The following is a 207,925-nucleotide window of genomic DNA, read 5'->3' on the forward strand; positions in this document are numbered from 1 at the left end:
CTGCTGCGGCTTTCGCCTTCGCTTCTTCTACATCAATCTCCCTATCTTTTGGTAGCGCTTTCCCTTTTTCTCGATATTCTCCTTCAAGTTTAGACATTTCCTCGCCATGCTTCGCGGCCAGTCGTTTTCGGGCCTCCTCTTTCGCATGTCTAGCCGCCTCTCTTTTCATATCCTCTAAATCTTTATTTGGATCACTCATTTATTCGTCACCTGCTTCCCAGTCTTCGCCTCGTAACGAATTTTCTCTTTCAATTTATTGATTCCATAAATTAAAGCTGCAGGGTTCGGCGGACATCCTGGAATATACACATCAACTGGTACGATTTGATCTACACCCTTCACAACAGCATACGAATTCACATACGGACCACCAGCTGTTGCACAAGAGCCCATGGCAATTACCCACTTCGGCTCAGGCATTTGATCATATAAACGACGAACAATAGGAGCCATTTTCTTTGTTACTGTTCCTGATACAATCATGACATCCGATTGCCTTGGTGAAGTCCGAAAGAAGGACCCAAATCGATCTAAATCGTAATGCGATGAACCTACTCCCATCATTTCAATTGCACAGCATGCCAGTCCAAATGTCATCGGCCATAAAGAGTTGCTCCGCGCCCATCCCTTCAACTGTTCCAATGTAGAAAAAAAGATATTCCTTTCTAATTCCGCCCGCTCCTGTGGGTGTAATTCCTCAAAATTTATAACCATTGTAGCACCTTCTTTTTCCAAGCATACGCTAATCCAACCAACAACATCACAACAAAAATGAGCATTTCAATCAGTGCAAATAAGCCAAGCTTGTCATATGCAACAGCCCATGGATATAAAAATAAAGTTTCTACATCAAAGATGACAAACAATAAAGCGAAAATATAATAACGAGCATGAAACCGAATATTCGCATCATGAAAAGGCTCAATTCCACTCTCATACGTCGTCGCTTTCGCTGCACTCGGTTTATTTGGACGCAGCATTTTTCCTAATGTAAGAGCCACTACCGGCAGCAATATACCTAATAGCAAGAAAATCAAAACGATCATATAACTATTTTCATATACACTTGCCATTGTGAAACCCTCCCCCCTGAATTAAGAACAAGTTCACATAGTAAACAATATGTCTTACTTGCATCATTTATTATTTTTAAATTTTTCTAAATAATGCAACTATTTTAATCATTATAGCAAACTTCAAATTCCTATGTCGATATATTGGGAACAGAAACAACAATTAATAATTACTAAGAAAATCTATTATTACAACTCATTATAAATGTGTAAAATAAACATAGACATGATATATGTTTTGCAAACAATCCTAAAAAACATAAAATACAAAAGATGGTTTATATGTATATACAGTGGGTGATATAAATGAAAAAACAAACACATGTAAGTATTCTTATAAGCATTTCATTGTTGTATATAGCTATTCATTACGTATCATTGTCCTTTTTATATGAATATTCACTTCCATTTCAAATATTAACTGGAATAAGTACCATATTAATTGATATTACAGTTTGTAGTTATATATTTTATTTTTCGAATATGAAACAAGGGTTATCTCGTTTGTTTTGGATAATATTAACTATCGGATCCTTCTCTTATTTCATCGGTGATATAGTAATTACTTATCAACGCTTAATTTTGCAGGACTACTTTACATTCGTTGATCCATCCGACTTTTTTTACTTATTATTTTTAATTAGTTTTGCATTTGCCTTTCTATATGAAATTATTTATAACCGAGACTTATTGGAACAGCTTTTTATGATATGTGATATTTGCATTATTGTTACAGCTCAATTTACTTTAAGTTACTATTTGCTCATTGAACGGACCATTCATATTTTTACAACGTCATATATCGACATGTTTGTTCAACTCACTTATCCAATGGCTGATTTACTCTTCCTTTTAATAGGAATCAACCTTTTATTCCGACCACTAGCTCTATTACCAAAACCGGTTGGAGCTCTTCTCAGTAGTTCTTTAATTTTGTATGCTACTACGGACGCTATTTATGCTTATATAAAATACTTCATACCAGAATACTCTATGTTCACCGTTGCTCCGTTATATCAAGTGACCTTAGTAATGGTAGCAATCGCTTGTATACTTCATACAAAAGAGCCTGAGAAACAAGAACAAGTACTACTAACGCCTCAAGTTGGTGAATCAATCCGATTATCGTTACCGTATATTTCTGTAGTGGCACTTATTGTTTTTATATTAGCCGAAAACGTTTTTGCGCCTATTGTAGTAATCGGGCTTATGTTAACTTTCTTCTTCGTTCTCATACGCCATATGTTAGTTCGAAGACAAAATAAAGTATTATTACTAGCACAAATGCAGTTCAATTCGGAACTCGAGAAGCAAATTGAACTACGTACAGAAGATTTAGTAGAACAAAAAAATGAGTTATATCATAATCAGCAAATGTTTAAATCTTTATACGAACATCATCCAGACCCAATTTTCACATTAGATTTATACGGTAATTTTCTTAATGTAAACAACGCTGGAACTACTTTACTCGGTTATCAAACGAATGAATTATTAAATCAGCCATACTACTCACTTATGTATGAAGAAGATTTGGAAGAAATCATTACTGCCTTTCATCACGTGAAAAAAGGGAAATCTATTTCTTTAGAAATACGGGCATATCATAAAAATAGAGATATTTACTACTTGAATGTGACAGCTGTTCCCATCTTTTTAAAGGAACATATTTCTGGAGTTTATTTAATGATTAAAGATATTACAGAAACTAAGCAGCAACAAGAACAAATTAATTTCCTAGCATATCATGACACATTAACTGAACTTGCAAATCGCCGTTCGTTTCATCAACAATTGGAAAAAGCAATTATACGAGCAAAAACATCAAAAAGGCCTTTCGCTGTTATGTTTCTCGATTTAGACCGCTTTAAAGTTATTAACGATACTCTCGGCCATCGAATAGGAGACCTACTTTTAATTGCTGTAGCAAAAAGGCTAGAACGAATATCGACACCCAATATGAAACTTGCTCGGTTAGCTGGGGATGAGTTCACAATTCTAATAGAAGATTATAAAAAAGATAAAGATGTACAAAAAATAGCTGATATGATTGTAGTATCTATGAATGAACCATTCGAAATTGAAAATCAACATTTACAAATCTCGTCAAGTATCGGGATTGCCATATACCCTGAAGCAGGCGAAGATTCGTTGTCTATTTTGCAACATGCTGATATGGCCATGTACGAAGCAAAAAACAAAGGGAAGAATGGTAGCTCGCTTTATACAAAAGAACTATATAAAAAAATGGAACGAAAAGCCCGAATCGAAAAAGATTTACCACTCGCTTTAGCAAATAAAGAATTCTTTCTCGTCTATCAACCACAAGTTGATATTACAACGAATAAGGTTATTGGTGCCGAAGCTTTAATACGCTGGAAGCATCCTCTTTTAGGTGAAATTTCACCGTGTGAATTCGTTCCAATTGTAGAAGAGACTCCGCAAGTCATACCGCTCGGTCATTGGGTGTTACGAGAGTCTTGCCACCAACTAAAACTATGGCAAACCCTTGGCTACAAAGATTTAAAGATGAGCGTTAACTTATCAGCAAAAGAGTTTCAACAAGATCAGTTACTCGAGAATATTGCACACATACTAAAAGACGTTGGTGTTGATCCTAAATATGTAACACTTGAATTAACAGAACGAATTGCAATGATTGATGAAAAAGAAACGTTATTAAGACTAAAACAATTAAAAGAGTATGGCATTCAAACATCTATTGATGACTTCGGTACCGGGTACTCTTCTCTTGCATATTTGTTGATTTTCCCTATCGATACATTAAAAGTGCCAAGAGAATTTACACAACTAGCCAATCATCGGGCCGAGGAAAGGGCCATTGTTTCAACCATTCTCTCTCTTGCAAACACTTTAAACCTCTCTGTCATTGCCGAAGGAATTGAAACAGAAAAACAACTTAAATTTTTACAAAAAAATAACTGTAGATATATGCAAGGTTACTATTTCAGTAAACCGTTAGGCAGTAAACAGTTTATAAAATTTCTACAAAAAACACCCAGTATGAATAATTAATTCACACTGGGTGCTTTTATAGTACAGGAGTTTTTTTCTCATAGTATTCTTCTGCAATTTCTTTATAAAACGCTGCTTTCGTTGTATAAAAATATGGAGTTAACCATAAGAATCCAATTCCTATTGTAATAACACTTAATATAAACCAACCAATAAAACTTAAACATAATATGAAATACTCCATTTTATGCCCATTCATCATACGACGGCTTTCTGTAATGGCTTGGTTCATTGAATACTCAGGATGATCATTTAAAATAAAATACGTCATCGCATAAGAGAACGATTTAATAATGCCTGGAATAATGAAAAGTAAAGACCATAAAATAAGATAAATATTGACCAACAAATATACTAAAAATGACTTTATAAATTTATTACCTTCTGTAAACCATCTGAATAGCTGTCCAATACGAACTTCTTTTTCACGAATAATATGTAGTGCTAAATAATAGCCTCCTAGCGTCAATGGACCAACCAGAAACATTGTAATAATGTCTAGCGAAAGTGATTTATTCGCTTCTTCCCAGCCCCACGCTTGCGAAAAAACAAACTGGATACTAAAACCAAAAGCTGATGTAAGAACCCATACAAGTAATGTAGCCCCTACGCCTACTCCCCATTTTCCTTCTAGAGAATCTAGTGCTTCTCCTTTTAAATCACTAATCATAATTAGAGCCTCCTATACGTAATAATCCTATTAGTATAGCACGTTCCTACTGCAATTCACCTTTTGAAATGTAGCGATAAAAATGCGCTGTCGTTGTACCCATATATGGACTAAGCCAAAGAAATCCTATTCCAAATGTAAGCATCGCTAAAATAGCCCATCCTATGAAGCTAAGCCATAAAAGAAATAGATCTAGCTTATGCCCCTTCATGATGTTCTTACTTTCTTTCATCGCCTGCGAAACGCTATAATCTGGATTTTCAATCATAACATAATATGTCATCGCATAAGAAAAATACGTCACAATCATTACAACAACTGAAATAGCTAATAGTACGAAGAACGCAATTATTAACGATACATTCCCTTCCCCACCAAAAAACGAGAATAAACCTATTAATAGCACTGGGATCCATGTACCTGTATATAATAAAATCGCAAGCATAGCCCACATTGTTTTCATCATTCTCTTAAAGCCACGAAATCCTTCAAATAAATAATCTACTCTAGCATCGTCTCTTTTACTAATTTGTAGCAACACATTCGTATAACCGTATGATGTAATACCATAAGATGCATTACTCAAAATCATCATTATGCAATAAAGAATTCCAAATGTAATACCTGCCCCAATTGAAATTGTTTCCTCTTCAAGTGAACCAGTTAAACCAGCAATTCCGAAAAATATAATAAGGCCTGGAATTAAAAGTATAAGCATTGCAGCCAGTGCAACAACATAACTTAAAATAAAATATAAAATCGTTGATCCGACACCTAGTCCCCATTTTCCCTTTAAAGAGTGCAATGCTTCTTGTTTCATTTCCCCGATCATTAATTCATCCCCTTTATAAAATATAACTTGTTATATATTATCTACTTATACAAGCAATAATATAATTATACCAATTTTGTTAGTTTATTCTATCTGTTTAATTCATTTTCAACATTTGAGTAGAACACAGCTATGCATAACAAAAAAACTAACCTGCAGTTCTTTTCATTTATCTCCATAAAAAAAAACGTAAAGGCGAGGCCTTTACGTTTTTTTACTTCATATCGGAAACGTTTAAACGGTTCACAGCACGCTGCAAGGCCATTTCTGCACGTCTAAAGTCAACATGTGCTTGTTTATCTTGCATACGTTGCTCAGCACGACGCTTCGCTTCATTTGCACGATGGATATCGATATGGTTTGCTTCTTCAGCAGATGGTGATAATACAGTTACTTTATCTGGACGAACTTCGATAAAGCCACCGCTTACTGCTACATAATCAGTGTGTCCACCATTTTTCAGACGAACTGCACTAATTTTTAATGGTGCAACAGTCGGAATGTGACCCGGTAAGATCCCCATTTCCCCACTCTCTGCTTTTACACTTACCATTTCTACTTCTTTTTCGTAAACCGGTCCATCAGGAGTTACAATACTGACTGGAAATGTCTTCATAATTCGTCCCTCCTAAGGCCTTACGCCATCATTTTCTTCGCGTTTTCAATAACTTCTTCAATGCTACCAACAAGACGGAATGCATCTTCTGGAAGGTCATCATATTTTCCTTCTAGAATTTCTTTGAAACCACTAACTGTATTTTTTACAGGTACGTAAGAACCTTTTTGACCTGTAAACTGCTCCGCTACGTGGAAGTTTTGTGATAAGAAGAATTGAATACGACGAGCACGATGTACAACTAACTTATCTTCTTCAGATAACTCATCCATACCTAAGATAGCGATGATATCTTGAAGCTCTTTATAACGCTGTAAAGTTTGCTGTACTTGACGAGCTACTTCATAATGCTCTTCTCCTACGATTTCTGGAGAAAGTGCACGAGATGTAGATGCTAATGGATCTACGGCTGGGTAAATACCCATTTGTGTTAAACGACGCTCTAAGTTTGTTGTTGCATCTAAGTGAGCGAACGTTGTAGCTGGTGCTGGGTCAGTATAGTCATCGGCTGGTACATATACCGCTTGGATAGACGTGATAGACCCTTTATTTGTAGATGTAATACGCTCTTGTAATTGACCCATTTCTGTTGCAAGTGTTGGCTGGTAACCTACCGCAGATGGCATACGACCAAGAAGGGCAGATACTTCAGAACCTGCTTGCGTGAAACGGAAGATGTTATCGATGAACAGTAGTACGTCTTGTCCTTGCTCATCACGGAAATGCTCAGCCATTGTTAAACCTGTTAATGCAACACGTTGACGTGCTCCAGGTGGCTCGTTCATTTGTCCGAATACCATCGCAGTTTTCTTAATTACGCCAGAATCGCTCATTTCGTGGTATAAGTCGTTACCTTCACGAGTACGCTCACCTACACCGGCGAATACAGAGATACCACCGTGTTCTTGTGCGATGTTGTTAATTAATTCCTGAATTAATACCGTTTTACCTACACCGGCACCACCGAATAGACCGATCTTACCACCCTTAATGTAAGGAGCAAGTAAGTCTACTACTTTAATACCAGTTTCAAGAATTTCTACTTTAGTAGATAATTCTTCGAATGCAGGTGCTTGACGGTGAATTGGATCACGACGTACATCCGCAGGAACTTCACCATCTAAGTCAATTGCATCACCTAATACGTTGAATACACGACCAAGTGTTACATCACCAACTGGTACAGAGATTGCTTTACCAGTATCTTCTACTTCTGTGCCACGAACAAGTCCATCTGTGGAAGACATCGCAACTGTACGAACTGTATCATCACCTAAATGAAGTGCAACTTCAAATGTTAAGTTAATGTTTGCTCCGTTTTCGTTGCTTTGTTTTACCGTAAGGGCGTTGTAGATTTCTGGTAGCTTTCCGCCATCAAACTTAACGTCTACAACCGGACCCATGATTTGCGTAACGCGCCCTTTATTCATCGGGTTCCCTCCTAGCTTTCTTTTAATTAGCCCACTTTCTAAGAGAAGTCGGCTTTTAATTTTTATTAGTTTAGCTTACGCGGTTCTCCTGAAAGAACCGCTTCCACTTTTTATTGAATCTAGCTCCTGCGGTTAGAACGTTCGGTGGCTTCGCTTTTTCCTGCGAGGCACAAATCGCCTCTACGTCAAAAGCTCCATCCCCCTCTCATTCTGAACAAACCGCCTACGCTTTTTAATACTATTCTAACGCTGCTGCTCCACCAACGATTTCCGTAATTTCTTGCGTAATCGCTGCTTGACGCGCACGGTTGAATGAAAGTGTAAGTGAATCGATAACTTCCATTGCGTTGTCTGTAGCACTCTTCATTGCTGTCATACGCGCCGCGTGCTCACTTGCTTTACCATCTAGTAATGCACCGTACACTAAGCTTTCTGCGTATTGTGGCAATAATACTTTTAAAATTTCTTCTTCAGAAGGTTCGAATTCATAGGCTGTCGTCGGTTTGTCAGACGCCACATCCGTAAGCGGTAAAATTTTATTTTCCGTTACTTCTTGTGAAATTTTACTTACATAATGATTGTAGTAAATATACAGCTCATCATAAGCACCATCTGCGAACATCGCAATTGCTCGAGAAGCAAGATCTTTAATATCAGTAAATGATGGGTGGTCAGATAATCCAACTACTTCATCAATGATGTTAAAGCCGCGACGTTTTAAATAATCACGTCCTAGTCGTCCAAGCACAATAATTGAATATTGGTTTGAATCCATATTATGACGTTCACGAATTACGTTACTTACTGTACGTAATACGTTACTGTTATAACCACCTGCTAGTCCGCGATCAGATGTAATAACGATGTATCCTGTACGCTTTACAGGACGCGCATTTAGCATTGGATGATTAATCCCTTTACTTCCTTGCGCAATGCTCGCTACTACTTCTTGAATCTTTTCCATATACGGAACGAAAGATTTAGCATTTTGCTCTGCACGGTTTAACTTAGATGCAGATACCATCTCCATCGCTTTCGTAATTTGACTCGTTTTCTTTGTCGAGTTAATCTTCGCTTTTATATCGCGTAAAGATGCCACAGGTTTTCACCACCTTTTTTCCGGAAGTTGGCACGATTAGTAAGAATCCTCTTCCTAATCTAGGTTGCAAGATATTCTTGCTCATGATTGAAGGAAAAGAATAGGTACACCTACTCTTTTCCTTTACATAACCGTCAGCAATCTCAAAACTTGAGTTGCCTTTTATATTATCTAGCTCCAGCGGCTTGAATGCTCGGTGGCTTCACTTCTTCCCCCTCACATTCAGGACGAGCCGCTTATGCTTTTATTATTCAGAAGCTACGAATACTTTTTTAAATCCGTTAATTGCTGCTGCAAATTTGTCATCATCCGCAAGTTTCTTAGTTGTGCGAATTTCGCTTAATAAGTCAGCTGCATTTGAATCTAACCAAGCATGGAATTCTTCTTCGAAACGAGTGATATCTACTACTGGGATATCATCTAGGAATCCACGTGTTAAAGCGTAAAGAATGATAACTTGTTTCTCTACACGTAACGGTTTGTGTAATCCTTGTTTTAATACTTCAACTGTACGAGCACCACGGTTTAATTTCGCTTGTGTTGCTTTATCAAGGTCAGAACCGAACTGAGCGAACGCTTCTAACTCACGATAAGATGCAAGGTCAAGACGAAGTGTACCTGATACTTTACTCATTGCTTTAATCTGAGCAGATCCACCAACACGAGATACAGAAGTACCTGCATCAATCGCTGGACGTACACCAGAGAAGAATAAGTCAGATTGTAAGAAGATCTGTCCGTCCGTAATAGAAATTACGTTTGTTGGGATGTAAGCTGATACGTCCCCTGCTTGTGTTTCGATGAAAGGTAGTGCAGTTAAAGAACCGCCGCCTCTTGCATCACTTAATTTTGCTGCACGCTCTAATAAACGAGAATGTAAGTAGAATACATCCCCTGGATACGCTTCACGACCTGGAGGACGACGTAATAGTAATGAAAGCTCACGGTAAGCTGCCGCTTGTTTTGATAAGTCATCATATACTACCAATACGTGTTTACCATTGTACATGAACTCTTCACCCATTGTTACACCAGCATAAGCAGCTAGGTATAATAATGGAGCTGGTTGAGAAGCTGATGCTGTTACAACGATTGTGTAATCTAATGCACCGTGCTTACGTAGTGTTTCTACTACGTTACGTACAGTTGATTCTTTTTGTCCGATAGCTACATAGATACAAATCATATCTTCATCTTTTTGGTTAATGATTGTATCAAGTGCAACTGCTGTTTTACCTGTTTGACGGTCACCAATGATTAACTCACGTTGACCACGGCCAATTGGTACAAGAGCATCGATCGCTTTAATACCTGTTTGAAGTGGCTCATGAACAGATTTACGATCCATTACACCTGGTGCTGGACTTTCGATTGGACGAGTGTTTGTTGTATTGATTGGGCCTAAACCATCAACTGGTTGACCTAATGGGTTTACAACACGACCGATTAGTTCTTTTCCTACTGGTACTTGCATGATGCGACCAGTACGACGAACTTCGTCACCTTCACGGATTTCTGTGTAAGGTCCTAAGATAATGATACCTACGTTGTTTTCTTCTAAGTTTTGTGCTAGTCCCATAACGCCGTTAGAGAACTCTACAAGTTCACCAGCCATAACGTTATCAAGACCATGAGCACGCGCGATACCGTCACCAACTTGGATAACTGTACCAACATCACTAACTTCGATTTCAGACTGGTAGTTCTCGATTTGTTGCTTTATCAGTGCGCTAATTTCTTCAGCTCTGATGCTCATGTGCTTCACCCCTATCTATTCTTCATTAATTCACGCTGAATACGTGCTAATTTTCCTTGTAAGCTTCCGTCATAAATGCGATTTCCAATACGTACTTTAATGCCGCCTAGTAAATCTTCATCTACAACATTTTTCACGCGAATTGCATCTTTTCCCGTTCTCTTTGCAAATGCTTCTGCAATGTTAAGCTTCTCTTCTTCTGATAGAAGACGAATAGAATATACAGTTGCATCCGCTACGTTACGTTCTTCATTAGCAAGAACAACATATTCATCTGCAATTTCAGGTAAGATATCAATGCGCTTGTTATCAATTAAAATGTATAACGTATTTAAAATAGATTCAGAAACAGATCCGAATACGTTTGCAAGAAACGTTTTCTTCTGCTCTTTTGAAATGTTCGGTTGCGTTAAAAAGCTATGTAGTTCTCCGTTCTTTACATAAACGTTTTGTACAAGGCGTAATTCCTCTTCAAACATTTCTAATACGTGTTTTTCTTTTGCAATTTTAAAAAGAGCGACAGCATAACGTTTTGCTACAATCCCATTGCTCATCGCGCTTCTCCTACTTCTTTAATATAATCGCGAATTAACTTCACTTGATCTTCTTCTTTTAATTCTTTTTCAATTACTTTAGAAGCAATTTGAACAGATAAAGAAGCGACTTGTTCTTGTAAAGCAGCAATCGCTTGCTCTTTTTCGCGTTGAATTTCTTGTACAGCAGATGCTTTAATTGATTCTGCTTCTTCTTTCGCAGCAGCAACAATAACATCTTTTTGATCTACAGCTTGCTTTTTCGCTCTTTCGATTAACTCTTGTGCTTCAACACGTGATTGTTTTAACATTTCACGTTGTTCTTCTACTAATTTTTTCGCTTCTGCATTACTTCTTTCAGCAGCATCGATTTCATTAGTAACATGCTCTTCACGTTCTTTCATAATGCCCATTAAAGGACCCCACGCAAATTTGCGTAACATTACTAATAAAACTAGGAACACGAATAGTGTATAAGCAATCGTTCCATACGGAATGGCAGCTCCTAATAATAAAGTTGGCACAAGGATTCACTCCCTTCGAGATTTCTAAATTGACTATATGAAAAAAAAGACATATATTTCGTTCATAAAGCAATGGCGAAGAAAGTTCGGAAAAACACTCTTCGCCATCTATGTAAGGGGAGTCTCCCTTATTTGTTCATTACGATGAATGCAATAACTACACCGATGATTGGAAGTGCCTCAACTAAAGCAACCCCGATGAACATAATTGTTTGAAGTGCGCCTTTTAATTCTGGTTGACGAGCAACACCTTCGATTGTACGTGATACGATAAGACCGTTACCAATACCTGCACCTAATGCTGATAAACCAATTGCAATTGCAGCTGCGATTACACCTAAACTCATTTAATTTGTCCTCCTTTGTATTATAAAAAAATAAATTTTTTCTTACTTAAATTATATTAATGGTCATGGCTTACTTTATGAGCCATATAAACCATCGTTAACATTACGAAAATAAACGCCTGGATTGAACCAACGAATACACTGAATCCCATCCATGCTAACATCGGTACAAGTGCACCTAATGCACCAAGGAACGATGCTCCACCTAACTTAGCAAGTAATCCTAATAAGATTTCACCCGCATAAATGTTACCAAATAAACGAAGACCTAACGTTAATGTGTTAGCAAACTCCTCAATAACCTTTAATGGGAATAAGAATTTCATAGGTTGGAAATAACCTTTAACGTATTCTTTCGTACCCTTCATCTTAATTCCATAATAATGGGTGAGGGTAACTACCATCACGGCTAATGTTAATGTAACTGCTGGATCAGACGTTGGTGATTTCCACCATGCAATATGTTCGCCAGCTTCAACTGCTGAATACATGAATGGTAAACCAAGGAAGTTCGATACGAAGATAAACATGATAAGCGTAACGCCAAGCGTTAAGAAACGTCCACCTGTTTTCCAGTCCATCGTACTATTGATAATCCCTTTCACGAAGTCAAACACCCATTCCATGAAGTTTTGCATTCCTGTTGGGCGAAGAGCTAAGCTGCGAGTTCCGATAACAGCGATTAAGAAAACAATAACTGCTGCTACAGTAACCATCATAACTGATGACAAATCGAACGTTAAACCTAGAAATTCAACTAATTTACCGTGTTCCACTAGTAATTCACCTCTCTTCCCTGCTCTTATACTCTAAATAAAGAAAATCTATGATCATGACAAGATATCCTGTCAGCAATCCTACACCTAGGCCCCACATCGCAATTAACTCTTGATATTTGGCTGCAAATAAAATTAATAACCCAATCGTGGCGAATCTTGAATATGTACTTACCGCTGTCGCCTTAAACTTCACGTTTTCTCCCTTTGTTACGCGATCTAGTAGCTTGTCTGTTCTACGTGCAATGATGCGCAAACTAAGAAAACTGAAAATCGTCCCGATAATCAGCCCAAGAAATACATCCTTGTAAGAGGTAAATCCCCATCCTAGCACTAGAAGCGCAAGCAAGTAGTACATATATTTCTTTTGTCTTTGGACAAGTCCATGTACGTCTATCATCATTGCTCTCCCGAATAGTAATGTCGAATGAGTCGAATCATTGCGTATACCCCTGTTCCTAACCCGAGTAATAACCCTATAATAAGAAACAATGGAAACGTTCCAACCTTATTATCAATCCATTGCCCACCAAAGATTCCAACAAGAATAGAACCGACTAACTGAGCAAGAATTCCTGACATTAAAGCATAAGCTTTTATATGGCTGCGATCGTTTTTTTGCAAGGATTCATCCCTCCAATATGTAACCCTCATTCACGATGTGTTAATAATAACTCATTTTTTTGCATAAATCCTATACAAAATAAAAAGTTTACATTTTCGTCACGGAATAGATGTAATTTTGTCACTGAAAGCCCTACCATCTATCCCCGTTGTTAGCATACAATAGGGTATTAACAGTGTCAACGAGAAATCGTAAAAAATCAAAAAATTTGAGTATTAGGTATTTCCTCCCAAAAATGAAAACGTTCCCCTTCTAAATACTGGTTAGAGATATGCGATTTCTAGCCGTTTTCTCTTTATAATAGAAGAAAATGTTCACAACTTTGTCACTATTATATTTTTAAGATATAATGCTTTCCTTCCATAATATAGTGTTCTTTAGACGTAAGACTTCTATATTATATGATATATATATGCAACTTATGTTGCATATACGCTGTATATTTATCTCCCCTCCCCCGCCCCCTGGGGAATACAAAAAAAGACGAGAGGGGAATCCCCCTCTCGTCTTTTGTCTTACTTCGTTCCGAATAAACGGTCACCAGCATCACCAAGGCCTGGAACTACATAACCATGGTCATTTAATTTTTCATCTAATGCTGCTACATAAATATCAACATCAGGATGCTCTTCTTGTACTACCTTTACTCCTTCTGGAGCAGCTACGATACACATTAATTTAATTTGTTTCGCACCGCGCTTTTTCAGAGAATTAATTGCTTCAGCTGCAGAACCACCTGTAGCTAACATCGGATCTAGTACGATAAAGTCACGCTCTTCTACATCCGTTGGAAGTTTCACATAGTATTCTACCGGTTGCAATGTTTTAGGGTCACGGTATAAACCAACGTGTCCTACTTTTGCTGCTGGAATTAATTTCAGAATTCCATCAACCATTCCTAAACCTGCACGTAAAATCGGAATTAAACCAAGTTTTTTACCAGCGATTACTTTTGTTGTCGCTTTGCTTACAGGTGTTTCAATTTCAATGTCTTTAAGTGGAAGGTCGCGAGTAATTTCGAAAGCCATTAAGCTTGCTACTTCGTCCACTAATTCACGAAAATCTTTCGTACCTGTATTCTTATCGCGAATATATGTAATCTTATGTTGAATTAACGGGTGATCAAATACATACAGTTTTCCCATGTGAATCTCTCCTTTAGATGATATTCATGCGTTTTCACACGCTTTTTTGCACTATTTACGATTGTAAAGAAAACGCTACTAATATTCAAGGGCAAATTTGGTAAACTCGTGAATTAGAATGAATCTATCTAGTATCTTTACCAATTATGGGAGCTGTATCCTTCATTATATCGCCAAAATTTATTCATCATTTGTATACATACTTTAAAAACAATATATGTTCTCAAAAAAAGACTGCCAAAACAATTATGTCTCAGCAGTCTTTTTCAATCTATTATAGATCTGTGTACATTGGGAATTTGCTCGTTAACGCCTCTACACGTTTACGTGCTTCTTCTAATACAGTTTCATTCTCATGATTTTTTAATGTATGAGCAATAATTGCTGCAATCTCATCCATTTCTTCTAAACCGAAACCACGAGATGTTACAGCTGCCGTACCGATACGTACGCCGCTTGTTACAAATGGGCTTGCTGTTTCAAATGGAATTGTATTTTTGTTTACTGTAATACCAACTTCATCTAATACATGCTCGGCTACCTTACCTGTAATTTCTAAGTTACGAACATCGATCAAGATTAAATGATTGTCTGTTCCACCAGAAACAAGTGTAAGTCCTTCTTTTTGAAGGCCTTCAGCTAAGCGGTTCGCATTGTTGATAATATTTTGTGCATATGTTTTAAAATCATCTTGTAGTGTTTCACCAAATGCAACAGCTTTTGCAGCAATTACGTGCATAAGTGGGCCACCTTGAATACCAGGGAAGATTGATTTATCAATTTGTTTTGCAAATTGCTCTTCACATAAAATCATACCACCACGTGGGCCGCGTAATGTTTTATGTGTTGTTGTTGTAACGAAGTGTGCATGTGGTACTGGGTTTGGATGTAAACCAGCTGCTACTAAACCAGCGATATGTGCCATATCAACCATTAAGTATGCGCCCACTTCATCTGCAATCTCACGGAATCGTTTGAAATCGATAACACGAGGGTATGCACTTGCACCTGCAACGATTAATTTTGGTTTATGTTCTTTCGCTTTTGCTAATACATCATCGTAATTAATACGGTGAGATTCAGCATCCACGCCATATTCTACGAAATTATATTGTACTCCACTGAAGTTAACAGGGCTTCCGTGTGTTAAGTGACCACCATGAGATAAATTCATACCAAGTACTGTATCGCCTTGCTCTAAAATCGTGAAGTATACTGCCATGTTCGCTTGTGCACCAGAATGTGGTTGAACATTTACGTGCTCAGCGCCAAAAATTTCTTTCACGCGATCACGTGCGATATCTTCTACTACGTCTACGTGTTCACAGCCACCATAGTAACGTTTTCCAGGATATCCTTCAGCATACTTATTCGTTAAAACAGAACCTTGCGCCTCCATTACTGCTTCACTTACGAAGTTTTCCGAAGCAATTAACTCAATCTTTGAACGCTGTCTTCCTAGTTCTGCCTCAATTGCAGCAAATACCTTTTCATCTTGACGTTTTAAATGATCCACCAAAATCCCCCTTTTCTGAACGAATTACATCAATTCCCAATAGTTTTTTCTTATTTATTCAGAAAAAACGAAAATTCAGGTTGTAATTCTTTCGAACCTTCATGTTTTCAACTACATTCTAACATGACTTTCTATATCATAAAAGAAAAAAAAAGACCGAAATCGGTCTTTTCTTCCTTCTATTATAAAGTCAGACTACATACCTTTTATCTTACGATATAAAGTATTTAGATGACTTCCTATTTTTTTCTTCAACGACACGTCATAGTTTCTTCGTTTGCCGCATAGACGGCACGTGCTCCACCAATTAGTTTCCCACGTGTTTTTGCCATCGTTACATGCGCACTCCCTATTTCCTTCACACTTGTACGAACCGGAACAGCTACATGCTTTAAATGCATACCAATAAATGTATCTCCAATATCCATTCCTGCATCTGCTTTAATAAACTCAATTACTACCGGATCTTTAAAGTTGTGATACGCATACGTCGCTAATGCACCACCTGCTGATCTAACAGGCGTAACTGTTACAATTTCAAATTGATATTTTATCGCTGTCTCTCTCTCAACTACTAAAGCACGATTTAAATGCTCGCAACATTGAAAAGCCAATTCAATACCTGTTCGCTCTTGAAATTGTTTTAATTCAGAAAAAATCGCCTCTGCCACTTCCATCGTTCCTGATGTCCCAATTCTTTCACCTAGCACTTCGCTCGTGCTACACCCCACTACAAAAATTTGACCACTTTGTAACGAAGCTTGTTCTTGGAAATCAGAAAGCGATATTTGTAGCTGTTCTCTTACCTTTACGATTTCTGTCATTACGCCTCTTCCTTTCACAGGTTGGTTCACCAAATTATATTTCATACTACGTATAGTTAGAATCTATTACTTTGTTTCGTACGTTTTAATTTTTCCTACGCGGTTTTCGTGACGGCCACCTTCATACTCAGTTGTTAACCAAATTTTTGCGATATCACGCGCTAAGCCAGCTCCAATTACACGCTCGCCCATTGCTAACATGTTGCTGTCATTATGCTCTCTCGTTGCTTTCGCGCTGAAAGTATCATGAACTAACGCACAACGAATACCATTTACTTTGTTTGCTGCGATCGACATACCAATGCCTGTTCCGCAAACTAAAATGCCGCGATCTACTTCACCATTCGCTACCATTTCTGCTGCCGGAAACGCAAAATCAGGGTAATCAACAGAACCAGCTTCACATTCACAACCTAAATCAATATATTCAATATTTAACTCTTCTAATAAACTTACAAGTTCTTTACGGATATTCATACCGCCGTGATCAGATGCTACTACTACTTTCATTTTTACCCCTCCAAAGTTTCAATCAATTATCTTCATTTCACACTCGCTACCTTAATAGAACAAAGTGATCTCCAATATCGTATTATACACGAAACATCAACCTTCTGAATGTTTTTTCAGTAAAGTTTGTACAAGTTTTTCCATCTCTTCTAACGTTTCTTTATAAATAGAAAGTGATCCTCCAAATGGATCTGAAATATCCTTACTTATTCCCTCAGTTAATCCATATAATGTATCCAATTTCTTTTCAACACTCGGATAATGCCCAAATACAATTTGCTTATGATTTTCCGTCATCGTTACTACAATATCCGCCCAATCAAGCAAAGTTTGGTTCACCTGCTGCGAAGCATGATCTATTGAAATTCCTTTTTCAGCTAAAGCTTCCTTCGCATGTATCGATGCATCGCTTCCAGGATAGGCGAAAACACCAGCCGATTGCACTTCAAATTTCCCTTCTCCATAATGACGAAGCAAAGCCTCAGCCATCGGACTACGGCATGTATTTCCAGTACAAACAAATAACACTCGTTTCATCTAAACCCACCCCTTTTCTCCTGTTTCCTACCATTTATCATAACGTACATTAGAATAGAACAAAAGAAATGTAAATATACAAAAGGCGCATTTTTCTAAGAAAAATGCGCCTTATCCACATATATGTGAAACCCTATTTCCAAGTGCCTAGAGTATTTTAACATACATAATGAACATACTACAAAACAAAAAAAGGAATCCATTTCATATGAAACGGATTCCTTCTATACAATAATTATTTCATTGTAACTTTCATTACTTCTGTTGATCCTTTTGTAGCTGTTACACCTACAGTTGTCTTAATAGACTCAGTTGCATCTGTGTTTGTAATAACGATTGGAGTAATTGTGCTCTTCGCTTTTTCACGGATTAATTCTAAGTCGAATGAGATTAACTTATCTCCAGCTTTTACAGCTTGTCCTTCAGAAACGTGAGCTTCGAAACCTTCGCCTTCCATTTTAACAGTTTCTAATCCAACGTGAATTAAAATTTCTGTACCATTCTTTGTTTTAATTCCAATAGCATGTTTTGTGTGGAATAATTGTACGATTTCACCATCAACTGGAGATACAACTACACCTTCAGTAGGATCGATTGCAACACCGTCACCCATCATACGACCAGCGAATACTGGATCTGGTACTTCTTCAATATTTTTCACTGCTCCAGTTAATGGAGCTACGATTGTTTCTTCATTTGTTTTTGAACCAAAACCGAATAATTTTTTAAACATAGGATAGTCCTCCTTATAATTTACCTAAAGTTTATAGGGCAATCTCTATTAAAGATCGGATACACGTAAGACTTCATACCTCGAAAGTTATACTGTAAAAACGCTTTCGAAATAAATTACGTCATTACTAATAGACTCTTATTGTAGCTCTTTGCAAAATTCCAGTCAATTCTGATTGTCTGAATAGCAATAAGAAAGTTAACTTCTACTTATATTCTCTCTTTTTCCCACCCTCTTGTCTAGAGGTCTTTACTACATTTTATCTTTTGTTGTTCATTTGTAAAATTTTTTTCGTTTTTTTGTTAAAATCCACTTGACTAAAGTAAGTAACTATTTTATTATTACTTACGTAAGATAAGTAAATAACTTTTAGGGGGTTTTAAAATGATGGATATCGGTCTTCTTATTATTCGTCTTATTATAGGAATTACATTCATGGGTCATGGTGCCCAAAAATTATTTGGTTGGTTTGGCGGTTACGGTTTGAAAGGAACAGGTGGCTGGATGGAATCAATCGGCTTACGCCCTGGTGTATTTATGGCATTTATGGCTGGCGCAACTGAACTATTGGGTGGTTTCTTATTCGCATCAGGTATTTTCACTGCAATTGGTTCATTATTTATCGTCGGAACAATGTTAATGGCAATCTTCACTGTTCATGGAAAAAATGGTTACTGGGTAACACAGGACGGATTTGAATACAATTTAATGTTAATCGCTGTTGCTGTTGGTGTAGCTTTAATCGGACCTGGTGCATACGTTTTACTTTAATTTTTATCTCGACCTCGAGATTCTTTAAACGGAACTTACTTCATTACGATTGAAGTAAGTTCTTTTTATGTAACAAAATATTATTTTCAGCAGGAGTTTCCCCCTGCTATCTTGTAAACAAACAATAAGCATTCATATTTAGAAAGGGGATTACGAACATGTTATCCATTAATCCAAACGAACAAACCGAAAAAGATAATTATAAATTATTAACGGGAAGTATTATTCCGCGGCCTGTTGCATTCGTTACTTCTGTAACGAAAGATGGCGTATTAAACGGCGCACCATACAGTTATTTCAATATCGTTGCTGCCAATCCACCACTTATCTCAGTTTCGGTACAACGAAAAGAAGGAAAACCGAAAGACACTTCCCGAAACGCAATAGAAAAAGGGGAATTTGTCGTACATATTTCTGATGAATCGTACATAGAAGCGATCAACGAAACAGCAGCCAACCTACCTCCTGATGAAAGTGAAATCAAATTAGCAAAACTAACACCTATCGACAGCGATGTCATTTCTGTACCAGGGGTGAAAGAAGCAAACATTCGAATGGAATGCATATTAGAACGCGCTATACCGCTCGGCGGAACTGACGACTCTCCAGCTTGTGATTTACTAATCGGTCGTGTCGTTCGTTTCCATGTTGCAGAGCACTTATACGAAAACGGCCGCATTCATGCCGAAGAACTAAAACCAGTAAGCCGCCTAGCAGGACACAACTACGCAAAACTAGGAGAACAATTTGAATTAGTGAGGCCACTTTAAAAGTGGAAGGGGCCCGATTAGCTCTGACCAGCTAAGGTTCTCTCACACAAAAGGTGCTTTTTGCCTTGAGTAGCGGAGGTTCTTAGATGCGAAGAGCTGGCCACTGAAGCTGGATATATTTAAAAGCGGCAGCGGCTCGTCCACTTCCATCATCCAAACATAAAATCCCCCGCTTTTTAGCGGGGGATTTTTTCACTGTAATTCTTCGTTCTTCTCCTCTAATGCAGGTAATTTCTCTTTTTTCGATTTACCAAGCTTTATAACAAAGAAATATAAAGAAAGTAATGTGATAAGGAAAACAATTAAAAATGGATACGGTGAATAAAACGCACGTGCCGCCTCAGATTTTCCTGCAACAAATTTTAATGACTCAATATCTAAAAACTCAGCAAACATTTGTACACCGAGCATACTAAACCAAAAAACAAAAAAACTAATAATAATACCAAAAACTTGTTTTAATCTCGTCATTTGTAACACCCTTTCTATATTTGCGGAGTATTGTATTCAAGTGTACAGAAAGGAATTATCTTACCATTCACGAATCAATTTAATCCAACCTAAAACCGCAATTTGCAAAACAATGCCCCAAATGATAAGCCTACGTAACCATCTTGGAAAAAAGGTTATACATACGACATACCATTTTAGCAACCTATTCATATTTTCCACCCTCATATGAAAATCATATAGGAAAAAGAAGATATAATCCAAACCCAACAAGAATAATACCACCTACTATTTCACCATATATACCAAGCATACCTTTCGCATGTCTACCGATTAATAAACCAATCCACGCTAACAACATGCTAATAAATCCAAAAAGTAATATGGTAATAATCGTCTGCGCTCCGTAAATTCCAAGACTAAGGCCTACCGAAAAACTATCTATACTGACACCAAATGCAAATACAAATAAACTAATTCCAATTGGGGCAGTTCTATTCTCTTCACCTTCTAAAATAGACGAATATACAATATAAAATCCTAGTCCAATTAATAAAATGGCTCCTGCAAAATTCGCAACATCCCCATACCTCTCTGATAGAAAACGTCCTAATATCATTCCGATAAATGGCATGATAATATGAAATATCCCTATCGTCATACCGATATAAAGGATTTGTCTTAACTTTAATGTCACCATCCCCATACCGAGGCTCACCGAAAATGCATCCATCCCTAAGGCGAACGCCATAATTATTAAAGGTATTAGCTGTTCAAGCGTCATTCATGTCCCTCCTCGGACGTGCTACTTCACAATATGCTTATCCAAGGAGAAATATTCTGTTTGGTAAAGGTACATTATCATTCAGTGATAATATGATGCCCCGCCGCTTTTGTTAAACGATTCATAATTGCATTTCCAATTCCTTCATTAGGGAATGACTCACTAAAAATAACATCCACTTCACTTGCATCAAACGTTCTAAGCACATCATATAATTTAGTCGCAACGCTAGCTAAATCACTTCGCATACCACAAGATAATACAACATCTGCACTATACACATGCTGATACTCTTCCGTCGTTAATACACCTACTTTAAGCCCTTCTTTCTTTTTCTCATCCACAAGACGTTGAATAAACTTACGTGATCCCTCAACAATACTAAGTGGTGCTTTCGGTGCATAATGTGTATATTTCATTCCAGGTGATTTTGGCTTTTCTTTTTCATCCTTTAAGGCTGGGTCCAAAGAAACAGTACCTATCACCGCTTCCAATTGTTCCTTCGTAATTCCACCTGGACGTAAAATTGTCGGAACTGTGCTCGTACAATCAATTACAGTTGATTCGACGCCTACTCCTGTTGCTCCGCCATCAACGATACCAGCAATTTTCCCATTTAAATCTTCATACACGTGAGAAGCTAACGTTGGGCTTGGACGTCCTGAACGATTCGCGCTCGGTGCTGCAACAGGTACGTTTGCCTCTTCAATTAGAGCAAGTGCTACTGGATGATCAGGCATCCTCACTCCGACTGTATTCAGCCCTGCCGTAACCTTCTCTGAAATCCCTTCTTTTCTAGGTAAAATGATTGTTAATGGTCCTGGCCAGAAATGTTCCATTAATGTTTCTGCAACCGGTGGAATTTCTCTTACAATGCCATCTAACTGAGATTTTGTGCCTATGTGGACAATCAGTGGATTATCACTCGGTCTCCCTTTTGCTTCAAAAATTTTCGCTATCGCTTCATCGTCCATTGCGTTCGCTCCTAACCCATATACTGTTTCTGTCGGGAAGGCTACCGCTTCATTTTCTCTTAATAATCTCGCTGCTTCTTTTAATTGTGGATAATATTTTTTTCTTTCCACAACATTATCCACAACCCACATATTTGTATGCATTTTTTTCCACGTCCTTTTCTACCATGAAATACTTGTCTATTTTTAGTTTACTATGAGATTTATCCAAAAGACAAACAAGGTTTATCCACAAAATGTGGATAAACCTAATTAATCCGTGGATAACTTTGTGAATAGCTGACAATTTAGTATTATTGCATTCGGCTCTTTTATATTTTTACAAAAGTGTTCTAACTGTCGAATCCCCTCTGGCACTTTCTCTTTCTCTATAGTGACAAAGTCAAAAAACTGAAAGATCGTCACAGATTGTGGATGATTTGTGAGTAAGTACAATTGTCGAATATTTTTTTCTTTCATATACTGCAAAAACATTTCAAAAAAATATAGGAAAGTCTGTTTATCCACATTAGGTGTGAATAAACAAGAACGAATAAGCACATTTCCCTCGCTTTGTTCATACCCAATTACAGCTCGTATTTCTCCCGCCTCTTCTAAAATCATAAATTGTGCGTACAACTCATTTATTTTATCATCTTTTTTATTAGCTTGTCCGAAAAAAGAATGCAAGCTTTCCACATCTGCTTTTGTAGCAAAATACACCTTCTTCATAATACATCCCTCCTCATGTTTATATATGCGAAGGGATTTAGAAATATTATTATTTAGAGAATAAAGATGTGAAAGCTTCTACAATAAATAATTTCACCTTTGGTTTTTCTTCTTCCTCTTCTACTTTTACATACTCATTTTGTTTTTCTTGTTTTTTCCCCACTTTTTCCACAGTTTTTGCTTCTTCTTTACTTACAGGCTGTTCTTCTACTTGCGTTTCATTTTTTACAACTTTCTTTTCTTGGGCTGTTACTTTTTTCGTTACCTCTTGTTTTACTACTTTCGTTTCTTTTATTTCAGCCTCTTTTTTCTTTGGAGCTTCTGCTTCCGCTTCATCCTCTTCCGGTTGTTTCACCTGCTTCTCTTCAGGAGATTCAGCTTTCACAACATGTTCTTCTTTCCTTACAGCTGTACCACTCGAAAAATCTAAGAAACACATTGGAGGAAATAGCACACACCACCAGTTTGCACCTTCACCTTTTCCAATTGTAATAAGCACCGCTTCATATTCTCCTGCTGGATAAATAAAATTCCCATATACCTTTGTAGGAAACTTCACATTCTTACTGAATTTCACTTGAAACGCCTCTTTACTTCCTTCCCTTTTCAACGTATTCGCCACTGTCTTTTCAATTTCTGGAATATGGCTTTGAATTACTTTTCGAGCCTCTTCAAATGACGTTAAATCCGCTACCCATCCATCAATTTGCGCTTTTACTTCATCACGTACTTTACGTTTTAACGCCTGATCTTTATCTGAATCACTATTAGCTAAAATACGTAATCGAACGGCCTCTTTCGGAATAACAGCAGGCCCTTTTGCATCAGCTTTCATATATCCAAACTGCACAAGTAACTGTGCACCAATTAGTAATAAAAGAAAATAAGCAATAACTTGTTTTTTCATTTCCTCCACCGTCCCCTCTAGAAACAGTGTGGACAGACTTTCATCTTTCTAAACTATTAAATTCAAAATCTATATGAATTTTTGTAACTACTCAGCCACTCTATGAAAAACCGACAGAAAAGCATTTTTTTAAATGTCCGAGAGGGACTGGCTATGTATAGGAGCGGTCAGGGCCTTTTCCTGCCGCACGTGCAAAGTTTTAAAACAAAGAAAGGGCAAGCAAGGTGTAGGTCCATTTTTATCTTCATGGCAGCAATCTATATGCTGAAAAATAAAAATAACTTTCTATAGGTAATAAGGGGCGTATTTTCGCTGGAATAATACTCCTTACCAAACTTCTGAATGAAATGTATGGCTGAGTAGTTATGATTTTTTTATACAAAAAATAGAGTAAGGCTTATGCCTTACTCTATTTCTGCAAATACCATTCGATCTTTTCCATTGATATCAAATACAACTTCAACTTGAGCGTGTGGGAAAGTTTGCTGTAATAACATCTTTACATCTTCACCTTGTCCTACACCAATTTCAAATGCCACAATCGCTTTTTTCTGTAATACGTTCGGCAATTCCTCCATAAAACGACGATAGAAATCCAGTCCATCTTCGCCGCCAACAAGTGCACGCTTCGGCTCATGGTCCTTCACAACAGTAGAAAGGCCACGCCAATCTTCCTCTGGTATGTAAGGAGGATTAGAAACAACGACATCTAACTTCTGATCTGTTTCATAAAATGGCGATAGTAAATCACCGTGATAGAAAGTTACTTCTGCTCCTAAAGTTTTTGCATTTTCTTTTGCAACTTCAATCGACTCCTGTGCAATATCTACCGTATACACATGAAGATTTTTATTTTCTAAAGCGAGCGTAATAGAAATCGCTCCACTACCTGTTCCGATATCTGCTACGTGAAGCTCCTCATTACCAAAATGACGTTCAATTCTCTCTAGCACTCCAACTATAAGTTCCTCTGTTTCTGGTCTTGGTATCAATACCTCTTCATTTACAAAGAATGTTCTACCATAAAACATTTCATAACCGATCATATATTGAATTGGAATACCTTCTACATGCTTGTGGATAAATTTCGCAAAACTTGTCTCTTGTTCCGCAGTTATTTCTTCACGCATATTCATGAGCAATCCTGTTCTGTTCGTCTTTAATACATGACAAAGGACAAGTTCTCCCGCATTTTCATCTCGTCCATTTTCCTGTAAAAAAGAAGAAGCCCATTTCAGGGCTTCATAGACACGCATTACTCAGCTGCCTCCATCTTTTGCGCCTGATCTTCCATCACTAAGGCATTGATGAAATCATCTAACTTACCTTGTAGGATTTGATCTAGCTTTTGAATCGTTAAACCGATTCGATGGTCTGTAACACGGTTTTGCGGGAAGTTATACGTACGAATACGCTCTGAACGATCTCCCGTACCAACAGCTTGTTTACGGTTTTGATCATACTCAGCTTGCGCTTCTTGTCTAAACTTATCATAAACACGTGCGCGTAATACTTTCATCGCTTTTTCTTTATTCTTAATTTGTGATTTCTCATCCTGACAAGATACAACTACACCCGTCGGTAAATGCGTTAAACGTACCGCTGACATCGTTGTATTAACACTTTGTCCACCAGGACCACTAGAAGCGAACGTATCAACACGAACATCTTTTTCATGAATATTAATTTCTACTTCTTCCGCCTCTGGTAACACAGCTACCGTTGCTGTAGACGTATGAATACGCCCACCAGATTCCGTTTCAGGAACACGTTGTACACGGTGAGCACCATTCTCGAATTTCAGCTTCGCGAAAGCACCTTTACCGTTAATCATAAAGATAATCTCTTTATATCCACCTAACTCTGTATAGCTCGCTTCGATAATTTCAGTTTTCCAACCTTGCACCTCAGCATAACGGCTATACATACGATATAAATCACCAGCAAATAAAGCTGCCTCGTCACCACCAGCAGCACCACGAACCTCAACGATAACGTTTTTATCATCATTAGGGTCTTTTGGAACAAGTAAAATTTTCAGACGTTCTGATAATGTTTTCTCTTGTCCTTCTAATTCAGAAACCTCTTCTTTTACCATATCACGCATATCAGCGTCTAACTTATCTTCTAACATTGCTTTTGCATCTCTTAATTGCTCACGAACATCTTTATACTCACGGTACACCTCTACCGTTTCCTGCATATCAGATTGTTCCTTTGAATACTCACGAAGCTTATTTGTATCGCTAATAACCTCTGGGTCACTTAACAATTCATTTAACTTCTCATAACGATCTTCTACAGCTTGCAAACGATCTAACACACCATTCACCTCTACATCCTAGTATCTAATACAAATAGTATATGGTACTTAATCAAAAAAACGCAAATTATATTTAAAAGCGCAAGCGGCTTGCTCAGAATGGGAGGAGGTTGGAGCTTCTGACAGAGAGGCGCTCTTTGCCTCGTAGGAAGAAGTGAAACCACTGACCATTCTAGCCGCTGGAGCTAGATAATATTTAAAAGTGCAAGCGGCTCACTCAGAATCGCAGGGCATTGGAGCTCTCGACCTTGAAGCGCTTTTTGCTTCGAGCGAGAGAGCGAAATGACCGGAGATTCTAGCCGCTGGAGCTAGATAATATATTTAAAAGTGCAGGTGGCTTATTCAGCTCTGACCAGCTAAGGTTCTTTCGCCCTAAAGGTGCTTTTTACCTTTCGGGCGGAAGGTTCTTAGATGCGAAGAGCTAGCCACCAATCTTCATCTATTTTCGAAAAAAACCCGCTCTACATAGCGAGTTTCATTTATCTTTGTTTTGTAGGTACTGCATGACAATGACGACAACGTGGTTCATACGATTCTGAAGCCCCAACTAAAATGATCGGATCATCAAATGCCGCTGGTTCTCCATCAATTAAACGTTGCGTACGACTTGCTGGAGATCCGCATTCAGAACAAACTGCCTGCAATTTAGTTACATGTTCAGCAATCGCCATCAGCTGAGGAACTTGTCCAAATGGTAGACCACGGAAATCTTGGTCTAATCCGGCTACAATGACACGATAGCCACGATTTGCCAATATTTGCACCACTTCCACAATGTCCCCATCAAAAAATTGCACCTCATCGATTGCAATAACATCCATTTCTTCTGTTACATGATTAAATATATCTTTTGAAGCTGAAACAGGAACTGCTTTAACCTTTAATCCATTATGTGATACAACATCTTCTTCACTATAACGATTATCAATACATGGTTTAAATACAATTGCATGTTGTTTCGCAAATTGTGTACGGCGCACACGGCGGATGAGCTCTTCTGATTTTCCAGAAAACATACTCCCGCAAATCACTTCAATCCAACCATTTTGATTCATTAAGTACATTGAGCTCTCCTTTCATCTACTTTCCTAATCCAAAGTAGGGTAAAGGTTTAATATTTTCGCAAAAAAAACAGACAAGCGAATACATACACTTGCCTGTTTTATGTTCTTTATTACTTAATACCGTATTTCTTATTGAAGCGGTCAACACGTCCGTCTGCAGTAGCAAACTTCTGACGTCCAGTGTAGAATGGGTGAGAATCAGAACTGATCTCAATTTTTAGTAATGGATAAGTGTTACCATCTTCCCACTCAACAGTTTCGCTAGAGCCTTTAGTAGACCCGCTTAAGAATTTGAAGCCTGTGTTCGTGTCCATAAATACAACTTTATTGTAATTTGGATGGATTCCTGCTTTCATTCTTTTCATCTCCTTCCGCCCTGAATCATTTTCGAAACAGAGTTTTTCATCTTCAGCTGCTTACACAACTATATTGATGAAACACATATGATGAAATTATAACAAGGCTAACTCCATTTTGCAACTACCTGTTTTTGTCTTTTTAAAATTAAAGTGGCGGTGGCTCGCTCAGCTCTGACTGGCTAAGGTTCTCTCACCCCAAATATGAGTTTCATCTCAAAAACCGAAATTATTTCCATATATTACTCTCTCTAATATTCCCTTAAAAACATAAAAAACTCGCTTACTACGACATAAGCGAGTCCCAATCTTTTCCCTTTACTTAGTTGTTACATATCTTTTTGAGTCTGCAACAATGTTTTGTAAAAATTCTTCATTTGTCTTTGTTTGACGAAGTTTACGTAAGAAACTTTCAACAAAGTCTGGTGTATCACGCATTGTTTTACGAATACCCCACAGCTTGTCTAAATGTTCTTTCGGAATTAATAGGTCTTCTTTACGCGTACCAGAGCGACGAATATCAATCGCTGGGAAGATACGACGCTCAGCTAATGAGCGATCTAAGTGAAGTTCCATATTTCCAGTTCCTTTAAACTCCTCATAAATTACATCATCCATACGGGATCCTGTATCAACAAGCGCTGTTGCTAAAATCGTTAAGCTACCGCCCTCTTCAATATTACGTGCCGCTCCGAAGAAACGCTTCGGTCTATGAAAAGCAGCTGGATCAATACCACCTGATAGAGTTCTACCACTTGGCGGAATAACAAGGTTGTAAGCACGCGCTAAACGGGTAATACTATCCATTAAAATGACAACGTCTTTTTTATGCTCTACAAGACGCATTGCACGCTCTAATACAAGCTCAGCTACTTTAATATGATTTTCTGGTACTTCATCAAAAGTAGAGCTTACAACATCACCTTTAACAGAACGTTCAATATCTGTTACTTCCTCTGGACGCTCATCAATTAAAAGTACAATTAATTCTGCTTCCGGATGGTTTGTTGTAACACTATGTGCAATTTCTTTTAACAGACTTGTTTTACCAGCCTTTGGAGGCGCGACAATTAAACCACGTTGTCCAAATCCAACTGGTGCGATTAAATCCATGATGCGTGTCGGTAACTTTTTCGTTTCCGTTTCCAATTTCATTTGGCGATCTGGGTATAACGGTGTTAATGCAGGGAAATGTACACGCTCTTTTGCTGATTCTGGATCATCTCCGTTTACAGCTTCAACTTGTAATAATCCAAAATAGCGTTCATTTTCTTTCGGAGGTCGTACTTTACCAGAAACCTTATCTCCATTACGTAAATCGAAACGACGAATTTGCGAAGCTGAGATATAAATATCTTCTGAGCTTGGAGAATAGTTGATAGGACGTAAAAATCCAAATCCTTCTGATTGAATAATTTCTAATACGCCTTCCATGAAAAAGAAACCTTCTTTTTCTGCTCGAGCTTTTAAGATAGCGAAGATTAGCTCTTTTTTCGTTAACTTGCTATAATACGAAATCTTAAATTCTTTCGCAAGCTCGTATAACTCTTTTAATTTCATGTTTTCTAATGCTGCAATTGACAAATTCATTCAGACACCACACTTTAACGTTATTCTCTTTTCACATGGGTAAAGGGAAAAAATACGGAGGGCAAATAAATAATAATGAAAGGCAATAAGTTCAAGTAGGTAATATTCACTATTGTAACCCTTTTATCTAGTTTTAATCAATACGTTGAAACACAAATACAAGAAGCGAAGACAAGAAAATTTGTCTTCGCTTTTTATATTTCTTTCTTTTTTCTACTCATCTTATTTTAAGGAAGGATAGATAAGCCATTTCTGCCTTTATTTAATCCAGTTTCAGCGGCTAGAATCTCCGGCCATTTCGCTCTCTCGTTCGAAGCAAAAGGCGCTTCTTGGTCGAGAGCTCCAATGTCCTGCGATGCTGAACGAGCCGCCTCCACTTTTTACTTAATAACCAGATTCGGTTTTTTATTTAAGCTATGGCGTCCGTCTACGAAGCGTACTGTGCCTGATTTTGCACGCATAACAAGAGATTGTGTTGTTCCGACGCTACCTTTAAATTGAACGCCGCGTAATAGTTCTCCGTCTGTTACACCTGTTGCTGCAAAGATTGCATCGTCGCCTTTTACTAAGTCCTCCATACGAAGGATGCGATTTATATCGTTAATGCCCATTTTTTTACAACGCGCTAATTCAGCTTCGTTTTGTGGTAAGAGCTTTCCATGAATTTCTCCACCTAAGCATTTTAATGCAACTGCAGCTAATACACCTTCAGGTGCTCCACCAGAACCGAATAGAATATCTACACCTGTACGATCAAATGCTGTATTGATCGCTCCAGCTACATCTCCATCGTTGATTAATTTAATACGAGCACCAGCTTTACGAATTTCTTCGATAATTGCTTGATGACGCGGACGGTTTAAAACCGTTGCTACAACATCTTCAATATCTTTATTTTTCGCTTTCGCAACGGCACGTAAGTTGTCGATAATAGGTGCGTCGATATCAACCGCCCCAACTGCTTCTGGGCCAACCGCGATTTTATCCATGTACATGTCAGGAGCATGTAACAAATTACCGTGATCTGCAATTGCAATAACAGCAAGTGCATTCCATCCGCCCGCCGCTACGATGTTTGTCCCTTCTAAAGGATCAACCGCAACGTCTACGCGTGGTCCATACCCTGTACCTAATTTCTCTCCGATATATAGCATTGGTGCTTCATCCATTTCACCTTCGCCAATTACAACTGTACCTTTCATCGGAACTGTATCAAATACATCACGCATAGCTGATGTCGCTGCACCGTCTGCTTCATCTTTTTTTCCGCGTCCCATCCAACGCGCTGATGATAATGCTGCAGCCTCTGTTACACGTACTAACTCCATAGATAAACTTCTTTCCACGATAATCCCTCTCCTTTAAGTCTGTATATTTCTGCCGTATTTTGTGAACCGTGTTTTTCTATAAAGTGATACTTCTGCCAATAGTGATTCTTCGCTCCCCATTAACGGAAGTATCACTTTAAGCGTTCTTCATTTCTTCAATTTCTTGCTTTGTCATTTGTTCTCGCCAAATGTTTGCACCAAGCCCTTTAAGCTTGTCTACTATATTTTCGTACCCTCGATCAATATGCTCAAGTCCCGTTACTTCTGTAATGCCATCTGCCATTAAACCAGCAATAACAAGGGATGCTCCAGCTCGTAAGTCACTCGCTTTCACCTTCGCACCTTGTAATAAAACAGGTCCAGTCACAATTGCCGAACGGCCTTCTACTTTAATTTGCGCGTTCATACGGCGCAGTTCATCAATATGCTTGAAACGTGCGCCGTAAATTGTATCAGTTACAACTCCTGTTCCATGCGCTTTTGTTAAAAGCGTTGTAAACGGCTGTTGTAAATCTGTTGGAAACCCTGGATATACTAGCGTTTTTACATCAACTACTTTTAACCTTCTATTGCCGTTCACTGTAATTTGGTCATCATTCGTTTCAACTTGAACACCAGCTTCTCTTAGCTTCGCAGTAACTGATTCTAAATGCTGAGGAATAACATTATCAACTGTTACTTCTCCTCCTGACGCTGCCCCTAAAACCATATACGTACCAGCTTCAATACGATCTGGAATGATAGTATGGTGACAACCGTGTAAAGAATCTACACCATCAATTCGGATTACATCTGTACCAGCGCCTTTAATGCGCGCGCCCATACTTGTTAACAATGTAGCTACATCAATAATCTCTGGTTCCTTCGCAGCATTTTCAATAACAGTTCTACCTTTCGCTCGTACAGCCGCTAGCATAATATTAATCGTCGCTCCTACACTAACAACATCTAAATAAATACGCGCTCCACGTAGTTCATCTGCTCTTAAATAAATGGCACCTTGTTCATTGGTAACATGCGCACCTAATGCTTCAAAACCTTTAATATGCTGATCAATCGGTCTCGGCCCTAAATGACATCCACCAGGAAGCCCAATAACAGCTTTTTTAAAACGGCCAAGCATTGCCCCCATTAAGTAATACGAGGCGCGCAATTTTTTCACTTTTCCATTTGGTAAAGGCATCGCAACCATGTTAGAAGGATCTACTACCATCTCTTCCTCCTGCCCATATGTTACTTTCCCTCCAATTTCCTCTAGTAAGTCTCCTAACATTTTCACATCCGAAATATTAGGAACGCCACCAATAGTTACTGGAGTATCCGCTAAAATCGTCGCTGGAATTAGTGCAACAGCACTGTTCTTTGCACCACTCACACGAATTGTTCCATTTAAAGCTCTTCCGCCTTCAATTAGCAATTTTTCCATATTGAGCTCCCTTCTTGTGAATGTATTTACCTTCTACTTCTTTATAAGAATAAGTAGAAGATTCCCCTTAAGAATCTCAATCACTCTTTCCACCCTAAAACTCAATAAGTAGAAAACCATCACCTGTAGCTCCCCTGTAGTACAAATAGGTGAAGATTAACTATTCATCGAATCAAATTCATCCATTCAGATACTTATCACATTTATTAATAGGACTATGCACATTATTTTCTATATTTACAGACTAAAAATTCACTTTATAAAATCTTTAGACTTGTTCACGCTTTCATTATACAACGAAAGGAAACCGTCTAAAAGACTAGACGGTTTCCAAAACGGAATTTTATTCTTACGCTTTACCGTTAGAACCGAACTCACGCATTTTACCAGCAACAGTTGCTTTGATAGCGTCGCGGCCAGGTCCAATAAATTTACGAGGATCATAAACTTCTTGGTCTTTGTTTAATACTTCACGAACAGCTTTTGTAAACTCAATTTGGTTCTCAGTGTTTACGTTGATTTTTGAAGTACCTAAAGAAATAGCTTTTACGATATCAGCAGTTGGGATACCAGTACCACCGTGTAATACTAAAGGTACGCCAGTGAAGTCACGAACTTGTTCCATTTCAGCGAATCCTAAGTTAGGCTCACCTTTGTAAGGACCATGTACAGAACCTAAAGCTGGAGCTAGGCAATCGATACCTGTTGCTTCAACAAGGTGCTTACACTCTGCAGGATCAGCGTAAATTACGCCTTCAGCGATTACGTCGTCTTCTTGTCCGCCAACTGTTCCAAGCTCAGCTTCAACAGATACGTTACGAGCGTGTGCGTATTCTACTACTTTTTTAGTAGTTTCAACGTTTTCTTCGAATGGGTGGTGAGAAGCGTCGATCATTACAGATGTGAAACCTGCATCGATTGCTTCTTTACATTTTTCGAAGCTTGAACCGTGGTCAAGGTGAATCGCTACAGGAACAGTGATTTTCATTTCTTCGATTAAAGCTTTAACCATAGCTACAACTGTTTTGAAACCAGTCATATGACGAGCTGCACCCTCAGATACACCTAGGATTACAGGAGATTTTTCTTCTTCCGCAGCAGCTAAGATAGCTTGAGTCCACTCTAAGTTGTTCATGTTGAATTGACCAACTGCGTATTTTCCTTCTAGTGCTTTGTTTAGCATTTCTTTCATAGAAACTAAAGGCATGGTGAATCCTCCTAAAAAACGTTTTTTGTATCCGATAAGTTCTTATCGCTGGTAGTATGACCAGAATAAGGTAAAATATGTATATATACATACCGGACTTTTTTCTACACTCAATAGGATAACAACTTGTACTCAAAAACTCAACTGTATTCACCTGCTCAATAGTCCATGTAAACGCTTTTTTCCATATTTTTTATAAAAAATTCATTTTTAAGCCTCTACAGCAAGCTCATTTCTCACCGCTTGACGAATTTCATCAATATCAAATGGTTTAGCGAAGTGCATTAAAGCTCCTAAATCTTTTGCTTCTTGGATCATATCAAGCTCTCCATAAGCAGTCATTAAAATTACTTTAATACTCTCATCAATTTCTTTTACATGCTTTAAAATCTCTATACCATCCATACCTGGAATTTTCATATCTAACACTACTAAATCTGGATTATCCTTTTTCACGATATCTAAAGCTTGAAATCCATTCGCTGCTTGGAACGTCTGATAACCTTCTTTTTGGAACACTTCATGTAATAACACACGAATGCCATATTGATCATCAACGATTAAAATTTTCCCTTCCATAACTCCCAACCTTTCTGTGTAAATACAAGATTTAAAGCTTCTTATATCTTATCGATTTATTTTCGCTATTCTTTGCCAAATTCCTTCCTATTCTTTCTTATTTTACCGTTTCCTATTTTGTTATGCCACCCTACGATTTCCCCTTTCTAAAAAAAATAAGCTATAATGGGAACCGGCTAACACGAAAGAAAGGAGCAACAACATGTTAAAAATTTTCTCAACTCAATTAAGTGGATATTTCTCTAGAATTTCTCAAAAAGAAGAAATGAGCTTAGAAGATAGCGCCCGTCTACTCGCTCAAGCATTAGTTGGCGATGGCTTTATTTACTTGCATGGTACAAACGAAATGGAGGGCATTATTTCAGAGGCGTTGTTCGGTGCTGAACCAATGAAACAAGCAAAACGTTTAATAGAAAACGGAGAGCTGGAAACAGTGACTTCAGCGGACCGTGTACTTCTTATTAGCCGCTTTTCAACTGACGAAGAAATTGTAAAAATCGCGAAAAAGCTTCAAGAAGAAGGTCAATCTATCGTTGGAATCTCTGCTATTCAAGAAGGTACGGAATCACTGGAACAATATACAGATGTACATATTGATACAAAACTGTTAAAAGGTCTTATTCCAGACGATGAAGGTAACCGCTACGGATTCCCAAGTTTAATTGTGGCTTTATTTGCTTATCACGGATTGAAGTTTACAATTGATGAAATGTTAAACGAATATTAAAAAAAGCGCCCTATTTCAGGCGCTTTTTTTATTACTTGCTCTCTTTATTCGTAATAGATGCTCTTACGAAATCATGGAACAATGGTTGTGGGCGGTTTGGACGAGATACAAGTTCTGGGTGGAACTGTGCCGCCACGAACCAAGGGTGGTCTTTTAACTCAATGATTTCAACTAGACGACCGTCTGGGCTTGTACCAGAGAATACAAATCCTGCTTTTTCCATATCCGGACGGAATTGATTGTTGAACTCATAACGATGACGATGACGCTCATATACAACCGGCTCATTGTAAGCATTGTAAGCATTTGTTTCTTCAGCAAGCTTACATGGGTATAGACCAAGACGAAGTGTACCACCTAAGTCTTCTACATCTTTTTGTTCTGGTAATAAGTCGATGATTGCATAAGGTGTGTCAGGATTAATTTCAGAAGAATTAGCTCCTTCTAATCCTAATACGTTACGTGCGAATTCGATTGATGCAAGTTGCATACCTAAGCAAATTCCTAAGAATGGAACCTTGTTTTCACGAGCATATTGAATTGCAACGATTTTACCTTCTACACCGCGATCGCCGAAGCCACCTGGTACAAGGATACCATCTGTATCGCCAACTAATTCTTTTACGTTTTCTGCTGTTACGTGCTCAGCATTTACCCATTTCACTTCTACATCTGTGTCGAATGAGTAGCCCGCATGACGAAGTGCTTCTACAACAGAAATGTATGCATCTTGAAGCTCTACGTATTTACCAACAAGAGCAATTTTTGTTTTCTTAGAAAGGTTGCGTACTTTATTAACTAGCGCAGTCCACTCTGTCATATCTGCAGCTGGATTGTCTAATTTTAAGTGATCGCAAACGATTTGGTCCATGTTTTGTTCTTGAAGAGATAATGGAACCGCATATAAAGTATCTGCATCGCGTGCTTCGATAACTGCTTTTGTATCGATGTCACAGAATAATGCAAGCTTGTCTTTCATATCTTGAGAAACAGGTAGTTCTGTACGAACAACGATAATATTTGGTTGAATACCTAAGCTGCGAAGCTCTTTAACGCTATGTTGCGTTGGTTTTGTTTTCATTTCACCCGCTGCTTTTAAGTATGGGATTAACGTACAGTGAATGTACATTACGTTGTCACGACCGATGTCGCTCTTAATTTGACGGATTGCTTCTAGGAATGGTAGAGACTCGATATCACCAACAGTTCCACCGATTTCTGTAATAACAACGTCCGCGTTTGTTTCGCGACCAGAACGATATACACGTTCTTTAATTTCGTTAGTAATGTGAGGAATAACTTGAACTGTTCCTCCTAAATATTCACCACGACGCTCTTTTTGAAGAACTGAAGAGTAAATTTTACCTGTTGTTACGTTGCTGTATTTATTTAAGTTGATGTCGATAAAACGCTCATAGTGACCAAGGTCTAAGTCCGTTTCTGCACCATCATCTGTTACGAATACCTCACCGTGTTGGTATGGGCTCATAGTCCCAGGGTCTACGTTAATGTATGGATCAAACTTTTGAATCGTTACGTTTAAACCACGATTTTTTAAAAGTCTTCCAAGAGATGCTGCTGTAATACCTTTACCTAAAGACGATACTACACCGCCTGTTACAAAAATATACTTAGTCATGAAAATACTCCCTTCTACCTTGTTGTTATATAATCACCGTTGCAAAGCGCAACGTATGTAGATAACACTGTATCTATCTTATTGTTAGACTCTTTTTATTTTCTAAACAAAAAACAAAAAAGAAAATTGCTCCCCTCATCACATAAAGTAATAAGTAGGGAGCAATTTTCTTTTATATTTACACTTAAAAAGTATTATCGTCCTTTTTTAAAGAGCCCAAAAATGATTCTACATGGACGATAATGAAAAGTCAAGAACTACAATTCTTCCTCTTCTTCTTCTTCAGTTTCATCGTACTCAAGTTCTTCTTCAGCGAAGTCATCTTCATCTTCTTCTAAATCATCAAGATCTTCATCTTCATCATCTGCGTCTTCGTCTTCAAGAACCTTGTCCAAATCTTCTACATCATCTTCATCTTCTTCATTTCCGTCTGCATCGTCGAAGTCATCTTCATCTTCTTCGATGTAGTCGTCAAAACCGTCCTCTTCAACTTTACGTTTCTTCTTCGGTTTTGGCTGAGGTAAGATTTCTTCATCAATTTGCTCATATGGGTACCAGCTGCGTAGCCCCCAACGATTTTCTCCTAAATTAATGAAACGTCCATCGATGTTTAAATCTGTATAAAATTGTGCGAGTTTCGCATTAACTTGCTCTTGAGATAGTCCCAGCACTTGAGCGATTTCTTGAACCAACTCGTTGAATGTCGTTGCTTGTCTTTTATCCCCTAACACACTATGTACAACTTCAATCATGGAACATTCTTTTAGCTCTTCTGGTGAATATTGCTTAAAATCCACTTATGCGGCACTTCCTTTCTTCAAATATAACCTTATATATAACGGTCTGCTTAAAAAAATCCATACTATTCATTATAAACAAAAGTCGCACAAATATGCTACAAAAAAAACGTGAAACTTTTATATGGTACTAAAATTATAATTTGTTCCTTCCTTATTTCGGGAGCATATGTGCTCCTTGCAACACATACCTAATTTGCATTTCTGTATATTCCTCGAGCGTATACAGTTTTTGTAAAGCCCAGCGTCTAAATCCCCACATCTGCCCTTGTATGAAAATATTATGTGCAAGAAGCTGTATTTCTTTTTCATTTAATATGAATGTTCCATTTTCTGTACATTGTTCTAAAATATTCTCAAACATCCCTACCATTTGAAACTCTTTCTCTAATACATATGGGAGTGATTCTTTCGGTAAAAAACGTACTTCTTGATACATGATTAATACTTCTTCTTGCAATTCGTCCATCACTTTAAAGTAATTCGTTATCGCTATCTTTAAACTTTCTATACTCCCCTTCTCTGTACACACTACTTCCTCTAAACGTTCTTTTACATGTTCATAAATACTATCACAAACTAAATATAATACATCATCTTTTGTGCGAATGTATTCATAAAGTGTTCCAATACTAAATCCAGCCGCTTTCGCAATTTCTCTCGTTGTTGTACGCGGGAATCCTTTTTGCTTAAAAAGTTGCACTGCACCTTTAATCATTTGTTCACGCCTTAACGCAACTAATTTTTCATCTTTCACTGACGCATGTACATTATGTTTAACCATCCCCTTCACCTCTCTCTATTATTTTTGGAAGGAAAAAGCGTAGGAAAATACCTACGCTTTTGTTCCTATTTCGTTAACATACGAGAAATTACAAGCCTTTGAATCTCTTGTGTTCCCTCGTATATTTGTGTAATCTTTGCATCGCGCATATAACGCTCTACTGGATAATCTTTCGTATAACCGTAACCACCAAATACTTGTACTGCTTCAGTCGTCACCTTCATCGCTGTATCACCTGCGAATACTTTTGACATCGCTGATTCTTTCCCGTACGGAAGCCCTTCAGACTCAAGCCAAGCCGCTTGATATGTTAAAAGACGTGCCGCCTCTACATCCGTTGCCATATCCGCAAGTTTAAAGCCAATCCCTTGTTGCGCTGCAATCGGCTTCCCAAACTGATGACGTTCTCTTGCATATTCTACAGAAGCATCTAAAGCTCCTTGTGCAATACCGACCGCTTGCGCCGCAATACCATTACGGCCGCCATCTAATGTTTGCATCGCAACTTTGAATCCTTGACCCTCTTCTCCTAGTAGATTCTCTACAGGAATACGGCAGTCTTCAAACATAATTTCAGTCGTTGGCGAAGAGCGAATTCCTAACTTACTCTCCTTCTTCCCAACCGAGAATCCTGGTGTATCACTCTCCACAATAAATGCACTCGTGCCGCGCTGCTTCGATTCAGGATCTGTTAATGCAAAAACAACATAAATATCAGCAATGCCGCCATTTGTAATAAAGATTTTCGAACCATTTAATATGTAATGGTCTCCATCTCGTTTTGCAGTCGTCTTCATTCCGCCAGCATCTGATCCAGAACCTGGTTCCGTTAAGCCGTATGCACCGATTTTCTTTCCTTCAGCCATTGGACGTAAAAACTTTTGTTTCTGCTCTTCTGTTCCAAATTTAAAAATCGGCCATCCAGCAAGTGAAGTATGAGCAGACAATGTTACGCCTGTAGAAGCACAGACGCGTGATAATTCTTCAACGGCAATTACATATGCCAAGTAATCGCTTCCAATCCCGCCATACTCTTCAGGCCATGGAATACCTGTTAAACCAAGCTCTGCCATTTGGTCGAATAAAGCTCGATCAAATCTCTCTTCCTCATCACGCTCAGCTGCTGTCGGCGCTACTTCATTTCTCGCAAAATCCCGAACCATTTTTCTTATCATTTCATGTTCTTCTGATAATTTAAAATGCATTCCAGTCTCCCCCTTACCCTTTTTATAAAGCTCGACTAATTACAAGCTTTTGTATTTCACTCGTTCCTTCGTATATTTGCGTAATCTTTGCATCACGGAAAAATCGTTCCACTGGATAATCTTTCGTATAACCGTAACCACCAAATACTTGCACTGCTTCGATCGCAACTTCAACTGCTGTCTTAGAAGCAAATAACTTCGCGATAGATGCTTCTTTACCGCATGGTAACCCTTGCGCTCTAAGCGATGCCGCTCTATATACGAGTAGTCGCGCTGCTTCCACACTTGTCGCCATATCTGCAAGTTTGAATCCGATTCCTTGCTGCGCCGCAATTGGCTTTCCAAATTGCTCACGCTCTTTTGCATAATCAACTGCGCATTTGAGCGCTGCTTCCGCGATTCCTAACGCCTGCGCTCCGATTCCAATTCGTCCAACATCTAAATTCGCCATTGCCACCTTAAATCCTTGTCCTTCTTCACCAAGTAAATTCTCAGCCGGCACTTTCATATCTTCGAACGTAAGTTGCACTGTACGAGAACCAAGAAGCCCCATCTTATGCTCATCTTTTCCGATGATTAAGCCTGGTGTATCTTTCTCTACAATAAATGCAGAAATACCACTTTTCCCTGCATCTGGATTTGTAGAAGCGAAGACGATATATGTACTTGCTTCACCGCCATTTGTAATAAATACTTTCGATCCATTAATGATATAGTGATCGCCTTTCTTTACAGCACGTGATTTCAAACTCCCTGCATCTGATCCTGCATTTGGCTCTGTTAAGGCGAAGGCACCTAAATATTCACCAGTCGCAAGCTTCGAAACATATTTCTGCTTCTGCTCTTCTGTTCCAAAATATAAAATCGGGTTCATTCCAACTGATGTATGTACAGCTAAAATTACACCAACTGTTGCGCTTACCTTTGAGATTTCTTCAATCGCTAAAATATAAGAAATAAAATCCATTTCTGCGCCACCGTATTTTGAAGGCGCTGGAATTCCCATTAATCCAAGTTCACCCATCTTTTGCAAAATCTCTTTGGGGAACACCCCTTGTTCCATACTAGGAACAAAGGGAGCTATTTCCTTCTGCGCAAAATCTCGAACCATTTTCCTCATCATTTGTTGCTCTTCAGTAAAATGAAAATTCATGTACTTCGCCCCCATTTGCTATATATCTTTTTAACTATTTGGTAAGACCACTACTTTATTAATAAGGAGGAATTTACTCGTAAACGTAGAAGCCGCGACCCGTTTTACGTCCTAACCATCCTGCATTTACATACTTACGTAATAATGGACATGGGCGATACTTACTATCTCCTAATCCTTCATGCAACACTTCCATAATGTATAAACACGTATCTAAACCAATAAAATCAGCTAATGTAAGAGGTCCCATCGGATGATTCATACCAAGTTTCATTACTTCATCAATCGCTTCTTTCGTCGCTACTCCTTCATATAACGTATAAATCGCTTCGTTAATCATCGGTAATAAAATACGGTTAGATACAAACCCTGGGAAATCATTTACTTCAACTGGTACTTTCCCAATCTTTTTCGTAATATCCTCAATCGTTTCATATACCGCATCATCTGTTGCTAAACCGCGAATAATTTCAACGAGCTTCATAACTGGAACTGGATTCATGAAGTGCATGCCGATTACTTTCTCAGGACGTTTCGTTACCGCTGCAATTTCCGTAATTGGTAGAGATGACGTGTTCGTCGCTAAAATTGCGTGTTCTGGAGCAATTTCATCTAGATTCGCAAAAATTTTCTTTTTAATATCCATTTTTTCAACAGCTGCTTCGATAACAAGATCAGCTTCTTTGACACTATTTAAATCGAGTGTCCATGTAAGACGATTTAATGTAGCTTCTTTCTCTTCTTCTTTCATGCGACCCTTTTCTACTTGACGAGCTAAATTTTTCGTAATGACAGCCAATCCTCGGTCTAATTGCTCTTGCTTTAAATCTTGTACTTTCACGTCATAGCCTGCCATTGCACACACTTGTGCAATACCTGAACCCATTTGTCCTGCACCAATTACAACTATTTTTTGTACGCCCATTCTTTCTTCCTCCTTTTTAATAAAGCAAATCATTAATTACTAAAGAACCCGTTCTCTTACAGCACCGTTTGATTAATGAACTTCAATCATAATTGCGTCACCTTGACCGCCACCACTGCAAATCGAAGCGATTCCAATGCCGCCGCCGCGTTGTTTTAAAGCATGAATAAGAGTAACGATAATACGTGCTCCGCTCGCGCCAATTGGATGTCCCATCGCTACTGCGCCGCCATTTACATTCAATTTCTCTGGGTCAATCCCAGCAATTTCTGTACTCGCAATCGCTACTGCCGCAAATGCTTCGTTAATCTCAAATAAATCAATTTCTTCAATTGTCTTGCCTGTTTTTTTCAGCAATTCGTTAATTGCATAACCCGGCGTTCTTGGAAAATCCTTCGATTCTACCGCGATTGCCGTATGCGCTAAAATTGTCGCTAATGGCTTTCTTCCTTCTTGCTTCGCTCTTTCCTCGCTCATTAATACAAGTGCAGCACCGCCATCATTCAATCCTGGAGCATTACCAGCTGTTACTGTTGCTGTCTTATCAAATACTGGTTTTAATTTCGCTAATTTTTCAATCGTTGTATCTTCACGTGGCGCTTCATCCTTAGCAACGACGATAGGATCGCCTTTTCTTTGCGGAATTGTTACTGGTACAATCTCCTCTTCAAAACGACCTTCCTTATGTGCTGACACCGCACGTTGATGGCTACGATATGCCCATTCATCTTGTGCTTCGCGAGAGATTCCGTCTTCTTTTGCAACTTCTCCACCATAAACACCCATGTGTACACCTGAAAATGTGCATGTTAAACCATCCGCAACGTTTAAATCGATAACTTCGTTGTGACCCATTCTGTATCCCCATCTTGCTCCTCGTAAAATGTAAGGACTGTTGCTCATCGATTCCATTCCACCAGCTACAATAAGCGATTGGTCACCAGTACGAATAATTTGATCTGCTAAAGTAACTGCGCGAAGCCCTGATGCACAAACTTTATTCACTGTTTCCGTCTGCACTTCCCAAGGGATTCCAGCTGCTCTCGCTGCTTGGCGTGATGGAATTTGCCCTTGCCCTCCTTGGATAACTGTCCCGAATATAACTTCTTCAACATCACTAGCGGCAACATCTGCTCTTTCAAGCGCTGCCTTAATTGCGATTCCTCCAAGTTCTGTTGCTTTTACGTCTTTTAAAGTTCCTCCGAATTTTCCAACCGGTGTTCTTGCAGCACTTAAAATAACTGTTTTACTCATTTCCATTTCCCCCATTTCATTTGTTAGCGCTGAGCGCTCGTTCGGTATTCTTACGTTGAGAAGAGGTGCAATTATTGCACCTCTCTCTAAAGTTGTATGCATTCCTACAAACTACATTGCTTCTTTCTTCTGCCCGATAACAGAGCGTTCTAAAATCTCTGTTACATCGAGAGTTTGAACTTGTTCTTCCACTTCTTTTGCTTTCGTACCATCACTAATCATCGTTAAGCAATACGGACATCCTGTACCGATAATTGATGGTTTAGCAGCTAGCGCTTGTTCTGTACGAGCAACGTTAATACGAGAGCCTGTCGTTTCTTCCATCCACATTAGGCCCCCACCTGCACCACAGCACATTCCCGTTTCACGATTACGTGCCATTTCCACAAGGTTCACGCCTGGAATTGCTTTTAAAATATCACGCGGTGCTTCGTATACTTCGTTGTATCTTCCTAAGTAACAGGAATCATGGTACGTAACTGTTTCTTCGATAGGGTGAACTGGTTTTAAGCGCCCTTCTTTCACCCACTGAGCTAACAATTCTGTATGATGATAGACTTCTGCTTGCAAGCCAAAGTCCGGATACTCATTTTTAAAGGTGTTATAAGCATGAGGGTCAATCGTAACGATTTTCTTCACTCCTGCTTTTTCAAATTCTTCAATATTTTTTGTCGCCATCTCTTGGAATACGAATTCATTTCCGAGGCGGCGTGGTGTATCTCCAGAGTTCTTTTCTTTATTACCAAGAATCGCGAATGAGATGCCTGCCTCGTTCATTAACTTCGCAAACGATATCGCAATTTTCTGACTGCGATTATCATATGATCCCATCGAACCAACCCAGAATAAATATTCGAATTCCTCACCAGCTTTTGATTTCTCCTTCACAGTTGGAACGGTTACCTCATCATCACCTTGGCGCCATGTTTCACGCTCTTTACGATTTAGACCCCATGGATTTCCTTGACGTTCAATGTTTGTCATTGCACGTTGTGCTTCTGCATCCATTTTTCCTTCTGTTAAAACGAGATAGCGGCGTAAGTCAATAATCTTGTCAACATGCTCATTCATAACTGGGCACTGGTCCTCACAGTTACGGCACGTTGTACATGCCCAAATCTCTTCTTCTGTAATAACGTCTCCAATTAAACTTGGATCGTAAGCTAACGCTGTAGCCGCTGATTCTTGTTGTCCTTTTCCAGCTGCCATCATCGCCAACTGATTGCCTTGTGTATTATTAAAAGCAACAACTGGAACCCACGGTGCCTTTGATGTTACCGCTGCTCCTTTATCAGTTAAATGATCACGAAGTTTTAAAATTAAATCCATCGGTGATAACATTTTTCCTGTTCCTGTTGCCGGACACATATTTGTACAACGGCCACACTCTACACAAGCATATAAATCAACGAGCTGATTTTGTCTAAAGTCTTCAATTTTACCAACACCGAACGTTTCTTGTGTTTCATCTTCAAAATCGATTTTTTCAAGTTTCCCTGGATTTGAAAGACGTCCAAAAAATACGTTGACTGGTCCAGCAATTAAATGCGCATGTTTTGATTGCGGTACATAAACTAAAAACGTTAACAAAATTAGTAAATGCACCCACCAAGAGAAATAAAATACTGAAATGGCTACAGTTTCATTTACTCCTGAGAAAACGTAAGCGATTACAGAAGCGATTGGTTCACTCCATGAAAATTCCTCGCCGTGCCATATAATTCCCATCCCGTTACCAAGTAGCACTGAAAGCATTAAACCACCGATAAAAATAAGGACAAGGCCTGATTTGAAATTACGTTTTAAACGAACAAGCTTTTCAACATAACGTCTATGAAAAGCCCAAAAGACTGCAATTAAAATAACGAGTGTGACAATTTCCTGGAAGAATGTAAATGCAGGGTATAGTGGTCCAAGTGGAAGATGTGATCCTGGTGCGAGTCCTTTCCAAACGAAGTCGATTGCTCCAAATTGGACAAGAATAAATCCGTAAAAGAACATAACGTGAATGATACCGCTCTTTTTATCTTTCAGCAGCTTTTTCTGACCGAAAACATTGACCTTAAGAAGATCCCAACGCTCTTTAAAACGACGGTCAAATTCTATCTTTTTTCCTAATTGTATGTAGGCCATCCTCGTTCGTATAAGATATACAAACAAATATCCCGCATAAGCAATAACAGCAATGGCAGCCAGCCAATTAATAATTAGTAAGCTATTCATTTTTATGCTACCCCTCTCTTTGTAAGCCCTCTTTCTTTTTAGAATCTTCGAAAATATATAATTTTCTGAATTATATCCCCTACCACCATTATATAATGAGTGAGCATTCAGTCAACAGTTTTTTGTTATACAACAACACATTTTTTAATAAAGCTGTTTATTTCGGTGAAACTATAAAGTGAAAATTTAATTTGTAACAAACTGAAGGTGAAAAGAATGCGAAGGAGGGAATTTACTCATGTTCTTCTTATCTCTCTTATTAATAGGCGCCACTCTTTGGATTACAATTGACCTTTCGTACGGGAGAATTCTTCATTTAAAGCGTATACGTTCTCGTTCATTCCCTTTGCGTCAAAGTGACTTTCACCTTTATACATATGGAAAAGATTTGTATGATGCTCTATTTACTGATATTAAGCAAGCCAAACACCATGTGCATGTTTTATTTTTCATTGTCAAAAACGATGAAATAAGTCGTAAGTTTTTAAAGTTACTTATCGATAAAGCACAAGAGGGAGTTGAAGTAAGACTTTTACTCGACCGGTTTGGAAGTCATTCTTTATCAAAAGAGGCGATGTACTCCCTACAAAAACATGGTGTCTCTTTTTCATTTTGTCACAAAGTGAAATTTCCTTTTCTTTTCTTTTCTGCAAATCAAAGAAATCATAGAAAAATTACAATTATTGACGGGAAGATTGGTTATATTGGTGGATTTAATATCGGCGAGGAATATTTAGGCCACAATCAAAAGTTAGGGTTATGGCGAGATTATCATTTACGTCTTACAGGAGAAGGGATACAAGATTTGCAAAAACAGTTTTTACATGACTGGTTTGATGATACGAACCAAAATTTATTAGATTCATCTCTTTATTTTCCCAAACAACAACGTGGTGCTATTCTACATCGCTTTATTCCGACTGACGGTGCCTATTTACAAAATACATTTTTACATTTAATCGAAAGTGCAAAAGAAGAGCTCTTTATCGGTACACCGTATTTCATTCCCGGTAAAGAAATTATGAACGCTTTATTAAAAGCACGGAAACGTGGGGTTCAAATAACGATTCTCGTTCCACAAAAGGCTGATCACGCCCTCGTTCGAGAGGCAAAGTTTCCATATTGCCGGAAGTTAATACAAGCCGGTTGTAATATTTACGCATTTCAACAAGGATTTTTTCATGCCAAGATTATTATAGTAGACGATTGTATTTGTGATATCGGAACTGCTAATGTTGATATGAGAAGTTTATATGTTAACCATGAGATCAACTGCCTTTTATATGATAAACATTTCATACAAGAAGTAAAAAACAAATTCGAGGAAGATTTGAAAAGCTCCTCATTGCTTTCCTTTGAAGATGTTAGCCCTCTCTCTATTATTGATCGGGGAAAAGAGTGGATAGGAACGATACTCGCTTTCTTCTTATAGGCAAATTTCAAGAGCTAAAGAGGTGCATCACATATGATAATGCGATTTGGATATGTCTCACATGCTATGGCATTGTGGGACTGTTCTCCTGCCAAAACAATGACATTTACAAGCTGGAAAAAACTCAAAAAACAAGAGCGTGAGGATAAATTATATAATGTTACACTACAAAATCTAGAACATACAATACGCATCCTTCATTACAATATTGCACATGAAATTCCATTATATCGTTTATCATCTTCTATCGTTCCGCTTGCAACACATCCCGAAGTCGAATTTAATTATCTTCAAGCATTTGCACCGCTTTGGCGTAAAATAGGGGCATTAATTCAGGAACACAATTTGCGCGTAAGTTTCCATCCAAATCAATTTACGCTATTTACAAGCGACAAACCACATATTACAACTAATGCGATTACGGATATGACCTATCATTATAACGTATTAGACGCTATAGGAATTGCAGATTCCTCCTACATTAATATTCATGTAGGAGGCGCGTATGGAAATAAGGAAAGTGCAATTGGACGTTTTCATGAAAACATAAAAAAACTTCCTTCATATATAAAAGAACAAATGACTCTTGAAAATGATGATAAAACGTATACCACTTCTGAAACCTTGGCTATTTGTCAAAAAGAAACCATCCCTTTCGTATTCGATTATCATCATCACATAGCAAACCTTTGTGGTGAACCGCTAGAAGAGTTACTTCCTGCGATTTTTGAAACTTGGTCACACACAAACGTCCCTCCTAAAGTTCATATTTCTTCTCCTAAATCAGAAAAAGAATTTAGGGCTCACGCAGATTATATTGATTTAGGGTTTATTAAACCCTTTTTACACATTGCAAAAAAAATCAATCATAATTTCGATATTATGATTGAAAGCAAACAAAAGGATTTAGCACTTCTTCAATTAATAGATGAAATCTCTTCTATAAGGGGAATAAAAAGAAAAAACGGCGCAACGTTACAATGGTAAATTGTAACATTGCGCTATTTTTTTCAAAAAAAGTAATTTTCACAATGAAAAACATTCCATTTTATATGCTATTACCAGATATGTACTCTGAAAAAAGCGCTACTTTTATAGCCGAACAAATTTTAACTATCTTAAATAAGCCCTTCTTCATTAAAGATGAAGAGCTTTCTATTACACCGAGTATCGGAATTGCAATGTATCCAGAATACGGAACCGATGTAACCGAATTAATGAAAAATGCAGATATGGCTATGTATCGAGCAAAAGCGAATGGAAAAAACAGATTTGTTTTCTTCTCAGAGGAAATGAGTATTGCGCAAAACGAAATACACTTCCTAGAAGGTGAACTTTCAAAAGCACTACAACAAAATGAATTTTTCCTTGAATACCAGCCACAAGTAAACACAAAAACAAAACAAATTATCGGCTTTGAGGCGTTAATTCATTGGAAACATCCAAAACTTGGAATTGTATCACCTGCCCAATTCATCCCTCTAGCGGAGGAGACAGGATTTATTATTGAACTTGGTAATTGGATTTTACGTACTGCCTGCTTAGAAGCTAAAAAGTGGCATAACCAAGGATTTTCGCACTTAAAGGTTGGTGTAAATTTATCTGTTGTTCAATTTAACCGTGCAGATTTAATCCCGACTATTTCAAAAGTCTTGGAAGAAACAGAACTAAAACCAGAAGCACTAGATATTGAAATTACGGAAAGTATCGCGATTAATCAAAATCATTCTGTAATTGCTAAACTAGAACAACTTCAAAATCTCGGTATTCAAATTTCAATTGATGACTTTGGGACTGGTTATAGTTCTTTAGCTTATTTAACAAAATATCCAATCAATACATTAAAAATTGCTCGAGAATTTATTTGTGGAATTACAAATAGCCCGTTAGAAGAAGCGATTATCGCTTCCATTATTACACTATCAAAAGAATTAAATTTAGAGGTTATTGCGGAAGGGGTAGAAACAGATGAACAATGGAAGTTTTTACACGAGCAAAACTGTGACCACATTCAAGGATTCTTCTTTAGCAAACCTGTTTCTAGTAAAGATGTGTGGATGTTACTCCATAAAAAAACAACCGTCTAAGTTAGACGGTTGTTTTTTAGTACTCAAAAGGTACATCTGAAGCTAATTGTATCTCTTGATCATCAGGAGAAATTACTTGATTTTTCTCTAAAGCTGTATCTCCTAATGAAATACCCCATGCCATCGCTAACGTTAACAGACTACCAATAAGTAGTTTTTTCATATTCCATCACCCACATTTTTTTCTTTAAATATATCATGAAAATTTATCCATATCTTATGCAATTATGCATATTTGTTTTTTAGGTCTTTTTTATTTCTTCATTTTTTTTATAAGTGATTCTTTTAACGCATGGATTCCTAATATATCGAAAAAGAAGTACGCTTTTTCGTAAGTATCTTCAATTTCTGCTCTATCACACTCTAGCTTTTCTAGGCATTCACCTTTTTGATAGTATAACTGTCCAATTAATGTCATACTATTAATTCGACACGATAGCTCAATGGCTTTATTTGCTTGACAAAGCGCTTCTTCGTATTGATTATCTAAGTATAATGCTTTTGCATGATTATGTCTCACCTTCACATCAAACTCTTTATTATCATGCAATGCCTCTAATTGTTTTAATATATTTTCAAATAACTCAATACTCTTCTTAAAATAGCCATTTTCAGCATAAATGTTTGCAATTGCGTTTTCAATATAAAGATTCTGATATACATCTATTCCTGCCAATTGTTGATTGAGTAATTTCTTTAATTCTAAAATACAATATTCGTAATCGATTTTTTTCAATATGTAAGCAGCTACATGATATTGCCATTGAAGAAATTGCTGAAGCTCGGGATGATATTCTTCCTTTTTCAACTCATTCCATACTCTATTATAAATTTCTTTATATTTCTTTTGCTTACAAAGCATAATAATTTGATTTTTTAACTGCTTACTTCTCTCAATATCAGAATAAATGAGTACCTCATAAAAATGAATAATGGGAACTTGTAACTTCGCTGCAATGCCTTGCAATATATCCATACTTGGGTATACCGCGCCCGATTCAATTCGGCTCACTTCCGATTGATGACATATATTCTCGGATAACTGTTTTTGTGTTAATCCTCTCATAACCCTAATTTTCTTTATTTCACTTCCTAATTTTTCTGCGTGCATACTTACTCACCATCCCATTATAACAATCTAATTTTTTGAGTTGTCATACCACTACAATAATGTGAATTCGACAATTTTTGATATGAAATAATGCATAATATATATAAAATTCGGCAAATTTTTCATACAATTCATCTCACATACAATAGATTAGGAGTGTTATAGATGAATTATAGAAAACTTGCTAGTGCATTCGTTACATTCGGTCTCCTTTGTCCTTTATCAACAGAAGCTATTCATGCCCAAGAATTAGATAAAAATGAAGTAAAAGTTGAAATTGCTCAGCCTGGTTTAACAATTGGGAAATTAACACAACCTCAAAATGATACGAAAGAGAATATTGCTAAAAAATATTTAAAAGGTGAGGTAAACGGGGCTAAAGCTCAACAAGAGCAAGTTACAACTGAAAAAAACGTTAATTTTCAACCTACAAATAAAGAAACAAAAGAAAATCAAACCGAAGTTCGCCTTGCACAAACTTACAAAAACTATAAAGTATATGGTCAAGATCTCATTGTAAAAGTAGATAAAAATGGAGTGATTACTACTGTTAGTGGTAAAGTTGTCCAAAATTTAGACCAACAACCTAATCTTACTATAACAAATTTTTTGTCGAAAAATGAAGTAAAATCTAAATTACGCGATACAGTTCAAATTCCAAACGATGCGGCTGAAACAGAATTCTCTAGCGAAACCGTTGTTTATAAGAAAAAAGATGGTTATTACACGTTCGCAACTGTTATTACATTTACTTACGAAAACCATGAACAAATTATAAGCGGTAATGCAATCGTTGATTTAAAAACTGGTGAAGTACTATTCCAGGAAAAGTTCATTAAAAATAAAGAAAATAAATCTATTAATCAAGTAACATCACCCAGCCTTTCCCTAGCTAAAGAGCAAGGAACTGGAAAAAATGCTCTACAGGAAAATGTATTATTTAATATTGCAAAGGGTTCTGACGGAAAGTTTTATTTAGCTGATCTATCCCGCGGAAGTGGTATTTATATTTATAACGCAAACTATGCTGATTCCCTCGGCGGAGATAGCCAAGTCGGCTATCCAGGAACGCTCATTTCAAGTAATACTCCTAATTTTGCAGATAAAGAAGCAGCTGGTGTTATGAAAAACATGAGCTATATTTACGACTATTTCAAGAAAGAACATAATCTAAAAAGTTACGATAATAAAGACTCAAAAGTTGTTGCTAGCGTCCACGGATTTGATTCTACAGAAGTTAGTGATGGTATAAAAGAAAATTATGTAAATGCATTTTGGCATCCGGCTTGGAATCAAATGGTCTTTGGTGACGGCCTAAATGGAAAATTAACCTCTGCTCTTGACGTGACTGCACATGAATTTGGACATGCTGTATTTAGTGGTACAACAAAAAATAAAATTGTGAGATATCCAAGTGCTGAAACATCTGCACTAAATGAAGGCCTGGCAGATTTCTGGGGTACACAAATAGAATATTACGTAAAGAAAGATAAAGGAAATTGGATTATGGGCGATACGTTAGGTGGCCTAACAATTCGTGACATCCCAAGGGAAATTGGTGATGGTGGCAACAAACTATATACAAACTTACAAGATTTCTATAATGACGGAAATAATCAAGAATCTCACGTGAATTCCGGAATCATTAGCCATGTATTATATCAATTAGCTGAAGGTAAAACGTATAACGGTATATTTGTTCAAAAACAAGGAAATGAAAAAGTAAGCAAAGTTGTTATGCGTGCATTGCAAAACTACGCAACTTCAGCGGAAGATTTTGAATCACTTCAATCTCACATTGTACAGGCTGCAAAAGATTTATATAGTAATACGACATCAACAGAATTCGAAAAGGCTTTCCAAGCACATGGATATAAGGCTCTAGCAAAAATTAATAAAGTAGTAGAAGTACAACAAGGAAAATAAGCAAAAAAGAAGTTTACCACTTATAGGTAAACTTCTTTTTTATATCCAGCCCTTCTCTTCTGCAATTGTAATTGCCTCAATCCTATTTTTCGCATCGAGCTTCGCTAATACTTCAGAAATGTAATTACGCACTGTACCAGGTGAAAGATAAAGTGCCTTCGCAATTTCATTTGCCGTCTTTCCTTCTTTCGCAAGTAAAAGTACTTCTTTTTCACGATCTGATAGGGGATTTTGCTCCTGCCATAACCCAAACATTAGCTCCTGCGAAATCTCTCGCTTCCCTTTCATGACATTTCGAATTGCTGAGGCTAAATCTTCACTCGGACTATCCTTCAATAAATATCCGTGTACACCAGCTTTCATCGCTCTTTCAAAATAACCGGGACGCGCAAATGTCGTTAAAATCATTACTTTACAAGATGATTTCTCCTTCTCCAACGTTTCAGCAACATCTAAACCACTTTGAATCGGCATTTCAATATCCATAATACTTATATCAGGCTTTAGCGATTCGATTAATTTTAACGCCTCTTCCCCATTCGCTGCTTGCCCAACAACTTCAATATCATCTTCTAGATCAAGTAGGGCTCCTAATGCGCCACGAAGCATCCGTTGATCTTCTGCAATAATAATTTGAATCATGCCCTCACCTCATCTTTCCCTGTTCTAATTACAATTGGAACTTTCACTGTTAACAATGTCCCTGAATTTATCGTATCTAGTTCAACAAATCCATCAATAAGAGCAATTCGCTCTTTCATACCGCGGATACCATTTCCATCATGGTTTTGATCCGCTAAACCGATACCGTTGTCTTCTACTTTCAAAATCAGCTCACCTTGCGATTCTAATGCCGAGACTGTACACTGCGTTGCTTTACTATGTTTTACAACATTCGTCACTGCCTCACGTAAACACATTCCTACAATATTTTGTTCAATTGGTGATAACGAACTCGCACTCGCTTCTTGTTCTATTTTCAAATCAATATTAGCTGCTTGTAAAATTACTTTTATTTGTTCAAGCTCTTCTTCTACTGTAATCATACGCATATCAGAAATTAATTCTCTCAGCTGTTTTAAAGCGGTGCGAGATGTTTGTGTAATCTCCTTCGCTTCTATACTTGCGCGTTCTGGATTCTTCACAATTAACTTCTCCACGAGCTGACTTTTTAAAGTAATGAGAGATAACGTATGCCCTAATGTGTCGTGAAGATCCCTTGCAATTCGCTGACGTTCTTCTCGCTTTACTAAATCTTTAATTTGCTCGTTTGCTTCGTTTAGTTGATTCTTTAACATCTTTTTTTGATTAAAATTACGCATTCCAAATGGTGTAAGAAGCATTAATATGAACATCGGAACGATATTCACTAAACTTGTAGTTGTTAACTGTTTAAAATATACGAATATAAAGGCCCCAAGCATTGTAATCAACAGTCCCAACAACACTCGAAATACTTTCTTACTTGGCGCAAAGCCCATCGCACTTGCCGTGAAAAAACCAAAAAATATCATAAAAGCATTATAAAATAAGGCAAATAAAAAGATGAGTATCATTTGAATACATGCCCATAAAACGAAAGTCTTATTAACAAAATAAAGTTGACGGTATGTGATAATAAAAAGTATCAACATACCGCTCCCTATTATAAACTTCCATCCTGACGCTTGTGTTAAATGGTAAATTGGAAACAACAAATACACGAGCCACATATATGGGAAGAAACCCATATGTTTTGGAAAAACTTCAAACTTTTTCTCTATCATTTATACCGCTTCCTGTCTTTTTCTTATATATATTGATACTACAACAAATATAAGGAAATAACCTCCTAGTACCGCGATATTTTCCCAACCAATTGATTTTCCAGCTACAATATCCCATGCACCGCTTCCGAAATGATATGTTGGTGTCCATTCACCGATAGATCGTAATATTTTTGGAAATATTTCGATTGGCATCCATAGGCCACCAAGAATTGCTAAGCACATATTTAAAATATTCGCTAGACCAGCAGCTGCATCTGCCTTCTTAATTGAACCTATTACTGTTCCGAGCGCTAAAAATGGTGTCACGCCTAATAATAACCATAACCCAGCACCGATCCATTGTCCTACTGTTAATTGCACATTATTAATTAATATTCCTGCCATAAAAATAACTAAGATTGAAAAAGCATTCACTACTGTTTGAGCAATAATTTTAGCTGTTATATACGCACCATCTGGAAGTGGTGTAATTTTTAAAAGATGTGTCCACCCTTGCCCTTTTTCCTGAGAAAGCCTCACACCGAAACTAAAAAGTGCAGTCCCTACAATACTGAAAGTCGCCATTGAAATTAAATAATGTGCTTTCCAAGCTTCTCCGTTCTGTGGCACTTGAACTACATTTGTAAAGATGTAATAAAACATAACTGGCATTAATAATGAGAAAAAGATAAATAATTTATTGCGAAACGTACGTAAAATCTCTATTTTGCACTGCATCCATAAAGCTTTCATGCGATTTCCCCCTTCTGATTTGCGACAAACTGTTCAAATGCTTCATCGAGACTTCCACGTTCCACTGAAACGTCTGTTACAGGTAAATTTCTTTGATAAATTGCTTTTAAAGTTGCATCCGTATCTTCAGTTGTTAAAGTGAAGTGACCTTCATTTGACTGTACTTCTGTTACATTCGGTAATTCCTTCAATAAGTTCTTAGGAATTTTCTCTTTCGAATAAAACGAGATTGTTTTTCGAGAAATAGTCGCTTTCATCTCGTCAGGCGTGCCATCTGCAATGATTTTTCCATTCGCAAATAATAAAATACGATCAGCTAAAGCATCTGCCTCTTCTAAATAGTGCGTCGTTAAAATAATCGTTTTCCCTTCACTTGCTAATTTTCTAATCGTTTCCCAAAACGTTTTTCGAGACGTAATGTCCATCCCTACAGTTGGTTCATCTAAAAATAACAAATCTGGATTACCAGCAAGTGCGAGTGCAAAGTTTAACCTTCTTTTTTGCCCACCTGATAATTTTTCGCATCTTTGCTTTCGCTCTGATTCTAAATTTGATAACTGCAGTAATGTTTCTTTCGCTACCGGGTTTGTATAGTAACTACGGAATAACTCAATTGCCTCTTCCACTGTAATGCTATCAATTACACTCACTTCTTGTAGCATCGCGCCGAGGCTATTACGAACATCTCTATGCTTTGGGCTCTTTCCAAATATAGAAACCGTTCCTTCCGTTGGATCTTTTAATCCAAGCATCATCGATATCGTCGTTGTTTTCCCTGCGCCATTCGGTCCAAGTAATGCTACTATTTCCCCTTTATTCACATGAAACGAAACATTATTTACTGCTTTTTTATGTTTAAATGTTTTTGAAACACCATTTACTTCAATAATCTTTTCCATCTCTCCACCCCCGCCGTTTCTTATATTTACATTGTATGCGTTGGAAAAGTTAGGAAACAGTATGATGCGTCATGACATCCATATGACAATTGTCATGTATTCTTTATGAGCAGAATCAACCCGCATACCGCACGCGAGTAGCAGGAGCAAAATAAACATGATACAATCGGATAAGATATAAATTCGAGGAAGGACAGTGGTTTTCATGATTATTCGTAATGAACAAGATTTAGAAGGCTTACGAAAAATCGGCCGCATCGTTGCACTTGCACGCGAAGAAATGAAAAAACAAGCGAAGCCAGGTATGACAACGAAAGAGCTAGATTTAATTGGTAAGAAGGTATTAGATGAGCACGGTGCTATGTCAGCACCTGAAAAAGAATATAAATTCCCAGGCGTAACTTGCATTAGTGTAAACGAAGAAGTTGCTCACGGTATTCCAGGAGATCGCGTATTAAAAGAAGGCGATTTAGTAAACGTAGACGTATCAGCAGCACTTGACGGTTATTATGCTGATACAGGTATTTCATTTGTTCTTGGTGAAGACGAAGAAAAAGAAAAGCTATGCCAAGCTGCGGTAGATGCATTTTGGGAAGCAATGAAAAAAGTAAAGGCTGGATCAAAACAAAATCAAATTGGTCGTGCTGTTTCTAACTTTGCACATAAAAGTGGATATAACGTTATTCAAAACTTAACTGGTCACGGTATTGGTCTTAGCTTACACGAAGCTCCGAACCACATTTTAAGCTACTATGATCCAATGGATAATGCTCTTCTAAAAGACGGCCTTGTTATCGCTGTAGAGCCATTCATCTCTATGAAAGCTGATCATATTATCGAACGCGGTGATGACGGCTGGACATTCGTTACACCGGACAAAAGCCTTGTTGCACAATGTGAACATACAGTCGTTGTGACACGTGGTGAACCGATTATCTTAACAGAAATATAATAAAAAACAGCCGTTTTGTAGATTCCTTCTACTAAGCGGCTGTTTTTTATTATTTTTAGGTATGTAAAAGCTTATATAAATAAAAAGGTGATGCATCAAAGTATCACCTTTTTAAAGGGGTGAGGCTGCCCAAAAGTACGGAAAACCTTTGAACAGCCTCGTATTTTCATATGGATGCCTTACATATATCACTGATGATAATTATGAAATGCGGAAACATAGTTACCATCATATGATTCAAACATGAGAAAAGAAATCCTATAATGGATCCCTTTTCCCTACATAATCTAAAGTTTGGGTACACTAGATTCATGCAATGTAGGAGCCTTCAGAATAGAAAGCAATCCTTCATTTAGAATGATAGCATACATATCTCCGCTAAAAATATGTAAATATGCATATAGCTTCTTTATTTCTCAACTTCTAAATATTGAAAATTCAGACATGAAAAGATAAAATAAAGTCGTTATCCGTCTTCTTTTGTCAGTCAGAGAGAATAGAAGAATGGGAGAGGAAAAAATGAGAAAATCGCTGAAACAAAAAATAGTAAGCTCCTTGCTTGCTGTATCACTCGCCGTTAGCTTAGCTCCAATCGGACAAGCAAAAGCTGATTCCACGTCAGAAATTACACAGACCCCACCTATTACAAAACAAGTTGATGCAAGCCGCGCCATCGAACATATCCGTTTCTTATCCGAAACAATCGGTCCCCGTCCAGGTGGTACAAAATCAGAAGAGTGGGCCTCTCGCTACGTTGGTATGCAACTTAAATCAATGGGATATGAAGTAGAATATCAGCCCTTTCAAGTACCGGATCAATACGTTGGATTTATCGAATCACCATTATCCACAAAACGTAATTGGCAAGCTGGCGCTGCTCCCAATGCACTAATTTCTACAGAAGCTGTTACAGCTCCTCTTATCTTTGTTCAAGGTGGAACGAAACTAGATGAGATTCCAAATGAGGTAAACGGAAAAATTGTTTTATTCGAAAGAGGTGCAACAGCAGCAGATTATAATAAGCAAGTTGAAAATGCTGTTAGCAAAGGAGCGAAAGGTGTTCTTTTATACAGTTTAATTGGAGGTCGTGGAAACTACGGCCAAACCTTCAATCCTTACTTAACTAAAAAACAGTCTGTCCCTGTCTTTGGTCTTGCTTATGCTCAAGGAAATGCATTTAAAGAAGAAATCGCAAAAAAAGGGACAACAATTCTTTCCCTAAAAGCAAGACATGAATCTAATTTAACATCTCTAAATGTTATTGCTAAAAAGAAACCAAAAAATAGTACAGGTAATGAAAAAGCTGTCGTTGTAAGTTCACACTATGATAGTGTCGTTGGAGCACCTGGAGCGAATGATAACGCTTCTGGTACAGGATTAATATTAGAACTAGCTCGTGCTTTTCAAAATGTAGAAACTGATAAAGAAGTCCGCTTTATCGCTTTTGGTTCTGAAGAAACTGGTTTACTCGGCTCTGAATATTACGTAGAAAACTTATCACAAAAAGAACGTAATCGCATTTTAGGTGTCTTCAACGCTGATATGGTTGCAACAAATTATGATAAAGCAAAGAATTTATACGCTATGACTCCTGACGGTTCCACGAACTTTGTAACAGATGCAGCATTACAAGCAGGGAAACAATTAAATAATGATCTCGTTCTTCAAGGAAGATTTGGCTCTAGTGATCACGTACCATTTGCTGAAGTCGGTATTCCTTCTGCACTATTTATTTGGATGGGCGTCGATAGTTGGAATCCATTAATCTATCACATTGAAAAGGTATATCACACACCTCAAGATAACGTATTAGAAAATATTTCGCTAGAACGTATGAAAATGGCATTAGAGGTCATTGGTACAGGCGTCTATAATAGCCTTCAATCTACCGTGAAAACAGAACAAAAAGCCGCTTAATACTATTTCAAGCCACCGATTAATCGGTGGCTGTTTATTGAGAAAAAATAAATATGCATAAAAGCATATTTATTTTATGGTATTATCGCGTATAATTAAAATCGTAATATATAAATAAAAAATATATTTATTACATAGCATTATCATGTAGAATAAAAATTGTAATAATATTGATTACATCTAACAAGAGATTTTTCAATTATGAAAAAATTATTCTTGCAGTTTTGTTATCGCTTTAGAGCCACTTATCTCTATGAAAGCTGACCATATTACTGGGCCACCGATTGAGTCCAACTTGAAACTGTTCTCTTTTTTCTATAAAAAAAACCCTTCAGGTTGCATTCTTCCCTTCACTTTATCGTGAAGTGTTTTTGAATACTTACCTAAAGGGCGTAATATCAATAGTAATTCTTTAATTCATCTGCTACTCAGATTACAGTGTAATCAATAATCTAAAGCTTTTTTATTATTTTATTCGTTGACGAGCGAATAGGATTCCACCTAGAAGGAACAATACCATGCCTCCAAGAATTGAAATCATTTCTGCTGATTTCCCTCCTGTGTTAGGAAGCAATGTTGGCTTATCATTTTCTGTAGTTGGTGGAACTTTTGAATCGCTATTTTTGTCTGTATTTGTGTTTGGATCTTTTGGATCTGTGCTTGGATCTTTTGGATCTTTCGGATCTGTGCTTGGATCTTTTGGATCTGTGCTTGGATCTTTTGGATCTGTACTTGGATCTTTCGGATCTTTTGGATCTACATTTGGTTCTTCCTTGATTTTTGTATTTGTGATGTCATAACCTTTTACTTCGGATTTGTATCCCGCTACTGGTTGTTCTTTCACTTCATACTTGTACGCTACTCCGTTTGCATCATATACTTGTAGTTTTTCAAACGTGTACTTCCAGTTTGTTGCTTTACTTACTTCTTTCGTGTCAATTACTTGACCGTTTTGTAGTAAGTCTACTTTGATTGTGCTTGGACGATCTGTTGCGTTGTTATCGTTCCAAGCCTTTGTTCCTTCTACTTTCGTTTCGCCCACTTTTGTATTCGTGATGTCATAACCATTTACTTTTGATTCATATCCAGCTACTGGTTGTTCTTTCACTTCATACTTGTACGCTACTCCGTTTGCATCGTATGCTTGCAGTTTTTCAAACGTATACTTCCAGTTTGTTTCTGCTGTTACTTCTTTTGTGTCTACTACTTTACCGTTTTGTAGTAAGTCTACTTTAATCGAGCTTGGACGATCTGTTGCATTGTTATCGTTCCACGTTTTCGTTCCTTCTACTTTTGTTTCGCCTACTTTTGTATTCGTGATGTCATAACCTTTTACTTCGGATTTGTATCCGTCTACCTGTTGTTCTTTCACTTCATACTTGTACGCTACTCCGTTTGCATCGTATGCTTGTAGTTTTTCAAACGTATACTTCCAGTTTGTTTCTGCTGTTACTTCTTTTGTGTCTACTACTTTACCGTTTTGTAGTAAGTCTACTTTAATCGAGCTTGGACGATCTGTTGCATTGTTATCGTTCCACGTTTTTGTTCCTTCTACTTTCGTTTCGCCTACTTTTGTATTTGTGATGTCATAACCTTTCACTTCGGATTTGTATCCGTCGATTGGTTGTTCTTTCACTTCATACTTGTATGCCTTACCTTCTGCATCATATGCTGCCAAATCTTTGAATTCGTATTTCCAGCCTGTTGCTTTGCTTACTTCTTGCGTCGCAATCACTGTACCATTTTGTAGTAGATCTACTTTAATCTTTTCCGGACGATCTTTCGCATTATCATCTTTCCACGTTTTCGTTCCTTCTACTTTTGTTTGGCCTACTTTTGTATTTGTGATGTCATAACCATTTACTTTGGATTCATATCCTGGTACTGCTTGTTCTTTCACTTCATACTTGTACGCTGCTCCGTTTGCATCATATGCTTGGAGGTTTTCAAATGTGTACTTCCATTCTGTTGCTGCTGTTACTTCTTTTGTGTCTACTACTTTACCATTTTGTAAAAGGTCTACTTTGATCATTGTCGGACGGTCTGTTGCATTTCCGTCTTTCCATGTCTTCGTTCCTTCTACTTTTGTTTCGCCTACTTTTGTATTTGTGATGTCATAACCACTTACTTTGGATTCATATCCTGGTACTGCTTGTTCTTTCACTTCATACTTATATGCTACTCCATTTTCATCATACGCTGCTAAATCTTTAAACTCATACTTCCAGCCTGTTGCTTCACTTACTTCTTGCGTCGCAATCACTGTTTCTTTTTGTGCTTGTGAGTTATCTTTTTGTACTAAATCTACTTTGATTGTTTTCGGACGATCTGACGCATTGTTATCGTTCCACGTCTTCGTTCCTGCAACTGATGTCTTACCTACTTTTGTATTCGTGATGTCATAACCATTGACTTTAGATTCGTATCCATCTACCGGTTGTTCTTTCACTTCATACTTATATGCTTTTCCGTCTACATCGTTTATCGCCAAATCTTTAAATTCATATTTCCAGCCTGTTGCTTCGCTTACTTCTTGCGTCGCAATCACTGTACCGTTTTGTAGTAAGTCTACTTTAATCATCGTCGGACGACCTTCCGCATTTCCGTCCTTCCATGTTTTCGTTCCTTCTACTTTGGTTGTTTGTACCACTTTTGTATTTGTAATGTCATAACCATTTACTTCTGTTGTGTATCCATCTATCGGTTGTTCTTTCACTTCATACTTGTATGCTTTTCCATTTTCATCGTATACCACTAAATCTTTGAATTCATATTTCCAATTGTTTGCTGCTGTTACTTCTTTTGTTTGAATCACTGTTCCATTTTGGTATAAGTCGACTTTGATCTTTTCTGGACGACCTGCTCCGTCTCCATCCTTCCAAGTCTTCGTTCCTGAAACAGATGTAGTTTTCACTTTATTTGGAATATCCAGTTCGACTCCAATTTCATCATCTGATTTTATTTCAAACTCTACTTTTTTCTGAGGATCGAAATCAATATAGTTTGGAGCTGAAACCTCTTGCACATAATATTTACCTGGTGATAATTGAGGAGTTTCAACTATCCCTTTTTCATTTGTTTTATATTCGCCCCCAACTTGTTCACCAGACTCTTTATACAACTTAAACGAAACATTCGGGATTACTTTTTCTTTATTCCCTTCAATATGTTTAACAATTTTCAGCTTTCCTTTTGGAACCTTGTTACCAGTAGCACCACCGCCAGCTGTCATATTTTCGACTGGGTAACTGCCCGATTCATTAACTGGCTCTTTATTTACAACTTGGTAATCAATCGTATAATCATTCTTAAAAAAATCTTGCTTCATTCCGGCTTCCGTTATAGTAGATGTATAACCAATCGAAAAGGCGGTAAGACTTGCTTTATCCTTATTAAGCACAACTTTAAATGATCGGTCACCAGTAAAGGTAATTGTTCCATAACCTTGCTTTTCAAACTCTTGTAGCGTTAAATATTGACGACCTAAATCACCATCTACACTTATATAGAAACTATCCTTATTAAGTGTTTGGCCTTCCTGTAAATTATCAGTCACAACAATATCGCGACTTAACTCTTCTTTATTTAAGTTTATATTCAAGAACCAACGTACTTCATTGTCCTTACCTGAGTTCATATCACCAGTTTTATAAAAAAACGGTCCCGTTCCAGGATCTGTACCACCACCACTACTTGGACCGGTAATTGTTACAGATTGCTTATCTACAGTTGTACCGAAATTAGTTTCAATCTCTTTCTTTTCATCCGTTCCTACATTAGTAGCTTCCACGAAAAAGTTTAAATACCCTTGAATATTTTCATATGTATCCACTTTATCATTAAATGTACATACCACAGTGCCTCCTGTAACTTTACAAGTACCATAGTCATTTAATGGAAACTCTCTATCTAATCCTTTTAATTCTGGAGGCAGTGTTAATGTTAGTGTGTCTCCAGGCTTCAGCCTAAGTCCATCTTTTTCACTAAAGTTTACAGTTACTTTAGTCCGTTCTGTGGTACTTAGATTTGTTTTACCAATCTGAAAACTATCCACAAGTCCTGCTGTGTTTAGTTCTTGTGCATTTGCTACTATAGGTAAAAGACTCTGGCCTATAGTAAACATAAAAATCATTATAATCGAAAAAATTGAAGTTATCCTTTTTAAATACATGCTTTCTGTTATCCTCCCTATAAAATTAAATGTTTCTAGATTCTAGGACAAATATACTATGACAAAGATTCTACTATTCAATGTCATTAAGCCACTTTACTAAAATGTGTTTGATAGCCATTATCATCTTTTTCTCTTTTTTCAACCCTTCTATTATTTAGAAACTTGAAGTTTGACTCTTATATAGATGCATCTAATTTCTCCGACATTTTACTTCTGGCCTATACCGTTTAACAAAAACAGATACAGGACAGGAAAAATCTTGATAAAGAAATTCAAATTACAAGTACACATGAACGGACCACAGAATAACTGCAAAGCTAGAAGAAGGCAATTCGAAAAGCATTCACGATAAAACTCATGACAGTCATTCATCTTATTATGCCGTAGGATTTCCGAAATTTCTTCATACCGAGCGCACACGTTTGCCCTATAAACACAAAATTTCATTGCTGACAGATATGGAAGAGCCACTTCACGGTAAATATGCATTTGGTCAACTTCCTTACTTATCCTCCTAAAGAATAACAAGAAGTGCAATCTATAATAGAATGTAGCATATCAGCCGAAGAAGATTAAAACTGTGAAACATACTTGGATACTCGTATTCTAAAAGGTGTTATTGAAGATGCATTTCTGCCATTATGAGTTGAGGTGAAATTGGCCATAGGTTAAAATGTTTTGTGTTTAGTTACACAACCGACCTACACACCTAAACAAGTAGAACAAAAAGCGTTCCACCGCCAGCATTATATAATTAAAAATGCTCTGGATGAAGTATTAGTTGCCTATGCAAGATGAACGCCATATTCTCCAAATTTAAATACAGTGGAACGAATTTGGGAATAACTAAAAAGAGTATGATTGTCGACTGATTTCATGTAAATCGTATAGAAATACGCAATTCAGCCTTTTCATTTTTGGAGTATATAAATGAGTGTCGAGAAAAAATACTTTGCCTACTGGGTTCCATGGCTATGTCGAAGAATTAAAATGAGCTTATATATGATGATAATATTAAAACAGAGAGATTTATATCCTTTCATTATTTTTATCAAATCATAAAAACTTTAATTGTACTATTTTTAAACATAACCCCCTAGTTTCTTGACTAGGTTGGAAGTTTTCATGATCAATTACTAATTGTTTAAATACTTGGTTAGATGAATCGTTATTTTAGTATTTGGCCTAGCTGTAACAATGGTTTTTACAACAATCACACCATTTCCCAGTAACTTTCCACCAACTAATAATACATATGCTGATTTTTGGAAATTTCACTCCCAACACCCTATTATTCTAGAATTCCCCCTAAAAATCAATAGTTAATTGTTAGTTTTCTATTTTCACTTCATCACCATAACATATATTTAGAGTAAAAAACTGCAACAGAAAAAGAGATAGCTTTGCCATCTCTTTTTATGCTTCAGCTTCCCTTCATCAAGCCGTACGTGCGGTTCCTCTCATACGACTTTTCGGTACTTTTCTTTTGTCTATTACATTTTCTCTGGTGCAGATACTCCTACGATTGCTAATGCATTTTGAAGTGTAGTGCGTACTGCTTTCATTAATTCGTAACGAGCTTTACTTAATTCTAAGTTATCTTGGTTTAATACTTTTTCTGCATTATAGAAGCTGTGTAATGCTGCTGCTAATTCAAATGCATAACTTGTAATGCGGTGTGGTAGACGTTTTTGCGCTGCATCCGCAACTACAGCTGGGAATTCACCAAGTTTTTTCAGTAACTCTACTTCTTTCTCGGAAGTAACAAGTTTGTAATTCACATCCCCGCCTGTAGCTAATCCTAACTCTTCACCTTGACGAAGGATACTGCATACGCGAGCATGAGCATATTGTGCATAGTACACTGGGTTTTCATTAGATTTTGATACAGCTAAGTCCATATCGAAGTCTAAATGAGAATCACCGCTACGCATTGCGAAGAAGTAACGCATTGCGTCCACGCCTACTTCTTCCATAAGCTCACGAAGTGTAACTGCTTTACCTGTACGCTTACTCATCTTCATTTTTTCACCATTTTGGTACAGTTGTACCATTTGGATGATTTCCACTTCCAGTGTTTCTTTATCGTAACCTAGCGCTTGAATAGCAGCTTTCATACGAGGAATGTAACCATGGTGGTCAGCACCCCAAATATTGATTAGCTTATCGAAACCGCGCTCTAATTTGTCGCGATGGTAAGCAATATCTGGCGTTAAGTATGTGTAAGAACCGTCGTTTTTAATTAATACACGGTTTTTGTCGTCACCGTAAGTCATTGAACGGAACCAAGTTGCTCCGTCTTCTTCAAAGATTTCTTCACGCTCTTTTAATACAGCAAGAGCCTGATCAATTTTTCCGTTTTTGTATAATGATGTTTCTGAGAACCATACATCAAATTTAACACGGAAGCTTTCTAAGTCTTTTTGAAGTTTTGCTAACTCATATTTCAAACCATATTCACGGTAGAATTCATAGCTTTCTTCAGCATCAGCTTTTGCATAACGATCGCCAAACTCTTCTGCTAAACGTTTACCGATTCCAATGATGTCCGCACCATGGTAACCGTCTTCTGGCATTTCTTTCTCTAAACCTAAAGCTTGCATGTAACGAGCTTCAACTGAAAGAGCTAAATTATGAATTTGGTTACCAGCATCATTAATGTAGTACTCACGAGATACATCGTATCCTGCTTTTGCTAATACGTTACATAAAGTGTCACCTACTGCCGCACCACGTGCATGTCCTAAGTGAAGGTCACCTGTTGGATTCGCAGATACGAACTCAATTTGTACTTTTTCACCTTTACCAGTATTCGTTTCACCGTAAGCTTCACCAGCGTTGACGATTGTTGGGATTAAGTCTGTTAAGTAGCTATTATTCATGTAGAAGTTAATGAAACCAGGACCAGCGATTTCAATTTTTTCAATGGAAGCTTTTGCTTTATCGAAGTTTGCAACTAATTCTTCTGCAATCATACGAGGTGCTTTTTTTGCAACGCGTGCAAGTTGCATTGCCATATTTGTAGAGAAGTCACCATTTGTTTTATCTTTTGGAGATTCTAATATGACGTTTGGGATCTGTTCTTCTGTCGCTAATTCTGCCTTTAATACAGCAGCTTGAATTTCTTCTTTAATCAATCCTTTTACTTGTTCTAAAGAATTCATTATTTTGCCTCCTTCAAATTAATTGTAATTGTATATCTGCCAGCTTCTTGTTTACTTAGAAGCAATGCGTACGTTAGGAAGAGTTGTCCTTTTTTCTTTTCATCCGACCATTTAAAAAGAACATTATCAGTTTTCGTTTGCAATGCAAACGTACCAAGTTCACTCGTATACGTACCAGTTGTCCATTCACCTTTCACATGCGTCTGACGCATAGAAATAGCACCTGAACGCATAATGAGAACTTGTTCATCTTGAATTTTAATAATTGTTTTCACTTCGCCTTGTTCGTTCGGCTCTTGGAATGTTACATATGTACCTTGACCTTTTACATAGTATTGACCATTTGCTTCAAAAGCAACGGTTTCCTTCCTCGCCCCTTCACGGATTTCTGTTACGAAATGAACGTGTACCGGCAAGCCTGCAAGTTGTTTCTTCACGTCTTGCACACCTTTCAAATGTTATAGATATTAAATACTACTTATAATAAATCACTTTTCCTATCATATCAAAAAAAGACTCTGTCTGTCTGCTGAAAAATCAGGAAAACTCCTTTTCAAAAAATAATTCACTTTCACTTTATTTCATATGATAAAATATTTCTCAAATCTAAATATTCTTTCATTTCAAGGGGCGAATCTAATGTTACCAACAAAATTAAAAAAAAGTGATGAAATAAGGGTTATTTCACCGTCTTGCAGTTTAAGTATTGTCTCCACCAGCAACCAAGAGCTTGCCACGAAAAGATTGACCGACATGGGATTTCACGTTACGTTCTCAAAAAACGCTGATGAGATAGATCGCTTTTCTTCATCCTCTATTTCTTCGCGAGTTCAAGATCTTCATGAAGCATTCTCAGACCCTAATGTAAAAGCAATTTTGACGACACTTGGAGGGTACAACTCTAACGGTTTATTAAAACATCTTGATTATAATTTAATTCGTAAAAACCCGAAAATTTTATGTGGCTATTCTGATATTACTGCTTTAAATAATGCTCTTTATGCAAAAACAGGCTTAATTACATATTCAGGTCCTCACTTCTCCTCATTTGGAATGGAGAAAGGGCTCGATTATACGACCGATTACTTTTTAAAGTGCTTAACTTCTAATACGCCTATTGAAATACTGCCGGCTGAAACGTGGAGCGATGATTCTTGGTATATTGATCAAGAAAATCGAGGGTTTATTAAAAATGAAGGATATGTTTCGATTCAAGAAGGAGAAGCAACAGGAACTATTATTGGTGGCAATATGAGTACATTTAATTTATTGCAAGGTACACCATATATGCCAAGCTTACGAGATAAAGTTTTATTTCTTGAAGAAGATAGTTTAACGGGAAAAGCTACACTTAAAACTTTCGATCGATATTTACACTCTCTTATGCAGCAAACTGATTTTGAATACGTAAAGGGCATTGTTATAGGAATGATGCAAAAAGGAGCGGAATGTACGATAGAGGACATCCAAGAGATGATTGCTTCAAAACCTGAGCTTAAACATTTACCTATCATTGCAAACGCAAGTTTCGGACATACAACTCCAATTTTCACTTTCCCAATTGGCGGGCATGCAAAAATTATTTCTAACAAAGAAAATACATCTATCACTATTTTAACGCACTAAAAAAGGAGCGAACGATTCGCCCCTTTTATGGTTTTTCTATTTTTTGCAGTGCTTTTTGTGGAATTGAATCTTTCGGGATTTCAGCCCACCCTTTTCCTTGCATACCTTTTGCATAAATTTTTATAAAAGCACCTGTATGCAATTCACGATTCACCATTCTTTTAATAACTTGTAGCTTTCCGTCTTCTGTATATCCATTAAATGTATACAAATATTCATCGCCTTTTTTCTCACCTTTATCTATAACTGCATAATAATCTTGTATTTCTTTATTTGAAAAGAAGTTGTCTACAAAAGCATGCACACCTTCTGTTTTTGAGTTTAAATAATATGCTGTACCACCTAAAATAATGGCGAACACAGCTAAAATTTTAATTACTAATTTCATACATGCGCCTCCTGTTTGCACTTCTTTCTCACTAACCGTATGTCTATACCTGTATTATACGAAAAATGGCATACTATACTCTATCGAAATGTCTTACACTTCCCTTACATTATTGTAAGGGTCTTTCACCTTACAACAATTTCCCAATAATTTTTTTTCCGTTTAACGAACTTTTATATTATTATTGAATGATACAAATTTTTATTACAAAAATCAAAGGAGACAGTTTTCAAATGGCTATCTTGCAAGGTTTAGCACTATTACTCGTTGTACTTTGTCTGTTTACACTTTTTAGTTACCGTGCTCCTTACGGAATGAAAGCGATGGGTGCTTTAGCTAATGCAGCAATCGCGAGCTTTCTTATTGAGGCGTTTCACCGTTATATTGGTGGAGAAATGTTTCATAATGACTTTTTACAATCGGTAGGAGAAGCTTCTGGTAGTATGAGTGGTGTCGCAGCGGCTATTTTAGTAGCGCTGGCAATCGGTGTTTCACCCGTATACGCTGTTTTAATTGGTATCGCTACTAGTGGATTCGGCATTTTACCAGGATTTTTCGCTGGATACGTTTGTGCATTCGTCGTGAAATTTCTCGAAAAGAAATTACCAGCTGGTGTAGAATTTTTAGCAATCTTATTTATCGCTGCACCAATTTCACGTGGAATGGCGATGCTTATGGACCCTCTCGTTAACGCAACGCTCGGAAAAATCGGTTCTATGATTTCAATTGCAACTACAGAAAATCCTATTATTATGGGCATTATGCTTGGTGGATTAATAACAGTTATTTCTACATCTCCATTAAGTTCTATGGCACTAACTGCAATGCTTGGCCTAACAGGTTTACCAATGGCCATTGGTAGTCTTGCCGTAGCAGCTTCTGCCCCAATGAATTTTATTTTCTTTAAACGACTAAAAATTTGTTCAAAGAAAGACACAATCGCTGTCGCAATCGAGCCTTTAACACAAGCCGATGTTGTCTCAGCAAACCCAATTCCTATCTATATGACAAACTTTGTTGGCGGTGCGCTTGCCGGTATTATCACGTCGCTATTCCAGCTCGTTAATAATGCACCAGGGACAGCATCACCAATTCCAGGACTTCTTGTCTTATTCGGATTTAATGACGTTATAAAAGTAACGATTGCTGCCGTATTATGCGGAATCGTTACCACAATTGTCGGATACATCGGATCCATTGTGTTCCGCAAATACCCAATTCGTTCTGCTGATGAAATTCGTGGAATTACTTCGAAAGAAAAAGTTGCATAAGAAAAAAGAGCCATTCTCATCGTTTGAGAATAGCTCTTTTTTGATGTCGCGTGACGATAAATGAAATTATATCAGCGATTTTCCGAATATATCGACACAGAACGACAAAAATAAAAGCCTCCTAGTCGTCTAGGAGGCTTCCGCTTTTATTTCTATCCAGCTACAGTGGCTAGAATGCTCGGTGGCTTCACTTCTTCCTTCGAGGCAAAAAGCGCCTCTACGCCTGAAGCTCCATCCCCCTCACATTCTAAACGAGCCGCTTCCGCTTTTATTTCACCCAACCGAGCAGCATTTCCCGCACGAATTTGCTTGCTGCGATTGGTGTTTGATCGCTATGATCGTAGACTGGAGCTACTTCTACTAAGTCTGCCCCTACTACTTTTATATTTGAATTTGCAATTGCTACGATGGATTCTAATAGTTCTTTAGATGTAATACCGCCAGCTTCTAATGTTCCTGTTCCAGGAGCATGGGCTGGGTCTAATACATCAATATCGATTGTGACATAGACTGGGCGTCCTGCAAGTTTCGGTAGTACCTCTTTTAACGGTTCTAATACGTTAAATTTATATAAGTTCATACCTACTTCTTTTGCCCATTCAAATTCTTCCTTCATTCCAGAACGAATTCCGAAAGAATATACGTTTTCCGGACCAATTAAATCGCACACTTTACGAATCGGTGTAGAGTGGGATAAAGGCTCTCCCTCATACGACTCACGTAAGTCAGTATGAGCATCCATATGGATGATTGCTAAATCCGGATATTTTTTTGCCATTGCCTTAAAAATTGGCCAAGACACTAAGTGCTCACCGCCGAGACCTAGTGGAAACTTACCGGCATCTAATAGTTTTGCTACATATTCTTCAATCATGTCTATGCTGCGCTGTGGATTCCCAAATGGTAATGGAATATCACCCGCATCAAAATATTTTACTTCTTCTAGTTCACGATCTAGATATGGACTATATTCTTCTAGTCCAATCGATACTTCACGAATACGTGCAGGGCCGAAGCGAGAACCTGGACGGTAACTTACTGTCCAATCCATTGGCATCCCGTAAATAACTGCCTCTGACTCTTCAAAACTTGGATGACTTTTAATAAATACTTTACCTGAATAAGCTTCATCAAAACGCATATTCTTTTCCTCCTTATGTGGAACTTAAGGTATCCCAACCTTTCATTATTTCTCAAATTTGGAGCCTATAGCTCCTCTTTCTCGATTTACCTGCGCCTTCTTTTTATCATAAGAAGACTACTTCATTTGTAGCAGTGTAAGTAACTAGCATGTTCAAGCCTTCTAGACAAACACCTTAAATGAGTTACTTACACTTTATTTATTTCAATTTAACGCCCTTACTTAATTAAATCTCCAACAAACTTAGGTAATGCGAATGCTGCATTATGCAGTTCTTTTGTGTAATATTTCGTTTCAATTTCATGGAAACGCTCTTCACTTACTTCTAGTGGATCATGTTTTTTAGATCCGATTGTGAATGTCCAAAGTCCACTTGGATACGTTGGAATGTTTGCTGTGTATAAGCGAGTAATCGGGAAGATTTCTTTTACATCTTTAAACACAGTTGTAATTAGTTCTGGTGTAAACCAAGGGTTGTCCGTTTGTGCAACGAAAATACCATCTTCTTTTAACGCTTTAGAGATTCCAGCGTAGAAGCCTTTTGTAAATAGGTTTACTGCTGGACCTACTGGCTCAGTAGAATCTACCATAATTACATCGTATTCGTTCTCGCTTTCTGCGATGTGTAGGAACCCGTCTCCTACTTTTACTTCTACACGCTCATTATCTAATGCACCTGCAATTGATGGTAAGTACTGCTTAGAGTACTCAATTACTTTCCCATCGATTTCAACAAGTGTCGCTTTCTTCACACTTGGGTGTTTTAATACTTCACGAATAACACCGCCATCGCCGCCACCAACAACTAATACGTTCTCAGGGTTTGGATGTGTAAATAAAGGTACGTGTGCTACCATTTCATGATAAACGAACTCGTCTTTTTCAGTTGTCATAACCATGCCATCTAAAATAAGCATGTTTCCAAACTCTTCCGTTTCAACCATATCAAGCTTTTGAAATTCTGTTTGCTCCGTATGTAATGTGCGGTTAATACGCGCCGTAATTCCAAAATGTTTTGTTTGTTTTTCAGTGAACCATAGTTCCATCGTACAATCACGCCTTTCGCTGCAAATTTATAATAGGGACATCATTAATGTCCCCTAACAAAAATAAAACAAAACATCCAAAAAGTATAGTTAAAAGTACAAAAATACCGAAAATATATTTTAGTCAGAGCGTTCTAACATCTATGTGAAAAGGGGTTGTCCTGTAATAGGAAAGAAAACCCTTTCTTAAGAAAGGGTTTTTGTCTCTACTTCTACTGGTTTACGAATCGGAACTAAGATTATAATACAACCAACTAATACAACAATTCCACCAACTAAAAATGGGCTTTGCGGCGAAACTATATGACCGATGACTCCTGATAAAATTGGAGCAATCGCGCCCCCTAACCAACGAACGAAGTTATAAACACCTGACGTAACAGATCTTTCATAAGGTGAAATATCCATTACATAACTTGTATATAATGCATTATTTAATCCTGATGTTAATCCAGATAGAACAATTAATACGATTTGTAACCACATAACTTTTACGAAGAATAGTGCAATTAATAACATCGCAAATACGAGCAAACTACCTTTTAACAATGTTTTCGGTTCATATTTACCTTCCAGCTTATGTGCTAATATTGCTGAACCATAAGCTAACGCTAATCCCCATCCACAAAATACAAACCCTAATTGAATAGCAGATAAATGCATAATAAGTGGTGAATATGCTAGCACGACGAAAAATCCGTAGTAGTATAACATCCCTGAAATGGCACCTTGCATAAATGGCTTATATTTCACCAAGTTAAGTAATTCTCCCACACCAGCTGCTTTACGCTTCACTTTTCGCTCCGGCTCTTTTACAAAAAAGAAAACTAAAATAAATGCTAAGAAAATTAAAATACTCGTCGCAAAAAATGGATAACGCCAAGAATGTCCACCTAATATACCGCCTAGTAACGGCCCACCAGCCATCCCTAAACCAATGGCTGCTTCATATAGTCCTACTGCTTCATGAACTTCTTTACTTAATGCAATTAATAATGTCATTGCTGTTGCGAAAAACATCGCATTTCCTAATCCCCATCCTGCGCGGAAAAGAGATAATTGAGCAATCGTTTGCGATATGCCGCATATGAACGCAAATACAGTCACAATTGCAAGACCAATTGTCATCATTCTCTTATCACCAAATCTTGATGCAAATATACCGGCTGGCAACATCATAATTGCCATCGTTAAAATATATGCTGTAAATAACATTTCAACTTGCCAATGCGTTGCACCTATTTTCTCAGCAATAATCGGCAAAATTGGATCGACTACCCCTATACCTGAAAAGGCAAGGAAGGTAGCCACTACTGTAATCAATCTCCCTAGTTTTTGTTTACTCTCCATTTTGATTACTCTCCTTTTGTATTCTCTAAAAATGTAACTGCTCGACTTAAACTATCCTCTAGCTCTGCCTTCACGCGCTGCATTTGCTCCATTTTCTCGTCTAACGTTTGCACTTGTTTTTCAAGCATCTCTTTAATTTCTTGAATAACTTCACGATCACGAGGATTTTCACTATTTCTTCTTTGTTCCATTCTTTCTTTTAACGATAAGAAATGCTGCATTTCTTGAAGTGTGATTCCTAACACTTCTTTTGCTTCTACAATCCTTTTAATTCTTGCAATATCCTCATCTGTATACAGGCGAATATTCCCCTCACTACGCTCCGGGGGATGAATTAAACCAATTTCCTCATAATAACGAAGTGTACGTTTTGTTAAACCAACTTGTTTTGTTACTTCATCAATTTTATACATGTTTATTCCTCCCTTCACTCGATTATTACATTTTACGTTAACGTTAACTTTTGTGCAACTGTTAGACTTTTGTAAATGTTTGTCCTATTCAATTGTATTTTTCTCAAAGCAGTTTCATAATGAAAGAAACGAAACGATAAGGAGATTTTCAAATGAATAAACCACTTATTTTCGCTCACCGCGGGGTAAAAGGAACACATCCAGAGAATACAATGATCGCCTTCCAAGAAGCTGAACGCATTGGTGCTCATGGAATTGAACTTGATGTCCACCTATCAAAAGATGGTGAACTTGTTGTGATTCACGATGAAACAGTCGATCGTACAACAAATGGTGTAGGACTTGTATCTGAAAAAACGGTAGAGGAATTACAAGCTTTAGATGCCGGTAGCCATAAAGATCCTTCTTTCCATGAAGCAAAAATTCCAACGTTACGCGAAGTATTCATTTGGCTATCTACAACAAATTTACAGCTCAACATTGAATTAAAAACAGATGTCATTCACTATCCAAATATCGAAGAAAAAGTTGTTGCTCTTGTTCGTGAGTATCATCTATCCAATCAAATTGTATTTTCATCATTTAACCATGATTCTGTTTCATTATTAGCAACAATTGCTCCAGAAATTCCAAGAGCGATTTTGTACGATACACCACTTGCCGATCCTATTGCTGAAGCAAAAAAACGTGAGGCAACTGGATTACACCCAAACTTTCAATTATTAACGGAAGAGTTTGTCCAATTAGCACAAGGGCAAGGATATGTATTCCGCCCTTACACCATTAATGAATCTAAAGATTTACAAACTATGATTGATTATGGCGTAGATGTCATCATTACCGATTGGCCAGCACGTGCTTTTGAGCTCCTTTCTTAAGTGAAGGGGCTCTTTTTATTTTAGAAATTTCATTGTTTAAAATAAACCAAAACCCTCAATACTAATACAATAATGCTTGTATTAATGAGGGGCTGAAAAAGATGGATCAAACTATGAATCCAAAACTTAAAAAATATAAACGTCTTTTCTTCACCATAATGTTCTCTTGTGTTCTTTTTTTCGTTTTTTCCTTTTTCATTATCATTATAGCTGCAAAAATCATGGGACCTCCCCCTGTTGCGGTTCCACAAACAAGTGTCTTTTACGCTAACGATGACACTGTTATAGGACAAAGTAATGAAATGCAAAAACGCTATAATGTATCTCTCGATGAAATTTCTCCTTATGTAAAAGAGGCGACACTCTCTATTGAAGACCAACGTTTTTACAAGCACCATGGCTTTGATATGAGGCGCATTGCCGGTGCCATTATTGCCGATTTAAAAGCAATGGCAAAAGTACAAGGTGCTAGTACTATTACACAACAGTATGCTCGTAACCTTTACTTAGATCATGATAAGACGTGGAAACGTAAACTATTAGAAGCAATGTATACCATTCGTCTTGAAGTAAACTATAATAAAAATCATATTTTAGAAGGATATTTAAATACAATTTATTATGGGCACGGCGCTTACGGAATCGAAGCCGCGTCTCGTCTGTATTTCGATAAAACGGCAAAAGAATTAACATTAGCAGAAGCTAGCATGCTAGCAGGTATTCCGAAAGGACCCAGCGTTTACTCTCCTTTTTTAAAAGAAGAACGTGCTAAAGGGCGTCAATCTCTCATACTAGATGAAATGGTAGAACAAGGATATATTACAAAACAGCAAGCAGCCTCGGCAAAAAAGGAAACTCTTACATTTGCCTCATTGGATACGAAAAAAGTAGCAGAGATTGCACCTTATTTCCAAGATGCTGTACAAGCTTCTCTTCTTCGTGATATCGGATTAGATGAGCAAGCCTTACAGCGAGGTGGCTTACGTATTTATACAACTCTAGACCCTAAATTACAATCTGTAGCAGAGCAAGCTGTAAAAGATCATATACCTGAAACAACAAACATACAAACTGCCCTCGTCTCCATGAACCCAAAAACTGGTGAAGTGGCTGCCCTTGTTGGTGGAACCGATTATAATACGAGTCAATTTAATAGGGCTACACAGGCCGCTCGTCAGCCTGGTTCTACATTCAAGCCATTCCTATATTATGCGGCCTTAGAACGAGGATTTACCCCTGCTACACGCTTAAAAAGTGAATATACTGTATTTACTTTAGGTGATGGTGTATCAAAGTATAAACCGAAAAACTATAAAGATTATTATGCAGATGATTTTGTAACGATGGCGCAGGCTCTAGCAGTCTCTGATAACGTATATGCTGTGAAAACGAATTTGTTTTTAGGAGAAGACACACTCGCAAAAACGGCGAAGCAATTCGGAATTACAAGTGCATTAAAAGACGTTCCTTCTCTTGCTCTCGGTACATCTCCTGTAAAACCAATTGAAATGGTGAATGCTTATAGCATGTTCGCAAACGGTGGAAAAGAAGTAAAACCTATTTTTATTCGCCGCATTATGGATCATGAAGGGAATATGTTATACGATGCTCATTTGGAGAGTAAGCAAGTTCTCGATAAGAGCAAAGCTTTTGTGATGGAAGAAATGATGACAGGTATGTTTAATAAAAAACTAAGCAGTTATGCCGCTGTAACCGGTCAATCAATGTTATCAAAACTATCAAGAACATATGCTGGAAAGTCTGGTTCTACCGAAACTGATAGTTGGATGATTGGATTTACCCCCCAACTCGTAACTGGTGTATGGGTTGGATACGATCAACCTAAATCAATTTCAAACCCAGCAGAACAAGGATATGCGAAAAAAATATGGACCGATACGATGGAAAAAGGCTTAGATGGACAGCCTAAAAAGGATTTTAAACGACCAAGTGATGTCGTAGCAGTCGACGTTAACCCTGAAAACGGCAAAATCGCTACAAAAAACTGTCCAATTTCTGTAAAAATGTATTTCGCAAAAGGTACAGAGCCGACTGAATATTGCATGGATCACGTTGATGATAAAGAAGAGTTTGAAAAGGCTAGTGAAGAAAAGACTAAAGCAAGTTGGTGGAAGAAATATCTCCCGTGGTAAAAAAATAGCTGACGGAAACCCGTCAGCTATTTTTATTCACCTAATAATGCATGACGCAATTCTTCACTAGATTCGTTCCAAATTGCTTCGTTATGCTCTTTTAAAAATGCACCAAGTACTTTTTTAGATGATTCATCCATATGGTCAACCATAATGTGACGCTTTAATGATTTATCCATTTTGTTTACATGCTCTGGAAGTGATTTATATCCGCGGCGAATTTCACGGTCTACTGTCATTTCACAAGCTGTTACACCTGCATAATGAGCACCGGTTGCCGTTCTTTCAATCGTTACCCAAACAAGCCAAAATGGTTTTCCGTTTGGAACTTCATCTTTATTTGTTAAAAACTTAATTCCTTTTTCTACTGTGCTACGCGCATGCATCGCACCAATATCAACGAACGCAGTTTTTTCTAATACATCAACAAATACAGGAGAAATATTTTCTAGACTTAATGCTCCAACTCCAAACCCACCATGTCCATCTGTTGAGTCATTCTTTACAATATTAAAACCAATCTTTTTCTTTTTCTCTGTCATATGTAACTTCCTCCTCGCTTAATGATTATAAAAGCCCGAAAATAGGCGCAATGATATTTTGTAAAAATACTAATACATACGGAATAACAACATTGAAAATAGGCTGAATTGTGTAATTGCTAAGCGGTGTAATAACAAGAATTAACAAAGCAATTGATCCATACTTTTCATACTGAGTCATTTTTGCACGCACATTTGCTGGTGCTAAATCTTCAACAACGCGATATCCATCAAGTGGTGGAATCGGTAATAAGTTAAATACAAGTAAAACAATATTAAGCATAATAAAAATTTGGAAAAATTGAGCTAACGTATCTGCTACTGCAAATGGAATGGAATCTAATACTCCAAATGTTAATAGGCTATACCAAATAATTAAACCTATTGCACTTAAAATTAAATTACTTATCGGTCCTGCAATAGAAACTAATATTCCTGCAAGACGCGGTCTTTTGAAATTATACGGGTTAACAGGCACTGGTCTTGCCCAACCGAATCCAAGAATTAATACAGCAATCATCCCGATAGGATCTAAGTGAGCCATCGGCGATAATGTTAAACGCCCTTGTTTTTTCGCTGTATCATCTCCAAATTTATATGCAACATACGCATGTGCAAATTCATGCACAGATAGCGCAATAATAATTGCCATTGCTACCAACGGAATTTGGTGCAACGGGTATCTAAATAACTGATCCATACTTCATCTCCTCTTCCATATGTCAAAAAAAGAAAATATTTGTTTTTTCGATTGTTCTTCCTCATAATCCGCTATAATAAGAGTGTAACTTACATAAAAGGAGCGATTGTACATGCCATACGTAACAGTGAAAATGCTAGAAGGACGCACAGAAGAACAAAAGAAAGCTCTTGCTGAGAAAGTAACCGCAGCAGTAAGCGAAACAACTGGTGCTCCTGAAGAAAACATCGTTGTTTTCATCGAAGAAATGTCTAAAAACCATTATGCAGTTGGCGGAAAACGCTTAAGCGACAAATAATTTCAAGTTTTTCATAAGAAGCAGCCATTAGCTGCTTCTTATTTTTTTCCTTCTAACAACTCGATAATTCTTTCTTTATATTTTCCTTTTCTTCCATCTTCATAGATTAAATCATGCGGATAAAATAACTTTTGATCCGTTCTCTTCTTACCCGTAATCGCCTCAACAATATCCGATTCACGTGAAAGCTCTCTAAGTTCCCCGTTAGGCATAAGGAGTAAGATTGGCAGACGCTCTTCTTCTTCTCCTGCGCGGTAAAAGTCATACGGTAAATCCGATGTTGAATCAACAACTAAATAATACTCTGGATCTAATCCAATCTTTTTAAATAAGCTACTTAGCTCCATCCAATTATCTAAACCGTGCCTATCCGTAAACTCTACATACTTAAATAGATTTCGATTCATAAATCGGCGGCATAAATCACTTAAAATTGGATCTTCTTCGTCTTGCCATACTTGGAAGTAATAATACATAACGTTCTCGTCTAGCTTTAAATAATCCTCTACTGTTACCTCTTCTTCAAATAAAGAGTAGAAGTGAACAGGATGATATTTAAAAGTATAGTACTTCTCATGCAATGATTTCGCTCGATGTAAAATCTTCGTTAAAATAACTTCTGCACTACGCGTTACCGGATGGAAATATACTTGCCAATACATTTGATAACGGCTCATAATATAATGCTCTACAGCATGCATACCACTATTTTTAATGACTACTTGATTCCCATATGGACGCATGACACGCAGTATACGTTCCATATCAAAGTTGCCATACTTTACACCTGTGAAATAAGCATCTCTTAATAAATAATCCATACGATCAGCATCAATTTGGCTTGAAATCATACTAATCGCTAGTTTATTAGTAGATGTTTTCGCAATTACATCTGCTACCTTTTGTGGAAACTCCTTATCAACACGGCTTAACACATCATTAATTTCCGTATCGCCAACGATAATCTTTTGCGTAAATTTCTCATGATCTAACGAAAATACTTTTTCAAACGAGTGAGAAAATGGGCCGTGGCCGACATCATGAAGTAATGCCGCACATAAACATAATAATCTATCTTCAGCATTCCAATTTGGTCTGCCATCAAACACATCATCAATCATACGACGAATAATTTCATATACACCTAACGAATGAGTAAAGCGACTATGCTCTGCACCGTGAAATGTAAAAAATGTCGTTCCAAGCTGCTTAATACGGCGCAAGCGTTGAAATTCTTTCGTTCCGATTAAATCCCAAATAACACGATCACGCACGTGCACATATTTATGTACTGGGTCTTTAAACACTTTTGTTTCGCTGAGTTTGTCGTTTAAATATACCACCTTCCGACATCCCCCTTTCTTTACTGCATTCTTACTATATATTATAAACGATATAGGAAACAGAAAGAAATGAAAGACTATATTAATTCCTTGTATATAAAGAAAAATCACTTTTACCGAAGTAAAAGTGATTTCTTTTTGTATATTATTTTCCTAAAACAAACTCAGCAACTTCGTCTAAGATCATTTCTTTACCTAGTGGGAAGTATCCTTTGTTTAGGTCTTCATTGCTAATTGTGAATACGTGATTGTTTTTAACAGCGTTCATGTTTTTCCAAATTGATTCTTCTTGGAATTCTTTTAGACGCTGAGAACCGTCACCAGTTGTAAATACGAATAAGTAATCTGGGTTGTAATCGATTAAAGCTTCTTTTTGTACTTGTACTAGCGGTTTATCAGTTGGTGTACCTTTAACTGCTGGTAATTTTAAGTCATTAAAGATTACGCTACCGTAACCGTAGTCACCGTATACGCGGAATGCATTTGGATATGCAGCCATTTTCATGAATGTTGCATCGCCAGTTTTTGCGATGATTTTGTCATGTAATTTGCTTGCTTTTTCATCATACTGCTTGAACCATTCTTTTGTTTCTTTCTCTTTACCGAAGATTTGACCTACTTCTTCGAATTTTGGACGCCATTGGTCTAGTGGAGTTTTTAACATAACTGTTGGTGCAATTTTAGATAATTGATCGTAGATCTTTTCTTGACGATTGTTTACAAGAATTAAATCTGGTTTTGCAGCAGCTACTGCCTCAATGTTAATTTTATCGCCCCAAGCAGAACCAACTGGTTTTACACCTTCTAATTTCTTCGCGATATGTCCATCAATTTTTTCTTGTGTTGTATTTGCAGTAATAATCGGTTTCATACCGAAAATTAATAATTCTTCTGTTGAACCACTAAGGTCAGCGATTTTCTTTGGATTTGCAGGAATTTTAATTTCCCCTTTTGCGTGTTGTACAGTGCGCTCTTCAGTCTTCGCATCTGCTTTCTTTTCTTCTTTGTTAGAAGAACAAGCCGCAAATAGTACAGAAGTAACAACTAGTACCATTGCTAATAGTGCCGTTTTAAATTTCTTCATATTCCCACTCCTTCTAGCTGTATTTCTCTTATAATTTGCATTTAACTATAAGAAACAAAAACAACATTTAATTAATATATTTTTATTAATTGTTGTTTATAGCCCATTCTAACGGGCGTTCAACTTCCCATTCATCAATAAGAAGCTCAACGTCCATTAGAATCCCCCCCTCTTACCTCTTTAAGAGGGGGACATTCTATTAATTATGCTTTTTTACGCAATTGATTACTAATCATCGTTAAATCGTATGTTAAGCAAATTGGTTTACAGTTTACTGGACATGGAACGATTTGCGCTTCAATCTCAAATACATTACGAAGCGTTTCACTTGTCATAACTTCATCTGGTGTTCCTTGTTTCATTAACTTCCCAGCTTTTAATGCAATCATATGATCAGAGAAACGAGAAGCATGATTTAAATCGTGAATGACCATAACAATCGTTCTACCTTCTTCTTGGTTTAACTTCTTCAGTAAGTTTAATACTTCAAGTTGATGAGCCATATCTAAGTATGTTGTTGGTTCATCTAACACGAGTAAATCTGTTCCTTGTGCAAGAGCCATCGCAATCCATACACGTTGACGCTGACCACCTGATAAAGCTTCTGCTGGACGATTTGCGAATTCTGTCATTCCCGTCACTTCAAGTGCCCAATGAATGTAGCGATAATCCTCTTCTTTCAATGTTCCAAATCCTTTTTGATGAGGAAAACGTCCATATGAAACAAGTTCAAACACAGTAAGGCCCGTTGGCACTTCTGCAGTTTGTGGTAAGATCGCCATTTTCTTTGCGATTTCTTTTGTTGGCTGTTTCTCAATTGCTTTTCCATCAAGATAAACAGTACCTCGTTTTGCTTTCAAAATACGAGAAGCCGTTTTTAATAATGTGGATTTCCCACAACCATTTGGTCCAATAATCGTTGTAATTTTCCCTTCCGGAATTTCAACTGTTAATCCATCTATAATTAACCCTTCATTATAGCCAACAGATACCGAATCAACTGCTAAAGTTGCCATACAAAAAGCCTCCCTTTATTTTGTCCTCATAAGTAAATATATGAAATATGGTGCGCCAATTACAGAAATAACAAGACCGACCGGTATTTCTGAAGTTGGTAACACACTTCTTGAAATTACATCTGCAAATAAAAGCAAGAACGTTCCTATTAATGCAGCTGTTGGTAACATAATTTGATGTTTACCACCAACGAGGCGTCTCGCTAAATGCGGAGCCATTAAACCGATAAAGCCGATTCCGCCCGCAACAGCAACAGATGCGCCAGCTAAACAAACTGCAATAAATAATAATTTACGTCTTTCCTTTTCTACGTTTACGCCAAGGCCAACTGCTGTAGAGTCGCCTAAATTCATTACATTTAATATGTGCGCTTTACTAATGGCAAGTGGTAAGAAAATAACCATCCACGGAAGTACACTTAGTACGAATTTCCAATCTGTACCCCACAGACTTCCCGCTAGCCAAATCGTGGCAAAGCGGAAATCGTTAGATGTCATCTTCATAGAGAAAATTAAACTAACAGCTCCAAATCCCGCTGCAACCGCGATACCTACAAGTATTAATCGAGTCGATGAAACGCCATCTTTCCATGCGAGTAAATAAATAATAACCGCTGCTAATATCGCTCCAACTAGCGCGAAGAATGGAAGGATAAATACAGATAAAAGTGTACCAGTTCCAACTTTTCCAAAGAAAAAGTAGACGAATACAACAACTGTTAATCCCGCTCCAGCGTTAATACCTATAATACCTGGATCAGCGAGTGGATTTCGTGATAAACCTTGCAAAATCGCTCCTGACATAGCTAATGCAGAACCAACTAATATAGCAATAACCATACGTGGCATACGAAATTCAAATAAAATAACAGACTGATCTTCTGCACCTAATCCAACTAATGACTTTAATACATCCATTGGAGGTATTTTAAATGTTCCTGTATTTAAGCTTACTAAAAATACAGCAACGATTAATCCTACTAAAATCGTTAAAATTGAAATATTCTTTTTTGTTAAGACACTCGTCCTCACATTTTTCCTCTCCCTTCGTTACGTGCTAAGTAGAGGAAGAATGGAACCCCAATTAGCGCTGTAATTGCTCCAATTGGGGTTTCAAATGGTGGATTAATAATACGAGATAACATATCTGCACATTCAATTAACAATCCACCTAAGACCGCAGAACACGGGATAACCCATCTATAGTCTGAGCCTACAAGGAAACGAGTCATATGCGGAATTACAAGTCCAACGAATCCAACCGATCCTGCCATAGAAACTGCAGAACCTGTTAATACAAGAACAAGTACTGTTCCGATAAATTTAATTAATGTCGTATTTTGACCAAGTCCAATCGCGATTTCTTCACCAAAGCTTAAAATGGTAATATATCTCGACATCATAATTGCAATAATGAGACAAACTAGACCAATCGGCACTAACATATTAATACTTTGCCATTTCACTCCGGCAACACCGCCTGCATTCCACATACTTACCTCTTGGGCAAGGTTGAAGTACAGTGCAATTCCAGATGAAATTGCCCCTAATAAAGCACTAATTGCCGCACCAGCTAAGGCTAATTTTACAGGCGTTAATCCACCTGGTGAAGAAGACCCAATACCATATACAATGCTCGCACCAAACGCAGCTCCAATAAAAGATGCGATAACAAACATTAAATAGGGTGAATTAGGGAAAAATGCATACATAATTGCAATTCCAAATACAGCTCCATCTGTAATTCCCATTAACGATGGTGATGCAAGTGGATTTCGTGTCATGCCTTGCATAATTGCTCCTGATACCGCTAAAAAGGCACCTGCAACTACGCCCCCTATTGCTCTAGGCATGCGTAATTCTTGAATTACGTTATGGTGCGTTATAGAACCGTCAAACTGGAACACAGCTTGCCATACAGTCTTTAAACTAATATCTGCTGCACCAAACGAAATAGAAACCGCCATACTTAAAGCTAACAAAATTGTGCCCACTATTAATATAATAGAAGCAATGAGCGGTCTGCTCTTAATCTCTTTAACATTCACTTCTTGCTGCTCTATACTCCTTGCGCTCGCTTCCATCCCTCAACCATCCTAACCAACACATATATTTATTGAAATGAAATTTATTCTCAAATAGTAATAAAAAAAATAGGTGAATCGACCCTTTCTTGATAATGATTCTCAGAATCACACTTTCTATTCTACCTACCGCTCCAAAAGGCTGTCAACCATTATTTTGAAATACGAACCTATACAAAATCCTCATTTAATATCCCATCTCGTTTTATAATCATAAAAAAAGAAGAGTAATCTGTTCACTCTTCTTTTTCTTACTTATTTAACTTCGCTTCAATTTTTAAAATTAATTCATCTTCTGTTGGTGCTGCAACTGGACGATTATTTACAAATGCAAATGATTTTTTACGACCAGGACCGCAGTATGATTGACATCCAACTTCAATCGTTGCACATGAATCTACCTTTTTTAACTTCGGAATTAACGTTTTAACATTCGTCGCCTGACAATCATCGCACACACGAAATTCGTTTCCCACTATATAACACTTCCTCTATTTTAAACTTTTCACAAGTACATTTAAAAATAAACACTAAATGGTATTTTACCGCTCTTTGAGGCTTGTTGCAAGTCTCCCCATATAGCTCTACCCTTATGTAAAGCTACATATTATGTATATTTTCTCCTACAAGTGCTTTCATCATTCACGACAAAATTTCTTCCCTTCATCGAAATCTACCATATTTTTAAAAGCTTTGTATAAAAGCTCGTTTTTTTGCCCATTATAAAAATAGGAAGTTCATAAAAAGAAAGGGAGTTGAATCTATGAAAGTGAGACAAGATGCTTGGACAGACGAGGACGATTTATTACTTGCTGAAACGGTACTTCGCCATGTTCGAGAAGGAAGTACTCAATTAAATGCATTTGAAGAAGTAGGAGATCAGTTAAATCGTACATCAGCTGCTTGTGGTTTTCGCTGGAATGCTGTTGTTCGCTATAGCTATGAACAAGCTCTTCAACTAGCAAAAAAACATCGTAAAGATAAAATGCGTGCTGCGAGCGGTGAACAAGCAAAAAAACGTTTACTTTATACACCACCAGCTTCAGAAGCGGTAAATGATTATGAAGAACTAGTACCATACGAAACAGCTGTTCAATATAAAGAAACTATCCCATATCAAGAACCGACTGTTCCTGCTTCAAAAAGCTCAATAACAATGCAAGATGTTATTTACTTTTTACAAACAGTTGGATCTTCAAATATAAAAGTAACAGCTCTTGAAAACGAGAATACGAGATTGAAACAAGAAATAAAAGCGCAAATGCTACGAAATGAAGAACTAGAAAAGAAACTAGAAAAATTAGAAAAGCAATCTCATACTGTACAAGAAGATTACGAAACACTTATGAATATTATGAACCGAGCTCGCAAATTGGCAGTAATGGATGATGAGGAACGCTCACAAACATCTTTCCGAATGGATCGAAACGGTAATTTAGAAAAAATCGCAGAATAAAAAGGATGCATATGTGCATCCTTTTTTATTTCACTTCAACTATGTATGCTTCTTCGAATTTAGAATCCCCCTTTATCATTCTTAGCCAAGAAGATTCCTTTCCAAAACCTTCTTCCCTCTTTTTTGCTATAATAGAGATTGTCATTTTAAAGATAAGGGGTTAGTTAAATGAGCAATTCCCGTTCGATTTTATCTCAGCCAGAGTGGCGTATTGTGGATCAGTCTAGTTTAGGACCAACATTCCATGCATTGCAGTCATTCGCAATGGATGACACATTATGCACAAGTATTGGAAATGGCGAATCAGCTGCAACAATGCGCTCTTGGGTTCATCACAATACAATTGTTCTAGGCATTCAAGATTCACGCCTACCACATTTAGAAGAAGGTATTTCCTTTTTAAAACAAAACAACTTTAATGTTATCGTTCGTAATTCTGGTGGACTTGCGGTCGTACTTGATGAAGGTGTTTTAAACGTATCACTTTTATTCCAAGAAACAGAAAAAGGTATTGATATTGATCTTGGGTACGATACGATGTGGCATTTAATTAAGGAAATGTTAAACGATTACGATGTTACTATCGAGGCAAAAGAAATTGTTGGTTCTTACTGTCCTGGTAGCTACGATTTAAGTATTCGTAATCAAAAATTCGCTGGTATTTCACAACGCCGTATTCGCGGTGGCGTTGCTGTACAAATTTACCTATGTGCTACAGGAAGCGGTTCTGAGCGTGCCGCACTCGTTCGTGATTTTTACAACGTAGCAATTCAAGGAGAAGAAACGCGATTTACGTATCCTGAAATTGTGCCGAGCACGATGGCTTCACTATCTGAATTACTTGGCGAAACAATTACAGTGCAAGATTTAATGATGCGTCTTTTAAAAACGTTGCAGCAATTCGCTCCAAAGTTAACACCATCTCAGCTAACATTAGATGAAATTCCTTTATACGAGACGAATTTACAACGTATTATTGATCGTAACAATAAGGCACTTGGCTTAGAAAAATAGAAACCGTCGCTATAATAGCGACGGTTTCTATTTTTTATATAAATGCTTTTATTTCTTAACCACAACAAATTGTTTATCTTCTAAGAAAAATGTATCCCCTAATTGCTCAATATATTTTTTCTTATTTAGTTTAATATGTTTACCAAATTGAAGATTCTTCAAGTCGATTGTAATTTGTAACATATCATCTTTTTCGTGTGCTTCTTCTCCATCTAGACAACTATAGATTTCTATTTCTTCACCATCGTTTAAATTGCAATTTATGTAATTAAATAATGTCCTTACACTTCCGCCTGGTCTAGATAAATACCCATATATTTCGTATACAAACATTTTATTAAAATGCTTTCTTATTGGCTCATAGTTCGTTTCTAATGTAACTATCTCTACGAACTCTTCTTCATATAAATTAATAAAAAACGGTTCTATATTTTTATCCCCTTCATCCATTCCTACATTCACTGCTGGTAATTCTTTATCCGCAGCAATAAAATAATGTACTGTCATCGTGCTCCCTCCCCTTATTGAAATTATATATATCCCCTAATAATTTAAAACTACTTAATTCTTTAATAAAAAACAAAAATGACCATCCTATTCCGTTATACACGAAATAGGATGGTCATTTTTCATATCAATTCGTTATAAAATTAAAGTGCTTGAGCCGCTGTAATTAAAGCTAACTTGTACACTTCTTCTTCGTTACATCCACGAGATAGGTCGTTTACAGGCATGTTTAAACCTTGTAAGATTGGTCCTACTGCTTCGAAGTTACCTAAACGTTGAGCGATTTTGTAACCGATATTACCAGCTTCTAAGCTTGGGAATACGAATACGTTAGCATCACCTTTAATTGTAGAACCTGGAGCTTTTTTCTCAGCTACAGATGGTACGAATGCCGCATCGAATTGGAATTCTCCATCTAAAGTTAATTCAGGAGCCATTTCTTTTGCAATGCGAGTTGCTTCTACAACTTTTTCTGTTTCTGGAGATTTCGCAGAACCTTTTGTAGAGAAGCTTAACATAGCAACGCGTGGATCAATACCGAATAGTTCAGCAGTTTTCGCACTTTCGATACCAATTTCAGCTAAATCTTGGCTGTTTGGTGCAATGTTAATTGCGCAATCAGCGAATACATATTTCTCTTCTTCACGTACCATGATGAATACGCCAGAAGTTTTTGTAACGCCTGGTTTTGTTTTAATAATTTGAAGTGCTGGACGAACTGTATCAGCTGTAGAATGAGCTGCACCACTTACTAAACCGTGTGCTTTGCCCATGTATACAAGCATTGTACCGAAGTAGTTTTCGTCTTTAAGGATTTTGCGAGCGTCTTCTTCTGTTGCTTTACCTTTACGGCGTTCAACGAAAGATGCTACCATTGCATCCATTTCTTCGTATGTAGCTGGATCGTAAATATCAACGCCTGCTAATGTTAAGTTCATGCTAGCAGCTTTCGCGCTAATTTCTTCTTTATTACCAACTAAAATTGGTTTTACTAGTTCTTCTTTTGCTAAACGCTCTGCAGCGCCTAAAATTCTTTCATCAGTTCCTTCAGGAAGTACGATAGAAATGCCTTTTCCTTGAACTTTTTCTTTTACTGTTGTAAATAAATTGCTCACGAATAAACCCTCCTACAAATGTTAAAAAACTCTACCTTTAAGAATACTTCTTTTCATCTATATTTTAAACTTATAGCCCCCAAAAAATAGATAAAATAAAAATGATTATATTTTCATAAAATTCAGCCTAGAAATAAAGCCTATTTAAGCCTTATTTTCTCCCGTTTTTCATTACATATAAATGTGACAATTTTATGCGTCGAAACTTTATATAGATGATTTTAAACCTATATATGCTATAGTTAACGTGTAAAATATCATTAACTGAGGTGAATAGAATGAGTGAAGCAACAACAACGTTAGATGGCTGGTATTGTTTACATGATTTACGTTCTATTGATTGGGCAGCATGGAAAACATTATCTAGCGACGAACGCGGACAAGCAGTGTCTGAATTTTTAAATGTCGTTGAAAAATGGAACGAAGTAGCTACTGCAAAAAAAGGTAGCCATGCAATGTATACGGTTGTTGGTCAAAAAGCAGATATTATGCTTATGATCTTGCGTCCAACAATGGAAGAGTTAAATGAAATTGAGACAGAATTAAATAAAACAACATTAGCTGAATATATGGTTCCTGCATATTCTTACGTATCTGTTGTTGAACTAAGTAACTACCTTCCAGCTGATGAAGATCCATACCAAAACCCACAAATCTTAGCTCGCTTATATCCTGAGTTACCGAAAGCAAATCACATTTGTTTCTATCCAATGGACAAGCGTCGCCAAGGTAATGACAACTGGTACATGCTTCCTATGGAAGAACGTAAGAAACTTATGTACAGTCATAGCAAAATCGGTCGCCAGTACGCAGGTAAAGTACGCCAAGTTATTTCAGGCTCAGTCGGATTCGACGATTTTGAGTGGGGTGTAACATTATTCGCTGACGATGTTCTTCAATTTAAGAAACTTATATATGAAATGCGCTTCGATGAAGTAAGTGCCCGCTACGGTGAATTTGGTACATTCTTTGTCGGAAACATTTTACCAGACGAAAAAGTAGCGAAATTTTTACACGTATAATATCGAAAAAGGAACGAAATTCGTTCCTTTTTTTCATATTTAATATATTTCTCCCGAAAATCCCCTTTTTTCATCAATTATCAACAAAAATAGACATTTTTTCGAATTTCTTGCAAAATTGTAACCTTCCAATATCCAAATTTATGCTAAAATGGTACGAGCTATATGCTAATAACGATGCGAAGGTGATAATGTATATGAAGAAAATCTTGTCTATTTTACTATTGCTTTTATTGTCATTTTCTTCCTTAGGAGTAACAACATCCCATGCGGAAGAAAAAATACATATAGAGGCAGCTGCTGCACTTCTATTTGATGCAGATACAGGAAAAATACTGCATGAACAAAATCCAGATGAATTACTAGCTATCGCTAGTATGTCAAAATTAATTGTTGTTTATGCCGTTTTAGAAGCGATTAAGGAAGGTAAAATTACTTGGGATACGAAAGTAAACATCTCTGATTATGCTTACGAAGTCTCACGTAATAATGAATTCTCTAACGTTCCATTTGAGAAAGGACGCCAATATACGGTAAGAGAATTATATCATTCTATTGTTATCTTTTCTGCGAATGGATCTAGTATTGCTTTAGCGGAACTTCTTGCAGGAAGCGAGAAAAACTTCTTAAATGTTGCAAATGAACATGCGAAAAAACTAGGGTTAAAGAAATATAAATTTGTAAACGCTACTGGATTAAATAATGCTGATTTAAAAGGAAAACATCCTGAAGGAACTGATCCGAATGGAGAAAACTCTTTATCAGCTCGCGATATGGGTATTCTTTCAAAAACAATTATTACAAAGTATCCAGAAATGCTAGAGGATACAAAACAAAGATTTAGAAACTTCCCAGATAATCATCCAAAACCAATTCGTATGGAAAATTGGAATTGGATGTTACCAGGTGCTGCCTTTGCTTACGAAGGATCAGATGGTTTAAAAACAGGAAGTTCCGATACAGCCGGCTATGGTTTTACCATTACAGCAAAACGCGGTGATTTACGTCTTATTTCTGTTATTATTAAAACGAAATCAATGGACGAACGTTTCACAGAATCTCGCGCATTAATTGAATATGGATTTAATAACTTCGAAAAACAAAAACTAAAAATAGATAAAAACAACAAAATTTCTGTAGTAAAAGGAAAAGAAGACTACGTAACAGTTGCACCAGAAAAAGAAGTGACAGTAGTTACTGCAAAAGGTAACACACCATCTTACAAAATTTCAGCTGAAGCCGATAAATCACTCGCTGAAGATGGAAATTTAGTCGCTCCTATTAAAAAAGATGCAAAAGTAGGTTCAATCGTTTTAGAATCAACTGATAAATACGGTTTCTTAGACGGAAACAAAAGTATGAAAGTTACTGCAAAAACGACTGAAGAAGTAGAAAAAGCAAATTGGTTCGTTTTAACAATGCGTTCCGTTGGTGATTTCTTCTCAGGCTTATGGTCTAAAGTGTTTTAATAAAAAAAGCTAGCCCGCGCTAGCTTTTTTTTATTTTCCCCTCTAAATATAAAACTTTGTTTGGTTGTCATATCTAGGTCCTTTTTCTCATACGTATGAACTAGTAATTGTTCCACACTTCATCTAGAAATAAACCTCTTTCTACAATGCATTCCCAAAAGAGAGGTGACACATAATGGGCGTTATTGCTTATACAGAAGAAGATGTTAAGTTATTAGCTAGACTCATGCGTGCTGAGGCCGAAGGAGAAGGGCAACAAGGTATGCTGATGGTCGGAAACGTTGGCGTAAATCGTGTCCGCGGAAATTGTTTAGATTTTAAAAAAATACGTAATTTACGTCAAATGGTTTATCAAAATCCTGGTGGTTTTGAGGCAACTCAAAAAGGGTACTTTTATCAACGAGCAAGGGAACAAGATATCGCCTTAGCGCGGCGAACCATTCAAGGACAACGTTTTTGGCCTGCCAATTTTGCCCTATGGTTTTTTAGACCTGAAGGTCCTTGTCCACCAACTTGGTATAACCAACAAAATTCTGGTCGCTTTAAAAAGCATTGCTTCTTCCAGCCATCTGGTGAGGATTGTCCTAGCGTATATTAAGGAATGAAAATGAGGAGGGATTTTTAAATGGCACAGCAACAAAATCCATACAACGGAACAGGTTTTTATCAACCATCTGGAACTTATATGCAACCGCAACAAATGACTCCACAACAGCAACAACAGCAACAACAGCAACAGCAAGCAATGCAACAACAAGCTGCTCAAGCTCAATATGCAGTGTCTCAAGGTATGCTGCCAATAGAGCAATCGTATATTGAAAATATCCTTCGTTTAAACAAGGGTAAACCAGCTACAGTTGTAATGACTTATGAACGTGGTAGTTCGCTTGGTACACAATCTTATACAGGGATTATCGAGGCAGCTGGCCGTGATCATATCGTTATTAGTGAACCAAAATCTGGAAAGCGCTATTTACTACTAATGATTTACTTAGATTATGTAGAATTCCCAGGAGAAATTGCGTATTTACCTGGTCAACAAGCAACTTATGCTCCAAGGTCATAAAAAAAAGCTGGCAAATGCCAGCTTTTGTTTTTTTATAACCCTTTTACAACTGCAGTTCCGACTAAAATCCACGCCACAATAAACGCTACACCACCAAGCGGTGTAATTGGACCAAAGAACTTAATGCCTGTCGTACTTAATGCATAAAGACTGCCTGAGAACATAATAATCCCGGCTACCATAAGCCAACCAGCAGTGCTTAAAAGCGACGATTGAATCTTATCCATTAATAAAGCAACTACGAATAATCCCCCTGCATGAAACATTTGATATGTAACGCCCGTCTTCCACACTTCTAACATTTTTGCAGAAATTTTATTTTCTAAACCATGTGCTCCAAAAGCCCCTAATGCAACAGATAGTCCCGCTGCAATACAACCTAGTAAAAAGAAAATTTTCATCTTAATTCCCCTTTTTTACCTTTATCATAAGCAATTTTCACATATAAGCCAAACGATTTTACTTTTAAAAATCAAATAAAGAATTACCGTTTGCATCATTTTCTTTTATATATACTTTTTCTCCAGAAACTGGCATAACTGGTTGAACTGTCGTCATAGGTTGAGATCCGATTACTTGTGATTGAACTTGTGGTTCCCTATACGTATGTGACTCAACTTGTTCATCTAATAATAAATCACATAAAGCACGTACAACTAATAAATGCTCTTTTGATTGCTGTCCTTCACTACTTTTCGCCTTTGCAATTTCATTCGCCATTTTATTTAAAATCTTATCGCTAGATACTTGCATTCCTTGTCACCTCTTACTTTGTAGTTCTTTCTCAAATTGCCCCAGTTTCTCAACTGAACCAAATACTATTATCATATCATGTTCTTGCAGTTTTTCCTGCCCTGTCGGATTGTGGATAATTTCCCCATCTCTTAAAATCGCTAAAATCGTTACATCAAATTGATTTCTCACATTACTCTCTAGTAACGATTTATTGGCTAAGATAGAATCTTTACCAACTTGAATTTCTTCAATTACAAATGATTGCTCCACTCCATACAATACTGTATCAATATAATGAACTGTTAACGGATTCGCAATACCTTTCGCTATATGAATTCCTGCCATACTAGATGGATTAATAACCTTATTTGCACCAGCGCGCCGTAATTTCTCTTCTGTTTCTGGTTTTTCAGCTCTTGCTACTATTTTAATTGCATCATTGAGCCCTCTTGCCGTTAATGTAATAAATACATTTTCAGCATCGTTTGCTACGATAGCAACTAGACCAGCTGCCTTTGAAATTCCAGCATTATGTAAAACGTGATCTTCAGTTGCATCTCCATGTACATATAAAAGTTTTTCCTGTTCGAATGTACTTCCATCTTTATCCACAACTACAAACGGGATTTTCTTTTCCTGTAATTCATGTACAACTTGAAGCCCTACTCTTCCGCAACCACATACTATAATATGATTTTCTAACTGTGCTATTTGTTTATCCATCTTCTTCCTCCGTACTGCATGAAATAAATTCCCTTCAATAATCATAGCTGCTACTACCCCAATTGCATATGTAACGATACCGACACCAACAGGTATAATAAGAAGCGCAAAAACTTTTCCCGCCTGTGTCACAGGAACCGCATCACCATATCCAACAGTTAATACCGTAATCATCGTCATCCAAAATGCTTGAAACAAGCTAATCTCTTCAATTGTCATAAATCCTAGCGTTCCTAGAATTACAACAAAGGTCATACATATAACTGCTATCCATAATTGCTTACGTGCATTCATATTATGTTTCAACTCTTTTCTCTATCTACAATCTTTGCCAGAGGAAATGAAATACGTATATACTAGAAACGGAATCTATGAAAGAGGTTGATATTAATGAAGCTATTTCTTTCTGCCTTGCAATGGGCACTATTTATTTTAGCTGGAAGTCTTATTGTACCAATTAGTGTCGCAACTAGTTACGGTCTTGATGGTGCTGAAGCTATCGCGTTTGTACAAAGGACATTATTTGTTCTCGGTTTTGCCGGCCTCTTACAAGCTATATTCGGTCATAAACTTCCTATTCAAGAAGGCCCTGCAGGCCTTTGGTGGGGAATTTTCTCCCTTTATGCAAGCTTAGGTGTCGTATTATTTGGATCAAGTAATGAAACACTTAAGGTCCTTCAGTACGCTTTCCTATTAAGTGGCATCATTTGTATTATTCTTAGTGTTTTTGGACTTATTGATAAACTAGTTCGTTACTTTACACCGACAGTAATTGGAACGTATTTATTCCTTCTTGTCGCACAACTTAGTGGCTCCTTCTTAAAAGGCATGTTTGGCCTTGATGGACAACATACAGAAGTACAGCCAAAGGTATTTATTCTTTCACTCATTGTTATTTTACTATCTTTTTTCATTATGAAGCTACCTATTATTGGACAATATTCCGTTCTTTTCAGTATCGTCTGCGGCTGGATATTATTCGCGTGCTTCGGATTATCTAATCCAGTAACACCTGTGACAGATATAATTCGTCTTCCATCGCTATTTGTTTTCGGGATGCCCCGCATTGAATGGAACATGGCAATTACAGTAGTTTTCGTCACGCTACTACTTCTAACAAATATGTTAGCAAGTATTCGCGTTGTACAAAAGGTTGTTTCTAAGTATGAAGAAGATGCCGCTTCAGACCGCTTCAAACAAGCTGGCATTATAACAGGAATAAATCAATTACTAGGTGGTCTATTTTCAGCCATTGGTCCTGTTGCCATTTCTGGATCAGCAGGGTTTATCGCAACGACTAATATTTATAAACGCCTCCCATTTATGTTAGGGTCAAGCTTTATTATTCTTGTTAGTATATTCCCAAAGATTACTTCATTCTTTGCAGCAATCCCTGTCGCAGTTGGATATGCTGCAATTTATCCTGTATTTGCAAGCATGATTGGTCTCGCTTTTCGCGAATATGACACTGTACAAAATAAAGAACAATTATTTAAAGTAGCAGGTCTTTCAATCTTTACAGGAATCGGAGTTATGTTTGTTCCAGCAGGGGCTTTTTCTACACTACCACCATTTTTAGCATCATTTTTGAGTAATGGTCTTGTTCTTGGATCTGTAATGGCTATCTTACTGGAAATACTATTTTCTCGTTCTAACGAAAAACAACTATCGTAAATTGGAAAACTTCCATTATTGCACTCTACCTTTAGAGTTGTTACGATAATGATAAATTATCATGGGCAACACGCTCATGATAATTTATACTAACAATGCAAGACTTCACCTGATTTCATGCGAAGAGGTTCGATGTCTTACTATATATTCCCCAATACCTTCATAAAAATTTATTTCTATTTAAACAAAGAAAGGAATTTCCCATATGACTTATAAAATGATTGTTTTAGATTTAGATGATACTTTATTACGCGATGACCATACAATTTCACCTCGTACGAAAGAGGCTTTAATGACAGCACAAGAGCAAGGAGTTAAAGTTGTACTTGCTTCTGGGCGTCCAACGTTTGGTATGCGCAACGTCGCGAAAGAGCTTCGTTTAGAAGAATACGGTAGCTTTATTCTATCTTTTAACGGCGCAAAAATTATTAACTGTAAAACAAATGAAGAAATCTTTAGTAGTACTCTATCTCCTGAAATCGTTCACAACCTATTTGAAATTAGTAAAGATGAAGACGTTTGGATTCATACTTATATTGGCGATGATATCGTAACAGAAGAAAATAATCCTTATACTGAAATTGAGGGCGAAATTACTGGTATGCCAATTATTGAAGTTGATAATTTCAAGGCTGCAGTCAAAGAACCTGTAGTAAAAGTATTAATGAATAAAGAGGCTGAACGCCTTGTTGAGGTAGAAAAGAAACTACAAAAACAACTAGAAGGTCAATTAAGCGTTATGCGCTCAAAACCATTCTTCTTAGAATTTACTGAGCATGGTGTTACGAAGGGAACGAGCCTAAACCAACTAATCCAAACACTTGGCATTAAACGCGAAGAAGTAATCGCAATGGGTGATAGCTATAACGACCAAGCGATGATTGAATTCGCTGGTCTTGGCGTTGCAATGGGCAATGCACCAGATGATATTAAAGAAATTGCAAACTATGTTACAGATACAAATATGAACGATGGCGTTGCAAAGGTTGTAGAGAAATTCGTACTAAAAAGCGAAGCGCTTGTATAATATTTTCATTCATAAAACCTATTTGAAGTCAAATACTTCAAATAGGTTTTTGTTTAAATTGCCATGCTTTTGTGACTATATTTTGAACTTTGCACTATTCTCGTAGTGTAAACTTTCTTTTTGTATATAATGGAACAAAATAGACTATTTCATTTTGAAAAAGAATACAAATTTACTATATACAAGCATACGTTAAAGGAGGCTATTTCATGTTATCTACACCAATCGGACGATTAAGAGCAATCGGCTTAATTGAGGGGATTTCTTTCCTATTACTATTATTTGTAGCAATGCCGTTAAAATATTTCGCGGGGTTTGCAACAGCTGTTAAAATTACAGGTATGGCTCATGGTGTCTTATTCATACTATTCATCTTTGCGGTAATTCAAGTAACAATCGTACACCGTAAATCAATTTTATGGGCACTTGGCGCACTTGCTGCATCAGTTATCCCATTCGGCACTTTTGTACTAGATGCAAAACTTAAAAATGAACAGTAATAGTAAAAAGGTAGTTAATAATTGTTAGCTACCTTTTTAGCGTTTATATATTTGGAATTTGCCAATCGATTTCTTTTTCATCCCTATTAGATAAAATCTCATTTACTTTAGAGTACGGCTTACTTCCAAAGAAACCACGTCTTGCTGATAATGGACTTGGATGTACGGATTCAATAATATGATGATTCGTATTCGTAATTAACTTTTTCTTCGCCTGTGCATGGCGTCCCCACAATATGAAAATAACTGGCTTTTCACGTTCATTTAGCAGTTCAATCACGCGATCTGTGAAATGCTCCCATCCTTTCCCTTTATGAGAATTTGCCTCACCTTGGCGAACTGTTAATACAGTATTTAATAATAATACTCCTTGCTCTGCCCACTTTACTAAATAACCATTATTCGGAATTTCATAGCCATATTCATCTCGCAGTTCTTTATACATATTTAACAGCGATGGCGGTGTTTTTATACCCGGTTGTACAGAAAAGCTTAAACCATGCGCTTGATTCGGTCCGTGATACGGATCTTGTCCTAAAATAACAACCTTTGTATTTTCATAACTTGTATACTGCAGAGCGTTAAAAATGTCTTCTATCTTTGGATAAATAACATGCGTACTGTACTCTTCTTCCAAAAATCCGGCTAATGTTTGATAATATTCCTTTTCAAACTCTGATGCCAGTAATGAACCCCAATCATTCTGTAAAGTATTTTTCATACCTTCACTTCCTATCCAATTAATTCACCATATCTTGTTTTGTAAATACTACGAAAGAAATAATAAGGGAAACTACTGCCCATACGGTTAAATTCATTAAGGAAAACCCCATTGATAACCCTTGTAATGCAGGCAGTTTTCCTGATAAATAATCCGTTAGCGATAAGTTGACACTAAAAATATATTTCGCACCTTCCCAAGACGTTGCAAAAGAACTCAAAATTCCGCCAGCAATTAATGCAGCTAACATAACGCCCATACCAGCTGGTGTATTTCGAATTAACACAGAAACCATAAATGATATAGTTCCTACCACAATAGCAACAAACCAAGCTAGTCCGTACGCCATTAATATGTATTGCCACTGCGGGATAAGATGTACAAAATTCGTATTTAATGTCTCCTTATCAATAACGAATCCTGTTAAAACAGGCAAATTCCATCCTGAGTATCCAAATACAAGCCCCGATAATGCGTAAGCAAACACACCGACAAGAAGCAAGATGAGCGAAATGAAAAATAACATCGTCACATATTTACTAAGGAGTATTTTCCAGCGCCGAATCGGCCTTGTAAGAAGCATTTTCATCGTACCATCACTTCGTTCTCCTGAAACGATATCAATTGCGACAATCATAACGAGCAATGGAATAAATAACGTTATTCCTTGTTCAATAAACGCCCTCACAAATGTCGGGGCTCCTGGTGCAGTCGGATTAATATCATGATCCAAATAATATTGTTGCTGTTCCACCCTCACCTTTAACCAATCACGCCATTCTTCTGGCAACCTTGAGTTGTTCAAACGGTTCTGAGAATCAACAATTTGTTGTTGCAACGATACTTTCCAATCAGTTGTGCCGAGTCTTTTTTGCGTTGTTTCTATTTCACGATACTGGGCGTACACAAAAAGTGGAATCAAAATTGCTAAAATAAGCATGACAACGAAAATACGTTTCTTACGGTAAATCTTTTCTGATTCGTTTAAAACTAGATTCGCAAATTCACGCATGTTGCTCACCCCTTGTGAGTTCAATAAATAAATCTTCTAACGTAAATACGAGCTCTTTAACGCTATGTACATCTATCCCGTTTTCTACAAAACGCTTATTCCAAACATTAATAGACGTAACATCCATACGACATAGTAAACGCTCATCTTCTATACTAACTTCCCCTATTTCCTCAGCGGCATCTAGCATGTCTTTCGCCTTGGAAATCGGTGTAACAACCCACTCTACACGATCACTCGCCGTTTTGATCAATTCTTCTATAGGTGCAACTGTTATCATTTTCCCTTTATGAATAATAGCGACACGGTCGCATATCATTTGTACTTCACTTAATAGGTGACTCGAAATAAATACACTCATGTTCTCTTCTTTTACAAGCTTATGTATAAATTCTCGCAGTTCTCTAATTCCAGCTGGATCTAAACCGTTCGTCGGTTCATCTAATATAAGTAATTTCGGATTTCCAAGAAGCGCCTGTGCAATTCCGAGACGCTGCTTCATACCGAGGGAGTATGTTTTTACCTTATCGTGAATACGCTCGTCTAAATGAACCATTTTCGCAATTTCACTAATACGTTCGTCGGGTATATCACCAAGCATACGCGCAAATTGCTTTAAGTTTTCCCATCCAGTTAAATATGTATAAAGCTCTGGGTTTTCAACGATACTTCCAATTTGACGCATCGCTTCTCTGAAATTTTCCTTAATAGAATAACCACCAACAGATATAGTACCTTCTGTCGCTTTAATAAGTCCGACTAACATTCGAATAGTTGTTGTTTTTCCAGCTCCGTTTGGTCCTAAGAAGCCGAAAACTTCCCCTTGCTTTACATCAAACGAAATGTTTTCTACCAGCGTTTTCTTTCCAATTACCTTCTTCACGTCTCGTACGGAAAGTATCGTCGTCATTTTATCCCTCCTTGTTCTAGTTTTAATTTACTTACAACATTTTGGATTAATCGCTCTGCCATATATGTGTAACCTACTTCATTCGGATGAAAATGATCGGAGTATAATAAATCTTTTCCACGATTTTGGAATAAATCGAATGTAGGTGTAATATATACATTTTTATCATTTAATGCTAACTTCTCTAAAGAAGCATTCCAATCAACAACTATATTCGATGACCCTTTTAAATCTTCTACATCCTCAAAAGGATTGTATAAACCTAACCAAAAAATAGGGCTATCTGTATTTAATTTACGAATTTCTTCTATAATTTTCTTTGCTTCATTTTGAAACGTTTCAGTATCAGGACGATACGTCTCTAAATCTATCTTTCCGAGCGATTCCCATCCTGGGAATAAATCATTTCCTCCAATTGTTAAAACAATTACATCGGCTTGCTTAATTGAATATTGAGCGCCGCTGCTTTCAATTTGTTTTAATAAATCAGGCATTTTCGCACCACTAACTGCTAAGTTGGTTAGTGCAACTTTTTGTTTATAATCTTTTTGTAAATCTTCTTTCATTCGTCCAATATAGCCAATTCCTTCTTTATCACCAACGCCGCGCGTTAACGAATCACCTAAGCTAACTATTTGTAACGTTCCATTTTTCTTCTTTTCTTTCTCCACTACGTCAGTTTTCGTAATTAATTTTGAAGCCTTCGGATTTAATACATCATTCACACCTGAAACAAAACCGTATGCAAATAAACAGAAAGACGCAATTGTAATAAGCAGAATTACTTTTACTAATTTTGATCTCATATCAAAACCCCTTTTAGCCCTCATAGATTGTCCATAATTATACCAAACGAATTTTTGAAAAGCGATTTTCACCCCTTCTCTATTCCGTCGTTTCCCTATCTACCAATTTAGGTAATAACTCTACATGTTTCACATCTATTTCTTCATCATTAATCTTTTCATATAATAGTTCAAATGCTTTTACACCAACGTTTTTACTGGAATGTGAAATCGTCGTAATACCTAATATATCTGCCACCTCTTGATCATCACATCCGATAATCGTAATATCCCCTGGAATACGAATTCCTTGTTTTTTCGCCTCCGTTACCATACCTGCAGCAATATGGTTGCAAGATACGAGAAACGCCGTCGGTTTTACAGGAATATGAGCCCACTCTCGCACTACATCACGCCCATCTTCCACCGTAAAACACCCTTTAAACTTCCAGGCTTCTAATGGTGTTACAGCAATCTGTTGAAGTGAATCCTCATACGCTTGTTTTCTTCTTTGACTATTAATGCTATTACTTCTTCCAATACAATATCCAATACGCGTATGCCCTGCGTCTATTAAGCTTTTCATCCCTTGTGAAAACACTTTATAGTAATCAATATGTACACTCGAAATAAAATTTGAATCTATTTCCTCACACATAACAATTGGACCAAATTTCGTATACTCTTCAAGTTTGTCCTTACTATTTGTTCTTGAACATATAATTACTCCATCAAGTTTTTTCATTTTCAACATATGTAAAATTTCCAACTCTTTTTCTTCACTATAATTCGTTTGGCAAAGCATCATATTATAATTGTTCTTCGCGGTTTCTTTTGATATACCCTCAATAATAGCGCTATAATATTGATCATTTACGTGCGGTAATAAAACACCAATTACATTTGTTTTCCCTTTCACTAAATGAATAGCATTTACATTTTGCGTATAATTTAATTCTTCTATAATCTTTAAAATTTCTTTTCGTTTCTGCTCATTTACATACGGATGATCATTAAGTACACGTGAAACAGTTGAAACAGATACCCCAGCAAGTTCAGCGATCTTTCTTATATTAGTCATCTCATTCTCCCCTTTTCGTAAAAATTCTTACTTGACCTGGTAAGCTTTCCACAATGTATCCTTTCCTAGCAAATACGTTTAGAAAGGATACACACTATATGCTTCAATTCAAATTAGAATATATATTTTTCATTGGCGGTTTACTCATTCTCTCCATCGGTATTAATATGATGACGACAATTACTTCCTTTGGACTTAGCCCTTATGATTCCTTCTTTATTGCACTATATCAAAATTTCGGGGTAAGTATTGGTTTTTGGATTTTCATGATTAACTTTGTTTTTACACTTATCGTACTCTTTTGGGATAAAAAACAAATTACAATCGGCACGATTGTAACGATGATTCTTATTTCTCTTTTTGTTGATTGGATTGGTTCCATTACAACTATTATGGACTTTATCCGCTCTCTTCCAAAATATATAACACTTATTTGTGGAAATCTATTCGTCGGAGCTGGAATCGGTCTTTACGTCTCTACAAACCTTTGCGCTGCGCCTCAAGAGGCTTTCGTTTTAACTGTTGCCGAGAAGAAAAAATGGACATTCAGAAGAACTGAAATTTCATTAGCTCTTTTATTTTTAACATTAAGCTTCTTATTAGATGGACCAATCTATTTCGGAACAATTATCTTATCCTTTACAACAGGTTGGATTATTCAAGCATTTATACAAGTTGGCACGCAGATTTTAAATAGAAAAAAACCTATTAAGCAAGCTGCTTAATAGGTTTTTTCGTTTTTTTATAGGAAATACTACTTAGCATCTCCTTCAATTCGATAGTTTGCTTTCACACAATCTATTTCTTCATACGATTGCAATGTATGTAGAATGTAATCGTAATCTGCAAGAGAAGCACGATGCGTTACAATTACAATTTCGGCTTTCCCTTTCTCTTCAAGTGGCATTTGAATAATCTTTTCAAAGCTAACACCGCGCTCAGAGAACAAAGATGTAATTTTTGCAAATACACCAATTTCGTCTTTGACATGAAGTCTTAAAAACTTTTTCACAACAATTTCATCTGGCTCTTTTAATACTTTTTTATATTGTGGGGATACGGCACTATTTCCGTTTACACCTAACCTAATATTTTGCATTACAGCAACTAGGTCAGAAACAACAGCTGTCGCTGTCGGTAAGCTTCCTGCTCCCGGTCCATAAAACATCGTTTCTCCTACTGCCTCACCATACACATAGACAGCATTATATTCATTTTGCACTGCTGCAAGAGGATGTGTATTTGGAAGTAAAGTTGGCTCAACTGTAACCTCTAATTTCTCGCCATCTCGCTTTGCAAGACCAATTAATTTAATTGTATATCCTAAGCTCTTACTATATTCAATATCTTCTTCTGTAATAGAAGTAATTCCTTTTACCTTCACATCTCCAAGCTCTACATTTGTAGAGAAACCGAGAGTAGCCAAAATCGTCATTTTTCTTGCTGCATCTAAACCTTCTACGTCTGATGTTGGATCTGCTTCTGCAAATCCAAGCTGTTGGGCTTCTTTTAACACGTCGTTATATGCTCTCCCTTCGTCTGACATTTTCGTCAAAATAAAATTTGTCGTTCCATTTACAATTCCCATTACTTTCGTAATAAGATCTGAAGAAAGCCCCTCTACAATGCTTCTTAAAATCGGAATACCTCCAGCTACACTAGCTTCATAAAACAAGTCAGCCTTGTTATCTTTTGCTACCGCCAGCAATTCTGCCCCGTGTAACGCCATTAGATCTTTATTTGCAGTCACAACGTGTTTCCCACTATTTAAAGCTTGTAAAATATATGCTTTTGCATCATCGATTCCACCCATTACTTCGATGACAACATCAATATTAGGATTATCTAAAATTTCACTCGCATTTTGTGTTAATAGAGTAGAAGGTACCTCAACCTCTCTCTCTTTTTCAATATTTTGCACCAACACTTTCGTTACTTTCACTGGACAACCTACTTGGTGTATAAGTCGTTCTTGATGATCTGCAATAATACGAACTACACCACTACCAACTGTCCCAAGACCTAATAACCCCACTTGAATTTCTTTCATAATACTGTCCACCCCTCAAAAATTGTGTTTAGATGCCATTATATAAACAAAACATCTGAAAAACAATGTATTTTGAACATTCGGAAAAATACAGGTTAATCTTTACCAAGAAAACGCTACCACGTGTTACACAATCATTATTTACAATAGATAAGGGGTTTCTTGATACACGTAATAATTCAACCAATTAGAGAATAATAAATTTCCATGACTCCTCCACCTAACAAGCGGCTTTTCATCTGGATTATTATGTTTAAAATAATTTTTTGGCACATCAATATTTAACCCTTTTTGGCTATCTCGTTCATATTCTTGTTTTAACGTATCACAGCTATATTCACTATGTCCGAGTGCGAAAACTTGCCTTCCCTCTGGCCCAATAACAAGATGAACACCCGCTTCTTCAGAGTTTGCTAATAACGTTAATTCTTTCACCTTTTCAATATCACTCTCTCGTACTTCTGTATGACGAGAATGCGGGGCAAAAAACAATTCATCAAATCCTTGTAACAATTTCACATGTTGCTCGCGAACCTCATGTTCAAACACACCAAACATCTTTTCAGCAAGAGGATATTTCGGAACACCATAGTGATAATACAAACCAGCTTGTGCTCCCCAGCAAATATGAAGCGTAGATGTTACATTCGTTTTTGAATACTCCATAATACGTTCAAGCTCTTCCCAATAATCTACTTCTTCAAAAGAAAGAGTCTCAACTGGTGCTCCTGTAATAATGAGTCCATCAAATCTTTCGTTTTCAATATCACGGAAAGTTTTATAAAAGCTCGTTAAATGTTCCTGTGCTACATTGCGAGATAGATGTGATTCCATATGTAATAAATGAACATCTAATTGTAACGGTGTATTTCCAATTAAACGAAGTAATTGTGCTTCTGTTTCTTGCTTTGTAGGCATTAAATTTAATATGGCAATTTTCAAAGCACGTATATCTTGTGTTTCTGCTCGCTCCTTCGTCATTACAAAAATATTTTCTTCTTGTAATACTTTACGAGCTGGTAAGTCTTTATCAATTATGATCGGCATGTTGTTTGCCTCCGACTAGCGCTGCTTCTAAATCCGCAATAATATCAGAAACATCTTCTATACCGACCGATAAACGAATTAAATCAGATGTAACACCAGCTAAACGTTGAGCTTCTGCACTTAATTGTCTGTGTGTCGTACTAGCGGGATGTATTACACAAGTTCTGGCATCAGCTACATGCGTTACGAGAGTTGCCAGTTTCACACTTGCAATAAATTCTTTTGCCACTTCTAATCCGCCTTTTATACCGAAAGTTAAAACACCACTAGCACCTTTTTTCAAATACTTTTGTGCTAACGAATAATTTTCATTGCTATCTAATCCCGGATAATTCACCCATTCAATACGTTCATGATTAGCAATCCACTTAGCAACTGCGAGAGCATTTTCACTATGACGCTCCATTCGTAAATGCAATGTTTCCAAGCCAATATTGCTAATATATGCATTGAATGGGCTCATACAGTTTCCATAGTCTCTTAATAATTGAACGCGTGCTTTCACAATATAAGCTGCTGCTCCAAAATTTTGAACATAACTTACGCCGTGATAACTCGGGTCAGGTTCAACAAGCTCAGAATATTTTCCATTTGTCCAATCAAAGTTCCCTCCGTCAATAACAATGCCGCCTAATGAGCTCGCATGACCATCAATATATTTCGTCGTAGAATGAACGATAATATTTGCCCCATGTTCAAACGCTTGGCATAAATAAGGCGTCGCTAATGTATTATCAACGATAAAAGGTACTTCTAATTCTTTTGCCGCTGCTGAAAATTCTTTGAAATTTAAAACGTTCATCGCTGGATTTCCTAATGATTCTGCATAAATAAGCTTCGTCTTATCGTTAGCAAGTGCCGCAATTTCATCGGCCGTTAAATTTGGATTAAAGAACGTAACATCAATGCCAAGCTTACGCAAACTCACTCCAAATAAATTAAATGTCCCCCCGTAAACTGTTGAAGAACAAAGTAAATGGTCTCCGCTACTACAAATATTTAAAACTGCGAGCATAATAGCCGCCTGCCCAGAAGCTGTTGCAACAGCCCCTACACCGCCCTCTAAATCTGATAACTTCTGCTCAAATGCAGCTAGCGTAGGATTTCCAATACGCGTATATATATATCCCTCTGCCTCCAAATTAAATAGCGCTGCTAAATCATCTGAAGTATCGTATTTATACGTTGTACTTTGATAAAGTGGCAAAACACGTGGTTCACCATTCTTTGGCGTATAGCCACCTTGCACACAAATAGTTCCTTTCCCCCATGATTCTCCCATCTCTCGTTCTCCTTTCTTTTATGAAAAATAAAAAACTGCCCCTTTCCTGAAAACAAGAAAGGAGCAGTTTGAAAACACGCTCTAAAGGCTCTTTCTTATCTCTCAGGATTATTACCTGCAGGATTTGGCACAATTCCGTTATACGGCTGTTGCCAAGGTTTCATCGGGCCTGTCCCTCCACCTTTTCTTGATAAGACTATGCAATTACCGTTGATTTTATAGCAATAATTTCCTGATGTCAAATGGTTTTTCTGAATGTTCTAAATTAAATGTCAGAAATTTAATATAAATAACAAAAGAAATATATTCCATGTTCATATGAAAAATACCTTTCAAAAACTCGAATCACTATATACACTTAAATAAGCACTTTAACCGTGCAGACTTCAAATTCTCATGAAATCGCATTGTATAAATTGAATAAGCCGACCTCTCAAAAAGATACTATATATATTCAATTCATTTCATACCAGCATATCTAACCCTTTCTATATCAAAACTTACATAACGGAGGTATAACATGACAAATAAAAAGGACATGAACTATATACTCGTCCTATATGGCATTCTTCTAGGCTCTATAGTAGGAGCTACAGTCTGGCTATTTTTAGTTACAATAAATTTCGGAATCCACTTTATTTGGGGATACTTACCTAAAGTATTTTCTTCTCCCCCTTATTACACCATTTGTGTAACAATAATCGGTGGTATTCTCGTTGGTTTAACACAAAAATACTTCGGTACATATCCACGTCTTATGCCGGAAGTCATGGCTGAATATAAAAAAACAGGGCGAATTGAATACCGTTTTGTACATAAAGCTACTTTAACCGCGATTATCGTTTTAATATTTGGAGCTAGTCTAGGTCCGGAAGCAGCGCTTGTTGGAATTATCGGTGGACTTTGCACATGGGTAGGTGATCGCTTTAAATTCGCTTTAAAGGGAATGAATGAACTAACAGAGGTTGGAATTGGTGCTACTTTAAGTGTCATTTTCAATGCACCATTATTCGGTTATTTAGCTCCGAATGAGAATGAGAGTGAAGGTGAACAAATTGCTGAGTTTTCTAAGAGAAAAAAAGCAATCGTATATTTAGCTACCACTTTTGCCGGATTTTCCGTTTATTTATTGCTTAGTAAATTAGATAATCGTGGATCTTTTATTGTTAATTTTGGAGAAGGCTCTCTTTCTCTCAATGAATGGATCGCCTTTCTACCACTTGCAAGTATCGGTGCCATGGTCGGTTTCCTTTATTTCAAATTAGAGTTTACATTAGAGAAAGTAATTCATCCTTTCCGAGAATACAAACTATCACTTGGAATTATCGGTGGTATTTTATTAGGAATTGTAGGAACAGTTCTCCCATATACATTATTCTCAGGGGAACATCAGTTAAAAGATTTAGTCGTCGAATGGAGCCATTTATCTTTTTGGGTATTACTTCTTTCAGGGATTTTAAAATTATGTATTACTGCCGTTTGTTTAAATACGGGGTGGCGCGGCGGACATATTTTCCCCATTATATTTGCTGGATCAAGTATTGGATATGCTATAGCTTCTATTGCCCCTATAGATCCAATAGCTTCTGTAGCCATCGTAACGACAGCTATTTCAAGCTATGCATTAAGAAAACCAATAGCTATAACATTACTATTACTCATGTTTTTCCCGCTCAATTTATTATTACCAATGCTCGGGGCGGCGGCCATTGGTAATGCATTTCCGCTTCCTAAACATAATGAAGCTACAAACTAATATAAATAGGCAGTGGGGACAAAATCTTCACTGCCTATTTATATTACACAAGCTTCTTTAATAGTGCGTATAACTCTTCAAAATTATGTACCTCATACGTTGGCACAATCCCATTTTCATTTGATTTCTTTTCTGGATTAAACCAACAAGTATCGATTCCCGCTAAATATCCACCTTTAATATCGGCACTTAACGAATCCCCAATAATAAGTCCTTCTTCAGAAACGAAATTAGGAATGCGTTCAAAAACATAATCAAAATACTCTTTCATTGGCTTTTGGAAGCCCGTATCTTCAGAAACGAAAATATCTTTAAATTTTGAATGTATTCCTGCATTACGCAGACGCTTATCTTGTGTTTTTGAAGCACCATTCGTCACGATATATAAATCATACTCACTTTGAATATTTTGTATAAATTCAAAGGCCCCCTGTATAAGTTGATTACCTTCTTCTAAATAACTACGATAATTATTTTCAAATAATATCCCATCTACTTCTTGACCATACTCTTTAAACAAAATCGAAAACCGTGTATTTACGACTTCATCACGGTTTATTTCGCCTTCTTCAAAAGCATCCCAAAGACTTTTATTAATTTTTTTATAATGCGCTTCAACCTCGCTAGTTAGAGGAATCCCTTTCTCTTCAAAAAGCATACGTAATGCCACTTTCTCCGCCTTCTGGAAATCTAACAATGTATCATCTACATCAAACAACAATGCTTTATATTTTTTCATAAGCCCTTCACACTCTCTTTTCTACAAAAACAAATTTAAATAAATCGTATCATTCTTTCTTGTAAAAATAATAGGAGATATCTCATACTAAATATGAGGTGAAAACATGAAAATCAGCAAAAATAGCGAAGAAATCTCTCATTACATGCAAACTTACAACTTCCACACTCTTTTTTCTTTTGATGTCTTACCGTATGCCGAACTACATTCCTTTCAAAAGAAAGAAAGGATATGTAATGAAGGAGCTGATTTCCCTTATCTTTATTACTTAATTTCTGGGAAAGCGAAAATATATATGAGTCACAAAAACGGGAGGGTCTCCTTAATTAACTTTATTCAAGCACCTTCGTTCATTGGGGAATTAGGATTAATTGACGTAGAATCCGTTACGAAAGCGGTTGAGGTAATCGACGATTGTATTTGCTTAGCCCTTCCTCTTAAAAATTGTCAGCATCTTTTATTGCAAGATGCTACCTTTTTACAGAAACTATGCAAATTTATTGGCGAAAAAACAATTATCCGAACAGAAAGTTACGCCAAAAACTATAGTTATCCGTTCGAAAATCGATTAGCTGCGTTTATTCTATTAACGGAACAAAATAATTGCTATACCGAAAAACATACCGAGGCCTCAGAATACTTAAACGTCAGTTACCGGCATCTTCTATACGTATTAAACCAGTTTTGCCAGAAAAATTATTTAAAAAAAGAAGGGCGCACCTATTACATACACGATCGAATTCAATTAGAAAAACTTGCTAATGAACTTAAAGCATGAAAAACAGCATTAACGTTTATGTTAATGCTGTTTTTTCGAGTGACGATTATAATTTTAATTAAAATTTACTTGCTACTTTAGCTGCTTCTTCAAGACCTGTTGTAATAATCTCTTCTGCTTTATCTGGGAATTGGTTATGTCCTTCAATAACTACTGTTTCCATGTTTGTTGCACCGAAGAAGCCCATCATGCTTGCTACATATTTAACAGCCATTTCTACTTCAGCTGCTGGTCCTTCAGAATATACGCCGCCACGTGCATTTAATAACGCAATTTTCTTATCTCCAATAAGTCCAACTGGACCTTCTGGTGTATATTTAAATGTTTTACCAGCACGGTTTAAATAATCAATATACGTGTGTAATACGGCTGGAATCGTTAAGTTCCATAATGGGAAACCGAAAACTACTTTATCAGCTTCTAAGAATTGATTTAAATACTTATCAGCAACTGCTACTGCTTTTGCTTCTTCGTCTGTTAAATCAAATCCTTTACCAGCTTTGAATGTACCATTAATCATGTCTACGCCTACATATGGTAATTCTTCTTTATACAAATCAAGTTCTACTCCTGTATCATTTGGATGTGCTTCTTTATAGCTTGCTAAAAATGCCTCATATAATTTCACACTAACTGCTTGGTCCGCTGGGCGGTTGTTTGCTTTTACAAATAAAACTGTTGCCATGATTCTTCTCCTCCTACTACTCACTCTTACGTTGTTATATATTACTTACGAAAAAGGGTTACTCCCTTGTAATTGTTGTTGCTTACAAATACATTTTATCTTTATATCAAGACAATTTCGTCCTCACATAGACGTATTTTTCCATAAAAAAAGTCCACCTTCTAAAGGCGAACTAGGTCTTACGACTTTAGTCTTATACAATTCCATTTTTCACTGCATATAATGCTGCTTGTGTGCGATCGGATAAATTTAACTTACTCAAAATACTACTTACATGAGCTTTAACCGTTTTTTCGGTAATAACTAAAACCGAAGCGATTTCTTTATTACTCATCCCTTTCGCTAATAACTGCAATACTTCATTTTCCCTTGCCGTTAGTACATCTACATGAACGAAAGATTCTTCCTCTTTCTCTTCTTGAGGTAATGTTTGAGAGAGAAGAGCATTTGCTATATCGGGATGTAATTGAATGTTACCTTTATACGCACTTCGAATAGCTTCAACAAGCTGATCTGGTTCTACATCTTTTAAAATATAGCCACTTGCCCCAGCTTTTAATGCTGGTAATACATGTGCTTGATCCGAAAAACTAGTTAATACAATTACTTTCACATTTGGATATTCTTTTTTAATGCAAGCTGTCGCCTCAATCCCATCCATCTCAGGCATATATAAATCCATTAATACGACATCTGGATTCGTTTCGCCTACTTTCACTAACGCCTCTTTTCCATTATTCGCTTCCCCAACTAATTCAAAATCTTCCTGCGTACTTAGAAAAAATGCTAATCCTTTTAAAACAACTGTATGATCATCAACTAACAATACTTTTATTTTCACAAACTTCCCTCATTTTCACGTCATAATGGTACATTTACTTTTACACTTGTTCGTTTTTTGCTGCTTGCAATTTTAATCGTCCCACCAACTAATTCTACTCTTTCACGCATCGTAGTCATACCGAGCGATTTTTTCTCTTTTACATCCTCTTCTACAAATCCATTTCCTTGATCGACTATTTCTAATGATACATTCTTCTCCGTCACTTTGAAATAAATTGTCGCTTCGCTTACATTGGCATGCTTACTTACGTTATTTAAAGCTTCTTGTCCAATTCGCCATAGCGCTTCTTCTACTACACGCGGCAAATCACGCACACCTGTAACTTGTTCCCGAATTTTTAATCCTAAACTTTCACCGTAGTGCTTTAAAGCTGGTAATAATCCTTTCTCTAATCCCGCTGGACGAAGTTGCCAAATTAATGTCCTCATTTCTTTTAAGGCACCTTGTGCTAATCCACGCATCTCATACAAAGACTGATCTACCTTTTCATTTTGCCCCTTTAAGACCGCCTCAGCGCCTTTCGTCATAAAGGTTAATGAAAATAACTTTTGCGAAACAGAATCGTGTAAATCTCTAGCTAATCGATTACGTTCTTCCATTCGTACAAGTTCACGGCGTTTCTCATTTAATCTTAAGTTCTCTATTATTAATGAAATATGATTTGCTAACGCTTGTACAACATCTATCGTATTTATATCAAATTCCCCATTATTAGAACTTACACTTAGCACGCCAAATATATGATTTTGAATATGTATTGGAATAGCAATAACTGCCCTATTAGGATGTACCATATTACCAACCTGACGCTTCAGCAAGACAGACTCCTCTTTTTCCAATGCTTTCCGTGCTGACGCCTTCATATCATCTTGTAGTTCACCCGTCTTATAAGAAGCTCTCACAGTTAGTTCATTTTCTTCTCTAATAAAGAACACGACTTGCTCCCATAGAAATAAACTCCCTACTTGCTTTACAACTTCCTCAGGCAATGTATTAAATCTATGAATCGCTCTTAAAGCTTGAATAAAGCGTTCTAACTTTACATAATAATGAGCTCTTCTCTTTTCATTTTCATACAATTTTGTGCGCTTTAAAGCTGTTCCAATTTGAAATGCAACTGATTGTAATAGTACTAATTCTTCTTCAGAAAAATGTGTTTTACCTGGGCTAGCCACATTTAATACGCCAAATTCGTCTTCACCTGCTTTTAGCGGTACAGTCGCATGATGTACAATCCCTTCTGTATCTCCCCAGTTGTATTCAATTGCATTATTTATTCTCTTACATTCAATAATATTAACCGCTCGCTCTAATTTCCCTTCCACAAAGCTGTGTAGGCACCAACAATTCCCTTCGCACATCGGTCGTTTATTTTCGAATGTCAGTGCCTCCGGTAAGTGGTAATCAATTAACTTCGTATATCTACCGTTTTCATCCGCAAGAAAAATCCACCCTGTTGTTAAACCAGTTACATTTAATAATTTTTCCAACACAGCCTGAAGTACGTGATATGTATCATTTGAGGTATTCAACGTTTCTGCAATCTCTTTTAATATAACTAATTCATTTGTACGATTCTCTTGAAACATCCTTCGTCTCCTACATACAAGATTTTAAATAGTACTTAACATAAATCATCTACTTTTCACTTTGTACTTATTCGTAACATTGATATAATAGTGAAAACGTAGTTTTCATTATATCACCTAAGGGGGCTTTCCTAATGACATTAAACAAAGCACTTACAATCGCTGGTTCTGATACAAGTGGCGGTGCTGGTATACAAGCAGATTTAAAAACATTCCAAGAACTTGGCGTATACGGAATGACATCTCTTACGACAATCGTAACAATGGATCCACATAACGGTTGGGCACATAACGTATTCCCAATCCCAGCTTCTACATTAAAACCACAATTAGAAACAACAATTGAAGGCGTTGGCGTAGATGCTTTAAAAACAGGTATGCTTGGATCGGTAGAAATTATTGAAATGGTTGCGAAAACAATTGAAAAGCACAATTTCAAAAACGTAGTAGTTGATCCTGTTATGGTATGTAAAGGGGCAGATGAAGCGTTACATCCTGAAACAAATGACTGCTTACGTGACGTTCTTGTTCCAAAAGCATTAGTTGTTACTCCAAACTTATTTGAAGCATATCAATTAAGTGGTGTGAAAATTAATTCTCTTGAGGACATGAAAGAAGCTGCAAAGAAAATCCATGCTTTAGGTGCTAAATACGTACTAATTAAAGGTGGTAGCAAATTAGGCACAGAAACTGCTATTGATGTGTTATATGACGGCGAAACATTCGATCTTCTAGAATCCGAAAAGATTGATACGACAAATACACACGGTGCAGGTTGTACATATTCTGCTGCAATTACAGCAGAGCTTGCAAAAGGAAAAACTGTGAAAGAAGCAGTCAAAACTGCAAAAGAATTCATCACAGCTGCAATTCGTCATTCATTCAAAATTAACGAATATGTAGGACCAACACATCACGGTGCTTACCGCAAATTCGTTGCACCGAAAGAACTTGTCTAAATAAAGCTACCCATTAATAGCTTTAAAAGTATATTAAAACCCACAGGAAATTTATTCTCCCTGTGGGTTTTAATCATTTACAAGGTTATTTGAGAGAAACCAACTTCTCTCCCCTCATCCTTATGATGCCGCACTAACCTTATTTCTACCATTTCTTTTTGAATAGTATAATGCGTCATCAGCTAATTGAATAAATTGCTCGGGTGATTTTTCATACTCAGAAACCCCAACTGAAACTGTAATTTTAATTTCTTCCCCACTTAACAATTGGAAGGAATATCTTTCAACAGCTAGACGAATTTGTTCCCCTATACGAGTTCCATATGCCAACCCCTTTTTTGGTAATAACAGGGCAAACTCCTCGCCACCCTTTCGAAAAACCAAGTTTGAGAATGGTGCATTCTCTAGTAAAATATGCCCCACTTGTTTTAATACCTCATCCCCAGCCGGATGACCATACGTATCATTTACATACTTAAAGTGATCAATATCAATAAGTAATAAACAAAGCGAATCATTTTTCATACGTTTGTTACCAATATGACGATTCATCTCTAAATCAAATTGTCTTACATTTCCTAGACCTGTTAATGCGTCCATCGTTGCATACTGCTTCATCGTTTGAAATAATTCATTCGATTGCAATACGTAGCTTGCACTTACAAATGTGATGTATGCCGCAACAATACTACAAACTAAATATAATACCACTACGGATATATCCTTAAATAAAATAGAAAGTGGTATTGTTAAAATAGACAAACTGTACACATTAAACCATACCCATTTTGTGAATACAGAAACTTTCATCCGCCAAATGAAGATAATACCAATCCCTATTGCCACGATAGTATAGCAAGCCAATTCAGAGGCTAAAGAGTACTCAGTAAAAAATAGCCGAGTGATTAAAATAATAGTAACTGTTATACTACTGGCTATCGGACCTCCAATTATAATTGCCAAAATAACAGCTAAATAACGTAAATCCAACATAATATCTTCAATATGTACACCAAAATGCATCAATAATATACTTAGTATTCCAGTAAAAATACCGACCACCCATTTTTGTCCAAAAGAGAATTCCTCTTTTAATGACTTATCTCTTAAAAGCTGACCACCTACAAAGATAAAGGAAAGAATAATTGTCATATTTACAAATAGATCTCTGAACATAAAATAATCTCCCTACTTTTTCTTTTCCATCTATCCCCTTCTATATTTTATTGTATTACGAAATCCCTATAATTCCCAAAGTTTTTTATTTTGTTGTTCCACGTGGAACAACAAAATAAAAAAAGGGACGAAATTTCGCCCCTTCCATTAACAACATCGTGATATTTTTCCGCCTTTTGCATTAAATCTAGCTTCTTGTGCCTCAGCAAAAAATTGTTTTTGACATAGAATTTTCTCTTCTGGATGATGTACTTTCATATGATTTACATATGTTTCATAACTTGGAACTCCGACAAGTAAACTAATAAATTGTTTTCTCTTTCCCCATACCTTCCGTAATCTTTTAAGCATAGTTCCTCGACTCACTTTCATCTCTTGGAATATATGGTGCCTCTTTTAACGGCATTGGCTTATTTCTTAATACTTGAATCCAAATTCGAAGTGCAGAAATTAATACAGCAATTACAACTATCATCAAAATCCCACAAAGCGTTGCATCAATATAGTCATTAAAAATAATTTGTTTCATTTGTGCAACGTTTTTAGCTGGAGCTAATACCTTCCCATCATCTAATGCTCCTTGGAACACTTTCGCATGGGATAGGAACCCTATTTTAGGATTTTCATGAAATAACTTTTGATAACCCGCTGTCATCGTTACAATCAGTAATCCTACAGTCGGAATAAGCGTTACCCAAACGTATGCCTTTTTCCCCATTTTGAATAAAATTGTCGTTCCAAGTAATAATGCAATCCCCGCTAACATTTGATTTGCAATACCGAAAAGTGGCCATAGCGTATTAATTCCACCGAGAGGATCGACTACCCCTTGGTATAAGAAGTACCCCCAGCCTAGTACGCATATCGTTGTAGCAACCACATTCGCTAATGTAGAATCTGTTTTCGCAAACGGCTTATATACATGGCCTAAAATGTCTTGAATCATAAATCGACCTACACGTGTTCCAGCATCAATCGTTGTTAAAATAAATAGTGCTTCAAAAAGAATAGCAAAATGATACCAAAATGCCATCATCGCCGTTCCACCTATTACTTGTGAAAATATATGTGCCATACCAATTGCTAATGTTGGTGCACCACCTGTACGTGATAAAATAGTCTGTTCTCCGACGTTAACAGCAAGTTCTTTTAATTCATTCGGTGTAATAGCAAATCCCCAGGAAGAAATAACTTGAGCCGCTTGTGATACATCTGTTCCGATTAGTGCTGCTGGACTATTGATTGCAAAATAAGTTCCTGGTGTTAATACACAAGCTGCAATCATAGCCATCGCTGCTACAAATGATTCCATTAACATTGCCCCATAACCAATTGGTTGTGCATGACCTTCTTGCTCAATCATTTTCGGCGTCGTACCTGATGAAACGAGAGCATGGAATCCGGAGACAGCACCGCAAGCTATTGTAATAAATAAAAACGGAAATAAATTCCCAGAGAAAACAGGGCCTGTTCCATCAATAAATTTAGACACTGCCGGCATCTTCAAATCTGGAGCTACAATTAAAATACCAATTGCTAATCCAACAATCGTTCCTACTTTTAAAAATGTACTTAAATAATCACGTGGTGCAAGGAGCATCCAAACTGGTAATGCCGATGCAATGAATCCATATACAATAAGCATAATAGCAATTGTTTCACCACTAAAAGTAAACATACTTGCAAGCGTTGGATTTTCCGCTACATACTGCCCTCCAATAAGAGATAGGACTAGTAGAACAATACCAATTACTGATCCTTCCCCTACTCGCCCTGGTCTAATGTAACGCATGTAAACTCCCATTAAAATAGCAATTGGAATCGTTGCTGCGATTGTAAACATTCCCCATGGGCTTCCAACAAGTGCCTTCACAACTACTAAAGCTAATACTGCTAATAAAATGATCATAATACCTAAAATACCAATCATTGCAATTAACCCTGTAACAGGACCAATCTCATCTTTAATCATTTCCCCTAATGATTTACCATTACGTCTCATTGAAGCAAATAAAATTACAAAATCTTGTACAGCTCCAGCGATAACTACCCCAACAATAATCCAAATTGTCCCAGGTAAATATCCCATCTGCGCCGCCAAAATTGGTCCTACTAAAGGACCTGCCCCAGCAATCGCTGCAAAGTGATGTCCGAATAAAACCCATTTATTTGTCGGAACATAATCCTTCCCATCATTTAACGTATGAGCAGGTGTTTGCCTATTATTATCTAGGCCAAAAACTTTCCTTGCTATAAATCTACTATAAAAGCGATAAGCAATCGCATACACTGATACAGCAGCAACTAATAGCCATACAGCATTAATTGTCTCACCTTGTGATAAAGCTATTACACCAAAAGCAGATGCTCCTAGTGCTGCAATAACTCCCCAAAGTAAAATTGATTTCAATGTTTTCACATACAATCCCCCCATTACTACTTCTTAGAGGAGATTGTACTAAATTTTCTGAATATTTAACTTAAATCCTCCCTATCATGAAGGATTTTTAGGTTATTATGTTAAAATTCTCTCATTACTTGTCATAGCTCAATTTTATTTCGAAGTCGTTTTACATAATTGCGGCTTACTGGAATCGGTTGCTCATCATACCTGTCTAAATACAAATTATACGTGCCATTATAATAAGGTTTAAGCTCTTGTACATATGACATGTTAATTAAATAACTTTTATGTACACGTAAAAAATCATATACATTTAGTTTATTTTCTAATTCCTGGAGTGTGTACGTTGAAATATACTGATTATTCGTTGTATAAATTGAAACTGTTTTATTTTCCTTATTTTTACTTACATATACAATATCTTCTGGGAAAATATATCTAATCCCCTCATGGCCTTCTATCGGTAGTTTACGCAAATGACTCTTTGCCTTCTCAACTTGTTCTTTCCCCATTTTATATAAAATGAATTGTAAATCTTCTTCACGAAATGGTCGTAATAAATAATAAAACGCTTGAAAACGAAAAGCTGTAATTGCCTCTTCTATATTCTCACCAATAAAAATAAATTTCGTATAACAATTTACTTCTCGTAATAAACTCGAGTATTCAAAACCAGTACCATCTATTAATTGCGAATTCAAAAAAACAAAATCAGGTGTATGTTTTTTCATTATTAGCAAAGATTCTGTTCCAGTTTTCGCTTCAAAACATTCTACATTTCGAATATTCTCAGTAAAGTTCTCAACTAATTTTCTTCGCTCTTCTGTCTCTTCCATGATAAGTAAAATTTTCATTTATCCAACCACCTAATTCCTTTGTCCATATGTCCTGTTGTATACATTCGCTTTAGTAAGAAACAATCCCTTTTTCTTACTATACCATTATTTATCTAAAAAAACAGAAAAAAGGAAACCACCTTGGTTTCCCTTTTCTTTTATGCTAATTCCCTCTGTTTCGTTTCTTGACCAAGTATAACTACAGCAAGTGCTCCAATTAAAATTGATCCACAAAAAATCGTAAATATTAGCGAGAGCGAAGCTTGTGAAGCAACTAAATAACCTACTAATAATGGGCCAAGAATACCACCAATACGCCCGAATGCTGCTGCCATTCCTGCACCTGTACCGCGAATAACCGTTGGATACTGTTCAGGTGTATAAGCATATAAGGCACCCCACGCACCTAAATTAAAGAAGGATAGTAACATACCAGCTACTATTAATGCTGTTAATGAATCCGCGATCCCGAACACATACGCACTACATGCTGTACCAATTAAATACGTAACCAATACAAATTTACGACCAAGGCGTTCAATAAACCATGCAGCTGTAAAATATCCTGGAAGTTGGGCTAAAGTCATAATGAGTACGTACTGAAAACTTTTTATTAAACTAAAGCCTTTCAATACCATTACACTAGGTAACCAAAGGAACATGCCATAATAGGAAAAGACAACACAAAACCATAGGATCCATAACATAATTGTTGCCTTACGATATTCTCCAGACCAAACCGATTTTATATTTTCAATAACAGATGGCCTTTTTTCAACCTTTTCGAATCGCGGGGAATCGGGTAAATTCCATCTTAAATATAAAGCATATAACGCTGGAACTGCACTTAATACCATCGCAACTTCCCAACCATATTTAGGAATAACAAAATACGAGATAAGAGCTGCGATTAACCAGCCACCAGCCCAGAAACTTTCTAATAGTACAACTATCTTTCCACGTTCGTGCGCTTCAACACTCTCCGATACAAGAGTAGATGCAACTGGAAGTTCTCCGCCAAGTCCCATACCAATTAAAAATCGTAAAACAAGAAACATCGCGAGTGTCGTCGTTAAAGCTGTTAAACCACTACCGATAGAAAATAGTAATAATGTAATAATAAAGACTGATTTCCGTCCTATTTTATCTGATAGTATCCCAAAAACGAGCGCCCCTACAGCCATACCAATTGAGTTAATACTCCCTATCCAACCCATCTCTTGAGTACTTAATCCCCAATCTTTTTGTAATGCCACAATTACAAACGAAAGCATTCCAACATCCATTGCGTCAAATAGCCAGCCAAGCCCCGCTATACCAAGTAGCTTTCGCTTTGAAATTTCTTTTACCTTACCCACAAGAGGTCCTCCTTACACAGCTGTCTTTACACATCATTTTACATGTGTGAATTGTATAAGTAAAATACTTTCGCGTAAAAAATTCTCCTTCATCATTCCCAAAAAATAAAATGTTTATCAAAAATGAACAAATAAAAAAAGTAGCGATGTTCCGCTACTTTTTTGAACGCATTACTTCTTTTAAAAATTCCGCTAATACTAACTGACGGCGCCAACGTGTTGGATTGCTACATAATCTATAAAACCACTCTAAATGAATAGATTGAATCCATTTTGGGGCACGTTTTACCTCTCCTGCCCATACATCTAAACTACCGCCTACTCCAACAGCCATTTTCGTTTCTAAACGATGCTTATTGTTTTGGATAAAGTTTTCTTGTCTTGGGAAGCCAAGCGCAACAAGTAATAGGTCTGGTTTTGCCTCTTGAATACGTGAAACAATATTCTCTTCTTCTTCTTGTTTAAAATATCCATCTTGTATACCCACAATAGATACAGCCGAATATGTCTTCGTTAAATGATCAGCTGCAGCTTGTACAACATGTGGTTTTGCACCTAATAAGAAAACAGATACTGATTTCTTATCTTCTGATAACTTTGCAAATAAATTGCTCATTAAATCAAATCCAGCTACACGCTCTTTTAATGGTGTGCCAAGCATACCACTTGCTTTTACAACCCCAATACCATCAGGTGTAATTAAGTCTGTATTTAATAATGTTTTATGGAACTTTTCGTCCTTTTTTGCGCACATAACAATTTCAGGATTTGCTGTTACCACCTGAAAAGTATGAGCTTGCTCTAATTCTAGTTGTTTCTTTAAATATTGGATCGTTTCATCCATTGTCATTGTAGAGAAAGGAACGCCTAGAATATCAACTGTTTGTACTGCCATAATTAACTATCCTCTCTATTATTAAAGGTTTTTCGCTATTAATTGCTTATACGTTTCTTTCGTATCTTCATATAATTTGTGTAGTGAGAAGTTCATTGTAGCGTGTTCGTAAATATGTTTTCCCATCACAGCTAGCTCTCCTGTTTTCCACTTGTCATAAGCTTCCTCTAGTGCCTCTGCTAATGCTTTACCATTACCAGTTGGTACAATCCATCCATATGTTTCATCTACAATTAGCGGTTCGATTTCTCCCGCTCTCGTCACGATAGATGGAACACGTTGATTTGCCGCTTCTAATAGGACTAATGGGAACCCTTCACTATGCGATGTTAATAAATTTATATGTGATGATGCAAATAATTGTTTTACATCTTGACGATGTCCTAAAAACTCAACTTTATCATTAATCCCTTTTTCAGTAGCTAGTGCCTTCAGCTCATTTTCTAACGGACCATCACCAACTAATAATACTTTAATTTTCGTCAATTTCGTCTGCTTCAATGCATCGAATAAAACTTCATGTCCTTTAACAGGATGCAAGCGTGCCACTTGAATTGCAGTAAACACATCTTCATCAATATTAAACATTTCCTGTTTATTATAACCTTGTGCTTTTTCCTTATCATATTCAATCCCGTTATAAATAACATGCATCTTTTCATTTGAAATGCCTAATGCCGCTAAGCTTTTTTTCAATCTATTCGTTACAACAAAAAATAAATCTATATTTTTTAAAGCCTTTAAGTTTAATTTAGTAAAAATCCAACCCTTTAAGCCTTGTTTAGTAAAGTCTTGAAATGGATCACTATGAATTGTCGTTACCCATTTTGCCTCGATTTTCTTTTTCATTAGTGAAACATAAAAATTCGCCCTAGGACCGTGTGTATGAACTACATCAAATTTTTCTTTATTAATGAAGTCACTTATGTTCTTTAAAATAGATAAATCATAGCGAGATTTTTGTGAAAACACATGAACTTTTATCCCTAGCTCTCTTGCTTCTTTCGCAACAATTCCATCTTCAAATACTGCTAATTCTACTTCACCGGTTGGAAACTGATCGAGAAGTGAAATAATATGCGTTTTTCCTCCCCCATCTTCTGCTCCTGCATTCATATGCAATATCCTCATATTTTTTCCTCCTTTAAATCCTCGCTGCATTTCCATCTATCTTCATCTTACTGTACTAAAAAATAAAAGCTAACAAAAGTTAGCTTTTATTTTTATCATTCAATTTCTAGATCGACAATTAGATAAGCTAACACCACTACAAAGTAAATACCAACTCCTGGTGCTGTCAAAATATGTCCTGCAATATATGCAATGCCTAGTGCTAATACTAAGCTTACTGAAATCATTCCATATTTTATATTAAATATTTCCTTAAATCTTGTAATAAATGCTAGTAGGATTCTTAAGCCGTAATAAATAAATGGAATCATTAGTAATGCAAAGCCAATAATTCCGAAATCATAAAACCAATCATGGAAGTCCATTTCAATTAACTTCGGATCTGGTTGCTTTTGTTCATTATACTTAAAGTTACCTGCATAACCCATTCCTAATAGCTTTTGTGACATTGGCGCTTCTTTAAAGAACTGCTTATGTCTCTCTTCATATACTTGACGTCCGCTGAAAATAAGATTTTCTTGATTTTCTTTCTTTTGCTCCTTCTCCAGCTCTTTCTTAACTTCTGCTTCTATCTTTGCCTTTTCTTCTGGCTTTTCAACTTTATGTTGTTTTTCTTCTTTTTCTTTAATTTCTTGTTCTTTTTTTATTTTCTCTTTAATTTCTTGTTCTTTTTGACCTTGCTGCGCTACGTTTTGTTCTGATAAATAGTTATTATGAATACCCATATTTTGTGCTAATGGTGTCTTTTTAAACGTTCCAGCAACACCAGCTAATAGAACAATAGCAATTAGTGCATTAAGTACAAGAGATTTTTTGTTCGGGTTTTTTCTATCAAATAGTAATTGTAGTACAATAATTCCGATTGCTGCTGCTAACGTAGCACCAATTGAACCCATTCCTACTTTCGTACCAACTTGAATTAACGAGTAAATCATTAAAAGCGATGGAATCCAATATAAAACTTGTTTCACGCTCTTTGTTTTTTGAATAGAATATAGTACCACAATAGGGAAAATAATAGCTAAGATTGAACCTAGTTCATTACCTGCATAGAACCACCCTCGGGAACCAACTTTCATCCATTCATAACTACCAAAGTCTGTAGATGTTGAAATAGAAATAACCATAATAGCGTTAATGATTAATGTAGAATATACAATGCTATTTCTGACTTTATCACTAATATTTACTGTCTTTTTCAATGATTTTAAAGCTAAAATGTATGACCCTAGCATAATATATATATATAATGCCTTCGCAACAAACTTAACTTCTTCACTCAGTACAATAGGATTCTTAACTAGTTTATTATTAATAAATCCAATTCCTAATACTACTGCTAATAATATAAGGTAAATTAAAAACTTTCTATTTTCCTTCTCTTTCGCCTGAATTAAAATGTAAATACCACCAACAGCCATAATAAGAAATCTTACTAAAATTCCAACAGTGGCATTTGCCTTTAATAAAATGATGCTAAGAGACGTTAATAAATCCAAAACAGGCTGTAAAATAATAAAAAAGAGCAAAAAATGCTCAAATCTAACCCTAGCTTGATTTGCTAACATTCCAAGACCTCCATATAAAATCTTTACATTATCTTTTAATCATAGTTTTCTATCGTTTAAAAAACACCTAGCAATTATAACATAACTCATATTTAAATTGAGAACTATTTTTTATGCCGAAACTAGTCAAATCCAGCATTATTAGTAGTAGAGGATATTGTCCTTTAGCTATCCTTCCCTATCCCTATAAAAACTATCTAACACCCATTTACTTATTTTCGACAATATAGAAATATTTTTTTATCATTTTATATAAATGTAAAACTACTCTTTTTCTATTGTCCCCCCTCCAACTAAGCCACAGCAAAAAACTACAAAATTAATCTCTCAGCACTTTTTTAATTTACTTTCCAAACATTTTCAAACGCTTTCTTTATGTATTTCATCCGTTTTTCTACATGTAGCGAAAAGTAATTGTTATTTCCAAAACTTTAGTGTATATTTTTTCTCTGGAACATCTTTAAGAGAAAGGGATTAAGGCCATGTTATTAATCGATATATTTACGTTTCTTGGCATTATCGCCGCTGCCATTTCTGGTACATTAGTTGGTTTGAAAAAAGATTTAGATTTATTTGGTGTCCTTTGTTTAGCTGTAGCTACTGCGCTCGGCGGCGGTATTATTCGTGATATTATGATTGGTAACCTGCCTCCCGTCGCATTTGTAAAACCCATTTACTTTTTCGTAAGTGTACTATCAGCATTATTCACATGTATGTTTTTTGAGCGTATTAATAAACTTCAAGTCGTTATTATGCTTTCTGATGCTGTTGGTTTAGGTGTTTTTACAGCTATTGGTGCAAATGCAGCAATGTCACATCACGTTGACGCCTCGTTCTTAGTCGTTTCAATGGGAGTCATTACAGGTATTGGAGGCGGTATTTTACGCGACATTTGCGCTCAAGATATCCCTTATGTATTCCGAAAAGAAATATACGCAATCGCTTCTATTTTAGGAGCAGTTAGCTTCCTAATCACACATGCACTGGGGGCACACGTGTTAGCTTTCTATGTTTGTTTATTAATAACATTCGTTATTCGTGTCGTCACCGTAATATATAATGTACATTTCCCAGTTTTCTTTAAAACACATGCAAAGATTAATAAAGGTCATTAAGAGAATTCTATAAAGAATTCTCTTAATTTATATACAATTCTACATACTATAGAGTAATTTCATATATACATATATAACTATATATGAACCAAAAAATGAAAGCGCTTTACAAACAGGGGGGGAAGAATGATGCTTGGGGTTTTTAAAAAAAATAACAATAAAACAAGCGCCAGTATAATTGAATTAAGTAAAGGCCAACAAATAATATTTAACGTGCCCGTTAATTCTGAACTGAAAACTCAAATGGATATGCTGCATATTTCAAAGGAAGATTTACAAATTGTAAAAGTACTACAGCCTTTTATTTATGAGGAAATAGATTGGATCACAGAAAAATTCTACACCAATATCACAAAACAACCTAATTTAATTGCTGTTATTGAACGCTACAGCTCTATTCCAAAATTAAAACAAACTTTAAAGACACATATTAAAGAATTGTTCAGCGGGAATATGAATGAAGATTTTATTAAACAACGTGTTAAAATTGCAAAAAGGCATGTACAAATTGGTTTACATAGAAAATGGTATACTGCCGCTTATCAAGAATTATTTCGCTCTGTCATGAAGATTTTACAAACAAAATTTTCGACAATAGAAGATTTTTCTTATTCTATAAATGTAATAAATAAATTATTTACATTAGAACAAGAACTTGTTATTGCAGCCTATGAATCTGAATACGAAAGAATTCAAAAAGAGCATGAAAAAGAAAAAGAACTGACTGCTATGACGATTACACATATTGCAACAGAACTAGCAGCTGTATCTGAAAAAACAAGCTCTTCTATTCAAAAATTAACATCTAAATCAGAAAATATCGTGGGCATTGCAAAAGCAGGTACATCATTAGCTACGACATCAGAAGAAAAGGCCAACAAAGGAAAGGAACAATTAAATCTGCAAAACAAACGAATGGAAAGCATTCAAACAAATATGGAAACTATTATTACAGATACTCATGAACTTCTTGATATTTCTAACAAAATTAACGAAATCATTGATATTGTGAAGTCAATCGCTGAGCAAACAAATTTACTCGCATTAAATGCCGCTATTGAGTCTGCACGCGCTGGCGAATTTGGTAAAAGTTTTTCAGTTGTGGCAGGGGAAATTCGAAAGTTATCAGAGCAAACGAAAGAATCCATTTCCAACGTTACAAAACTCGTTGAAAAAACCAATGAACAGATTATACACGTCTCTTCTTCCGTAGAACAAATTAGCTCTCTCGTATCTGAAGGGACAGATAGTATGCATGCGACAGATCAATATTTCCAAGAAATCGTAAAAGATATGTCTAACTCTAAAGAACAAAATAAAAAAATTGAAAATGAGTTAGAAACTATTTCACAGGTAATGAAGAATATTCAGGACGATTCTTCAAAAATGGCCATAACAGCTGATAGTTTACAGCTAGAACTAAACCGATAGGGCGACTAATAATCCATCTATAAAAAAAAGAATCCGAACTGGATTCTTTTATTTTCTGAAAAAGACCTTTTGGCAATAAAAATAACTTATATAAACACCAAAGCTTTGTAAAATAAACAAAGCTGGCATAATAATATTATAATATGCCATATCTACTTGAAAGAGCCTTAATGATACGTATCCACCAATTAATAATAAAAACAACATATATCCTTCATTTTGTTGTTTTTTAATAAGAAAATGTAATAAAGCTATGACCATAAATAATGTTACCGCTATATATATAAGTTTTTCACATTTAAAAAGAATCGAGTTTATTCCCTCATCTGAAAACTCGTTAATTACCGGCTTTAAAAGCTTAAATCTTTCTACTTCAATCTCTTTTAACTTTTGATCAATGTGCTCTTTTACACTTTGATTTCCAGACGTTTTTTCTCCATTTTCACTTTTTCCAATTAAAACAGATTGAACATACGTCTCATTAGAAATCGTATACTGTGACATTTCCATCGTCTTGATCCCATAGCTCACGCCAAAATGAGTACTATAAAATAGAATAAGTATTCCTATCATTTTTAATAGCAATTTTTGCTTCGTTGCTGATTGAAATAATTCAATTAACAGCACATATACAGCTATAAAAATGGGTAAAAATAACCCCAGCGGGAAAATCATATTACTAAGTGCAAATACAATAGCTGAAATCCCCCACATATAAGGATGATCTAATCCTTTATATAAAAGTATGTAACAAGCACAATAAAATAAAAATATTGCGAGCGATTCCGCCGTTAATAAAGAACTCATACATATATTTGGAATATATAAAGCGTAAAACACAGAAGCAATACGACCACACTCTTCCCCAAACACCATTGATGCAATACGATAAATGAAAAATGCGGTTCCTGCGCAAAATAAAATATTAAATAATTGTAAGGTAAATACCGTATCACCAAATATACGAATAACAATTGATTCATAAATAATAAAAGGTAACTGAGTTACATCCCCTATGTTATTACCAATTGCAAGCTGCTTTGCAGACTCATACATAGCTTTCATATCACCTATCATTGGAACGTCTGTAAACAGAACCACGCCAAGTCTCACAACTATAGATATGCTTATAAGAAAAACAAGAAATTGTTTATCTGTAAAACGATATTGCAAAATCGATGCCACTAACAAAATGAGGATAATAAAAATTACCAGTACGATTGTTACACCTGTTGTACTTCCTCCAAAAAATTGCTTACTCGTTTCAAAAGCGGACCAGCAACTATAAACAAAAAATGCGAGCATCGCACCTATCATTATTTTACTGAAGAAAGACGAAAAATTTGTTTGTATATGATTCATATGTCCATTGCACCTCTATTTCCATTCATAACAAAACGATTCTATCATGAATAGGCACACGGCTGATAGGGAATTTCTATGACAAATACATAGTCATCACTTTTTCACTTGCAATGTAAGCGAATCCTCTTTTACACTACATTTTATATACGATAAATTTTCTTTCAGTTACATGAATACAAATACAGAAGTTTTAATAAAGTGCAACTTTAATCAGTAAGGATTTTATTCATCCCCCACTAATTATTAGCCCACACCAATCAGGCTTTTGCGGGATAATCCTCTTCAAGAACACTTTACTTCGTTAAATATCTAGTATTTTTTAATAATTGAGTATTTCACTTACACATGTCACTCTGATTGAAAACAGAAAATAGGGGCTGAATATATGGAAAAGAAATTCATGCGAGAATCAAAAGCAATTAAAACAACACGTGTTTTTCCTAATGATTTAAATAATCATCAAACACTTTTCGGAGGAAAACTATTAGCAGAAATTGATAGTATCGCTTCAATTGCAGCTGCGAGACATAGCCGTAAACACTGCGTAACAGCATCTATCGATTCCGTTGATTTTTTAACTCCAATTCACCAAGCAGATTCTGTTTGTTATGAGGCTTTCGTATGTTATACAGGAAAATCTTCAATGGAAGTTTTCGTAAAAGTAATTGCAGAGAATTTATTAGCAGGCGAACGTAGAATTGCTGCGACTTGCTTCATTACATTTGTCGCATTAAAAGATGGAAAACCTTCATCCGTACCACAAGTACTTCCTGAAACAGAAGAAGAGCACTGGTTACACACAACCGGTTTAGAACGCGCGGAAAACCGAAAAAAGGGACGTTTAAAAAGTAAAGAGATGGCTGAAGTTTTAACTTTAAGTAAGCCTTGGAATATTTAACATAATCTTCTCATCATACATGCACGGGCTCTTCCTTGCATGTATTTTTTATTATAAAAAATACTATCGCTTGCCTTTGTATTCAGTGGTATCCTCCTAAAATCACCCATCAGTTTTTCCTTTATTTTCTTATACTTTTAATGGTATATTAAGTAAAGTTGTTTAAAAATAACCATAATGTAGTTAAATATGTAAGGGGTGGTGCGGTAATGTCTATCGAGGTACCAATTTCAATACCAAAAACTTTAATTATTATTCCAGCCTATAATGAGGAAGAAGCAATTGCAGATACATTAACAAGATTACTAGAACTAAAACAACATTTTACAGAGTTAAGCATTTGTGTTATTAATGATGGTTCACAAGATAAAACAGCTCAAATCGTAAAAAATTTCCCTGTTCATCTTATTAATCTACCATATAATCTGGGCATCGGTTCAGCTGTACAAACTGGCTATAAATACGCATATGAGAATGGATATGATATTGCGATTCAGTTCGATGCTGATGGACAACATAACCCGGATGATTTATACAAAATTATACAGCCTATTGCTGAAGGCCAATGCGATATGGTGCTAGGTTCACGCTTTACAGAAAAAACAGCTTATAAAGGTAGTATTTCAAGAAGAATCGGTATTTTTTATTTTACTGCCCTATTGAAAGTGTTAACGAAACAAACATTTATGGATCCAACTTCTGGATATCGTGCTATCAATCGAGAAGTAATTCAGATTTTTGCACACAATTATCCAAAAGATTACCCAGAGCCAGAAGTCCTTATTCATTTAAAAAAGAAAAAACTTCGCATTAATGAGATATCTGTAAATATGCAAGAGCGACAAGGTGGACAATCTTCCATCACACCTCTTAAATCTGCATATTACATGGTTAAAGTAAGCCTTGCTATATTGATGCAAAAAATCGTGAAAGGTTGATAGTGAATGCATATAATTACCTTTTCATTCATCTTTATTTTGTTATTATTCTTCTTAATTATTAATTCTATTCGTCGCGGGGCTTTAGAAACAAAATATGCTATTTTATGGATTTTCGTTTGTGTTGCAATGGCTATTTTAAGTTCTACTGATAAAATTATAAATTGGATTGGAAAACTATTAAAAGTAGAATATCCACCATCCATCTTATTCTTATTTGGATTATTATTCTGTTTCATCTTAATTTTTGACCTAACAAGAAAAATTTCTAAGCTACACCATCAACTTGTAACATTAACGCAAGATTATGCATTATTAAAGCAAAAATTAAAAGTAACGCAAACTGAAACAGATAGCGAATAATTTTTTTGTATTTAAATATTATAATATATAAAAAGTACCTTAATTCTTCTAAGAATCAAGGTACTTTTCATTTCAAACTATTTGTTTCTAATTAATAGTTTACTAATTTTCATAACCGTTGCCACGGTTCCTACTCCAATTATAATAAATAAAAATGGGATTAATGGTAATGCATATCTTTCATATGCGGCATAAAAACATGTTAAAGCTGTTTGCAGTAAAAGGATTGACCATAAAAATGTAGTCTCTCTCCACCTTTTTAAAAGGAAGATAAATGAAAGTATTGTACATATTAAGAACATCGTCTTAATAAAATTATGTATTTCATTCATATCCTTTGCAGAAACATTGAATACTTCAATATTATGCTCTATAGAATAATACGGTTTTTTCCACATAATTTCTGGCTTCAAGATTAAATAACTCTCTATCATGGAATTCTTATCTGTTTTCCACCATTCTTTCATTTTATCTTTCGCTATTTTTTCTTCTAATTCCATAAATTCATGTGCTTCCAGGTTAGGGTACTTTGCGTGTAATTCTATTTCAAGTGTTGCCATATCCTTACCTTCTGGGTAGCCTTTCCCTTGATACGTTCCAAGTAATAACGGATTCCCTGCCCCAGCAGTTAGTGGAATAAATTTATCAAATTGAATGTAATTGCGGGCCCACCATGGTCCAAGTACGATAAGTCCTATTCCTATACTTATAATCGCTTGCTTCATCATAACGCGGAATGGATAGCGCTTCATTAAGAGATATATAAATAATGGTATTGGATATAAAGCAACTTGTACGCGTAAGTACAATGCTAAAAAGTAGAAAATTAATACAATTAGAAAATGTTTCGTTTTATGAGTATCAGCTAATTTTAAGCTCCAATATAATAATCCCAATGAAAAGAATAAAAATGGTCCTTCTGTTAAAGTTAAATTTTCTATAACAATCTCTGGAGGATACACAGCTAATAAGAAAGCACCTATTAATCCTGCAGCGGGATTCAATAAATAAGTACCAATCTTATAAGTTAGTAAAATACTAAGTACCCCTAATAGGATAATAATTAATTTAGCTACAAAAAGGCCTTCATTACCATTTCCAAAAAAGTAAAATACAGTAGCTAAAAACGCTGGAAAACCTGGCATAATATGAATAGTTGGTTTATCCGGCTCATGATATGTTAACATTCCTGTTTCCAATAAAATAGTTGCCGTTTTTTGATAACCTATATCATCGCTAGCTATAGTCAAATCTGCACCATGTGTTTGTAAAGTTGCAAAACGAAGCGCAAAACCGACTATCATAATAATCCCTAAAAGGATTACATTAGATTTGCGAGTAAATCGCCTTAACATCTCATCTTCTCCCTTCAAATACATAATTTTCAAATTATATTTCTATATTTTTACAAGACAATATATTCTATAATAAATACTTTTTATACAAAGTACAATAATAGAAAGTTGATTTACAAAGTTTATATGCGTTAAACTGATACAGATGTTCTTGTAATCTTCTTCCTTTCAAAAGGCTTGTATATATGGTGCAAGACATAAAAAATTTGAGGAGATAAAAATTCTATGATGGAACAAAAACAACTTGTTTCTGTTGTCATACCCCTGTATAACACAGAAAAATATATTGAAGAAACGATGCAGTCAATACTGGATCAAACATATAAAAACATTGAAATTGTAATTGTAGATGATGGAAGTAAAGATCAATCACCTTCTATCGTAAAAAATCTTGCAGAAAAACATCCGGGTCAAGTAAAATACGTTCACCAAAAAAACCAAGGTGTTTCAGTAGCTCGTAATACAGGGATTGAAAATGCTAGCGGAGAATACGTCGCTTTCCTTGATAGTGATGACTTATGGCACCCAACAAAAATCGAAAAACAAGTTGAAAGCATGCATAAAAACAATATGAACGCTTGTTATTGTGGCTATATGAACTTTTACGAAGAAACTGGAGAAAAAGTTGAGCACACGACAAACTTTATTAAAGGTGATATGACCAAACCTTTCTTAACGCATCAGGTTGTTGCTCAAACGAGTACTTGGATTTTCAAAAGATCTGTCGTGATGGATCATAACATTCGTTTCACACCAGGATGTAGCTGGGGAGAAGACTTAGAGTTTCTATTTAAATTAATGAGTGTAACAAACGTATGCTATGTAGATGAATATTTGACATATTACCGAATTTTATCAGAAGGGAATCTTTCTTCAAAGTATAAAGATTATGATTTAAAAACAGAAAAAGAATTAGAAATATTTAATCGAATGAAAGATTGGGTTCATAATAAGTCAAAAGACTTAATCGTGAATGATTCTACCGAACTTATTGAAATTCTTGAAACTTACCTATTCCCATATACGGTTATTAATAACGCTTGTATATACATTAAGGGCAACTCTAAATTAGATAAATCACAAGTTCAACTAATCAAAAGCGATATAAATACATATTGTCGCAAAATTTATTCAAAAAATGGAAAACGAAGCAAGAAGTTATACGCGATGCTTTGGTTTGTACGAATCAAATTTCTGTTTTCTTAAATAAAAATAAGCTTCTAAACATTCTTTCCGTAAAAAAATCAAATTTACAAATAGGACAAAGTGTGTCCTGAAGAATAGAAAGGTCTTTTTTCCATGAAAACAAATAAAATCCTTAAAAACGCTTCCTACCTATTTGTAGGAAATATTACTGTTCGATTTGTGCTTGCTATTGCAACAATTCTCTTCGCAAGGTACGTTTCACCAGATGAGTATGGGATGTTTACAACTGCATTAGCAGTTTCCGCTGTTATTTGTTATTTCACAGATGCAGGTTTGACACATACATTTATGCGTGAAGGAACAAGAAGTGATGCTAACATTAGTGTACTGATCAGCAGTTATTTACGCATTCGTTTAGTATTAGCTATCGTAATTTCTGTGCTCTTCGCTATTTTTGCTCAGTTCTTCTATACTGATGCTTACTTACGTGCCATGGTATATTGGGTTGTACTACCGACCATGTTTGGAGCAACTTTACAAGGTGTTGGAATGGCTTATTTCCAAGTGACAGAACGTATGCAATTTACAGCGATTATTTCTGTACTACAAGGTGTAACAGCCGCAGCTGCGCTTCTACTAGGAATGTCATTTGAATGGTCACTTATGATGGTCGCTGCCATGTACGGGATATCTAGCCTTGTAACAGGAGTCATTGCCTTTATAATGACAATCCGCCATACAACAGTTCATAAAGGCTGGGACAAAGGTATTTTAGATCAACTGCTTATTTTCACAATTAATGGGATCATCATTATGCTTTTACCACAGTTAGGACCCATTATATTAGAAAAAGTTTCGACATATAAACAAGTTGGATTCTTTGGCGCTGCATCGAAAATACCTGCTGTACTTTATCAAATACCTGGTGTGATTGCAGCTGCCTTTTACCCAAAGTTATTTGCTTTTGGAAATGAAAAGAATATTGATGAACATAGAAAGCTATCTCAGTTCGAATTAAAACTTATGTCTTTCTTAGGGATGGGAATCTCGATTCCATTTATCGCCGATCCAAGTTTTTGGATTGTTACTTTATTAGGCGAAGAATATGCACCAGCTGGTGATGCTCTTGCAATCCTAGCCTTTATGGTTATTTTACAATCTATCAACTATCCACTTGCTGATAATTTAACAACTATTGGTCAACAGTGGAAGCGTGCGACAACGATGGGAATTGGATTAGCTGTCGCTATCATAAGTTACATTGCATTAGGCAGCCAATTTGGAATGATGGGAGCTGCGGCAGCTGCGATCATTACCGAGATTACATTATTAATCGGATTTACTTTATTCGTTCGTAAAGGTTTTTCATTACTATTCAAAGGAATAATATTCAATGCACTAGCGTTTATAATCAGTTACGCAATATACCGTACAGCGTTAATTAACTTACCGCCACTAATAGCTTTAACACTTACTGGTATATTGTACGGTATTATCGGTCTTGCCATTGACCCACAAATACGTGGATTGATTTTAGGATTTATAAATAAAAAGCTGGCTCGAAAATAAATAAAAATAAAAACTTCAAATTAAATTTGAAGTTTTTATTTTATCTTCTTCACTTAGAATGAGCCCTGTTTTCAATCTATATCTTAAATTGACTTGCCTTTCTGGAATGATTATACTTGGAAACGAACAGCCCTAGATGTACAACACCTAGTATTAAAGCAATCCGCAGTTAATCTTCTATACAAACATTAACTCGTTATACCATAAATTACACAACAGAAAACTTTATTACTACCGTTAAAAATCGTCGATTCATCCATAGTTTTTCTTCATTATAAAACAATATCTAAATATGGAGAATACGGATTAAATCTTAATAATTGTATTGGGGAGGCTTATTCATTTAATGACTTCAGAGGGAAATAAAAGAACATTTTTTACTAAAAGCACACTTATTATCATTCCATTATTAATAATATGTGCATTTGCTTTTCATTACTTTTTCTTAAAATCAGACAATGTATTTTCTAGTACGGGAGATGCATTATCACAATTTAGCTTCTTTACATTCCTTTTACAACATGCATTTAAAGATGGGAATTTATTTTGGTCTTGGGATTATGGCTTAGGTGGAGATTTATTCGGGGAATTTAGTTATTACTATAGTACAGCACCATTTTTCTGGCTTACGCTTCTACTTCCTAAACTAAATTTTGACCAAATCTTTGAGATGAAGCTATATATGAGTATTTTAAAAAGTACATTAGCGATGTTATTCATGTATGGTTCTTTACGTTATCATAATAAAACTATTTTTTCTTCTTTCATTTCTGCCATTATATATGGAGGATGTGTGACTTTTATTCGCCATTCTTTATTATGGGATTTCATGGCAGATGCTATAGTGTTTTTACCTTTAGTAATATGGGGATTAGATAAATATATTTTAGAGCGAAAAAAGGGATTATTCCTGTTTGCAACAGCACTTATGCTTGCATCAAATTTCTATTTCGCCTTCATTACTAGTATTTTCATCTATATTTATGCCTTTTTCCAATATTTCGCTACACAGCAGAATAAAACAATTAAAACATTTATAACTTATTATATTAGAATTGCTTTCCTATATTCTTTATCACTAGGTTTAGCCGCTGTTTGCTTTATACCATCTGTAAATGGGGTATTTAGTTCAGATCGACTAGCTACAAAATTTACTATTCCATTATTTTTTGAAGATACGTTTTATAAAAACTTAATGGAAAGTATCTTTTTCATTAATAATACAGAGGATTATCAGCTCGCATTCCCAGTTTTCATCCTCTTCCTTATTACAAGTGCGCTTCTAATACGCAATAAACTTGTCACAAATAAGTTACTCTTTACTGGGTTTATGTTAGTTCTATATATGCTTCCATATACGTATTCCGTATTTAATGGCTTTTCCGCTATGCAATACAGATGGTTTTACTTATTTGCATTTGTAGTTGCGCAAACTGTCGCCTACATTTTAGACTGGATGCTACTTAATAAAAAGAAGGTTAGCTCTTTAATAGGTCCTTTGCTAGCAACAGCACTATTTATTTACGCATTCTATAGAAAAGTAAATATAAACGGACAACCGCTAGAAACGATTGATAAAATTTTAATTGGCACTACTGCTTTATCTATTATTACAATATTACTATGGCGCTATTTGTCAAAAGTAGCTTTACAGTGTTTCATTATATTAAATGTACTGGTCAATGTAATATGTATTAATTACGTCTATTCAGATATTGCTCTTAGTAAACACTTTAATCAAGCAGGCGCAACAAAAGAATCATTACATGGGCCAGGTCTCGATAATAAGGATGAAATTGACGCAATTCGTTATATACAAAATCAAGATAAAGATTTTTACCGAATTATCAACCCAAACAATAATTATAAGAATACACCGATGCTGCAAGGTTATCATGGTACAAGTACTTATCAAAGCTTAGTCAATCGTGATGTTCATGACTTTATGAAGAATAAGTACAATGTTTTCCAAGGATATGATAGCCCATCTATGTTCTTCCAGTTAGATAAGCGACTATTCCTTGAGAACATGCTAGGGGTAAAATATTATGTATTAAGTGAAGGTGCTAATAAAACTGATATTCCATATGGTTATAAGTATTTACAACAAGTAGGTCCTTACAACATTTATAAAAACGAATTTGCACTGCCATTAGGCTATGTATACGAAGCTGGAATAAGTGATGAAGAATTTTCAAAACTTAATTTCGCTGAGAAAGACCAACTTTTATTAGATGCTGTAGTTGTAGATAATGTTGGAAGTCTTCCGTTAAAACAATTTAATACAAAACAGCTAGATTCAAAACAAATTAAGATTAATCCAAATAAAATTAAGTGGGAAAATATAGATAAAGAGAAAGATATACTCACTGTTCATGAAAATGGGCGTATAATAGTACCTGTTGATAATACCGATATGTTAGGTGATCTCCTTGTTGAAATTAAAATTAGAAATATAAATAAGGAATCATTTGGGGTTACTGTGAATGACAAATCTATGATAAAAGGTAATGAAGATGGAGCCTATGCTTACCCGTTAGAAAGATTTGTTTACAATTTAGGAAAAGATGCGAAGCCAACTGAGCTAATCATTTCTATCCCTACTCCTGGCCAATACGAGTTGAAAGACTTACAAGTCAACAGTACCAACTATAAAACTGTCCCGAAAAAAGTGAATACTTTAAAAGAAAATAGCCTACAAAATATTTACTATAAAGGTAACTACTTAAAAGGTAATATTAATTCTACTAAAGATGGATTACTATATTTATCTGTACCGTATAGTAAAGGATGGTCAATAAAGGTTGACGGTAAAGAAACTGAGTTTACGAAGGCTAATTCTTCCTTTATTGGTGTTCCTATTTCAAAAGGGCAGCATGTAGTTGAAATGAAATACGTCACACCTTATTTCAAAATGGGTCTCGTTATTTCTATCATTTCATTTATCATTTGTATCTCGCTTCTAGTTCTTGGAGATAGGGATCGATATACAAAATTTAAAAATCGTTTTAAAAAAAGTTAGTAAAATAAAGTGAAGTAAAAGTTGAAGATAATTGCTTCAACTTTTACTTCATGCCCAGTTTAAAATTACATCTAAGGAGGTCCTAACATGACCCTTTCAATAGTAGTACCTTGTTATAATGAGGAGAAGGTACTCAGAGCTTTCTATTCGGAGACTTCTCTTGAAATTCATAAACTAACTACTGATTATGAATTTGTTTTCGTCAATGATGGAAGTAAAGATAATACATTAGAGATTCTACGTGACCTAGCCGATTCAGACTCAAATGTGCATTATATATCATTTAGTAGGAATTTTGGAAAAGAAGCTGCTATGCTTGCCGGTCTAAAGTACGCTACAGGCGACGCTGTGGTTATTATGGATGCTGATTTACAACATCCGCCCGAACTAATAAAAGATATGTTAGACGGCTATAATAACGGCTATGATCAAGTAATTGCAAAGCGAACTAGAACAGGTGATTCACCAGTGCGCTCTTTCGTTTCTCGCCTATATTATAAAGTCATGAATAAATTCGTTGATATTGAACTAGTAGATGGCATCGGTGATTTTAGACTTTTAAGTAGAAGTGCAGTCGATTCATTACTATCTCTAACTGAATACAATCGTTTTTCAAAAGGTTTATTTTCTTGGATTGGTTTCAAAGAACAAATTATTGAATACGAAAATGTATTACGTTCTGACGGAGAAAGTAAATGGACTTTCTCTAAGTTATTAAATTACGGGATAGATGGTGTAATTTCGTTTAACAATAAACCATTGCGATTATCTATATACCTTGGATTATTAACAACGCTTTTAGCTGTTTTATATGTAATCACTACATTTATTCAAATTACTGTTAGCGGCGTCGATGTACCAGGATACTTTACATTAATTTCTGCCATATTATTTATCGGTGGCATTCAACTCATTTTCCTAGGAGTTATCGGTGAATACATTGGTCGTATTTATTATGAAACAAAGCGTAGACCACATTTCATTGTAGCAGAAAAAAAAGTTAGTAAAGTAAAACAAAAGGCTTAATAAAAAAGTTACTTCTATTTACAGAAGTAACTTTTTTTAATATTATTCTCCACTATTTGCAGGCATTCCAATTAATTAACGTTTCATTTTACCCATATACTCAATAGTTTCTCTTATCCCCTCGTAATAAGGCGTTTTAGGAATTTCTCCTATATACTCTTCATATTTTTCACCACTTAATATAACTGGTCTTTCTACTAAATATAACATCTCCACAAATTCCTTCATTTGTTTATCTAATAGTCCTAGTATCCTAATAGCCCCCTTATTTACCGCTATTATCGATTTTTTATACCCTACTAACTCTCTCATATATTGAATCATCTCTTCCCCTGTAATCACGCCACATCCTGGTATATTCCAATTTTGCCCGTACGCTTCATCACGTAATGCCAATTCAACTATCGCTTTTGCACCATCTGGTGTAAAAATATATTCACGTGCAATCTTTTTATCTCCAACGAAACTAGACACTTTATCTGCAAGTACTCCTTTTAATGTATGATGGACAAGTGTGCTTTCTGCATTTGGACCATAAAAATCAGGGAAATGAGCAATAAACATTTGTACATTCGCCTGTTTTGCCATCTCTTCAAGTTGCAAACGAATTTTCCCTTTCTTTGTATGTGGTCTCTTTTCAGCATCTTCTTTTACAAGCTCTCGTCCTTGCTCTCCATACGCATAAATATTATCAACTATCCCTAACTTGATACCATAGTATCTCGTTACCTCTAATATATTTATTAATAACTTTGCTTGCTGTTTCTCCCACTCCGAATATGGAATGTTTACAGCATGGAATATAATATCAACGCCTTTCGCAGCTTCCATTATATCCTCCTGTATAAATACATCTCCCGCTACAACTTTCACATTTTCTTCTCCAGAAAATAATACCTCTAATTTCTCTTTATTCCTCGCAAAGGCCGCTACGTGAATTCCCCGGTTACATAATTCTTTTACAATTGCATACCCCATTGATCCAGATGCTCCTAGCACTAAAGCTTTTTTCATTATAAATCCCTCCCAATTAATTAACCACTGTTCAATTAATATTAAAAAGAAAATCACTTACATAAGAAGCGATTTTGAAATAAACTCCACGTGTACTTTAGCTAATCCTCTTACTTCTTCAAATGTTTGATCACTTCCACAATAGTGTGCCACAAACCCATGTAATGATAGAAAAACAGACCATATTGTCATTACATTTACCTTCTCATTACACAAAGAAGATACAACAGTAGCAAATTTTTCGTAACTAACATTTGGGCCATCTGCTAAACATTCTTTTAACTCATCATCTCTAATTAAAAACATGATTTCATAATGACTTTGATTTTGCAAACCAAATTCAATAAAACCAAATAAAACAGCTTTTAATTGTTCCTCTTGTGGCAAATTTTGATCATTAATCTCATCTAACTTTTGATTTAGCAACTGAAAATCTTGTTCTACCATTGCATAAAAAAGCTCTGCCTTATTTTTAAAATGATAATAGATGGCACCGTGACTATACCCTAGTTCCGTTGCGATTTTACGCATTGAAGTATGCTGATACCCTTGTGCTATAAATAGGTCCCTTGCTACATTCATAATCATTTCTCTCGTTAATTCTTGTTTAACTGCCCTTCTTGGCGACATTTTTCATACCTCACATTTTAATTGACCACTGTTTAATTTATATTATAACTTTTTCCTAAAAAAATACAATATTCTTCTTACAAAAAGATACATTTCGAAAGGATAGCATTATACTCAATAATTTAGTATCATGATTCAAGGTACTATTTCAAGTTGGACGGAGGATACTATGAGCTTATTAACAGTCGAAAAACTAGGACATACATTTGGTGATCGTACATTATTTAAAGATGTATCTATGCGATTACTAGCAGGTGAACACGTTGGATTAGTCGGTGCAAATGGTGTTGGCAAATCAACATTTATGAATATTATTACTGGACAGCTTATTCACGACCAAGGTCGTGTAGAGTGGACACCAGGCACACATTACGGTTACTTAGATCAGCATACAGTTTTAACACCTGGTCGTACAATTCGTGACGTATTAGCTGATGCATTTTTACCTTTATTTAAAAAGGAACAGGCGTTAAATGAAGTTACAGAAAAAATGGGAACTGCTACACCAGAAGAATTAGAGGACCTTCTTGAGCAGATGGCAGAAATACAAGATGCACTCGAAGCAGGCGGTTTCTATTTACTAGATATGAAAATCGAAGAAGCAGCACGAGGTCTTGGAATTGATGCGATTGGTTTAGATCGTGATGTTTCAGCACTAAGTGGTGGACAACGTACAAAAGTATTGCTTGCAAAACTTTTACTTGAGCAACCAGAAGTGTTATTACTCGATGAGCCTACCAACTATTTAGACGTTGAACACATTCATTGGTTAACGAATTATTTAAAAGAATACCCGCATGCATTCTTATTAATTTCCCATGATACAGAATTTATGAATAAATGTGTTGATGTTATTTTCCATCTAGAATTTACGAAAATGACGCGCTATACAGCGACATACGAAAAATTCCTAGAACTAGCAGAAATCAATAAAAACCAACATATAAACGCTTATGAAAAGCAACGTGAGTTTATTAAAAAGCAAGAAGATTTCATTGCGAAGAACAAGGCTCGTTATTCAACTACAGGTCGTGCAAAGAGTCGTCAAAAACAGCTTGATCGCATGGAGCTTATTGATCGTCCTGAAACAGCAATTAAGCCAGAATTCTCATTTAAAGAATGTCGTGCAAGTAGCCGTTTCGTCTTTGAAGGTGAAGATGTAGAAATCGGATATACACACCCATTACTACCAAAACTAACAATGACAATTGAACGCGGTGAAAAAATCGCTATCGTTGGATGTAATGGTGTTGGTAAATCAACATTATTAAAAACGATTTTAGGAAAAATTAAACCATTAAGCGGTAAAACGAGTCTTGGTGACTTCTTAGAACCTGCATACTTCGAACAAGAAGTAAAAGCTGATAATATAACACCAATTGATGACGTTTGGAACACATTCCCTAGCATGGACCAACATCAAATCCGTGCAATGTTAGCGAAATGTGGATTGAAAAATGAGCATATATCTCGCCCTCTAAGTCAATTAAGTGGTGGCGAGCAAGCAAAAGTTCGTTTATGTAAGCTAATGGGTGAAGAAAGTAACTGGATATTATTCGATGAGCCAACAAACCATCTTGATGTTACAGCAAAGGAAGAACTTCAAAAAGCTCTGAAAGCATATAAAGGGACAATCCTTCTTGTATGTCACGAACCAGAATTTTATGAAGGCTGGATCACAAAAACTTGGAATGTTGAAGAATGGGCAGAACAAAATAAATAAGCCTTAAATTATTTCATTATAATTGTAAAATAAAATCCGTTCCTAGAAAGCATTTAGGAACGGATTTTTTTATAATAACGAAGCTTTCAGTAGCTTCAGGCCAATAAGACAAAAAGATTAAACTAACATTTCATTATTTCAACTCTATATTATAATATCGAGCTAACCTTAATCGAAAATCCTTCAAATCATTATACGCTTCCAAATTCGCTAACATCCCTCGAATAACTGGAATCCTTGGATTTTGAACTCTCATTTCTGATTCTAAAACATCTAAAGTGACTAAAACCTCATCATTTTCCAGTTGATCTGCTAATGTTCGCTTTAATATAATAATTTCTTTCAAAAAATGCTCTTTCACCTGTTCCTTAATAAGCTCTGAGCTACAAAAAAACTCCCCCATCTTTTCCTCATTTAAAACAGGTTCCTCCGAAGAGTCTAGAAGCCCTTCTACTAAATGGTCTACTCTTTTTAAAATAAATGAAGAAACATAAGAGAAATCAATTTCTGGTTCATTTAAAATAATTAACTGTAAATAACCATGGCATATCCCTTCCACCATAATTACCAAATCTAATAAATATGGACTGACCTTTTCACCATAAATAGACAGTAAGCTATTCCGATAAAATGCATGAGACTCTAATTTCATCCGCATCATAAACTCTTCCACTTCTTTATTAAACGGAATTGCATTTTCTCTTGCATGCATAATAATAAATTCTTTATGTCTTTGCACATCAGTAAACTGACAATGTAATTGTTTTGCAAATTTTTCACGTGGTACTAAAGATTCTTTCTCAATATCCAGCATTTTCTTTTGGATTTTGTCATAATAATATCGAAGTGTCGCTAATAAAAGCTCGTCTTTCGATTTAAAATACAAATAAAAAGCCCCTTTCGATATACCACAGGCGGTGACGATTTCTTGTACTGACGTTGCTCTTACACCCTTAGTCGCAAATAACTTCATAGCCATCTCTATAATTAAGCGCTCTTTTTCTTTCATATCTTCTCTCCTAAACCTATTTCGCATCTTATGTAAATTTAATCTTATATTAGCAAGCAGCAAAACTCCTCCCCAAAAATTTAACGGAACAAACAAGTTATTTTTGAGGCCTACTATCTATTTAGAAGTTCAATTAATAAAAGCTAATAATTCAGTAAGGAATAATAAAAAATCTCTCCCCTTACATTTTAGCTTTATTATACCATCTCTTTTCATTGACTACTGACCAATCGGTCAGTTATATTGTGTATTAGACTGACCGATTGGTCAATACAATAAAAAGGGAGCGCAAACATGAACAAAATCATCAATTTCTCGTTAAAAAATAAGTTCGCAGTTTGGCTACTAACCATTATTGTTACTATCGCAGGTATTTATTCTGGACTCAATATGAAGCTGGAGACAATTCCTGATATTACAACACCGATTGTAACAGTAACTACGGTTTATCCTGGTGCTACACCAGCTGAAGTAGCTGATAAAGTGTCAAAACCGATGGAAGAGCAACTGCAAAATTTAAGCGGCGTAAACGTTGTTAGCTCATCATCTTATCAAAATGCATCTTCTATTCAAATAGAATATGATTTTGATAAAAATATGGAAAAAGCCGAAACAGAAGTTAAAGAGGCACTCACAAATATGAAACTGCCGGAAGGTGTGAAAGATCCGAGAGTCTCTCGAGTAAACTTTAATGCCTTTCCAGTTATTTCATTAAGCGTAGCAAGTAAAAATGAATCTTTAGCTACCTTAACTGAAAATGTTGAAAAAAATGTTGTTCCAGGTTTAAAAGGACTTGATGGTGTCGCATCTGTTCAAATCACAGGTCAACAAGTAGACGAAGTACAGCTTGTCTTCAAACAAGATAAGATGAAAGAATTAGGTTTAAGTGAAGATACTGTAAAAAATGTGATTAAAGGATCGGACGTATCTTTACCACTTGGCTTATATACATTTAAAGACACGGAAAAATCAGTTGTTGTAGATGGAAATATCACAACAATTAAAGCATTAAAAGAACTAAAAATTCCAGCTATCCCTTCATCACCGAGCGGCCAAGGTAGTCAAAATGCTGGAGCTGGTGCACAAACGCCGCAAATGAATCCAGCCGCTATGAACGGCATACCAACGGTCACATTAGAAGAAATTGCTGATATTAAAGAAGTCGGAAAAGCAGAATCTATTTCTCGAACAAATGGAAAAGAAGCAATCGGAATTCAAATTGTGAAGGCTGCTGATGCGAATACAGTTGATGTTGTAAATGCAGTTAAAGATAAAGTAAAAGACCTTGAGAAAAAATATAAGGATTTAGAGATCATTTCAACATTCGACCAAGGTGCACCGATTGAGAAATCAGTTGAAACAATGCTTAGCAAAGCTATTTTCGGTGCTATCTTTGCGATTATTATTATTATGCTGTTCCTAAGAAACATTCGAACAACACTAATCTCTGTCGTTTCTATACCACTTTCTTTATTAATTGCAGTCTTAGTAATAAAACAAATGGATATTACACTTAACATTATGACACTTGGAGCAATGACGGTCGCTATCGGACGCGTTGTCGATGATTCAATTGTTGTTATTGAAAATATTTACCGACGTATGTCGTTATCAGAAGAGAAATTACGTGGGAAAGATTTAATTCGTGAAGCTACGAAAGAAATGTTTATCCCGATTATGTCTTCTACAATTGTAACAATTGCTGTATTCTTACCTCTTGGACTTGTAAAAGGTATGATTGGTGAAATGTTCTTACCATTCGCTTTAACTATTGTCTTTGCTTTATTAGCGTCATTACTAGTGGCAATTACAATTGTACCAATGCTAGCTCACTCCTTATTCAAGAAAGAGAGTATGAGAGAAAAAGAAGTGCATCATGAAGAAAAACCAAGCAAATTAGCAAACGGATATAAACGCATACTTCGATGGGCGTTAAACCATAAAATTATTACATCAAGTATCGCCGTCCTTCTATTAGTAGGTAGCCTTGCATTGGTACCAATTATCGGTGTCAGCTTCTTACCATCTGAAGAAGAAAAAATGATTATTGCAACATACAACCCTGAGCCAGGTCAAACGTTAGAAGACGTTGAAAAAATTGCAACGAAAGCTGAAAAGCACTTCCAAGATAAAAAAGACGTCAAAACAATTCAATTCTCATTAGGTGGCGAAAACCCAATGAGCCCTGGTAAAACAAATCAAGCTATGTTCTTCGTTCAATATGATAACGATACGAAGAACTTCGAAAAAGAGAAAGAACAAGTCGTTAAAGATTTACAAAAGATGTCTGGAAAAGGCGAATGGAAAAACCAAGATTTCGGAGCAAGTGGCGGTAGTAACGAAATTAAACTATACGTTTATGGAGATAGCTCTGAAGAAATTAAGCCTGTCGTTAAAGATATTCAAAATATCATGAAGAAAAATAAAGACTTAAAAGACGTAGACTCTAGTATTGCGAAAACATATGCAGAATACACTTTAGTCGCAGATCAAGAAAAACTAAGTAAAATGGGGCTAACTGCTGCCCAAATTGGAATGGGACTTTCTAATCAACACGACCGCCCTGTTCTTACAACGATTAAAAAAGATAATAAAGATATAAATGTATATGTAGAGACTGAAAAACAGAACTATGAAACGATTGATGATTTAACGAATCGTAAAATTACAACACCACTCGGTAATGAAGTTGCTGTTAAAGATGTTATGACTGTAAAAGAAGGTGAAACTTCTAACACCGTAACACATCGAGATGGCCGCGTTTATGCAGCAGTAAGTGCAAAATTAACATCTGATGACGTTTCAAAAGCATCGGCTGCAGTTCAAAAAGAAGTGGATAGAATGGATCTTCCTTCTGGTGTAGACGTTTCTATGGGCGGTGTTACAAAAGATATTCAAGAATCATTTAAGCAACTTGGCTTAGCGATGTTAGCTGCAATTGCCATTGTATACTTCGTCCTTGTCGTTACATTTGGCGGTGCTCTTGCACCATTTGCAATCTTATTCTCGCTACCATTCACAATCATTGGTGCACTTGTTGCCCTATTAATCTCTGGCGAAACATTAAGTGTATCCGCAATGATTGGGGCTCTTATGTTAATTGGTATCGTTGTAACGAATGCAATCGTACTTATTGACCGCGTTATTCATAAAGAAAACGAAGGTCTATCAACACGCGAGGCATTATTAGAAGCTGGTGCAACACGTCTACGTCCTATCTTAATGACTGCAATTGCAACAATCGGGGCTCTTATTCCGCTTGCATTAGGATTTGAAGGTAGCGGCTTAATTTCTAAAGGACTTGGAGTAACCGTAATTGGTGGATTAACAAGTTCAACGTTATTAACACTTCTTATCGTACCAATCGTTTATGAAGCACTAAGTAAATTTAAAAAGAAAAAAGCAAAATAAAAAATAACCTCGCTAACTGCGAGGTTATTTTTTATTGCCAAACAGAATTAAGAAATCACCATATCCCTCTTCTTCTAACTTCTCTTTTGGGATAAATCGAAGAGCCGCTGAATTAATACAATAACGAAGGCCATTTGGCCCTGGGCCATCTGGGAATACATGCCCTAGATGTGAATCTCCTTCTTTACTTCTCACTTCCGTACGCGTCATATTATGACTAACATCCATTTTTTCTTTTACACTAGCTGACATAACCGGTTTCGTAAAACTCGGCCATCCGCATCCGCTATCGAATTTATCTATAGAAGTGAACAATGGTTCACCAGAAACAATATCTACATATAAACCCTCTTCCTTATAATTCCAATACCCATTCTGAAATGGTGGTTCTGTCCCATTTTCCTGGGTCACATAAAATTGCATCTCGTTTAATCTTTCTTTTAAATGAGCATTGTCCTTCGGCCAGTGCTTTTTAATAAAAGCATCGCGCCCTGAGCCCTTGCGGTATAGTTCATAGCGGAATGTATTTTTCCTATGATATCCTTGATGATATTCCTCAGCTGGATAAAATGTAGCAGCTGGCAATATTTTTGTAGCAATTGGCTTTGAAAAACGTCCACTCTTCGCAAGCTCTTCTTTTGAAGCCTCTGCTCGTCTATGTTGTTCTTCATTATGGTAAAAAATCACCGTTTCATAAGACTGCCCACGGTCGTGGAATTGCCCTCCAATATCAGTCGGGTCAATTTGTCTCCAATATATATTTAACAACTCTTCATACGGCATTTTATTTGCATCAAATGTAATTTGTACTGCTTCATAATGTCCAGTAGTTTCCGAACACACTTCTTTATACGTCGGATCCTCTTTATGACCGCCTGTATAGCCTGAAACAACCTGTATAATTCCTTCCATCTCTTCAAACGGTGAAACCATGCACCAGAAACACCCACCAGCAAATGTAGCTAACTCTCTCTTTTCATTTATAGCCATTATTTCACCCCAATTGTATATTCTTCTTACAGTATGTCATAAAGTACCATAATTTATAAGGTGAAACTTTAATCAGTGGGGGTTTTGTCCATCCCCCACTGATTATTAGCCCACACCAATCGGTAGCCCGACTCCCACCTAACTTCCTCGCATTCGCCAAATTTTGAGGTGGGAGTCTTACTATCCGCAAATAGCGGGGTAAAAGAAAAAGCATCGAATATCGATGCTTTTTTTACTTTATTTTCCAGAAAAATCCTTCTCATTTTCATCACTTGTCACATCTAAAACATCTAATAAGAATATGAAGATTGGAATACCGATAATTAATCCCCATACACCTAAGAAATGTTCAGAGAAAATTAATACCATAAATGTGTAGAAGATTGGTAAGTTTGTTTTTTGTGACATAAACTTCGGATTTAATACATAGCTCTCAAGCGCATGAATTACCGTTACAATAACTATAATATAAACGACATACATAATACCGCCGATATTGTAAGCAATCATACAGAGTGGGAATAACGAAATGATAACACCTGCTACTGGAATTAAACCAAGTAAGAAAATCATTAACGCTAAACCTAGCAATTGTGGAAATCCTAATATCCATAATGCAATAACAGATAAAATACAGTTAACAATTGCAATTAAAAATTGTGCTTCAATTACTTTTCCGAATGAACGTGCAAACTTCTTTCCGAAATACTCAATCTCAGTATAGAAAATTGCAAGTCGGCTTTCTTTAAATTTCGCAGTAAAGGCAAAAATACGAGCCTTTTCAAGTAAGAAAAATAAACTTAAAATTAAAGAAAGTAAAACTTGAAGGCCAAATTTCCCAACATTCGTAATAGATTTATACAAAATGTCTACGCCTTGCCCTACATATTTAGAAAGTTCCATATGATTAACAGCATTAACTGCATATTTAATTAATTCACTATCTGGCGGATTTCTTAAAAATACATTAAATTGATAAATTAGTTGTGAAATTTGTATTGTTAATACCGGTAAATATTTAAAGAGAGTAATGGCAATTCCGGCAACTAACGTTACATATAAAAACGCTATAATAATTTTCCGGTTAATTGGCATGAAATGATCTAATTTACGAGAAATGAACTTTTGAAATCGATCCATTAAATACGTCAACATAAACGTAATTAAAATTAAATTTAACATACTTTGCAGCCCATACAATATGAGAGCAAGTAGCACTAATACGAGTAACCTCTGAAATCCTTTGCTTTGAAACAGGTTTTTTATTTGCATAATCGACGAGTACTCTCTCCTGTCCTATAAAGTAAAACTTTTATAAGTATATTCTCTCTATATCCTACTTATAATTAATCCTTAATATTAGTATTACAAGCAATTTATCTCTTCTATAATTGCTCATTAATATGTCCTATATTATGTTACTTCTTATTTTACAATACAATGACCTATTTCAAAATGCATTATGCATAGTATTAATGAAGATTTAAGGAAACTTTTATTCTAATACAAATAGGTCTTACCACTACTGTAACATAAAAAGCAAGCTATCAGTAGAAATCCGTCCTACAAATAGCTTGCTTTTATAATTTTTTAAGTAAGTTTTATTACCCAATGAATGGCATGAACATCGGAATGACAACCACTGTTACAACACCAACTACTGTCACAGCGATACTCGCCATAGCCGCTTCTACTTCACCCATTTCAATCCCTACTGCAACCCCTAACGCATGTCCTGCTGTTCCAAGTGCTAACCCTTTAGCAATCGGGTGTTTCACTCTAAATGTTTTTAAGAATAAAGCTCCCAATGCGTATACGATAACTGCGTTAAAGATAACTGCAAACGATGTAATTGCTGGAATACCACCAATACTTTCAGATATTGGTAATGCAATTGCTGTTGTTGCTGCCTGTGGTAACATTGAATTCATTACAGATGTATCTAAGCCAATTGCTTTTGCGACAATGAACACGACAACCACTGAACAAATAGATCCAACCACGATAGCCGATAAAATTTGCCACCAATATTTTTTTAATTTATCAACTTGTTTATATAACGGAATTGCAAAGGCAATTGTTGCTGGCTCTAAGAAGAAACTAATCATTTTCCCACCAGTATTGTATTCCTCAAAAGTAAAGTTACCTACTTTTAAAAAGACGATCCCTAATACCATTGCTACAAATAGTGGTGTAAATAAGAAGAATCCTTTTGAGTGCTTGAATAAAAGTGTTCCGATTCCGTATGCAATTAATGAAACGACGATTCCGAAATATGGAGTCATTGTGCTTGTCATGTTCATTACCTCCTAACCATGTAATGGTCTAAAATAGTTACGCAACTTTCCCTTGCTTGCGTCCTTTATTTACTACTTTCAATTCTTTTGTATCTTTTGTTTCTTTGTCATCTTTACCTAAAATCAATTGTGCAAATAAACCTGTTACGGCAAGTAAAATAATTGTTGCGACAACGATTACAGTTATGATTTGTACAAAATATTGGCTCATTACACCAAGAGAGTTAATAACTGATATACCTGATGGGACGAAAAGAAATCCGATAATACCTGTTAAAGCTGTTCCGAGTGATTCAACTTGCTCCAATTTAATAACCTTTAAACATAATAGACTAAATAAAATGACTAACCCGATTACTGATGAAGGCATTGGAATTGGTAAATGTGTTGAGATAATATTAGAAACTAACATAATAGCTGAAAAAACGAATATTTGTGATAGAAAACCATATACTTTTTTTGTGCTCATTTTGGCCACCTCTTTCGATTTGGTACCTTTATTGTATAGGATATAAAGGGTTAAGTAAGCGCTTACATAACAGAATGTCAAATATATACAACCAGTTACAAAAATCATAGAGTGAAATACAAAAGCTGCTCCTTAAATACGAAGCAGCTTTTTAAGTTCTTTTGCATATGTACGGCTAACTGGGACTTTAGACCCCTCTTTCATAATTAAGTTATAAGTCGAATTAAACCACGGCTGTATCTCAGAAATATGATTAATATTAGCAATGAAACTACGATGAACACGCATAAAAATTGTTTGCGATAATTTCTTTTCCAAAATCACAAGTGTATCATGTGTTACATATGTTTCTTTCATTGTTTTTACAGTTACTTTCCCATCTACAAGTCCTACATAAATAATATCTTCAATATTAACAAGTACAATTGATTCCTCAATTGGTAGTGCTAATTTATGCATCTCGGTCGTTACATCTATACTCTTTGCATCTTGCTTTGTTTCTATTTTTGTTTGCTTTTGTTTCTTATATTTCTTTAATGTCTGTACGATACGCTCTTCATCAAATGGCTTTAAAATGTAATCTAACGCATCTACTTCAAAGGCTTGCAGTGCATATTGATCATATGCAGTTGCAAACACGATTGAAGGCGGATTTTTCATCTTCTTTAATATATTTGCGATCTCAAATCCGTTATCATCAGATAGTTGAATATCTAGAAAAACTATGTCTGGCTTGTTTTTCATTAATTCTTCTAAAGCATCCTCTACACAATCAGCCTCGCCAACTATCTCCACTTCTTTCGTTCGCTCTAATAAATATTTCAATTCATCCCGTGCTAACATTTCATCATCAACTACTAATACCTTTAACACTCGCTTTTTCCTCCCCTACTTTTTTCGGAATTATAAAGAGGATCTTTGTTCCTCGCTCCAATTCACTTTCAATTTGAAGCATTGTCTCTTTTCCAAATAACCCGATAAGCCGCTCATTAATATTATATAAAGCCGTTCCAGTTCCTTTCTTTGATGGAACTACCATTTTTCCTAATTGCTCTAGACGTTCGTTCTCAATTCCTTGCCCATTATCTTTCACTTCAAAGTGAACCATCCCCTCTTTTTCAAACACGTGTACCTCAACTTGGCATACTGATTGCTTTTTTGGAAAAGCATGGCGCAATGCATTTTCAACTAATAACTGAAGCACAAATGGTGGAACTAACGTTGTCTTTAATTCTTCTTCAATGTACATCTTTACTTCATACTTATTCGGAAATCTCGCTTGCTCTAACGATAAATATGCATGTACATGATTTAACTCTTGTTCTAATGGAATAAGTAATTGACGTGCCCCTTGCAAATTACAACGAAAATAGACGCTAAGCTGTAGCAATAATTTTCTCGCTTTCTCTACATCTGTTCGGCATAAAGCTGATACTGTATTAATCGCATTAAATAAAAAATGCGGATTGATTTGTGCTTGCAGCGCCTTTATTTCAGCATCTTGTAATAACTTACTTTGCAACTCAGCTTCACCTAACTCAAGCTGTGTGGAAAATATTTTCGCCAGCCCTTCCGCTAGTTCTTCTTCAACACGACTTAATTGATTAGGGGTTTTAAAATAAAGTTTTAATGTCCCTATCGTATTTCCATGTGAAGTTAATGGAATGACAACTGCCGCTTGCAATGGACACCCTTCATGTTGGCAATTAATAATCTCACGTGATTTCGCTTTCATTATTTTCCCTGTTTTTAATACTTCTTTTGATAAACCTGTGATTAAACTATGTGAAGGAATATGATGATCTGATGCTAATCCAACATGAGCTAAGATTTTCTCTGTATCTGTTAAGGATACCGCATCTGTTCCCGTAAAGCGGTGAATAATTTGTGCCACATGCTTGCAAGATTCTTCTGTTAACCCTTGGCGGAAATATGGTAACGTTTTATCAGCAATTCGTAATACTTTATGTGTTTGCAGAGCTTTTGCATTCTCTTCTTGACGCAAAATAGCCTGTATCATAGAAAGTAAAATAAAGCTTCCGAAACTATTTACAAGGATCATTGGGATCGCAATTGTTTTCACAATACTGATTCCATCCTCTACAATTAATAAAATCATAATCATTTCTAAAGAAACGATAAAAACACTTAAAGCCGCTGAAAATTTAGGGGTAATTGTACGATTATATTTTTTGAAAATGTATCCAATATAACCTGTTATCATTCCTGCTAAAATTGATGAAATTGCACAACTTGCCGCTGTCGTTCCGCCAAGCATATAACGATGAATACCAGCAATAGACCCTACTCCAATTCCAACGATAGGCCCACCTAACAAGCCACTAATTCCAACCCCCATGATTCGTGTATTCGCAATCGTGCTAGATGAAGAAACACCTTGTAGCCAATTTTCATTCATAATAGTATTACCTGCTATTTCAATCCCTGTGTAATTGCTTACAATTGTAAACACCGAAAAAATACAAATAAGCTTAAGCTTATCTACATATCCGTCCTGTTTATGAAGAAGGCGTCGGAACGTTTTAATATGAGAAAGTAAAAATCCTAAAATAACAATAAGTCCGACGCGTTCAATCATCATAAGTACTAAATTTAGCATCTGTGATTCATTCCTTTTTGTTTAGTTAGTGTTATTATCGGAAAATAACAATGGAATCGTCAAGAATAATGGGTATATTTTGAAGTCCCATGTGATATTGGACGACAAAGAAGCATTGAACAACTCTAGTTCAATGCTTTTTCTTTATTTATGAAAGAAATTCGGTGTAAGAACATCATTTGGATAAGGTTTATGATAAATATGAGTTGTAGCAGGTGATAACGGAGGGATTAACCATACCCAATTTCCCGTAACAACTCGGCCACAAGCAGCTTCCTGCTTTTCAAACTGTTGAAATTGTTGTGCAGCAGTATGGTGATCTACAATACTAACTCCTTGTTTTTTAAAGGAATGTAACACCGCAATATTCAACTCAATCAGTGCCTTATCTTTCCATAACGTACTATTTCTCGAAGTATCTAAATTCATCATCTCCGCAACTGCCGGAAGTAAATTATAACGATCATGGTCCGCTAAGTTACGAGCACCAATCTCAGTTCCCATATACCACCCATTAAATGGAGCTGCTGTATAAGAAATACCACCAATCTCTAAACGCATATCTGAAATCATCGGTACTCCATACCATTTTACTTCGAGCGTTGAAATTGGGTATTCTGGATGTTCAATTGGTACCTCTTTCACTTCTTTTTTAGGAATTTCTCTATATACAGGACCTTTTCCATCAACAGAAAATACAAGCGGTAATACATCAAAATGTGTACCTTCGCCTTGCCAACCAAGCTCCTGACATAAATCAGTAAATGCAGCGGAGTGAGAATCACCAATTACCCCCATTTCCGTCTTATATCCTGCATATCGAATTAATTGATGATTATAAATCCGAATATTATTTTCTTCACCTTGATATTGCTTAAAAATTGTAATTGTCGGTTTAACTTTTCCATCATTCGTCGCATATTTAATATGATGAATTAATGCATTATATACACCTTCCTCATCATTTACTTCACGCGCATCTAATATGTGCATCTTATTCCAAAATAGTCTTCCGATACATCTATTACTATTGCGCCATGCCATTCGTGATCCATGAACAAGTTCTTCAAATGTATGCTCATACGTTCCGGTCTTTTCTATCTCTATTAAAATTTCTTTCATACGCTCTTCTATTAATTGCTCTTTATTAAGCTCTTTATAGCAAATCCTAATAAAATTACTTGCTTCCTCTATTAATTGTTTCGTTCTACTCATAAACAATCTCCTTCTATCTCAACAAGACACTACTACTTTACAGTATAAGCAAAAAGGATAAGAGTCACAAATGAAAGTGGAAGTGTTACTTTTATTGTAATATTTTTCAGAAAATTATTAGAATTGTTGTTGACTTTCGGAATAAACAAGTGTATTTTTGACTTAGGTAAAATATTTTTACCAAGACCAACTTTTTGAGTGGAAAGGAGGTAATATCATGTCTTCATTTCAATTGCCTAATCTTTCATATGATTATGATGAACTAGAGCCATATATTGATGGTGACACATTAGCCATTCATCACGGCAAGCATCATGCGACATATGTAAACAATTTAAATGCTGCTTTGGGGGGCTATACCGAATTACATAATAAATCGTTAGAAGAGTTACTATGTAATTTAAACACCTTGCCAAAAGAGATTGCTACAGCCGTAAGAAATAACGGTGGTGGACATTATTGTCATAGTCTTTTTTGGGAAGTGATGAGCCCACGAGGTGGCGGCGATCCTAATGGAGACGTTGCAAAAGTAATTGATTATTATTTCAACACCTTTGACAACCTAAAAGATCAACTTTCTAAAGCAGCCATTAGTCGTTTTGGGAGTGGATATGGATGGCTTGTTCTTGATGGTGAAGAACTCGCTGTTATGAGTACGCCAAATCAAGACACACCTTTGCAAGAAGGAAAGATCCCATTACTCGTCATCGATGTATGGGAACATGCCTATTATTTAAAATATCAAAATCGGCGCCCAGAATTTATCACCAATTGGTGGAATACAGTTAATTGGGACCGAGTAAATGAAAAGTATTTGCAAGCAATTCAATCACAAAAAAATTAGTCATACGTATAAGGTAAATTTGGTAATGTTAAACTAGTATTGTCGAAATCCTCCAGAATCCCCCGGATTGCCACCGGGGGATTTATGATTACTTCAGTATATCTATGTAATGCTGTAAAACATTTTTTATTTCTAATTTTAATTCTCGGAACGGAAATCCTAATTCGCGAGCCTTTCTATTATGTAACGTACAATTAGTCACCTCATTATAAGGTGCTATATTGTCTCCTGCTTCTTGAATAAGAGCTTTTGTCCCACTATGTTCTTCTATGAAACGAATAACTTCTCCCATAGAGATCACTCCGTTACTGCAAGCGTTAATTGGACCTTCTATGTTTTCCATTCCGCACCATGCTAAAAACTCTCCAGCTTCTTTTTCATGTATGAACGACAACTTTCCATCTAAATGATCCACAACAATAGACTCTTGTTTCACAACATTTTCAACGTAAAACTGTAATCTCTTCGTATAATCATTTTCTCCAATAACGACGGGAAAGCGTACCGCAACGACAGGGAATGTTGCCCGTTGAAATAACACTGCTTCCGCTAATCTCTTCCCCTCACTATAAGTGAAATCCCCTCTATCTCCATACGTAATCGAATATTCATACGGATTAAAGTCTTCTTCTTGCAAGTTTAATGTAGGCTCATAGACCGCCATTGAGGATGTCATAACATATTTTTTCACCCTATCACGTAATACTTTACATATAATTTCCGCAGCATTCGAGCTATAGCATAAATTATCGTATACAACATCATAGCTTTTACCTTCTAAACGCTCTTCCAATAACTTTTCGTCTTCTCTATCTACTACAATTCTTTTTACCGTATCCCCAAAGGAATCTTCGGTAATTCCCCGCGTAGCAATCGTTACATTATGTCCAGCTTGCAAAAGCGCTTCTACTAATCGCTTACCAAAAAACCTTGTTCCCCCTAGAACCAGCACTTTTTTCATCTTCATCATCCCCACTTTAGAAATTGTAAAATACTACCTCTATTATAAATGCTACTATATAAAAAGCATGGAATCATTATAAAGATTCCATGCTTTCCTACATGCTATAAATTAACGCACTCGGTATTTAAAAATACAATAGCAAAAATATAAAATTGAAACTACCGATACATAGACAGATATTTCATATACTACTGACTCTCCCCATATTCCCATAAAATAAAAAAGAGAAGGGAGTGTAAGTGTTACCCATGATTGTACAAACGCTATTCTACCAAGATATTGATTAATATTTTTCTTTTGTACATTTAGTACAAAGAATAAATACCAAAGTAAAGCCCACATAAACCATGTTAGCGCATTAAGAACATCTTGAAATTGAACAAATGATACGACCATATAAAATAAAGCGATAATAACTACCCATAGGCAAAACCATCCTAATCCAGTACTACTGATCCCTGTAATAAAGGTAACCCCTACGTACAAATACGTTAAACCAAATAAAAAAGTAGCTGCATATGAATATACCGTCCAATTACTTTGATCAGAGATCATAATTAAATAAAACGGAATGATAATTTGTAATGCCCCCACAAATAAATTAAAAACACCTGCACTCTTCATCTCTGCTTTGCCTAGTATGACAAGGCTATTTAAAAATAAGGCTGCACCTGAAAGTAATAATCCTACATAACCCATATATACTCGTGTGAAAATCTTATATTTTCACACTGTAACCTCCCCACCATATAAAAAATCATATTATTTATTATCTTTCTTCTTACTCAAAACTACATACATAGTTTTTCATACAATAAGTCAGACTTCCTACCTTAAAAAGTAAAATAAAACTCCCTTTAATAACTGCTATACAGCAATATTATTTCTTATTTAATCCCAGTCAGCTTTTCAGTATTTGAAAGTAACAGTATTCTCCTAATACCACAAATTAAAAGCGCTTTCAATAAGAAATAATCCTATCAAAAAGTTAATAGGATTACTTGATTATAAACGCACTCTAATAACAAGACAAGACCTGTGATGATTTTCAAATTATTCTCTTTTATTTCTATGAAAGTTAATAGAATGCTTCATTAAACAGTTCGTTCGAATTCATTAAGCCCCTTATTACGTAATAGGGGCTTCATCTTTATGAGAGAATTGTATTACTGACCTAAAACATCATAATTTCCCTTAATATTTCTTAGTTCGGAACAACTGCTATTTATCATAAATATCATTCGGATTTATTGTAGCAATAAATCCATTTGTAAAACTATATTCTTTAGATACGTTATCTGGAGTTACCGTAAAAGTTACAATTTTGTTGCTTTGCTGTTTAAAATAGCGCATCCAATTTTGACTCCATTTATCATTTGTAATAACTTGTTTATTGAAGTCTTCCCACAATACACCATGTATAAGGTTCAAAGATGTATTTTTAATTGTTTCAAATCCCCAATTCTGTATAAGAAATAGGTTAGAATCAATGCTTTTAATTTCTTTTAATAAATTGGCATATGCCTCTCTAAATTTCTCTTGTGTAGCTGGCTGATTATAAAAATAATCATCAATATCACCAGCTGTATCTAAAAACACCCCATCTATACCTTTTCCAATAATTTGCTGTTTTACTTTATTAACAACAATCCCTCGATAATGTTCGTCAGCTAAATTCATAATATATGTATCCCACTGCTCTATTTTCATTTTCTTGCCGTCTCTATAATAATAATCAGATTCTACTACTTGTGGTTTATGCCATGCTTCTAATTCTAAAACACTTACATACCCAAGGACCAAAGTTCCTGATTTTTTTAATTGTTGAATTTGTTCTTTCGTAAATGCATATGGGTTTTCATTATTTGTTACAGCTGGTCCTTGGTTAGTCGTTATTTTAGCAGTAACAACTATTGGATATATTTTAAGTTTGTTCCATTCTATTTCAATTGAAGAACAGCGTCTTTTCACAATTTCAATTTCATATTGCTTTATTTTTTCCCAAATTATATATGGGGCTCTGCAGCTCATCGTCACAAGATATGTGGCCGACCTTTTATATGAACAAAAGGCTGACAAAGTATTTTCTTCATTTTTAGGAATGACGAAAATTACGCTCTTTTTAGCTATCGCCTTATGGCTTGTTTTTGCATTTTTCACTCCACTAGCCTTTTATTATAAAATCGTGATGCTACTTTTATTTTTAGCTTTAAATATTATTTGGATTCAGTCCATTTATTTAACAGCAGCTAAAAATTATCAGTCAATTGCTCTTGCATTCTTAATTGGGTCAATTTTTTCCCTATCTGGAATTGCGCTTATAGCTTACTGGCATCCAACACTTGGACTAGAGCATGGATTCGCTTTATTACTCTTAATTTCATTTACAATCGGGACATTTATTACATTAGTATGGTTAAGTATAGTCATTGTACGAATGTTTCCAAACAGTGATGCTACTGAACAATTTGCCTTTCTTTCTTATTTAGATAAATATCCAGAACTATTTTGGTCAAGCCTATTTTACAACATTGGCATTTGGGTATGTAACTTTGTTATTTGGTTCGGAGAAGGACGAGGAAACATTGAAAATACATTTATTTATCATAAAGTTTATGATACTTCTGTTTTCTGGGCATATTTAAGCATTATTCCGACCTATATTTTCTTCGTAGTATCCATTGAAACAAGATTTTATGAAAGATATAAAAGGTTCTTCGGTTCGGTGAACAATGGAGGGACATTAAATACAATTTTACAATTAAAAGATTCGATGAATTTTGTTCTTAAACAAGAAATAGAACGCATACTTCGTAATCAAGGTATTTTTTCTTTACTTATTATTTTTATAATATGGATATTTAGTTCACAATCAGGAAAAATGACCCTTGAATACTCTATTCTGCAACTAACCTATAATAGGTGCTTATGCAAATGGAATGGTCCTCGTTATTACGTTACTACTCTTATACTTTGAGGATCGTAAAGGTGCCTTCCGAACATCAGCTTTATTCTTTTTTGCAAACCTGTTATTAAGTATTCTTCTACTTCCATTTGGATTCAATGGCTACGGTATTAGTTTTGCAATTGGGTCTTCTATTACATTCTCATATGCTATTTATCGACTCTTTGCTTACATTAAAAATATTGATTACTACACATTTTGTCAGTCAAATGCTCCTATGAAACAACGAACTTTCTTTACTAAATTTGCTAATAAACTTAATGGAAAATAAATAAAAAAATGACCTTTTGCTCCTGCAAAAAGGTCATTTTTTTATCTGTATATCAAACTTCTAGATAGCCATTTTTGTTATTTGATTGCCATCTCCAAGAATCTGCACACATCTCTTCTAATCCACGTGTTGCTTCCCATCCTAGTTCACGCTTTGCTTTCGATGCATCGGCAAAGCATACTGCTACATCACCAGGACGACGCTCCGTAATTTTATAAGGAACTTTCTTTCCTGAAACCTTTTCAAATGCTTCAACCATTTCTAACACACTATAACCAGTACCTGTACCGAGATTATATGCATCTATCCCAGTAGTACCAAGTACTTTTTTAAGTGCCTTTACATGGCCATTTGCTAAGTCTACAACGTGAATATAATCACGGACGCCTGTACCATCCTTTGTTGGATAATCATTTCCAAATACACTTAATTCCTTTAGCTTACCTACAGCTACTTGTGTTACATATGGCATTAAATTATTGGGAATTCCACTTGGATCTTCTCCAATACGCCCACTCTCATGTGCACCAAATGGGTTGAAATAGCGAAGTAATGCGATACTCCATTCCGTATCAGCAAATGCTACATCACGCATAATTTGTTCAATCATTAATTTCGTTTGACCATATGGATTGGTTGCACTTAATGGAAACTCCTCCGTAATTGGTGATGTTTCTGGGATACCATATACCGTTGCAGATGAGCTAAAAATCATCTTCTTCACATTATGCTTCTGCATCACTTCACATAGCACCAATGTGCTTGTAATGTTGTTATGGTAGTATGTTAATGGAATTGCTACTGATTCTCCTACAGCTTTAAAACCTGCAAAGTGAATAACAGCCTCAATTGTATTTTCTTCAAAAATTGTATCAAGTGCCTCACGATTTAAAATATCTTCTTTATAAAACTTAAATTGTTTTCCTGTTATTTCTTTCACTCGATTTATAGACTCTACTGAGCTATTCGAAAGGTTGTCTACTACTATAATTTCATAATCGTTATTTAGTAATTCCACGCATGTATGACTACCAATATATCCTGCTCCACCTGTTACAAGTATTGCCATAATTATAGTCCTCCATATTTCATTCATTATAAGCTTCCCAAAGTATATCACATATTTCTTACCATATGTTTATTATGCGAACACATAAAATCACATTTTATCCCATAATTATTTTGCATAATAAATGATTCCACTTGTGCAATCAAAAAAGCCACATAATAGAGGTAATGTGGCTTTTTTTCATTAAATTACGTAACAATATACACTTAGAAAATGGGCAAGACTACCTAGCAATACAAAAATATGAAAAATTTCATGATGCCCCATATGTTTAAATTCTAACCATTTCGGCTTTGCACCATAAATAAACCCACCAATTGTATAAAAGATACCCCCAAGCACTAAGAAAACGATGCCCCCTGTGCTTAAATTCTCAGCTAACGGTGCAAAGAATAGAACAATTAACCAGCCCATCGTAATATAAATTGCTGTCGATAACCATCTCGGACAATTAAACCAAAACATTTTAAAAACAATACCGCAAATCGCAGTTGCATAAACTAAGCAAAATAATAGCAAGCCATTTGCGGAATGTAATGTAATTAAGCAAAAGGGTGCATATGTACCTGCAATTAGTATAAAAATCATCGAATGATCGAGCTTCCTAAAGAAATAAATAACACGTTCACTCGCTACAACACTATGATATACAGCTGACGCTGTATAAAGGACCATCATCCCGATACCAAACAAAATAATAGCTGTAATTGCAGCAAAAGATGGCATCTTAACAGAAACTTTCACAAGCATAGCTAATAATGCAATAAATGATAATACAGCCCCCCCTAAGTGGGTAAATGCATTAACCGGTTCTCTTACATAAGCATTCATATAAACACCCCTCATATAATTACATGTAGTTTTAATAACTACATGTAATTATATACATAATGTTCATATAGGTCAACATTTACAATTCATTTGTTTCGTAATACCATATTTAAAGATATATCAAACATTAAGTTCCACCATGTTATAAAAGTGAGGGGTTCTACGTGGAAAATATAAATAAATTACTGAAAACATTACATTTAGAAAAGAATATTAAACTTGAGGATATCCCAACTGTCGACTTATATGTAGACCAAGTTGTCCAACTATTTGAGAATACTTATGCAGATACAACGAGAACCGATGATGAAAAAGTATTAACAAAAACAATGATTAACAATTACGCAAAAGGAAAATTGTTCATCCCTATCAAAAATAAAAAGTATTCAAAAGAGCATATGATTTTGATCAGCTTAATTTATCAATTAAAAGGAGCCCTCTCCATTAACGACATAAAAAGTTCCTTAGAAAATATAAATGAACCTTTAATAAACGACGCTACATTCGAATTAGATACTCTATATAAAGATTATCTTGCTCTAACTGAAACCAATGTTGAAAACTTTAAAAACGACGTAACTAACCGTGTTACGGAAGTAAACGAGGTTTCTTCCTTAGAAGATCCAAGGCTAGAAAAGTTTTTATTACTAACATCTTTCGTGACTATGAGTAATATGTATAGACGTTTAGCGGAGAAACTTGTTGACGATCTAAAAGAATCTTAAACAAATAAATGGCCCCCTAAGGGTGCCATTTATTTCATTTATGCTTTGCTAAAAATTCTGTTATACGACGATATACATATATCTCATTTTCTTTCTTTGAAAATCCATGCCCTTCATCTTCAAGTACAATGTATTCTACATCGACTTCTTTTTCTTGCAATGCTTGAAAAATTTGATCCGATTCTGTCTTTACAACCCGAGGGTCATTTGCCCCCTGAACGATAAGAAGTGGCTTTTTCATTTGATTCAAATATGTGATTGGTGAATCTTTCATAAGCTTATCTTTATCTTTCTCAACATCACCAATAAAACTAACAGCAATTGGCTTCCATTCTTCTGGCATAGAGTCAATAAAGCTAAATAAACTACTAGGTCCAAAAAGATCAATGGCCGCCCGAAAATATTCTGAATGGCGCCCATAAAGTAATAGGGTCATATACCCACCATAACTTCCACCCATAACAAATAATTTATCTGCAGTTGAAATACCTTGTTCAAACAACCACTCTATTCCTGCTACACAATCTAAGCGTGGAGCCTCTCCCCAATCACCCTCGATCATTTTCGTAAATGTTGAACCATATCTCGTACTTCCTCTAAAGTTTGGTGCGAAAATATTATATCCTTGTCTTAATAAATATTGAAACAATGCAGTAAAGTCCTTTATCTCAGCCCATTGTGGACCACCATGGGGCCAAAATATTGTATATCCGTTTTGTACCTCTTCCTTCGCTCGAAATAATAATGCCTCTATATTTAATCCATCAAATGAAGAATATGTTATAACATCCGGTTCAACAAAAGAAGATTCATGTAGACCAATAACATAGTTTTTTGTCAACATCTCCCACTCTGTACTTTCATTTTCCTTATAATAAATGTTTGCTGTTTTCGTTGCACTTTCACCTAATAAATATAAATTTCCGGATTTAGAAATATCCATTTGTTTTATCGTATCCACTGGAGTATCTAATAGCATTAATTCCTTTGTACCCCATACAAATCTATATAACCTATCTTCAACACCTTTTGCTGTAACGATATAACCAGTTTTCGTTTCTTCATGCCATTTTATAGTGGATACTTCCTCATTCTCTATTTTACATATTGGTTTGAATTCCTGTTTATCCAAATCAAAAGAAGCCACATAAGAAAACTCTTCTTCATAATTTGTAACAAAAATCACCGTATTTTCATCGACATAGCAAATGGAAGTTAAAATATGTTCTTTTTCGCTGGAGGGTACCATACAAATAAGTTCCTCTCCCTTTTTCACATATCCTACATTATATGTATTTCCATACGATTTTAAGACAATAAAGCTTGATTCATTTGGACTCACTGCACTTAAATATGTAGGTGTCTCTACGCCCGTACAAAGGAGAATATCTTCTTTTGTACGCAAATTATAACAACGAGAATTAAAGAATCTTGGGTTATCTTTACTCGTAACATAATATAATCGTTCTCCATCTTCTGTTAAATGTACATAATAATCCTTTTCTTTCTCTCCTGCTGGAATCAATTCAAGCAATTCTCCACCCTCTGGTTTTAATGCATAAATATGATAATTTTCATCACCATCTTTATCAAATCCAGCTAAAATAAATCGATTTAAAGGATCCACTTTCATAAAATTGCTTGATTGATTACAATATGTTAACGGATAAGGAGATAAATTTGGTAAATCCATCGCCCATAAATTAGAATGACCATTTAAATTTGTACTGAAAATTAATCTTTTTTCATCTTCACTCACTGTAAACTTGCCAATACTATACGATCTAAAAAATTGCTCAGCATCTGCTTTTGGAAATTGAATCATCCTTCTTCCCCCACTCTATTTCATCTAAAAATTCAGACTTGCATATATATAAAAGTTCTTCATTTTCCTATTTATCCCTTTTCCTTTTTGATTTACTTCCACCTTCCGGTTCTCTTATTAACATTTCAAAATGAGCTTGTAATAAGTTATATGAAGAAGTTTCTCAGACACCCTCTTTTGTTTTTAAATTTCACGTGCAAGGTCAACGGTTCATCATTGGAGCGAATATGGATATCCAATTTCCCTAAAATCCCCTGCTATCCTTATGCTCGTTTATTTATATGTCCACTTCTTTCGAATGAAACAAAAAAACTATCCACCTATTAAAGTGGATAGTTTTTTGTTTACTTAATTGCTTCATGAACCTTTAATTGTTTCCCTTTAATCGTTGTATTTTTCATGACCTTTAATACAAGCGGTCCTTTTCCATTTAATATTTCAACGTAAGAAACATTGTCTTGTATTGTAATGATACCTATATCTTCAGCTGTAACACCTTTAATTTTAGCAATTGTACCGACGAAATCTACCGCCCTAATTTTCTTTTTCTTCCCGCCATTAAAGTACAGTTTCATAATCCCTTTATTTAGGTCTGCATTTTTATCTTTCTTTATAATTGGTTTAGCATGTATTTTCTCCTCAAATACACCTTTCCCTTTCATAACTTCTTCTTTTGAAGGTGCATGCGCCCTTTGAATTTCAAAGCCGATGTACGCCTCAATTTCTTCTAAAAACCTATTTTCATACGGTGTTATGAATGTAATAGCTTTTCCGTTCTTACCAGCTCGTCCCGTTCTTCCTGTACGATGTACATAACTTTCCTTTTCTAATGGGATATCATAATTAATAACATGTGTAATATTATCAATATCAATCCCTCTCGCAGCTACATCTGTTGCTACTAAATAACGGAACTTTCCTTTTCTAAAATCGTCCATAACTTCAAAACGATCTTCTTGTACCATACCGCCATGTATTTTGTCGCAAGGATAATTGACACGTTTTAATTGTCTAAATACGTGATCCACGTTTTCTTGTGTACGACAAAAAATAATACAACTATCTGGATTCTCAATCGTTGTTACATCTTTAAGAAGTGAAAGTTTCTCCTCTTCTCTTACCTCAAAAAGGGTATGCTCAATTTTGTCTGTTGTAATCCCAGCGGCCTTAATTTCAATATGAGTTGGCGAATCCATATATGTACGAGATAACTTTTCAACATCTTCTGGGAGTGTTGCTGAAAATAGCATTGTCATTCGTTTCGTAGGTAATTCGTCAATAATTGCCTCTACTTGATCGATAAAACCCATATTTAGCATTTCATCTGCTTCATCAATAACCAAGTACTTCAGGCGCTCTAAAGAAAGAGTACCCTTTTCAATATGATCCAACACACGGCCAGGAGTCCCAACTACAATATGTGTCTTTTGCTTTAATTCTAATTTTTGGCGTGCAAATGGAGATTTACCATAAACCGCGGCAGCCTTAATTCTTTTAAAGCGCCCTATATTCGTAATATCTTCTTTTACTTGCACTGCAAGTTCTCTCGTTGGTGTTAATACTAATGCTTGTGGCTTATTCTCTTCCCACTCCACCATTTCACAAAGTGGTATACCGAATGAAGCGGTTTTTCCACTTCCAGTCTGCGACTTCACAACAAGGTCCTTCTTTTGTAAGGCAACTGGAATAACCTCTCCTTGTACCTCTGTTGGATGATTATATCCTAGACCAGTAAGTGCTCTTATTATTTCTTTACTTAATGCATGCTCTGCAAAGCTTTTTTTATTCATATATTAACCTCATTTTATCCTGTATTATTTTCTTTATTTATCTTTTCCTATTAATGAATCATCATATGCGTTATTATCACCTTATTCATTATACTTGAAAGCTCACATAAAAAGGCGAATCATTCGTGATTCGCCTTTTTATATAAGAATAAATAAGAGGATTTTCTATTCCAAAAAAGTTTTTAAGAATATAATTCCGTTATAAAAACAAACCTCTATCATTTCATATACTGCTCAACTAACTGATAACATCTTTCCCTCGTACTATTTGCCTTCGATGAAATAGTTGCTAACCCCGACAATGTTCCTTGCCCAGATTCATTCCAAGCCTTCTCTGCCTTTTGGTCTCGATACGTAATCCATTCACGTTGTTTCTCTCTTAAAGCGTTCATCTCACCCGTAGGAAGCTGCTTTTTCAAAACAGCATAAATCTCATTTAAGGCCTTATCCCACGCCTCGTATCTTTTTCCCTCTCCTTCCTTCATTTCAGTTGTAATCCCTTTCTCATATAAATAATCGAGTTTCTTCAAGCTCTCATCAATACTATTCAATTTACTAATATACTCTGCCTTTTGACCTGTAATAACACTTTCTTTCTTAGGCTCTTCTCCTTTCGGCTTTTCCTCATTTTTATTTTCTTCCTTAAGATTTCCATCCTTTCTTTTATCTTCATCAATCATCTTTGGCACACTCTGTGTAATTTGTTCATTCGCATTTCGATAATATACTTTAAATTGCTCTTTCCCTTGCGTTTCTCTAATAATTACGTTCAGTTGCTCTTTTACTTCCATAAACTTCTGTTGATTTTTCAAATCTTCCACTTTAGCAAGCATTTTCTTATACTTTTCTTCCTCATCTTTTTGATTAACTAAAACTTCTCGTTTCTCTTTTGCTTGCTTTGCTATTACTGAATTAGTAGGATTATTTTCAATTTCTCTTAATAATACAATTGCTCGGTCTACATCACTTTCCTTTAATGCTTCAACCATTTTACTTGCTTGATTCATTTTCAGTTTTACTTCCCGATCATCCTTTTTTTCTTTTAGTGCCAACTCAAAAGACGCAACAGCTCTATCATATTCTTTATTTTCTAATGCTAGGTCCCCTTGTTTCTTTGCTTTCTCAAATGCATCATTATCGCTACATCCAACAGTAGCTAACAAAACGATTCCCATAATCAACATTAATTTTCTCATCGTATTCCCCCAGTCTCCTCACTTAAAATAAGAAGCATACATACAATCTTATGCAATTATCACAACTTTCCTTACTTTTTTATAAACGAACAATAAAAATAAAAAAGCAATTTAAATTCGTCTTTAACGTTATTTTTGAAAAATATTAGCTGTTTTCCAAAAAAATGTTAAGAAAATCTTTGACTTCTTAATAAAAATGATGTAAATTATCCTATGGACGAACATTTTTAATTAATAAAAATAAAATATTCGTATTTTAGGGGTGTAAATGATGGAAAACGTATTTGATTATGAAGACATTCAATTAATTCCTGCAAAATGCATTGTAAATAGCCGATCTGAATGTGATACAACTGTCACTTTAGGAAAACATAAATTTAAATTACCTGTCGTACCTGCAAATATGCAAACGATTATTGATGAAAGAATCGCAACTTATTTAGCTGAAAATAATTACTTCTACATTATGCATCGTTTCCAACCAGAGAAACGAATCTCATTCATTAGAGATATGCAATCACGTGGATTAATTGCTTCAATCAGCGTTGGTGTTAAAGAAGACGAGTATGAATTCGTACAACAATTAGCTGCTGAGCAACTTTCCCCTGAATACATTACAATCGATATCGCGCACGGCCATTCTAATGCTGTGATCAACATGATTCAACATATTAAAAAGCATTTACCAGAAAGCTTCGTTATCGCTGGAAACGTTGGAACTCCAGAAGCGGTAAGAGAATTAGAAAACGCTGGTGCTGACGCAACAAAAGTTGGCATTGGACCTGGTAAAGTTTGTATTACCAAAATTAAAACAGGCTTTGGAACTGGTGGTTGGCAGCTAGCTGCACTTCGCTGGTGTGCAAAAGCTGCAAGTAAGCCAATCATTGCTGACGGCGGTATTCGTACGCATGGCGACGTAGCTAAATCTATTCGATTTGGGGCGACTATGGTTATGATCGGTTCTCTATTCGCTGGTCATGAAGAGTCTCCAGGGGAAACAGTTGAAAGGGATGGAAAACTTTATAAAGAGTACTTCGGCTCAGCTTCTGAATTCCAAAAAGGTGAGAAGAAAAACGTTGAAGGTAAGAAAATGTTCGTTGAGCATAAAGGTTCTTTAGAAGACACTTTAATCGAAATGGAACAAGATCTTCAATCTTCTATCTCTTATGCTGGTGGAACAAAATTAGACTCAATTCGTACTGTAGATTATGTTGTCGTGAAAAACTCTATTTTCAACGGTGACAAAGTATATTAATTCTTAAATTTAACTCGAAGGACAAGCATTTTTATGCTTGTCCTTTTTTTATGTATAAAACTGTTAAATATTTTCATTTAACTGAATTTTCTAGTATCATGTTTTTAAATACTTAAAATAAGGGGGATACATTAAATGAAAGATGTAATTGAGAAACGCCCTATTCGCGAAGAAGTTCCTACTGAACTAATATGGGATCTTTCTGATTTGTATAAGTCTGATAATGAGTGGCACACTGCATTAAATGTATTAGAAAATGATATAAAAAGACTCGATGCATTTAAAGGACAATTACATACTAATCCCACCACTTTATTAAATTGCCTACTTTTAGAAGAAGAGCTTTTAATGAAGTTAACAAAACTCAGCACATATGCAAATTTAAAAGAATCTACTGATCGTACAGATCCAGTTATTCAAGCGAACTCTTCCAAAATTTCAGCTCTAGGAGCGAAAATGCATACTGCACGATCCTTTATTCATAACGAAATTCTTTCATTTGGAGAAGGAACGATTGAAAAATATTTAACTGAGGAAACAGAACTCGAACCTTTCCGTAAATCATTATTAGAAGCACTCAAAAAGAGACAGCATACTCTCTCACCTGAAACAGAGGAGGCCCTTGCTGCACTCGGCGAAGTTCATAGTTCCCCCTACAAAATTTATGGTATGACTAAATTGGCGGATATGGATTTCACTCCTATACAGGACGAACAAGGAAATGATTTGCCTGTATCATTTGCATTATTTGAAAGCAAATATGAATTTTCTCCAAGCGCATATATACGTAGAGAAGCATATTCATCATTTGTTTCCACATTGAAACGCTATAAAAATACAGTTGCAACAACATATGCTACTGAAGTAAAAAAACAAGTGACACTTTCTCGTTTACGCAAATATGAATCCGTTACTCATATGCTTTTAGAGCCCCAAAAAGTTCCACTTGAAATGTATAACAACCAACTAGATATTATTTATAACGAATTAGCGCCTCATATGCGCCGTTTTGCAGATTTAAAAAAGAAAGTATTAGGGCTTGATCAAATGCTTTTCTGTGACTTACACGCACCTTTAGATCCTGAATTTAATCCGACAATCACATACGAAGAAGCTGGTAAACTAATTCAAGAGTCTTTAAAAGTATTAGGAGAGGAATATAATGCTATTATCGAAAAGGGGTTTAAAGAAAGATGGGTAGACCTTGCAGATAACGTTGGAAAATCAACAGGTGCCTTCTGCTCTAGCCCATACGGTTCTCACCCTTATATTTTAATTACATGGCAAAATACGATGCGTGGATGTTTCACATTAGCTCACGAATTTGGGCATGCTGGCCATTTTTATTTAGCAAATAAAAACCAGCGTATTATGAACGTACGTCCATCTATGTACTTTGTGGAAGCACCTTCAACAATGAATGAATTACTATTAGCACAGCATCTACTCGCGACAAATGAGGATAAGAGAATGCGTAGATGGATCATTTTGCAACTACTCGGCACATATTATCATAACTTTGTTACTCATTTACTTGAGGGTGAATATCAACGCAGAGTATATTCCTTAGCAGAAGAAGGGCAAGCGCTTACTGCTACAACTTTAACTGACATAAAAACGAATGTCCTTTCTACATTCTGGGGAGATTCAGTAGAAATTGATGAAGGCGCCGGTTTAACATGGATGCGTCAACCTCACTATTATATGGGCTTATATTCTTACACATATTCAGCAGGCCTAACTGCATCTACCGCTGTAGCCCAAATGATTAAGGAAGAGGGACAGCCTGCTGTTAATCGCTGGCTCAATGTACTTCGTGCAGGTGGTACAATGAAACCACTCGAATTAATGAAACACGCTGGAGTAGACATGTCAAAACCAGATGCAATCCGTAAAGCTGTTTCTTATGTCGGTTCATTAATTGATGAATTAGAACGTTCTTATCAGGAATAAAGTGAAACTTTAATCAGTGGGGGTTTTGTCCATCCCCGCTGATTATTAGCCCACACCAATCGGGCTTTTGCGAGATAAAAATAAGCCCTCGCTTTATGAGGGCTTATTCTATATCTACTTTCCAAATCTTTTGCGGTATCCGCACTTTCTACATAATTCTTCTACCGCAACCCTTTTTGAAAATCCATCTACAATATTTTTCGCTCTATCGCCCTCAATAATATTAGAGAATGAATCATTATTAATATTCCCAAGATTAATAATCCCCTCACCATCTAAACAACAAGGAATAACAGTTCCGTTCGCTAAAATTCCAGCCTGATTACGTAAGCCATGACAGAAACCTTTTCCATCATCCTCTTCTTCATGTAATGCTGGCCACTGGAATTCATAATCTTGATTAATAAATACACGTTCCGCAATTTTTATACCTTTTCCTGGTGTAAGCTTCTCTTCAATTTTATAAGAAAGATCAAATTCTTTTTCGATAATAGATAATAACTCTCTATTCCGCTGAATTTCAAGATTCGTTTTGTTGTCCTGAGTTAAATTCCATAATCTTAACGAAACAATTAAATCCGATTGACTTGTCGCCTCTCTAATGAAAGAAAGTATGCTCCTTACATAGCCCTCTTTATCTTGCGATCCCGGGTGTCCATCAAAACTGTGCAGCGAAAAATTCATTTGTCTTAATGCAGGTTTATTTAACAATCTATGCCTTCTCTTATTAATTAACGTTCCGTTCGTTGTAATATTCACTTTAAACCCTTTTTCATGGCTTAGATCAAGCAATTGATCTATCTTTGGATGAAGCAAAGGCTCACCCTTCACGTGCAAATAAATGTAGTCTGTGTGGGGTTTAATTTGATCTAATCTTTTAGCAAAATCCTCCACAGAAATGAATTGCTTCTGCCTTTCCGTCGGCGGACAAAAGCTGCATGCAAGATTACATACACTTGTAATCTCCAAGTAAAACTTCTTAAACTTCTTCACCTTCAATTCCTCACTTCTCTAACTACTTATACTTTTTCCTCTTCATATTACAGCATATTTTTATGGAAATAGAAACATACTTATTTTAGGAAATCTACATACCACCTAGTAATGTTTAAAAGACCATCGGTGATTTTTATCCAATGGTCTTTCCCACTATTAATTATCTTTAACCTCTTTTACATACTCCCATGTTTCACCTTGATTTTTTGATTGATAAAGTATACTACTATTACCATTGTAGTCTCCATCTGCTCCTTGCCCTACTAGCATGTTAAAAACTCCATCCTTCTCATAAGGCAGATTAGGAAAATCAAACGGATTTATTACCTGTCCACTTTCTAGTTTCACTTCATAATTCGTATAGCTCACCTTTTTAAAAGTTATACCACCATCATCTGTACGGTATAGCCTCCCTTCATTGCCAGAGGGTCTGGCTGCCCTTAAAAATCCGAGCTTTTCATTAAAAAAGATGATTCCTGATGCACTACCAACCGCTTCATTGAACGGGTCTTCATTTATAACTCCCCATGTTTCCCCACCATCAATTGTCTTGCTTAGGGAATAAAAGGTACTCCCTAATGCTTTATCTGTAACATCTAGTTTATAACCCACTTCTTTTGAAAAGTAAAATTGCTCATTATTATTAGTTAAATCCTTCTTTTTCTTTTTAGAACTACTTTCCTTACTCCAATTTGGATCACCTAGTAAATTATATCTAGCAGGTACTATCTCTTTCTCTTTTCCAGGGATAAATATAGATACCGTATATCCAATTATTTCGGATTTTGCTTCTTCAAGCTTCTCTAATTTCCCATCTTTATTAATATTAATAATTCCTTCTCCATTGTAACCCCAGTTCCTTTTCCCATAATAAACCAGCCCATACTTATCTTCATTCCACTTACTGACAGTTTGTTTAACTGGAATAGCTTGAACTGTTTTAATTAAAGGTTTTACTAATTTATCTTCATTATAATCAGCGTTAACATACCCATTTAATCCTACAAAAATATCTTTTGATTTATTTTTATTATAAGATATTAAGTAGCTTTCCTCTTTTCCAGCAGCATTTTTTCCATAAAGAAAAGTATCAAATGATATAATTGTTCCATCTGATTTAAATTCCAAAGTAAAATCATCCGACATATATAACTTCTTTGGCAAAGTATATTTCTTATTTATATCTTCAAAAATACCCTCTACACCATACTTATATATATTATCACGCTCAAGTTTAACTGATCTTTCGTTTTTTACGCTTTCTATAAACCATGCTAGTTTACCACCATAATTCGTTGCACTTTTATAAATTTTCATCCCATAAAAAGACGTTATAAAGATAAGGATGATAACGGAAATGTATTTCCATCCCTTTACATTTAATAATTTGGACGATTCACGTTCCCTATTTTTTATAACTTTAATTGTAGTAAATATAATGATAAGTATTAAAAATGCTATAGATAATAACCAAATATAAATATTATTATTGATTCTTCCATACATACATAATAAAGCTAACTCATAACAAAAAATCCAGTATCCGATTATTACTAATGGATTTTTTAGTAATGATATCAATATTCTTTTCATATCTCCCTTAAATATGTTAAGCCCCCCCTAAATACATCTAATACTTCTTTTCTCCTCTATTGAGTATACTTGATTTTACCAAACACTTGCATATCCCTATATTTATTGTACATTTTCATTACGTAGCAGTTACATCTAAAATCATAAAGTGCGTATAAAAAAGCACTCTATCCTGTAAAGATAAGTGCTTTTTTTCTTGATCATATTTTTTATTCAATATGTTAATACACAAAGCAGTATTAACTTTCGATTGCTATCCACTATTTATGATACGGTTCACCGTAACTAATCTAAATGAGGTTATTTTTTATTATTTTCATAATCAAATTTAACAAAAAAGGTAGTGCCTTCCGATCCTGTTTGAATTTCTATTTTTGCATTATGGCGGGCGGCAATAGCATAACATACACCTAATCCCAATCCAGTTCCATTATCTTTGGTCGTGTAAAATGGAGTACCCAGTTTCTCTAATACTTCAGGCTTGATACCTTTTCCTTGATCCTGTACTGCAAGCACCGCACAATTTTGACCTTCCTTGTAGGTGCTAATGGTTAGAACTTTCTCTGTGCTCATCGCTTCTAAGCCATTACGGTATAGGTTTAGTAATAATTGTCGTATCTCATTACGGTTTAAAAGTAATTCCGGAATGTCATTTGTATCGACTTGAATATATTTATTTTGATTATACGTATCAATCTTTATTAAAGGAATAATATCGTGAATAATTGAATTTAAATCTAACATCTGCAAATCTGATTTCCTTGTATTACCCATTGAGAGAAATTCAGTAATAATAGAATTGGAACGGTCAAGTTCTTCAATCATTAAATTAAAGTACTTATTATGGTTCTCATAGCTGTTCTCTTCTTTTAATAACTGCAAAAATCCTCGTACTGTTGTCATTGGATTTCTAATCTCGTGGCTAATACCTGCTGCCATTTGCCCTATTAACTCTATGTTGGATAACCTTTTCAATTCCTGCTCATATTGCTTTTTTTCCGTTATGTTTTTAAAAATACAACAAATACCATCATCATACGGGTATGCAATAACTTCGTGCCAATATTCATCAGATGTAGAAAGAAATTCGAAATGAACTGTAGTTCGCTCTGACATTGCACGATGAAATTCCTTATACATAACTGTGTCGACGCTACTCAGGAAAACCTCCCATACATTCTTGCCTAATACATCTTTTGCTGTTTTTCTTTGTGGAAAATATTGATGCTTATTTACGTACGTAAATTCCCATTTATTATTCAAAGTAAAGAATCCATCCGTAATACTTTCAATCACACTTGTAACTTTCTCATTAGCAGCAGCTAGTTCTCTCGTTCGCTCTTCCACCATGCTTTCAAGTTGATCCATATATAACAAGTTTGAAAACGTAGGAGCTGTGGCATCAACGATAGATTTTGCCAGTTGAATTTGGGAATTATCGTAATTGTGAGCTTTTCCCTCTTTGCCAACGACGATTATCCCTAATACTTCCCCCATTGAAACCAATGGAATCATCAGTAGACCCTTACTATCTATATTTTTTGTTTGAATAACCTCTTGGATCTTGGCTTCATAGCTTTTCTCCATCCAATCCGCTTCTGTCCAATCACAGTCCTTGCTTAACTTCGTTGTTTTAATCGTTGTTTTGTCTAGCGGGTCTAAAAGGTGGGCAGCCATGTTTTTACTCTCTAAAATCTGTCCTAAGTAAAAAAAACATTTATCAAAACTCTCCTGTATCGAGGAACACATTGATAAATCACGGGTAACATTTAGTAACAGCTGCTTCTCGGCAATAAGGTTTTCCTTTTGTGTTAAATTATTTGCGTTTTGAATTGCGACCGCAGCCATATTTACATAAGCTTCAACACTTTGAATTTCTGAATCTGTTAAGTTCATTGGAGTTCCATAATCAAATAAAAAAACCAGACCAAATAACTCTTGCCCAAATGAGATAGGTAGGACTAATAAGGACTTAATTTTGAACGCATCAACCGATCTCGGATCTGGCCGATGATCCTTTGAGGTATCAGGGATATAGATGGTTTTCTTGGTTTCAATAACTTCTTTTGCCAGTAAGTCTATTTCAGGATCAATTACCTGAGTATCGAGCGTTACGCCATTTATGGTCTCTGGTTTTCCTGCAAACCCTCTAAATGTTCCATCTTCCTGGGGTAAATAAATTCCAACAGCGTTGCATTGAACAATCTCCTCTGATATGGCCATTGTTACACGCTGCAATACTTCACGTAGTTCTAATTTTGTATTTATTATTTTTGTTATATTCGCGAGCCTAGAATATCTCGTCTGATCACTTAACATTCATATAGCCTCCAATTATAGGCATAATAAAATAAACATGATAATATCAGTGAAAATCAAGACCAACCTGCCATTTTCGATTTTCTCCTGTATTCTTTTCTTACCCTTGTTTTACATAGAATACCTCACTTACTTATGATATGGTTCACCGCGATTAATCCGAAACGCCCTATATACTTGCTCAAGCAATACTAGACGCATTAATTGATGTGGTAATGTCATCTTTGAGAAAGAAAGAGATTCGTTTGAACGCTTCATTACTTCTGAGCTAAGTCCAAGTGATCCACCAATTACAAACGCTACTTTACTCTTTCCGTATGTTGCAAGACGATCTAGACTTGCTGCAAACTCTTCTGATGATTTTTGTTTTCCTTCTATAGCTAGCGCAATGACATGCGTATCATCAGAAATTTTATCCAGTATACGTATACCTTCTTTTTCTTTTACAATTAACATTTCTGCTTCACTTAAATTTTCTGGTGCCTTTTCATCTGGTAATTCAATTACTTCTACTTTTGCATAAGAAGATAATCGTTTTAAGTATTCTGCTATACCTTGTTTCAAGTATTTTTCTTTTAATTTTCCGATTGAAATAATCGAGATATTCACATTTATTCCCCACCTTACAAACATGTTATCCACATAACTTATCCACATATCCACAAATGTTACCCACATATTGTGTGAGAATCTGTGTTCGATACAACATATGTCGCCTCATTTTGACAAAATTCACATGTTTTCTTCTCTTTTTCAGAGTTATCCACATTGTTAATAACTGGCGCAACTTCACACTCATCCACAATGATATCTAGTGCTAATTCAACGTGTTCTAAACAACAAGGTAAATTCATATTCCTCACCTCACTTTTCTACAATAGAAAACAGGAGGTAGGCCCTCCTGTTTTTAATACTTTTGAATGCCTAATTTCACCGTTGTTGTCGCTCGTTTTGTGCCACGATAAAACGTAAGAGTCATTTTATCGTTAATTTTTTTATTATATAAGGCCGTGCGGAACCCAATAATATCTTGCACCGGTTTTCCATCTACCGCCACAATAACGTCATGTTCTCGCAAGCCAGCATCCGTACCTGGCGAAGGGCTTTTCACATCTAAAATGCAAACCCCTTCCGTTACGTTATCTGGTAAATGTAACGTTTTTGACCAATAATAATTTGGAATCTCGTTTAATGATCTTAGTTCAATTCCAACATAAGGTCTTTTTACTTTACCGTATTTCTCAAGTTCATTCATAACAGGGACGGCTCTCGTAATTGGAATAGCTAGTCCAATTCCTTCTACTTCTTTTGCTGCAATTTTCATTGAGTTAATGCCAATTAATTGTCCTGCTGCATTTACAAGTGCACCACCACTATTACCTGGATTAATTGCCGCATCTGTTTGCAATACTTCTACTTGCCAATCGTAATGTCCATCTTGATTTAAATCTACAGGAACAATACGCTCGTTAGCCGAAATAATACCTTGTGTGACAGTCCCGGAAAATTGTAATCCTAGTGGATTTCCAATCGCAATAACCGGCTCTCCTCTACGAACAGTATTAGAGTCGCCAATTTCAATCACTTTTTTCACATACTTCGCATCTATTTCTAGTACTGCTAAATCTGTGACTACATCGGTTCCTAATACTTTACCCTGAACCTTCTTACCGTCACTCAGGCTCACTTCAATACGATTCGCTCCCGCAACAACGTGGTTATTTGTTACGATGTAAGCATGTCCATCTGTCCTCTTATAAATCACACCAGAGCCTGTACCCGCTTCTGAATCCGCCTCTGAAAAATCATCTCGCTGAATATTAATAACACCAACAACAGCTTCAGACGCACGATCAACAGCATCTACAAAGCTAATCTGTTTAGCTGGAACATTTCCAGCTTGAGCTTGAGCCATATTTTTCCCACTTGCTTCAGCTTGTGGAAGCGTACCTGCATGATTCGAAAATAAAGGGGCTCCAAATGCGAATAATGAAGCCCCTACAATTGTTCCCGCTATGCTAGAAACTACAATACCTTTATGCTTCTTTTTACCCGCACGTTTTATACGATATTTTTCTTCATCAATAAAGGACATATTTGTTCACCTATCTTCCTAAAAACAACTATATTCACCTTTATTGTTTACTAAAATGAAGAATTATACGTATTGAATTTTCGTAGGCATTTTCGGGTCTGTATCATGTATTTCAAAAGATTCTCCAACGCCAAAACCTTTTTCTTCTAATACTTGTGATACAGACATACGCGCTAATTCTTTCATGTTATTATCTAAGCTTAAATGTGCTAAATAAATATGTTTTGTCTCGTCTGTAATAACATCCGCCATCGCTAATGCGGCGTCCTCATTACAAACGTGACCTACATCACTTAATATACGTCGTTTAATGCTCCATGGATATCGTCCCATACGAAGCATTTCAACATCATGATTACTTTCAAATACGAAAGCATTCGCTCCCTTAATAACACCCTTCATACGATCACTTACGTAGCCAGTATCTGTAATAAGAGCTAACTTTCTATTATTATTATGAAAAGCGTAAAACATCGGCTCTGCTGCATCATGAGAAACACCAAATGATTCAACTTCAATATCGCCAAATGTTTTCACATCCCCAACTGAGAAAATAAATTTTTGATCAGTTGGGATATTGCCTATTAAGTGTTCCATCGCATTCCATGTTTTCTCGTTCGCATAAACAGGTAAATCATATTTACGTGCCAATACACCTAACCCTTTAATATGATCACTATGCTCATGTGTTACAAGAATACCTGATATGTCATTTATATTCAGTTCAGCTTGTTTAAACAAAGCCTCTGTAGCTTTACCACTTAAACCTGCATCGACGAGCAATTTTTTTTCATCCGTTCCTACATATAACATATTCCCTGTACTTCCACTTGCAAGTACACTAAACTGCATGCTCATTCTTTCTCACTCCATTATATTCTTCAGGCACTTGATTTTCGCCTAATTCCATGACTTGTCCTTCAATTGCATTCACAAAAAAGTCCTTTTTTTGCTCTGTCTTTAAGTTCCATGTTGGGGCAAGCACTTGTATATTAGAAGAAGACTCTGCAAGAGTCGCATATCCGACCTGCGCCTCTTTCACATGCGTATTGTCCGCAATTTTATTTTTTAAATATAAATTCACTAAAGCCGTTTGAGCAGTAATGATTTCTTGCTCTTTCGTTTTTTCACTTTCGCCCATTTCCTTTAAATCCGTTAACATCGTTTGTGTATACGAAACAAGCTCATTCTTTTCATTTAAATCCACAACGATCATCGCACGCTCATTGTAGAAAATTGGTTTATCTTTATACTTTTGAAAGAAGTAAATTTTTGAGTCCTTTATTGCTCCAAACTCATATTTTTGTCCATCTAGCACATAATTTTTCAAAAAGTCATTATACTTATCTTTTGACAATGATTTCGTATTTAAAAAAGGCTCTTTTAATTTACTCTCTATTTGATATTCGCCTTGCAAGTGTGCCGTTTGATTTTTTAAAGATTGCACATCCTCTTCTTTGAAAACCTTATTTTTCGCCATTATAAGTGACTCTTTTTTCGGTTCTTTAGGAAAATTCCCCATAGTAATTTTTTCAGCTTTTAATTGTTGATCGATCTTTGTTTCCGCCACAAGCTCCAATTGATTACTACCTTGCTTTTGAATGAATTGAAAAATAAGAAAGAGGTCTAAAACAAAAAAGGTCACAATAAATATCGTTTTAATTCGATCCCAATCCATTTAGTCCCCCCTCACTCCACTCAAATATTTGTTGCTTACCTTCTTCATCATATTTTACATACCATATCGGCTGTAAAATACCCATTTTCCCTGCGTTGATGGAAGGTTCCAATGATAATTTATAACCAATCCCAACATCCTGAATTGAATTTTTGTCAATTTCCGGATTATTTTCTAATGATGTCATCACCGTATGACCTGATGCAAGAGAAGTTGTTGGTTGTTTATTCGGTAAACTGAAACTTAAATTATAAAGAGGTCTTTCATACTGCATGACTTCACCTGAACCCCACGCTTGTTTTAATTCAGCGATTCCATCTGCATTAAATACAGGCAAGCCGCCTTCATATAAACGGAATGAAGTTTTCCCCTTACTAATGTAATCAAAACGATAAAACTTTAAAGTGCCACTATGCCCACTTACAAAGTCAAAACTTTTTTGTAAAATTATTGCATTATCTGTAGTTTTATCGCTATGTACAGCGGAGTTTTTATATTTCAACATTGCATTCGACTTATCAATTTCCATAGAACGGATACCATCCGTAAATGTTTCCTTTGTTTTCTCAGAAATAGGACTTAAATAACGTGGATCACTAAATAAAGCATTTTTAAACGTATCCACTTCTAGTTTAGATGTAACATACTCTACCTTACTTAATTCCGTAATCCCATCTGGTAAAAAAAGTTTTTTTGTATCATTTATTTGATATTCAAAATATGGTCTTGCTACTGTTATAAGTTGATTTTGAGCATTTAAAATATCCTTTACGTAAGCACCAGTCAATGTCGCTTGATATATTTTACGAGAAGTATCATAGGAAACAAAATTAACTTTAATTTCTTGATCCTTGCTTCGAGAAGGGTCAATTATAATACGATTAAAACTTCTGTTACTTTCTATGTTTTTATCTTTAATATTAAACATACTTTTAATCGTATCCAGTGGGATATTTGTAGGGAAAACAAATTCAATTTTTTCTTCTCCGTGTACATAAGAAAGAAAATCACCTTTAGGAACTGACCCTGTTATCTCCCTAAAATCATGTAATTCTCCATTTTCAAGAATTTTATAAATTGAATCCACATTTTCCTTATTTTCACTCACATAATGATTTTTCTCTTTATGAATAATGACAGAAGATGGGCGAACAATCTCCGAGATCTTTATTGGATTTATATCTTCGTTACCTTGAACGAATTTTGTGTTTTGCATGGAAGTAGAATCAGGAACATATGTCCATAAGTTAAAAGTAAGAAATAGGCTAATGACAACTAAATTAATTAGAACTATCGTTTTAAAGTTTTCCATGCTCATTCCCAATCGTCCTCTTCATCTGCCGCCATTGGCAATGTGAAATAAATAGTTGTCCCTTTTCCTTCTTCACTCTTCGCCCAAATCGAGCCGCCATGTGCCTCAATCATCTCTTTCGCAATAGCTAACCCAAGGCCTGTACCACCCATCTGTCTCGAACGCGCTTTATCCACACGATAAAAACGTTCAAAGATTTTCTCTACATTTTCTTTCGGAATTCCCATTCCTTGATCGCTCACACTAATTTCTAATAAATCCTCGCGATCACGTAGGCGATATGTTACTGTACCACCTTCTGGTGAATACTTTAATGCATTGGAAATAATGTTATATAAAACTTGTGTAATTTTGTCCGAATCCATATCAATAAATCGAGATTTCTTAGAGAAAGATCGTTTGAAACTTACATTTTGCTCTTTGGACATTTCAAAGCGATCGATAACATTGTTAAAGAAGTCAGTAAAGTCGACAAACTCCTTCATTAAACGATGTTCTGTACTATCTAGTTTAGATAGTTGTAACAATGCATTTACAAGCCTGATCATTCTTTCTGTTTCTTCTTGTGTAACCGTTAAAAATTGCGGTGCAATATTCGGATCTTGCCATGCTCCATCAGTAAGTGCTTCTAGGTAACTGCGCATCGTCGTTAACGGCGTTCTTAACTCATGAGATACGTTTGCAACAAACTCACGGCGCTCTCGTTCTATGCGCTCCTGCTCTGTTACATCATATAATACAGCAATTAAACCATTTGCCTTCCCTGTTTCTTTTTGAATAACAGAGAAACTAGCACGTAAAATATACGGTTCATTTCTCGTACTAAAGTCTAATAAAACTGAATCGGGTTCTTCATATAAATGATCCAGTGTAAATTCTTCTTGTATCCCTAGCACTTCTAATACGGATTGATCTAGCGCTGTTTCACGCGAAACATTTAACATTTTTTCCGCAGGATCATTTAATAAAATAATATCCCCTTTTCGATCAGTAGCGATTACCCCATCTGTCATATGTGATAAAACAGATGATAATTTTCGTCTTTCACTTTCTGTTGAGGAACGAGCTTGTTGTAATTTTTTAGATAAATTATTAAAAGATAATGCTAGTTGTCCAATTTCATCATGACTATGCACCTTTACTTTTCGCGAATAATTTCCTTTCGCCATTTCAATTGCTTGTCTTCGCATATCTGAAATTGGTCTCGTAATTGTTTGAGCCAATAAAATTCCAAGTACAGCTGTTACTAATAAGGCAATTACTGTCCCCGTTGCAAAAATTTGATTTATATCCTTCATTTGTTTATACACATCTTCCATAGATGCAACAATATGAATGACGCCAAGTACCTCTCCGCCTGGTTCTTTTAAAATAGGCGTAATCATAACTTGAACTCGATGGCCTGTCTGTCCATCTTTCTCAATCTTTGACTCTGGTTTCTTTTGTACCATTACCCGCTGTACAGCTCTATCTGTTGACATTCTTCCTACCTTATTTTGCTTAGACGCGTCTGAAATTGCCATCAATTTTCTATTGGCGTCAATTACACTTACTTCTTGAATGTCTTTCTTACGGTCTGATGCAAACTTTTGAATCGATTCCTTAATAGCCTTATCTACTGATTCTGTTTTAGGACGCTCTTTTACAAACTCTTGCTTCAAGTTATAAGAAAGTAAGTTTGTTTGCTGCGTTAAGGAATCTTGAAAACCTTTTACAAGGCTTTTTTCTAATTCCCTAACGAAATATACGCCAATAACTTGCATCGCTATTAATATCAATAGCATATATATAAGCACAAATTTTAAATGAATAGATTGAAAAAAACCGACTTTCTTCATATACTATTCCTGCTCTGGGTCACGCAAGTAATACCCTACCCCACGTCTAGTTACAATTAAAGTAGGGTGACTTGGATTATCTTCAATTTTTTCACGTAAACGACGTACTGTTACATCCACTGTACGTACATCTCCAAAATAATCATAACCCCAAACTGTTTGCAATAAATGTTCACGTGTCATAACTTGTCCTAGATGCTTCGCTAAATAATGTAGTAATTCAAATTCGCGATGTGTAAGTTCGATGCTTTCTTCACGCTTTGTCACACTATAAGCATTCGGATTAATAACGATTGGTCCAATAACCATTTCAGTATTTTCTTCTTTTTCTGCTGCACCACCCTGCTGATGGCGACGTAAATTCGCTTTCACACGCGCAAGCAACTCCCTCGTGCTAAATGGCTTCGTTACATAATCATCCGCTCCAAGCTCAAGCCCTAATACTTTATCAATTTCAGAGTCTTTTGCTGTAAGCATAATAATTGGCATTTCTGAGCTTTTACGTATTTCACGACATACCTCTAAGCCATCTTTTCCCGGTAACATAATATCTAATAAAACCATATCTGGCTGTTCTTCATTTGCCTTCTCAATTGCCTCATCACCATCATGCGCCATTACAATTTCAAAACCTTCTTTTTCTAGGTTAAACTTTAAAATATCTGCAATCGGCTTTTCATCGTCAACTACTAAAATTTTCTTTCCCATCATCGTCTATTTCCTCCTTATAAAAATATGGTCAATAATCCTTAAACACACTGACGTTTATATAGTATGTCCCTATATGACCGTACCCTTTGTTTAAGTATTTTCTCCTCTATTCTCATAGACTCATGTATAATCCACTTTTACACGGAATCCTATACGATCTATAGAAAAACCTCTAGCTTCAACTGCTAGAGGCTCCTCATTCTATTTTAAAATAACTACTCAATTTTGTAAAATTACATAAATAAAAAGGATATTAAGTGGGCCCACTTAATATCCTGAGAGTGGCTCGGGACGGAATCGAACCGCCGACACGAGGATTTTCAGTCCTCTGCTCTACCGACTGAGCTACCGAGCCAAAACTATATATAAAACCACTAATGGTGGTATAAACAAAAGTGGCGGTCCCGACCGGGGTCGAACCGGCGATCTCCTGCGTGACAGGCAGGCATGTTAACCACTACACCACGGGACCAAAAATGAACATAAAAAAAACATGACCCGTACGGGATTCGAACCCGTGTTACCGCCGTGAAAGGGCGGTGTCTTAACCACTTGACCAACGGGCCACGAAAAATAAAATGGTGAGCCATGAAGGATTCGAACCTTCGACCCTCTGATTAAAAGTCAGATGCTCTACCAACTGAGCTAATGGCTCATACTCACCAACGTCATATTTTCGTGACGACAAGATGTATCATAACATATTATCTTTTATTTTTGCAATACCTTTTTTTATTTTTTTATAAAAGATAAGAAAAAACTCATGCAGGCATGAGTTTTTTCTAAAAAATATCAATTAAGCTTCGTATACGTTACGAACGATATTTGTTTGGTTACGATCCGGTCCAACTGAGAACATAGATAATTGAATTCCTGTTAACTCAGAAACACGCTCTACGTATTTTCGTGCATTTTCAGGAAGCTCGTCTAATGATCTTACACCAGTAATATCTTCTGTCCAACCTGGAAGCTCTTCGTATACAGGCTCACATTTCGCTAAAATGTTTAAGTTTGCTGGAACTTCATCGATAACTTCGCCATTGTATTTGTAAGCAACACAAATTTTAAGAGTTGGAATACCTGTTAGAACGTCGATAGAATTTAATGATAGATCTGTTAAACCACTAACACGACGTGCATGTCTTACAACAACGCTATCGAACCAACCTACGCGGCGTGGACGACCAGTTGTTGTTCCATACTCACGACCAACTTCACGAATTTGATGACCAATTTCATCATGAAGCTCAGTAGGGAACGGACCATCACCTACACGGCTTGTATATGCTTTACATACACCTACAACGCGCGTAACTTTCGCAGGACCAACTCCAGTTCCAACTGTTACACCACCAGCAATTGGGTTAGAAGATGTAACGAATGGGTACGTACCGTGGTCAATATCAAGCATAACACCTTGTGCACCTTCAAATAATACACGGTGATTGTTATCTAGTGCATCATTTAATACAACAGATGTATCGCATACATATTGTGCGATTTGTTGTCCGTATTCGAAGTACTCTTCAAAGATTTCTTCTACACTGAAACCTTCTGTATCGTACATTTTTTCAAATAAACGATTTTTCTCTACTAAATTGCGCTCAAGCTTCTCTTTAAATGCTTCACGGTCTAAAAGATCAGCCATACGGATACCAATACGAGCAGCTTTATCCATATATGCAGGACCGATACCTTTTTTCGTTGTACCGATCTTATTATCACCTTTACTTGCTTCTTCTAACTCATCTTGTTTTAGGTGATAAGGTAAAATAACGTGCGCACGATTACTAACACGTAAATTGTCAGTACTTACACCACGATCGTGTAAGTATTTTAATTCTTCAAGTAATGCTTTTGGATCTACTACTAAGCCGTTTCCGATTACACAAATTTTCTCTTTATAGAAAATACCAGATGGAATTAAGTGTAATTTATATTTAACTCCGCCGAAAACAATTGTGTGTCCTGCGTTATTTCCACCTTGATATCTTGCAACTACTTCCGCATGCTCAGAAAGAAAGTCAGTAATTTTACCTTTTCCTTCATCGCCCCATTGTGTTCCTACAACTACTACTGAAGACATTATTAAAGCACCTCCGCAATTTTCAAACGAACTTTTCAAACAATATAATTGTACCAAAACAGAAAGAGAAGTCAACCAAAAAGCGAACATTTTTTTATCGAAAAACGTTTTCGTTCGTAAGAATTACATATTCATCTTATGAAAGCCCTATCTTTCATATAAAAAAAAAGAAACACATCTTATTATAAGAAATGTGTTTCTTTTTTATACTGCCTTTATGCGGGCGGCGCATGTCCATCATCAAAGCGACGTTCTAAGTTAACGAACTTATTAAACTCTTTAACGAATGCAAGCTCTACCGAGCCTACTGGACCGTTACGTTGCTTTGCAATAATGATTTCAATGGTATTTTTATTTTCCGTTTCTCGATCATAGTAATCTTCACGATATAGGAAGGCTACAATATCAGCATCCTGCTCGATACTTCCTGATTCACGAATATCAGACATCATCGGGCGTTTATCTTGACGAGATTCTACACCACGAGACAACTGCGACAAGGCAATAACAGGTACTTGCAATTCACGTGCAATCCCTTTTAGTGTACGAGAAATCTCAGATACTTCCTGCTGACGGTTTTCTCCTGATTTCCCACTTCCTTGAATAAGCTGCAGGTAATCAATCAAAATCATACCAAGACCTTGTTCTTGCTTTAATCTACGACATTTTGCTCGAATCTCATTTACTTTAATCCCTGGCGTATCATCAATATATATACCAGCATTTGAAAGACTCCCCATTGCCATCGTTAATTTCGCCCAATCATCAGAAGTTAATGAACCGGTACGAAGTCTTTGTGCATCAATATTTCCTTCCGCACAAAGCATACGCATAACAAGCTGATCCGCACCCATCTCCAAACTAAAAATCGCTACATTTTCATCCGTTTTCGTCGCTACATTTTGTGCGATATTTAATGAAAATGCCGTTTTCCCTACTGATGGACGTGCTGCCACGATGATTAAATCATTCCGTTGGAAACCAGCTGTCATCTTATCTAATTCGGTAAACCCAGTTGGTATCCCGGTAACTTCACCTTTTTGATTATGCAAAAGTTCAATTTTATCATAAGCATCTACAAGAACATCTTTAATATTTTGGAATGCTTTTGCGTTCGTTTGATGAGATACTTCTAATATTTTTTTCTCAGCCTCATTTAAAAGGCCGTCCACGTCATCTTCTCTCTCGTATCCATCCGATACAATATGAGTCGCTGTTCGAATTAAACGACGTAAAAGCGCCTTTTCAGCAATGATGCGTGCGTAATATTCTACGTTAGCGGCAGTTGGAACAACTTCTGCCAACTCTGCTAAGTAAGAAACTCCACCAACCTCTTCTAGTAATCCTTGATCAGCCATTGCTGATGTCATCATTATTAAGTCAATCGGTTCTCCCTTATCAGACAATCCAAGCATAACTTCAAAAATCTTTTGATGTTTCGTTCGATAGAATGAATCAGGTACCAATAGCTCTGATGCTGACGTTAACGCATCTTGATCAATTAATATGGCCCCTAAAACCGCCTGCTCAGCCTCTATATTATGCGGAGGGGTACGATCAGCAAGTACATCACTCATACGCAATCCTCCTTGCTTAATTTATTTTTATTGTTCAATAACATGAACTTTTACTGTTGCTGTTACTTGCGGATGCAATTTCACTGTTACATTTGTATAGCCTAATGCACGGATTGCATCGTCCATTTCAAATTTACGTTTATCAAGTTTAATTTTATGTGATTTTTGCATTGCATCTACGATTTGTTTGCTTGTAATAGAACCAAATAAACGGCCACCTTCTCCAGATTTCGCCTTTAATTCTACAGTTAATTTCTCTAAAGTTTCTTTCAACTCTTTTGCATTCTCAACCTCTGCTGCTGCGTCTTTTTCCTCTTTACGCTTTTGAGCTTCTAAAGTTTTCATACTGCTGTTTGTCGCTTCGGCAGCTAACCCTTGTTTTAGTAAGAAGTTATTTGCATAACCATCTGGTACGTTTTTTACTTCTCCTTTTTTTCCTTTACCTTTTACGTCTTTTAGAAAAATTACTTTCATGATTGTGTGCCTCCCTGTAAATAGTCATCAATAACAAATCGAAGCTTCTCCTCAGCTTCATCTACCGTAACATTTTTCATCTGTGTGGCCGCATTCGTTAAATGCCCGCCACCGCCTAAATTCTCCATAATTAGCTGTACATTCACTTCACCTAAAGATCTACCGCTAATTCCAATGAAATTTTCTCCACGCTTCGCAATAACAAACGATGCAATAATACCCGTCATTGTCAATAACGTGTCTGCTGATTGTGCAATAAGTACTTGGTGATAATATTCATCACCGTCAACTTTAGCAATCGCAATTCCATTTTTATAAATGTACGCATTTTTTATAGCTTTTGCAACTCGTAAATACTGGCCCATATCTTCTTTTAACAGTTCTTGTACAAGTACCGTGTCTGCACCGTGCGAACGTAAATAAGAAGCCGCATCAAATGTACGAGCACCAGTACGGAATGTAAAACTTTTCGTATCAACAATAATACCCGCTAACAATGCCGTTGCTTCTAACATTGTCATTTTTAAATTTTTCGGCTGATACTCAAGTAATTCAGTAACAAGTTCTGCCGTTGAAGAAGCGTATGGTTCCATGTAAACAAGTAATGGATCTTCAATAAACTCTTCTCCCCGGCGATGGTGATCAATAACAACTACATTTTCAATTTTATGTAGCAGTTTTTCTTCCATCATCATTGAAGGCTTATGCGTATCAACAACAACAAGCAATGAATCATCATTCGCAAATTCCATCGCTTGCCCTGGTGAAATAAAATGAGACCATAACTCTTCATTTTGTTTCACCTTATCCATTAATCGCTTGATTCCCTTATCGGAATCATTTTCGTCCAATACAATATATCCTTTGCGTTCATTTAATTGAGCTACCTTTAAAATACCAATTGCAGCACCAATTGCATCCATATCAGGAGCCCTATGCCCCATTATAATGACATTGCTACTTTCTAATACTAAATCCTTTAATGCATGCGAAATGACTCTAGCACGTACACGAGTACGCTTTTCGACCGGATTCGTCTTACCACCGTAAAATTTAACTTTACCCGTTGCTTGTTTAATAGCTACTTGATCTCCACCCCGGCCCAGCGCAAGGTCTAAGCCAGATTGGGCCATCGCTCCAAGCTCCGATAAAGGTAAATCACCCGATCCAACACCAACGCTTAATGTAAGTGGTATATTCCTTTTTGACGTTTCTTCACGCACCTGATCCAAAATACTAAATTTCCCTTTCTCCATTTGCGCCAAAATACTTTCATTTAGTACAACGAAGAATCTTTCTGAAGATGCACGTTTTAAATACGCACCATACTTAACAGCCCATTCATTTAGGCGTGATGTCACAAGACTTGTTATATTCGTGCGTAATTGATCATCTAACCCTTGTGTAACCTCATCATAGTTATCTAAATAAATAACCGCTAAAACAGTACGCTGATCCTCATACATCTTTTCAATTTCTGTTTGCTCAGTTACATCAAAAAAATAAATTAGTTTTTCTTCTTTCCTTACAAACACACGAAACTTTCGATTATTTAAAGATACTATATCATCGGAAGTCTCTCCCTTAATAAAAAGGAGTAATGTTTCTGATACATCGTACAGATGCCACCCAGCTAGTGCATGTTGCCCTAAACATGAAGATAAATAAGGATTTGCCCAATCAATCCCATAGTCCTTATTGTATAACAAAATACCAATAGGCATTTGGTTGAATGCTTCATTGCTTACTTTTTTTACCCTTGTAATCATATCTGTCGTATGTTTTTCAAAGTTCCTTTGAAAGGTAAGTTCAAATCGTATAACTAAAAAAAGAACGATACAAAAAATAAAAAAGGCGGCCATTCCCACAATTAAATGAAAATAACAGAGAATCGAAATTAGCACAAACACAAAAAATGCCAATACGTAAACAGGATATAAAAACCACTGTTTCTTATAAAATTCAGGCATGTATACAACTCCTATAAAGTAAAACTAACTCAACTTCTAGTTAGTTAAACAGATTAAACACCTTAAAACAGTATAAATAATACTATTTTATCCTCCATTTTTCATTCCATTTTAGAACGCAATGAAATCCCTAAATCAATTATACCTAAGATTGTCACGAGAGGAAACAGCATTGGAATAAACATACATACAATAAAACTAATAATAGGAATCCCTTTCGTAAAACCTTTTCTATGCGCTACAAAGGCGATAAATGTTAACCCTTGGAATACGAGTAGCATAGCAAAGATTACATATAGATTAGAAAATACCATATGTAAATATGATGTTGGTTCAACTTTCATGAAAGTTGATAGCAAAATAAATATGACGTAATACCAAACAATACTCTTTGGTAATTGTATATCTTTAAACTTAGGCCAAGCTGTAATATCATACTTTAATTTTCTCAAAACACTACCTGATATCATAACTGTAATCCACGAGAAACATAATGAAACCATTACAAGTAAACTTGGAAATAGCGTTTGTAACATATCATTAAATTGTCCTAATAACTCTTTTTGTTCTTTACTAATCGGCATACCAGCAGCACTTACTATCTTTTCACTTTGCGCCATACTTTCACTAAACATATTTTGCATTTGCTTCATTAAATCTATGTTGAAAAATTTTATACTTCCAACATAAATGAGCATAATACCAATTAAATATGCAAGTGTTCCATCTATCAATATCTCCACTGGTTTTTTTCCTTTTTTATACATGTATCCTAATACAACACCTATTAATCCAAACATGACCGTCTTGATAAGACTAATCGGTTGACTTACAACAACTGTAATAAAAAGTGCCGCTACAAAAATCACGAGTACATTAGATAGTTTATGCCTTACTGTTAATAATATAAATGGTAACGGCAGCGCAAACGTCACAACTGCACCTAAAATCGGAACATACATAGATATAAGCAACAAAATTGCATATATCGCTAACAACGCTGCACCCTCAGTAATAAATTTCGTACTTTTCATCATCTAACCTCTCTTTCAAAAAAGAAAAGCATAGCAAAATGCACAGTAGAGTCCGACTCTACTGTGCATTTCATACGCTATTATTCACCAACATATGGTAAAAGTGCCATTTGACGAGCACGTTTAATTGCAACTGTAAGTTTGCGTTGGTATTTTGCGCTTGTTCCTGTTACACGACGAGGTAAAATTTTACCACGCTCAGAAACGAAACGTTTTAATAAATCAACATCTTTATAATCGATGCGAGTGATGCCGTTAGCTGTGAAGAAACACACCTTACGACGTTTCGCACGTCCACCTTTGCGTCCTGCCATGTCTATTTCCCTCCATTCTTTGTTAAAACTAACAAATTTACACGATTAGAACGGTAAATCGTCGTCGGAAATGTCGATCGGTTGACCTACATTTGAAAATGGATCGTCATTCTTCGTAAATCCAGAGTTACCTTGGTTACCTGAATTACTAGATTGACCAAATGGGTTAGAGCCTTGGTTACCGAAACCAGCTCCTGATGGTTGCTGATTGAATGAACCACGTTGCTCCCCACCGCCATTACGCGGCTCTAAAAATTGTACGCTCTCCGCAAGAACTTCTGTTACATATACACGTTTACCATCTTGTCCCTCGTAATTACGAGTTTGAAGACGTCCATCTACGCCTGCTAAGCTACCTTTTTTCAAATAATTTGCCACGTTTTCTGCTTGTTTACGCCATATTACACAATTAATAAAGTCAGCTTCACGCTCACCTTGTTGATTCGCAAATGCGCGATTCACAGCTAACGTAAAAGTAGCTACTGCAACACCATTGGGCGTGTAACGTAAGTCAGGGTCCTTAGTTAAACGACCAACGAGGATAACACGATTCATCAATCGAACCACTCTCCCTTATATATCAATTATTTTTCTTCTTCTTTAACAACGATATGACGAAGGATGTCTTCGTTGATCTTAGCTAAACGGTCGAATTCGTTAATCGCTTCTGCGTTAGAGTTCACGTTTAAGATCATGTAGAAACCTTCACGTAAGTCGTTGATTTCGTAAGCTAAACGACGCTTACCCCACTCTTTTGTGTTAATGATTTCTGCACCATTGTTTGTTAAAACACCTGCAAAACGTTCAACTAAAGCTTTTTGAGCTTCTTCTTCAACGCCAGGACGAATGATGTACATAATTTCGTACTTTCTCATTACACTTTCACCTCCTTTTGGTCTAAACGGCCCATAATGGGCAAGGAGCAATTAATTATATAGTAATTACTCACGAGTTTAGATTATATCATAGTAAGTTAGATGAATCAACTAACCGCTAAATAAAAACTTGGCAAACATATAATATATTTGCCAAGTTCATATCTTTATTTTTCCTAGGAAATATCTTTATTACACGTTAAAGCGGAAGTGCATAACATCTCCGTCTTTTACGATATACTCTTTTCCTTCTAGACGTACTTTACCAGCTTCTTTTGCAGCTGTCATAGAACCGTTTGTCATTAAATCATCATAAGAAACTGTTTCTGCACGAATAAATCCACGCTCAAAGTCCGTATGAATAACACCAGCACATTGTGGTGCTTTCATACCTTGTTTAAACGTCCATGCACGTACTTCTTGCACACCAGCTGTGAAGTAAGTAGCAAGTCCTAATAAGTCATATGCAGCACGAATTAATTGATCTAAACCAGATTCTTCAATGCCTAGTTCTTCAAGGAATACTTTTTTCTCTTCCTCATCTAACTCAGCAATTTCTGATTCAATTTTTGCACATACAACAATTACTTGTGAATTTTCATTTGCTGCAAATTCTTTTACCATTTGCACATATTTATTTTCAGAAGGATCCATAATATCATCTTCACTTACGTTTGCTACGTATAGCATTTCTTTCGTTGTAAGCAAATGAAGGCCTTTAACAATCTTCATTTGCTCTTCTGTAAATTCAACAGTACGAGCTGGTTTTCCCTCTTCAAAAGCTTCTTTTAAACGAACTAAAATTTCATGCTCATATACAGCTTCTTTATCTTTTTGTCTTGCTAACTTCGCAACTCGTTCGATACGTTTATCAACAGATTCTAAATCCGCTAAGATTAGCTCTAAGTTGATTGTTTCAATATCGTCAATTGGATCTACTTTTCCTGAAACGTGCGTAATATTTTCATCTTCAAAACAACGAACAACTTGGCAAATTGCATCTACTTGACGAATGTGAGATAAGAATTTATTTCCTAATCCTTCACCTTTACTTGCACCTTTTACGATACCTGCAATATCAGTAAATTCGAATACAGTCGGAACAGTTTTTTTCGGTTCTACTAATTCCGTTAATTTATTTAAACGCTCATCTGGTACTTCTACAATCCCTACGTTTGGATCAATTGTACAGAATGGATAGTTCGCAGATTCTGCTCCTGCTTGTGTAATTGCATTAAATAAAGTGGACTTTCCTACGTTAGGTAATCCAACAATCCCAGCCGTTAATCCCATATTTTTCACTCCTATGTCTCAATCTTTCATCATTATAGATAGTAACGAAAAAAATGACAAGTTTCCACCAAATGAAAAAAAGCAACGGCTGTCTACTGCAGCTGTCGCTTTTTCACTATTCTTCATGCTTCACAAGTATTTTTTTCACCTTACGGTCAAACTCTCTTCGAGGAATCATTACCGAATGGTCACATCCCTCGCACTTAATGCGGATATCCATTCCCATACGAATAATCTTCCAGCGATTTTCACCACATGGATGGGCTTTCTTCATTTCCAAAACATCGTACAAGTTATATTGCTTTTGCTCCATTCTCCAAACCCCTCTCCATACTAAATTGCTTTTTCACTAACCAATTCTTCACGATTATATAAAACCATACGTGGATATGGAATTTCAATTCCATGTAAATCTAGACGGTTTTTAATCTCTTTACGAAGAGCTCTTGCAATAACTGCATGTTTCATGGGCTCTACTTCAGCAATAACACGTAATACAACTTCTGACGCAGCTAATGTTTGTACACCTAACAATTGAGGCGTTGTTACCATTTCCTCGTATTTTGCAGGTAATTCTGTTAATAACTCTTCAATTACTTGCTCTGCTTTTGCTATGTCAGCCTCATACGAAATAGATACATCAACAAATGCTACACTGTTACTCACCGAGAAGTTAGTAACTTGAACGATACTTCCATTTGGTAAAATGTGAATTTCACCTGTCCAACTCTTTACTTTCGTTGTACGAAGTCCAATTTCTAAAACGACTCCCTCAAACTGACCAATTCTTACATAGTCACCTACTGAAAACTGATCTTCTAGTAAGATAAATAATCCTGTAATGACATCTTTCACTAAACTTTGAGCACCAAATCCGACCGCTAAACCAATTACCCCGGCACCGGCTAATAATCCTGATGCATTAATTTCAAATACACCTAAAATTGCTATTAACATGATAAACATAACAACATATGCCACAATATTTTCAAGCAATTTCGCTACCGTAACTGTACGACGTTCTGAGATTTGAATCGGTGAACGACTTCCCATTCGAAACGCATTTCGTACAATTGCCCTTGCAACTCGCACAACGATTGCACCAAGTATTAAAATAACGACTATTTGTAGTGATTTCGTACCTATATTCGTCCAATTAATGGACTCAAACCACTTCAACGCTAAATCCATGTCCCTCTACCTCTCTAGCTAAACTTTCTTTTTAATTATCCTTCTTATTGTATCAGAAGTCCCTCTAATTTCTGAAAAAAATTTATGACTTTAATTACATATCTTTACTTTCATTCAGGTATAAAATGGAGCAAAAATATATATACTAGTACTATTATTTCCGTTTTTATTCACATTTTGCAAAAAGTATGCACTTATAATTTTCCATTCACTTACTTTATAACATATTGTGAAAATTTATTAAAAGGATGGGTGCTTCATGAATATTGGAAGTTTTCGCTTACCTTTTTTTGAAAAAGAAACTCAAAATGTTATGCATCAGGACTTAGAAGCCTCTGAGGTAATCAGTAATTTCTTGCTTTCTCATACTCCCATTAAGACTAATATACCACTCATTCTCGTTTGTATCGGCACAGACCGTTCCACTGGTGATGCGCTTGGCCCATTAGTTGGTACTAAACTAGCACAAGCAGAAATAAAAAACTTCCAAGTGTTTGGCACACTAGATGAACCAATACATGCGCTAAATTTAGAGGAAAAAATCCAGAATATACAGAAAGATAATCCTACTTCATTTATCATTGCTGTTGATGCATGTTTAGGAAAATCTCAAAGTATCGGTTCTATCACTACCGGAAAGGGCCCTAGTAAACCTGGCGCTGCGATGAATAAGAAATTACCTGCCATTGGTGATTTGCATATACATGGCATCGTAAATTTAAATGGTTTCATGGAATTTTTCGTACTTCAAAATACAAGACTAAGTTTAGTTATGAAAATGGCTGATGTAATTGCGCAAAGCATAAAAGAAACTGATCAAAAATTATCTGCATTAAAAAAAGCAAACCATCTATAAGTAATAAGATGGTTTGCTTTTTAATTTCCCTTTGATAGTAGCTCTAAAATGCGATTTAAATCTTCTTTATTAAAAAATTCAATTTCGATTTTACCTTTTTCTTTTTTCGTTTCTTTAATCTTCACATCTGTACCAAACTTTTCTCTTAAAAACGTTTCGCGTTCTACAAAAAATATATTTCTTTCTTTTTTCACTTGTATTGTTTCACGTGAAACGCGTTGATTAATCTCCTGGACAATTCGTTCTAATTGGCGAACGTTCAATCCTTCTTTTTCGATTCGTTTTAATAGGGCTTTCAACTGTTCCTCATCTTTTATCGTAAGTAAAGTTCTCCCATGAGCCATTGAAAGTTGACCGTTTGCAATCATATCTTGAACGAATGAAGGGAGGCTTAATAACCGAGTGTAATTGGCGATGTAAGGCCTGCTTTTACCAAGACGTTTGGCTAATTGTTCTTGCGTTACATTTAGCTCATTCATTAACATCTGATATGCCATTGCCTCTTCCATAGGATTTAAATCTTCTCTTTGTAAGTTTTCAAGCAAAGCAAATTCCATCATTTGCTGCTCATTTAATTGCCTTACAACAGCAGGTACTTTTTCAAGTCCAGCCTCTTTAGCAGCACGATATCTTCTTTCACCTGCAACAATTTCATATCCTTTAATACTCTTTCGAGCAATTAAAGGTTGCAATATGCCATGTTCTTTAATAGAAGCCGCTAATTCCTGAATCGCTTCTTTATTGAAATGTTTACGTGGTTGATATGGATTCGGCCTTAATTCAGTTACTACAATCTCCTGAATTGTTTCTTCTTCTTTCACATCTAAATCAGGAAAAAACACATTGATTCCTCTTCCTAATCCCTTAGCCACCTGCAATCACTTCCTCTGCTAAATCTATATATACTTCTGCCCCTCTTGATTTAGCATCATACTGCATAATCGGTTTTCCATGACTTGGTGCCTCACTTAAGCGAACATTGCGAGGAATAATTGAACGATACACTTTATCCCTAAAGTATTTTTTCACTTCATCTATAACTTGAATTCCTAAATTTGTACGAGCATCCAACATCGTTAGCAATACACCTTGAATTGCTAAATTTTTGTTTAAATGCTTCTGTACAAGTCGAACTGTATTTAATAGCTGACTTAACCCTTCCAACGCGTAATATTCACACTGTACAGGAATAATAACAGAATCTGCTGCTGTTAACGCATTAATCGTTAGTAATCCTAAGGATGGGGGACAGTCAATAATAATATAATCATATTCTTCACGAATTGGCTGTAATGCTCTCTGCAAGCGTACTTCCCGGGAAATGGTTGGTACCAATTCAATTTCGGCACCAGCCAATTGAATTGTAGCGGGTAGAACATCTAAGTTTTCAGTTGCGGTTTTCCGTATAACACCTTGAACATCTGCATCTTCCACAAGAACATTATAGATACATTGATCTAATTCAGATTTTTCAATTCCTACACCAGTCGTTGCGTTTCCTTGAGCATCAATATCTACAAGAAGGACTTTTTTTCCTACTTGTGCCAATCCGGCTCCTAAATTGACGGATGTTGTTGTTTTTCCAACACCGCCTTTTTGATTGGCAATAGCAATGATTTTTCCCATGATGTCACCTACTTTCAACCTTTCTTTCTTATTCTAGAAACAATTACGTTTATTGTAACATGAAATAAAAGCTTTTCTTTTACGTCCTTATTAAACTTCAAAATTTATTTCTAAACTCCTTCTTCATTTGACAAGAAAATATAGTAAAAGAGACCTCTCCAACAGGATAAGGCCTCTAACACACAATTATTTTTTCTTAGGAATTTTAATTGTAATTTGATAATACTCATCAAATTCTTCTTCCTCAGAATTAACGTTCAAACCACTACTAGCAACCATTTGCAATGATTGTCTAATTGTATTCATTGCAATTCTCGTATCTCGACTAACCGCTTTTTGTTTCGCTTTGCGCTTTGGCTTTACTTCTTCTAGTAACTTCGCAATTCGTTCTTCTGTTTGCTTTACATTCAATTGCTTCTCCACAATTTCTTGTAAAACCTTCAGTTGTAATTCCTCATTTTTCAAAGGAATAAGAGCGCGAGCATGACGTTCTGTAATACTCTTTTCTAATAACACATTTTTTATTTCTTCGGGCAACTTTAATAATCGTAATTTATTTGCGATTGTGGATTGCCCTTTTCCAAGTCGTTGTGCCAATGCTTCTTGTGTTAAATTATGTAACTCAATCAGCTTTTGATATGCCACAGCTTCTTCGATTGCTGTTAATTCCTCACGCTGCAAATTTTCAATTAACGCTACAGAAGCTGTCTCAGTATCATTTAAATTTTTAATTATTGCAGGAACTTTTTCCCACCCTAACTTTGTTGCTGCGCGAAAACGCCTTTCCCCGGCAATAATCTCGTACTTATCATCCTCATATTGTCTCACAACAATCGGTTGGATAAGCCCATGTGTACGAATCGTTAAAGCTAGCTCATCAATACGTGCATCATCAAAAACTGTTCGTGGTTGATAGCGGTTAGGGGTAATATTTACTATCGGTATTTCTTGTATTTCTTCATATACCTTTTTATCTATTTCTTCATGGCTTTCGTCTTGTAATTCGAATTCGCTCTCTTTATCTCCAAAGCCAAATAAACGAGAAAACGTATTTTTCATACATATTCCACCACCTTTTAGGCCTATTGACTGTTCTACATAAAATGTTCCCTATGAAACATTTACGTTTTCATTTATATAATTTAATCTTACGTCTAATAAGATTTATTTTTCAATAGGTAATTTATTGGGTGTTCCCGGTTTGCGTGGATATTTCTTTGGTGTCTTGCGCTTTTTCTCGATTAATAAAATATTACGCTCACTTTCTTCAAACGGCAATTGGAATGTAGACATTTCCTTTAATTCTCCGCCAAGTACCTCTAAAGCATACTTGCCATTTTCTATTTCCTCGTTCGCTGCTGCACCTTTCATGGCAATGAATGTTCCTCCTACTTTTACAAGTGGTAAACATAGCTCACTCAGTACAGAAAGACGCGCAACTGCACGTGCCATTACAATATCGTATGACTCACGTACACCTTCTTTTTTCCCAAATGTTTCAGCGCGATCATGGCAAAATGCAACATCACTTAATTCTAGCTTTTGTGCTAAGTGATTTAAGAAATTAATACGTTTTTGCAATGAATCTACAATTGTTACTTTTAAGTGTGGGAAACAGATTTTCAAAGGAATACTTGGGAATCCAGCTCCTGCACCAACATCACAAATAGAGAATGGTTTTGAAAAATCATAATAAAAAGCAGCTGTAATGGAATCAAAAAAGTGTTTTAAGTATACTTCTTCTTTCTCCGTAATAGCTGTTAAATTCATTTTCTCATTCCACTCTACTAACGTTTCAAAGTAGATTTTGAACTGCTCTAACTGCCTAGAAGAGAGAGTAATACCCTTCTCTTCTAGCATAGATTGAAATTGTTCTATGTTCATCTAGCGATAGCTCCTTACTATTTATTGGTTCGATACGCGCGCAATTTTTCCTTGTTCAATGTACACAAGCAAAATGGAAACATCCGCTGGATTTACGCCAGAAATACGTGAAGCCTGCCCCATTGAAAGTGGACGAACATCTTTCAGTTTCTGTCTAGCTTCTGAAGCAAGGCTAGAAATTGCATCATAATCAATATCCACAGGAATTTTTTTGTTTTCCATTTTCTTCATACGCTCTACTTGCTGTAATGATTTTTCGATATATCCTTCGTACTTAGTCTGAATTTCAACTTGTTCCGTAACTTCATCACTTAATTCTACTTCACTTGGTACTAAAAGATGAATATGCTCATACGTCATCTCTGGACGACGTAATAAGTCACTTGCACGTATTCCGTCTTTCAATTCACTTCCACCAATGCTACGAATTAATTCTTGAACTTCAGGACGTGGTTTAATAATAATGCTACCTAAACGTTCCTTTTCCTGTTCAATTTGTAATTTTTTATTTGTAAATCGCTCATAGCGCTCTTCTTTAATTAATCCGATTTCACGACCAACTTCAGTTAAACGAAGATCCGCATTATCGTGGCGTAATAATAGACGGTACTCTGCACGAGATGTTAATAAACGATATGGTTCATTTGTACCTTTCGTTACAAGATCATCAATTAAGACACCAATATAAGCATCCTCGCGCCCTAAAATAACTTCTTTTTTACCTAAAGATCGACATGCCGCATTAATTCCAGCCATAAGCCCTTGTCCTGCCGCTTCTTCGTAACCAGAAGTTCCGTTAATTTGTCCTGCTGTATATAAATTTTTAATGTTTTTCGTTTCAAGTGTTGGCCATAATTGCGTTGGCACAATTGCATCATACTCAATTGCATAACCTGTACGCATCATTTCAACATTTTCCAGCCCCGGGATTGTTCTAAGCATGTCACGCTGTACATCTTCTGGTAAGCTTGTAGATAGACCTTGTACGTATACTTCTTGCGTATTGCGTCCCTCTGGCTCTAAGAAAATTTGATGACGTGGTTTATCATTAAATCTTACTACTTTATCTTCAATAGAAGGACAGTATCTAGGTCCTGTTCCTTTAATCATACCAGAATACATAGCTGAACGATGTAAATTTTCATCTATTAAGCGATGTGTTTCCGTACTTGTATATGTCAACCAACATGGAATTTGATCCATAATAAATTTCGTCGTTTCAAAAGAGAACGCACGTGGTTTATCATCACCCGGTTGAATTTCTGTTTTACTGTAGTCAATTGTATTGCTGTTTACACGCGGAGGTGTACCTGTTTTAAATCTAACTAGATCAAAACCAAGTTCCTCTAAGTGTTCAGATAATGTAATGGATGGTTGCTGATTATTTGGACCGCTTGAATATTTTAAGTCTCCCATAATAATCTCACCGCGTAAAAATGTTCCAGTTGTAATTACAACTGTTTTCGCTGTGTATTCAGCACCAGCTTGTGTAATTACCCCTTTACATACACCGTCTTCAACGATTAAACGCTCTACCATTCCTTGGAACAACGTTAAGTTTGGTGTTTCTTCAATCGTTTTCTTTAATTCATGCTGGTAAGAGAATTTATCAGCTTGTGCACGAAGTGCGCGTACCGCTGGCCCTTTACCTGTATTTAACATACGCATCTGAATATGTGTTTTATCAATATTGCGTCCCATTTCTCCGCCTAATGCATCGATTTCACGAACAACAATCCCTTTTGCTGGTCCACCAACAGAAGGGTTACATGGCATGAACGCTACCATATCTAAATTAATTGTTAACATTAAGGTTTTTGAGCCCATTCGTGCTGCCGCAAGACCAGCTTCGCATCCTGCATGACCTGCACCGATTACTATGACATCGTATGAACCGGCATTGTATCCCATTGTTTATTCCTCCTAAATAATCTCTATCTTCCTAAAGAATTTCTGTATTATTTTCCTAAACAAAATTGAGAGAACAATTGGTCAATTAAGCTTTCATGGACAGTATCACCAGTAATTTCACCAAGTATTTCCCACGTTCTTGTTAAATCGATTTGTACCATATCAATTGGCACACCATTTTCTATCGCTTCAATTGCATCACTGATTGTTTTTCCTGCTTGTGTTAATAGTCCGATATGTCTCGCATTAGAAACATATGTCATATCCGCAGAATCAATTGTTCCTTCAAAGAATAAATCCGCAATAGCCTTTTCAAGCTCATCTATTCCTTGCTCTTCAATTAAAGATGTTGTAATAACACGATTCCCCGCAGCTAACTCTGCAACACGTTCCATATCAATTCCTTGCGGTAAATCTGTCTTATTCACAATAACAATGAAATCTTTTCCTTGTACAGCACGGAATAAATCTTCATCTTCATTTGTTAAAGCCTCACTATAGTTGACAACAACTAACACTAAATCAGCTTGGCTCATCATTTCTTTTGAACGCTCTACACCAATTCGTTCAACGACATCTTCCGTCTCACGAATGCCGGCTGTATCTATAAGTTTAAGTGGTACACCACGCACATTAACGTACTCTTCAATAACATCACGAGTTGTTCCTGCAATATCAGTTACAATTGCTTTTTTCTCCTGAACAAGACTATTTAATAGCGATGACTTCCCAACGTTAGGTCTACCGATAATTGCGGTTGCAATACCTTCACGTAAAATTTTTCCTTGCTTCGATGTTTCTAATATCTTTGCAATTTCAGCACGGACATGTGTAGCTTTCTCAATTAAAATATTATGCGTCATCTCTTCTACATCATCATATTCTGGGTAATCTATATTTACTTCAACATGAGCTAGTGTTTCTAATATTTCTTGACGCAGACGACCAATTAATTTAGATAATCGTCCTTCCATTTGGTTAATTGCTACATTCATTGCACGATCTGTTTTTGCACGAATTAAATCCATAACAGCTTCTGCTTGTGATAAATCAATACGCCCATTTAAAAAAGCACGTTTTGTAAATTCACCAGGCTCAGCTAATCGTACTCCTTGTGCTAAAATAAGCTGCAATACTTTATTTACCGAAACAAGTCCACCATGACAGTTAATCTCTACTATATTTTCACGTGTAAAAGTCCTTGGTGCACGCATAATGGACACCATAACTTCTTCAATAACTTGATTTGTATCTAAATCAACAATATGACCATAATGAATAGTGTGAGAAGGAACTTCTGTTAAATCCTTCCCTTTAAAAATGCGATTCACTTTCTCAACCGCATCATCCCCACTTACTCGAACAATGGCAATTGCACCTTCCCCAAGCGCTGTGGAAATCGCGGCAATTGTATCAAATTCCATGTCCTTTCACCTCACTTGCTTATTTATCTCTATTTCAACATGATTTTTTCCTTCACTAAATTATTAGGATACCATAACGAACCTATCTACAAAAGAATAATAACTCATTTTATTATGTCCTCATGTAAAAAACACTAAACTTATTCACAGTGGATAAGTTTAGTGTTTTTTAGTTATCCACAATCATTTTTGCCTCAAAAAAACCGGCACTCAATTGAGTAACCGGTCATTTGGAAGATATTACAACATGCCGATGTGGTTCTTTTCCTTCAGAAGTTGTAATGATACTTTGATGATTAGATAATGCTTGATGAATAATTTTCCGTTCAAAAGAAGGCATTGGTTCTAATACAACTCTTTTTTTCGTACTCGCCACTTGTTTTGCTAATCGATAAGAAAGCGATTCTAACGTATTTTTCCTTTTACTACGATAGTTTTCAGCATCTAGTGTGATACCAATATATTGCTTTGTATTACGATTTGCAACAAGTTTTGTTAAATATTGTAAAGAATTCAACGTATTACCTCTTTTTCCAATTAAAACACCTACATTTTCACCAGAAATTGTAAATTCAACTTCGCGCCCTTTTACAACTTTTCTAATCTCAACTTCCACATCCATATTGCAAATAACATTTTTTAAATATTCTTCACATTCTTGGATTGGATCCTTCTTCAATACAACTTCTACTACAGCAGGACGATTCCCAAATAAACCTAGGAATCCTCTCTTACCCTCATCGATAATATTTATATCCACTCGATCTTTCGAAGCATTTAGTTGTCTTAAAGCATCTTGTACTGCCAGCTCGACTGTTTGTCCTTTAGCAGTAATTATACTCACTTGCTTGATCCTCCTGCCTTACTAGCCTTAATTTCAGGCCCTTTGATCATATACATTTGAGCGATACCAAAGATGTTACCAACTACCCAGTACAGTGATAGTGCTGCTGGGAAGTTAATTGCAAAGACTAAAATCATGATTGGCATAAGCCAAATCATCATTGCCATTTGCGGATTTTGTCCAGCTGTTCCTGCCATTGCAAGCTTTTGCTGAATAAATGTCGTAATAGCCGCAACAACCGGAAGGATGTAGTACGGATCTGCATGCCCTAAATCAAACCATAAGAATGTATGCTTACTAATTTCTGATGTTCTCATAATCGCGTGATAGAAAGCGAATAAAATAGGCATCTGAACAAATATTGGTAAACACCCTGCTAATGGATTTACACCATTTTTTTGATATAACTGCATCATTTCTTGTTGTAATTTTTGCTGCGTTGCTTGGTCTTTCGAGCTATATTTCTCTTTTAACCTCACCATTTCTGGTTGTAACGCCTGCATCGCTTTCGTACTCTTCGTTTGCTTAATCATTAATGGTAATAATGCAAAACGAATAATAAGAGTCGTAATAACGATCGCTAAACCGTAATTATCACCCAACAATTTCGCGAAATACGTGATCAACTGAGAAAGCGGGTATACGAAGTATTCATTCCAAATCCCAGTGCTCTTTGATGTAATCGGCTGATTCGTTTCACTACAACCGGTAGCAATTGCCATTAATGCAACAACCATGGCCAGTAAACCTATTTTCTTTTTCAAAGCCTGCTCCTCCTTGTTTCGGTATGTATATAGTGTAATTCATTTCCTTACGCTACTTTTTTATTATTTTCATACCAGAGCGTTTAAAGACATGAATTAAGCTTTTCTTTAACTCTTCATATGTCATCTCTGCACAAGGCTTCCTTGCTATTATAACAAAATCTTTTCCAGAATCTATCTCATCTTTTAATTCTATAATCGATTGGCGAATCATACGCTTAATTCGATTACGAACTACTGCATTTCCTATTTTCTTACTAACAGAAAGGCCAATGCGAAAGTGTGGCTGTTTTTCTTTATCTAGTTGGTATACAACAAACTGACGATTAGCATTCGACTGTCCTTTTTGGAAAACAGCCTGGAATTCATCATTCTTTTTTATACGATTTTTTTTCTTCATATCAATTGACACTCCTGTATTTCATCAGCGGAAATTCATTATTATTAGAAAAAAAGACCACTGAACGATCAGTGGTCTACGCAGATAATACTTTTCTTCCTTTACGACGACGAGCTGCTAGCACTTTACGTCCGTTCGCTGTGCTCATACGGCTGCGGAAACCATGTACTTTGCTGCGCTTACGTTTATTTGGTTGGTAAGTTCTTTTCATTATATGACACCTCCCTGAGGAATATCTGTTAAAGACAGTCTAATAAATTATAGTAAATCAACTAGGAAAATGTCAATGGTTCTCGAAATTTTCATCAAATATTCATTTTGAAGCTATTCACACACTTTTTCACAACCCCTATATTTCCTTGTGGATAAATGCATTTCCTCTTTTTTTATATCCACAAACCCTTTTTTCACTTTTACACAGTATATCGTATTGTGGACAAGTTTATTCCACAAGGTATTGATTTTGTGGATAACTTTCTTAATTTCATTGCTATAGCCACTTTTTTTTGATATTATAGTTGTGTTTTCACTTTGAATAAGTTTTCCACATCATTATTTTATCCACAATTTGTGTATAACATGTGGACAGTTTAAATCACATGTGGGTAAATAGTTGTCCACATTTGTTTTTTTGTCGAAAACTCTATCTCGGATACAAACAACGTTTTTATATTTTAAAATACGTTTCGTATAAATATGCATTTAAAATATTTGTGGGTTGTACAATTGTTGCACAACCTTATTCTTTTACCATCTTTGTAAAGGAGGGACACCTTTGGAAAATATCTCTGATTTATGGAATAGTGCCTTAAAAGAATTAGAAAAAAAGGTGAGTAAGCCAAGTTATGAAACGTGGTTAAAATCAACAACTGCTCATAACTTAAAAAAAGATGTATTAACTATTACAGCTCCAAATGAATTTGCTCGTGACTGGCTAGAATCGCATTATTCAGAACTAATTTCAGAAACACTTTATGATTTAACAGGGGCAAAACTAGCTATTCGCTTTATCATTCCCCAAAGTCAAGCAGAAGAGGATATAGATCTCCCTTCTGTTAAACAAAATCCAGCACATGATGAATCTAACCATTTACCACAGAGCATGTTAAATCCAAAATATACATTTGATACGTTTGTTATCGGCTCTGGTAATCGTTTTGCACATGCTGCTTCTTTAGCTGTAGCCGAAGCGCCGGCTAAGGCCTATAATCCGCTCTTTATTTATGGGGGCGTTGGACTTGGAAAAACGCATTTAATGCACGCAATTGGTCATTATGTAATTGAACACAATCCAAATGCAAAAGTTGTATATTTATCATCTGAAAAATTTACAAATGAATTCATTAACTCAATTCGTGATAATAAAGCTGTCGATTTTCGTAATAAATATCGTAATGTAGATGTCTTATTGATAGATGATATTCAATTTCTTGCTGGAAAAGAACAAACACAAGAAGAGTTTTTCCATACATTTAATGCATTACATGAAGAAAGTAAACAAATTGTGATTTCAAGTGATAGACCTCCAAAAGAAATCCCAACTTTAGAAGATCGCCTTCGTTCTCGCTTTGAATGGGGTTTAATCACAGATATTACGCCGCCAGATTTAGAAACTAGAATCGCAATTTTACGTAAAAAGGCAAAAGCGGAAGGTCTTGATATACCAAATGAAGTTATGCTTTATATCGCAAATCAAATTGACTCAAACATTCGTGAACTAGAGGGTGCACTTATTCGAGTTGTAGCTTATTCATCTTTAATTAACAAAGATATTAATGCTGATTTAGCGGCCGAAGCACTTAAAGATATTATTCCAAATTCTATCCCTAGAATTATTTCTATTTCTGATATTCAAAAAGCTGTCGGGAGCGTCTATCAAGTAAAATTAGAAGATTTTAAAGCGAAAAAACGCACAAAATCCGTTGCATTCCCTCGCCAAATTGCGATGTATTTATCACGTGAACTTACGGACTCATCTTTACCAAAAATAGGCGAAGAATTCGGTGGTCGCGATCATACAACAGTTATCCATGCTCACGAGAAAATTTCGAAGCTACTAAAAACGGATACTCAATTGCAAAAACACGTTGAAGAAATTAATGATATTTTAAAGTAGTAGTAGCTGAATAGTGTGAATAACTTACCTTGTTTTACGCACAGTCTATCCACATGTAGATAGACTGTTTTTACATCCCTGAAGGGGGTTATCCACATATCCACAAGCCCTAGTACTATTACTACTACTTTTTTATCTTTATTAAATAAATAAAATCTTATACTTACCGGAGGTTTTTCTTTATGCGTTTTACAATACAAAAAGACTATCTTGTAAGAAGTGTACAAGATGTAATGAAGGCTGTTTCTTCCCGTACAACAATTCCAATTCTTACAGGGATTAAAATTGTAGCAACTGAAGAAGGCGTTACTTTAACAGGTAGCGATGCAGATATTTCTATTGAATCATTTATCCCAGTTGAAGATGCTGGAAAAGAAATTGTAGAAATTGAACAATCAGGAAGCATTGTTTTACAAGCAAAATATTTTAGTGAGATCGTAAAAAAATTACCTAAAGACATTGTCGAAATTTCTGTGGAAAATCATTTTATGACAAAAATAAAATCTGGAAAATCAGAGTTTAATTTAAATGGTTTAGATTCTGCTGAATATCCGTTACTACCACAGATTGAAGAGCACCACGTATTTAAGATTCCAACAGATTTACTTAAGCACATGATTCGACAAACTGTATTTGCAGTTTCAACTTCTGAAACAAGACCAATCTTGACAGGTGTAAACTGGAAAGTATATAACAGCGAATTAACTTGCATTGCAACAGATAGTCACAGGCTAGCGCTTCGTAAAGCGAAAATCGCAGGACATGATATTGCCGATGAATTTCAAGCAAATGTCGTTATTCCTGGTAAGAGCTTAAATGAATTAAGTAAAATTCTAGATGAATCTGAAGAAATGGTAGATATCGTTATTACGGAGTATCAAGTATTATTCCGTACAAAACATTTATTATTCTTCTCGAGATTGTTAGAAGGGAATTATCCAGATACAACGCGTTTAATTCCAGCTGAGAGTAAGACTGATATTTTTGTAAATACAAAAGAGTTTTTACAAGCAATTGATCGTGCTTCGCTATTAGCAAGAGATGGTCGTAACAACGTTGTTAAATTATCGACGTTAGAACAACAAATGCTAGAGATTTCTTCGAATTCACCAGAAATCGGGAAAGTAGTAGAAGAAGTTCAATGTGAAAATGTAGATGGAGAAGAATTAAAAATATCTTTTAGTGCAAAATATATGATGGACGCATTAAAAGCTTTAGATAGTACAGAAATTAAAATTAGTTTTACTGGAGCAATGAGACCGTTTTTAATTCGCACAGTAAATGATGATTCCATCATCCAATTAATTTTACCGGTACGTACTTACTAAGTAAGGGTTAAGGGTTGCTAGTGTAAAGGTACTAGTGACCCTTATTTGATTTGTAGGGTATTACTTTCCTAATGCTGGTTTATTTAGTACAATGAAAGAATGAACACTTTCAGAAAGTGAGCGATTTTATGAAACTTATTAAGATTTCAACAGAATACATTACACTAGGACAATTTTTAAAGTTAGCTGATGTAATTGATACAGGTGGCGCTGTAAAATGGTTCTTACAAGAATATGAAGTATACGTGAATCAAGAACTTGAAAATAGAAGAGGCCGAAAGTTATATGCAAATGATATTGTTGAAATTCCGGGAAGCGGAACTTTCCAAGTTCAATCATAAAGGGGGATCCCTTTGTTTATTACAGAAATACAATTAAAAAACTATCGCAATTATGAGCATTTAGAGCTTTCTTTTGAGGATAAAGTCAATGTAATTATTGGTGAAAATGCCCAAGGGAAAACGAATCTAATGGAAGCTATATATGTACTGGCGATGGCGAAATCCCATAGAACTTCGAACGATCGTGAACTCATTCGTTGGGATGAGGATTATGGTAATATAAAAGGTAGATTACAAAAGCGAAATAGTTCTTTATCTTTAGAATTAAATATTTCAAAAAAAGGTAAAAAGGCAAAGTTGAATCAGTTAGAACAACAAAAATTAAGCCAGTACATTGGTGAAATGAATGTTGTTATGTTTGCCCCAGAAGATTTAAATCTTGTAAAAGGAAGCCCTCAAGTACGAAGACGCTTTTTGGATATGGAACTTGGACAAATAGCTCCTGTCTATTTGTATGAATTAAGCCAATATCAAAAGGTACTCACGCAACGAAATCATTTACTTAAGAAGATGCAAGGAAATAGTAAAAATGAGGAAACGATGCTGGATGTATTTACACTTCAGCTTATCGAGCATGGTGCGAAAATTTTGCGGAAACGTTTTGAGTTTTTACATTTACTACAAGAATGGGCTGCTCCAATTCACCGTGGAATTAGCAGGGGATTAGAGGAGCTAGAAATCGTGTATAAACCAAGCGTAGATGTATCAGAATCAATGGATTTGTCGAAAATAAAAGAAGTATACTATGAAAGTTTTCAATCTGTGAAACAACGTGAAATTTTTCGTGGTACAACTTTACTCGGTCCTCATCGTGATGATTTACACTTCTTCGTTAATAGTAAAAATGTTCAAGTCTTTGGCTCACAAGGACAACAACGAACAACCGCACTATCCCTAAAATTGGCTGAAATTGAATTGATATACTCAGAGGTTAAGGAATATCCAATCCTTTTACTAGATGATGTGTTATCAGAATTAGATGATTATCGTCAATCGCATCTGCTAAATACAATTCAAGGAAAAGTGCAAACATTTGTGACAACGACGAGTGTCGACGGAATTGAACACGAAACATTGAAAGAAGCGAAAACAATTCATGTAACGAACGGCACGGTAGATTGTGAAATGGACAGAAAATAATTTCTGTTTAAATGGAAAAGTAGGTGATCTTTGTGTCAATGGAACAAAAGCAAATGCAGGAAAATGCATATGATGAAAGTCAGATTCAGGTGTTAGAAGGACTGGAAGCGGTTCGTAAGCGTCCTGGTATGTATATCGGCTCTACAAGTGGAAAAGGTCTTCATCACCTCGTATGGGAAATAGTTGATAATAGTATTGATGAAGCTTTAGCCGGATATTGTGATGAAATTAATGTCAGTATTGAAGAAGATAATAGTATTGTCGTAACAGATGATGGCCGTGGTATCCCAGTTGGTATTCAAGAGAAAATGGGACGACCTGCTGTAGAGGTTATTATGACGGTCCTTCATGCTGGAGGAAAATTTGGCGGTGGCGGTTATAAAGTCTCCGGTGGTTTGCACGGAGTAGGTGCATCTGTTGTAAATGCTTTATCAACAGAATTAGAGGTATTTGTACATCGAGATGGAAAAATTCACTATCAAAAATATGAACGTGGTATCCCGGTTGCAGATTTAAAGGTAATAGGTGAAACAGACCGCACAGGAACAATAACACGATTTAAGCCAGATCCAGAAATTTTTCAAGAGACGACAGAATATGAATTTGATACATTAGCTACCCGTATGCGTGAGCTAGCGTTTTTAAATCGCAATATTAAATTAACAATTGAAGATAAGCGTGAACATAAGCAAAAGAAAGAATTCCATTATGAAGGCGGAATTAAATCGTATGTTGAACATTTAAATCGTTCAAAACAACCAATTCATGAAGAACCGGTATATGTAGAAGGTTCAAAAGATGGTATTCAAGTTGAGGTTTCCTTACAGTATAACGAAGGATATACAAATAATATTTACTCATTTACGAATAACATTCATACGTATGAAGGTGGTACACACGAAGTAGGATTTAAAACAGCTTTAACTCGTGTGATTAATGATTATGGTCGTAAAAATAGTATTTTAAAAGATGCGGATAGTAATTTAACTGGTGAGGATGTTCGTGAAGGTTTAACTGCGATTGTATCAATCAAACATCCAAATCCACAATTTGAAGGACAAACAAAGACGAAGCTGGGAAATAGTGAAGCGAGAACGATTACAGAGTCTGTATTCTCAGAGGCTTTCGAAAAGTTTTTACTAGAGAATCCGAACGTTGCGCGAAAAATTGTGGAAAAAGGTACGATGGCTGCACGAGCACGTGTAGCTGCGAAAAAAGCGCGTGAATTGACACGCCGAAAGAGTGCGTTAGAAGTTTCAAGTTTACCGGGTAAATTAGCGGATTGCTCTTCGAAAGATCCAGCAATTAGCGAAATTTACATCGTAGAGGGTGACTCTGCCGGTGGATCAGCGAAACAAGGGCGTGACCGTCATTTCCAAGCAATTTTACCACTTAAAGGTAAAATTATTAACGTTGAAAAGGCGCGATTAGATAAAATCTTATCTAATGACGAGGTTCGTACAATCATTACTGCAATTGGTACGAACATTGGCGGGGACTTCGATATCGAAAAGGCTCGTTATCATAAAGTTATTATTATGACAGATGCTGACGTGGATGGTGCGCATATTCGTACCCTATTATTAACGTTCTTCTATCGTTATATGCGTCAAATTATTGAGCATGGTTATATCTATATTGCGCAGCCGCCACTATTTAAAGTACAACAGGGTAAGAAAATTCAATATGCTTACAATGATAAAGAACTTGAAAAAATATTAGCTGAGTTACCAGCGCAACCTAAGCCGGGAATCCAGCGTTATAAAGGTCTAGGGGAAATGAATCCAACTCAGTTATGGGAGACAACAATGGATCCAGAAGTACGTTCGTTACTTCAAGTTTCTCTTCAGGATGCAATTGAAGCGGATGAAACATTTGAAATTTTAATGGGAGATAAAGTAGAGCCGCGTCGTAACTTTATCCAAGAAAATGCAAAATACGTGAAAAACCTTGATATTTAAGTGAGTAATGACAGGAATCTAAGTATTCCTGTCTTCTACATATAAATCAATGTATGTGTAACGGAAATGTAAGAGGAGGTGCTCGTTGATGTCAGACAATCAACAACAAGCACGAATTCGAGAAATTAATATTAGTCATGAAATGCGTACCTCATTTTTAGATTACGCAATGAGTGTTATCGTATCTCGTGCATTACCAGATGTTCGTGATGGATTAAAACCTGTGCATCGTAGGGTTTTATATGCGATGAACGATTTAGGAATTACAGCTGATAAAGCGTATAAGAAATCAGCACGTATTGTCGGTGAAGTAATCGGTAAGTATCACCCTCATGGTGATTCAGCTGTTTATGAGACGATGGTACGTATGGCGCAAGATTTCAGTCAACGTTATATGCTTGTTGATGGGCATGGTAACTTTGGTTCTGTTGATGGAGATTCAGCGGCGGCAATGCGTTATACAGAAGCAAGAATGTCTAAGATTTCCATGGAATTAATACGTGATATTTCAAAAAATACAATTGATTATCAAGATAACTACGATGGTTCTGAAAGGGAGCCAATTGTATTACCGGCGCGTTTCCCCAATTTATTAGTAAATGGTACGACGGGTATTGCAGTTGGTATGGCAACAAATATTCCGCCACATCAACTTGGTGAAGTGATTGATGGCGTATTGGCACTAAGCCATAATCCTGATATTACTATTGCGGAATTAATGGAGTGTATTCCAGGACCAGACTTCCCAACAGCAGGTTTAATCTTGGGACGAAGTGGGATTCGAAGAGCTTATGAAACGGGACGAGGCTCTATCATACTTCGTGCTAAAGTTGAAATTGAAGAAAAGTCAAATGGCAAACAATCTGTTATCGTAACTGAATTACCTTATCAAGTTAATAAGGCACGATTAATTGAAAAAATTGCAGAATTAGTTCGTGATAAGAAAATTGAAGGTATTACGGATTTACGTGATGAATCAGATCGAAATGGTATGCGTATTGTTATGGAAGTACGTCGAGATGCAAATGCCAATGTACTATTAAATAATCTATATAAACATACAGCACTTCAAACAAGTTTCGGTATTAATATGTTGTCTCTTGTAAATGGAGAGCCACAAGTTCTGAATTTAAAACAAAATTTATATCATTATTTAGAGCATCAGAAGGTCGTGATTCGTAGACGTACTGCTTATGAATTAGAAAAAGCAGAGGCACGTGCTCATATTTTAGAAGGATTACGAATTGCTTTAGATCACCTTGATGAAGTTATTACGTTAATCCGCAGTTCAAAAACAGCCGATATTGCAAAGCAAGGTTTAATGGAACGCTTCGGCTTAAGTGAAAAACAAGCACAGGCGATTTTAGATATGCGTCTACAACGTTTAACTGGACTAGAACGTGAAAAAATCGAACAAGAATATCAAGACTTAATGAAGCTAATTGCAGAATTAAAAGCAATTTTAGCAGATGAAGAGAAGGTTCTTGAGATTATTCGTGAGGAATTAACGGAAGTAAAAGAACGTTTTAATGACAAGAGACGAACTGAAATTACAATTGGCGGTATGGAAGCTATTGAAGATGAAGATTTAATTCCTGAGCAAAACATTGCGATTACGTTAACTCATAACGGTTATATTAAGAGGTTACCAGCTTCTACGTACAAAACACAGAACCGTGGTGGGCGTGGTGTGCAAGGAATGGGAACAAATGATGATGATTTCGTAGAGCATTTATTGACTACGTCTACACATGATCATATTTTATTCTTCACTAATAAGGGTAAAGTATACCGTACGAAGGGATATGAAATCCCAGAGTATAGTCGTACAGCAAAAGGGCTACCTATTATTAACCTATTAGGTGTAGATAAGGGTGAATGGATTAACGCCATTATTCCAATTCGTGAATTTGGTGACGATCAGTTCTTATTCTTCACAACGAAACAAGGTATCTCTAAGAGAACACCACTTTCATCATTTGCGAATATACGTACGAATGGTTTAATTGCGATCTCTCTTCGTGAAGAGGATGAAGTAATCTCTGTACGCTTAACATCTGGCGATAAGGATATTATCGTCGGTACAAGTAACGGTATGTTAATTCGTTTCAATGAGCAAGATGTGCGTTCTATGGGACGTAATGCAGCGGGCGTTAAAGCCATTACATTAGGTGATGAAGACCAAGTTGTAGGCATGGAAATTGTCGAAGAAGATGTAAATGTTCTAATTGTAACGAAAAACGGTTATGGAAAGCGTACGCCAATTGATGAATATCGTCTGCAAAGTCGTGGCGGTAAAGGTCTTAAGACTTGTAATATTACAGATAAAAACGGTAAATTAGTGGCAGTTAAGTCTGTAACAGGTGAAGAAGACATTATGTTAATTACAGCAGCGGGTGTTATTATTCGTATGCCGGTTGATCAAATCTCTCAAATGGGACGTAATACACAAGGTGTTCGTCTAATTCGATTAGAGGATGAGCAAGAGGTAGCGACAGTTGCAAAAGCACAAAAAGATGACGAAGAAGAAGTTACCGAAGAGGTTTCTTCTGAAGAATAAGAGTGGGGATTTCCCCGCTCTTTATTTTTTTATAATAATACTTGCATAGTAATAAGAAAGCCTATATAATAGGCAGAGTCAGCAAATGAGTGATACAAATTATCGAAAAAAACTTGTTGACGAAAATAATATACTATGATATATTATAAAAGTCGCTGAAACGCGATGTTGAACTTTGAAA

The 207,925-nt window shown here is 36.0% G+C and carries 192 protein-coding genes, 4 tRNA genes, 6 pseudogenes and 1 riboswitch; of the genes and pseudogenes, 52 read left to right on the forward strand and 150 right to left on the reverse strand.

Annotated elements, in window-relative coordinates:
• The 3 genes and pseudogenes from VK90_RS20480 to nuoA all read right to left on the reverse strand — a co-directional run.
• Positions 1-199 (reverse strand): annotated as a pseudogene (locus tag VK90_RS20480) (NADH-quinone oxidoreductase subunit C); the annotation flags it as partial.
• Positions 196-714, reverse strand: a complete 519-nt coding sequence (gene nuoB, locus VK90_RS20485; protein ID WP_000236333.1) for an NADH-quinone oxidoreductase subunit NuoB — start codon at positions 712-714, stop codon at positions 196-198. The pseudogene VK90_RS20480 and the gene nuoB, both read right to left, overlap by 4 nt.
• Positions 705-1,073, reverse strand: coding sequence for an NADH-quinone oxidoreductase subunit NuoA (nuoA, locus tag VK90_RS20490; RefSeq protein WP_000179270.1), 369 nt, complete (start codon positions 1,071-1,073; stop codon positions 705-707). The genes nuoB and nuoA overlap by 10 nt, the downstream gene beginning before the upstream one ends.
• A gap of 306 nt (positions 1,074-1,379) precedes the next feature.
• Here nuoA and VK90_RS20495 point away from each other — a divergent pair, with 306 nt between their 5' ends.
• Positions 1,380-4,109 carry a putative bifunctional diguanylate cyclase/phosphodiesterase gene (locus tag VK90_RS20495; protein WP_048374848.1) on the forward strand — a complete coding sequence of 910 codons (2,730 nt, stop codon included), beginning with the start codon at positions 1,380-1,382 and terminating at the stop codon, positions 4,107-4,109.
• Positions 4,110-4,125: 16 nt separating this feature from the next.
• On the opposite strand, the gene VK90_RS20500 is transcribed toward VK90_RS20495, so the two are convergent.
• The 19 genes from VK90_RS20500 to VK90_RS20590 all read right to left on the reverse strand — a co-directional run bounded on the left by VK90_RS20500 (position 4,126) and on the right by VK90_RS20590 (position 18,582).
• Positions 4,126-4,779, reverse strand: a complete 654-nt coding sequence (locus VK90_RS20500) for a DUF975 family protein (protein ID WP_048374850.1) — start codon at positions 4,777-4,779, stop codon at positions 4,126-4,128.
• Positions 4,780-4,825: 46 nt separating this feature from the next.
• Positions 4,826-5,611: a DUF975 family protein gene (locus VK90_RS20505; protein WP_048374852.1), complete on the reverse strand. Its 786-nt coding sequence runs from the start codon at positions 5,609-5,611 to the stop codon at positions 4,826-4,828.
• A 214-nt stretch (positions 5,612-5,825) separates the two neighbouring features.
• Positions 5,826-6,227, reverse strand: a complete 402-nt coding sequence (gene atpC, locus VK90_RS20510) for a F0F1 ATP synthase subunit epsilon (protein WP_025147049.1) — start codon at positions 6,225-6,227, stop codon at positions 5,826-5,828.
• A 20-nt stretch (positions 6,228-6,247) separates the two neighbouring features.
• Positions 6,248-7,657: a F0F1 ATP synthase subunit beta gene (atpD, locus tag VK90_RS20515; protein WP_048374855.1), complete on the reverse strand. Its 1,410-nt coding sequence runs from the start codon at positions 7,655-7,657 to the stop codon at positions 6,248-6,250.
• A 238-nt stretch (positions 7,658-7,895) separates the two neighbouring features.
• Positions 7,896-8,756, reverse strand: coding sequence for a F0F1 ATP synthase subunit gamma (gene atpG / locus VK90_RS20520; protein WP_000157696.1), 861 nt, complete (start codon positions 8,754-8,756; stop codon positions 7,896-7,898).
• Positions 8,757-9,003: 247 nt separating this feature from the next.
• Positions 9,004-10,512, reverse strand: a complete 1,509-nt coding sequence (gene atpA, locus VK90_RS20525; protein WP_002174347.1) for a F0F1 ATP synthase subunit alpha — start codon at positions 10,510-10,512, stop codon at positions 9,004-9,006.
• Positions 10,513-10,523: 11 nt separating this feature from the next.
• The gene (gene atpH, locus VK90_RS20530) at positions 10,524-11,066 is read right to left on the reverse strand and encodes a F0F1 ATP synthase subunit delta (RefSeq protein ID WP_000064682.1); all 543 of its coding nucleotides are present in this window, start codon (positions 11,064-11,066) and stop codon (positions 10,524-10,526) included.
• Positions 11,063-11,569, reverse strand: coding sequence for a F0F1 ATP synthase subunit B (gene atpF / locus VK90_RS20535; RefSeq protein ID WP_002174349.1), 507 nt, complete (start codon positions 11,567-11,569; stop codon positions 11,063-11,065). Before atpF ends, atpH begins: the two co-directional genes overlap by 4 nt.
• A gap of 128 nt (positions 11,570-11,697) precedes the next feature.
• Entirely contained in the window at positions 11,698-11,916 is a 219-nt protein-coding gene (atpE, locus tag VK90_RS20540; protein WP_000052064.1) for a F0F1 ATP synthase subunit C, read from the reverse strand.
• A gap of 56 nt (positions 11,917-11,972) precedes the next feature.
• Positions 11,973-12,692 (reverse strand): F0F1 ATP synthase subunit A, encoded by a 720-nt coding sequence (atpB, locus tag VK90_RS20545; RefSeq protein ID WP_002174350.1) that lies wholly within the window; start codon positions 12,690-12,692, stop codon positions 11,973-11,975.
• Positions 12,693-12,699: 7 nt separating this feature from the next.
• Entirely contained in the window at positions 12,700-13,092 is a 393-nt protein-coding gene (locus VK90_RS20550) for an ATP synthase subunit I (RefSeq protein ID WP_002174351.1), read from the reverse strand.
• Positions 13,092-13,316 (reverse strand): AtpZ/AtpI family protein, encoded by a 225-nt coding sequence (locus VK90_RS20555; RefSeq protein WP_001171223.1) that lies wholly within the window; start codon positions 13,314-13,316, stop codon positions 13,092-13,094. The genes VK90_RS20550 and VK90_RS20555 overlap by 1 nt, the downstream gene beginning before the upstream one ends.
• A gap of 26 nt (positions 13,317-13,342) precedes the next feature.
• On the reverse strand, positions 13,343-13,456 hold the full coding sequence (locus tag VK90_RS20560) for a DUF4024 domain-containing protein (RefSeq protein WP_000232962.1): 114 nt from the start codon (positions 13,454-13,456) through the stop codon (positions 13,343-13,345).
• A 376-nt stretch (positions 13,457-13,832) separates the two neighbouring features.
• A complete protein-coding gene (gene upp, locus VK90_RS20565) occupies positions 13,833-14,462 on the reverse strand; it encodes a uracil phosphoribosyltransferase (RefSeq protein WP_000517539.1) in 630 nt (209 codons plus the stop codon).
• A 274-nt stretch (positions 14,463-14,736) separates the two neighbouring features.
• The gene (gene glyA, locus VK90_RS20570) at positions 14,737-15,978 is read right to left on the reverse strand and encodes a serine hydroxymethyltransferase (RefSeq protein WP_048374858.1); all 1,242 of its coding nucleotides are present in this window, start codon (positions 15,976-15,978) and stop codon (positions 14,737-14,739) included.
• Between the two features lie 251 nt (positions 15,979-16,229).
• Positions 16,230-16,847, reverse strand: a complete 618-nt coding sequence (locus VK90_RS20575) for a TIGR01440 family protein (protein ID WP_156185440.1) — start codon at positions 16,845-16,847, stop codon at positions 16,230-16,232.
• Positions 16,848-16,868: 21 nt separating this feature from the next.
• Positions 16,869-17,312, reverse strand: a complete 444-nt coding sequence (rpiB, locus tag VK90_RS20580) for a ribose 5-phosphate isomerase B (protein ID WP_002174354.1) — start codon at positions 17,310-17,312, stop codon at positions 16,869-16,871.
• A 96-nt stretch (positions 17,313-17,408) separates the two neighbouring features.
• Positions 17,409-17,849, reverse strand: coding sequence for a low molecular weight protein arginine phosphatase (locus VK90_RS20585; RefSeq protein ID WP_048374862.1), 441 nt, complete (start codon positions 17,847-17,849; stop codon positions 17,409-17,411).
• A gap of 235 nt (positions 17,850-18,084) precedes the next feature.
• Complete coding sequence (locus VK90_RS20590) at positions 18,085-18,582, reverse strand: PTS sugar transporter subunit IIA (protein WP_002174356.1); 498 nt, start codon at positions 18,580-18,582, stop codon at positions 18,085-18,087.
• A 384-nt stretch (positions 18,583-18,966) separates the two neighbouring features.
• Between VK90_RS20590 and VK90_RS20595 the strand changes: the two genes are divergently transcribed.
• Positions 18,967-19,353, forward strand: coding sequence for a DoxX family protein (locus VK90_RS20595; protein WP_002174357.1), 387 nt, complete (start codon positions 18,967-18,969; stop codon positions 19,351-19,353).
• A 158-nt stretch (positions 19,354-19,511) separates the two neighbouring features.
• The gene (locus tag VK90_RS20600; RefSeq protein ID WP_002174358.1) at positions 19,512-20,123 is read left to right on the forward strand and encodes a flavin reductase family protein; all 612 of its coding nucleotides are present in this window, start codon (positions 19,512-19,514) and stop codon (positions 20,121-20,123) included.
• Between the two features lie 192 nt (positions 20,124-20,315).
• On the opposite strand, the gene VK90_RS20605 is transcribed toward VK90_RS20600, so the two are convergent.
• From VK90_RS20605 to spo0F, 15 genes are all read right to left on the reverse strand, one after another.
• Entirely contained in the window at positions 20,316-20,594 is a 279-nt protein-coding gene (locus tag VK90_RS20605) for a DUF3935 domain-containing protein (RefSeq protein WP_002174360.1), read from the reverse strand.
• 60 nt (positions 20,595-20,654) lie between these two features.
• Positions 20,655-20,786 carry a hypothetical protein gene (locus VK90_RS31115; protein WP_257145153.1) on the reverse strand — a complete coding sequence of 44 codons (132 nt, stop codon included), beginning with the start codon at positions 20,784-20,786 and terminating at the stop codon, positions 20,655-20,657.
• Positions 20,787-20,808: 22 nt separating this feature from the next.
• Positions 20,809-21,357, reverse strand: a complete 549-nt coding sequence (locus VK90_RS20610) for a manganese efflux pump MntP (RefSeq protein WP_002174361.1) — start codon at positions 21,355-21,357, stop codon at positions 20,809-20,811.
• A gap of 77 nt (positions 21,358-21,434) precedes the next feature.
• Positions 21,435-22,475, reverse strand: coding sequence for an L-threonylcarbamoyladenylate synthase (locus tag VK90_RS20615; protein ID WP_048374864.1), 1,041 nt, complete (start codon positions 22,473-22,475; stop codon positions 21,435-21,437).
• 108 nt (positions 22,476-22,583) lie between these two features.
• Complete coding sequence (locus VK90_RS20620; protein ID WP_002174363.1) at positions 22,584-23,042, reverse strand: hypothetical protein; 459 nt, start codon at positions 23,040-23,042, stop codon at positions 22,584-22,586.
• A 49-nt stretch (positions 23,043-23,091) separates the two neighbouring features.
• Positions 23,092-23,949, reverse strand: a complete 858-nt coding sequence (gene spoIIR / locus VK90_RS20625) for a stage II sporulation protein R (protein ID WP_048374866.1) — start codon at positions 23,947-23,949, stop codon at positions 23,092-23,094.
• A 404-nt stretch (positions 23,950-24,353) separates the two neighbouring features.
• Positions 24,354-25,205, reverse strand: coding sequence for a peptide chain release factor N(5)-glutamine methyltransferase (gene prmC / locus VK90_RS20630; RefSeq protein WP_048374868.1), 852 nt, complete (start codon positions 25,203-25,205; stop codon positions 24,354-24,356).
• On the reverse strand, positions 25,205-26,272 hold the full coding sequence (prfA, locus tag VK90_RS20635) for a peptide chain release factor 1 (RefSeq protein WP_002174366.1): 1,068 nt from the start codon (positions 26,270-26,272) through the stop codon (positions 25,205-25,207). Before prfA ends, prmC begins: the two co-directional genes overlap by 1 nt.
• A 479-nt stretch (positions 26,273-26,751) precedes the next feature.
• A complete protein-coding gene (locus VK90_RS20640) occupies positions 26,752-27,336 on the reverse strand; it encodes a thymidine kinase (protein ID WP_002174367.1) in 585 nt (194 codons plus the stop codon).
• Positions 27,337-27,446: 110 nt separating this feature from the next.
• Complete coding sequence (locus VK90_RS20645; protein WP_000643447.1) at positions 27,447-27,692, reverse strand: type B 50S ribosomal protein L31; 246 nt, start codon at positions 27,690-27,692, stop codon at positions 27,447-27,449.
• Between the two features lie 318 nt (positions 27,693-28,010).
• The gene (gene rho / locus VK90_RS20650; RefSeq protein WP_002174368.1) at positions 28,011-29,282 is read right to left on the reverse strand and encodes a transcription termination factor Rho; all 1,272 of its coding nucleotides are present in this window, start codon (positions 29,280-29,282) and stop codon (positions 28,011-28,013) included.
• 380 nt (positions 29,283-29,662) lie between these two features.
• Positions 29,663-30,628, reverse strand: coding sequence for a class II fructose-bisphosphatase (glpX, locus tag VK90_RS20655; RefSeq protein ID WP_048374869.1), 966 nt, complete (start codon positions 30,626-30,628; stop codon positions 29,663-29,665).
• Between the two features lie 118 nt (positions 30,629-30,746).
• Positions 30,747-32,036 (reverse strand): UDP-N-acetylglucosamine 1-carboxyvinyltransferase, encoded by a 1,290-nt coding sequence (gene murA, locus VK90_RS20660; RefSeq protein WP_002174370.1) that lies wholly within the window; start codon positions 32,034-32,036, stop codon positions 30,747-30,749.
• 349 nt (positions 32,037-32,385) lie between these two features.
• On the reverse strand, positions 32,386-33,243 hold the full coding sequence (locus VK90_RS20665; RefSeq protein ID WP_048374871.1) for a class II fructose-bisphosphate aldolase: 858 nt from the start codon (positions 33,241-33,243) through the stop codon (positions 32,386-32,388).
• Positions 33,244-33,453: 210 nt separating this feature from the next.
• Positions 33,454-33,822 (reverse strand): sporulation initiation phosphotransferase Spo0F, encoded by a 369-nt coding sequence (gene spo0F, locus VK90_RS20670; RefSeq protein WP_000398594.1) that lies wholly within the window; start codon positions 33,820-33,822, stop codon positions 33,454-33,456.
• Between the two features lie 202 nt (positions 33,823-34,024).
• Between spo0F and VK90_RS20675 the strand changes: the two genes are divergently transcribed.
• Positions 34,025-34,549, forward strand: a complete 525-nt coding sequence (locus VK90_RS20675) for a DUF2529 domain-containing protein (protein ID WP_025147039.1) — start codon at positions 34,025-34,027, stop codon at positions 34,547-34,549.
• Between the two features lie 31 nt (positions 34,550-34,580).
• On the opposite strand, the gene pyrG is transcribed toward VK90_RS20675, so the two are convergent.
• The 8 genes from pyrG to VK90_RS20715 form a co-directional block, all read right to left on the reverse strand.
• On the reverse strand, positions 34,581-36,188 hold the full coding sequence (gene pyrG, locus VK90_RS20680) for a CTP synthase (RefSeq protein WP_002174373.1): 1,608 nt from the start codon (positions 36,186-36,188) through the stop codon (positions 34,581-34,583).
• 257 nt (positions 36,189-36,445) lie between these two features.
• Positions 36,446-36,985, reverse strand: coding sequence for a DNA-directed RNA polymerase subunit delta (rpoE, locus tag VK90_RS20685; RefSeq protein ID WP_048374874.1), 540 nt, complete (start codon positions 36,983-36,985; stop codon positions 36,446-36,448).
• Positions 36,986-37,139: 154 nt separating this feature from the next.
• Entirely contained in the window at positions 37,140-37,769 is a 630-nt protein-coding gene (locus tag VK90_RS20690; RefSeq protein WP_025147036.1) for a TetR/AcrR family transcriptional regulator, read from the reverse strand.
• A gap of 65 nt (positions 37,770-37,834) precedes the next feature.
• Positions 37,835-38,974 carry an acyl-CoA dehydrogenase AcdA gene (gene acdA, locus VK90_RS20695; protein ID WP_025147035.1) on the reverse strand — a complete coding sequence of 380 codons (1,140 nt, stop codon included), beginning with the start codon at positions 38,972-38,974 and terminating at the stop codon, positions 37,835-37,837.
• A 22-nt stretch (positions 38,975-38,996) separates the two neighbouring features.
• Positions 38,997-40,127 (reverse strand): acyl-CoA dehydrogenase, encoded by a 1,131-nt coding sequence (locus VK90_RS20700; protein WP_048374876.1) that lies wholly within the window; start codon positions 40,125-40,127, stop codon positions 38,997-38,999.
• A 73-nt stretch (positions 40,128-40,200) separates the two neighbouring features.
• Positions 40,201-41,052, reverse strand: coding sequence for a 3-hydroxybutyryl-CoA dehydrogenase (locus VK90_RS20705; protein ID WP_002094337.1), 852 nt, complete (start codon positions 41,050-41,052; stop codon positions 40,201-40,203).
• Between the two features lie 72 nt (positions 41,053-41,124).
• Positions 41,125-42,408, reverse strand: a complete 1,284-nt coding sequence (locus VK90_RS20710) for an acetyl-CoA C-acetyltransferase (protein WP_156185441.1) — start codon at positions 42,406-42,408, stop codon at positions 41,125-41,127.
• Positions 42,409-42,417: 9 nt separating this feature from the next.
• Entirely contained in the window at positions 42,418-44,529 is a 2,112-nt protein-coding gene (locus VK90_RS20715) for a heterodisulfide reductase-related iron-sulfur binding cluster (RefSeq protein ID WP_002174381.1), read from the reverse strand.
• Positions 44,530-44,767: 238 nt separating this feature from the next.
• Here VK90_RS20715 and cls point away from each other — a divergent pair, with 238 nt between their 5' ends.
• The 3 genes and pseudogenes from cls to VK90_RS20730 form a co-directional block, all read left to right on the forward strand.
• Positions 44,768-45,961, forward strand: a complete 1,194-nt coding sequence (gene cls / locus VK90_RS20720; RefSeq protein ID WP_048374880.1) for a cardiolipin synthase — start codon at positions 44,768-44,770, stop codon at positions 45,959-45,961.
• A 33-nt stretch (positions 45,962-45,994) separates the two neighbouring features.
• Positions 45,995-46,948, forward strand: coding sequence for a UV DNA damage repair endonuclease UvsE (gene uvsE / locus VK90_RS20725; protein ID WP_048374881.1), 954 nt, complete (start codon positions 45,995-45,997; stop codon positions 46,946-46,948).
• Between the two features lie 59 nt (positions 46,949-47,007).
• Positions 47,008-48,048, forward strand: a pseudogene (locus VK90_RS20730) (putative bifunctional diguanylate cyclase/phosphodiesterase); the annotation flags it as partial.
• A 16-nt stretch (positions 48,049-48,064) separates the two neighbouring features.
• Here the strand turns inward: VK90_RS20730 and VK90_RS20735 are convergent.
• Positions 48,065-48,211, reverse strand: coding sequence for a quorum-sensing peptide PapR (locus VK90_RS20735; protein WP_048374882.1), 147 nt, complete (start codon positions 48,209-48,211; stop codon positions 48,065-48,067).
• 90 nt (positions 48,212-48,301) lie between these two features.
• Positions 48,302-49,159: a helix-turn-helix domain-containing protein gene (locus VK90_RS20740; protein WP_048374884.1), complete on the reverse strand. Its 858-nt coding sequence runs from the start codon at positions 49,157-49,159 to the stop codon at positions 48,302-48,304.
• A gap of 165 nt (positions 49,160-49,324) precedes the next feature.
• Between VK90_RS20740 and VK90_RS20745 the strand changes: the two genes are divergently transcribed.
• Complete coding sequence (locus tag VK90_RS20745; protein WP_048374885.1) at positions 49,325-51,085, forward strand: M4 family metallopeptidase; 1,761 nt, start codon at positions 49,325-49,327, stop codon at positions 51,083-51,085.
• Between the two features lie 39 nt (positions 51,086-51,124).
• Here VK90_RS20745 and VK90_RS20750 read toward each other — a convergent pair whose 3' ends face one another.
• From VK90_RS20750 to VK90_RS20765, 4 genes are read right to left on the reverse strand one after another with little or no spacing between them, the layout of a single operon-like run.
• Entirely contained in the window at positions 51,125-51,727 is a 603-nt protein-coding gene (locus VK90_RS20750) for a response regulator transcription factor (protein WP_048374886.1), read from the reverse strand.
• Entirely contained in the window at positions 51,724-52,851 is a 1,128-nt protein-coding gene (locus tag VK90_RS20755) for a sensor histidine kinase (protein WP_048374888.1), read from the reverse strand. The genes VK90_RS20750 and VK90_RS20755 overlap by 4 nt, the downstream gene beginning before the upstream one ends.
• Entirely contained in the window at positions 52,852-53,586 is a 735-nt protein-coding gene (locus VK90_RS20760) for an ABC transporter permease (RefSeq protein WP_048374890.1), read from the reverse strand. It abuts the gene before it with no gap.
• On the reverse strand, positions 53,583-54,485 hold the full coding sequence (locus VK90_RS20765) for an ABC transporter ATP-binding protein (RefSeq protein ID WP_048374892.1): 903 nt from the start codon (positions 54,483-54,485) through the stop codon (positions 53,583-53,585). Before VK90_RS20765 ends, VK90_RS20760 begins: the two co-directional genes overlap by 4 nt.
• 205 nt (positions 54,486-54,690) lie before the next feature.
• On the opposite strand from VK90_RS20765, the gene map reads away from it, so the two are divergent.
• Complete coding sequence (gene map, locus VK90_RS20770) at positions 54,691-55,437, forward strand: type I methionyl aminopeptidase (RefSeq protein ID WP_002174392.1); 747 nt, start codon at positions 54,691-54,693, stop codon at positions 55,435-55,437.
• A 519-nt stretch (positions 55,438-55,956) separates the two neighbouring features.
• A complete protein-coding gene (locus VK90_RS20775; protein ID WP_048375078.1) occupies positions 55,957-57,354 on the forward strand; it encodes a M28 family metallopeptidase in 1,398 nt (465 codons plus the stop codon).
• 466 nt (positions 57,355-57,820) lie between these two features.
• Here the strand turns inward: VK90_RS20775 and VK90_RS29125 are convergent, their stop codons facing one another.
• The 3 genes from VK90_RS29125 to VK90_RS20795 all read right to left on the reverse strand — a co-directional run bounded on the left by VK90_RS29125 (position 57,821) and on the right by VK90_RS20795 (position 65,129).
• Positions 57,821-61,525, reverse strand: a complete 3,705-nt coding sequence (locus VK90_RS29125) for a Cna B-type domain-containing protein (RefSeq protein ID WP_156185443.1) — start codon at positions 61,523-61,525, stop codon at positions 57,821-57,823.
• 1,496 nt (positions 61,526-63,021) lie between these two features.
• Complete coding sequence (gene argS, locus VK90_RS20790; RefSeq protein ID WP_048374894.1) at positions 63,022-64,692, reverse strand: arginine--tRNA ligase; 1,671 nt, start codon at positions 64,690-64,692, stop codon at positions 63,022-63,024.
• Positions 64,692-65,129 (reverse strand): DUF1934 domain-containing protein, encoded by a 438-nt coding sequence (locus VK90_RS20795; protein WP_048374896.1) that lies wholly within the window; start codon positions 65,127-65,129, stop codon positions 64,692-64,694. Before VK90_RS20795 ends, argS begins: the two co-directional genes overlap by 1 nt.
• 202 nt (positions 65,130-65,331) lie before the next feature.
• On the opposite strand from VK90_RS20795, the gene VK90_RS20800 reads away from it, so the two are divergent.
• On the forward strand, positions 65,332-66,318 hold the full coding sequence (locus VK90_RS20800; protein WP_048374898.1) for a S66 family peptidase: 987 nt from the start codon (positions 65,332-65,334) through the stop codon (positions 66,316-66,318).
• A gap of 25 nt (positions 66,319-66,343) precedes the next feature.
• Here the strand turns inward: VK90_RS20800 and VK90_RS20805 are convergent, their stop codons facing one another.
• Positions 66,344-66,706: a YxeA family protein gene (locus VK90_RS20805; protein ID WP_048374901.1), complete on the reverse strand. Its 363-nt coding sequence runs from the start codon at positions 66,704-66,706 to the stop codon at positions 66,344-66,346.
• A gap of 233 nt (positions 66,707-66,939) precedes the next feature.
• On the opposite strand from VK90_RS20805, the gene VK90_RS20810 reads away from it, so the two are divergent.
• Complete coding sequence (locus VK90_RS20810) at positions 66,940-67,977, forward strand: PTS sugar transporter subunit IIC (RefSeq protein WP_048374903.1); 1,038 nt, start codon at positions 66,940-66,942, stop codon at positions 67,975-67,977.
• A gap of 152 nt (positions 67,978-68,129) precedes the next feature.
• Here the strand turns inward: VK90_RS20810 and VK90_RS31120 are convergent, their stop codons facing one another.
• From VK90_RS31120 to VK90_RS20835, 5 genes are all read right to left on the reverse strand, one after another.
• Positions 68,130-68,258: a hypothetical protein gene (locus tag VK90_RS31120; RefSeq protein WP_048374905.1), complete on the reverse strand. Its 129-nt coding sequence runs from the start codon at positions 68,256-68,258 to the stop codon at positions 68,130-68,132.
• On the reverse strand, positions 68,246-69,118 hold the full coding sequence (speB, locus tag VK90_RS20820; RefSeq protein WP_002113102.1) for an agmatinase: 873 nt from the start codon (positions 69,116-69,118) through the stop codon (positions 68,246-68,248). The genes VK90_RS31120 and speB overlap by 13 nt, the downstream gene beginning before the upstream one ends.
• A gap of 218 nt (positions 69,119-69,336) precedes the next feature.
• Positions 69,337-70,164 carry a polyamine aminopropyltransferase gene (speE, locus tag VK90_RS20825; RefSeq protein ID WP_000424696.1) on the reverse strand — a complete coding sequence of 276 codons (828 nt, stop codon included), beginning with the start codon at positions 70,162-70,164 and terminating at the stop codon, positions 69,337-69,339.
• A 186-nt stretch (positions 70,165-70,350) separates the two neighbouring features.
• Positions 70,351-71,514: an MFS transporter gene (locus VK90_RS20830; RefSeq protein ID WP_002174404.1), complete on the reverse strand. Its 1,164-nt coding sequence runs from the start codon at positions 71,512-71,514 to the stop codon at positions 70,351-70,353.
• A 5-nt stretch (positions 71,515-71,519) separates the two neighbouring features.
• Entirely contained in the window at positions 71,520-71,927 is a 408-nt protein-coding gene (locus tag VK90_RS20835; RefSeq protein WP_002016353.1) for a MerR family transcriptional regulator, read from the reverse strand.
• A 152-nt stretch (positions 71,928-72,079) separates the two neighbouring features.
• On the opposite strand from VK90_RS20835, the gene VK90_RS20840 reads away from it, so the two are divergent.
• Both VK90_RS20840 and VK90_RS20845 read left to right on the forward strand, forming a co-directional pair.
• Entirely contained in the window at positions 72,080-72,805 is a 726-nt protein-coding gene (locus VK90_RS20840; RefSeq protein ID WP_048374909.1) for a glycerophosphodiester phosphodiesterase, read from the forward strand.
• A gap of 101 nt (positions 72,806-72,906) precedes the next feature.
• Complete coding sequence (locus tag VK90_RS20845) at positions 72,907-74,958, forward strand: transglycosylase domain-containing protein (RefSeq protein WP_048374910.1); 2,052 nt, start codon at positions 72,907-72,909, stop codon at positions 74,956-74,958.
• Between the two features lie 32 nt (positions 74,959-74,990).
• Here the strand turns inward: VK90_RS20845 and VK90_RS20850 are convergent, their stop codons facing one another.
• Both VK90_RS20850 and VK90_RS20855 read right to left on the reverse strand, forming a co-directional pair.
• On the reverse strand, positions 74,991-75,500 hold the full coding sequence (locus tag VK90_RS20850; protein ID WP_048374912.1) for a YwhD family protein: 510 nt from the start codon (positions 75,498-75,500) through the stop codon (positions 74,991-74,993).
• A gap of 25 nt (positions 75,501-75,525) precedes the next feature.
• Entirely contained in the window at positions 75,526-76,200 is a 675-nt protein-coding gene (locus VK90_RS20855; protein ID WP_002174409.1) for a site-2 protease family protein, read from the reverse strand.
• A 112-nt stretch (positions 76,201-76,312) separates the two neighbouring features.
• On the opposite strand from VK90_RS20855, the gene VK90_RS20860 reads away from it, so the two are divergent.
• Positions 76,313-76,498 (forward strand): 2-hydroxymuconate tautomerase, encoded by a 186-nt coding sequence (locus VK90_RS20860; RefSeq protein WP_001147171.1) that lies wholly within the window; start codon positions 76,313-76,315, stop codon positions 76,496-76,498.
• Positions 76,499-76,536: 38 nt separating this feature from the next.
• On the opposite strand, the gene VK90_RS20865 is transcribed toward VK90_RS20860, so the two are convergent.
• The 6 genes from VK90_RS20865 to VK90_RS20890 form a co-directional block, all read right to left on the reverse strand.
• Positions 76,537-77,841 carry an HD domain-containing protein gene (locus tag VK90_RS20865; RefSeq protein ID WP_048374914.1) on the reverse strand — a complete coding sequence of 435 codons (1,305 nt, stop codon included), beginning with the start codon at positions 77,839-77,841 and terminating at the stop codon, positions 76,537-76,539.
• A gap of 145 nt (positions 77,842-77,986) precedes the next feature.
• Positions 77,987-78,925 (reverse strand): ABC transporter substrate-binding protein, encoded by a 939-nt coding sequence (locus tag VK90_RS20870; RefSeq protein WP_002174411.1) that lies wholly within the window; start codon positions 78,923-78,925, stop codon positions 77,987-77,989.
• 203 nt (positions 78,926-79,128) lie between these two features.
• Complete coding sequence (locus VK90_RS20875) at positions 79,129-79,941, reverse strand: ABC transporter ATP-binding protein (protein ID WP_002174412.1); 813 nt, start codon at positions 79,939-79,941, stop codon at positions 79,129-79,131.
• 15 nt (positions 79,942-79,956) lie between these two features.
• On the reverse strand, positions 79,957-80,973 hold the full coding sequence (locus VK90_RS20880; RefSeq protein WP_048374916.1) for a FecCD family ABC transporter permease: 1,017 nt from the start codon (positions 80,971-80,973) through the stop codon (positions 79,957-79,959).
• Positions 80,970-82,025 (reverse strand): FecCD family ABC transporter permease, encoded by a 1,056-nt coding sequence (locus VK90_RS20885; protein ID WP_048374917.1) that lies wholly within the window; start codon positions 82,023-82,025, stop codon positions 80,970-80,972. Before VK90_RS20885 ends, VK90_RS20880 begins: the two co-directional genes overlap by 4 nt.
• A 251-nt stretch (positions 82,026-82,276) precedes the next feature.
• The gene (locus VK90_RS20890; RefSeq protein ID WP_048374919.1) at positions 82,277-82,501 is read right to left on the reverse strand and encodes a DUF1450 domain-containing protein; all 225 of its coding nucleotides are present in this window, start codon (positions 82,499-82,501) and stop codon (positions 82,277-82,279) included.
• Positions 82,502-82,788: 287 nt separating this feature from the next.
• On the opposite strand from VK90_RS20890, the gene VK90_RS20895 reads away from it, so the two are divergent.
• Both VK90_RS20895 and VK90_RS20900 read left to right on the forward strand, forming a co-directional pair.
• Positions 82,789-83,481: an RsfA family transcriptional regulator gene (locus VK90_RS20895; RefSeq protein WP_048374921.1), complete on the forward strand. Its 693-nt coding sequence runs from the start codon at positions 82,789-82,791 to the stop codon at positions 83,479-83,481.
• A gap of 168 nt (positions 83,482-83,649) precedes the next feature.
• Positions 83,650-84,495 carry a lipoate--protein ligase family protein gene (locus tag VK90_RS20900; protein WP_048374923.1) on the forward strand — a complete coding sequence of 282 codons (846 nt, stop codon included), beginning with the start codon at positions 83,650-83,652 and terminating at the stop codon, positions 84,493-84,495.
• 48 nt (positions 84,496-84,543) lie between these two features.
• Here the strand turns inward: VK90_RS20900 and VK90_RS20905 are convergent, their stop codons facing one another.
• Both VK90_RS20905 and pta read right to left on the reverse strand, forming a co-directional pair.
• Positions 84,544-85,002 carry a hypothetical protein gene (locus VK90_RS20905; RefSeq protein WP_048374924.1) on the reverse strand — a complete coding sequence of 153 codons (459 nt, stop codon included), beginning with the start codon at positions 85,000-85,002 and terminating at the stop codon, positions 84,544-84,546.
• 143 nt (positions 85,003-85,145) lie between these two features.
• Positions 85,146-86,117 carry a phosphate acetyltransferase gene (gene pta / locus VK90_RS20910; RefSeq protein WP_000067215.1) on the reverse strand — a complete coding sequence of 324 codons (972 nt, stop codon included), beginning with the start codon at positions 86,115-86,117 and terminating at the stop codon, positions 85,146-85,148.
• A 278-nt stretch (positions 86,118-86,395) separates the two neighbouring features.
• Here pta and hemQ point away from each other — a divergent pair, with 278 nt between their 5' ends.
• From hemQ to gerQ, 4 genes are all read left to right on the forward strand, one after another.
• A complete protein-coding gene (gene hemQ / locus VK90_RS20915) occupies positions 86,396-87,139 on the forward strand; it encodes a hydrogen peroxide-dependent heme synthase (RefSeq protein WP_025147009.1) in 744 nt (247 codons plus the stop codon).
• A gap of 191 nt (positions 87,140-87,330) precedes the next feature.
• Positions 87,331-88,608 carry a serine hydrolase gene (locus VK90_RS20920; protein WP_048374927.1) on the forward strand — a complete coding sequence of 426 codons (1,278 nt, stop codon included), beginning with the start codon at positions 87,331-87,333 and terminating at the stop codon, positions 88,606-88,608.
• A gap of 175 nt (positions 88,609-88,783) precedes the next feature.
• Positions 88,784-89,206 carry a cell wall hydrolase CwlJ gene (gene cwlJ / locus VK90_RS20925; RefSeq protein WP_048374929.1) on the forward strand — a complete coding sequence of 141 codons (423 nt, stop codon included), beginning with the start codon at positions 88,784-88,786 and terminating at the stop codon, positions 89,204-89,206.
• Between the two features lie 27 nt (positions 89,207-89,233).
• The gene (gene gerQ / locus VK90_RS20930; RefSeq protein WP_048374931.1) at positions 89,234-89,674 is read left to right on the forward strand and encodes a spore coat protein GerQ; all 441 of its coding nucleotides are present in this window, start codon (positions 89,234-89,236) and stop codon (positions 89,672-89,674) included.
• Positions 89,675-89,706: 32 nt separating this feature from the next.
• Here gerQ and VK90_RS20935 read toward each other — a convergent pair whose 3' ends face one another.
• The 3 genes from VK90_RS20935 to VK90_RS20945 form a co-directional block, all read right to left on the reverse strand.
• Positions 89,707-90,075, reverse strand: a complete 369-nt coding sequence (locus tag VK90_RS20935; RefSeq protein ID WP_048374933.1) for a DUF423 domain-containing protein — start codon at positions 90,073-90,075, stop codon at positions 89,707-89,709.
• 64 nt (positions 90,076-90,139) lie between these two features.
• Entirely contained in the window at positions 90,140-90,427 is a 288-nt protein-coding gene (locus VK90_RS20940) for a YwdI family protein (protein ID WP_002174423.1), read from the reverse strand.
• Between the two features lie 6 nt (positions 90,428-90,433).
• The gene (locus VK90_RS20945) at positions 90,434-91,426 is read right to left on the reverse strand and encodes a potassium channel family protein (RefSeq protein ID WP_048374935.1); all 993 of its coding nucleotides are present in this window, start codon (positions 91,424-91,426) and stop codon (positions 90,434-90,436) included.
• Between the two features lie 96 nt (positions 91,427-91,522).
• Here VK90_RS20945 and VK90_RS20950 point away from each other — a divergent pair, with 96 nt between their 5' ends.
• From VK90_RS20950 to VK90_RS20960, 3 genes are all read left to right on the forward strand, one after another.
• Positions 91,523-92,806 (forward strand): purine/pyrimidine permease, encoded by a 1,284-nt coding sequence (locus VK90_RS20950; protein ID WP_048374937.1) that lies wholly within the window; start codon positions 91,523-91,525, stop codon positions 92,804-92,806.
• A 205-nt stretch (positions 92,807-93,011) separates the two neighbouring features.
• A complete protein-coding gene (locus VK90_RS20955; RefSeq protein WP_025147002.1) occupies positions 93,012-93,833 on the forward strand; it encodes a Cof-type HAD-IIB family hydrolase in 822 nt (273 codons plus the stop codon).
• 209 nt (positions 93,834-94,042) lie between these two features.
• On the forward strand, positions 94,043-94,333 hold the full coding sequence (locus tag VK90_RS20960) for a DUF3817 domain-containing protein (protein ID WP_002174427.1): 291 nt from the start codon (positions 94,043-94,045) through the stop codon (positions 94,331-94,333).
• 43 nt (positions 94,334-94,376) lie between these two features.
• Here the strand turns inward: VK90_RS20960 and VK90_RS20965 are convergent, their stop codons facing one another.
• The 5 genes from VK90_RS20965 to VK90_RS20985 are packed head-to-tail and all read right to left on the reverse strand — an operon-like array spanning position 94,377 to position 98,842.
• Complete coding sequence (locus VK90_RS20965; RefSeq protein WP_048374939.1) at positions 94,377-95,054, reverse strand: uracil-DNA glycosylase; 678 nt, start codon at positions 95,052-95,054, stop codon at positions 94,377-94,379.
• Between the two features lie 19 nt (positions 95,055-95,073).
• On the reverse strand, positions 95,074-96,066 hold the full coding sequence (locus tag VK90_RS20970; protein WP_002174429.1) for an ABC transporter permease: 993 nt from the start codon (positions 96,064-96,066) through the stop codon (positions 95,074-95,076).
• The gene (locus VK90_RS20975) at positions 96,059-96,976 is read right to left on the reverse strand and encodes an ABC transporter ATP-binding protein (RefSeq protein ID WP_002174430.1); all 918 of its coding nucleotides are present in this window, start codon (positions 96,974-96,976) and stop codon (positions 96,059-96,061) included. The genes VK90_RS20970 and VK90_RS20975 overlap by 8 nt, the downstream gene beginning before the upstream one ends.
• Entirely contained in the window at positions 96,973-97,854 is an 882-nt protein-coding gene (locus VK90_RS20980) for an SGNH/GDSL hydrolase family protein (RefSeq protein WP_141548796.1), read from the reverse strand. The genes VK90_RS20975 and VK90_RS20980 overlap by 4 nt, the downstream gene beginning before the upstream one ends.
• Before the next feature lie 7 nt (positions 97,855-97,861).
• Positions 97,862-98,842, reverse strand: a complete 981-nt coding sequence (locus VK90_RS20985) for a LacI family DNA-binding transcriptional regulator (RefSeq protein WP_048374944.1) — start codon at positions 98,840-98,842, stop codon at positions 97,862-97,864.
• A 98-nt stretch (positions 98,843-98,940) separates the two neighbouring features.
• Here VK90_RS20985 and VK90_RS20990 point away from each other — a divergent pair, with 98 nt between their 5' ends.
• Positions 98,941-99,567, forward strand: coding sequence for a YczE/YyaS/YitT family protein (locus tag VK90_RS20990; protein ID WP_048374946.1), 627 nt, complete (start codon positions 98,941-98,943; stop codon positions 99,565-99,567).
• Between the two features lie 29 nt (positions 99,568-99,596).
• Here the strand turns inward: VK90_RS20990 and VK90_RS20995 are convergent, their stop codons facing one another.
• The 3 genes from VK90_RS20995 to VK90_RS21005 form a co-directional block, all read right to left on the reverse strand.
• Positions 99,597-100,892 (reverse strand): homoserine dehydrogenase, encoded by a 1,296-nt coding sequence (locus tag VK90_RS20995; RefSeq protein ID WP_025146996.1) that lies wholly within the window; start codon positions 100,890-100,892, stop codon positions 99,597-99,599.
• A 141-nt stretch (positions 100,893-101,033) separates the two neighbouring features.
• Positions 101,034-101,939 carry a homoserine O-acetyltransferase MetA gene (metA, locus tag VK90_RS21000; protein WP_048374948.1) on the reverse strand — a complete coding sequence of 302 codons (906 nt, stop codon included), beginning with the start codon at positions 101,937-101,939 and terminating at the stop codon, positions 101,034-101,036.
• Positions 101,923-103,221, reverse strand: a complete 1,299-nt coding sequence (locus tag VK90_RS21005; RefSeq protein ID WP_048374950.1) for a bifunctional O-acetylhomoserine aminocarboxypropyltransferase/cysteine synthase — start codon at positions 103,219-103,221, stop codon at positions 101,923-101,925. Before VK90_RS21005 ends, metA begins: the two co-directional genes overlap by 17 nt.
• 92 nt (positions 103,222-103,313) lie before the next feature.
• Positions 103,314-103,418, reverse strand: a riboswitch (SAM riboswitch).
• 323 nt (positions 103,419-103,741) lie between these two features.
• On the opposite strand from VK90_RS21005, the gene VK90_RS21010 reads away from it, so the two are divergent.
• Positions 103,742-104,977 (forward strand): chloride channel protein, encoded by a 1,236-nt coding sequence (locus VK90_RS21010; RefSeq protein WP_048374952.1) that lies wholly within the window; start codon positions 103,742-103,744, stop codon positions 104,975-104,977.
• A gap of 43 nt (positions 104,978-105,020) precedes the next feature.
• Here the strand turns inward: VK90_RS21010 and VK90_RS21015 are convergent, their stop codons facing one another.
• The gene (locus tag VK90_RS21015) at positions 105,021-105,716 is read right to left on the reverse strand and encodes a YjjG family noncanonical pyrimidine nucleotidase (RefSeq protein WP_048374954.1); all 696 of its coding nucleotides are present in this window, start codon (positions 105,714-105,716) and stop codon (positions 105,021-105,023) included.
• A 106-nt stretch (positions 105,717-105,822) separates the two neighbouring features.
• Here VK90_RS21015 and VK90_RS21020 point away from each other — a divergent pair, with 106 nt between their 5' ends.
• The gene (locus VK90_RS21020) at positions 105,823-106,494 is read left to right on the forward strand and encodes a transcriptional regulator YeiL (protein ID WP_048374956.1); all 672 of its coding nucleotides are present in this window, start codon (positions 105,823-105,825) and stop codon (positions 106,492-106,494) included.
• A gap of 58 nt (positions 106,495-106,552) precedes the next feature.
• On the opposite strand, the gene VK90_RS21025 is transcribed toward VK90_RS21020, so the two are convergent.
• The 3 genes from VK90_RS21025 to VK90_RS21035 all read right to left on the reverse strand — a co-directional run bounded on the left by VK90_RS21025 (position 106,553) and on the right by VK90_RS21035 (position 109,612).
• Positions 106,553-107,179 (reverse strand): FMN-dependent NADH-azoreductase, encoded by a 627-nt coding sequence (locus VK90_RS21025; protein ID WP_048374958.1) that lies wholly within the window; start codon positions 107,177-107,179, stop codon positions 106,553-106,555.
• Between the two features lie 193 nt (positions 107,180-107,372).
• Positions 107,373-108,020 (reverse strand): response regulator, encoded by a 648-nt coding sequence (locus tag VK90_RS21030; protein WP_025146989.1) that lies wholly within the window; start codon positions 108,018-108,020, stop codon positions 107,373-107,375.
• A gap of 20 nt (positions 108,021-108,040) precedes the next feature.
• Entirely contained in the window at positions 108,041-109,612 is a 1,572-nt protein-coding gene (locus tag VK90_RS21035) for a GAF domain-containing sensor histidine kinase (RefSeq protein WP_048374960.1), read from the reverse strand.
• Positions 109,613-109,746: 134 nt separating this feature from the next.
• Here VK90_RS21035 and pdxK point away from each other — a divergent pair, with 134 nt between their 5' ends.
• Positions 109,747-110,571: a pyridoxine/pyridoxal/pyridoxamine kinase gene (gene pdxK, locus VK90_RS21040; RefSeq protein ID WP_002174443.1), complete on the forward strand. Its 825-nt coding sequence runs from the start codon at positions 109,747-109,749 to the stop codon at positions 110,569-110,571.
• A gap of 120 nt (positions 110,572-110,691) precedes the next feature.
• Here the strand turns inward: pdxK and VK90_RS21045 are convergent, their stop codons facing one another.
• The 8 genes from VK90_RS21045 to VK90_RS21080 form a co-directional block, all read right to left on the reverse strand.
• On the reverse strand, positions 110,692-111,747 hold the full coding sequence (locus tag VK90_RS21045) for a GGDEF domain-containing protein (RefSeq protein ID WP_048374962.1): 1,056 nt from the start codon (positions 111,745-111,747) through the stop codon (positions 110,692-110,694).
• A gap of 147 nt (positions 111,748-111,894) precedes the next feature.
• The gene (locus VK90_RS21050; RefSeq protein ID WP_048374963.1) at positions 111,895-112,098 is read right to left on the reverse strand and encodes a YbdD/YjiX family protein; all 204 of its coding nucleotides are present in this window, start codon (positions 112,096-112,098) and stop codon (positions 111,895-111,897) included.
• Positions 112,091-114,166: a carbon starvation protein CstA gene (cstA, locus tag VK90_RS21055; RefSeq protein ID WP_048374965.1), complete on the reverse strand. Its 2,076-nt coding sequence runs from the start codon at positions 114,164-114,166 to the stop codon at positions 112,091-112,093. The genes VK90_RS21050 and cstA overlap by 8 nt, the downstream gene beginning before the upstream one ends.
• Positions 114,167-114,288: 122 nt before the next feature.
• Positions 114,289-115,005, reverse strand: a complete 717-nt coding sequence (locus VK90_RS21060; RefSeq protein WP_048374967.1) for a LytR/AlgR family response regulator transcription factor — start codon at positions 115,003-115,005, stop codon at positions 114,289-114,291.
• 140 nt (positions 115,006-115,145) lie between these two features.
• Positions 115,146-116,345, reverse strand: coding sequence for an MFS transporter (locus VK90_RS21065; RefSeq protein WP_048374969.1), 1,200 nt, complete (start codon positions 116,343-116,345; stop codon positions 115,146-115,148).
• Between the two features lie 154 nt (positions 116,346-116,499).
• The gene (locus tag VK90_RS21070; RefSeq protein WP_048374971.1) at positions 116,500-117,240 is read right to left on the reverse strand and encodes a WecB/TagA/CpsF family glycosyltransferase; all 741 of its coding nucleotides are present in this window, start codon (positions 117,238-117,240) and stop codon (positions 116,500-116,502) included.
• A 21-nt stretch (positions 117,241-117,261) separates the two neighbouring features.
• Positions 117,262-118,371, reverse strand: a complete 1,110-nt coding sequence (locus tag VK90_RS21075; RefSeq protein ID WP_048374973.1) for a glycosyltransferase family 4 protein — start codon at positions 118,369-118,371, stop codon at positions 117,262-117,264.
• A 95-nt stretch (positions 118,372-118,466) separates the two neighbouring features.
• A complete protein-coding gene (locus VK90_RS21080) occupies positions 118,467-119,939 on the reverse strand; it encodes an O-antigen ligase family protein (RefSeq protein WP_048374975.1) in 1,473 nt (490 codons plus the stop codon).
• 482 nt (positions 119,940-120,421) lie between these two features.
• Between VK90_RS21080 and VK90_RS21085 the strand changes: the two genes are divergently transcribed.
• The 3 genes and pseudogenes from VK90_RS21085 to VK90_RS31465 all read left to right on the forward strand — a co-directional run bounded on the left by VK90_RS21085 (position 120,422) and on the right by VK90_RS31465 (position 122,485).
• Positions 120,422-121,054, forward strand: a complete 633-nt coding sequence (locus VK90_RS21085) for a trimeric intracellular cation channel family protein (RefSeq protein WP_002174452.1) — start codon at positions 120,422-120,424, stop codon at positions 121,052-121,054.
• A 249-nt stretch (positions 121,055-121,303) separates the two neighbouring features.
• Positions 121,304-121,681, forward strand: a pseudogene (locus VK90_RS31460) (protoglobin family protein); the annotation flags it as partial.
• Positions 121,679-122,485, forward strand: coding sequence for a methyl-accepting chemotaxis protein (locus VK90_RS31465; protein WP_442853654.1), 807 nt, complete (start codon positions 121,679-121,681; stop codon positions 122,483-122,485). The pseudogene VK90_RS31460 and the gene VK90_RS31465, both read left to right, overlap by 3 nt.
• A 48-nt stretch (positions 122,486-122,533) precedes the next feature.
• Here VK90_RS31465 and VK90_RS21095 read toward each other — a convergent pair whose 3' ends face one another.
• Entirely contained in the window at positions 122,534-123,847 is a 1,314-nt protein-coding gene (locus tag VK90_RS21095) for an ArnT family glycosyltransferase (protein ID WP_048374977.1), read from the reverse strand.
• 388 nt (positions 123,848-124,235) lie between these two features.
• Here VK90_RS21095 and VK90_RS21100 point away from each other — a divergent pair, with 388 nt between their 5' ends.
• The 3 genes from VK90_RS21100 (at position 124,236) to VK90_RS21110 (ending at position 126,049) form a co-directional block, all read left to right on the forward strand.
• Complete coding sequence (locus VK90_RS21100) at positions 124,236-124,748, forward strand: acyl-CoA thioesterase (protein ID WP_048374979.1); 513 nt, start codon at positions 124,236-124,238, stop codon at positions 124,746-124,748.
• A gap of 209 nt (positions 124,749-124,957) precedes the next feature.
• Entirely contained in the window at positions 124,958-125,686 is a 729-nt protein-coding gene (locus VK90_RS21105; RefSeq protein ID WP_048374981.1) for a glycosyltransferase family 2 protein, read from the forward strand.
• Positions 125,687-125,692: 6 nt separating this feature from the next.
• On the forward strand, positions 125,693-126,049 hold the full coding sequence (locus VK90_RS21110) for a DUF2304 domain-containing protein (RefSeq protein WP_048374983.1): 357 nt from the start codon (positions 125,693-125,695) through the stop codon (positions 126,047-126,049).
• A gap of 77 nt (positions 126,050-126,126) precedes the next feature.
• Here the strand turns inward: VK90_RS21110 and VK90_RS21115 are convergent, their stop codons facing one another.
• Positions 126,127-127,404, reverse strand: coding sequence for a glycosyltransferase family 39 protein (locus VK90_RS21115; RefSeq protein WP_048374986.1), 1,278 nt, complete (start codon positions 127,402-127,404; stop codon positions 126,127-126,129).
• Between the two features lie 225 nt (positions 127,405-127,629).
• Here VK90_RS21115 and VK90_RS21120 point away from each other — a divergent pair, with 225 nt between their 5' ends.
• The 4 genes from VK90_RS21120 to VK90_RS21135 all read left to right on the forward strand — a co-directional run bounded on the left by VK90_RS21120 (position 127,630) and on the right by VK90_RS21135 (position 134,167).
• Positions 127,630-128,610: a glycosyltransferase family 2 protein gene (locus tag VK90_RS21120; protein ID WP_048374987.1), complete on the forward strand. Its 981-nt coding sequence runs from the start codon at positions 127,630-127,632 to the stop codon at positions 128,608-128,610.
• A 93-nt stretch (positions 128,611-128,703) separates the two neighbouring features.
• Positions 128,704-130,119, forward strand: a complete 1,416-nt coding sequence (locus VK90_RS21125; protein ID WP_048374990.1) for an oligosaccharide flippase family protein — start codon at positions 128,704-128,706, stop codon at positions 130,117-130,119.
• 346 nt (positions 130,120-130,465) lie between these two features.
• Positions 130,466-133,141 carry a YfhO family protein gene (locus tag VK90_RS21130; RefSeq protein WP_048374992.1) on the forward strand — a complete coding sequence of 892 codons (2,676 nt, stop codon included), beginning with the start codon at positions 130,466-130,468 and terminating at the stop codon, positions 133,139-133,141.
• A gap of 87 nt (positions 133,142-133,228) precedes the next feature.
• Positions 133,229-134,167, forward strand: a complete 939-nt coding sequence (locus tag VK90_RS21135) for a glycosyltransferase family 2 protein (RefSeq protein ID WP_048374995.1) — start codon at positions 133,229-133,231, stop codon at positions 134,165-134,167.
• Positions 134,168-134,242: 75 nt separating this feature from the next.
• Here the strand turns inward: VK90_RS21135 and VK90_RS21140 are convergent, their stop codons facing one another.
• Together VK90_RS21140 and VK90_RS21145 are read right to left on the reverse strand one after the other, a co-directional pair.
• A complete protein-coding gene (locus tag VK90_RS21140) occupies positions 134,243-135,181 on the reverse strand; it encodes an SDR family NAD(P)-dependent oxidoreductase (protein ID WP_048374997.1) in 939 nt (312 codons plus the stop codon).
• Between the two features lie 57 nt (positions 135,182-135,238).
• Positions 135,239-135,811, reverse strand: a complete 573-nt coding sequence (locus VK90_RS21145) for a TetR/AcrR family transcriptional regulator (RefSeq protein WP_002174462.1) — start codon at positions 135,809-135,811, stop codon at positions 135,239-135,241.
• A 169-nt stretch (positions 135,812-135,980) separates the two neighbouring features.
• Here VK90_RS21145 and VK90_RS21150 point away from each other — a divergent pair, with 169 nt between their 5' ends.
• On the forward strand, positions 135,981-137,534 hold the full coding sequence (locus tag VK90_RS21150; protein ID WP_025146972.1) for an ABC-F family ATP-binding cassette domain-containing protein: 1,554 nt from the start codon (positions 135,981-135,983) through the stop codon (positions 137,532-137,534).
• A 133-nt stretch (positions 137,535-137,667) separates the two neighbouring features.
• On the opposite strand, the gene VK90_RS21155 is transcribed toward VK90_RS21150, so the two are convergent.
• Positions 137,668-138,543 (reverse strand): TetR/AcrR family transcriptional regulator, encoded by an 876-nt coding sequence (locus tag VK90_RS21155; RefSeq protein ID WP_048375001.1) that lies wholly within the window; start codon positions 138,541-138,543, stop codon positions 137,668-137,670.
• 294 nt (positions 138,544-138,837) lie between these two features.
• Between VK90_RS21155 and VK90_RS21160 the strand changes: the two genes are divergently transcribed.
• Complete coding sequence (locus tag VK90_RS21160) at positions 138,838-141,954, forward strand: efflux RND transporter permease subunit (protein ID WP_048375003.1); 3,117 nt, start codon at positions 138,838-138,840, stop codon at positions 141,952-141,954.
• Between the two features lie 24 nt (positions 141,955-141,978).
• Here VK90_RS21160 and msrB read toward each other — a convergent pair whose 3' ends face one another.
• The 8 genes and pseudogenes from msrB to VK90_RS21200 all read right to left on the reverse strand — a co-directional run bounded on the left by msrB (position 141,979) and on the right by VK90_RS21200 (position 149,545).
• Positions 141,979-142,431 carry a peptide-methionine (R)-S-oxide reductase MsrB gene (msrB, locus tag VK90_RS30835; RefSeq protein WP_269431824.1) on the reverse strand — a complete coding sequence of 151 codons (453 nt, stop codon included), beginning with the start codon at positions 142,429-142,431 and terminating at the stop codon, positions 141,979-141,981.
• 45 nt (positions 142,432-142,476) lie between these two features.
• A pseudogene (msrA, locus tag VK90_RS30840) lies at positions 142,477-142,944 on the reverse strand (peptide-methionine (S)-S-oxide reductase MsrA); the annotation flags it as partial.
• Positions 142,945-143,181: 237 nt separating this feature from the next.
• Entirely contained in the window at positions 143,182-144,216 is a 1,035-nt protein-coding gene (locus VK90_RS21175; protein WP_048375011.1) for an AI-2E family transporter, read from the reverse strand.
• Positions 144,217-144,548: 332 nt separating this feature from the next.
• Positions 144,549-145,241, reverse strand: coding sequence for an antiholin-like protein LrgB (lrgB, locus tag VK90_RS21180; protein ID WP_002174468.1), 693 nt, complete (start codon positions 145,239-145,241; stop codon positions 144,549-144,551).
• A gap of 37 nt (positions 145,242-145,278) precedes the next feature.
• Positions 145,279-145,710: an antiholin-like murein hydrolase modulator LrgA gene (gene lrgA / locus VK90_RS21185; protein ID WP_002174469.1), complete on the reverse strand. Its 432-nt coding sequence runs from the start codon at positions 145,708-145,710 to the stop codon at positions 145,279-145,281.
• A gap of 132 nt (positions 145,711-145,842) precedes the next feature.
• Positions 145,843-146,583, reverse strand: coding sequence for a LytR/AlgR family response regulator transcription factor (locus VK90_RS21190; protein WP_048375013.1), 741 nt, complete (start codon positions 146,581-146,583; stop codon positions 145,843-145,845).
• Entirely contained in the window at positions 146,561-148,330 is a 1,770-nt protein-coding gene (lytS, locus tag VK90_RS21195) for a two-component system sensor histidine kinase LytS (protein ID WP_048375015.1), read from the reverse strand. Before lytS ends, VK90_RS21190 begins: the two co-directional genes overlap by 23 nt.
• Before the next feature lie 144 nt (positions 148,331-148,474).
• The gene (locus VK90_RS21200) at positions 148,475-149,545 is read right to left on the reverse strand and encodes a nitric oxide synthase oxygenase (RefSeq protein WP_048375016.1); all 1,071 of its coding nucleotides are present in this window, start codon (positions 149,543-149,545) and stop codon (positions 148,475-148,477) included.
• Between the two features lie 217 nt (positions 149,546-149,762).
• Here VK90_RS21200 and sodA point away from each other — a divergent pair, with 217 nt between their 5' ends.
• Positions 149,763-150,389: a superoxide dismutase [Mn] gene (gene sodA / locus VK90_RS21205; protein WP_048375018.1), complete on the forward strand. Its 627-nt coding sequence runs from the start codon at positions 149,763-149,765 to the stop codon at positions 150,387-150,389.
• 88 nt (positions 150,390-150,477) lie between these two features.
• On the opposite strand, the gene VK90_RS21210 is transcribed toward sodA, so the two are convergent.
• The 3 genes and pseudogenes from VK90_RS21210 to VK90_RS21220 all read right to left on the reverse strand — a co-directional run.
• Positions 150,478-151,356, reverse strand: coding sequence for an NAD-dependent epimerase/dehydratase family protein (locus VK90_RS21210; RefSeq protein WP_048375020.1), 879 nt, complete (start codon positions 151,354-151,356; stop codon positions 150,478-150,480).
• A 105-nt stretch (positions 151,357-151,461) separates the two neighbouring features.
• Positions 151,462-152,052, reverse strand: coding sequence for an AmiS/UreI family transporter (locus VK90_RS21215; protein ID WP_048375022.1), 591 nt, complete (start codon positions 152,050-152,052; stop codon positions 151,462-151,464).
• Positions 152,053-152,574: 522 nt separating this feature from the next.
• A pseudogene (locus VK90_RS21220) lies at positions 152,575-153,207 on the reverse strand (putative glycoside hydrolase); the annotation flags it as partial.
• Between VK90_RS21220 and pelG the strand changes: the two are divergent.
• A pseudogene (gene pelG, locus VK90_RS21225) lies at positions 153,182-154,589 on the forward strand (exopolysaccharide Pel transporter PelG). The pseudogenes VK90_RS21220 and pelG overlap by 26 nt on opposite strands.
• A gap of 52 nt (positions 154,590-154,641) precedes the next feature.
• On the opposite strand, the gene galE reads toward pelG, so the two are convergent.
• Complete coding sequence (gene galE / locus VK90_RS21230) at positions 154,642-155,658, reverse strand: UDP-glucose 4-epimerase GalE (RefSeq protein WP_048375024.1); 1,017 nt, start codon at positions 155,656-155,658, stop codon at positions 154,642-154,644.
• A gap of 183 nt (positions 155,659-155,841) precedes the next feature.
• Complete coding sequence (gene trhA / locus VK90_RS21235) at positions 155,842-156,489, reverse strand: PAQR family membrane homeostasis protein TrhA (RefSeq protein WP_025146958.1); 648 nt, start codon at positions 156,487-156,489, stop codon at positions 155,842-155,844.
• Positions 156,490-156,653: 164 nt separating this feature from the next.
• Between trhA and VK90_RS21240 the strand changes: the two genes are divergently transcribed.
• A complete protein-coding gene (locus VK90_RS21240) occupies positions 156,654-157,214 on the forward strand; it encodes a DUF1836 domain-containing protein (protein WP_048375026.1) in 561 nt (186 codons plus the stop codon).
• 34 nt (positions 157,215-157,248) lie between these two features.
• Here the strand turns inward: VK90_RS21240 and VK90_RS21245 are convergent, their stop codons facing one another.
• The 3 genes from VK90_RS21245 to VK90_RS21255 all read right to left on the reverse strand — a co-directional run bounded on the left by VK90_RS21245 (position 157,249) and on the right by VK90_RS21255 (position 162,025).
• Positions 157,249-159,039, reverse strand: coding sequence for a S9 family peptidase (locus VK90_RS21245; protein ID WP_048375027.1), 1,791 nt, complete (start codon positions 159,037-159,039; stop codon positions 157,249-157,251).
• Positions 159,040-159,383: 344 nt separating this feature from the next.
• Positions 159,384-160,829, reverse strand: coding sequence for a DEAD/DEAH box helicase (locus VK90_RS21250; protein WP_048375028.1), 1,446 nt, complete (start codon positions 160,827-160,829; stop codon positions 159,384-159,386).
• A gap of 218 nt (positions 160,830-161,047) precedes the next feature.
• Complete coding sequence (locus VK90_RS21255; protein WP_048375029.1) at positions 161,048-162,025, reverse strand: lysozyme inhibitor LprI family protein; 978 nt, start codon at positions 162,023-162,025, stop codon at positions 161,048-161,050.
• A 271-nt stretch (positions 162,026-162,296) separates the two neighbouring features.
• Here VK90_RS21255 and guaC point away from each other — a divergent pair, with 271 nt between their 5' ends.
• Both guaC and pepF read left to right on the forward strand, forming a co-directional pair.
• The gene (gene guaC / locus VK90_RS21260) at positions 162,297-163,280 is read left to right on the forward strand and encodes a GMP reductase (protein ID WP_048375030.1); all 984 of its coding nucleotides are present in this window, start codon (positions 162,297-162,299) and stop codon (positions 163,278-163,280) included.
• A gap of 135 nt (positions 163,281-163,415) precedes the next feature.
• Positions 163,416-165,233, forward strand: coding sequence for an oligoendopeptidase F (gene pepF, locus VK90_RS21265; protein WP_048375032.1), 1,818 nt, complete (start codon positions 163,416-163,418; stop codon positions 165,231-165,233).
• A gap of 114 nt (positions 165,234-165,347) precedes the next feature.
• On the opposite strand, the gene VK90_RS21270 is transcribed toward pepF, so the two are convergent.
• The 26 genes from VK90_RS21270 to VK90_RS21395 form a co-directional block, all read right to left on the reverse strand.
• Positions 165,348-166,226 (reverse strand): radical SAM/SPASM domain-containing protein, encoded by an 879-nt coding sequence (locus VK90_RS21270; protein ID WP_025146952.1) that lies wholly within the window; start codon positions 166,224-166,226, stop codon positions 165,348-165,350.
• Positions 166,227-166,385: 159 nt separating this feature from the next.
• The gene (locus VK90_RS21275) at positions 166,386-167,822 is read right to left on the reverse strand and encodes a WD40/YVTN/BNR-like repeat-containing protein (protein ID WP_048375034.1); all 1,437 of its coding nucleotides are present in this window, start codon (positions 167,820-167,822) and stop codon (positions 166,386-166,388) included.
• Positions 167,823-168,122: 300 nt separating this feature from the next.
• Positions 168,123-170,141, reverse strand: coding sequence for a GAF domain-containing sensor histidine kinase (locus VK90_RS21280; protein ID WP_048375036.1), 2,019 nt, complete (start codon positions 170,139-170,141; stop codon positions 168,123-168,125).
• Between the two features lie 129 nt (positions 170,142-170,270).
• The gene (rlmH, locus tag VK90_RS21285) at positions 170,271-170,750 is read right to left on the reverse strand and encodes a 23S rRNA (pseudouridine(1915)-N(3))-methyltransferase RlmH (protein WP_002174493.1); all 480 of its coding nucleotides are present in this window, start codon (positions 170,748-170,750) and stop codon (positions 170,271-170,273) included.
• 59 nt (positions 170,751-170,809) lie between these two features.
• Positions 170,810-170,995 (reverse strand): CxxH/CxxC protein, encoded by a 186-nt coding sequence (locus tag VK90_RS21290; RefSeq protein WP_001052827.1) that lies wholly within the window; start codon positions 170,993-170,995, stop codon positions 170,810-170,812.
• Between the two features lie 53 nt (positions 170,996-171,048).
• Entirely contained in the window at positions 171,049-172,236 is a 1,188-nt protein-coding gene (locus VK90_RS21295) for a S1C family serine protease (protein ID WP_002174494.1), read from the reverse strand.
• Between the two features lie 63 nt (positions 172,237-172,299).
• A complete protein-coding gene (locus VK90_RS21300; RefSeq protein WP_002174495.1) occupies positions 172,300-173,094 on the reverse strand; it encodes an MBL fold metallo-hydrolase in 795 nt (264 codons plus the stop codon).
• On the reverse strand, positions 173,078-173,914 hold the full coding sequence (locus tag VK90_RS21305) for a two-component system regulatory protein YycI (protein WP_048375038.1): 837 nt from the start codon (positions 173,912-173,914) through the stop codon (positions 173,078-173,080). The genes VK90_RS21300 and VK90_RS21305 overlap by 17 nt, the downstream gene beginning before the upstream one ends.
• The gene (locus VK90_RS21310) at positions 173,895-175,232 is read right to left on the reverse strand and encodes a YycH family regulatory protein (RefSeq protein ID WP_048375041.1); all 1,338 of its coding nucleotides are present in this window, start codon (positions 175,230-175,232) and stop codon (positions 173,895-173,897) included. The genes VK90_RS21305 and VK90_RS21310 overlap by 20 nt, the downstream gene beginning before the upstream one ends.
• Positions 175,229-177,064 carry a cell wall metabolism sensor histidine kinase WalK gene (walK, locus tag VK90_RS21315; protein WP_048375042.1) on the reverse strand — a complete coding sequence of 612 codons (1,836 nt, stop codon included), beginning with the start codon at positions 177,062-177,064 and terminating at the stop codon, positions 175,229-175,231. Before walK ends, VK90_RS21310 begins: the two co-directional genes overlap by 4 nt.
• 3 nt (positions 177,065-177,067) lie before the next feature.
• The gene (gene walR, locus VK90_RS21320; RefSeq protein ID WP_002174499.1) at positions 177,068-177,775 is read right to left on the reverse strand and encodes a cell wall metabolism DNA-binding response regulator WalR; all 708 of its coding nucleotides are present in this window, start codon (positions 177,773-177,775) and stop codon (positions 177,068-177,070) included.
• 282 nt (positions 177,776-178,057) lie between these two features.
• Positions 178,058-178,130, reverse strand: a tRNA-Phe gene (locus VK90_RS21325).
• A 41-nt stretch (positions 178,131-178,171) separates the two neighbouring features.
• Positions 178,172-178,247: transfer RNA gene (locus tag VK90_RS21330), tRNA-Asp, on the reverse strand.
• Between the two features lie 22 nt (positions 178,248-178,269).
• A tRNA-Glu gene (locus VK90_RS21335) sits at positions 178,270-178,341 on the reverse strand.
• Between the two features lie 13 nt (positions 178,342-178,354).
• Positions 178,355-178,430 (reverse strand) — tRNA-Lys (locus tag VK90_RS21340).
• A 141-nt stretch (positions 178,431-178,571) separates the two neighbouring features.
• Complete coding sequence (locus tag VK90_RS21345; RefSeq protein ID WP_025146944.1) at positions 178,572-179,861, reverse strand: adenylosuccinate synthase; 1,290 nt, start codon at positions 179,859-179,861, stop codon at positions 178,572-178,574.
• Positions 179,862-180,076: 215 nt separating this feature from the next.
• A complete protein-coding gene (gene dnaB, locus VK90_RS21350; protein ID WP_048375044.1) occupies positions 180,077-181,438 on the reverse strand; it encodes a replicative DNA helicase in 1,362 nt (453 codons plus the stop codon).
• A gap of 27 nt (positions 181,439-181,465) precedes the next feature.
• Positions 181,466-181,912 carry a 50S ribosomal protein L9 gene (gene rplI, locus VK90_RS21355; protein WP_002174502.1) on the reverse strand — a complete coding sequence of 149 codons (447 nt, stop codon included), beginning with the start codon at positions 181,910-181,912 and terminating at the stop codon, positions 181,466-181,468.
• The gene (locus tag VK90_RS21360) at positions 181,909-183,882 is read right to left on the reverse strand and encodes a DHH family phosphoesterase (protein WP_048375045.1); all 1,974 of its coding nucleotides are present in this window, start codon (positions 183,880-183,882) and stop codon (positions 181,909-181,911) included. Before VK90_RS21360 ends, rplI begins: the two co-directional genes overlap by 4 nt.
• Positions 183,883-183,983: 101 nt before the next feature.
• Complete coding sequence (locus VK90_RS21365; RefSeq protein ID WP_082148000.1) at positions 183,984-184,919, reverse strand: YybS family protein; 936 nt, start codon at positions 184,917-184,919, stop codon at positions 183,984-183,986.
• Between the two features lie 77 nt (positions 184,920-184,996).
• Positions 184,997-185,230, reverse strand: coding sequence for a 30S ribosomal protein S18 (gene rpsR, locus VK90_RS21370; RefSeq protein ID WP_000918873.1), 234 nt, complete (start codon positions 185,228-185,230; stop codon positions 184,997-184,999).
• Positions 185,231-185,275: 45 nt separating this feature from the next.
• A complete protein-coding gene (gene ssb, locus VK90_RS21375; protein WP_000981966.1) occupies positions 185,276-185,788 on the reverse strand; it encodes a single-stranded DNA-binding protein in 513 nt (170 codons plus the stop codon).
• A 26-nt stretch (positions 185,789-185,814) separates the two neighbouring features.
• On the reverse strand, positions 185,815-186,105 hold the full coding sequence (rpsF, locus tag VK90_RS21380) for a 30S ribosomal protein S6 (protein WP_001233781.1): 291 nt from the start codon (positions 186,103-186,105) through the stop codon (positions 185,815-185,817).
• Between the two features lie 192 nt (positions 186,106-186,297).
• The gene (ychF, locus tag VK90_RS21385) at positions 186,298-187,398 is read right to left on the reverse strand and encodes a redox-regulated ATPase YchF (RefSeq protein ID WP_000524664.1); all 1,101 of its coding nucleotides are present in this window, start codon (positions 187,396-187,398) and stop codon (positions 186,298-186,300) included.
• 115 nt (positions 187,399-187,513) lie between these two features.
• Positions 187,514-187,711 (reverse strand): DUF951 domain-containing protein, encoded by a 198-nt coding sequence (locus VK90_RS21390; RefSeq protein ID WP_048375050.1) that lies wholly within the window; start codon positions 187,709-187,711, stop codon positions 187,514-187,516.
• 20 nt (positions 187,712-187,731) lie between these two features.
• Entirely contained in the window at positions 187,732-188,589 is an 858-nt protein-coding gene (locus VK90_RS21395; RefSeq protein ID WP_048375052.1) for a mechanosensitive ion channel family protein, read from the reverse strand.
• Positions 188,590-188,848: 259 nt separating this feature from the next.
• Between VK90_RS21395 and yyaC the strand changes: the two genes are divergently transcribed.
• A complete protein-coding gene (yyaC, locus tag VK90_RS21400) occupies positions 188,849-189,445 on the forward strand; it encodes a spore protease YyaC (protein WP_048375054.1) in 597 nt (198 codons plus the stop codon).
• Positions 189,446-189,465: 20 nt separating this feature from the next.
• Here yyaC and spo0J read toward each other — a convergent pair whose 3' ends face one another.
• From spo0J to rpmH, 10 genes are all read right to left on the reverse strand, one after another.
• Positions 189,466-190,317, reverse strand: coding sequence for a stage 0 sporulation protein Spo0J (gene spo0J / locus VK90_RS21405; RefSeq protein WP_082148001.1), 852 nt, complete (start codon positions 190,315-190,317; stop codon positions 189,466-189,468).
• Positions 190,310-191,071 carry a sporulation initiation inhibitor protein Soj gene (gene soj, locus VK90_RS21410; protein WP_048375057.1) on the reverse strand — a complete coding sequence of 254 codons (762 nt, stop codon included), beginning with the start codon at positions 191,069-191,071 and terminating at the stop codon, positions 190,310-190,312. Before soj ends, spo0J begins: the two co-directional genes overlap by 8 nt.
• Before the next feature lie 186 nt (positions 191,072-191,257).
• Complete coding sequence (gene noc, locus VK90_RS21415; protein WP_048375058.1) at positions 191,258-192,130, reverse strand: nucleoid occlusion protein; 873 nt, start codon at positions 192,128-192,130, stop codon at positions 191,258-191,260.
• Positions 192,131-192,235: 105 nt separating this feature from the next.
• The gene (gene rsmG, locus VK90_RS21420; protein ID WP_001019628.1) at positions 192,236-192,955 is read right to left on the reverse strand and encodes a 16S rRNA (guanine(527)-N(7))-methyltransferase RsmG; all 720 of its coding nucleotides are present in this window, start codon (positions 192,953-192,955) and stop codon (positions 192,236-192,238) included.
• Positions 192,956-192,976: 21 nt separating this feature from the next.
• Positions 192,977-194,866 (reverse strand): tRNA uridine-5-carboxymethylaminomethyl(34) synthesis enzyme MnmG, encoded by a 1,890-nt coding sequence (gene mnmG / locus VK90_RS21425; protein WP_048375060.1) that lies wholly within the window; start codon positions 194,864-194,866, stop codon positions 192,977-192,979.
• Between the two features lie 47 nt (positions 194,867-194,913).
• Positions 194,914-196,290, reverse strand: a complete 1,377-nt coding sequence (gene mnmE, locus VK90_RS21430; RefSeq protein ID WP_048375062.1) for a tRNA uridine-5-carboxymethylaminomethyl(34) synthesis GTPase MnmE — start codon at positions 196,288-196,290, stop codon at positions 194,914-194,916.
• 226 nt (positions 196,291-196,516) lie between these two features.
• Positions 196,517-197,134, reverse strand: a complete 618-nt coding sequence (gene jag / locus VK90_RS21435) for an RNA-binding cell elongation regulator Jag/EloR (RefSeq protein WP_048375064.1) — start codon at positions 197,132-197,134, stop codon at positions 196,517-196,519.
• Positions 197,131-197,898, reverse strand: coding sequence for a YidC family membrane integrase SpoIIIJ (gene spoIIIJ / locus VK90_RS21440; protein ID WP_048375066.1), 768 nt, complete (start codon positions 197,896-197,898; stop codon positions 197,131-197,133). Before spoIIIJ ends, jag begins: the two co-directional genes overlap by 4 nt.
• A gap of 52 nt (positions 197,899-197,950) precedes the next feature.
• A complete protein-coding gene (rnpA, locus tag VK90_RS21445; protein ID WP_002174517.1) occupies positions 197,951-198,298 on the reverse strand; it encodes a ribonuclease P protein component in 348 nt (115 codons plus the stop codon).
• Positions 198,299-198,374: 76 nt separating this feature from the next.
• A complete protein-coding gene (gene rpmH, locus VK90_RS21450) occupies positions 198,375-198,509 on the reverse strand; it encodes a 50S ribosomal protein L34 (RefSeq protein WP_000831901.1) in 135 nt (44 codons plus the stop codon).
• Positions 198,510-199,073: 564 nt separating this feature from the next.
• Between rpmH and dnaA the strand changes: the two genes are divergently transcribed.
• From dnaA to gyrA, 6 genes are all read left to right on the forward strand, one after another.
• Positions 199,074-200,414, forward strand: coding sequence for a chromosomal replication initiator protein DnaA (gene dnaA / locus VK90_RS21455; RefSeq protein ID WP_048375069.1), 1,341 nt, complete (start codon positions 199,074-199,076; stop codon positions 200,412-200,414).
• A gap of 182 nt (positions 200,415-200,596) precedes the next feature.
• Entirely contained in the window at positions 200,597-201,742 is a 1,146-nt protein-coding gene (gene dnaN / locus VK90_RS21460; RefSeq protein ID WP_048375071.1) for a DNA polymerase III subunit beta, read from the forward strand.
• A 128-nt stretch (positions 201,743-201,870) separates the two neighbouring features.
• Positions 201,871-202,083, forward strand: coding sequence for a S4 domain-containing protein YaaA (gene yaaA, locus VK90_RS21465; protein WP_025146931.1), 213 nt, complete (start codon positions 201,871-201,873; stop codon positions 202,081-202,083).
• A 12-nt stretch (positions 202,084-202,095) separates the two neighbouring features.
• Complete coding sequence (gene recF / locus VK90_RS21470; protein WP_048375073.1) at positions 202,096-203,223, forward strand: DNA replication/repair protein RecF; 1,128 nt, start codon at positions 202,096-202,098, stop codon at positions 203,221-203,223.
• 38 nt (positions 203,224-203,261) lie between these two features.
• Positions 203,262-205,184 carry a DNA topoisomerase (ATP-hydrolyzing) subunit B gene (gene gyrB, locus VK90_RS21475; protein ID WP_029952786.1) on the forward strand — a complete coding sequence of 641 codons (1,923 nt, stop codon included), beginning with the start codon at positions 203,262-203,264 and terminating at the stop codon, positions 205,182-205,184.
• Positions 205,185-205,272: 88 nt separating this feature from the next.
• Positions 205,273-207,744: a DNA gyrase subunit A gene (gyrA, locus tag VK90_RS21480; protein WP_048375074.1), complete on the forward strand. Its 2,472-nt coding sequence runs from the start codon at positions 205,273-205,275 to the stop codon at positions 207,742-207,744.
• Positions 207,745-207,925: the final 181 nt, after the last annotated feature.

The sequence above is a fragment of the Bacillus sp. LK2 genome (genome assembly GCF_001043575.1).
GTDB classification, from domain to species: Bacteria; Bacillota; Bacilli; order Bacillales; family Bacillaceae_G; genus Bacillus_A; species Bacillus_A paramycoides.

What these genes read in the sequence shown, in the direction of transcription:
- nuoB (WP_000236333.1), bottom strand. Translation starts at nt 714, where the DNA reads ATGGTTATAAATTTTGAGGAATTACACCCACAGGAGCGGGCGGAATTA.
- nuoA (WP_000179270.1), bottom strand. Translation starts at nt 1,073, where the DNA reads ATGGCAAGTGTATATGAAAATAGTTATATGATCGTTTTGATTTTCTTG.
- VK90_RS20495 (WP_048374848.1), top strand. Translation starts at nt 1,380, where the DNA reads ATGAAAAAACAAACACATGTAAGTATTCTTATAAGCATTTCATTGTTG.
- VK90_RS20500 (WP_048374850.1), bottom strand. Translation starts at nt 4,779, where the DNA reads ATGATTAGTGATTTAAAAGGAGAAGCACTAGATTCTCTAGAAGGAAAA.
- VK90_RS20505 (WP_048374852.1), bottom strand. Translation starts at nt 5,611, where the DNA reads ATGATCGGGGAAATGAAACAAGAAGCATTGCACTCTTTAAAGGGAAAA.
- atpC (WP_025147049.1), bottom strand. Translation starts at nt 6,227, where the DNA reads ATGAAGACATTTCCAGTCAGTATTGTAACTCCTGATGGACCGGTTTAC.
- atpD (WP_048374855.1), bottom strand. Translation starts at nt 7,657, where the DNA reads ATGAATAAAGGGCGCGTTACGCAAATCATGGGTCCGGTTGTAGACGTT.
- atpA (WP_002174347.1), bottom strand. Translation starts at nt 10,512, where the DNA reads ATGAGCATCAGAGCTGAAGAAATTAGCGCACTGATAAAGCAACAAATC.
- atpH (WP_000064682.1), bottom strand. Translation starts at nt 11,066, where the DNA reads ATGAGCAATGGGATTGTAGCAAAACGTTATGCTGTCGCTCTTTTTAAA.
- atpE (WP_000052064.1), bottom strand. Translation starts at nt 11,916, where the DNA reads ATGAGTTTAGGTGTAATCGCAGCTGCAATTGCAATTGGTTTATCAGCA.
- VK90_RS20550 (WP_002174351.1), bottom strand. Translation starts at nt 13,092, where the DNA reads ATGATAGACGTACATGGACTTGTCCAAAGACAAAAGAAATATATGTAC.
- VK90_RS20560 (WP_000232962.1), bottom strand. Translation starts at nt 13,456, where the DNA reads ATGGTAGGGCTTTCAGTGACAAAATTACATCTATTCCGTGACGAAAAT.
- upp (WP_000517539.1), bottom strand. Translation starts at nt 14,462, where the DNA reads ATGGGAAAACTGTATGTATTTGATCACCCGTTAATTCAACATAAGATT.
- VK90_RS20575 (WP_156185440.1), bottom strand. Translation starts at nt 16,847, where the DNA reads ATGAAATATAATTTGGTGAACCAACCTGTGAAAGGAAGAGGCGTAATG.
- rpiB (WP_002174354.1), bottom strand. Translation starts at nt 17,312, where the DNA reads ATGAAAGTAGTAGTAGCATCTGATCACGGCGGTATGAATATCCGTAAA.
- VK90_RS20585 (WP_048374862.1), bottom strand. Translation starts at nt 17,849, where the DNA reads ATGAAACGAGTGTTATTTGTTTGTACTGGAAATACATGCCGTAGTCCG.
- VK90_RS20590 (WP_002174356.1), bottom strand. Translation starts at nt 18,582, where the DNA reads ATGTTTAAAAAATTATTCGGTTTTGGTTCAAAAACAAATGAAGAAACA.
- VK90_RS20595 (WP_002174357.1), top strand. Translation starts at nt 18,967, where the DNA reads ATGATGGATATCGGTCTTCTTATTATTCGTCTTATTATAGGAATTACA.
- VK90_RS20600 (WP_002174358.1), top strand. Translation starts at nt 19,512, where the DNA reads ATGTTATCCATTAATCCAAACGAACAAACCGAAAAAGATAATTATAAA.
- VK90_RS20605 (WP_002174360.1), bottom strand. Translation starts at nt 20,594, where the DNA reads ATGACGAGATTAAAACAAGTTTTTGGTATTATTATTAGTTTTTTTGTT.
- VK90_RS31115 (WP_257145153.1), bottom strand. Translation starts at nt 20,786, where the DNA reads ATGAATAGGTTGCTAAAATGGTATGTCGTATGTATAACCTTTTTTCCA.
- VK90_RS20610 (WP_002174361.1), bottom strand. Translation starts at nt 21,357, where the DNA reads ATGACGCTTGAACAGCTAATACCTTTAATAATTATGGCGTTCGCCTTA.
- VK90_RS20615 (WP_048374864.1), bottom strand. Translation starts at nt 22,475, where the DNA reads ATGCATACAAATATGTGGGTTGTGGATAATGTTGTGGAAAGAAAAAAA.
- VK90_RS20620 (WP_002174363.1), bottom strand. Translation starts at nt 23,042, where the DNA reads ATGAAGAAGGTGTATTTTGCTACAAAAGCAGATGTGGAAAGCTTGCAT.
- spoIIR (WP_048374866.1), bottom strand. Translation starts at nt 23,949, where the DNA reads ATGAAAAAACAAGTTATTGCTTATTTTCTTTTATTACTAATTGGTGCA.
- prmC (WP_048374868.1), bottom strand. Translation starts at nt 25,205, where the DNA reads ATGCGTGTCTATGAAGCCCTGAAATGGGCTTCTTCTTTTTTACAGGAA.
- VK90_RS20640 (WP_002174367.1), bottom strand. Translation starts at nt 27,336, where the DNA reads ATGTACTTAATGAATCAAAATGGTTGGATTGAAGTGATTTGCGGGAGT.
- VK90_RS20645 (WP_000643447.1), bottom strand. Translation starts at nt 27,692, where the DNA reads ATGAAAGCAGGAATCCATCCAAATTACAATAAAGTTGTATTTATGGAC.
- rho (WP_002174368.1), bottom strand. Translation starts at nt 29,282, where the DNA reads ATGAATTTGTCAATTGCAGCATTAGAAAACATGAAATTAAAAGAGTTA.
- murA (WP_002174370.1), bottom strand. Translation starts at nt 32,036, where the DNA reads ATGGAAAAATTGCTAATTGAAGGCGGAAGAGCTTTAAATGGAACAATT.
- VK90_RS20665 (WP_048374871.1), bottom strand. Translation starts at nt 33,243, where the DNA reads ATGCCTTTAGTTTCTATGAAAGAAATGCTAAACAAAGCACTAGAAGGA.
- spo0F (WP_000398594.1), bottom strand. Translation starts at nt 33,822, where the DNA reads ATGGAAGGGAAAATTTTAATCGTTGATGATCAATATGGCATTCGTGTG.
- VK90_RS20675 (WP_025147039.1), top strand. Translation starts at nt 34,025, where the DNA reads ATGTTAAAAATTTTCTCAACTCAATTAAGTGGATATTTCTCTAGAATT.
- pyrG (WP_002174373.1), bottom strand. Translation starts at nt 36,188, where the DNA reads ATGACTAAGTATATTTTTGTAACAGGCGGTGTAGTATCGTCTTTAGGT.
- VK90_RS20690 (WP_025147036.1), bottom strand. Translation starts at nt 37,769, where the DNA reads ATGGTTAAACATAATGTACATGCGTCAGTGAAAGATGAAAAATTAGTT.
- acdA (WP_025147035.1), bottom strand. Translation starts at nt 38,974, where the DNA reads ATGCATTTTAAATTATCAGAAGAACATGAAATGATAAGAAAAATGGTT.
- VK90_RS20700 (WP_048374876.1), bottom strand. Translation starts at nt 40,127, where the DNA reads ATGAATTTTCATTTTACTGAAGAGCAACAAATGATGAGGAAAATGGTT.
- VK90_RS20705 (WP_002094337.1), bottom strand. Translation starts at nt 41,052, where the DNA reads ATGGGCGTACAAAAAATAGTTGTAATTGGTGCAGGACAAATGGGTTCA.
- VK90_RS20710 (WP_156185441.1), bottom strand. Translation starts at nt 42,408, where the DNA reads ATGCATACAACTTTAGAGAGAGGTGCAATAATTGCACCTCTTCTCAAC.
- VK90_RS20715 (WP_002174381.1), bottom strand. Translation starts at nt 44,529, where the DNA reads ATGAATAGCTTACTAATTATTAATTGGCTGGCTGCCATTGCTGTTATT.
- cls (WP_048374880.1), top strand. Translation starts at nt 44,768, where the DNA reads ATGTTCTTCTTATCTCTCTTATTAATAGGCGCCACTCTTTGGATTACA.
- uvsE (WP_048374881.1), top strand. Translation starts at nt 45,995, where the DNA reads ATGATAATGCGATTTGGATATGTCTCACATGCTATGGCATTGTGGGAC.
- VK90_RS20735 (WP_048374882.1), bottom strand. Translation starts at nt 48,211, where the DNA reads ATGAAAAAACTACTTATTGGTAGTCTGTTAACGTTAGCGATGGCATGG.
- VK90_RS20740 (WP_048374884.1), bottom strand. Translation starts at nt 49,159, where the DNA reads ATGCACGCAGAAAAATTAGGAAGTGAAATAAAGAAAATTAGGGTTATG.
- VK90_RS20745 (WP_048374885.1), top strand. Translation starts at nt 49,325, where the DNA reads ATGAATTATAGAAAACTTGCTAGTGCATTCGTTACATTCGGTCTCCTT.
- VK90_RS20750 (WP_048374886.1), bottom strand. Translation starts at nt 51,727, where the DNA reads ATGATTCAAATTATTATTGCAGAAGATCAACGGATGCTTCGTGGCGCA.
- VK90_RS20755 (WP_048374888.1), bottom strand. Translation starts at nt 52,851, where the DNA reads ATGATAGAGAAAAAGTTTGAAGTTTTTCCAAAACATATGGGTTTCTTC.
- VK90_RS20760 (WP_048374890.1), bottom strand. Translation starts at nt 53,586, where the DNA reads ATGAAAGCTTTATGGATGCAGTGCAAAATAGAGATTTTACGTACGTTT.
- VK90_RS20765 (WP_048374892.1), bottom strand. Translation starts at nt 54,485, where the DNA reads ATGGAAAAGATTATTGAAGTAAATGGTGTTTCAAAAACATTTAAACAT.
- map (WP_002174392.1), top strand. Translation starts at nt 54,691, where the DNA reads ATGATTATTCGTAATGAACAAGATTTAGAAGGCTTACGAAAAATCGGC.
- VK90_RS20775 (WP_048375078.1), top strand. Translation starts at nt 55,957, where the DNA reads ATGAGAAAATCGCTGAAACAAAAAATAGTAAGCTCCTTGCTTGCTGTA.
- VK90_RS29125 (WP_156185443.1), bottom strand. Translation starts at nt 61,525, where the DNA reads ATGTATTTAAAAAGGATAACTTCAATTTTTTCGATTATAATGATTTTT.
- argS (WP_048374894.1), bottom strand. Translation starts at nt 64,692, where the DNA reads ATGAATTCTTTAGAACAAGTAAAAGGATTGATTAAAGAAGAAATTCAA.
- VK90_RS20800 (WP_048374898.1), top strand. Translation starts at nt 65,332, where the DNA reads ATGTTACCAACAAAATTAAAAAAAAGTGATGAAATAAGGGTTATTTCA.
- VK90_RS20805 (WP_048374901.1), bottom strand. Translation starts at nt 66,706, where the DNA reads ATGAAATTAGTAATTAAAATTTTAGCTGTGTTCGCCATTATTTTAGGT.
- VK90_RS20810 (WP_048374903.1), top strand. Translation starts at nt 66,940, where the DNA reads ATGGCTATCTTGCAAGGTTTAGCACTATTACTCGTTGTACTTTGTCTG.
- speB (WP_002113102.1), bottom strand. Translation starts at nt 69,118, where the DNA reads ATGCGTTTTGATGAAGCTTATTCAGGTAAAGTATTTATTAAAAGTCAT.
- speE (WP_000424696.1), bottom strand. Translation starts at nt 70,164, where the DNA reads ATGGAACTATGGTTCACTGAAAAACAAACAAAACATTTTGGAATTACG.
- VK90_RS20830 (WP_002174404.1), bottom strand. Translation starts at nt 71,514, where the DNA reads ATGGAGAGTAAACAAAAACTAGGGAGATTGATTACAGTAGTGGCTACC.
- VK90_RS20835 (WP_002016353.1), bottom strand. Translation starts at nt 71,927, where the DNA reads ATGTATAAAATTGATGAAGTAACAAAACAAGTTGGTTTAACAAAACGT.
- VK90_RS20840 (WP_048374909.1), top strand. Translation starts at nt 72,080, where the DNA reads ATGAATAAACCACTTATTTTCGCTCACCGCGGGGTAAAAGGAACACAT.
- VK90_RS20845 (WP_048374910.1), top strand. Translation starts at nt 72,907, where the DNA reads ATGGATCAAACTATGAATCCAAAACTTAAAAAATATAAACGTCTTTTC.
- VK90_RS20850 (WP_048374912.1), bottom strand. Translation starts at nt 75,500, where the DNA reads ATGACAGAGAAAAAGAAAAAGATTGGTTTTAATATTGTAAAGAATGAC.
- VK90_RS20855 (WP_002174409.1), bottom strand. Translation starts at nt 76,200, where the DNA reads ATGGATCAGTTATTTAGATACCCGTTGCACCAAATTCCGTTGGTAGCA.
- VK90_RS20860 (WP_001147171.1), top strand. Translation starts at nt 76,313, where the DNA reads ATGCCATACGTAACAGTGAAAATGCTAGAAGGACGCACAGAAGAACAA.
- VK90_RS20870 (WP_002174411.1), bottom strand. Translation starts at nt 78,925, where the DNA reads ATGAAGAAATTTAAAACGGCACTATTAGCAATGGTACTAGTTGTTACT.
- VK90_RS20875 (WP_002174412.1), bottom strand. Translation starts at nt 79,941, where the DNA reads ATGGCAACTTTAGCAGTTGATTCGGTATCTGTTGGCTATAATGAAGGG.
- VK90_RS20885 (WP_048374917.1), bottom strand. Translation starts at nt 82,025, where the DNA reads ATGGAAGCGAGCGCAAGGAGTATAGAGCAGCAAGAAGTGAATGTTAAA.
- VK90_RS20895 (WP_048374921.1), top strand. Translation starts at nt 82,789, where the DNA reads ATGAAAGTGAGACAAGATGCTTGGACAGACGAGGACGATTTATTACTT.
- VK90_RS20900 (WP_048374923.1), top strand. Translation starts at nt 83,650, where the DNA reads ATGAGCAATTCCCGTTCGATTTTATCTCAGCCAGAGTGGCGTATTGTG.
- VK90_RS20905 (WP_048374924.1), bottom strand. Translation starts at nt 85,002, where the DNA reads ATGACAGTACATTATTTTATTGCTGCGGATAAAGAATTACCAGCAGTG.
- hemQ (WP_025147009.1), top strand. Translation starts at nt 86,396, where the DNA reads ATGAGTGAAGCAACAACAACGTTAGATGGCTGGTATTGTTTACATGAT.
- VK90_RS20920 (WP_048374927.1), top strand. Translation starts at nt 87,331, where the DNA reads ATGTATATGAAGAAAATCTTGTCTATTTTACTATTGCTTTTATTGTCA.
- cwlJ (WP_048374929.1), top strand. Translation starts at nt 88,784, where the DNA reads ATGGGCGTTATTGCTTATACAGAAGAAGATGTTAAGTTATTAGCTAGA.
- gerQ (WP_048374931.1), top strand. Translation starts at nt 89,234, where the DNA reads ATGGCACAGCAACAAAATCCATACAACGGAACAGGTTTTTATCAACCA.
- VK90_RS20935 (WP_048374933.1), bottom strand. Translation starts at nt 90,075, where the DNA reads ATGAAAATTTTCTTTTTACTAGGTTGTATTGCAGCGGGACTATCTGTT.
- VK90_RS20940 (WP_002174423.1), bottom strand. Translation starts at nt 90,427, where the DNA reads ATGCAAGTATCTAGCGATAAGATTTTAAATAAAATGGCGAATGAAATT.
- VK90_RS20945 (WP_048374935.1), bottom strand. Translation starts at nt 91,426, where the DNA reads ATGAATGCACGTAAGCAATTATGGATAGCAGTTATATGTATGACCTTT.
- VK90_RS20950 (WP_048374937.1), top strand. Translation starts at nt 91,523, where the DNA reads ATGAAGCTATTTCTTTCTGCCTTGCAATGGGCACTATTTATTTTAGCT.
- VK90_RS20955 (WP_025147002.1), top strand. Translation starts at nt 93,012, where the DNA reads ATGACTTATAAAATGATTGTTTTAGATTTAGATGATACTTTATTACGC.
- VK90_RS20960 (WP_002174427.1), top strand. Translation starts at nt 94,043, where the DNA reads ATGTTATCTACACCAATCGGACGATTAAGAGCAATCGGCTTAATTGAG.
- VK90_RS20965 (WP_048374939.1), bottom strand. Translation starts at nt 95,054, where the DNA reads ATGAAAAATACTTTACAGAATGATTGGGGTTCATTACTGGCATCAGAG.
- VK90_RS20970 (WP_002174429.1), bottom strand. Translation starts at nt 96,066, where the DNA reads ATGCGTGAATTTGCGAATCTAGTTTTAAACGAATCAGAAAAGATTTAC.
- VK90_RS20975 (WP_002174430.1), bottom strand. Translation starts at nt 96,976, where the DNA reads ATGACGACGATACTTTCCGTACGAGACGTGAAGAAGGTAATTGGAAAG.
- VK90_RS20985 (WP_048374944.1), bottom strand. Translation starts at nt 98,842, where the DNA reads ATGACTAATATAAGAAAGATCGCTGAACTTGCTGGGGTATCTGTTTCA.
- VK90_RS20990 (WP_048374946.1), top strand. Translation starts at nt 98,941, where the DNA reads ATGCTTCAATTCAAATTAGAATATATATTTTTCATTGGCGGTTTACTC.
- VK90_RS20995 (WP_025146996.1), bottom strand. Translation starts at nt 100,892, where the DNA reads ATGAAAGAAATTCAAGTGGGGTTATTAGGTCTTGGGACAGTTGGTAGT.
- metA (WP_048374948.1), bottom strand. Translation starts at nt 101,939, where the DNA reads ATGCCGATCATAATTGATAAAGACTTACCAGCTCGTAAAGTATTACAA.
- VK90_RS21005 (WP_048374950.1), bottom strand. Translation starts at nt 103,221, where the DNA reads ATGGGAGAATCATGGGGGAAAGGAACTATTTGTGTGCAAGGTGGCTAT.
- VK90_RS21010 (WP_048374952.1), top strand. Translation starts at nt 103,742, where the DNA reads ATGACAAATAAAAAGGACATGAACTATATACTCGTCCTATATGGCATT.
- VK90_RS21015 (WP_048374954.1), bottom strand. Translation starts at nt 105,716, where the DNA reads ATGAAAAAATATAAAGCATTGTTGTTTGATGTAGATGATACATTGTTA.
- VK90_RS21020 (WP_048374956.1), top strand. Translation starts at nt 105,823, where the DNA reads ATGAAAATCAGCAAAAATAGCGAAGAAATCTCTCATTACATGCAAACT.
- VK90_RS21025 (WP_048374958.1), bottom strand. Translation starts at nt 107,179, where the DNA reads ATGGCAACAGTTTTATTTGTAAAAGCAAACAACCGCCCAGCGGACCAA.
- VK90_RS21035 (WP_048374960.1), bottom strand. Translation starts at nt 109,612, where the DNA reads ATGTTTCAAGAGAATCGTACAAATGAATTAGTTATATTAAAAGAGATT.
- pdxK (WP_002174443.1), top strand. Translation starts at nt 109,747, where the DNA reads ATGACATTAAACAAAGCACTTACAATCGCTGGTTCTGATACAAGTGGC.
- VK90_RS21045 (WP_048374962.1), bottom strand. Translation starts at nt 111,747, where the DNA reads ATGTTCAGAGATCTATTTGTAAATATGACAATTATTCTTTCCTTTATC.
- VK90_RS21050 (WP_048374963.1), bottom strand. Translation starts at nt 112,098, where the DNA reads ATGCTTAAAAGATTACGGAAGGTATGGGGAAAGAGAAAACAATTTATT.
- VK90_RS21060 (WP_048374967.1), bottom strand. Translation starts at nt 115,005, where the DNA reads ATGAAAATTTTACTTATCATGGAAGAGACAGAAGAGCGAAGAAAATTA.
- VK90_RS21070 (WP_048374971.1), bottom strand. Translation starts at nt 117,240, where the DNA reads ATGGCAGTACAAACAGTTGATATTCTAGGCGTTCCTTTCTCTACAATG.
- VK90_RS21075 (WP_048374973.1), bottom strand. Translation starts at nt 118,371, where the DNA reads ATGAGGATATTGCATATGAATGCAGGAGCAGAAGATGGGGGAGGAAAA.
- VK90_RS21080 (WP_048374975.1), bottom strand. Translation starts at nt 119,939, where the DNA reads ATGTTAGCAAATCAAGCTAGGGTTAGATTTGAGCATTTTTTGCTCTTT.
- VK90_RS21085 (WP_002174452.1), top strand. Translation starts at nt 120,422, where the DNA reads ATGTTATTAATCGATATATTTACGTTTCTTGGCATTATCGCCGCTGCC.
- VK90_RS21095 (WP_048374977.1), bottom strand. Translation starts at nt 123,847, where the DNA reads ATGAATCATATACAAACAAATTTTTCGTCTTTCTTCAGTAAAATAATG.
- VK90_RS21100 (WP_048374979.1), top strand. Translation starts at nt 124,236, where the DNA reads ATGGAAAAGAAATTCATGCGAGAATCAAAAGCAATTAAAACAACACGT.
- VK90_RS21105 (WP_048374981.1), top strand. Translation starts at nt 124,958, where the DNA reads ATGTCTATCGAGGTACCAATTTCAATACCAAAAACTTTAATTATTATT.
- VK90_RS21110 (WP_048374983.1), top strand. Translation starts at nt 125,693, where the DNA reads ATGCATATAATTACCTTTTCATTCATCTTTATTTTGTTATTATTCTTC.
- VK90_RS21115 (WP_048374986.1), bottom strand. Translation starts at nt 127,404, where the DNA reads ATGTTAAGGCGATTTACTCGCAAATCTAATGTAATCCTTTTAGGGATT.
- VK90_RS21120 (WP_048374987.1), top strand. Translation starts at nt 127,630, where the DNA reads ATGATGGAACAAAAACAACTTGTTTCTGTTGTCATACCCCTGTATAAC.
- VK90_RS21125 (WP_048374990.1), top strand. Translation starts at nt 128,704, where the DNA reads ATGAAAACAAATAAAATCCTTAAAAACGCTTCCTACCTATTTGTAGGA.
- VK90_RS21130 (WP_048374992.1), top strand. Translation starts at nt 130,466, where the DNA reads ATGACTTCAGAGGGAAATAAAAGAACATTTTTTACTAAAAGCACACTT.
- VK90_RS21135 (WP_048374995.1), top strand. Translation starts at nt 133,229, where the DNA reads ATGACCCTTTCAATAGTAGTACCTTGTTATAATGAGGAGAAGGTACTC.
- VK90_RS21140 (WP_048374997.1), bottom strand. Translation starts at nt 135,181, where the DNA reads ATGAAAAAAGCTTTAGTGCTAGGAGCATCTGGATCAATGGGGTATGCA.
- VK90_RS21145 (WP_002174462.1), bottom strand. Translation starts at nt 135,811, where the DNA reads ATGTCGCCAAGAAGGGCAGTTAAACAAGAATTAACGAGAGAAATGATT.
- VK90_RS21150 (WP_025146972.1), top strand. Translation starts at nt 135,981, where the DNA reads ATGAGCTTATTAACAGTCGAAAAACTAGGACATACATTTGGTGATCGT.
- VK90_RS21155 (WP_048375001.1), bottom strand. Translation starts at nt 138,543, where the DNA reads ATGAAAGAAAAAGAGCGCTTAATTATAGAGATGGCTATGAAGTTATTT.
- VK90_RS21160 (WP_048375003.1), top strand. Translation starts at nt 138,838, where the DNA reads ATGAACAAAATCATCAATTTCTCGTTAAAAAATAAGTTCGCAGTTTGG.
- VK90_RS21175 (WP_048375011.1), bottom strand. Translation starts at nt 144,216, where the DNA reads ATGCAAATAAAAAACCTGTTTCAAAGCAAAGGATTTCAGAGGTTACTC.
- lrgB (WP_002174468.1), bottom strand. Translation starts at nt 145,241, where the DNA reads ATGACAAGCACAATGACTCCATATTTCGGAATCGTCGTTTCATTAATT.
- lrgA (WP_002174469.1), bottom strand. Translation starts at nt 145,710, where the DNA reads ATGAGCACAAAAAAAGTATATGGTTTTCTATCACAAATATTCGTTTTT.
- lytS (WP_048375015.1), bottom strand. Translation starts at nt 148,330, where the DNA reads ATGCTAAATTTAGTACTTATGATGATTGAACGCGTCGGACTTATTGTT.
- VK90_RS21200 (WP_048375016.1), bottom strand. Translation starts at nt 149,545, where the DNA reads ATGAGTAGAACGAAACAATTAATAGAGGAAGCAAGTAATTTTATTAGG.
- sodA (WP_048375018.1), top strand. Translation starts at nt 149,763, where the DNA reads ATGTCTTCATTTCAATTGCCTAATCTTTCATATGATTATGATGAACTA.
- VK90_RS21210 (WP_048375020.1), bottom strand. Translation starts at nt 151,356, where the DNA reads ATGAAGATGAAAAAAGTGCTGGTTCTAGGGGGAACAAGGTTTTTTGGT.
- VK90_RS21215 (WP_048375022.1), bottom strand. Translation starts at nt 152,052, where the DNA reads ATGGGTTATGTAGGATTATTACTTTCAGGTGCAGCCTTATTTTTAAAT.
- galE (WP_048375024.1), bottom strand. Translation starts at nt 155,658, where the DNA reads ATGGCAATACTTGTAACAGGTGGAGCAGGATATATTGGTAGTCATACA.
- trhA (WP_025146958.1), bottom strand. Translation starts at nt 156,489, where the DNA reads ATGAATGCTTATGTAAGAGAACCGGTTAATGCATTTACCCACTTAGGG.
- VK90_RS21245 (WP_048375027.1), bottom strand. Translation starts at nt 159,039, where the DNA reads ATGATTCAATTTCCAAAAGCAGATGCTGAGCAATTTTTTAGATCGTAT.
- VK90_RS21250 (WP_048375028.1), bottom strand. Translation starts at nt 160,829, where the DNA reads ATGAATAAAAAAAGCTTTGCAGAGCATGCATTAAGTAAAGAAATAATA.
- VK90_RS21255 (WP_048375029.1), bottom strand. Translation starts at nt 162,025, where the DNA reads ATGAGAAAATTAATGTTGATTATGGGAATCGTTTTGTTAGCTACTGTT.
- guaC (WP_048375030.1), top strand. Translation starts at nt 162,297, where the DNA reads ATGGAAAACGTATTTGATTATGAAGACATTCAATTAATTCCTGCAAAA.
- pepF (WP_048375032.1), top strand. Translation starts at nt 163,416, where the DNA reads ATGAAAGATGTAATTGAGAAACGCCCTATTCGCGAAGAAGTTCCTACT.
- VK90_RS21275 (WP_048375034.1), bottom strand. Translation starts at nt 167,822, where the DNA reads ATGAAAAGAATATTGATATCATTACTAAAAAATCCATTAGTAATAATC.
- VK90_RS21280 (WP_048375036.1), bottom strand. Translation starts at nt 170,141, where the DNA reads ATGTTAAGTGATCAGACGAGATATTCTAGGCTCGCGAATATAACAAAA.
- VK90_RS21290 (WP_001052827.1), bottom strand. Translation starts at nt 170,995, where the DNA reads ATGAATTTACCTTGTTGTTTAGAACACGTTGAATTAGCACTAGATATC.
- VK90_RS21295 (WP_002174494.1), bottom strand. Translation starts at nt 172,236, where the DNA reads ATGTCCTTTATTGATGAAGAAAAATATCGTATAAAACGTGCGGGTAAA.
- VK90_RS21300 (WP_002174495.1), bottom strand. Translation starts at nt 173,094, where the DNA reads ATGAGCATGCAGTTTAGTGTACTTGCAAGTGGAAGTACAGGGAATATG.
- VK90_RS21305 (WP_048375038.1), bottom strand. Translation starts at nt 173,914, where the DNA reads ATGGATTGGGATCGAATTAAAACGATATTTATTGTGACCTTTTTTGTT.
- VK90_RS21310 (WP_048375041.1), bottom strand. Translation starts at nt 175,232, where the DNA reads ATGAGCATGGAAAACTTTAAAACGATAGTTCTAATTAATTTAGTTGTC.
- walK (WP_048375042.1), bottom strand. Translation starts at nt 177,064, where the DNA reads ATGAAGAAAGTCGGTTTTTTTCAATCTATTCATTTAAAATTTGTGCTT.
- walR (WP_002174499.1), bottom strand. Translation starts at nt 177,775, where the DNA reads ATGATGGGAAAGAAAATTTTAGTAGTTGACGATGAAAAGCCGATTGCA.
- VK90_RS21345 (WP_025146944.1), bottom strand. Translation starts at nt 179,861, where the DNA reads ATGTCTTCAGTAGTAGTTGTAGGAACACAATGGGGCGATGAAGGAAAA.
- dnaB (WP_048375044.1), bottom strand. Translation starts at nt 181,438, where the DNA reads ATGAGTGATGTACTTGCTGATCGTACCCCTCCGCATAATATAGAGGCT.
- rplI (WP_002174502.1), bottom strand. Translation starts at nt 181,912, where the DNA reads ATGAAAGTAATTTTTCTAAAAGACGTAAAAGGTAAAGGAAAAAAAGGA.
- VK90_RS21360 (WP_048375045.1), bottom strand. Translation starts at nt 183,882, where the DNA reads ATGCCTGAATTTTATAAGAAACAGTGGTTTTTATATCCTGTTTACGTA.
- VK90_RS21365 (WP_082148000.1), bottom strand. Translation starts at nt 184,919, where the DNA reads ATGATGAAAAGTACGAAATTTATTACTGAGGGTGCAGCGTTGTTAGCG.
- rpsR (WP_000918873.1), bottom strand. Translation starts at nt 185,230, where the DNA reads ATGGCAGGACGCAAAGGTGGACGTGCGAAACGTCGTAAGGTGTGTTTC.
- rpsF (WP_001233781.1), bottom strand. Translation starts at nt 186,105, where the DNA reads ATGAGAAAGTACGAAATTATGTACATCATTCGTCCTGGCGTTGAAGAA.
- ychF (WP_000524664.1), bottom strand. Translation starts at nt 187,398, where the DNA reads ATGGGATTAACGGCTGGGATTGTTGGATTACCTAACGTAGGAAAGTCC.
- VK90_RS21390 (WP_048375050.1), bottom strand. Translation starts at nt 187,711, where the DNA reads ATGGAGCAAAAGCAATATAACTTGTACGATGTTTTGGAAATGAAGAAA.
- VK90_RS21395 (WP_048375052.1), bottom strand. Translation starts at nt 188,589, where the DNA reads ATGGATTTAGCGTTGAAGTGGTTTGAGTCCATTAATTGGACGAATATA.
- yyaC (WP_048375054.1), top strand. Translation starts at nt 188,849, where the DNA reads ATGAATATTGGAAGTTTTCGCTTACCTTTTTTTGAAAAAGAAACTCAA.
- soj (WP_048375057.1), bottom strand. Translation starts at nt 191,071, where the DNA reads ATGGGAAAAATCATTGCTATTGCCAATCAAAAAGGCGGTGTTGGAAAA.
- noc (WP_048375058.1), bottom strand. Translation starts at nt 192,130, where the DNA reads ATGAAAAATACGTTTTCTCGTTTATTTGGCTTTGGAGATAAAGAGAGC.
- rsmG (WP_001019628.1), bottom strand. Translation starts at nt 192,955, where the DNA reads ATGAACATAGAACAATTTCAATCTATGCTAGAAGAGAAGGGTATTACT.
- mnmG (WP_048375060.1), bottom strand. Translation starts at nt 194,866, where the DNA reads ATGGGATACAATGCCGGTTCATACGATGTCATAGTAATCGGTGCAGGT.
- mnmE (WP_048375062.1), bottom strand. Translation starts at nt 196,290, where the DNA reads ATGGAATTTGATACAATTGCCGCGATTTCCACAGCGCTTGGGGAAGGT.
- rnpA (WP_002174517.1), bottom strand. Translation starts at nt 198,298, where the DNA reads ATGAAGAAAAAAAATCGTATAAAAAAGAATGATGAATTCCAGGCTGTT.
- rpmH (WP_000831901.1), bottom strand. Translation starts at nt 198,509, where the DNA reads ATGAAAAGAACTTACCAACCAAATAAACGTAAGCGCAGCAAAGTACAT.
- dnaN (WP_048375071.1), top strand. Translation starts at nt 200,597, where the DNA reads ATGCGTTTTACAATACAAAAAGACTATCTTGTAAGAAGTGTACAAGAT.
- yaaA (WP_025146931.1), top strand. Translation starts at nt 201,871, where the DNA reads ATGAAACTTATTAAGATTTCAACAGAATACATTACACTAGGACAATTT.
- gyrB (WP_029952786.1), top strand. Translation starts at nt 203,262, where the DNA reads ATGGAACAAAAGCAAATGCAGGAAAATGCATATGATGAAAGTCAGATT.
- gyrA (WP_048375074.1), top strand. Translation starts at nt 205,273, where the DNA reads ATGTCAGACAATCAACAACAAGCACGAATTCGAGAAATTAATATTAGT.